Origin of the sequence: Dermacoccus sp. PAMC28757 (assembly GCF_014302635.1) — a bacterium.
GTDB classification, from domain to species: domain Bacteria; phylum Actinomycetota; class Actinomycetes; order Actinomycetales; family Dermatophilaceae; genus Dermacoccus; species Dermacoccus abyssi.
Map to the genome: position 1 here is coordinate 450,912 of NZ_CP060292.1, position 226,683 is coordinate 677,594.

The 226,683-nt window shown below is 67.1% G+C and carries 216 protein-coding genes, 3 tRNA genes and 4 pseudogenes (2 of these 223 running past the window's edge); 105 read left to right on the forward strand and 118 right to left on the reverse strand.

The window, feature by feature from the left end; all coding sequences use genetic code 11:
- From H7F30_RS02165 to H7F30_RS02200, 8 genes are all read left to right on the forward strand, one after another.
- Positions 1-120, forward strand: partial view of a GAF domain-containing protein gene (locus tag H7F30_RS02165; RefSeq protein WP_187036417.1) — the 3' end only. It extends 999 nt beyond the left edge of the window; the window shows 120 of its 1,119 coding nt (coding positions 1,000-1,119); its start codon lies beyond the left edge, outside the window; the stop codon is at positions 118-120.
- A 118-nt stretch (positions 121-238) separates the two neighbouring features.
- On the forward strand, positions 239-1,762 hold the full coding sequence (gene adh / locus H7F30_RS02170; RefSeq protein ID WP_047310742.1) for an aldehyde dehydrogenase: 1,524 nt from the start codon (positions 239-241) through the stop codon (positions 1,760-1,762).
- Between the two features lie 48 nt (positions 1,763-1,810).
- Positions 1,811-2,854 carry an alcohol dehydrogenase AdhP gene (adhP, locus tag H7F30_RS02175; RefSeq protein WP_187036419.1) on the forward strand — a complete coding sequence of 348 codons (1,044 nt, stop codon included), beginning with the start codon at positions 1,811-1,813 and terminating at the stop codon, positions 2,852-2,854.
- Positions 2,854-3,249, forward strand: coding sequence for a DUF779 domain-containing protein (locus tag H7F30_RS02180; protein ID WP_118913798.1), 396 nt, complete (start codon positions 2,854-2,856; stop codon positions 3,247-3,249). The genes adhP and H7F30_RS02180 overlap by 1 nt, the downstream gene beginning before the upstream one ends.
- Before the next feature lie 126 nt (positions 3,250-3,375).
- Positions 3,376-3,915 carry a MarR family winged helix-turn-helix transcriptional regulator gene (locus H7F30_RS02185; RefSeq protein WP_187036421.1) on the forward strand — a complete coding sequence of 180 codons (540 nt, stop codon included), beginning with the start codon at positions 3,376-3,378 and terminating at the stop codon, positions 3,913-3,915.
- Complete coding sequence (locus tag H7F30_RS02190) at positions 3,908-5,008, forward strand: winged helix DNA-binding domain-containing protein (RefSeq protein WP_187036423.1); 1,101 nt, start codon at positions 3,908-3,910, stop codon at positions 5,006-5,008. The genes H7F30_RS02185 and H7F30_RS02190 overlap by 8 nt, the downstream gene beginning before the upstream one ends.
- Positions 5,009-5,190: 182 nt before the next feature.
- Complete coding sequence (locus H7F30_RS15035) at positions 5,191-5,556, forward strand: hypothetical protein (protein WP_370562839.1); 366 nt, start codon at positions 5,191-5,193, stop codon at positions 5,554-5,556.
- Positions 5,557-5,760: 204 nt separating this feature from the next.
- Positions 5,761-6,345 carry a GNAT family N-acetyltransferase gene (locus tag H7F30_RS02200; protein WP_187036427.1) on the forward strand — a complete coding sequence of 195 codons (585 nt, stop codon included), beginning with the start codon at positions 5,761-5,763 and terminating at the stop codon, positions 6,343-6,345.
- Positions 6,346-6,458: 113 nt separating this feature from the next.
- On the opposite strand, the gene H7F30_RS02205 is transcribed toward H7F30_RS02200, so the two are convergent.
- The 4 genes from H7F30_RS02205 to H7F30_RS02220 form a co-directional block, all read right to left on the reverse strand.
- Positions 6,459-7,283: a gamma-glutamyl-gamma-aminobutyrate hydrolase family protein gene (locus H7F30_RS02205; RefSeq protein ID WP_187036429.1), complete on the reverse strand. Its 825-nt coding sequence runs from the start codon at positions 7,281-7,283 to the stop codon at positions 6,459-6,461.
- A 172-nt stretch (positions 7,284-7,455) separates the two neighbouring features.
- On the reverse strand, positions 7,456-8,316 hold the full coding sequence (locus tag H7F30_RS02210; RefSeq protein ID WP_187036431.1) for a fumarylacetoacetate hydrolase family protein: 861 nt from the start codon (positions 8,314-8,316) through the stop codon (positions 7,456-7,458).
- A gap of 29 nt (positions 8,317-8,345) precedes the next feature.
- A complete protein-coding gene (locus tag H7F30_RS02215; protein ID WP_187036433.1) occupies positions 8,346-9,332 on the reverse strand; it encodes a catechol 1,2-dioxygenase in 987 nt (328 codons plus the stop codon).
- A 73-nt stretch (positions 9,333-9,405) separates the two neighbouring features.
- Positions 9,406-10,884, reverse strand: a complete 1,479-nt coding sequence (locus H7F30_RS02220) for an aldehyde dehydrogenase (protein WP_187036435.1) — start codon at positions 10,882-10,884, stop codon at positions 9,406-9,408.
- A 316-nt stretch (positions 10,885-11,200) separates the two neighbouring features.
- Between H7F30_RS02220 and H7F30_RS02225 the strand changes: the two genes are divergently transcribed.
- Positions 11,201-12,787, forward strand: a complete 1,587-nt coding sequence (locus H7F30_RS02225; protein ID WP_187036437.1) for an APC family permease — start codon at positions 11,201-11,203, stop codon at positions 12,785-12,787.
- A gap of 58 nt (positions 12,788-12,845) precedes the next feature.
- On the opposite strand, the gene H7F30_RS02230 is transcribed toward H7F30_RS02225, so the two are convergent.
- From H7F30_RS02230 to H7F30_RS02240, 3 genes are read right to left on the reverse strand one after another with little or no spacing between them, the layout of a single operon-like run.
- Positions 12,846-13,526, reverse strand: a complete 681-nt coding sequence (locus tag H7F30_RS02230; RefSeq protein WP_187036439.1) for a hypothetical protein — start codon at positions 13,524-13,526, stop codon at positions 12,846-12,848.
- Positions 13,527-13,570: 44 nt separating this feature from the next.
- Complete coding sequence (locus H7F30_RS02235; RefSeq protein WP_187036440.1) at positions 13,571-13,900, reverse strand: hypothetical protein; 330 nt, start codon at positions 13,898-13,900, stop codon at positions 13,571-13,573.
- Positions 13,901-14,212, reverse strand: a complete 312-nt coding sequence (locus H7F30_RS02240; RefSeq protein WP_187036442.1) for a hypothetical protein — start codon at positions 14,210-14,212, stop codon at positions 13,901-13,903.
- A gap of 323 nt (positions 14,213-14,535) precedes the next feature.
- Between H7F30_RS02240 and H7F30_RS02245 the strand changes: the two genes are divergently transcribed.
- Positions 14,536-15,162 (forward strand): maleylpyruvate isomerase family mycothiol-dependent enzyme, encoded by a 627-nt coding sequence (locus H7F30_RS02245; protein ID WP_187036444.1) that lies wholly within the window; start codon positions 14,536-14,538, stop codon positions 15,160-15,162.
- A gap of 147 nt (positions 15,163-15,309) precedes the next feature.
- Positions 15,310-15,549, forward strand: coding sequence for a hypothetical protein (locus H7F30_RS02250; protein ID WP_187036446.1), 240 nt, complete (start codon positions 15,310-15,312; stop codon positions 15,547-15,549).
- Positions 15,550-15,555: 6 nt separating this feature from the next.
- On the opposite strand, the gene H7F30_RS02255 is transcribed toward H7F30_RS02250, so the two are convergent.
- From H7F30_RS02255 to H7F30_RS02270, 4 genes are all read right to left on the reverse strand, one after another.
- A complete protein-coding gene (locus H7F30_RS02255) occupies positions 15,556-15,999 on the reverse strand; it encodes a YccF domain-containing protein (RefSeq protein ID WP_187036448.1) in 444 nt (147 codons plus the stop codon).
- A gap of 35 nt (positions 16,000-16,034) precedes the next feature.
- Complete coding sequence (locus H7F30_RS02260; protein WP_129666056.1) at positions 16,035-16,394, reverse strand: ArsC/Spx/MgsR family protein; 360 nt, start codon at positions 16,392-16,394, stop codon at positions 16,035-16,037.
- Between the two features lie 104 nt (positions 16,395-16,498).
- The gene (locus H7F30_RS02265; protein WP_187036449.1) at positions 16,499-17,668 is read right to left on the reverse strand and encodes an RtcB family protein; all 1,170 of its coding nucleotides are present in this window, start codon (positions 17,666-17,668) and stop codon (positions 16,499-16,501) included.
- A 51-nt stretch (positions 17,669-17,719) separates the two neighbouring features.
- Positions 17,720-18,634 carry a bifunctional 2-polyprenyl-6-hydroxyphenol methylase/3-demethylubiquinol 3-O-methyltransferase UbiG gene (locus H7F30_RS02270; protein WP_187036451.1) on the reverse strand — a complete coding sequence of 305 codons (915 nt, stop codon included), beginning with the start codon at positions 18,632-18,634 and terminating at the stop codon, positions 17,720-17,722.
- A gap of 222 nt (positions 18,635-18,856) precedes the next feature.
- Between H7F30_RS02270 and H7F30_RS02275 the strand changes: the two genes are divergently transcribed.
- From H7F30_RS02275 to H7F30_RS02285, 3 genes are all read left to right on the forward strand, one after another.
- Positions 18,857-20,338: a hypothetical protein gene (locus H7F30_RS02275; RefSeq protein WP_187036453.1), complete on the forward strand. Its 1,482-nt coding sequence runs from the start codon at positions 18,857-18,859 to the stop codon at positions 20,336-20,338.
- A gap of 182 nt (positions 20,339-20,520) precedes the next feature.
- Positions 20,521-20,874, forward strand: coding sequence for a hypothetical protein (locus tag H7F30_RS02280; protein WP_187036455.1), 354 nt, complete (start codon positions 20,521-20,523; stop codon positions 20,872-20,874).
- Positions 20,874-21,266 carry a hypothetical protein gene (locus H7F30_RS02285; protein WP_047310763.1) on the forward strand — a complete coding sequence of 131 codons (393 nt, stop codon included), beginning with the start codon at positions 20,874-20,876 and terminating at the stop codon, positions 21,264-21,266. Before H7F30_RS02280 ends, H7F30_RS02285 begins: the two co-directional genes overlap by 1 nt.
- A gap of 67 nt (positions 21,267-21,333) precedes the next feature.
- Here H7F30_RS02285 and H7F30_RS02290 read toward each other — a convergent pair whose 3' ends face one another.
- The 3 genes from H7F30_RS02290 to H7F30_RS02300 form a co-directional block, all read right to left on the reverse strand.
- Positions 21,334-21,528, reverse strand: coding sequence for a hypothetical protein (locus H7F30_RS02290; protein ID WP_047310764.1), 195 nt, complete (start codon positions 21,526-21,528; stop codon positions 21,334-21,336).
- 207 nt (positions 21,529-21,735) lie between these two features.
- Positions 21,736-22,464 carry a phosphatase PAP2 family protein gene (locus H7F30_RS02295; RefSeq protein WP_187036457.1) on the reverse strand — a complete coding sequence of 243 codons (729 nt, stop codon included), beginning with the start codon at positions 22,462-22,464 and terminating at the stop codon, positions 21,736-21,738.
- Positions 22,464-23,159 carry a phosphatase PAP2 family protein gene (locus H7F30_RS02300; RefSeq protein ID WP_129666046.1) on the reverse strand — a complete coding sequence of 232 codons (696 nt, stop codon included), beginning with the start codon at positions 23,157-23,159 and terminating at the stop codon, positions 22,464-22,466. Before H7F30_RS02300 ends, H7F30_RS02295 begins: the two co-directional genes overlap by 1 nt.
- A gap of 186 nt (positions 23,160-23,345) precedes the next feature.
- On the opposite strand from H7F30_RS02300, the gene H7F30_RS02305 reads away from it, so the two are divergent.
- Both H7F30_RS02305 and H7F30_RS02310 read left to right on the forward strand, forming a co-directional pair.
- The gene (locus tag H7F30_RS02305) at positions 23,346-25,649 is read left to right on the forward strand and encodes a glycosyltransferase family 39 protein (RefSeq protein WP_187036459.1); all 2,304 of its coding nucleotides are present in this window, start codon (positions 23,346-23,348) and stop codon (positions 25,647-25,649) included.
- Between the two features lie 288 nt (positions 25,650-25,937).
- Complete coding sequence (locus H7F30_RS02310; RefSeq protein WP_187036461.1) at positions 25,938-27,383, forward strand: APC family permease; 1,446 nt, start codon at positions 25,938-25,940, stop codon at positions 27,381-27,383.
- Positions 27,384-27,462: 79 nt separating this feature from the next.
- Here the strand turns inward: H7F30_RS02310 and H7F30_RS02315 are convergent, their stop codons facing one another.
- The 6 genes and pseudogenes from H7F30_RS02315 to H7F30_RS02335 all read right to left on the reverse strand — a co-directional run bounded on the left by H7F30_RS02315 (position 27,463) and on the right by H7F30_RS02335 (position 31,521).
- A complete protein-coding gene (locus H7F30_RS02315; protein WP_187036463.1) occupies positions 27,463-27,810 on the reverse strand; it encodes a hypothetical protein in 348 nt (115 codons plus the stop codon).
- 332 nt (positions 27,811-28,142) lie between these two features.
- Positions 28,143-28,541 carry a nuclear transport factor 2 family protein gene (locus H7F30_RS02320; protein WP_187036464.1) on the reverse strand — a complete coding sequence of 133 codons (399 nt, stop codon included), beginning with the start codon at positions 28,539-28,541 and terminating at the stop codon, positions 28,143-28,145.
- Between the two features lie 133 nt (positions 28,542-28,674).
- Positions 28,675-29,178: pseudogene (locus H7F30_RS14840) on the reverse strand (amidohydrolase family protein); the annotation flags it as partial.
- Between the two features lie 41 nt (positions 29,179-29,219).
- A pseudogene (locus H7F30_RS15040) lies at positions 29,220-29,420 on the reverse strand (amidohydrolase family protein); the annotation flags it as partial.
- Between the two features lie 25 nt (positions 29,421-29,445).
- A complete protein-coding gene (locus H7F30_RS02330) occupies positions 29,446-30,687 on the reverse strand; it encodes an ATP-binding protein (protein ID WP_187036466.1) in 1,242 nt (413 codons plus the stop codon).
- A gap of 111 nt (positions 30,688-30,798) precedes the next feature.
- Positions 30,799-31,521: a FadR/GntR family transcriptional regulator gene (locus tag H7F30_RS02335; protein ID WP_187036467.1), complete on the reverse strand. Its 723-nt coding sequence runs from the start codon at positions 31,519-31,521 to the stop codon at positions 30,799-30,801.
- 221 nt (positions 31,522-31,742) lie between these two features.
- Between H7F30_RS02335 and H7F30_RS02340 the strand changes: the two genes are divergently transcribed.
- The 4 genes from H7F30_RS02340 to H7F30_RS02355 are packed head-to-tail and all read left to right on the forward strand — an operon-like array spanning position 31,743 to position 36,377.
- The gene (locus H7F30_RS02340; RefSeq protein ID WP_187036469.1) at positions 31,743-33,419 is read left to right on the forward strand and encodes an L-lactate permease; all 1,677 of its coding nucleotides are present in this window, start codon (positions 31,743-31,745) and stop codon (positions 33,417-33,419) included.
- 20 nt (positions 33,420-33,439) lie between these two features.
- A complete protein-coding gene (locus tag H7F30_RS02345) occupies positions 33,440-34,243 on the forward strand; it encodes a (Fe-S)-binding protein (protein ID WP_118913845.1) in 804 nt (267 codons plus the stop codon).
- On the forward strand, positions 34,240-35,742 hold the full coding sequence (locus H7F30_RS02350) for a LutB/LldF family L-lactate oxidation iron-sulfur protein (protein ID WP_187036471.1): 1,503 nt from the start codon (positions 34,240-34,242) through the stop codon (positions 35,740-35,742). Before H7F30_RS02345 ends, H7F30_RS02350 begins: the two co-directional genes overlap by 4 nt.
- Positions 35,739-36,377 carry an LUD domain-containing protein gene (locus H7F30_RS02355; protein ID WP_187036473.1) on the forward strand — a complete coding sequence of 213 codons (639 nt, stop codon included), beginning with the start codon at positions 35,739-35,741 and terminating at the stop codon, positions 36,375-36,377. The genes H7F30_RS02350 and H7F30_RS02355 overlap by 4 nt, the downstream gene beginning before the upstream one ends.
- A 50-nt stretch (positions 36,378-36,427) precedes the next feature.
- On the opposite strand, the gene pdxY is transcribed toward H7F30_RS02355, so the two are convergent.
- Positions 36,428-37,276: a pyridoxal kinase PdxY gene (gene pdxY / locus H7F30_RS02360; RefSeq protein WP_047311190.1), complete on the reverse strand. Its 849-nt coding sequence runs from the start codon at positions 37,274-37,276 to the stop codon at positions 36,428-36,430.
- A 1,019-nt stretch (positions 37,277-38,295) separates the two neighbouring features.
- On the opposite strand from pdxY, the gene H7F30_RS02365 reads away from it, so the two are divergent.
- Both H7F30_RS02365 and lepB read left to right on the forward strand, forming a co-directional pair.
- A complete protein-coding gene (locus H7F30_RS02365; protein WP_129666390.1) occupies positions 38,296-38,613 on the forward strand; it encodes a rhodanese-like domain-containing protein in 318 nt (105 codons plus the stop codon).
- A gap of 224 nt (positions 38,614-38,837) precedes the next feature.
- Positions 38,838-39,503, forward strand: a complete 666-nt coding sequence (gene lepB, locus H7F30_RS02370; protein ID WP_187036475.1) for a signal peptidase I — start codon at positions 38,838-38,840, stop codon at positions 39,501-39,503.
- A 130-nt stretch (positions 39,504-39,633) separates the two neighbouring features.
- Here the strand turns inward: lepB and H7F30_RS02375 are convergent, their stop codons facing one another.
- The 3 genes from H7F30_RS02375 to H7F30_RS02385 all read right to left on the reverse strand — a co-directional run bounded on the left by H7F30_RS02375 (position 39,634) and on the right by H7F30_RS02385 (position 42,609).
- Complete coding sequence (locus H7F30_RS02375; RefSeq protein WP_187036476.1) at positions 39,634-40,530, reverse strand: M15 family metallopeptidase; 897 nt, start codon at positions 40,528-40,530, stop codon at positions 39,634-39,636.
- 98 nt (positions 40,531-40,628) lie between these two features.
- Positions 40,629-41,489 carry an Fpg/Nei family DNA glycosylase gene (locus H7F30_RS02380; protein WP_047310784.1) on the reverse strand — a complete coding sequence of 287 codons (861 nt, stop codon included), beginning with the start codon at positions 41,487-41,489 and terminating at the stop codon, positions 40,629-40,631.
- Positions 41,482-42,609, reverse strand: a complete 1,128-nt coding sequence (locus tag H7F30_RS02385) for an App1 family protein (RefSeq protein ID WP_047310785.1) — start codon at positions 42,607-42,609, stop codon at positions 41,482-41,484. The genes H7F30_RS02380 and H7F30_RS02385 overlap by 8 nt, the downstream gene beginning before the upstream one ends.
- A 146-nt stretch (positions 42,610-42,755) precedes the next feature.
- Here H7F30_RS02385 and ppk2 point away from each other — a divergent pair, with 146 nt between their 5' ends.
- Positions 42,756-43,781, forward strand: a complete 1,026-nt coding sequence (gene ppk2, locus H7F30_RS02390) for a polyphosphate kinase 2 (RefSeq protein ID WP_047310786.1) — start codon at positions 42,756-42,758, stop codon at positions 43,779-43,781.
- Between the two features lie 85 nt (positions 43,782-43,866).
- Here the strand turns inward: ppk2 and H7F30_RS02395 are convergent, their stop codons facing one another.
- The 10 genes from H7F30_RS02395 to ahpC all read right to left on the reverse strand — a co-directional run bounded on the left by H7F30_RS02395 (position 43,867) and on the right by ahpC (position 54,621).
- Positions 43,867-44,304 (reverse strand): MarR family winged helix-turn-helix transcriptional regulator, encoded by a 438-nt coding sequence (locus tag H7F30_RS02395; RefSeq protein WP_187036478.1) that lies wholly within the window; start codon positions 44,302-44,304, stop codon positions 43,867-43,869.
- A 76-nt stretch (positions 44,305-44,380) separates the two neighbouring features.
- Positions 44,381-45,859 carry a long-chain fatty acid--CoA ligase gene (locus H7F30_RS02400; protein ID WP_118913860.1) on the reverse strand — a complete coding sequence of 493 codons (1,479 nt, stop codon included), beginning with the start codon at positions 45,857-45,859 and terminating at the stop codon, positions 44,381-44,383.
- Positions 45,860-45,940: 81 nt separating this feature from the next.
- On the reverse strand, positions 45,941-46,792 hold the full coding sequence (locus tag H7F30_RS02405) for a CPBP family intramembrane glutamic endopeptidase (protein ID WP_370562854.1): 852 nt from the start codon (positions 46,790-46,792) through the stop codon (positions 45,941-45,943).
- Between the two features lie 49 nt (positions 46,793-46,841).
- The gene (locus H7F30_RS02410) at positions 46,842-47,006 is read right to left on the reverse strand and encodes a hypothetical protein (RefSeq protein ID WP_156170145.1); all 165 of its coding nucleotides are present in this window, start codon (positions 47,004-47,006) and stop codon (positions 46,842-46,844) included.
- Between the two features lie 46 nt (positions 47,007-47,052).
- On the reverse strand, positions 47,053-48,531 hold the full coding sequence (locus tag H7F30_RS02415) for an amidase (RefSeq protein WP_187036482.1): 1,479 nt from the start codon (positions 48,529-48,531) through the stop codon (positions 47,053-47,055).
- Between the two features lie 202 nt (positions 48,532-48,733).
- The gene (locus H7F30_RS02420) at positions 48,734-49,546 is read right to left on the reverse strand and encodes a hypothetical protein (protein ID WP_187036484.1); all 813 of its coding nucleotides are present in this window, start codon (positions 49,544-49,546) and stop codon (positions 48,734-48,736) included.
- 108 nt (positions 49,547-49,654) lie between these two features.
- Complete coding sequence (locus H7F30_RS02425; RefSeq protein ID WP_187036485.1) at positions 49,655-51,112, reverse strand: NAD(P)/FAD-dependent oxidoreductase; 1,458 nt, start codon at positions 51,110-51,112, stop codon at positions 49,655-49,657.
- A 29-nt stretch (positions 51,113-51,141) separates the two neighbouring features.
- Positions 51,142-52,023: a hypothetical protein gene (locus H7F30_RS02430; protein ID WP_187036487.1), complete on the reverse strand. Its 882-nt coding sequence runs from the start codon at positions 52,021-52,023 to the stop codon at positions 51,142-51,144.
- A 212-nt stretch (positions 52,024-52,235) separates the two neighbouring features.
- Entirely contained in the window at positions 52,236-53,786 is a 1,551-nt protein-coding gene (gene ahpF / locus H7F30_RS02435) for an alkyl hydroperoxide reductase subunit F (protein WP_187036489.1), read from the reverse strand.
- 271 nt (positions 53,787-54,057) lie between these two features.
- Positions 54,058-54,621: an alkyl hydroperoxide reductase subunit C gene (gene ahpC / locus H7F30_RS02440; RefSeq protein WP_047311193.1), complete on the reverse strand. Its 564-nt coding sequence runs from the start codon at positions 54,619-54,621 to the stop codon at positions 54,058-54,060.
- A 270-nt stretch (positions 54,622-54,891) separates the two neighbouring features.
- Between ahpC and H7F30_RS02445 the strand changes: the two genes are divergently transcribed.
- Positions 54,892-55,266 (forward strand): VOC family protein, encoded by a 375-nt coding sequence (locus H7F30_RS02445; protein ID WP_187036491.1) that lies wholly within the window; start codon positions 54,892-54,894, stop codon positions 55,264-55,266.
- Positions 55,267-55,356: 90 nt separating this feature from the next.
- On the opposite strand, the gene H7F30_RS02450 is transcribed toward H7F30_RS02445, so the two are convergent.
- Positions 55,357-55,920: a LysR substrate-binding domain-containing protein gene (locus tag H7F30_RS02450; protein ID WP_187036493.1), complete on the reverse strand. Its 564-nt coding sequence runs from the start codon at positions 55,918-55,920 to the stop codon at positions 55,357-55,359.
- Positions 55,921-55,997: 77 nt separating this feature from the next.
- On the opposite strand from H7F30_RS02450, the gene H7F30_RS02455 reads away from it, so the two are divergent.
- Complete coding sequence (locus H7F30_RS02455) at positions 55,998-56,156, forward strand: hypothetical protein (RefSeq protein ID WP_187036496.1); 159 nt, start codon at positions 55,998-56,000, stop codon at positions 56,154-56,156.
- Positions 56,157-56,407: 251 nt separating this feature from the next.
- Here the strand turns inward: H7F30_RS02455 and H7F30_RS02460 are convergent, their stop codons facing one another.
- The 3 genes from H7F30_RS02460 to H7F30_RS02470 form a co-directional block, all read right to left on the reverse strand.
- Positions 56,408-57,430, reverse strand: a complete 1,023-nt coding sequence (locus tag H7F30_RS02460) for a metallophosphoesterase (RefSeq protein WP_187036498.1) — start codon at positions 57,428-57,430, stop codon at positions 56,408-56,410.
- A gap of 203 nt (positions 57,431-57,633) precedes the next feature.
- Positions 57,634-58,575 carry an ABC transporter permease gene (locus H7F30_RS02465; RefSeq protein WP_187036501.1) on the reverse strand — a complete coding sequence of 314 codons (942 nt, stop codon included), beginning with the start codon at positions 58,573-58,575 and terminating at the stop codon, positions 57,634-57,636.
- A complete protein-coding gene (locus H7F30_RS02470; protein WP_047310794.1) occupies positions 58,572-59,465 on the reverse strand; it encodes an ABC transporter ATP-binding protein in 894 nt (297 codons plus the stop codon). The genes H7F30_RS02465 and H7F30_RS02470 overlap by 4 nt, the downstream gene beginning before the upstream one ends.
- Positions 59,466-59,702: 237 nt before the next feature.
- Between H7F30_RS02470 and H7F30_RS02475 the strand changes: the two genes are divergently transcribed.
- Positions 59,703-60,305: a pentapeptide repeat-containing protein gene (locus tag H7F30_RS02475; RefSeq protein ID WP_187036503.1), complete on the forward strand. Its 603-nt coding sequence runs from the start codon at positions 59,703-59,705 to the stop codon at positions 60,303-60,305.
- Positions 60,306-60,372: 67 nt separating this feature from the next.
- Here H7F30_RS02475 and H7F30_RS02480 read toward each other — a convergent pair whose 3' ends face one another.
- Positions 60,373-61,866: a CoA-acylating methylmalonate-semialdehyde dehydrogenase gene (locus tag H7F30_RS02480; RefSeq protein ID WP_187036505.1), complete on the reverse strand. Its 1,494-nt coding sequence runs from the start codon at positions 61,864-61,866 to the stop codon at positions 60,373-60,375.
- A 129-nt stretch (positions 61,867-61,995) separates the two neighbouring features.
- On the opposite strand from H7F30_RS02480, the gene recQ reads away from it, so the two are divergent.
- On the forward strand, positions 61,996-63,873 hold the full coding sequence (gene recQ, locus H7F30_RS02485) for a DNA helicase RecQ (protein ID WP_370562860.1): 1,878 nt from the start codon (positions 61,996-61,998) through the stop codon (positions 63,871-63,873).
- Between the two features lie 6 nt (positions 63,874-63,879).
- Here the strand turns inward: recQ and H7F30_RS02490 are convergent, their stop codons facing one another.
- On the reverse strand, positions 63,880-64,377 hold the full coding sequence (locus H7F30_RS02490) for a hypothetical protein (RefSeq protein ID WP_187036507.1): 498 nt from the start codon (positions 64,375-64,377) through the stop codon (positions 63,880-63,882).
- 121 nt (positions 64,378-64,498) lie between these two features.
- On the opposite strand from H7F30_RS02490, the gene H7F30_RS02495 reads away from it, so the two are divergent.
- Positions 64,499-65,023, forward strand: a complete 525-nt coding sequence (locus H7F30_RS02495; protein WP_187036508.1) for a type 1 glutamine amidotransferase domain-containing protein — start codon at positions 64,499-64,501, stop codon at positions 65,021-65,023.
- Between the two features lie 186 nt (positions 65,024-65,209).
- Here the strand turns inward: H7F30_RS02495 and H7F30_RS02500 are convergent, their stop codons facing one another.
- Positions 65,210-65,632, reverse strand: a complete 423-nt coding sequence (locus tag H7F30_RS02500; RefSeq protein WP_047310800.1) for an NUDIX domain-containing protein — start codon at positions 65,630-65,632, stop codon at positions 65,210-65,212.
- A gap of 30 nt (positions 65,633-65,662) precedes the next feature.
- On the opposite strand from H7F30_RS02500, the gene H7F30_RS02505 reads away from it, so the two are divergent.
- Both H7F30_RS02505 and H7F30_RS02510 read left to right on the forward strand, forming a co-directional pair.
- Positions 65,663-66,853, forward strand: a complete 1,191-nt coding sequence (locus H7F30_RS02505; RefSeq protein ID WP_187036510.1) for an alpha/beta hydrolase — start codon at positions 65,663-65,665, stop codon at positions 66,851-66,853.
- 158 nt (positions 66,854-67,011) lie between these two features.
- A complete protein-coding gene (locus tag H7F30_RS02510) occupies positions 67,012-68,334 on the forward strand; it encodes a hypothetical protein (protein WP_187036512.1) in 1,323 nt (440 codons plus the stop codon).
- Between the two features lie 80 nt (positions 68,335-68,414).
- Here H7F30_RS02510 and H7F30_RS02515 read toward each other — a convergent pair whose 3' ends face one another.
- Positions 68,415-69,530 carry a DUF2332 domain-containing protein gene (locus tag H7F30_RS02515; protein WP_255464928.1) on the reverse strand — a complete coding sequence of 372 codons (1,116 nt, stop codon included), beginning with the start codon at positions 69,528-69,530 and terminating at the stop codon, positions 68,415-68,417.
- A 310-nt stretch (positions 69,531-69,840) separates the two neighbouring features.
- Here H7F30_RS02515 and H7F30_RS02520 point away from each other — a divergent pair, with 310 nt between their 5' ends.
- Complete coding sequence (locus tag H7F30_RS02520; RefSeq protein ID WP_187036514.1) at positions 69,841-70,377, forward strand: GNAT family N-acetyltransferase; 537 nt, start codon at positions 69,841-69,843, stop codon at positions 70,375-70,377.
- A 292-nt stretch (positions 70,378-70,669) separates the two neighbouring features.
- Positions 70,670-70,837, forward strand: a complete 168-nt coding sequence (locus H7F30_RS02525) for a hypothetical protein (RefSeq protein WP_187036516.1) — start codon at positions 70,670-70,672, stop codon at positions 70,835-70,837.
- Positions 70,838-70,900: 63 nt separating this feature from the next.
- On the opposite strand, the gene H7F30_RS02530 is transcribed toward H7F30_RS02525, so the two are convergent.
- Together H7F30_RS02530 and H7F30_RS02535 are read right to left on the reverse strand one after the other, a co-directional pair.
- Positions 70,901-71,329 (reverse strand): hypothetical protein, encoded by a 429-nt coding sequence (locus tag H7F30_RS02530; protein WP_047310804.1) that lies wholly within the window; start codon positions 71,327-71,329, stop codon positions 70,901-70,903.
- 116 nt (positions 71,330-71,445) lie between these two features.
- Positions 71,446-72,291 (reverse strand): hypothetical protein, encoded by an 846-nt coding sequence (locus H7F30_RS02535; RefSeq protein WP_255464929.1) that lies wholly within the window; start codon positions 72,289-72,291, stop codon positions 71,446-71,448.
- 292 nt (positions 72,292-72,583) lie between these two features.
- Between H7F30_RS02535 and H7F30_RS02540 the strand changes: the two genes are divergently transcribed.
- The gene (locus H7F30_RS02540; protein WP_187038126.1) at positions 72,584-72,877 is read left to right on the forward strand and encodes a hypothetical protein; all 294 of its coding nucleotides are present in this window, start codon (positions 72,584-72,586) and stop codon (positions 72,875-72,877) included.
- Between the two features lie 305 nt (positions 72,878-73,182).
- On the opposite strand, the gene H7F30_RS02545 is transcribed toward H7F30_RS02540, so the two are convergent.
- Positions 73,183-74,823, reverse strand: a complete 1,641-nt coding sequence (locus tag H7F30_RS02545; protein WP_187036518.1) for a cation acetate symporter — start codon at positions 74,821-74,823, stop codon at positions 73,183-73,185.
- Positions 74,823-75,167, reverse strand: a complete 345-nt coding sequence (locus H7F30_RS02550; protein WP_047310807.1) for a DUF485 domain-containing protein — start codon at positions 75,165-75,167, stop codon at positions 74,823-74,825. The genes H7F30_RS02545 and H7F30_RS02550 overlap by 1 nt, the downstream gene beginning before the upstream one ends.
- A gap of 334 nt (positions 75,168-75,501) precedes the next feature.
- On the opposite strand from H7F30_RS02550, the gene H7F30_RS02555 reads away from it, so the two are divergent.
- Genes H7F30_RS02555 through H7F30_RS02565 form a run of 3 tightly spaced genes read left to right on the forward strand, consistent with a single transcriptional unit; the run spans position 75,502 to position 78,076 of the window.
- Positions 75,502-76,275: a trans-aconitate 2-methyltransferase gene (locus H7F30_RS02555; protein WP_187036520.1), complete on the forward strand. Its 774-nt coding sequence runs from the start codon at positions 75,502-75,504 to the stop codon at positions 76,273-76,275.
- Entirely contained in the window at positions 76,272-77,444 is a 1,173-nt protein-coding gene (locus H7F30_RS02560; RefSeq protein ID WP_187036522.1) for a sensor histidine kinase, read from the forward strand. The genes H7F30_RS02555 and H7F30_RS02560 overlap by 4 nt, the downstream gene beginning before the upstream one ends.
- Positions 77,441-78,076 (forward strand): response regulator transcription factor, encoded by a 636-nt coding sequence (locus H7F30_RS02565; RefSeq protein WP_187036524.1) that lies wholly within the window; start codon positions 77,441-77,443, stop codon positions 78,074-78,076. The genes H7F30_RS02560 and H7F30_RS02565 overlap by 4 nt, the downstream gene beginning before the upstream one ends.
- Here H7F30_RS02565 and H7F30_RS02570 read toward each other — a convergent pair.
- The 9 genes from H7F30_RS02570 to H7F30_RS02610 all read right to left on the reverse strand — a co-directional run bounded on the left by H7F30_RS02570 (position 78,073) and on the right by H7F30_RS02610 (position 84,272).
- On the reverse strand, positions 78,073-78,594 hold the full coding sequence (locus H7F30_RS02570; protein WP_187036526.1) for a CPBP family intramembrane glutamic endopeptidase: 522 nt from the start codon (positions 78,592-78,594) through the stop codon (positions 78,073-78,075). The genes H7F30_RS02565 and H7F30_RS02570 overlap by 4 nt on opposite strands.
- Positions 78,591-79,184 (reverse strand): nitroreductase family protein, encoded by a 594-nt coding sequence (locus tag H7F30_RS02575; protein WP_187036528.1) that lies wholly within the window; start codon positions 79,182-79,184, stop codon positions 78,591-78,593. Before H7F30_RS02575 ends, H7F30_RS02570 begins: the two co-directional genes overlap by 4 nt.
- A 10-nt stretch (positions 79,185-79,194) precedes the next feature.
- A complete protein-coding gene (locus H7F30_RS02580) occupies positions 79,195-80,616 on the reverse strand; it encodes a YcaO-like family protein (RefSeq protein WP_370562866.1) in 1,422 nt (473 codons plus the stop codon).
- Positions 80,613-81,572 carry a TOMM precursor leader peptide-binding protein gene (locus tag H7F30_RS02585; protein ID WP_052946838.1) on the reverse strand — a complete coding sequence of 320 codons (960 nt, stop codon included), beginning with the start codon at positions 81,570-81,572 and terminating at the stop codon, positions 80,613-80,615. The genes H7F30_RS02580 and H7F30_RS02585 overlap by 4 nt, the downstream gene beginning before the upstream one ends.
- On the reverse strand, positions 81,569-81,748 hold the full coding sequence (locus H7F30_RS02590) for a hypothetical protein (protein WP_156170153.1): 180 nt from the start codon (positions 81,746-81,748) through the stop codon (positions 81,569-81,571). Before H7F30_RS02590 ends, H7F30_RS02585 begins: the two co-directional genes overlap by 4 nt.
- 11 nt (positions 81,749-81,759) lie before the next feature.
- Positions 81,760-82,419 carry a hypothetical protein gene (locus H7F30_RS02595; RefSeq protein WP_156170155.1) on the reverse strand — a complete coding sequence of 220 codons (660 nt, stop codon included), beginning with the start codon at positions 82,417-82,419 and terminating at the stop codon, positions 81,760-81,762.
- Positions 82,420-82,458: 39 nt separating this feature from the next.
- Positions 82,459-83,259 carry an ABC transporter permease gene (locus H7F30_RS02600; protein ID WP_082128670.1) on the reverse strand — a complete coding sequence of 267 codons (801 nt, stop codon included), beginning with the start codon at positions 83,257-83,259 and terminating at the stop codon, positions 82,459-82,461.
- Positions 83,256-84,020 carry an ABC transporter ATP-binding protein gene (locus tag H7F30_RS02605; RefSeq protein WP_052946839.1) on the reverse strand — a complete coding sequence of 255 codons (765 nt, stop codon included), beginning with the start codon at positions 84,018-84,020 and terminating at the stop codon, positions 83,256-83,258. Before H7F30_RS02605 ends, H7F30_RS02600 begins: the two co-directional genes overlap by 4 nt.
- Positions 84,021-84,125: 105 nt before the next feature.
- Positions 84,126-84,272 (reverse strand): hypothetical protein, encoded by a 147-nt coding sequence (locus tag H7F30_RS02610; RefSeq protein ID WP_156170157.1) that lies wholly within the window; start codon positions 84,270-84,272, stop codon positions 84,126-84,128.
- 316 nt (positions 84,273-84,588) lie between these two features.
- Between H7F30_RS02610 and H7F30_RS02615 the strand changes: the two genes are divergently transcribed.
- Positions 84,589-85,275: a hypothetical protein gene (locus H7F30_RS02615; protein WP_187036532.1), complete on the forward strand. Its 687-nt coding sequence runs from the start codon at positions 84,589-84,591 to the stop codon at positions 85,273-85,275.
- A gap of 4 nt (positions 85,276-85,279) precedes the next feature.
- Here H7F30_RS02615 and H7F30_RS02620 read toward each other — a convergent pair whose 3' ends face one another.
- Together H7F30_RS02620 and H7F30_RS02625 are read right to left on the reverse strand one after the other, a co-directional pair.
- On the reverse strand, positions 85,280-85,630 hold the full coding sequence (locus tag H7F30_RS02620; protein ID WP_187036533.1) for a TM2 domain-containing protein: 351 nt from the start codon (positions 85,628-85,630) through the stop codon (positions 85,280-85,282).
- 312 nt (positions 85,631-85,942) lie between these two features.
- Complete coding sequence (locus H7F30_RS02625) at positions 85,943-86,953, reverse strand: hypothetical protein (RefSeq protein WP_187038128.1); 1,011 nt, start codon at positions 86,951-86,953, stop codon at positions 85,943-85,945.
- Between the two features lie 233 nt (positions 86,954-87,186).
- Here H7F30_RS02625 and H7F30_RS02630 point away from each other — a divergent pair, with 233 nt between their 5' ends.
- The gene (locus H7F30_RS02630; protein ID WP_187036535.1) at positions 87,187-87,630 is read left to right on the forward strand and encodes a hypothetical protein; all 444 of its coding nucleotides are present in this window, start codon (positions 87,187-87,189) and stop codon (positions 87,628-87,630) included.
- 5 nt (positions 87,631-87,635) lie between these two features.
- Here the strand turns inward: H7F30_RS02630 and H7F30_RS02635 are convergent, their stop codons facing one another.
- From H7F30_RS02635 to H7F30_RS02645, 3 genes are all read right to left on the reverse strand, one after another.
- Positions 87,636-89,279, reverse strand: a complete 1,644-nt coding sequence (locus tag H7F30_RS02635) for a hypothetical protein (protein WP_187036537.1) — start codon at positions 89,277-89,279, stop codon at positions 87,636-87,638.
- A gap of 3 nt (positions 89,280-89,282) precedes the next feature.
- Positions 89,283-92,234, reverse strand: a complete 2,952-nt coding sequence (locus tag H7F30_RS02640; protein ID WP_187036539.1) for a hypothetical protein — start codon at positions 92,232-92,234, stop codon at positions 89,283-89,285.
- A gap of 324 nt (positions 92,235-92,558) precedes the next feature.
- Positions 92,559-93,077 carry a hypothetical protein gene (locus H7F30_RS02645; protein WP_187038130.1) on the reverse strand — a complete coding sequence of 173 codons (519 nt, stop codon included), beginning with the start codon at positions 93,075-93,077 and terminating at the stop codon, positions 92,559-92,561.
- On the opposite strand from H7F30_RS02645, the gene H7F30_RS14760 reads away from it, so the two are divergent.
- The 7 genes from H7F30_RS14760 to H7F30_RS02680 all read left to right on the forward strand — a co-directional run bounded on the left by H7F30_RS14760 (position 93,064) and on the right by H7F30_RS02680 (position 98,108).
- Entirely contained in the window at positions 93,064-93,225 is a 162-nt protein-coding gene (locus H7F30_RS14760; RefSeq protein WP_255464999.1) for an excalibur calcium-binding domain-containing protein, read from the forward strand. The two genes, H7F30_RS02645 and H7F30_RS14760, sit on opposite strands and share 14 nt — an antisense overlap.
- 146 nt (positions 93,226-93,371) lie before the next feature.
- Entirely contained in the window at positions 93,372-93,980 is a 609-nt protein-coding gene (locus H7F30_RS02655; RefSeq protein ID WP_187036541.1) for a hypothetical protein, read from the forward strand.
- Between the two features lie 172 nt (positions 93,981-94,152).
- Positions 94,153-94,842: an LppP/LprE family lipoprotein gene (locus H7F30_RS02660; protein ID WP_187036542.1), complete on the forward strand. Its 690-nt coding sequence runs from the start codon at positions 94,153-94,155 to the stop codon at positions 94,840-94,842.
- 128 nt (positions 94,843-94,970) lie between these two features.
- Positions 94,971-96,320, forward strand: a complete 1,350-nt coding sequence (locus H7F30_RS02665) for a TrkH family potassium uptake protein (protein ID WP_118914752.1) — start codon at positions 94,971-94,973, stop codon at positions 96,318-96,320.
- On the forward strand, positions 96,313-96,978 hold the full coding sequence (locus H7F30_RS02670; protein WP_047310820.1) for a TrkA family potassium uptake protein: 666 nt from the start codon (positions 96,313-96,315) through the stop codon (positions 96,976-96,978). The genes H7F30_RS02665 and H7F30_RS02670 overlap by 8 nt, the downstream gene beginning before the upstream one ends.
- A gap of 50 nt (positions 96,979-97,028) precedes the next feature.
- On the forward strand, positions 97,029-97,304 hold the full coding sequence (locus H7F30_RS02675; protein ID WP_047310821.1) for a Rho termination factor N-terminal domain-containing protein: 276 nt from the start codon (positions 97,029-97,031) through the stop codon (positions 97,302-97,304).
- 105 nt (positions 97,305-97,409) lie between these two features.
- Positions 97,410-98,108: a hypothetical protein gene (locus H7F30_RS02680; protein ID WP_187036544.1), complete on the forward strand. Its 699-nt coding sequence runs from the start codon at positions 97,410-97,412 to the stop codon at positions 98,106-98,108.
- Between the two features lie 3 nt (positions 98,109-98,111).
- On the opposite strand, the gene H7F30_RS02685 is transcribed toward H7F30_RS02680, so the two are convergent.
- Positions 98,112-98,630, reverse strand: a complete 519-nt coding sequence (locus tag H7F30_RS02685; protein WP_187036546.1) for a hypothetical protein — start codon at positions 98,628-98,630, stop codon at positions 98,112-98,114.
- A 119-nt stretch (positions 98,631-98,749) separates the two neighbouring features.
- Between H7F30_RS02685 and H7F30_RS02690 the strand changes: the two genes are divergently transcribed.
- Together H7F30_RS02690 and H7F30_RS02695 are read left to right on the forward strand one after the other, a co-directional pair.
- A complete protein-coding gene (locus H7F30_RS02690; protein WP_187036548.1) occupies positions 98,750-99,661 on the forward strand; it encodes a DNA-formamidopyrimidine glycosylase family protein in 912 nt (303 codons plus the stop codon).
- Between the two features lie 133 nt (positions 99,662-99,794).
- A complete protein-coding gene (locus H7F30_RS02695; RefSeq protein WP_047310826.1) occupies positions 99,795-100,688 on the forward strand; it encodes a glucose 1-dehydrogenase in 894 nt (297 codons plus the stop codon).
- A gap of 100 nt (positions 100,689-100,788) precedes the next feature.
- On the opposite strand, the gene H7F30_RS02700 is transcribed toward H7F30_RS02695, so the two are convergent.
- Positions 100,789-101,037, reverse strand: a complete 249-nt coding sequence (locus H7F30_RS02700) for a hypothetical protein (RefSeq protein WP_187036550.1) — start codon at positions 101,035-101,037, stop codon at positions 100,789-100,791.
- A gap of 189 nt (positions 101,038-101,226) precedes the next feature.
- On the opposite strand from H7F30_RS02700, the gene H7F30_RS02705 reads away from it, so the two are divergent.
- Positions 101,227-101,898 (forward strand): exonuclease domain-containing protein, encoded by a 672-nt coding sequence (locus tag H7F30_RS02705; protein ID WP_129666312.1) that lies wholly within the window; start codon positions 101,227-101,229, stop codon positions 101,896-101,898.
- A gap of 65 nt (positions 101,899-101,963) precedes the next feature.
- On the forward strand, positions 101,964-102,668 hold the full coding sequence (locus H7F30_RS02710) for an NUDIX domain-containing protein (protein ID WP_129666310.1): 705 nt from the start codon (positions 101,964-101,966) through the stop codon (positions 102,666-102,668).
- 21 nt (positions 102,669-102,689) lie between these two features.
- Here the strand turns inward: H7F30_RS02710 and H7F30_RS02715 are convergent, their stop codons facing one another.
- Positions 102,690-103,361: a methyltransferase domain-containing protein gene (locus H7F30_RS02715; protein ID WP_052946844.1), complete on the reverse strand. Its 672-nt coding sequence runs from the start codon at positions 103,359-103,361 to the stop codon at positions 102,690-102,692.
- 227 nt (positions 103,362-103,588) lie between these two features.
- Between H7F30_RS02715 and H7F30_RS02720 the strand changes: the two genes are divergently transcribed.
- Positions 103,589-104,905 carry a glutaminase gene (locus tag H7F30_RS02720; RefSeq protein ID WP_187036552.1) on the forward strand — a complete coding sequence of 439 codons (1,317 nt, stop codon included), beginning with the start codon at positions 103,589-103,591 and terminating at the stop codon, positions 104,903-104,905.
- Positions 104,906-104,913: 8 nt separating this feature from the next.
- Positions 104,914-106,047 carry a GNAT family N-acetyltransferase gene (locus H7F30_RS02725; RefSeq protein WP_187036553.1) on the forward strand — a complete coding sequence of 378 codons (1,134 nt, stop codon included), beginning with the start codon at positions 104,914-104,916 and terminating at the stop codon, positions 106,045-106,047.
- A gap of 9 nt (positions 106,048-106,056) precedes the next feature.
- Here H7F30_RS02725 and H7F30_RS02730 read toward each other — a convergent pair whose 3' ends face one another.
- The 3 genes from H7F30_RS02730 to H7F30_RS02740 are packed head-to-tail and all read right to left on the reverse strand — an operon-like array spanning position 106,057 to position 109,153.
- Positions 106,057-106,803 (reverse strand): DNA alkylation repair protein, encoded by a 747-nt coding sequence (locus tag H7F30_RS02730; protein WP_129666303.1) that lies wholly within the window; start codon positions 106,801-106,803, stop codon positions 106,057-106,059.
- A gap of 47 nt (positions 106,804-106,850) precedes the next feature.
- Positions 106,851-107,651: an SDR family oxidoreductase gene (locus tag H7F30_RS02735; RefSeq protein ID WP_205744914.1), complete on the reverse strand. Its 801-nt coding sequence runs from the start codon at positions 107,649-107,651 to the stop codon at positions 106,851-106,853.
- The gene (locus H7F30_RS02740) at positions 107,648-109,153 is read right to left on the reverse strand and encodes an NAD(P)/FAD-dependent oxidoreductase (RefSeq protein ID WP_129666301.1); all 1,506 of its coding nucleotides are present in this window, start codon (positions 109,151-109,153) and stop codon (positions 107,648-107,650) included. The genes H7F30_RS02735 and H7F30_RS02740 overlap by 4 nt, the downstream gene beginning before the upstream one ends.
- 184 nt (positions 109,154-109,337) lie before the next feature.
- Here H7F30_RS02740 and H7F30_RS02745 point away from each other — a divergent pair, with 184 nt between their 5' ends.
- Entirely contained in the window at positions 109,338-110,693 is a 1,356-nt protein-coding gene (locus H7F30_RS02745; RefSeq protein ID WP_187036556.1) for an FAD-dependent oxidoreductase, read from the forward strand.
- Between the two features lie 190 nt (positions 110,694-110,883).
- Here the strand turns inward: H7F30_RS02745 and H7F30_RS02750 are convergent, their stop codons facing one another.
- Positions 110,884-111,450, reverse strand: a complete 567-nt coding sequence (locus tag H7F30_RS02750) for a multicopper oxidase domain-containing protein (protein WP_222617838.1) — start codon at positions 111,448-111,450, stop codon at positions 110,884-110,886.
- A gap of 144 nt (positions 111,451-111,594) precedes the next feature.
- On the opposite strand from H7F30_RS02750, the gene H7F30_RS02755 reads away from it, so the two are divergent.
- Positions 111,595-112,728: an L-dopachrome tautomerase-related protein gene (locus tag H7F30_RS02755; RefSeq protein WP_187036560.1), complete on the forward strand. Its 1,134-nt coding sequence runs from the start codon at positions 111,595-111,597 to the stop codon at positions 112,726-112,728.
- A gap of 211 nt (positions 112,729-112,939) precedes the next feature.
- On the opposite strand, the gene H7F30_RS02760 is transcribed toward H7F30_RS02755, so the two are convergent.
- Positions 112,940-113,305, reverse strand: coding sequence for a heme-binding protein (locus H7F30_RS02760; protein ID WP_370563166.1), 366 nt, complete (start codon positions 113,303-113,305; stop codon positions 112,940-112,942).
- Here H7F30_RS02760 and H7F30_RS14845 point away from each other — a divergent pair.
- Positions 113,219-113,437, forward strand: a complete 219-nt coding sequence (locus tag H7F30_RS14845; RefSeq protein ID WP_255464930.1) for a hypothetical protein — start codon at positions 113,219-113,221, stop codon at positions 113,435-113,437. The two genes, H7F30_RS02760 and H7F30_RS14845, sit on opposite strands and share 87 nt — an antisense overlap.
- Positions 113,438-113,493: 56 nt before the next feature.
- Here the strand turns inward: H7F30_RS14845 and H7F30_RS02765 are convergent, their stop codons facing one another.
- The gene (locus tag H7F30_RS02765) at positions 113,494-113,805 is read right to left on the reverse strand and encodes a putative quinol monooxygenase (RefSeq protein WP_050670096.1); all 312 of its coding nucleotides are present in this window, start codon (positions 113,803-113,805) and stop codon (positions 113,494-113,496) included.
- A gap of 103 nt (positions 113,806-113,908) precedes the next feature.
- On the opposite strand from H7F30_RS02765, the gene H7F30_RS02770 reads away from it, so the two are divergent.
- The 6 genes and pseudogenes from H7F30_RS02770 (at position 113,909) to H7F30_RS02795 (ending at position 122,452) form a co-directional block, all read left to right on the forward strand.
- Positions 113,909-114,850 (forward strand): GlxA family transcriptional regulator, encoded by a 942-nt coding sequence (locus tag H7F30_RS02770; RefSeq protein ID WP_187036562.1) that lies wholly within the window; start codon positions 113,909-113,911, stop codon positions 114,848-114,850.
- A gap of 1,406 nt (positions 114,851-116,256) precedes the next feature.
- On the forward strand, positions 116,257-117,171 hold the full coding sequence (locus tag H7F30_RS02775; RefSeq protein WP_187036564.1) for a hypothetical protein: 915 nt from the start codon (positions 116,257-116,259) through the stop codon (positions 117,169-117,171).
- Between the two features lie 161 nt (positions 117,172-117,332).
- Positions 117,333-118,348 (forward strand): annotated as a pseudogene (locus H7F30_RS02780) (IS481 family transposase).
- A 200-nt stretch (positions 118,349-118,548) separates the two neighbouring features.
- Positions 118,549-118,929 (forward strand): hypothetical protein, encoded by a 381-nt coding sequence (locus H7F30_RS02785; RefSeq protein WP_118913876.1) that lies wholly within the window; start codon positions 118,549-118,551, stop codon positions 118,927-118,929.
- Between the two features lie 86 nt (positions 118,930-119,015).
- A complete protein-coding gene (locus H7F30_RS02790) occupies positions 119,016-120,467 on the forward strand; it encodes an ATP-binding protein (protein WP_118913878.1) in 1,452 nt (483 codons plus the stop codon).
- Positions 120,464-122,452, forward strand: coding sequence for a Druantia anti-phage system protein DruA (locus H7F30_RS02795; protein ID WP_118913995.1), 1,989 nt, complete (start codon positions 120,464-120,466; stop codon positions 122,450-122,452). Before H7F30_RS02790 ends, H7F30_RS02795 begins: the two co-directional genes overlap by 4 nt.
- Here the strand turns inward: H7F30_RS02795 and H7F30_RS02800 are convergent, their stop codons facing one another.
- The 4 genes from H7F30_RS02800 to H7F30_RS02815 are packed head-to-tail and all read right to left on the reverse strand — an operon-like array spanning position 122,453 to position 133,221.
- On the reverse strand, positions 122,453-123,670 hold the full coding sequence (locus H7F30_RS02800) for a PD-(D/E)XK nuclease family protein (RefSeq protein WP_147362677.1): 1,218 nt from the start codon (positions 123,668-123,670) through the stop codon (positions 122,453-122,455). It lies immediately after the preceding gene.
- A complete protein-coding gene (locus tag H7F30_RS02805) occupies positions 123,667-129,285 on the reverse strand; it encodes a DEAD/DEAH box helicase (protein ID WP_118913882.1) in 5,619 nt (1,872 codons plus the stop codon). Before H7F30_RS02805 ends, H7F30_RS02800 begins: the two co-directional genes overlap by 4 nt.
- A gap of 1 nt (position 129,286) precedes the next feature.
- Entirely contained in the window at positions 129,287-130,366 is a 1,080-nt protein-coding gene (locus H7F30_RS02810) for a hypothetical protein (protein WP_118913884.1), read from the reverse strand.
- Positions 130,363-133,221 carry a hypothetical protein gene (locus H7F30_RS02815; RefSeq protein WP_118913886.1) on the reverse strand — a complete coding sequence of 953 codons (2,859 nt, stop codon included), beginning with the start codon at positions 133,219-133,221 and terminating at the stop codon, positions 130,363-130,365. The genes H7F30_RS02810 and H7F30_RS02815 overlap by 4 nt, the downstream gene beginning before the upstream one ends.
- A gap of 756 nt (positions 133,222-133,977) precedes the next feature.
- Here H7F30_RS02815 and H7F30_RS15045 point away from each other — a divergent pair.
- Together H7F30_RS15045 and H7F30_RS02825 are read left to right on the forward strand one after the other, a co-directional pair.
- The gene (locus H7F30_RS15045) at positions 133,978-134,376 is read left to right on the forward strand and encodes a maleylpyruvate isomerase N-terminal domain-containing protein (RefSeq protein ID WP_118913888.1); all 399 of its coding nucleotides are present in this window, start codon (positions 133,978-133,980) and stop codon (positions 134,374-134,376) included.
- 296 nt (positions 134,377-134,672) lie between these two features.
- Complete coding sequence (locus H7F30_RS02825) at positions 134,673-134,927, forward strand: helix-turn-helix domain-containing protein (protein ID WP_182434754.1); 255 nt, start codon at positions 134,673-134,675, stop codon at positions 134,925-134,927.
- 20 nt (positions 134,928-134,947) lie between these two features.
- On the opposite strand, the gene H7F30_RS02830 is transcribed toward H7F30_RS02825, so the two are convergent.
- Both H7F30_RS02830 and H7F30_RS02835 read right to left on the reverse strand, forming a co-directional pair.
- Positions 134,948-135,547 (reverse strand): hypothetical protein, encoded by a 600-nt coding sequence (locus H7F30_RS02830; RefSeq protein ID WP_118913892.1) that lies wholly within the window; start codon positions 135,545-135,547, stop codon positions 134,948-134,950.
- A gap of 9 nt (positions 135,548-135,556) precedes the next feature.
- A complete protein-coding gene (locus H7F30_RS02835) occupies positions 135,557-136,090 on the reverse strand; it encodes a hypothetical protein (RefSeq protein ID WP_182434755.1) in 534 nt (177 codons plus the stop codon).
- 159 nt (positions 136,091-136,249) lie between these two features.
- On the opposite strand from H7F30_RS02835, the gene H7F30_RS15050 reads away from it, so the two are divergent.
- Positions 136,250-136,441 (forward strand): helix-turn-helix domain-containing protein, encoded by a 192-nt coding sequence (locus H7F30_RS15050; RefSeq protein ID WP_370563168.1) that lies wholly within the window; start codon positions 136,250-136,252, stop codon positions 136,439-136,441.
- A 279-nt stretch (positions 136,442-136,720) separates the two neighbouring features.
- Here the strand turns inward: H7F30_RS15050 and H7F30_RS15055 are convergent, their stop codons facing one another.
- On the reverse strand, positions 136,721-137,014 hold the full coding sequence (locus H7F30_RS15055) for a helix-turn-helix transcriptional regulator (RefSeq protein WP_118913996.1): 294 nt from the start codon (positions 137,012-137,014) through the stop codon (positions 136,721-136,723).
- Between the two features lie 1,842 nt (positions 137,015-138,856).
- On the opposite strand from H7F30_RS15055, the gene H7F30_RS02850 reads away from it, so the two are divergent.
- Positions 138,857-139,999, forward strand: coding sequence for a hypothetical protein (locus tag H7F30_RS02850; protein ID WP_147362679.1), 1,143 nt, complete (start codon positions 138,857-138,859; stop codon positions 139,997-139,999).
- Positions 139,965-141,878, forward strand: a complete 1,914-nt coding sequence (locus H7F30_RS02855) for a hypothetical protein (RefSeq protein WP_147362680.1) — start codon at positions 139,965-139,967, stop codon at positions 141,876-141,878. The genes H7F30_RS02850 and H7F30_RS02855 overlap by 35 nt, the downstream gene beginning before the upstream one ends.
- A 1,645-nt stretch (positions 141,879-143,523) precedes the next feature.
- Here H7F30_RS02855 and H7F30_RS02860 read toward each other — a convergent pair.
- Positions 143,524-144,414 carry an AfsA-related hotdog domain-containing protein gene (locus tag H7F30_RS02860; protein WP_187036568.1) on the reverse strand — a complete coding sequence of 297 codons (891 nt, stop codon included), beginning with the start codon at positions 144,412-144,414 and terminating at the stop codon, positions 143,524-143,526.
- Positions 144,415-144,521: 107 nt separating this feature from the next.
- Between H7F30_RS02860 and H7F30_RS02865 the strand changes: the two genes are divergently transcribed.
- Positions 144,522-144,872, forward strand: a complete 351-nt coding sequence (locus tag H7F30_RS02865) for a helix-turn-helix transcriptional regulator (RefSeq protein WP_187036575.1) — start codon at positions 144,522-144,524, stop codon at positions 144,870-144,872.
- Here the strand turns inward: H7F30_RS02865 and H7F30_RS02870 are convergent.
- A complete protein-coding gene (locus H7F30_RS02870; protein ID WP_187036577.1) occupies positions 144,854-146,050 on the reverse strand; it encodes a cytochrome P450 in 1,197 nt (398 codons plus the stop codon). The two genes, H7F30_RS02865 and H7F30_RS02870, sit on opposite strands and share 19 nt — an antisense overlap.
- 23 nt (positions 146,051-146,073) lie before the next feature.
- Positions 146,074-147,390: an MFS transporter gene (locus H7F30_RS02875; RefSeq protein ID WP_187036579.1), complete on the reverse strand. Its 1,317-nt coding sequence runs from the start codon at positions 147,388-147,390 to the stop codon at positions 146,074-146,076.
- 112 nt (positions 147,391-147,502) lie between these two features.
- Here H7F30_RS02875 and H7F30_RS02880 point away from each other — a divergent pair, with 112 nt between their 5' ends.
- The 3 genes from H7F30_RS02880 (at position 147,503) to H7F30_RS02890 (ending at position 150,250) form a co-directional block, all read left to right on the forward strand.
- Complete coding sequence (locus tag H7F30_RS02880) at positions 147,503-148,915, forward strand: FAD-dependent monooxygenase (protein WP_187036581.1); 1,413 nt, start codon at positions 147,503-147,505, stop codon at positions 148,913-148,915.
- Positions 148,916-149,042: 127 nt separating this feature from the next.
- Positions 149,043-149,657 (forward strand): ClpP family protease, encoded by a 615-nt coding sequence (locus H7F30_RS02885; RefSeq protein ID WP_187036583.1) that lies wholly within the window; start codon positions 149,043-149,045, stop codon positions 149,655-149,657.
- A gap of 2 nt (positions 149,658-149,659) precedes the next feature.
- Positions 149,660-150,250: a ClpP family protease gene (locus tag H7F30_RS02890; RefSeq protein ID WP_187036585.1), complete on the forward strand. Its 591-nt coding sequence runs from the start codon at positions 149,660-149,662 to the stop codon at positions 150,248-150,250.
- Between the two features lie 19 nt (positions 150,251-150,269).
- Here H7F30_RS02890 and H7F30_RS02895 read toward each other — a convergent pair whose 3' ends face one another.
- Entirely contained in the window at positions 150,270-150,563 is a 294-nt protein-coding gene (locus H7F30_RS02895; protein WP_187036587.1) for a helix-turn-helix domain-containing protein, read from the reverse strand.
- Between the two features lie 54 nt (positions 150,564-150,617).
- Positions 150,618-150,953 (reverse strand): helix-turn-helix transcriptional regulator, encoded by a 336-nt coding sequence (locus H7F30_RS02900; RefSeq protein WP_187036589.1) that lies wholly within the window; start codon positions 150,951-150,953, stop codon positions 150,618-150,620.
- A gap of 61 nt (positions 150,954-151,014) precedes the next feature.
- Between H7F30_RS02900 and H7F30_RS02905 the strand changes: the two are divergent.
- Positions 151,015-152,159: pseudogene (locus H7F30_RS02905) on the forward strand (MFS transporter).
- Positions 152,160-152,751: 592 nt separating this feature from the next.
- On the opposite strand, the gene H7F30_RS02910 reads toward H7F30_RS02905, so the two are convergent.
- Entirely contained in the window at positions 152,752-153,246 is a 495-nt protein-coding gene (locus H7F30_RS02910) for a hypothetical protein (RefSeq protein WP_187036590.1), read from the reverse strand.
- A gap of 100 nt (positions 153,247-153,346) precedes the next feature.
- Between H7F30_RS02910 and H7F30_RS02915 the strand changes: the two genes are divergently transcribed.
- Complete coding sequence (locus H7F30_RS02915) at positions 153,347-153,583, forward strand: helix-turn-helix domain-containing protein (protein ID WP_255464931.1); 237 nt, start codon at positions 153,347-153,349, stop codon at positions 153,581-153,583.
- A gap of 245 nt (positions 153,584-153,828) precedes the next feature.
- Here H7F30_RS02915 and H7F30_RS02920 read toward each other — a convergent pair whose 3' ends face one another.
- Positions 153,829-154,179: a hypothetical protein gene (locus H7F30_RS02920; RefSeq protein WP_187036594.1), complete on the reverse strand. Its 351-nt coding sequence runs from the start codon at positions 154,177-154,179 to the stop codon at positions 153,829-153,831.
- 569 nt (positions 154,180-154,748) lie between these two features.
- Positions 154,749-155,036: a helix-turn-helix transcriptional regulator gene (locus H7F30_RS02925; protein ID WP_167539817.1), complete on the reverse strand. Its 288-nt coding sequence runs from the start codon at positions 155,034-155,036 to the stop codon at positions 154,749-154,751.
- Positions 155,037-155,783: 747 nt separating this feature from the next.
- Between H7F30_RS02925 and H7F30_RS02930 the strand changes: the two genes are divergently transcribed.
- Both H7F30_RS02930 and H7F30_RS02935 read left to right on the forward strand, forming a co-directional pair.
- Positions 155,784-156,929, forward strand: coding sequence for a hypothetical protein (locus H7F30_RS02930; protein WP_187036596.1), 1,146 nt, complete (start codon positions 155,784-155,786; stop codon positions 156,927-156,929).
- A gap of 13 nt (positions 156,930-156,942) precedes the next feature.
- Complete coding sequence (locus tag H7F30_RS02935; RefSeq protein ID WP_222617839.1) at positions 156,943-158,739, forward strand: hypothetical protein; 1,797 nt, start codon at positions 156,943-156,945, stop codon at positions 158,737-158,739.
- A 246-nt stretch (positions 158,740-158,985) separates the two neighbouring features.
- On the opposite strand, the gene H7F30_RS02940 is transcribed toward H7F30_RS02935, so the two are convergent.
- Positions 158,986-159,068 (reverse strand) — tRNA-Leu (locus tag H7F30_RS02940).
- 316 nt (positions 159,069-159,384) lie between these two features.
- Between H7F30_RS02940 and H7F30_RS15060 the strand changes: the two genes are divergently transcribed.
- The 6 genes from H7F30_RS15060 (at position 159,385) to pknB (ending at position 167,348) form a co-directional block, all read left to right on the forward strand.
- Entirely contained in the window at positions 159,385-160,806 is a 1,422-nt protein-coding gene (locus H7F30_RS15060; protein WP_370562885.1) for an FhaA domain-containing protein, read from the forward strand.
- Positions 160,803-161,273, forward strand: coding sequence for an FHA domain-containing protein (locus H7F30_RS02955; RefSeq protein WP_187036600.1), 471 nt, complete (start codon positions 160,803-160,805; stop codon positions 161,271-161,273). Before H7F30_RS15060 ends, H7F30_RS02955 begins: the two co-directional genes overlap by 4 nt.
- A 4-nt stretch (positions 161,274-161,277) precedes the next feature.
- Positions 161,278-162,549, forward strand: coding sequence for a PP2C family serine/threonine-protein phosphatase (locus tag H7F30_RS02960; RefSeq protein WP_187036602.1), 1,272 nt, complete (start codon positions 161,278-161,280; stop codon positions 162,547-162,549).
- Positions 162,546-163,922, forward strand: a complete 1,377-nt coding sequence (locus tag H7F30_RS02965) for an FtsW/RodA/SpoVE family cell cycle protein (protein WP_255464932.1) — start codon at positions 162,546-162,548, stop codon at positions 163,920-163,922. Before H7F30_RS02960 ends, H7F30_RS02965 begins: the two co-directional genes overlap by 4 nt.
- Positions 163,919-165,373 carry a penicillin-binding protein 2 gene (locus tag H7F30_RS02970; protein ID WP_187036606.1) on the forward strand — a complete coding sequence of 485 codons (1,455 nt, stop codon included), beginning with the start codon at positions 163,919-163,921 and terminating at the stop codon, positions 165,371-165,373. Before H7F30_RS02965 ends, H7F30_RS02970 begins: the two co-directional genes overlap by 4 nt.
- Positions 165,374-165,476: 103 nt before the next feature.
- Positions 165,477-167,348, forward strand: coding sequence for a Stk1 family PASTA domain-containing Ser/Thr kinase (gene pknB, locus H7F30_RS02975; RefSeq protein WP_187036608.1), 1,872 nt, complete (start codon positions 165,477-165,479; stop codon positions 167,346-167,348).
- An 82-nt stretch (positions 167,349-167,430) separates the two neighbouring features.
- On the opposite strand, the gene H7F30_RS02980 is transcribed toward pknB, so the two are convergent.
- Together H7F30_RS02980 and H7F30_RS02985 are read right to left on the reverse strand one after the other, a co-directional pair.
- Positions 167,431-168,066: an aminodeoxychorismate/anthranilate synthase component II gene (locus H7F30_RS02980; RefSeq protein ID WP_187036609.1), complete on the reverse strand. Its 636-nt coding sequence runs from the start codon at positions 168,064-168,066 to the stop codon at positions 167,431-167,433.
- A 46-nt stretch (positions 168,067-168,112) separates the two neighbouring features.
- Positions 168,113-168,946, reverse strand: a complete 834-nt coding sequence (locus H7F30_RS02985) for a DUF881 domain-containing protein (RefSeq protein WP_255464933.1) — start codon at positions 168,944-168,946, stop codon at positions 168,113-168,115.
- 99 nt (positions 168,947-169,045) lie between these two features.
- Here H7F30_RS02985 and H7F30_RS02990 point away from each other — a divergent pair, with 99 nt between their 5' ends.
- Positions 169,046-169,276: a cell division protein CrgA gene (locus H7F30_RS02990; protein WP_047310846.1), complete on the forward strand. Its 231-nt coding sequence runs from the start codon at positions 169,046-169,048 to the stop codon at positions 169,274-169,276.
- A 530-nt stretch (positions 169,277-169,806) separates the two neighbouring features.
- Positions 169,807-170,184, forward strand: coding sequence for a hypothetical protein (locus tag H7F30_RS02995; RefSeq protein WP_187036611.1), 378 nt, complete (start codon positions 169,807-169,809; stop codon positions 170,182-170,184).
- Positions 170,185-170,249: 65 nt separating this feature from the next.
- On the opposite strand, the gene H7F30_RS03000 is transcribed toward H7F30_RS02995, so the two are convergent.
- Positions 170,250-171,158 carry a rhomboid family intramembrane serine protease gene (locus H7F30_RS03000; protein WP_047310847.1) on the reverse strand — a complete coding sequence of 303 codons (909 nt, stop codon included), beginning with the start codon at positions 171,156-171,158 and terminating at the stop codon, positions 170,250-170,252.
- A gap of 112 nt (positions 171,159-171,270) precedes the next feature.
- Positions 171,271-171,789, reverse strand: a complete 519-nt coding sequence (locus tag H7F30_RS03005) for a peptidylprolyl isomerase (protein ID WP_118913920.1) — start codon at positions 171,787-171,789, stop codon at positions 171,271-171,273.
- A gap of 219 nt (positions 171,790-172,008) precedes the next feature.
- Between H7F30_RS03005 and H7F30_RS03010 the strand changes: the two genes are divergently transcribed.
- The 3 genes from H7F30_RS03010 to H7F30_RS03020 all read left to right on the forward strand — a co-directional run bounded on the left by H7F30_RS03010 (position 172,009) and on the right by H7F30_RS03020 (position 174,699).
- Positions 172,009-173,136, forward strand: coding sequence for a hypothetical protein (locus H7F30_RS03010; protein WP_187036613.1), 1,128 nt, complete (start codon positions 172,009-172,011; stop codon positions 173,134-173,136).
- A 307-nt stretch (positions 173,137-173,443) separates the two neighbouring features.
- On the forward strand, positions 173,444-174,064 hold the full coding sequence (locus H7F30_RS03015) for a LysE family translocator (RefSeq protein ID WP_187036615.1): 621 nt from the start codon (positions 173,444-173,446) through the stop codon (positions 174,062-174,064).
- A 71-nt stretch (positions 174,065-174,135) separates the two neighbouring features.
- On the forward strand, positions 174,136-174,699 hold the full coding sequence (locus H7F30_RS03020; protein WP_187036617.1) for an NYN domain-containing protein: 564 nt from the start codon (positions 174,136-174,138) through the stop codon (positions 174,697-174,699).
- Positions 174,700-174,864: 165 nt separating this feature from the next.
- On the opposite strand, the gene H7F30_RS03025 is transcribed toward H7F30_RS03020, so the two are convergent.
- From H7F30_RS03025 to dnaA, 15 genes are all read right to left on the reverse strand, one after another.
- Positions 174,865-174,937 (reverse strand) — tRNA-Ala (locus H7F30_RS03025).
- Between the two features lie 12 nt (positions 174,938-174,949).
- Positions 174,950-175,090 carry a hypothetical protein gene (locus tag H7F30_RS03030; RefSeq protein WP_187036619.1) on the reverse strand — a complete coding sequence of 47 codons (141 nt, stop codon included), beginning with the start codon at positions 175,088-175,090 and terminating at the stop codon, positions 174,950-174,952.
- Positions 175,091-175,123: 33 nt separating this feature from the next.
- A tRNA-Ile gene (locus tag H7F30_RS03035) sits at positions 175,124-175,200 on the reverse strand.
- 430 nt (positions 175,201-175,630) lie between these two features.
- The gene (locus H7F30_RS03040; protein ID WP_255464934.1) at positions 175,631-175,981 is read right to left on the reverse strand and encodes a DUF3566 domain-containing protein; all 351 of its coding nucleotides are present in this window, start codon (positions 175,979-175,981) and stop codon (positions 175,631-175,633) included.
- Between the two features lie 173 nt (positions 175,982-176,154).
- Positions 176,155-178,929 carry a DNA gyrase subunit A gene (gene gyrA / locus H7F30_RS03045; RefSeq protein WP_187036621.1) on the reverse strand — a complete coding sequence of 925 codons (2,775 nt, stop codon included), beginning with the start codon at positions 178,927-178,929 and terminating at the stop codon, positions 176,155-176,157.
- A gap of 281 nt (positions 178,930-179,210) precedes the next feature.
- Positions 179,211-181,340, reverse strand: coding sequence for a DNA topoisomerase (ATP-hydrolyzing) subunit B (gene gyrB, locus H7F30_RS03050; protein WP_047310852.1), 2,130 nt, complete (start codon positions 181,338-181,340; stop codon positions 179,211-179,213).
- 270 nt (positions 181,341-181,610) lie between these two features.
- A complete protein-coding gene (locus tag H7F30_RS03055) occupies positions 181,611-182,393 on the reverse strand; it encodes a hypothetical protein (RefSeq protein ID WP_047310853.1) in 783 nt (260 codons plus the stop codon).
- Positions 182,390-182,986 carry a hypothetical protein gene (locus H7F30_RS03060; protein ID WP_187036623.1) on the reverse strand — a complete coding sequence of 199 codons (597 nt, stop codon included), beginning with the start codon at positions 182,984-182,986 and terminating at the stop codon, positions 182,390-182,392. Before H7F30_RS03060 ends, H7F30_RS03055 begins: the two co-directional genes overlap by 4 nt.
- A gap of 30 nt (positions 182,987-183,016) precedes the next feature.
- Positions 183,017-183,733 carry a hypothetical protein gene (locus H7F30_RS03065; protein ID WP_187036625.1) on the reverse strand — a complete coding sequence of 239 codons (717 nt, stop codon included), beginning with the start codon at positions 183,731-183,733 and terminating at the stop codon, positions 183,017-183,019.
- A gap of 114 nt (positions 183,734-183,847) precedes the next feature.
- Entirely contained in the window at positions 183,848-184,465 is a 618-nt protein-coding gene (locus H7F30_RS03070) for a DUF721 domain-containing protein (RefSeq protein ID WP_187036627.1), read from the reverse strand.
- Positions 184,458-185,732, reverse strand: coding sequence for a DNA replication/repair protein RecF (gene recF, locus H7F30_RS03075; protein WP_187036629.1), 1,275 nt, complete (start codon positions 185,730-185,732; stop codon positions 184,458-184,460). Before recF ends, H7F30_RS03070 begins: the two co-directional genes overlap by 8 nt.
- Before the next feature lie 37 nt (positions 185,733-185,769).
- Positions 185,770-186,762 carry a phosphogluconate dehydrogenase (NAD(+)-dependent, decarboxylating) gene (gnd, locus tag H7F30_RS03080; protein ID WP_047310857.1) on the reverse strand — a complete coding sequence of 331 codons (993 nt, stop codon included), beginning with the start codon at positions 186,760-186,762 and terminating at the stop codon, positions 185,770-185,772.
- A gap of 121 nt (positions 186,763-186,883) precedes the next feature.
- Entirely contained in the window at positions 186,884-188,014 is a 1,131-nt protein-coding gene (gene dnaN, locus H7F30_RS03085; protein ID WP_118914004.1) for a DNA polymerase III subunit beta, read from the reverse strand.
- 611 nt (positions 188,015-188,625) lie between these two features.
- The gene (locus tag H7F30_RS03090) at positions 188,626-189,882 is read right to left on the reverse strand and encodes a multidrug effflux MFS transporter (protein ID WP_255464935.1); all 1,257 of its coding nucleotides are present in this window, start codon (positions 189,880-189,882) and stop codon (positions 188,626-188,628) included.
- A gap of 52 nt (positions 189,883-189,934) precedes the next feature.
- Complete coding sequence (gene dnaA, locus H7F30_RS03095; protein ID WP_047311220.1) at positions 189,935-191,434, reverse strand: chromosomal replication initiator protein DnaA; 1,500 nt, start codon at positions 191,432-191,434, stop codon at positions 189,935-189,937.
- A gap of 476 nt (positions 191,435-191,910) precedes the next feature.
- Here dnaA and rpmH point away from each other — a divergent pair, with 476 nt between their 5' ends.
- The 10 genes from rpmH to H7F30_RS03145 all read left to right on the forward strand — a co-directional run bounded on the left by rpmH (position 191,911) and on the right by H7F30_RS03145 (position 200,481).
- Positions 191,911-192,048: a 50S ribosomal protein L34 gene (rpmH, locus tag H7F30_RS03100; protein WP_047310858.1), complete on the forward strand. Its 138-nt coding sequence runs from the start codon at positions 191,911-191,913 to the stop codon at positions 192,046-192,048.
- Between the two features lie 18 nt (positions 192,049-192,066).
- On the forward strand, positions 192,067-192,486 hold the full coding sequence (gene rnpA, locus H7F30_RS03105; RefSeq protein WP_187036631.1) for a ribonuclease P protein component: 420 nt from the start codon (positions 192,067-192,069) through the stop codon (positions 192,484-192,486).
- A complete protein-coding gene (gene yidD, locus H7F30_RS03110) occupies positions 192,483-192,812 on the forward strand; it encodes a membrane protein insertion efficiency factor YidD (protein WP_187036633.1) in 330 nt (109 codons plus the stop codon). The genes rnpA and yidD overlap by 4 nt, the downstream gene beginning before the upstream one ends.
- Complete coding sequence (gene yidC / locus H7F30_RS03115) at positions 192,812-193,945, forward strand: membrane protein insertase YidC (protein ID WP_187036635.1); 1,134 nt, start codon at positions 192,812-192,814, stop codon at positions 193,943-193,945. The genes yidD and yidC overlap by 1 nt, the downstream gene beginning before the upstream one ends.
- 17 nt (positions 193,946-193,962) lie before the next feature.
- Positions 193,963-194,460 (forward strand): R3H domain-containing nucleic acid-binding protein, encoded by a 498-nt coding sequence (locus tag H7F30_RS03120; RefSeq protein WP_047310862.1) that lies wholly within the window; start codon positions 193,963-193,965, stop codon positions 194,458-194,460.
- Positions 194,461-194,483: 23 nt separating this feature from the next.
- Positions 194,484-195,239, forward strand: a complete 756-nt coding sequence (rsmG, locus tag H7F30_RS03125) for a 16S rRNA (guanine(527)-N(7))-methyltransferase RsmG (protein ID WP_255464936.1) — start codon at positions 194,484-194,486, stop codon at positions 195,237-195,239.
- A gap of 704 nt (positions 195,240-195,943) precedes the next feature.
- Positions 195,944-197,188, forward strand: a complete 1,245-nt coding sequence (locus tag H7F30_RS03130; protein ID WP_370563170.1) for a ParA family protein — start codon at positions 195,944-195,946, stop codon at positions 197,186-197,188.
- Between the two features lie 88 nt (positions 197,189-197,276).
- The gene (locus H7F30_RS03135) at positions 197,277-198,494 is read left to right on the forward strand and encodes a ParB/RepB/Spo0J family partition protein (RefSeq protein ID WP_187036637.1); all 1,218 of its coding nucleotides are present in this window, start codon (positions 197,277-197,279) and stop codon (positions 198,492-198,494) included.
- Positions 198,487-198,870 (forward strand): sulfite exporter TauE/SafE family protein, encoded by a 384-nt coding sequence (locus tag H7F30_RS03140; RefSeq protein ID WP_187036639.1) that lies wholly within the window; start codon positions 198,487-198,489, stop codon positions 198,868-198,870. Before H7F30_RS03135 ends, H7F30_RS03140 begins: the two co-directional genes overlap by 8 nt.
- 168 nt (positions 198,871-199,038) lie before the next feature.
- A complete protein-coding gene (locus H7F30_RS03145; RefSeq protein ID WP_187036641.1) occupies positions 199,039-200,481 on the forward strand; it encodes a sodium:alanine symporter family protein in 1,443 nt (480 codons plus the stop codon).
- Between the two features lie 89 nt (positions 200,482-200,570).
- On the opposite strand, the gene trxA is transcribed toward H7F30_RS03145, so the two are convergent.
- The 8 genes from trxA to H7F30_RS03185 form a co-directional block, all read right to left on the reverse strand.
- On the reverse strand, positions 200,571-200,897 hold the full coding sequence (gene trxA, locus H7F30_RS03150) for a thioredoxin (protein ID WP_047310866.1): 327 nt from the start codon (positions 200,895-200,897) through the stop codon (positions 200,571-200,573).
- A gap of 62 nt (positions 200,898-200,959) precedes the next feature.
- Positions 200,960-201,964, reverse strand: coding sequence for a thioredoxin-disulfide reductase (gene trxB / locus H7F30_RS03155; protein WP_187036643.1), 1,005 nt, complete (start codon positions 201,962-201,964; stop codon positions 200,960-200,962).
- Between the two features lie 89 nt (positions 201,965-202,053).
- A complete protein-coding gene (locus H7F30_RS03160; RefSeq protein WP_187036645.1) occupies positions 202,054-203,031 on the reverse strand; it encodes a hypothetical protein in 978 nt (325 codons plus the stop codon).
- Between the two features lie 124 nt (positions 203,032-203,155).
- The gene (sigM, locus tag H7F30_RS03165) at positions 203,156-203,692 is read right to left on the reverse strand and encodes an RNA polymerase sigma factor SigM (protein ID WP_187036647.1); all 537 of its coding nucleotides are present in this window, start codon (positions 203,690-203,692) and stop codon (positions 203,156-203,158) included.
- Complete coding sequence (locus H7F30_RS03170) at positions 203,689-205,545, reverse strand: protein kinase family protein (protein WP_187036649.1); 1,857 nt, start codon at positions 205,543-205,545, stop codon at positions 203,689-203,691. Before H7F30_RS03170 ends, sigM begins: the two co-directional genes overlap by 4 nt.
- A gap of 208 nt (positions 205,546-205,753) precedes the next feature.
- Entirely contained in the window at positions 205,754-207,850 is a 2,097-nt protein-coding gene (gene murJ, locus H7F30_RS03175) for a murein biosynthesis integral membrane protein MurJ (RefSeq protein WP_187036651.1), read from the reverse strand.
- A 13-nt stretch (positions 207,851-207,863) separates the two neighbouring features.
- Positions 207,864-210,200: a DUF6049 family protein gene (locus tag H7F30_RS03180; RefSeq protein WP_187036654.1), complete on the reverse strand. Its 2,337-nt coding sequence runs from the start codon at positions 210,198-210,200 to the stop codon at positions 207,864-207,866.
- Between the two features lie 17 nt (positions 210,201-210,217).
- Entirely contained in the window at positions 210,218-210,697 is a 480-nt protein-coding gene (locus tag H7F30_RS03185) for an NUDIX hydrolase (RefSeq protein ID WP_047310871.1), read from the reverse strand.
- Between the two features lie 141 nt (positions 210,698-210,838).
- Between H7F30_RS03185 and H7F30_RS03190 the strand changes: the two genes are divergently transcribed.
- Entirely contained in the window at positions 210,839-212,290 is a 1,452-nt protein-coding gene (locus H7F30_RS03190) for a CCA tRNA nucleotidyltransferase (RefSeq protein WP_129666561.1), read from the forward strand.
- Positions 212,291-212,379: 89 nt separating this feature from the next.
- The gene (locus tag H7F30_RS03195; protein WP_187036657.1) at positions 212,380-213,105 is read left to right on the forward strand and encodes a putative glycolipid-binding domain-containing protein; all 726 of its coding nucleotides are present in this window, start codon (positions 212,380-212,382) and stop codon (positions 213,103-213,105) included.
- A gap of 142 nt (positions 213,106-213,247) precedes the next feature.
- Here the strand turns inward: H7F30_RS03195 and H7F30_RS03200 are convergent, their stop codons facing one another.
- Together H7F30_RS03200 and H7F30_RS03205 are read right to left on the reverse strand one after the other, a co-directional pair.
- Positions 213,248-213,943, reverse strand: coding sequence for a peptidylprolyl isomerase (locus H7F30_RS03200; protein ID WP_187036659.1), 696 nt, complete (start codon positions 213,941-213,943; stop codon positions 213,248-213,250).
- A 76-nt stretch (positions 213,944-214,019) separates the two neighbouring features.
- The gene (locus H7F30_RS03205; protein WP_187036661.1) at positions 214,020-214,967 is read right to left on the reverse strand and encodes a purine-nucleoside phosphorylase; all 948 of its coding nucleotides are present in this window, start codon (positions 214,965-214,967) and stop codon (positions 214,020-214,022) included.
- 144 nt (positions 214,968-215,111) lie between these two features.
- Here H7F30_RS03205 and H7F30_RS03210 point away from each other — a divergent pair, with 144 nt between their 5' ends.
- The 4 genes from H7F30_RS03210 (at position 215,112) to H7F30_RS03225 (ending at position 218,684) form a co-directional block, all read left to right on the forward strand.
- Positions 215,112-216,092 (forward strand): sugar ABC transporter substrate-binding protein, encoded by a 981-nt coding sequence (locus H7F30_RS03210; protein ID WP_047310875.1) that lies wholly within the window; start codon positions 215,112-215,114, stop codon positions 216,090-216,092.
- A gap of 182 nt (positions 216,093-216,274) precedes the next feature.
- A complete protein-coding gene (locus H7F30_RS03215; RefSeq protein WP_047310876.1) occupies positions 216,275-216,493 on the forward strand; it encodes a biotin/lipoyl-binding carrier protein in 219 nt (72 codons plus the stop codon).
- Between the two features lie 122 nt (positions 216,494-216,615).
- On the forward strand, positions 216,616-217,668 hold the full coding sequence (locus tag H7F30_RS03220) for an ABC transporter permease (protein WP_187036663.1): 1,053 nt from the start codon (positions 216,616-216,618) through the stop codon (positions 217,666-217,668).
- Positions 217,665-218,684 carry an ATP-binding cassette domain-containing protein gene (locus tag H7F30_RS03225; RefSeq protein WP_187036665.1) on the forward strand — a complete coding sequence of 340 codons (1,020 nt, stop codon included), beginning with the start codon at positions 217,665-217,667 and terminating at the stop codon, positions 218,682-218,684. Before H7F30_RS03220 ends, H7F30_RS03225 begins: the two co-directional genes overlap by 4 nt.
- Before the next feature lie 68 nt (positions 218,685-218,752).
- On the opposite strand, the gene H7F30_RS03230 is transcribed toward H7F30_RS03225, so the two are convergent.
- From H7F30_RS03230 to H7F30_RS03245, 4 genes are read right to left on the reverse strand one after another with little or no spacing between them, the layout of a single operon-like run.
- On the reverse strand, positions 218,753-219,625 hold the full coding sequence (locus H7F30_RS03230; RefSeq protein WP_187036667.1) for a hypothetical protein: 873 nt from the start codon (positions 219,623-219,625) through the stop codon (positions 218,753-218,755).
- Entirely contained in the window at positions 219,622-220,176 is a 555-nt protein-coding gene (locus H7F30_RS03235; RefSeq protein WP_187036670.1) for a TerD family protein, read from the reverse strand. The genes H7F30_RS03230 and H7F30_RS03235 overlap by 4 nt, the downstream gene beginning before the upstream one ends.
- Positions 220,169-220,603 carry a hypothetical protein gene (locus H7F30_RS03240; protein ID WP_187036672.1) on the reverse strand — a complete coding sequence of 145 codons (435 nt, stop codon included), beginning with the start codon at positions 220,601-220,603 and terminating at the stop codon, positions 220,169-220,171. The genes H7F30_RS03235 and H7F30_RS03240 overlap by 8 nt, the downstream gene beginning before the upstream one ends.
- Before the next feature lie 11 nt (positions 220,604-220,614).
- Entirely contained in the window at positions 220,615-221,898 is a 1,284-nt protein-coding gene (locus tag H7F30_RS03245) for a toxic anion resistance protein (RefSeq protein WP_227484742.1), read from the reverse strand.
- Between the two features lie 269 nt (positions 221,899-222,167).
- On the opposite strand from H7F30_RS03245, the gene H7F30_RS03250 reads away from it, so the two are divergent.
- The 5 genes from H7F30_RS03250 to H7F30_RS03270 all read left to right on the forward strand — a co-directional run.
- The gene (locus H7F30_RS03250) at positions 222,168-223,304 is read left to right on the forward strand and encodes a DUF475 domain-containing protein (protein ID WP_187036674.1); all 1,137 of its coding nucleotides are present in this window, start codon (positions 222,168-222,170) and stop codon (positions 223,302-223,304) included.
- Between the two features lie 124 nt (positions 223,305-223,428).
- The gene (locus H7F30_RS03255) at positions 223,429-224,085 is read left to right on the forward strand and encodes a prepilin peptidase (protein WP_187036676.1); all 657 of its coding nucleotides are present in this window, start codon (positions 223,429-223,431) and stop codon (positions 224,083-224,085) included.
- A 245-nt stretch (positions 224,086-224,330) separates the two neighbouring features.
- On the forward strand, positions 224,331-224,936 hold the full coding sequence (locus tag H7F30_RS03260; protein ID WP_255464937.1) for a PadR family transcriptional regulator: 606 nt from the start codon (positions 224,331-224,333) through the stop codon (positions 224,934-224,936).
- Between the two features lie 41 nt (positions 224,937-224,977).
- On the forward strand, positions 224,978-226,069 hold the full coding sequence (locus H7F30_RS03265) for an inositol-3-phosphate synthase (RefSeq protein ID WP_047310882.1): 1,092 nt from the start codon (positions 224,978-224,980) through the stop codon (positions 226,067-226,069).
- A gap of 172 nt (positions 226,070-226,241) precedes the next feature.
- On the forward strand, positions 226,242-226,683 hold the 5' portion of the coding sequence (locus H7F30_RS03270; RefSeq protein WP_255464938.1) for a VOC family protein. It continues 38 nt past the right edge of the window; only the first 442 of its 480 coding nucleotides appear in the window; the start codon lies at positions 226,242-226,244; its stop codon lies beyond the right edge, outside the window.

Sequence of the window (226,683 nt, forward strand, 5' to 3'; positions counted from 1 at the left end):
ACCGATGACGTCGAGTCGTGGCACATGGCACTCACCGTCCTGCCACCGCGTGCGCCACAGCGGGCCATCGTTCTCACGCATCTCGAACAGCTCGACACTCGTCTGCGCCAGGCGAACTGACGCCCGCACAGCGCGTTGCACGGGCAGTGCAACGTTGATGCAACGCAGCCCTTCGTAACGTGACGCACATCACGCAACCCCGCGTCACATTCCGCGGGCTCAGGGAAAGGAAGCTGCGATGACGGTCTACGCCAACCCGGGAACCGAGGGCTCCAAGGTCGAGTTCAAGAAGCGCTACGAGCACTTCATCGGCGGCGAATGGGTCGCGCCGAAGAAGGGGCAGTACTTCGAGAACCCCACCCCGGTCACCGGCAAGACGTTCTGCGAGGTGGGCCGCGGCACCGCCGAGGACATCGAGGCCGCCCTCGACGCGGCATGGGCGGCGGCACCGACGTGGAACAAGACCTCGCCCGCGGAGCGGGCACTCATCCTCAACCGGATCGCCGACCGGATGGAGGAGAACCTCGAGAAGATCGCCGTCGCGGAGACGTGGGACAACGGCAAGCCGGTGCGCGAGACGCTCAACGCCGACATCCCCCTCGCGATCGACCACTTCCGCTACTTCGCCGGTGCCATCCGCGCGCAGGAAGGCAGCCTCTCGCAGATCGACGAGGACACCGTCGCTTACCACTTCCACGAGCCGCTCGGCGTCGTCGGGCAGATCATCCCGTGGAACTTCCCCATCCTCATGGCTGTGTGGAAGCTCGCGCCGGCGCTGGCGGCCGGCAACTGCGTCGTCCTCAAGCCCGCCGAGCAGACGCCCGCGTCGATTATGGTGCTCATCGAACTGATCGAGGACCTCCTCCCCGCAGGAGTCGTCAACGTCGTCAACGGGTTCGGCGTCGAGGCCGGCGCGCCGCTCGCATCGAACAAGCGCATCCGCAAGATCGCGTTCACGGGTGAGACGACGACCGGCCGCCTCATCATGCAGTACGCCTCGGAGAACCTCATCCCGGTGACGCTCGAGCTCGGCGGCAAGAGCCCCAACATCTTCTTCGAGGACATCGCGCAGGCCGACGACGCGTTCTACGACAAGGCGCAGGAGGGCTTCACCCTCTTCGCTCTCAACCAGGGCGAGGTGTGCACCTGCCCGTCACGCGCGCTCGTCCAGGAGTCGATCTACGACCAGTTCATGGCCGACGTCGTCGAGCGCACGAAGAAGATCAAGGCCGGTAACCCGCTCGACGACTCGACGATGATCGGTGCGCAGGCCTCCAACGACCAGTTGCAGAAGATCCTTTCCTACCTCGACATCGGCCAGAAGGAAGGCGCGAAGGTGCTCACCGGTGGTCGGCAGGCCGAGTTGGACGGCGATCTGGGAGGCGGCTTCTACGTCGAGCCGACCATCTTCGAGGGCACGAACAACATGCGGATCTTCCAGGAGGAGATCTTCGGGCCGGTCGTGTCCGTGGCGAAGTTCGGCACGTACGACGAGGCACTGAAGATCGCGAACGACACCCTTTACGGCCTCGGCGCCGGCGTGTGGTCCCGCAACGGCAACACCGCCTACCGCGCGGGCCGCGACATCCAGGCCGGCCGCGTGTGGGTGAACAACTACCACAACTACCCGGCGCACGCGGCGTTCGGCGGCTACAAGAGCTCGGGCATCGGGCGGGAGAACCACCTCATGATGCTCGACCACTACCAGCAGACGAAGAACCTCCTCGTCTCCTACTCGGAGAACAAGCTCGGCTTCTTCTGAGCCGACCCGCATCACCGATCAGATCGCAACCACACGAAGGGAAGAGTCATGAGCACCATGCAAGCTGCAGTCGTGGACGTCTTCGGCGAAGACCTGAACGTCAAGGATGTGGAACTGCCGGAACCCGGGCCGGGTCAAGCGCTCGTCAAGCTGATCGCATCGGGTGTGTGCCACACCGACCTGCACGCCAAGGACGGTGACTGGCCGGTCAAGCCCGAACCGCCGTTCATCCCCGGCCACGAGGGAGTCGGCGTCGTCGAGAAACTCGGCGAGGGCGTCACCGAACTCGCCGTCGGCGACATGGTGGGCAACGCCTGGCTCGCCTCCGCGTGCGGCACGTGCGAGCACTGCCGCAACGGCTGGGAGACGTTGTGCGAGGCGCAGACCAACGGCGGGTACAGCGTCAACGGCTCGTTCGGGCAGTACATGCTCGTCGACGCCACGTTCGCCGCTCGCATCCCCGAGGGCGCGGACCCCCACGAGATCGCTCCCGTGCTGTGCGCCGGCGTCACCGTGTACAAGGGTCTGAAGGTGACGGAGGTGCGCCCCGGGCAGTGGGTCGTCATCTCCGGCATCGGCGGGCTGGGGCACATCGCCGTCCAGTACGCCAAGGCCATGGGCATGCGGATCGTCGCCGTGGACGTCGCCGACGACAAGCTGGAGCTCGCGAAGAAGCACGGCGCGGAGGTCACGGTGAACGCCGCGGTCGAGGACCCGACGCAGGCCGTCCTCGACGCCACAGGCGGTGGCGCCCACGGCGTCCTCGTCACGGCGGTGCACCCCAAGGCGTTCGGCCAGGCCATCGGCATGGCGCGTCGCGGGGGAACCATCGTGTTCAACGGTCTTCCCCCGGGTGATTTCCCGGCGCCGATCTTCGACGTCGTCCTCAAGGGCCTGACGATCCGCGGATCGATCGTCGGCACCCGGCAGGACATGGTCGAGGCTCTCGACTTCTACGCCCGAGGCCTCATCCACCCGACGTTCAGCAAGCGGAACCTCGACGACATCAACGCGGTGTTCGACGAGATGCACCACGGCAAGATCGACGGGCGCGTCGTCATCGACTACACGACGGAGCGCGAGGACAAGTGATGAACCTCGAGTCACGAGCCGGTGTGGCCGGAGAGACCGTCAGCCGGGTCGCCCTGACGCCGGACGCCGTCGCTCTGCTGCACCAGCTCGTGGCCGAGCACGGTCGTCTCATGTTCCACCAGTCCGGCGGGTGCTGTGACGGGTCGACCCCGATGTGTTACCCGGCAGGGCAGTTCCGCACGGGTCAGGCCGACGTCCTGCTCGGCACGTTCACCCTTCCGGACGTGGCGGGTGACGATGCGGAACTGGAGTTCTGGATGAGCCGCGAACAGTTCGAGACGTGGAAGCACACTCACCTCACCGTTGACGTCGTCGACGGACGCGGTGGCGGCTTCTCCGTGGAGAGCCCGACCGGAAAGCGCTTCCTCATCCGTTCGGACGTGCTCGGAGGCTGACGGCTCGATCGTCGAGCGCGGGGGCCGTGGTTCGCCACGGCCTCCGCGTTCGGCGTTGTCGGTGTGAGCGTCGGGCGAGGCCGTGCCAGGAGGAGATCGTCGTGGCGTGACGGCTAATCTGTCCGCATGCCAAGCCATCACACGCTCGTCGAGACCGAGACCGCCGTGACCGGTCGCTTGGCGAACGTCGACATCAACGCTGACGCGATGCACGCCGTCTCGAGCATCCACCGCGCCGCGAACGCGTCGCGCAATCACATGACGAACACCGTTCTGCGTCCGCACGACCTGTCGTGGACCGGCTTCGTCGTCCTGTGGAGCGTGTGGATCTTCGACGCCCCGGAAACGCGTGAGGTCGCCGACAGCGCCGGCATCTCGAAGGCGACGCTGAGCGGGGTCGTCAAGACGCTCAGTGCGCGGGGTTGGCTGACGCGCAGCCAGTCGAGCACGGACAAGCGCTTCGCCCACCTGAGCCTCACCCCGGCCGGCGTGGCCCTCATGGAGGAGCTCTTCCCGCGCTTCAACGCCCTCGAGGAAGAACTCATCTCCGGTCTCACGCTCGAGGAAGTCGACGTCCTGACGAAGGCGCTGCGCAAGGTCGTCACGACGGCCGAGTCCATGAGCGCCAACGGCCCGAGGCCCGAGTCAGGCGTGACTCATGGTTGATTCCGCGCTGGTCCGCCGCCGCCTCGTGGCCCAAGGGTTGGCGACCCGGCCCTTCAGCAGTCCCCACGACGCCGTGGCTGCGTTCGGTGCCATGCAGGGGCAGGACCTGCCGGGCGTCATGGCGTCCATTGCGTTGCGGTTGAGCGAGCCGGGTGGGCGTTTCGGGCTCGACGACGTCGTGGCCGCCTTCGACGACGGCTCCGTCGTCCGCGGATATCCGATGCGTGGCACTGTCTTCGCCGTGGCCGCCGAGGACGTCCGATGGATGACTGAGCTCTGCGCGGGACCGGCCGTCAAAGACCAGGTGAGGCGCCGCGCCCAGTTGGAGCTGGACGACGAGCAGATCGCGCGGGCGCAGGAGATTCTCCTGACGCAGTGCACCGCCTCGCCGCGCGGGCTGTCGCGCGGCGACCTCTTCGCCCACTGGGAGGCGGCGGGCCTCGCCCCCGCCGGCGGCCGCGGCTACCACATGCTGTCGTACCTCATCGCGACCGGCGTTGCCGTGTACGGGCCGTGGAACGGTTCGGACAACAACGTCGTGTCAGCTCAGGCTTGGCTGCCCGCCGGGTCGTCGCTCGGGGAACGCTTCAACGGTGACGAAACCGCCGCCATCGCCGAACTTCTGCGCCGATACCTCACGAGCCACGGCCCCGCCACGCTGCGCGACTTCGCCTGGTGGACCAAGCTGCCCATCACGAAGATTCGCCGCGCTTTCGCCACGATCGCAGACGAGTTCGTCGGCGACGACTCCGATGAGGGCCGTTACTGGCGTCAGACACTCGACGACGAGGTGGACGCCGCGGGGGACGCCGCCGACGGGCTGTTCCTCCTGCCCGGCTTCGACGAGATCGTGCTCGGCTACCCCGACCGGCTGGCCCTGCTCGAAGAGGCACACCATCCGCGACTCGTGCCCGGCAACAACGGCGTCTTCCAGCGCGGCATCATGCACGCGGGCACCATCGTCGGCACCTGGCGTCGCGGCGGGCGTCCCGGCCGACGAGCGCTTGACGTCGTCGGCTTCGACACCTTGCCCGCCGACGTGGCCCACGACGCTGAACGTCTGCACGCCCAGTTCCCCTACCTCGGGGCGTGACGCTGACCGGGCGGGCCGGGACAAGCGCACAGCTTGCCTCGATGCCGTCCCCAGGTACTGCGCAAACCGGGGGCAGATGGGTAACGTCAGTCGGGTGAAACCCGTTCCGGCCGACGCCATGGTCTCGCGGCGCATGCGCGGGCAGCGCCGCCGTGACACGTCACCAGAGATGAGCCTCCGCCGTGCCCTCCACGCCCGGGGACATCGGTACCGAGTCGATGCACCACTGCCAGGTATGCCGGGCCGACGAACCGATCTACTCGCACAACGACCTCGCCGCCACCCTCATCGACGCAGCCGACGTCGTCGCTGAGCTGCGCTCCCAGGGACACCACGTGCTGCTGCACTGCGTCCACGCTCACCACCGCACGCCGTCGGTCGCTCTCGCCTACGCCGTGAAGTACCGCTGGCTGACGACGGACGCCGCAGCCGAACAGATCCGCCGGGCGCTCGGCGTCACCTCGATCGACGGACTGCTGTGGCGGACCGCGCAGGAGGTGGCGCGGGCCATCGAAGCGCCCCGCGTCACGACTCCCGCGACGGCGTGACCCGCGGTGGGGACGGGAGGCATTCCCGTCCCCACCGGATGCACTCTCATCGCTGGGCAGACTTCCCTGCGATTGGGCAGTCACCGCCTCGACCCAAGGGCAGCAAACTCTGCCCAACGGCGTGAGGTGACGATGCCGCCGTGCTCCCGGTCGGTGCCGACTCGTAGGCTGCGAGAACAACGCACGCACCGGCCGGAGGTCACCATGCCCGCACGCACCGTCACGACCTGGACGCTCGAGATGACGACGCGCCCCGAACTGGCCGCGACGCTGCCCGACGGCGTGCGCATCGACCTCGCCGAGAACATCACCCCGGAGTTTGCACGCTACCTCTACGCCGTCGTCGGCGGACCGTGGACGTGGACCGACCGCCTCGCCTGGTCACGCGAGCAGTGGCTCGAGGACCTCGGCGTTCCCGGCACGGAGACGTGGGTGGCCTACGCCGACGGCGCACCCGCTGGGTATGTGCAGATCCAGCCGACGAAGGACGATCAGCACCCGGCCTCGGTGGAGATTCGCTACTTCGGCCTCGTCGAGGAAGCGATCGGACGCGGTATCGGCCGGGCGCTGCTCGAGCACGGCATCGCCTCGGCGTGGAGCCTCGGCGAGCGTCACACCGACCTGCCCGCGACGTCGCGCGTCTGGGTTCACACGTGCGACCTCGACGGCCCCGCAGCGCTTCCCAACTACGAGAAGCGCGGGTTCACGCTCACCGACGAGAGCGTCGACGAGATGGACTACCCCGACGAGCCGCTCGGCGCGTGGCGCTCGTCGGGCGGACCGGCCTGACGACACCCCGTCGCCGTCGCTGGGCAGAGTTTCCTGCGGCTGGGTAGAGGCACACACTGCCCAACCGCAGGGGAGTCTGCCCAAGCGCTGAGAGTGCGCCGAGCAGGAACCGCCTAAGCGCGCTGACGCGCCCGCTCGACGAGGTCGGCGAAGAGCTTCGCCTGCTGCGGGTCGGTGTCGAAGGTGTCCTCCGGGTGCCACTGCACCGCGACAACGCTCGCGCCGCCCGCAATGGTGGCCGCACCGCTCGCACCCTCACCCGCAGCGCCGCCGTCCAGCTCCACCGCTTCGGTGACGCCGTCCGACGACCGCGCCACGACGCGCCATCCGGGCGCCACGTCCTTGAGGCACTGGTGGTGGTAGCAGCTGGCGCGCACCTGCGGCACGCCGAGTACTCCCGCCAGGCGCGAGTCGGCGTCCACCTCGACGCCCTCGACCCGGTGACGGTGCGCCTCGACGGAGAGCTCGTCGTCCATGTCGAAGTGCAGCGTGCCGCCGAGGGCCACGTTGAGCAGTTGCATGCCGCGGCAGATCGCGAGCGCCGGCACACCGCGCTCGATGACGACGCGTGCCAGGGCGAAGTCGAACGCGTCCTGCTCAACGTCGACGTCGTAGTGCGTCTCATGCAGGGCATCGCCGGTCCAGACCGGCGACACGTCACCGCCACCGGGCAGCAGAATGCCGTCGGCAAAGGCCACACGCTCGGCGACCTCGTCGACGAAATCCTGTGTCAACGCACTGAATCCACGCGATGGGTCGATGCGCCGGTCGGCCGGTATGTCGTGGCCGACGGGCGCCACGGGGTGGATGACGACCGGCTCGCCACCTGCCGCCCACACGGCGTCGAGCAGCTTGCGCGCCGTCACGTCGGCGCCGAACCGCAGCGCCGATGCCGACGCCGAGAACCGCGCCGGGATGGCGATGGTGGGCCGACCCATGGCCCCTCCTTCGTTGACGATCACATCGTGCCCCGGCTCGAGGTACCGAACCGGCTCCATGACGATTCGGCACCTCAATCAGGGCGGTTCAGGTGCGATGGCGCCACGACGCCCCGTCGCACCCTGAAGCCGAAACCTGAGCGGGCCGGGGCAAGCGCCCCGGCCCGAACGATCAGGGCTGCGGCGGCTTCGGCTTGCGGATGCCGCGGAACTCCCAGTCGCCACCCTGGGCGGTGGAGAGAACTTCCTCGGACTCGGTCACCTGAGCGCCGACGTCGGTGCGGATCGGCGTCGGCCCCGTGACGATGTGGTTGCGCAGCGTGCCGAGACCCTCGACCTCGACCTCGACGACGTCACCCGGGTACACCGTGCGCGAGATCGCGGGGGTACCCGAGAGCAGCAGGTCGCCCGGCTGCAGCGTGATGGTGCGGGCGATGTCGGCGACGAGGTAGTGCATGTCCCACTCCATCTCGTCGGTCGTGCCGTCCTGCTTCACCTCGCCGTTGACGATGGTGCGGATGCGCTTGCCGCGGAAGTCCCACCCCTCGACGATGCCCGGGCCGACCGGACAAAGCGTGTCGGCGCCCTTGACGCGCAGCATCGAACCGGAGTCGGTGTCACGGAAGTCGTGCAGGCCGTAGTCGTTGGCCACGGTGTAGCCGCGGATGTAGTTCCCGGCCTCCTCGGGCGAGATGTTGCGGCACGTCTTGCCGATGACGATGGCGATCTCGCCCTCGTAGTTGAGCCACTTGCAGCCCTCGGGTCGCACGACGGCGCCCTCGTGCGTGTTGAGCGCGGAGACCGGCTTGTGGAAGTAGGTGGGCGCCTTCGGCAGCGACGTCATCATTTCCTCGACGCGGCTGCGGTAGTTGAGGTGGACGCAGACGATCTTGCTCGGCGTCACCGGCGGCAGGTGCGTGGCGTCGGCGATGGCGACGTGGCGGCCGTCACCGGCAACGAGTTCCTCACCCTCGACGACGACGTCGACGGGGTTGCCGTCGAGCAGGATGCGACGGATTTCCTTGGTGGCCATGGTGATTACTCCTCGAAGTTTTCGGGTGGTCAGCCGGCGGCGGGCAGGTCGGGGATGTGCTCGGGTCCGGCTTCCTCAGCGGCTGCGGCAGCCTTCTGACGCTTGACGTCGTCGTCGATGTCGGTGCGGCGCGGCGCCGGGAAGCCGCCCTCGGGCTGGTCGAACCACAGGTGCACCTGGCCGGTGCCCACCGAGTTCTCGTACTCGCCGTACTGGCGCGACGTGGCGGTGCAGTCGCCCTCGCCGAGGGCGCCGATCATCATGAGGTAGTGCCCGAAGCGGGCCTCGGGCTTGTAGCGGTAGAACTCGTCCATCGTGTCGAGCACGCGGGCGTGGTCGCCCTGGCCGAACCACTCCATCCGCTGCAGATCGGCCTGGTAGGCCTCCTGAGAGAAGATGTGCTTCGGGTCGGCAGCCTCGTGGTCGCGCAGCTTGCGCAGCGGGTGGAACGTGTGGCTGAGCGCGCCGCTCGCGATGAGCAGCACCTTGCGGTCGCTCTCACGAATGGCGTCGCCGAGCGCACGCCCGAGGCGCAGGTTGTCCTCCATGTCGGCCGTCTGGCACACGCCGATGGAGATCCAGCGCTTGTCGTCGAGCCCCTTGCCGAGGTACTCCCACATGTTCGTCGTCGCGTAGAAGATCGGCAGCGAGTGGTCGTCGATCGCGGTGATCCACGTGCCGTGCTCGTCGGCCTTGCTCGCGATGAGGTGCGCGAGTTCCGGGTCGCCCGGGAAGTCGTAGTGACGGCGCGTCATGCCGCGCGGCAATTCCTCCGACGTGAACAGCCCCGAGCGGCGGTCCTGCGCCGTGACGACGAACTCGACGGTGGTTGCCCAGTGGCTGTCGAGCACGACGACGGTGTCGTAGTCGAGCGTCTCGAAGACCTCCTTGCGCAACTGCTCGAGCCCGGCGACGAGCGTCGAGTCCTCACCGTGGTTCAGGCTGCGGCGGATCTCCTCCGGCAGCATGATCGTCGGAACGTGCGCGAGCAATCCCGCGCCGACTACCTCACCCATCGGCCCATTCCTCTCTCTGCCCCGCCGCCGGTGACGACGTCCGTCGTCAGCCGTGTGCGGGCGTTTCGTCGTGTCAGTTCGATGCGGGCGCGAAGACGGAGTTCTTCACGTCGCAGTAGAAGTCGAAGCTCCAGATGCCACCCTCGCGCCCGATGCCGGACTGGCCACTGCCGCCGAACGGCGCGCCCAGGTCACGCACGAAGAAGCAGTTGACCCAGACGGTGCCCGCGCGAAGCTGCGCGGAGACCTTCTCGGCACGCTCCGGGTCGGACGTGACGAGCGTGGCGGCGAGCCCGAAGCGTGTGTCGTTCGCCTTGGCGACGCCCTCGTCGTCACCGGAGAACGTCTCGATCGTGAGCACCGGGCCGAAGACCTCCTCGGTGAGGATCTCCGAGCCCTCCGGGCAGTCGGCGAGGATCGTCGGCTCGTAGAAGAGGCCGCCGAGTTCCGTGTTGGGGCCGCCGCCGGTGAGCACCGTGGCGCCGTCGGCCTTGGCGCGCTCGACGAAGCCGTCGATCGTCTCGAAGTGCTTGCGCGTGATGAGCGCCGAGACATCGGTCTCGAGGTCGCGCGGGTCGCCCTGCTTGAGCGTCTTCGACTTCTCGACCACGCGCTTCGTGAACTCCTCGGCGATGGCCTCGTCGACGAGGATGCGCGAGCCCTTGAGGCAGACCTGGCCGGCGTTGTCGAACTGCTCGACGGCGATGTCGACGGCCGTGTCCATGTCGGCGTCAGCGAGCACGAGCAACGGCGACTTGCCGCCGAGTTCGAAGCTGAGCGGCACGATGTTCGGCGCGGCAGCGGCGGCAATGACGCCGGCCGTCGGCACCGAGCCGGTGAAGCACAGGCGGTTGATGTCCGGGTGACGCGTGAGCGGCGCGCCCGCGTCCACACCAGTGCCCTGGACGACGTTGAACACGCCGGCCGGAAGGCCTGCTTCGTTGGCGATGTCGGCGAGCAGCGACGTCGTGAGCGGCGCCCACTCCGGCGGCTTGAGGACGACGCAGTTACCCGCGGCGAGCGCCGGGCCGATGCGCCACGTGGCCAGCATGAGGGGCGCGTTCCACGGCGTGATGATGGCGACGACACCCGCGGGGTCGTACGTGATGCGCTCGCGGTGGCCGCGCCCGGCGACCTCCATGTCGGGGTGCTCGAGATCCTTCTCGAGGTAGTCCGCGAAAAAGCGGAAGTTCATCGCCACACGCGGCATGACGCCACGCAGGTGGCTGCGAAGCAGCGCGCCGTTGTCACGCGTCTCGACCTTGCCCAGCTCCTCGACGCGGGCCTCGATGCCCTCGGCAACCTTGCGCAGGACGGCGGCGCGCTCGGCGGGGCTCGTCTTCGACCAGGCGGGGAACGCCTTGCGAGCTGCGGCGACCGCGGCGTCGACCTCGGCCTCACCGGCGGCACTGACCTCACCGATGACCGACTCGTCGATCGGCGAGACGGTGGTGAACGTGGCGCCGTCGGCGCTCGCGACGCGCTCGCCGCCGATCCAGTGCCGGGTGTCGACCTCGACACCCTCGACGGTGATCTTCTCCGGGTTCGCCATGACGCTCCTCGCCGTTCGCGTGGGTGGTGACACGAGTCACAGTAGCAATCGTTCGGGCCCAAACGTATCTGACGGCCAAGGCTTTTGGAAGCGCGTCGAGAGCCCGCGGAGAGCGTCGAAAGGGCGCTTCGGAAATTTTCCGACGAAATGCTGTGGCCCAGGTCACACCGTGCGCTACCGTGAGCCTCACGCATATCGTTCGCTCCCTAACGAGTGGGGTGACTCGAAGTGAACGTGCGTAACACCCCGGCCCGCGACACGCGGCGTCACGGGCCGGGGCGCCTCCCCACGCAACCCCCTGGCGAAAGGCGATGCCATGAGCAGCGCACCACTTCACGACGACGCACGCGAGCGCGCGACGTCCGGTGACGAACACAGGCTGCGCAGCGGCCGACTCGGCTCGGTCGCCATCGCATTCATCGTCGTTTCGGCGGCGGCACCTCTGACCGCCATGGCCGGCGGAGCCCCCGTCGCGATGCTGCTCGGCAACGGCCCCGGCATACCGTTCGCCTACCTCATCGTCAGCGCCCTGCTGCTCCTCTTCGCCGTCGGGTACACGGCCATGGCACGCCACCACACGAGCACGGGCGCCTTCTACGCGTACGTCGCGCGTGGCCTCAAGCAACCCGCCGGTGGCGCGGCCGCGTGGATCGCGCTGCTCGGCTACAACTCGATGCAGATCGGCCTCTACGGACTCTTCGGCGCCGCCGCCGCGAGCTTCTGCGCGGAGACCCTCGGGTTCAACCCGCCGTGGTGGGCGTGCTCGTTCGTCGCCTGGGCGATCATCGGCGTCCTCGGCTACCGCCAGGTCGACCTCTCGGTCAAGGTGCTCGGCATCCTCGTCGCCCTCGAGTTCCTCATCGTGCTCCTGCTCGACGTCGCGATCGTCGGCAAGGGCGGCAACGGAGGCACCGGCGGCTTCGCCTCGAACCTGTCGATGGAGCCCTTCAGCTTCGGCGCCCTGACGAGCGGTTCGCTCGCCATCGCACTGCTGTTCAACTCCGCCAGCTACATCGGCTTCGAGTCGACGACGATCTACTCCGAGGAGGCGAAGGACCCGCGCCGCACGGTGCCCCGCGCGACCTACCTCGCCGTCATCGTCATCGGCGTCTTCTACTCGATCACGACGTGGCTCATGGTGAGCGCCCAGGGCCCCTCGACGCTCGTGTCGCACCTCGGCGAACTCAAGCCCGACCCCACCGTCTTCCTCTTCGAGCTCGGCGGTACCTACCTCGGCTCAACGGCCACGCAGGTCATGTCGCTGCTGTTCGCGACGTCGGTGTTCGCGGCCCTGCTCGCCTTCCACAACGCGGTGGCCCGCTACCTCTACGCCCTCGGGCGTGAGGGGCTCGTGCCGCGCAAGCTCGGCCACACGCACGCGCTGCACCTGTCGCCCCACATGGGCTCGATGAGCCAGACGGCCCTCGCCGCCGTCGTCCTGCTGCTCTTCACGGTGACGGGTCAGGATCCGGTGCTCAACCTCTTCACCTGGCTGACGCAGCTCGGCACGCTCGCCATTCTGTTCCTCATGTCGCTCGCGTCCGTCGCCGTCGTCGCGTTCTTCGCGCGCTACCGCGGCGAGCGCCGCAAGGCCGCGGTCGACGAGGCCGTGACGGCGGACGTCGCCACCGCAGGAACCGGGGCCGGCGGAATGTGGCGGACGGCCGTGGCCCCCGCGCTCTCCGCGGTCTTCATGGGCGCGGTCGCCGTGTACGCCACCTCCCAGTTCGGCAACCTCATCGGCAACCCGGAGAGCCCTCTTCGCTGGGTGTTGCCGGGCCTCATCCTCGTGGCGGTCGTCGTCGGCATCATCTCGGCGGCGGCGCTCAAGAAGCGCGACCCCGAGCGTTGGGCCCTCATGGGCAAGGACCGGGTCGACGAGCTGGTTCCCGACCACCACTGACGTCGTTCGCACACACCCGTGCCCGGGCCGATCATCGGCCCGGGCACGGGTGTGTGCGTCAGTAGCGGTTCTTCGGCAGCGAACCGATCTTGTACCGCTCAATGTGAACGTCCTTGGCGACGGGGGCCGTGCCCGACAGGGGCGTCGGCTGGCTCCACGTGCCGTTGAGCTTGCAGTACTGCTGCGTGCCCTTGAACGTGACGGTGTTGAAGCCGTACGTCGCGCGTCCGACCATGCCGGGCTTGATGTCGTAGGGGCCGATCTCCTGACCGGTCGTCCACGACGCCTCGTAGGAGAAGCCGGGCTTGATGGCCTGGGTCCACGTCGCGGCGAGGTTGCCGCCGCCGGTAATGCCGTCCTTGCTGCCCGAGCCCGTGAGGCCCGCGGTGAAGGAGCGGCCGAAGTCGCCGTCGATCTTCATCGTCAGCGTCTGGGTGGACGACAACGTCTGCGTGAGCGGCACGCTCGAGTCCGAGTCGTTCGTCGTCTGCACGGCGCCCATCGGCGTGAACGACGTCTTCACGCTCGTGATGTGCGTGCGGCACTGCGACCAGGGGTTGCAGACCGGGTTCGGGTTGGAGGCGTTGGGCTTGATCGGGCCGGCGTTCTCGATGTGCCAGATGTCGACGTTCTCGGTCGACGCGTCAGCCTGCGCCGGGGCCGCGGCGACGCCGGTGGCGACGGTGGCGACGGTGGCGGCCGCGGCGAACGTCGCGAGGGTGCGCTTGATGGTCGTCATGGTTCCTACCTCGTGTCGTGGGGTCGAAGTGCGGGGTGGGCCGATCAGAGGTCGGCGTCGTAGGTGAAGGTGCCGCCCTTGATCGTGACGACGTGCTCGATCTCGACGAGCTCGCCCGCCGACGTGTTGGCGCGGCTCGTGTACGTCATCGTGCGCGACGGCGCCGTGACGGAGACGCGGTAGCGCATCGTCGCGGAACGTTCGCCGTCGGCGGAGATCGGGGCGCCCGACCAGGTGCCGTAGATGCCCTGGCCCGGGGCGAGGGTCTTCGTCAGCTCGACGTTGGCGACGCCGTTCTTACCGGCCGACGCGTTCGTCGCGCCGGCGTACTCCACCGACGACAAGGCGAGCGACGGGGTGGCCGTCGTGCTCACCTACGACTGGTAGCCCTTGCGGCCACCCTCGTTGGCCGGGTTCTTCACGACCTGCCGTCCGACCTGTACCGAGTAACCCTTGGGCAGCGAGGAGGCGCTCTCATTGGCGACGGTGAACTGGCCCGCCGTGAGCGAGCCCGGAACCGGCGCGTCGGAGTAGACGCTCGAGTTCGACAGGTCGATCGTCTCGTGCTGCGTGACGTGGCGGACCTGCGGCTCGGCGGACGCCGTGGCGCCGGCGCCGATGCCTGCGAAGGCGACGGCGACGGTGGCCGCAGCGGCCGTGGTGCGGCCCGATGAACGGACGTGCATGTGCTCCTCCTCAAGATGAATCCCCGACCGCGAGACGACCGAGGCGCTCGAACATGGACGACCGCACAAGAAGGGATCGGCCGAGTTTCCGCGGTTTTTTCGTGAGGACTCTCACACTTGATAGGAGAGCGATGGGCTTTCATCCCGCGTCGAGGAGGGCGCCTCCGAGCAGTCACGACGCGTTCATCGCAGGTTCACCATCGAGTGACTTCCCGCGCGCGAACAGCCGTGGCGCTGTGAGCAGATTCACGCGCCCGGATGGCCGATCGCTCGCCGTTTCGGCAGACTGGAGCCAAGATTCGGCCCCGACGAAAGGCAACGTCATGTCGCACGAGATGGTGTGGACGAAGATCCACGACGAGCGCGAGGCTCTCCTCGCCGAGCTGGAGCAGCTCTCCGACGAGCAGTGGCGCAGCCCGTCGCTGTGCGAGGGCTGGACGATCCAGGACGTCGTCGCCCACCTCGCTTCCGGCGCCTCGACGTCGAAGGCCGACGTCGCCAAGCTCGTGCTCAAGCACAAGGGCGACTTCCAGGCCGTCACCGACGCCGGCGTGGCCGAGTACTCGAAGGGCACGCCCGCCGAGACGCTCGCCGCGTTCAAGGCCGTGCTCCACGAGCGCACCGCCCCGCTGAGCGGCGAAGCGATGCTGGGTGACACGCTCGTGCACGCCGAAGACATCCGCCGTCCGCTCGGGCTCACCCGCGAGTACCCGCTCGAGACGCTGCGTGAGCTCGGCGACTACTACAAGGATTCGAGTGGCCTCGGTGTGAAGAAGCGCATCGACGGCCTGCACCTCATGGCCACGGACCAGAAGTGGGATCACGGCAAGGGTGAGATCGTCCAGGGCCCGTTGCTCGCGCTCATCATGACGATGACGGGCCGCGCCGAGTACCTTGACGACCTCGCCGGCGACGGCCTGCCCGAGTACCGCGCCCGCCTCACGAAGTAACGCGGCGCCACTCACGAACGCAGGGCGCTCGTCTCCGACATTCGTGTCGGCGGCGGGCGCCCTTCGCCCATCCCCCTGACGAATGTCATGGGACGTTCGTGACACCAACCCCGGGCTGCGCGACCACCACGGGGGAAGAATGAAGACATGAAGACCAACCAGCCCATGACCACCGCGCAGAAGTTGCTCGCAGTCTCCGGCACCCTGGCGCTCATCACGTTCTTCGTGCTCGGCTTCGCCTTCCACGCGTGGGAGATCGCGTGGGTGGTTTTCCTCGTGCCCGGCCTGCTGCGCCGCTGGGTGAGTCTCGACGAACCGAAGGAGAACCCTCGCAGCGGCTACGGCATTGACGACGACGGAACGCCCAAGCCCTACCCCTACACGTGAGGCCACTCAGTAGCGCGAAAGTGGCGGGCCGCCCTGGCCGTAGGCCTGCGGCGGTGTGTACCGGGGCGGAGCGAGGGCACCCTCCGGCACGATCTCCTTGCCCAGGGGGAACAGCGCGAGCGGGATCATCTTGAGGTTCGCCCACGCCAACGGGATACCGATGATCGTCACCGCGAGCGCGATGGCCGTGCCGACGTGCGCGAGCGCGATCCACAGGCCGGCGAACACGAACCAGATGACGTTGCCGATCATCGACGCCGCGCCGGCGGTCGGCTTGTCGATGTAGGTGCGGCCGAAGGGCCAGGCCGCGAAGTTGGCGATGCGGAACGACGCGATGCCGAACGGAATCGTCACGATGAGAATGCACATGACGAGAGCCGCGACCGCGTACGCGATCCACAGCCAGAAGCCGGCCAGCACGAACCAGATGATGTTGAGCAGCGTCTTCACGCGGCCTCCCCCGTGGTGATCAGTAGTGCGAGAAGTCAGTTGCCTGCGAGGAACGCGGGCACGCGGTCTTTCGGGCGCCCGATGATGGCGCGGTTGCCACGCACGAGCACGGGGCGCTGCATGAGCTTCGGGTGCTCCGCGAGGAGGTCGGCCACCTGGTCGGGCGCCGCGACGTCGGCGTCGGTGAGGCCCAGCTCCTTGAACGTGGCGTCACGTCGCACGAGGTCAGTGGGTGCGTCCTCGAGCTTGCCCAGCAACTCGAGCAGGGCCTCACGGGTGAGGGGCTCCTTGAGGTACTGGAGAACCTCGACGTCGACGTTCGCCTCCTGCGCCGCGTCGAGGGCGGCGCGTGAGGTCGAGCAGCGCGGGTTGTGCAGAACGGTGGTCTCAGCCATGCCCCTGACGCTACCCGTCGCCACCGACAACCCGCTGGGAACGCCGATTCCCCCGATGCCGCGCGGCGGAGGGGCCACACACCATCGGGGGAATCGGGCTACGACTAGTCGCCCTTGACGTTGACGATCTGACGCAGCGTGTGCCGGATCTCGACGAGGTCGGCGGCGTCCGCCATCACCTGGTCAATGTCCTTGTACGCGCCCGGGATCTCGTCGATGAAGGCATCGGTGTCGCGGTACTCGATGCCCTTCATCGCCTCCCGCAGCTCGTCACCAGTGAAGCGCTTGCGCGCCGCAGAACGGGAGAACGCACGACCCGCACCGTGCGGCGACGAGTTGAGCGAGAGCGCGTTGCCCTTGCCGACGACCACGTACGACGCCGTACCCATCGAGCCCGGAATGAGACCCGGACGCCCTGCCTCGGCGTTGATCGCGCCCTTCCGTGAGAGCCACACGTTCTTCCCGAAGTGCTTCTCCTGCTCCGTGTAGTTGTGGTGGCAGTTGATGCGCTCAAGCTCTGTCACCGGCTCGCCCACCCACTCGGCGTACTGGCGCACGACGCGGTCCATCATTTCCTCGCGGTTGAGGAGCGCGAAGTGCTGCGCCCAGCGCAGTTCACGGATGTAGGCGTCGAACTGCGGCGTTCCCTCGACGAGGTAGGCGAGGTCACGGTCGGGCAGCTGGATCCAGTTCGTCCGGCAGTACGCCTCGGCCGCCTTGATGTGGTGCTGGGCGATGCGGTTGCCGACACCTCGCGAACCGGAGTGCAGGAAGAGCCACACCCGGTCCTCCTCGTCGAGCGAGATCTCGATGAAGTGGTTACCGGAACCGAGCGAGCCGAGCTGGAGCTTCCACTTCTTCGCGTACGCGGCCGGGTCGAACCCGGCCTCTTCGGCCATCGTCTCGAGCTCGTCGAGGCGCACCTGCATGTGCTCTCGGCTGATCTTGCGGTTGGCCCCACCCGCCGAGAGCGGGATGGCGCGCTCGATCGCCTGACGCACGGACGCACGCTCGGTGGGCAGATCCGCCGCCGTGTGCTGCGTACGGACGGCGATCATCCCGCACCCGATGTCGACGCCGACAGCGGCCGGGATGATGGCCCCGAGCGTCGGGATGACCGAGCCGACGGTCGCGCCACGGCCGAGGTGGGCATCCGGCATGAGGGCAAGGTGCGGGAAGACGAACGGCATCGACGCCGTGGTGACGGCCTGCTCGCGGGTCGAATCCTCAAGGATCGAGGCCCAGTTGAAGAGGGTCGGGGAAATGCGCTCCATTGTTCTTTCTCCTTGCGGTCACCCTGCACCGCAACGGAGTACGGAGCAAGGTCAGGTTTCGGGTGCCACCTTCGTGGCGGTGATCGTGTACGTGGCGGCGAGACGTTCCGGCGCTTCGGCGAGCTGCCATTCGCCGGCGCCGATCTCGACCATCTGGCCGGGCATCGCGTTCCAGGGGACGCTCTGGTGTTCGGTGAACAAGTCGAGGCGCAGGCCCGCCTTGAGCAGCGCGGTGATGATCTCGCCGAGCCCGTGATTCCACTCGTGCGTGATCGTCGCGTTGAACTCGCCCTCGGTCTCGACGTAGGTGCCGCCGTCGTCGAACACGAGTGGCTCGGGCATCTCGAAGTAGGGGAATTCGAGCGCTGGGCCGGTGAACTCGCCGTCCGCGAGGGTGCGCTGCCCGGTGGCTGGGTTGTCGCCCATTGCCCAGAGCATGGGGTGCCCCTCGCGGATGAACAGTCGCCCGCCTGGTCGTAGCAGCTCAGCCACCACGGCGGCCCACCGTTCGACGCTCGGCAACCAGCACAACGCGCCGATGCCGGTATAGACGAGGTCGAACTGCTGTCGTTCGAGCGCGGCCGGAGCGTCGTAGACATCGGACTGAACGAACCGGATGTCGCGGTGCCCGGCGCGCTCGGTGATGCTGCGCGCCTGCTCAAGCGACGCCGTCGAGAAGTCGAGCCCCGTGACGGACGCTGCCCCGAGACGCGCCAACGAGAGTGTGTCCGTGCCGATGTGGCACTGCAGGTGCACGACGTCGAGGCCCTCGATCGAGCCGAGACAAGGTCGGTCGAACTCGACGACGCCACTGAGGGCGTCGGGGTCGTCGATGAAGCGCTGGACGGCGTAGTCGGGGCTCGAAGCGTGCGCGGCGGCGCGCTCGTCCCAGTTGGCCTGATTGTGCGAGCGGGAGTTCTCCCACGTCGCGTCGGCGCTGGGAGAACTCGTGGTGAAGGAGTTCATGGAAGAGAGTCTGACGCAGGTGATCCCGGTGCGCGACCGAATATCTCCGACGATGTTGCCTCGGAAACGCGGCACCGGTGCCGCGGTCACCGCTCATCATCGGGAAGTTGGAGGAAACCTCCAAAGACGCCCGTCCGACGTTGGCGGTTCTTCGGATGATCCGGCCACACGTCCTGGGATTTCATGGACGCGACCGCTGCCCCGATCAGGAAGAGACAGACGATGACGACGCTTCGTGGCATCACCTTCCCCGCGCCCGACACCGCGGAGAGCGCTGACGCCGAGCGCCCCACCACCCCGACCGTTCGGGGCATCGTCACCGACGCCGTCCGCGGCAGCGACGCGGCCCTCGCCGCACGCGTGGAGGGCGCGAAGAACTGGCGCGAGGCCTACCTCGCCGCGGTTCGCGACCTCACGATGACGACGGCCTCCACGCCGCAGGCCGCTGTCGACATCGCCCGCGCGGGGCTCGACTCCGCCTACCGCCGCATGCGCGTCGTCGGGGACGACGGCCACGAAACACCACTCGCCGAGTGGGCCTTCGACGACGCCGTCGAAGCGGCTCACGGCACGTACGAGATTCGCACGATCGACGGTCGCAAGCCTCGGGTCGAGGCGTTGGCGGTGCCCTACAAGGGACGCGATCTCACGGGCCACGACCTCGAGCGTCAGCTCGACACATGGGTGGCCAAGGGCGTCATCGAGGCCTCGTGCGCCGAAGCGGTCAAGCGCGTCATCAACCACCCGGAATGGCTGAGCCTGCCCGGTCACGTCCTCGCGAGCGTCGGCGCGGGCGCCGAGATGGGCCCCACCGACATGCTGTCGCGCTGGGGCGCACGCATCCTCGCCGTGGACATTCCGCGCGTCAGCGAGCGTCTCGCGAAGTTCGCCGAGGCCGGGGCGGGCAGCATCACCCTGCCCGTCAGTGACGGCGAGGCGGGTGCCGACATCGTGGCCGACCCGGCCGGTGTTGCAGCCTGGTTCGCCGACAACGCCGGCGACGACACGATCGTCTTCGGCATGCACGCCTACGCCGACTCGGGCATGCACATCCGCCTCACGCTGGCGGCCGACGCCATCGGCCAGTACCTGCAACGCATGCGCCCCACCACGGTCCTCGCGTACCTCGCCACTCCGACGGACGCCTTCGTCGTGCCGCAGGAGATCGTCGACGCCTCGCGGGGACGCTGGCAGCGTCACGGCAGTCGCGGCGTCGCGAAGAAGGGGCTACGACTGGCCTCGCGGGGCCAGCTGTTCAGCGAGCCCTACCCCAAGCACTCGCACGTGGCCGACTGCCTCGTCGCGCAGCAGGGCCCGAACTACGCCGTCGCGAAGCGACTGCAGCGCTGGCGTGCTGTAGCGGCCGAAGCCGACGGCAAGCGCGTGTCGTTCAACGTCGCACCGGCCACACTCACGCGATCGGTGACGAAGAACCCCGTCCTACGTGCGGCGTACGGCGGCGCCCACCACTTCGGCGTCGAGGTCTTCGCGTCCGAGACGAGCCGCGCCCTCATGGCTGCGCTGCTCGTGCACGACGTCATGCGCGATGACCTGGCGCCCGGCGAGGCGCCGCACCGCGACCACCCGGAGGCACTCTTCAGCGACGGCGCCGCTCACGGCGGGCTGTGGCGGACGGCGTGGGCCCCGCGTTCCGCGCTCGGCGTGGCCGCCATGCTCGGCCTGCCCAAGGTCGTGCGCCGCTGACACACGCACCGGCTTCGAGCATCTCGGCCCGACGACGCGCACACGTTTTCCGTTGATCACCTCACGACGTGCAACCCAAACCTTGATCGAGCGTCCTACTGCTGTCAGGACTGTCGATCAGCTTTGGAGTTCGTGTGGCGACCTTCGCTCTTCGTCGTGCCCTCGTGCGCACTTTCGCTCCGGTGAACCTCGTCTCGTCCAGCACCCGTACGGCGACTGCAACGGGTGCCGCGAGCCGCACCCCTGAGCGCCCGTTCGTCCCGTCTCTGGCGAGTGAATGGATCGGTGAACAGGCCGAGCACGTGCGCGTGCCGGTGGAGATCGTCGCCATCACCGACATGGGTCATCGAATTCAGCGTTATCTCGTCCGCCAAATCGGCACGCACAGTTTGCTTGAATGGTCATCAGCCCGCCGCTACGGATTCCGCGTGGGCGATCGAGTGAAACTGTCCGGCCTCGTACAGGCCCACATCCGTCGTGACGATGTCTGCATCACGACGCTCCACGAGTGCTTCAACCCGCTGAGGATGACCTGATGTTCGGCCCCTTGACCCTCTCCCGCGTCTCCGCGCAACGTCGCGGCGCGGCCCGCGACGACCGGTTCGCCGGGGTCGCTGCCGGCCCGGCCGAGCAGGATTCCACCCGCACGACGTCGTCGGGCTACCTCGGCGAGGTCGGCGAGCCCTTCGAGATCGTCGTACGCGTTGCCGGCACCACCCCCCGCCACGCGCAGGACGGCCCGGACATCGTGCGCCACTGCTTCCGCACCGTCGACTCGGGTCTCGCCCTGTGCTGCCCGCTGCCGAACACCCAGCACCTCCGCCTCGGCAGCGTCGTTCGCGTGCGCGGCTCGGTGACGGGGCAGCGCACCCAGGGCATCAACGACGTCACGGAGATCAGCGCCGAGTCGATCGAACGCATGGGCTGAAGCCTGCACGCCTCACCTCGTCGGCGCCCTTCGCGATTCGTCGTGGAGGGCGCCTCGTGCGTCATCGTCAGCGACGCGCGCCGGGTGTGTTGTCCTCACCGCGAACGGACGGGGCGTTGTCCTCGCCGCGCGCCGTGGGGGCGTTGTCCTCACCGTGCTTCGCGGTGACCGGGTGGCTCACAGCGTTGGCCGCCCCCGCGGAGAGGGCGACGAAGGATCCGGCGACGAGCATCGAAGCAGCCGCTGCGGTGAGTCGTTTCATGGTCTCTCCTCGAAGAAAGCCGCCACCGTGGTGCGCCGGCGTCCGGGAACGGAGTCTGACTTTCTCACCTCGACGGGAGTGAAATCGAGCGTGCATCGAAAAGTGAACCGAGAATTTTTCGCGGTCCTGCTTTCCGGTCCGTCACCCCCTGAACAACACGGCCGAACACCGCGATCCGTCCCAAATTGGACCCCTTGGGCTCACGCTTCAGACCGTCGTCAGCTTCCCCCGATCCACCTGACGTTCGGTGGCATGGCGATCCGCCGCTCGAACAGCAAGGTAGGCCGCGAACGCGCACCCGATGCCAAGGAGGCCACCAAACACGATGTCGCTGAAGTGGTGCATGCCGCGGTAGAGACGTGCGGCGCCCACGCCGAACGGAAAGAGGACGCACAGCGTCTGCACGGTGCGTCGCAGAGCCGAGTTCTCGATACGCGTCGCGAGCATCGCGAGTGACCAGAACAGCGCGAACGACGCGGCCGTGTGGCCGCTGGGAAAGCTGGAGGTCGGCGGCGCGTTGTCGAACCGACCGACCTCGGGGCGCGGTCGGCCGACGAGGTGCGTCACGGGCACGAAGACGCTCGCTTCGAGACTGATGGCGAGCAGCGGCACGACGCTCAGCCACCACTTCCGCGTCAGCGCGAGAAGAGCGAGCCCGATGACGATCGCTCCGCCGATCGTGAACCAGGTGTCGTTGATCGTCGAGACGACCTTCGTCACGGTGTTGAGCACACCGTCACGCTCGGCGGCCACCTTCTGCGAGATGCGCTCTTCGGACGGCACCTCGTGGAACACCGTCATGAGGGCCTTGCCGATACCGAGCAGGAGCCCGAACATCACGAGCGCCGGAAGAACGGCGCGAAGCAGTACCGATCGCAGCACCTCGTGGACGGTGGGCCGAGCGGCGCGCGTGTTCGCAGCGGGTCCAACCGCCATCACGCCGGCTCCTTCGTCGCTCGCGGTCGGTGACTGAACCCGATGAACGAAGCCACCGACAGCCCGCACCCCAGCAGAACGCCGGCCGTCACGTCACTCGGGTAATGGACGCCGAGGAAAACACGGTCGAGGGCCGTGAGCACGGCGATGACGGCGGCGCCCGCGACGAGAAGGGCACGCAGCGCGAGCGCCCTTTCGCGCACGAGCGGCCAGAGCATGATGAGGCTCGTCGTGAGCATCATGGCGACGTTGAACGCGTGCCCGCTGGGGAAGCTGTAGCCCGGCGCGTGGGCGACGGGATCGTCGATGAGGGGCCGCGCACGCTCGACGACGAGCTTCGCCTGGAGGCCGAGGTTCCAGCCGACGAGCATCGTCGCGACACCCCAGATGGTGCGTCCGCGAAGACGCCGGTGCCACGTCCACAGCGCAATCGGCACGGCCGCGATGTAGACCCGCATCGGGTGGAGCCACCACTGCCACGCCTCGAGCGCCGGGAGGAAACCCCGCTCGCGCGTGACGTTCGTGGCTGCGAGGACGGCGCGTTGGTCGGCGTCGACGATGGGCGACCAGTGACGTGTGACCAGCACGGCTAGGACGACAACGGGCAGGCAGAGCACTGCGGCTGCGAGGGCACCGCGCACGAGGCGGGGCAGGACGACGCGGACGAACCACGCGCCCGACGTTGCTGGGGACACGCCGTCAGGGTACGAGGGGCGCACTGAGACGCCGCCGCGCTCGGTGATTCCTGGCCGCGGACGATTCGGACGAATTCGCCCACAGGAATCCCACAGCGCCACCCAGTGGCCCGCAAAGAGCGGGCCGGAAGTTTGGTCTCGTCACGGTCGCACTCGGCGGCCGTCGAACGGACCCAAGGATCAGCGATGACGACGACCACCCCGGCGCGGTTGCTGCGGCGATCACGCAGCGACACCGCGCCTCATGACAAACACCTGACGGACGGCGCGTCACGCACGAACGCCGTCACGGGCCAGACCTCGAGCCGTGGGCGCGCGGCCACTCTCCTGCGCGGCAGGCAGGACGACCCGACGTGGGCGCGTCCCGCGCTCTTCGCGCTGCTCGCGTTCGCCGCGTTCGTGTACTTGTGGGATCTGACGAACTCCGGCTACGCCAACGAGTTCTACGCCGCCGCAGTGAAGTCGGCGACCCAGGACGCGAAGGCCTGGCTCTTCGGGTCGCTCGATGCGAGCAACGCCATCACGGTCGACAAGCCCCCGGCGTCACTGTGGGTCATGGGCCTGTCGGCTCGGATCTTCGGCTTCTCGAGCTTCTCCCTCCTCCTGCCGCAGGCGCTCATGGGCGTCGGCACGGTGGCGCTGACGTACGGCGCGGTGCGTCGGTGGTCGGGTCACGCCGCCGGCCTGTTCGCCGGGCTCCTCGTCACCCTGACCCCGGTTGCGGCCCTCATGTTCCGCTTCGACAACCCCGACGCGATGCTCGTTCTCCTCATGACGGCGGCCGCCTACGCGGTGGTGCGCGCTGTGGAGACCACACGCGGACGCGTGGCCCTGCGGTGGATGCTCGGGGCCGGTCTGCTCATCGGCTTCGCGTTCCTCACCAAGATGCTCCAAGGCTTGCTCGTGCTGCCCGGCCTCGGCCTCGCCTACCTCGTCGCGGCCCGGTTCTCCCTCAAGCAGCGCCTGGCACACCTCTTCGCGGGCCTCGTCGGCGTCGTCGTCGGAGCTGGCTGGCTCGTCGCACTCGTCTCGCTGTGGCCTGCGTCGGCACGCCCGTACATCGGCGGCTCGACGAACAACTCGCTGTGGGAGCTCGCCCTCGGTTACAACGGCCTCGGCCGCATCCTCGGCGGCGCGGGCAACGGCGGCGGAGGTGGTGGCGGAGGCGGCTTCGGTGGCACCGCAGGCCTCCTGCGCATGTTCAACAGCCAGTTCGCCGGTGAAATCTCATGGTTGCTGCCGGCCGCTCTCCTGCTGCTCGTCGCCGGTTTCGTCGCTCAAGGACGGGCGCCGCGCACCGACCGTGTTCGCGCGTCGCTCATCCTCTGGGGCGGCTGGCTCGTCGTCACGGTGCTGTGCCTGTCGTTCATGCAGGGCACCGTCCACTCGTACTACGCGGTGGCTCTCGCTCCGGCGATCGCGGCGTGCGTCGCCGTCGGTGGCCGTGAGGCGTGGGCCCGACGCGACTCGTTCGTGTGGCGGCTCGTCATCGCCGCGGCTGTCGTTGTGACGGCGGCCTGGAGCTTCCAGGTGCTGTCGACGAACGCTGCGTCGTGGATGCCGTGGCTCAAGTGGGTGTCGCTGGTGCTCGCCGTCATCGGGGCGCTGACGTTCGTGGTCGCCGGTGCTCGCCCTGCGCGAACGCGTCGTTTCGCGACGATCGGACTCGTCATCGGCGTGCTCGGTGGCCTGGGCGGAACGACGGCGTACACGCTCGCGACGATCACGCAGGGTCACACCGGCTCGATGCCGGCGTCCGGCCCGGCTGTGGCTGGCGGCGCGGGCGGCGGCCCCATGGGTGGCGGCCCGTCGGGCGGCCAGGCCGGCACTCGACCGAGCGGTCAGCAAGGCACCCAGCAGAACGCCCAACAGGGCGGCACGACAGGCGGGTCGTCGTCGTCATCGTCGGCGCAAGCACCCACCGGAACGCCGCCGAGCGGGCAGCCGCCGACGCGAACGCCGCCGTCCGGCAGCCCGGGTGGATCGGCACCAAACGGTGCCGCACCGGGAGCGTCCGGCACGAACGGCCAGTCGTCGTCAGGTTCGACGAACTCCCCCGGGAGCGGGTCCGCGTCGTCGGGCGGTGCAACGTCGGGATCGGCAACGTCCGGTTCGATGCAGGCTGCTCCCGGCGGCCAGGGCAGCGCGACGAGCAACACGGCCCTCAGCGCCAAGCTCGACGCGACGACATCCACGTGGTCCGCTGCGGTCATCGGTGACCAGAGTGCGGCCGGGTACATCCTCGCCTCCGACACCGCGGTGATGTCGATCGGTGGCTGGAGCGGCAGCGACAACAACGTCACGCTCGCGCAGTTCCAGGAGTACGTGAAGAACGGCGACATCACGTACTTCATCGCCGGAGGCGGCATGGGCGGTGGCCAGGGTGGCAACGGGTCGGCCGCGCAGATCACGGCCTGGGTCAAGGCGCACTACACGGCGACGACCGTCGGGGGCGTGACGATCTACGACCTGACGAAGGCGACGTCGTAAGCCTCTCCCCCGATCTGGGTACGTTGTGTGGATCTGGCCGCGAGATACCGCGGCCAGATCCACACAAGTGCACCGGCTGCGGCTGGTAGCCGCCGAGCCTCATGACCCGAACCGATCTGCCGGAATCGTGAGCCGCCAACACCCACAACGGTGTTCGTCAGCGTGCAAAATAGGTCGGCCCCCGAAAGGCGTTCGTGAAAGTCGCGACGGGGCGGCATGTCAGGGTTGCTCTACCGCTGCGTACGCGACAGTGTGAGTGACACGCATCACGGGGTGAGAGGACACATCATGGCTGCGACGGACGCTGCGCAAGCCGAGGCGCACGAGCCGAAGACCGAGCTCAAGCGGGTCCTCAGCCCGAAGCTGCTGCTTCTGTTCATCGTCGGCGACATTCTCGGCGCAGGCATCTACGCCGTCACCGGCGACATTGCGGGCGAAGTGGGCGGCATGGCGTGGCTGCCGTTCCTCATCGCGTTCACCGTCGCCACCCTGACGGCGTTCAGCTACCTCGAACTCGTGACGAAGTACCCGCAAGCCGCCGGCGCTGCTCTCTATACGCACAAGGCGTTCGGCATCCACTTCCTCACGTTCATCGTGGCTTTCACCGTCGTCTGCTCGGGCATCACGAGCGCTGCGACGTCGTCGAACCTGCTCGCCGCGAACCTCCTCACCGGTCTCGGCGTCGGCGGTGACGACGGCCCGGGCGCCCTCGGCACGATGCTCGTCGCCCTCGCGTTCATGGTGCTGCTCGCGCTCATCAACCTGCGCGGCGTCGGCGAGAGCGTGAAGTTCAACGTCGTGCTCACCGTCGTCGAGTTGTTCGCACTGGCCGTCGTCATCGGCATCGGCTTCTACGCCATGGCCACGAAGGGCGCCGACTTCAGCCAGCTCACGACGTTCGAGTCGTCCTCGGACCGCAACATGTTCGCCGCGACGACCGTCGCCACCGCTATCGCGTTCTTCTCGATGGTGGGCTTCGAGGACTCGGTCAACATGGTCGAGGAGACGGAGAACCCGCGTCAGGTCTTCCCGCGCATCATGCTCACGGGCCTCGGCATCGCCGTGCTCATCTACATGCTCGTCGCCGTGTCGGTCGTGCTCGTGCTGCCGATCAAGGACATCCAGAACTTCGACGGCGAGACCGGCATCCTGCTCGAGGTCGTCAAGACCGGCATGCCCGGCTTCCCCGTCGACGCGGTCTTCCCGTTCCTCACGGTGTTCGCCGTCGCCAACACCGCACTCATCAACATGATGATGGCGAGCCGCCTCATCTACGGCCTGGCGAAGCAGGAAGTGCTCCCGCCAGCACTCGGCAAGGTGTCGCGCCGCCAGTCGCCCTACGCGGCCGTGTTCTTCACGACGGCGCTCGCCCTGGCGCTCATCATCTACGTGTCGATGCAGAAGGGCGCGCCGGTCGTCGGCGCACTCGGCGGCACGACGGGTCTGCTGCTGCTCATCGTGTTCACCATCGTCAACATCGCGTGCCTCGTGCTGCGCCGGGAGAAGGCACACCCCGAGGCCTTCCGTGCGCCCACCGTCATCCCGATCCTCGGTGCGGTGCTGTGCGCCTTCCTCGCCGGCCCGTGGGCACGCGACCCGGAGAAGTACATCCAGTACAAGATCGGCGCGGCCCTGCTCGCCATCGGCGTCGTGCTGTCGCTGTTCACGTGGTTCGTCCACACGCGTCACCACGAGAAGACGCGCTTCAGCGACATCGAGAACCTCGAGGAGTAACCCCTCTCCCGACGACGGCGCCCGCCCGACCCTCACGGTCGAGCGGGCGCCGTCACGTCGCGAGGCGTTGATGCGTTTGTCAGAGGGGGACGGCGATCTGGTCGTCGTCGTGGGCCTTGGGGCCGCGTTTCATCGTCATCGGCAGCACCCCGGCGACGAGACACAGGCCGGCCGTGAGCAGCCACGCGGACGCGTACGAGGCAGCTCCCGAGCGCAGCGCGCCCGAGACGCTCGCGCCGATTCCGGCGCCGATCATGTGCGACGCGTAGATCCAGCCGAAGACGACGCCGGACGCGTGCAGCCCGAAGTGACGGCGACACAGCTCGACGGTGGGCGGCACCGTCGCCGTCCAGTCGAGGCCGTAGAAGACGACGAACGCCCACATGGGCATGTCGACGCTCGGGCCGAGCAAGCCGTTGATGAACACAAGCGAGATGCCGCGCGTGACGTAGTAGATCGCGAGAAGAATGCGCGGGTGTAGCGGTCGGTCAGCCAGCCGTCACCCAGGCGACACCCCAGGCGGGGTGACGGCGGGTGCTGGTCACGTGCGGCTCCTCGGCGACGGCGGATGCCTGATGGTAGGGACTACCCGCGAGTCGTCACCGCAGCTGCCCACGCCTCGGCTGCGTCAGGTTTCACACCTGACGCACTTCGGTGCACCTGACGCAGTTCGAGCGTGCTCAGACTGCGTCAGGTGCACCGAACTGCGTCAAGCGATGGGCGCCGACGGCGTCAAGCGACGAGGCGCCCCGCCGGGCGTCAGGCCTGTTGCGCGCGCTGCGCGTCCTCCATGACCTGGCCGAAGCGCTCACCCATGCGCTCGGCGAGGGCGTGAGCGGCCCTGAGCGGGCGCACCATCACCATGAACTCGACGATCTTGCCGGCGTCGTTGTAGACGAGGAAGTCGCAGCCGGTGATGTCGAGTCCGTTCACCTTGGCCTCGAACATGAAGGCGTCGTTGACGCCGTTCGGGTCGCGGATCTCCCGGACGTACGTGAGGTCTTCGAAGACCTCGGCGACGGCGCGAAGGATGGCGCCAGTGATCGCCTTGCCCTCGTACGGCTTGTGCGCGACGGGGCTTTTGAAGACGACGTCGTCGGCGAGCATCGCCTCGACCGCGTCCATGTCCTTGGCGTCGACTGCGTCACGGAACGACATGCTCACTCCTGGTGTTCGGGTGGCTTCGACCCTACTGCGAGCGCCCAGAGATGGTGGGTTTGGCTGAAGATGCGACGGATATCGCTGCCATCTTCAGCCAAACCCACCATCCAGCCTGGCCGGGACGAGGGCGTCAGTCGTCCAGCCCGTACAGCGCCTTCGCGTTGGCGCTGAGCACGCCGTCCTTCTCGTCGTCGGTCAGCTTGCTCGTGCGGATGTAGTCGAACGCGCGTACGTACTTCTCCTCCTGGAAGTACGGGATGTCCGAGCCAGCGAGCACCTGTTGCGGGCCGTACACCTCGGCGGCCAGGCGCAGCGAGGGCTCGAAGAAGTTGGCAGCGTCGAAGTACATCTTCCGCAGCGACTCGTGCGGTGAGCGCTCGAACGCGCCCCAATCGGGGTAGTTGTCCTCGAGGCGCTGCGTCATGAACGGCAGGTCGCCGCCGAGGTGCGCGACGTGGAACGTGATGTTCGGGTAGCGGTGCGGCAGGTCCTTCTTGAGCAGCTGCAGCGTGGCCGTGCCGTCCTCGAGGAGCGCGCCGTTGACCCACTCAAGGTTGAAGCCGGTGATCTGCGGCGAGCTGAGCCCGCTGCCCGTCGGGTGGATGTTGACGACGGTGCCTCGCTCGTCGAGCGCCTCCCAGACGGGGTGAGGCTGTCATCGGTCAGCGACATGCCGTCGGGGAAGAACGTCGCGAACGAGACGCCGACGAAGCCCGGCTGGTCGAGGACACGCTTGAGCTCGGCGATCGCCTCGTCGGCGTGCGGCAGCGGCAGGGCGGCGTAGGCGAGGAAGCGGCCGGGGTGCTCGGCCATGAGGCGCGCGTACTCGTCGTTCACCCGTCGGGCGGCGTCGGCCGCGGCCTTCGGGTCGGTCAGCGACGGGCCCGCTCAACCCATCGTCCTAATCGGCCGCCACGCTGCGCAGGTAGCGCCCGAAGTGGGGCACGGTGAACGCGATGCGCCCGCGCTCGCCCGAGTAGACCAAGCCCTTCTTCATGAGCGAGTCCCGCGCCGGAGAGAGCGACTGCGGCTTGCGCCCCAACACCTCGGCCACCTTCGACGTCGGCACCGACTCGATGTCGTCGAGCCCGGGCGTCTCCCCGGATTCGTCCGCGGCCGCAGCCTCAGCGATCGCCGAGGCCGCGTCGGCCATCGCACGCAGATACTCGCGCTCCCCCGGCGTCGCACGCTCGTATCGCGAACCGAAGAACCCGACGGCGAGTTCGGCCTCGGCCTCCGGCAACGCCACCTTCACGTCGTCCGCCGTGATCGGTGACCCCGGTGCGAGATCCCACACGCACGCGCCGTACGCCTGGATGAAGTAGGGGTAGCCGCCGGTCGCGGCGTACATCGCCTCGAGCGCGTCGTCGGCGAACTCGGCGTCCTCTTCCTGCGCCGGGCCCTGCAACGCGCGGAACGCCGCATCCTTCGGCAACCGGTCGATGCGCGCGTACCGGAACAAACGTTCGCTGTACGACTTCGACGCCGACAACACCGCCGGCAGATGCGGCAGCCCCGCCCCCACGACGATGACGGGCAGAGAGGCCTGACTCATCTCGTGGCACGCCGCGCACAGCGCCGAGACGTCCTCCGGGTCGAGATCCTGCATCTCGTCGATGAAGATGGCGACGCCCTTGCCGACGTCCGCCGCGAGGCCGCCGACGTCGGTGAGCAGTTCGACGAGGTCGATCTCGATGTCACCCGAGTCGGCACGCCCCGTGACAGCCGGGGCGTCGATGCCCGGGTTCCAGCGGTCGCGCAGCTTCGCCTTCGGGTCGACGTCGCGCTGCGCGAAGCTCTTGATGACGCCGAGCACGTGATCGACGTCGTCGTCCTGCGGGTGCCCGAGTTCGCGAACCGCAGTGTGCAGCGCACTCGCGAGCGGCCGGCGCAGCCGCTGATCGGGGCGAGCTTCGAACTTGCCGGTGCCCCAGTGCGCCCGCACCGCACCCGATCGCAGCGTGTTGAGCAGTACCGTCTTGCCCACGCCGCGCAGCCCGATGAGCACGATCGAGCGCTCCGGGCGGCCCTTCGCGATGCGCGCGACGACGACGTCGAACGTGCTGATCTGCTCCTCACGCCCCGCCAGCTCGGGCGGACGCTGGCCGGCGCCGGGCGCGTACGGGTTACGAATCGGATCCATGCCCACCACCGTATTGCGCGCTCTAGGCGAAGATTGAGATTTGCGCGGCGTGGCGGCAACCACTCGTCTGCTCGGCTCCGATCCTCCGGCTGTCGACCATTGCCGAAGCGACTACTCAGACGCGGTCTTCATCGCCGGCAGCGCGCTGTAGGCGGCACGGATGTGCGTCTCGATGCGCTGCGCGGCGTCCTCGCCGTCACCTGCTTCGAGTGCGGCGAAGATGCCCTCGTGCTGCTCGCAGAGCATGCCGCGGAAATCGGCGTACTCCCCACTGCTCAAACCTTGTTCGGCGACGAGGATCGGGGCGCGCAGCGACTCGCGCACGGCGATCGTCAGGTCCGTGACGAGGGTGTTGTCGGCCGCCCGCGCGATGGCGACGTGAAAGTCGGTGTCCAGTCGGTCCAACGTTTCGATGTCGACGCCCTCCCCGCGCATTTCTGCGAGCAACGTCCTCATCGTCTCCAGCGCCTCTGGCGTCACGGACGCCGCGGCCAGCGTCGCGCTCGAACGCTCCAACGCCACACGCAACTCGACGACCTCGCGCAGCCGCCCGCCCGCGAGCGCCACGTGCAGGCGCAACAACCGCGTCAGGGCGCGCGTTCGCGCCCGGATGATGCGCGTTCCGCCGGTGGCCCCGGCTCCCACGGACGACTCGACGACGCCCTGCGCCTCCAGCGCACGGATGGCCTCACGGACCGCACCTCGCGAGACACCGAACTCCGTGGCGAGCTCACGCTCGGCGGCCAGGGTGTCGCCGATGTCGAGCGACCCGTCGAGGATGCGCTCCTCGATGTGCGCCCGCACGATGTCGAAAGCCTTCGGCTTGTTCGGCATGGGCCACCCTCCTCGATGTTCGCCACATCCTAGGGCGACTTACCGATTACCTCCGTCGTCGAGGCACTCCGCGAGCGCGAGCACAGACCGCCCATCGACACACTCAAAATGGTCAAAGCATTGACGTAGATCACATTCACCTCTACATTCGTCAAATGGTCTGACCAATAAGTGCAGGCCCCTCTCGCCTGCGTGGCGCCTCCTGAAACGGCTGAACTCCCATGAGCTACACCCCTGACCTCGCGCCCCTCGGGTCGCTGTGGGGCTCCGCGCTCGTCGCGACGTTGCCCCTGCTCACCGTCTTCCTCACGCTCGGCGTGCTGCGCTGGAAGGCCTACCAGGCGGGCCTCGCCGGCCTGGCCGTCGCGCTCGTCGTCGCCATCGCCGCGTACGGGATGCCCGCGAAGCTCGCCTTCCTCTCCGCGAGCCAGGGCGCCGTCTACGGCCTCTTCCCCATCGTGTGGATCGTCTTCGCGGCGATCATGCTCTACCAGGTCACCGTCATCAGCGGCCGGTTCAAGGATCTGGCGGCCGTCTTCGACATCCTCAGCGATGACCCGCGCATCCAAGCCATGCTCATCGCCTTCTGCTTCGGCGGCCTGCTCGAGGCCCTCGCCGGGTTCGGCGCTCCGGTCGCCATCACCGGCGTCATGCTCGTGGCCGCAGGCTTCTCCGCGCTGCGCGCCGCGACGGTCGTCCTCGTCGCCAACACGGCGCCCGTCGCGTTCGGCGCCATCGCCATCCCGATCATCACCGCGGGTGACCTGACGAAGATCCCCTACCAGGAGATCGGCGCCTACGTCGGGCACCAGACGCCGGTCATCGCCGTCTTCGTGCCGCTGTTCCTCCTCATCCTCGCCGACGGCCGCCGCGGCGTCAGGGACGCGTGGCCCATCGCTCTCGTCACGGGCATCGCGTTCGCGGTTGCCCAGTGGATCTGCGCGTCGTACGTCTCGGTCGAACTCACCGACATCGCCGCCTCGCTCGTCGGCCTCGCCGTCGCCGTCGCGTTCCTTCGCGTGTGGAAGCCCAAGGGCACCGCGGAGGCCACGGCTCGCCTCACCGCCGAGCGCGAGGAGGAGCGCGCGAAGCTCCCCGCCGACGCGCAGACCGTCGAGGCTCCCAACGCGGAGCCGGTCGGGCGCATGACCGCCGGCCGACTCTTCATGGCGCTCTTCCCCTACCTGCTCGTCATCGCGGTCTTCGCCGCGGCGAAGCTCGTGAAGCCGCTCAGCGACTTCCTCGCGAGCACCGACCTCAAGATCCACTGGCCCGGCCTCGACGGCCACATCCTCACCGCGGCAGGCAAGGTCTCCGGCACCACCATCTACAAGTTCCAGTGGCTCTCGAGCCCGGGCACACTGCTCATCCTGACGATGATCGTCGTCGCGATCGTCTACCGCGTCGGACCGGGCAAGGTGGTCAAGGAGATGGGCAAAACGCTGCACCAGCTGCGCTTCTCGGCCCTGACGATCGCCGCCGTGCTCGCCCTCGCCTACGTCATGAACCAGTCGGGCCAGACGATCACCATCGGCTCGTGGGCCGCCGGAACCGGCGCGGCGTTCGCCTTCCTCTCGCCGATCCTCGGCTGGCTCGGCACCGCCGTAACGGGCTCCGACACGAGCGCCAACGCCCTCTTCGCGACGCTCCAGCAGACCGCCGCGCAGAAGGCCGGCATCGACCCGACGCTCCTCGTCGCAGCGAACACGACCGGTGGCGTCGTCGGCAAGCTCGTCTCGCCGCAGAACCTCACGATCGCGGCCACCGCCGTCGGGCTCGTCGGCCACGAATCGGCGATCCTCCGTAGGGTAATCTGGTGGAGCCTCGGCATGCTGGCCGCGCTGTGCCTCCTCGTCGGCCTGCAGTCCACCCCGGTTCTTTCCTGGATGCTCCCGTGACCTCCCACCAAGGAGACGTGATGACCACGAACGACCTACCCGGCGCGGGCAAACGCGTCGCCCTCTTCGCCACCTGCGTCAACGACGTGATGTTCCCCGAGACGCCGAAGGCCGTCGTCCGGCTGCTCGAACGGCTCGGATGCGAGGTGGACTTCCCTCCGGCGCAGACGTGCTGTGGGCAGATGTTCACCAACACCGGCTACTTCGACGAGGCGCTGCCGAGCATCCGCACGTACCTCGACGCCTTCGAGCCCTACGACTACATCGTCGCCCCGTCGGGTTCGTGCGTGGGAAGCATCCGCGACCAGCACCCGATGCTCGCCGAACGCTCGGGTGACGACGAGTTGGCGGCGCGCGTCGCACGGACGTCCGCGAAGACCTACGACCTCACGGAACTCATCGTCGACGTCCTCGGTGTCACCGACGTGGGCGCCTACTTCCCCCACCGCGTCACCTACCACCCCACGTGCCACTCGCTGCGCATCACGAAGGTGGGGGATCGCCCGTACGAGTTGCTGCGCAACGTGAAGGGCATCGAACTCGTCACGCTGCCCGACGCCGACCGCTGCTGCGGGTTCGGTGGAACGTTCAGCGTGAAGAACCCGGATGTGTCGACGGCGATGACGGCCGACAAGGCCCGCCACGTCGCCGACACCGATGCCGAGTACGTCGTCATGGGCGACAACTCGTGCCTCATGAACGTGCAGGGAATGCTGTCGCGCCAGCGATCGCAGGTGCGAGGAATCCACCTCGCCGAACTGCTCGCGCACAGCGAGGAAGACTTCGCCGCCGCCGAACCCGACGTGGAAGGAGCCCTGTCATGACCCGCCTGACGCCCGCGCCGCCCGCCGGCGAACTCATCGACTCACCCCCGTTCCCCAAGGCCGCGCCGGTGCAGCTCGCAAATCCGGTGCAGCGCAAGAACCTCCATCACGCCATGACGACGATCCGCACCAAGCGCGCGAACGTCGTCGCGGAGAAGGCCGACTGGGAGGCGATGCGCGTCGCCGGGGCGCAGATCAAGGACCGCACCCTGCGTCACCTCGACACCTACCTCCTACAACTCGAGGAGTCGTTGCAACGCAACGGTGTCCACGTCCACTGGGCGACGGACGCGGACGACGCGAACCGCATCGTCCGCGAGATCGTCGACGAGCGACTCGCGCGCGAGGACGCCGTCGCCGCGCCCCGTGAGGTCGTCAAGGTCAAGTCGATGGCCACGCAGGAGATCGAACTCAACGAGGCCCTCGAGGACGCCGGCATCGCGGCGTGGGAGACGGACCTCGCCGAGCTCATCGTGCAACTGGGCCACGATCGCCCGACGCACTTCCTCGTACCCGCCATCCACCGCAACCGCGCCGAGGTACGCGAGATCTTCCTCGAGGAGATGGGCCGCTACGGCAAGGCTGCTCCCGCGGATCTCGACACCGAACCAGTGCATCTCGCAGGGGCGGCACGCGAGCACCTGCGCGAGAAGTTTTTGCGCGCGAAGGTGGCGGTGAGTGGAGCCAACTTCGCCGTCGCTGAGACGGGGACGCTCGCCGTCGTCGAGTCGGAGGGCAACGGGCGCATGTGCCTGACGCTCGCCGACACCCTCGTCTCGATCGTCGGCATCGAGAAGATCCTGCCGACGTTCGCCGACCTCGAGGTGTTTCTCCAGCTCCTGCCGCGCAGTTCGACGGCGGAGCGGATGAACCCGTACACGTCGCTGTGGAGCGGCCCCGCCGAGGGCGACGGCCCGCAGGAGATGCACGTCGTCCTCCTCGACAACGGGCGCACCGACGTCCTCGCCGACGAGGTCGGCCGCGACGCGCTGCGCTGCATCCGCTGCTCGGCGTGCCTCAACGTCTGCCCCGTGTACGAGAAGGTCGGCGGCAACGCGTACGGCTCGGTCTACCCCGGCCCCATCGGTGCTGTCCTGACGCCGGCGCTGCGTGGCACCTCGTCCCCGATCGACCGGTCGCTACCGTTCGCCTCGAGCCTGTGCGGCGCGTGCAACGACGTGTGCCCCGTCAAGATCCCGCTCGCGGAACTGCTCGTGCACCAGCGCAACCGCGTCGTCGAGGCGAAGAAGAAGGACACGATGCCGCACGCCGAGGCCGCCATGATGGCGAGTGCGTCGTGGATGATGGCCGACCACCGTCGATGGTCGATGGCGACGAAGTCGTCCGGGCTGGCCGGGCGTGTGCTCGGGCGGCGCATGGAGTCGTTCGGGCCACTGCCTCCGCCGCTGTCGCGGTGGACGAACGCGCGTGACGTGAAGATGCTGCCGACCGAGTCGTTCCGCGACTGGTGGGCCCGCGAACGAGGGGGCAAGCGATGAGCAGCCGTGACGTCGTGTTGGCTCGGGTGCGCGAGGCGCTCTCCGACGTCTCGGGCGCGGCCGACGAGGCTCCGGTCGAGTGGACCTACGGAGCCCCGACGGCGATGGACGAGCCGGTGCTCGACCGCTTCGTCGAGCGCGTGGAGGACTACCGCGCCGTCGTCGAGCGGTGCGGGGCCGACGAGGTTCCGGCGCGCGTTGCTGCGGCGCTCGCCCACTACGGCGCGACGTCGCTCGTCCGCCCGCCCGGGCTCGACGACGCGTGGCTGACGCAACTCGACGGCGTCGAGGTGATCAAGGATTCTGCTCTCACACCGCTGCAACTCAACAAGATCGACGCTGTGGTCACCGCGTGCGCGGTGGGCGTCGCGGAGACGGGCACCATCGTGCTCGACCACGCCGACGACCAGGGCCGGCGTGCGCTTTCCCTGGTGCCGGACATCCACGTCTGCGTCGTTGCCGCGGATCAGGTGGTCTCCGACGTGCCCGAGGCGATCACGCGCCTGGGAGATGCAGCGACGTCACGTCGCCCGATGACGTTCATCTCCGGCCCGAGCGCGACGAGCGACATCGAGCTCTCCCGTGTCGAAGGCGTGCACGGCCCGAGGACACTGCACGTCATCGTCACGGAGTAGCTGATTCTGTAGACGTTGCGCGTCACATAGCGCGCGCAACGTCTACAGAATCAGCGCAACCGGGTGACTTCGAACTCGCTCGCGGGGTGCGCGATGGCCTCCTGCGCCTCGATGAGGAGGATCTCGCCCGAGCCTGCGGCGTGCGTGCGCTCCATGACGTCGTAGATCGACGACGCCGTGGCCGCGAGTGCCTCGGCCGGCGTGGACGTCATGTAGCGCGCGAGGAAGATGGCGGCCGTCGCGTCGCCGGAGCCCGAGACGTACATGGGCAGCAGCGGCGTCGTGACGATCCAGGCACCCTCGGCGTCGACGACGGCCATCTGGACGGAGTCGGCCGGCGTCTCGTCGGTCTGCACCGACGTCACGAGGACGACCTGCGGCCCCTTGGCACGCAACGCGTCGGCGGCGGCGAGCAGGTCGGCGACGCTCGAGACGCTCTGACCGACGAGGAACTCGAGCTCGAACTGATTGGGCGTCAGGATGTCTGCGGCCGGCACGACGACGTCGCGCATGAACTCCGGGATGCCCTCGCGCACGTAGAAGCCCCGGCCGACGTCACCCATGACGGGGTCGGCGCAGTACAGGGCCTTCGGGTTGGCGGCCTTGACGCGGGCAACGGCGTCGAGGATGACCTCACCGACCTTCTCGCCACCCTGGTAGCCCGAGAGCACCGCGTCGCAGCGGTCGAGGACGCCCCGCTCCTCGATGCCGGTGATGACGTCGCGCACCGTTTCCGGTTCGAACACCGGGCCGCGCCACTCGCCGTACCCCGTGTGGTTGGAGAAGTGCACCGTGTACACCGGCCACACCTCGTGCCCGAGTCGCTGCAGCGGGAAGACTGCGGACGAGTTTCCGGCATGGCCGTAGGCAACCGACGACTGGATCGACAGGATGTTCACGTCCGCCACCCTAAATCGGAAGCCGTTCGTCGACGACGCGCCACGGGGCTCAGGCAGTAATCAGCCACGACCGGAAGGTGCCACCTTCAAACCAGCACCACAAGCTACGAGACGACAGGAGGGCAGCGCCCCGGGCCACCTTGGTCATCAACAGCTGGCGATCCCCCGGACGAGCGCAAAGCCGCAGTGGCCACCCAGAGGCGGGTCGCGCGTGAGAACCGGAACTACACGTTGCCACGAACTTTTACGCGCACTGCTTCGCAGAGCCCTCTCTCACGAACCGACGAAACAAACTGAAAGCAGAGGTCACAGGCCGAAGAATCCGAACCGCGCCCCTCTTGATTCGCGCAGCAAACTTCTTACTTTCCATCTCTTCTTTACGCTGCGCATAGTAGATTGGATTTTTACCTTGATCGCCTCAGTGCACCGCTCTTCTGCGGGCCGAGAAATTGACTTGGTAAATAGGTCGCCCACCCAGAGCGCTGCCACCAGACATACCGGTCCAACAAACACACCCCACTGCGGGAGCGCACTTTCGACCTCGGAAGCGAAGACCAAGGTGCCCCCCCCCCCAGCAGTGGCACCATCCAAGCAGCCGCTCGCTTAGAACGCTCCTCGAACTTGACTTTCACATCTTCAGGTATCCATGCGTGCCTATCTGGTTTTTTTGTACCCCTCCCTCGGGAAAAACATTTGCCTTTGGGAATTGCTTGATCAACCATCTCCGGCGCAATCTTTTTCGACACCCTCTATCATGCCCAGATCTCAGCCACATCCAATTGACTCTGCATAGCAGTCGCCACCATGACTATGAACGCACCCAAGACTCCCACGACTCGCCATCCCTTCACGTTTTCTGAGCCCACTTCCTCAACGCAACCAAGGTATCTGTAGAAGTCCACTTAGTTGGCAAGAAGTTTGCCTCGCACGAAGAAGACCTCCACCATCGCTCCCAGGGCGTGAATTCTGCGCAGCGGTCGCCCCTGCCGATGACGGCGCGAACATGGCAGGGTGGAGGCATGAACACGGTTAACCCCAAGGACATCGCTGACGACGCCGTCGTTCTCGACGTGCGCGAGCAGGACGAGTACGACGCCGGTCACGCGCCGCGCGCCATCCACATCCCCCTCGGTGACCTGCCGAACCGCCTGAACGAGCTGCCCGAGGTGGACGGCGACCTCCCGGTCGTGTGCCGCAGTGGCGCGCGCAGCGGCCGCGCCGTCGAGTGGCTCACCGGCCAGGGCCGCGCCGTCGCCAATGTCGAGGGCGGCATGAAGCAGTGGAACGCCGAGGGCAAGACGATCGTCTCCGACTCGGGCGACGCAGCCATCATCTGAGCCCGTACCACCCCGAGCGGCGGCACCCTGACGAAGGGTTGCCGCCCGTTCGGCGTCCCCGAGGGGCGCTGGGCTGAGTTCCCTGCGGTGGGGTCGAGGCAGACACGGCCCAGGGGCAGGAAAGTCTGCCCAGCGACCCAGGGTGCCGAAACGGACCGATTGTCGGTGCGCGCCGCGCTCCGACGTCCACGGAACGCACAGGCCGAACCGGCATACTGGCCCGTATGGAAGGCAAAGCAAAGCTCTGGCGCGATCGCGTCATCCTCGTCGCGGTCGTGTGGGCCATCTGGGCACTCATCACGACGTTCGTCGTGCAGCCCTTCCGCATCCCGTCGGCGTCGATGGAGAACACCCTGCAGATCGGCGACCGCATTGTCGTCAACAAGATCACGCCGCGTTTCGGCGAGGTCAAGCGGGGAGACGTCGTCGTCTTCAAGGACCCGGGCGACTGGACGCAGCCCGTGCCGAGCGGAAACGCCGTGTTCGGCGCGATCCGCAAGGTCGCCGAGGTGACGCACCTGTCGGCGAGCGGTTCCCACCTCGTCAAGCGTGTCGTCGGCGTCGGTGGGGACAAGGTCTCGTGCGAGGGCCTGGGCAACAAACTCAAGGTCAACGGTGTCGAGGTCGACGAGCCCTACCTCAAGTCCGGCGTGCAGCCGTGCGCCGAGAAGTTCTCCATCACGGTGCCCGACAACAAGGTCTGGGTCATGGGCGACAACCGCAGCGACTCCGCCGACAGCCGGTTCCACGACGACGGCACCGGCAAGCTCGGCAGCGTGCCGCTCTCCGACATCACCGGCAAGGGACTCGCGGTCGTCTGGCCGATCAGCAACGTCTCCGGTGGCCACAACGCGGAAGAGGCCTTCGCCAAGGTGCCTGCCGCCGAGTAAGCCCTGAGCGATGCCCCCTGTGCCGAAGGCGCGGGGGGCATCGTCAACCCTGCGGCCCCGAAACTCCGGCTCCACCCGCACACGACGATGCCGCCGCTCGGTATCGAGCGGCGGCGTTGTCGAAGGTCTGTCAGTAGCCGGGCGCGGCCGGCAGGTCGAAGAGCTCCTCGAGCGTCTTGATGTCGCGGCGCTGGTGGAGGAAGCGGGCGACGTCGTCACCGACGTAGCGCAGGTGCCACGGCTCGGCGCGGTAGCCCGTCGTCTTCTCCTGGCCGTCCTGGTAGCGCACGACGAAGCCGAACTCGTGCGCGTGGGCGGCCACCCACTTGCCCGTGGGGGTGTCCTTGAACGACTCCTCCAGCTCGTGCACGGCGTCGGCGCCGCGCACGTCGATCGTCAGGCCGAGCTGGTGCTCGCTGTGGCCCGCGCGCGCCGAGTACGTGTCGGCGGCCTTGCGGCCGTCGCGACGTTCGTAGCTCGCGTAGAGGCTTTCCTGGTGCTCGAACGAGCGGTAACCGCTGACGGCCTCGAGGGTGATCTTGTCCTTCTTGGCCGCCTTGATCATGCGCGTGATCGGCTGCTCCAGCCGCTCGTCGACGACGACGGCCCCCGTGACGGCGAGCTTCTCCGGCTTGTCCTCGTGGGTGAGGGCCACGTGCTTGTTGACGATGCGCAACTCCGACGTGCGCAGTGCCTCGACCCGAGTGTCGACGTCGATCGCGCGGCGCGTGTCGGCCACCTCGACGATGACGCGCGACCGTGCGTTCTTCGCCACCGCGAGGCCGAGCACGGCGATGTCCTTCACGGCCGTCTGACTGCGGCTCTCGGCTCCCTGCGAAGCCTTCAGGACCTCACCCGAGCCAACCCGCGCCACGACGGCGACGCGGTCGGGCGTCACGGGCAGGCCGACGACGTGCGGTTCGTTCTCGTCGCTTCGTGCGGCCTGTGCCGTTCCGGCACCCAGCATCGCCAGAGCCAGGGCAGCACCGGATCCTGCGATCGCCTCGCGGCGAGTCAGGTCACTCATGGTGGCTTCTTTCGTTGTCGGCCCCTTCGCGGCCTCAACGGTATCGAGCCCCGAAGGCCGGTGTCACCTTGTCGTGCTGTGAAATCGTGTGATTCGGGTTATTTCAACAGCTTGCTCATGCGCCGGTCGGCGAGCGGTTTGCCGCCCGTCTGGCACGTCGCGCAGTACTGCAGCGAGCGGTCGGCGAACGACACCTCGCGGACGACGTCGCCGCACACCGGGCACGCCTCCCCTGTCCGGCCGTGCACCCGCATGCCGGCGCGCTTGGCGTCCTTGAGTTCCTTCGCAGGCTTGCCCGAGGCCGCCGCGACGGCGTCGGTGAGCGTTGTGCGCAGCGCCTCGTAGAGGGTGTGGACCTGCTCGGGCGTGAGCGCCGTCGTCATGGCGAACGGCGACAGCTTGGCGACGTGGAGCACCTCGTCGGAGTAGGCGTTGCCGACGCCGGCGATCTCCGACTGGTCGCGCAACAGCCCCTTGATCTGCATGCGTCGTTCGGCGACGAGGGCCGCGAACGCCTCCTCGGTGAACTCCTCGGACAGCGGGTCGATGCCGAGCTTCGCGACGCCGGGCACCTCCTGGACATCGCGCACGAGGTAGACGGCGAGGCGCTTCTGCGTACCCGCTTCGGTGAGGTCGAAGCCGGCCCCGTCGTCGAGGCGCACGCGCACGGCGATGGGCGACTTCCCGGGGCGCAGCGTCGTCGTCGGGAGGTTGTCCGACCAGCGCAGCCACCCCGCTCGCGAGAGGTGGAAGACGAAGTGCAGCCCCGAGGCCTCGATGTCGACGAACTTGCCGTGGCGGTGCACGGCGTCGACGACGAGCCCCTCGAACGCCTGCGGCGGAGGGTCGAACGTCTTGAGCACCGCGAACGACGCCAGTTCGACGCCGACGACGGCGCGTCCGACGAGTCGTTCGGTGAGGAATCCGACGAGGCCGCTCACCTCGGGCAGTTCAGGCATGACCGAGCACCTTCGAGACGTGTCCGTGCAGGACGAATCCGTTGGGACCTTCGAACCACGGCACACCCGGCACGCGGCCGACGACGTCGTCCATCTGGAGCGGGTGACCGTGGCTGAGCACCTGCTGCGCCACCGTCAGCTGCCGGATCGCGACGCCCGCGACGTGATCGGGGTAGCTCAGCGCGAACTGCTCGTAGATCGACGGGTCGTGCTGGCCGTCGTCGCCGACGAGCAGCCATTCGATGTGCGGGAACTCGGCGGCCAGGCGCCGCAGCCAGCGCCGCTTGTGCGCCTGCCCCGAGCGGAACCAGGACGTCTCCGTCGGGCCCCAGTCCGTGAGCAGCAGTGTGCCGCGCGGGAATCCGTGCCGGCGCAGGAAGCGGGTGAGCACCGGCTGCGTGTTCCAGGCGCCGGTGGAGAGGTAGAAGACGGGCGCGTCCTCGTGCTGCGCGAGGACCGAGCGGTAGAACGCGGCCATGCCCGGCACCTCACGGCGCACGGTCTCGCGGACGACGAACGTGTTCCACGCGGCGATGAGCGGGCGCGGAAGCGCCGTGATGAGGGCCGTGTCGTCGATGTCGCTCACGATGCCGAAGCGCACGTGCCCGCCGATGATCTGCACCGGAGCCACCGCGGTGACGCCGTCGCACTCGACGTGGGCGTCGTGCCAACCGTGACGCAGGCCGTGCCCGGTGACCTCGACCTCGAAGTAGCCGCCGCGATCGGTGAGGCCCGTCGCCGTGGCGTCCCCGAGCGTCACCGTGACCTCGCGTTCGGTCTCCGGCACGGAGAAGAACGCCTTGAAGCCGCGCCGGACGAGGGAGTCGTCGCTCGCCGTCGGCACCGACGGCTGCCCGTCCTTGCCGAGCACGACCCGACCGAGGACGCGCGCGATGCCGTCCTCGGGGATGCGTCGCTTCGGGCCGGACGAGGCGCGCCAGCGCGACGTCGACGGCTTCGGGGTGCGCTCCAACGGGTCGCGACCTTCGAGCGCGGGATCGACCGAGCCGTACCCGACGTAGGGAAAGACGCGCGTCGACCAGTCACGCCGCGAGAGAACGGACGCGGCGGAGCTGTTGAGCTTGTCCTCGACCCGTGAGGCGAAGTGGGGGCGCGCCATGGGCCCACTGTAGAACGCCGGTCTGACGACCCCCTCCACGACACGATGGGCCCCAACGCGACGCGCAGGCGAACGGAAGGGGACCTACGTCCCAACGATGCCCCCGACCCCTTCCGGGAAGCGCCTCGAAGGCGGACAATAGTCACATGGGAAAGAAGTTCAAGACGCAGGACGAGACCTGGCAGCACAACTACCCGTACGACGTGAAGATGACACGCACGGAGTACGAGTACCTCAAGCGCCAGATGCAGATCGAGCTGCTCAAGATGCAGGCCTGGGTCAAGGAATCGGGCGAGAAGGTCGTCCTCATCTTCGAGGGGCGTGACGCCGCCGGAAAGGGTGGGTCGATCAAGCGGTTCAACGAGCACCTCAACCCCCGTGGTGCACGCACCGTCGCGCTCAACAAGCCCACCGAGGAAGAACTCGGTCAGTGGTACTTCCAGCGCTACGTCTCCCACCTGCCCACCAAGGGCGAGATCGTCTTCTTCGACCGCTCCTGGTACAACCGCGCCGGCGTCGAGCGCGTCATGGGCTACTGCACCGACGAGCAGTACGACGAGTTCATGCGCACCGCGCCCGAGTTCGAGCGCATGCTCGTCGGCTCCGGCATCCACCTGCGCAAGCTGTGGTTCTCCGTCGGCAAGGCCGAGCAGCTCACGCGCTTCGAGAAGCGCCGCACCGACCCGGTGCGCCAGTGGAAGCTGTCGCCCACCGACCTCGCCTCCCTCGACAAGTGGGACGCCTACACCGAGGCGAAGGAGGCCATGTTCGAGCACACCGACACCGAGTGGGCTCCGTGGACCGTCATCAAGAGCAACGACAAGAAGCGCGCCCGTGTCGAGGTGATGCGCTACGTGCTCGACTCGCTCGACTACCCGGGCAAGAACACGGACTTCATCCACGAGCCCGACCCGCTCATCGTCGGTTCGGCCAAGCAGATCCTCGACGAGGGTGAGGGCGGCTTCCAGCACGGCTACCCCGACCGGTCGAACGGCGGCAAGAAGCCGAAGCCCGGTATGGCGCCGAAGTCGAAGTCGGCCAAGGCCGCGCGTGAGAAGGCGGAGAAGGCTGTCCGCGAGGCTGCCGTGAGCGCCGAGAAGGCGGCCAAGGCGACGGCGGCTGCCGACAAGGCTGCGGACGACGAGGCGTCGTCCCAGGGCGACAAGAGCTGAGGCTCACTGCCACAGAAACGCGGATCGGTCGCGGACTACGTGCCCGCGGCCGATCCGCGTCGTGGTGCTGTGATGCGTGACGGTGTCAGCGCCGTCCGTTGCTGTTGCGCTGTGCCGTGAGGCCACGGTCGAGGATGTCGAGGGCCGCGTCGAGGGTTTCCAGCTCGTCCTCGGTGAACCCCTCGAGCAGCGGGCTGACGACCTCCGCACGCGCTGTGCGCGCTTCCATGAGCACCTCGCGGCCCGCCTCCGTCATCGACACGAGCGTGGCGCGCGCGTCACGCGTGTCGGCGGTGCGCGAGACGAGGCCGAGTGCCTCGAGGCGCTGCACCTGCGTCGTCATCGTCGGCTGTGAGGAGTTGTCCGCAACGGCCAGATCACCGATGCGGGACGGGCCGAGATCGTTCATCAGGGAGAGCAGACGCAGCTGGGCCGCCGGCGCAGGCAGTTGGGCCTGGCGAGTGGCCCATCGGTTGAGTCGGGCCACGATGAGGAGGAGATGGTCGCCACGCGAACTGGTCATGCCGTCCATGATAGTTCGCACGCGAACGCCACCGCAGGGCTCTTCGAGAGTCCGACGGTGGCGTTCGCGTGGAGGGTCAGCTGCGCAGTTCGCGCTTGAGGATCTTGCCGGTGGCGCCCTTCGGCAGCGCGTCGATGAACGTGACGGTGCGCGGGTACTTGTAGGCGGCGACGCGGGCCTTCGCGAATTCCTTGACGTCGTCCTCGGAGAGCGACGAGCCCGGCGTGCGCACGACGAAGGCTGCGATCTCCTCGCCGTAGTGCTCGTCGGGCACACCGACGACGGCAACCTCGGCGATCTCCTCGTTCTCGTAGAGCGCTTCCTCGACCTCGCGCGGGTACACGTTGTACCCGCCGCGGATGATCATGTCCTTGGCGCGGTCGACGATGAAGAAGTAGCCGTCCTCGTCCTGGTGGGCGAGGTCGCCACTGAAGAACCAGCCGTCGCGGATGGCCTCGGCCGTGGCGTCGGGGCGGTTCCAGTAGCCCTTCATGAGCAGGTGGCCGCGAATGGCGATCTCGCCGACCTCACCCTGGGCAACGGGCTTGCCGTCGCTGTCCGCGACGATCATCTCGACGCCTTCGATCGGCGTACCGATCGAACCGGGCTTGCGCTCTGCGTTCGGGTGGTTGAACGACGCCACGGGCGAGGTCTCGCTCAGGCCGTAGCCCTCGAGGATCGTCGCCTCGAAGCGCTGCTCGAACTTCTTGAGCACCTCGACGGGCATCGCCGAACCGCCCGAAGCGCAGGTGCGCAGCGACGACATGTCGTAGTCGTCACGGTTCGCGGCCGCGGCGAGCATCGCCTGATACATCGTGGGCACGCCCTGGAAGATCGTCACCTTGTCGCGGCCGACGACGTCGAGCGCCTTGTTCGGGTCGAAGCGCGGGATGAGCGTGAGCGTGGCGCCCGTGGCGACGGAGGTGTTGAGGCCGCACGTGAGGCCGAAGACGTGGAACAGCGGCAGGCAGCCCATGATGACGTCGTCGGAGGTGATCGCCATGAGCGTGCGAGCCGAGACCTCCTGGTTGATGTCGAGCGAGCGGTGCGTGAGCTCGGCGCCCTTCGGGCGGCCGGTCGTGCCGGAGGTGTAGAGGATGACGGCGGTGTCGTCGTCGGCGCGGTCCACGACGTCCGGCGTCGGCTCGAGCGCACCGAGGACGCCCTGGAGCTGATCGGCACCGACCTCGACGTACTCGACGTTCTTGTTGGCCGCGCCCTTGGCCGATTCGCCGCCCATGCCGAAGACGAGCTTCACTCCCGCGTCCTCGAGGTAGTACTCGACCTCGCGCGCCATGAACAGCGGGTTCATCGGCACGAGGACGGCACCGGAACGCCACACGCCGTAGGCGATGACGGGGAAGGCGGGGACGTTCGCCAGGCTCAGCGCGACGCGGTCACCGGGCTCGATGCCGTGGTCGCGCAGGAAGGTGACGACGCGCTGCGTGGCGTCATCGAGCTGGTGCCAGGTGAGGGTGAAGTCGTCGAGCTTGATGGCGGCCCCGTCGGGCAGCTTCTGCGCCGTGCGCACGAGGTTGTCAGCGAGGTTCGTCATGAACGTGAGCCTAGTCACTTCGCGCCGTATTGAGCAATGATCAATAGAGGTTCGTACCGTCTGTTCGCGGAGCGAAACGGGTCAGAGCCAGGAGACGTGTGGCTTGAGCAGCGCGTACCCGACGAACGAGACGATGTCGAGGATCGTGTGGGCCACGACGAGCGGCATGACACGGCGCGTGCGGGTGTAGAGCCACCCGAAGATCAGGCCCATGACGACGTTGCCGACGAACCCGCCGATGCCTTGGTAGAGGTGGTACCCACCGCGGATGAGCGCACTGACCACGATGACCTTCGTGCGCCCCCACCCCGCCTGCGACCACCGCGTGAAGAGGTAGCCCACCATGACGACCTCTTCGAGCAGCGCGTTCTGCACAGCCGCGAGGACGAGGACGGGCACGACCCACCAGTGATCGGAGAGGCCCGACGCGACGACGGTCGTGTTGAGGCCCGCAGCACGGGCGCCGAGGTACAGCGCAAGGCCGGGCAAACCGATGACGGCGACGAGCAGCGCGCCGAGCACCGCGTCGGGGCCTTTGCGCGTGCCGTCGAGGCCGATGAACCCCAGCGGGTTGCGCATCGAACGCCCGAGGAGGTGGGCGGCGAGCGCCGCCGGTACGAGGGCGAGCGCAATGCCGATGAACTGGCTGAGGGCGTCGAGCCACTCGAGCGACGAGCGGGACGCGTTGAGCGTCGAGGTTTTCGTGCTGAGCGACGTGCCGACGGCGCGGGCCTCGAGCGCCTTGCGCAGCAGCGAGATGGTCGACCAGATGGCGCTTGCACCGAGGCTCACGAGGAGAACGAGCCAGGTCTCGGTGAGCACCTGACGTCGGGTGAGCGCCGCACGGGGACGCAACGGTGGAACGGCCAGCACGGACCCGGGCCAACGAACGCCCCGGCCCTTCGTCTGTGCGAGCGAGTCGGGGGTCGTCACAGCAGCACTCTCGAGATCGCTTTCGAGAGTGCCATCGGGGCGCGCGGGGTCAGCGTCCGTCGGACTCATCGCTCGCGGTGCGGCTCGTGTCGTCGGGAAGCTCGTCACCGTCGACGTCGGGGCCGACGCCCTCGTCGAAGTCGACGTCGCCGTCCTCGTCGAGCTGGTGGACGGGCGCTTCGTCGTACGGGTCGTTGTCGAAGTCGTCGCTCATGGCGTCATCCTTGCAGGCGCCCCCGACAGGGCGGGCCGGTGAGTGGTCAGACGGTGTCGAGGCGGCGGAACGGCTGCGCCTTCTCGACCTGCAGCGCGAGACGCAGCAGGGTGTTCTCGCCACCGCCTCGCCCGGACACCATGACGCCCACGGGAAGACCGTCGGCCGTCGCGCCGAGCGGGAGGCTGATGGCCGGGGCGCCCGTCGCGTTGTGCAGCGGGGTGAAGCAGCAGTACTTGAGTACGCGCTCCATGTGCGTCTCGAAGTCGAGGTCGCCCGCGAGGTGCCCGATCTCCGGCGTGATGTGCCCGAGCACCGGCGACAGGACGACGTCCGGGCCCTTGGCCATCTGTCGGTCGTAAACCTTGCTGCTCGCCTGCAGGCGCGAGAGGAAGACGGGTGCGTGCGCGAGGCGACGCTTGCCGCGGCGTGCAAGCCCGAGCGTGAACGGGTCGAGCTTGCTCGCGTCGAAATCCTTGTGGAACAGGCGCTTTCCGCCCGCTGCCGTGTTGTACGCGAGGAAGGCCCAGTAGTCGAGGAAGTCCTCCTGGAAGCTCGCCGGGATGTTCGGCTCCCACTCCTCGACGTGGTGACCGAGCTCGCCGAGCAGCTTCGCGGCGCCCTCGACGGCAGCGCGCGTGTCGGCGTCCGACGGCGGCGCGAAGGGGCTGTCGACCATGACGCCCACGTGCAGCGGACGCTCCAGCTCGGGGTTCGCGCTGACGCCGATGGCGGGCAGCTTGCGGTTGCGGCGCACCCGCTCGGCCTCCTCGAAGAAGGTCACCGTGTCGCGCACGGTGCGGGTGAGAACCGAGTCGGCGACGATCTTGACCGGCATGGACGCCGCGCTTTCGCCGAGCACGAGGCGTCGTCGCGTCGGCTTGAGTCCGACGAGGCCACAGGCCGCGGCAGGAATGCGGATGGAGCCACCACCGTCGTTGCCGTGCGCGATCGGCAGGGCACCCGACGCGACGAGGGCCGCGGCGCCACCGGACGAACCGCCCGAGGAGCGGCTCGTGTCCCACGGGTTGCGGGTGACGTCGTCGCCCGGACGCTCCGTTGTCGCCGTCCAGCCGAAGGGGGGCATCGTCGTGGTGCCGATCGGCACGAGTCCGGTGGCGAGCATCTGCGTGGCGACCTTGCCGCTGCGGCGGTTGCTCACGCGCGGCATCGCCTGGGAGCCCTGCGTCATGGGCACGCCCGCGACGACGATGTTGTCCTTGAACGCGCTCGGCACGCCGCGCAGGCCTGCGCCGTGCTTGTCGTGAACGCCGCCGCTCAGGCCGGAGTCGATGCGGCCGGCGCGCTGACGGGCCCGCTTCGCGTCGAGGAACTCGAGGGCGTTGAGGACGCCGTCGACCTTTTCGACACGTGCCAACGCGGCTTCGACAGCTTCGCTCGCGCTCACCTCGCCGGCCGCGATGGCGGCGGCCAGCCCCGTGGCGTCGTGCGTCCCGAGCGCGTCGTCACCGAACGCGTGCACGCGCTTCGCCGTCGTCTTGCTCGTGTCTGCCTGCGTCGTCATCGTCGTCCCCTTGCACAGAGTCGGCTGGTGGTCGCGGTAGCCCGAGTGGGCCGCCCAAGAACCCCAGTCTCGCGCGTCCGGGCCCGTTGAGCGGGCACTTCTGATCAAGAAACCTACTTTTGCGTAGCCACTCGACGAGCGCCGGCTCGACGAGGGCCCCACCCCCGCCCCGAGCGAATCTCGTCCTCTGAGGGCCGTCTCGTCACGAGCCGAACTGCGGGACCCACCCCGCTCTGCTGACATTCGGCAGGACGCCATCCGGGTCGTGATGGACGGTGAGGAAGCACTCCGGGCTGAAGAGTCCCTCGAGCGAAAGTCCGCGTGACGGCTCCTCGCACGCTGCACGATCGAGCAGGACGCCTTCCCGAGACGAGGTCACCGCACCGGGAGGGGCCGTCGTGTCGACGATGACTTCCACGTACTCCTTTCCCAACCAAACGAGTTCTCGGCGACTTGTCCACGGACCGTCCGGTGGAAGCCCCACCCACGTCGACCACGAGACCGTAGGCGGGCACCAGGACGCGGCGATCTCTGGGCCTGTGGCTGCTCCGAACCCGTACGGCGGAGCAGCGGTGATCTGACCGAAGACGGCTTCCGAGTTCCGGCACGTTTCCATGAAGGCGCGCTTGTGTCGTTCCGAGAGGTCCGCCCGAAGTCCTACCTGAAACACGGCAACCGGCGGTCCAGGGTCCAGAACCGGTGCGTCTTCGTATTCCTCGTCGTCAGCGAAGTCCGTGTCGAACGGGTCGTCGAACTCCACATCCTCTGTGAAGGTCTCGGGGAAGGAAACGTGTGCCACACCTCCACCCGCGAGCTCCAAGAAGAGAGAGCCCGAGCTCGCTTCTCGGACCTGGGACAGGAGGCTTTCGGCATCGCCGACACGTGTCCGAAGTGGCTCTAACTCCCCAGCCCGCGCCGGGAAGAAGTCGAACCCCTCAGCACTGGCAACCTCGCACCAGCTAGACAGAAGGTCGTCGAGCTGTTCGGGCACACAGACGAACCCCATCTCGAACATGAAGCCATCAACGCCTTTCGCACACAGGAGAGGCGGCCTCCTGACGAGGAAGCCCTCTCCCTCAGTGTTCCAGGAGGGCGAGGCGTTGCAGAGCCCCGAAGGCTACTTCTACCCTGCCGCGGCTTTCCGCAGCGACGGCGGCGCGATGCCGTGGTCGAAGAGGAGCGTGCGCGCCGCGTGCCAGCCGCACATGCCGTGAACGGCCGGGCCGGGCGCCGTCGCGCCGGAGCCGAGATAGACGCCGTCGAGCGGGGTACGCCAGGGCGCGGTCGACACCACGGGTCGCTTCACCATCTGCGCGACGCTCACCGCGCCGCCCGCGAAATCGCCCCCGGCGAAGTTGGGGCTCACCGCCTCGGCGAAGTCGGTGGCCCGCGTCGCGACGCTCGCGAGGACGAGGTCGGAGAAGCCCGGCGCGTACTCCTCGACGGCGCGTGTGACGAGGTCGGTGGCGTCGAGATTGCTGTCGTGAGGCACGTGGAGGTAGGCCCAGAACGTCGCCTTTCCCTCGGGTGCTCGGCTGGGATCGACGACGCTCGGCTGCACCGCAAGGACGTACGGACGCTCGGGCACCCAGCCGCGAGCGACCTGCCGTTCGGCTAGAGCGATCTCGGCGCGCGTTCCGCCGAGGTGGACTGTGGGCGCCTCGCCGAGACGGGCATCAGCCCACGGCACGGGCCCTGCGAGCGCAAAGTCGACCTTGCTCACGCCGCGGCCGTGCCGGTAGCGGCGCAGGGCCCGCGCGTACTTCGCGGGCAGGCGTTCTCCGGTGAGATCGAGGAAGGCGGGTACACCGACGTCGAGGACGCAGGCGTCGTACTCGTCGAGTTCGTCGAGGTCTGTCACCCCGCGATCGAGCACGATGCGTCCACCGTGCGCCTCGAGATCGGCCGCGAGAGCGTCGACGATGGCCTGTGAGCCGCCGACGGGAACGGGCCACCCGGCCGCGTGGGCCGTGGCAGCAAGGAGGAGCCCGCCGCCGGCGAGCGCCGGGCTGGGGTGTCGGCCGATGGCGTGAGCCGCGCAACCGGTGAGCATAGCGGGCGCGATCCCCTCCGCGAACCGGGCGTTCCAGGCGGGGGTGCCGGCCTCGGCGACGCGGGCGGCAAAGATCGTGGCGGCCACCGGGTCGCGCGGCACGCGAAGCAACGAGTTGAGCGTGAGATCGACCGTTCCGGCGAGGTGGTCGACGACCGGGCCGAGGAAGGCTCGGTACGCGCCGCCGTCACGGCCGATCGCGTCGGCGGCCCGGTCGAGATCGCGGTACCCGAAGCCGCTACGGCCGTCGGGCAACGGGTGGGCGAACGACATCTCCGGGACGGCGATGTCGATGCGGTCGGCGAGCCCGAAGGACTGGAAGAAGGGGCTCGCGAGCGCCATCGGGTGCACCGCGCTCGCAAGGTCGTGGCGAAACCCTGGGAGGGTGATTTCGCGGGTGGCCGCTCCCCCACCGAGCCAGGCGTTGCGTTCGAGGACGTCGACGGCGAGGCCGGCGCGCGCGAGCGTCACCGCGGCCGCGAGGCCGTTGGGCCCCGACCCGACGACGGCGACCCGGCTGATGCTCATGGCGTCAGGATGTCAGGTCGCGAGGGTGTTCAGCGGCGACGAATGATCTGGGTGGCGTCCGGGTCGTCGGGGTCGCTCGACTCCGGGGAGTACGGGCTCTCCGGGTCGAGGTGGCGGCCGGTCGGCATCGCGCGGGTGCGTCCGTCGTCGCCGCGCAGACTTCCGCGTGACGGGTGTGGTTGCGTCGCGGTGTAGCCGTCGTCCTCGTACCAGCGGGTCGAGTTGGGGCGGTCGTCGAAGTCGGAGAACTCGTCGTAGCGCACGGCGTCGGGCTCACCGCCACCGAGCGGGAGGTCGGCCTGGGCGGCGGGCGTCGCTGCTGCGGGTTCGCCGTACAGCGCGGCGTCCTTGCGCTCGCGACGGGCGCGCGCCTTGCCACGCAAGAAGCGGTAGATGCCGACGAGGAGCGCGAGCGCCGCACCGATGAGCAGCCCGATGGCGAGACCCGTCCAGTTGTCGACGACATCCTGGCTCGAACAGCTGCGCTTGAGCTCGGGGTAAAGATCCTGGATCGTCTCGATCCCCGGTGGAAGCGCGAGGAGGAACGCGATGCCGAGGAACTTGCGCCAGAAACCGTCGAGGAGCATGACGCCGACACCGGCGGGGAAGAACAGCCAGACATTCGGCGGCCGGGAGCCGGAGCTGAACCAGTAGTCACGGGCGAGCGGGCGCCAGATCGACCAATCGCACCCCGCCGCCGGGATCCCGAAGTAGTCGTTCTTGACCGGGCTCAGCGTGACGACGGCCGCGACGACGAGGCACCACACGACGAGCGCGAAACCGACTCGGTCGGCGTGCGAGCGGCGTCGGGCGAAGAGGAAGAAGGACACCAGCGCGAGGAATGCTCCGACGACGATGGCCGGGCCCGTCCACGGCAGGGCCTTGAGGATGAGGCGGAACTGTTCGAGCATGCGTTACGCCTCCTGGCCGTGCGTGTCGGGATGTTCACCCGGTTCCCGGGAGACAGGACACGGTAGCAACGACGCGTGACCTTCCCGTTATGCGGCGCGCGGGGTGGGCGTCATCAATCACGCACGAAGGGCCGAAACCTTCCCTTCTTGTGCACAAGCGGTCTGCTTGGACGCAAGAAGGGAAGGTTTCGGCCCTTGTGGTGCGGGAGGCGTCAGACGCGGATGCTCGCGTCGAACGCGCCGAGCGCGGCCGTGGCGCCGGAACCCTCTGCGACGACGATCTGCTTGTAGGGCTCGGTCGTCGCGTCGCCGGCGGCGAAGATCGCCGGGTCGGAGGTGCCGCCGCGGGCGTCGACGACGATCTCCTTGCGCTCGTTGAGCTCGACGACGCCGTCGAGGAACTCGGTGTTCGGCAGGAGGCCGATCTGGACGAAGACGCCTTCGACGTCGAGCTTCTTCGTCTCCCCGCTCTCGCGGTCGGTGTACTCGAGGCCGGTGACGGCCTTGCCGTCGCCGAGAACCTCGGTCGTCGCAGCGGACATGACGATGTCGACGTTCGGCAGCGACTTCAGCTTGCGCTGCAACACCTCGTCGGCGCGCATGGTGTCGAGGAACTCGAGCACGGTGACGTGGCCGACGACGCCGGCGAGGTCGATGGCGGCCTCGACGCCGGAGTTACCGCCGCCGATGACGGCGACCTTCTTGCCCTTGAACAGGGGGCCGTCGCAGTGCGGGCAGAACGTGACGCCCTTGTTGCGGTACTCCTCTTCGCCGGGCACGTTCATGCGGCGCCAGCGGGCGCCGGTGGCGAGGATGAGCTGCTTGGCGCGCAGGGTGGCGCCGGTCTCGGTCGTCACCTTCTTGAGGTCGCCGTCGTCCTCGATGCTGGCGACGCTCTGGCCCTTCATGACGTCGATCTCGTACTCGTGCAGGTGCTGGTCGAGCGCCGCGGCAAGCTTGGGGCCCTCGGTGTACGGCATCGAGATGAAGTTCTCGATGGCCATGGTGTCGAGCACCTGGCCGCCGATGCGGTCGGCGACGAGGCCGGTGGAGATGCCCTTGCGTGCGGTGTACACGGACGCGGCCACACCAGCGGGGCCACCGCCGACGACGAGGACGTCGAACGCGTCCTTGGCGCTGAGCTTCTCGGCGGCCTTGGCGTCGGCGCCGGTGTCGAGCTTCGAGATGAAGTCCTCGATCGTCATGCGGCCCTGACCGAACACGTCGCCGTTGAGGTAGACCGTCGGCACGGCCTTGATGTCGCGCTCTTCGATCTCGTGCTGGAAGGCGCCGCCCTCGATCGCGATGTGGTGGATGTTCGGGTTGATGACGCTCATGGCGTTGAGCGCCTGCACGACGTCGGGGCAGTTCTGGCAGGAAAGCGACATGTACGTCTCGAAGCGGAACTCGCCTTCGATGTCGCGGATCTGCTGGGCCTGCTCGTCGCTGATCTTGACGGGGTGGCCGCCGACCTGGAGGAGGGCGAGCACGAGCGAGGTGAACTCGTGGCCGAGCGGCAGGCCCGCGAAGTGGACGCCCACGTCGGTGTCGCGGCGCGCGATCTCGAAGGAGGGTCGGCGCTCGTTCTCGTCGGTGCGCGAGTAGGAGACGAGGTCGTGGAGGGCCTCGATCTCCTTGAGGAGCTCTTCGGTCTGCTTGGACTTGTCGGAGTCGTCGAGGCTGGCGCGCAGTTCGACGGGCTCGCGAAGGTTGCCGAGCAGCTGCTGGAGCTGGGCGGTCATGTTCTGGTCGAGAACGGCCATGGGGTGCCTCCTGGGAGTCGGACGGGCGTCGCTCGCACGTCACGACGTGAGGCGAGCGGGAGTCGGGTCGGAAGTGGGAGTCGGCGAGAACCTTGGGGGCGTTCTCGCCGGCTTCCACCCGCGGCCCGGGGGACGGGGTGGGGTGGCGGCGGGCGCGGAAGGGGTGACCGCGCCCGTCGTCACCGGCTTGGGGTGCGCGATGAGCGAGCCGCGAGGCTGAGAGCCCGAACTTGCGAGGGGTTCAGCCCCGCGGCTCCGCGAATCGCAACGGTCAGATCTTGCCCACGAGGTCGAGCGAGGGGGCCAGCGTGTCTTCGCCCTCTTCCCACTTGGCGGGGCAGACCTCGCCCGGGTGGTTGCGGATGTACTGGGCGGCCTTGACCTTGCGGACGAGCTCGGCGGCGTTACGGCCGATGCCCTCGGAGGTGACCTCGGTGAACTGGATGACGCCGTCGGGGTCGACGAGGAAGGTGCCGCGGTTGGCGAGGCCCTCGTCTTCGCGCAGGATCTCGAAGTTGCGCGAGATCTGGAGCGTCGGGTCACCGATCATGGCGTAGTTGATCTTGCCGATCGTCTCGGACGAGCCGTGCCACGCCTTGTGCGTGAAGTGGGTGTCGGTGGAGACGGAGAAGACCTCGACGCCGAGCTTCTGCAGCTCGTCGTAGTAGTCGGCGAGGTCGCCGAGCTCGGTCGGGCAGACGAACGTGAAGTCGGCCGGGTAGAAGAAGAAGATGCTCCACTTGTCGGCGACGTCGGCCTCGGAAACCTCGACGAATTCGCCCTGCTTGAAAGCGGTGGCCTTGAACGGCTTGATGGTCGTGTTGATGAGCGACACGTCATGCTCCTTCGCGTTGGGGATCGGCGGCGAGCGTGGCGCCGCCGCAAGCATTCCTTAACTGGAATGACTCCACTTTAGCCTATCTGGTCGCCCTGTCCAACAGCGGGCCGCGTGAACATCGCGTGAACGACCCGCCCCCCTCGCGGCGCGCCCCGAGTTCTCAGGCCGACGGCTGTGTGCACATCTGCGATTCACGGTCACATTCGTTCGCGACGGCGTGGTCGAGTCGCGACCATCTTCACCGTCCGACCGTGGCAACCTGGGGCCATGACGACCCACGAGCACACCCACCCACTTCGCGGCGTCATGATCTTTGCGCGAGACCCGGAGACGTCATGCCGGTGGTACGCCGAGCGCGTCTTGCGCGTGGAATCGACTGCCGTGCAGGTTGATTCGGGGCTCTGGTTCGTCGAGGTCGATGGTGCCGAGATCGGCTTCCACCCCGCCGACGTCGAGCGCAACCCGTTCGGTACCAGCGTCGTTGCCTACTTCGCGACGGACGGAGTCAGCACCCATCGCGAGGCGCTTCTCGATGCGGGAGCCGAGCATCATCGGGGGCCGCTCACGATCGGCGGCGGGCGCAGCATCTGCCAGCTCGTCGATCCGTTCGGCGGAGTCTTCGGCCTGGACGGCCCGCCCTGACGCCCAGCGCGTCCGAACATCGTCCGGAAACGCGTCAGGCACGACGCGTTCTCGGGCAATGAGCGCCGCACAACCGTTCACTGCAGGCCCTCACGATCGACGCGCCGTCGAGACACGGCTCAACCTTTCGTCACGCGATCCACGACAGGCCGAGCAGCGTCTGAACGACCTCCTCGACGGCGGCCGGGCGCGGCGGTGCGCCGTACGTCGCGCCGTGCAGTTCTCGGCCCGCACCGACAACGGAGTGCGTGACGACGCCTGGGTTGCGGTGGCCGCGAGCGCGAGTGCAGACAGCAACGTCACCCCGAAACCCGCTGCCACGAGAGCTTGTACGGCGACGACGTCGTCACTGGCGAAGCCGATGTCGGGCTCGATTCCGACGGAGGCGCACAGGTCGAGCAGCCCTGTGCGGCAGCGCTCGCAGCCCGCGATCCACCGGTCATCGGAGAACCTTCGCAGTTCGTCCGGCCGCAGGCCCGTCGCTTCCCTCTCGCCGGAGGCGCGCCCCTCCGCGATCGTGCCGCCAACCGAACGAGACGGTTCGACGAGGTGCAACGCGTCCCACCCGAGGTGCTCAACGGTGACGTCGTCATCGAAGTGCTGCCCGGAATAGGCGAACGTGATGGCGACGTCGACCTGCCCCGAGCGCAGCAACGCGGCGGCTTCCGGCGGTTCGACCTCGACGATGTGAGGCGGAAGTCTCCCAAGAGGCCAACACCCGCGTCAGCGGGTTGGCCACGGGATGCGGCTTCGCCACGCCGCAGAGCGTCCTGCGCGGCTCGCGCGGCACGGCAGGCAATGTCGGACTCGCCGCGTTCGAACTCGTGCCGGACGACGCCATCGACGACGCCGCGCACCTGCTCGCCACCCACGCCCACCTGCTCGCCTAGGGCGCCGCAGCTGCGTCACTCGCAGGGCTGCGTGCTCGTCAGAAGCGGGACGGGGAAGCGCAGGGCGGTTCGGTCGCCGTCGTCGTCACGGGTGGCAATGTCAGCACTGACGAGTGGAAGCGGCTCGCGAGCCGGTGACGCGTCCCTCGACGGAGCGCCCCGGGCCATGGGAGCGAAACACCCTCGGTGGGAGCGTTGCGACGCTCCCACCGAGGGTGTCCTGCTCCCGTCGGCGCAGATGCTCCCGTCGGTCAGCCGGCCTGCGTCCGGTAGGGGACGCGGCTCCACTTGAGGACTGCGGGTGAATCGGTCACACTCACCTTGAGCCAGCCCTTGTTGTTGTCCGAACCGTCCACCGTGATGCGGGTGAGGTTGTTCGCGCTGACCTTGACGCCGTAGAACGAGAGCCACCGCGAGCCGCTCGCCAGCGGCCGGTCGCTGGTGTAGACGTGCGAGTCCCCGTTGATGAGGTACACGGGGCCATGGAACGCGTTCGACTGCTTGACGAGTTCGGCGACAAGTGGCGTGAACGCCGTGTTGTTCTCGTGCGGCACGTCGTACGTCGGGTCAAACATGTCCGCCTGGAGAGAGACCGCGACGGCGCGGGACTTGTGCTTCTTCGCGTCGGCGAACGTCGAGCGCAGCGCCGCCAGGTTGGTGTTCATCCGCGCCTTCTGCTCGGCAACCTGCGCGGGCGTCGCCGCCTTCTCGCCGATACCGGTCCACGGCGCGAGGTCGTCGTTCGACCCGACGACGTGCAGCGCGGCGAAGCTCACCTTCGCCTTGCGCCACGTCACGATCTCCGGGAAGGCGCGGTTGACGCCGTCGACGTGCTGGGGGCGCCCGTTCGTCGTGTTGTTCTTCGCAAAAAACGTGGAACGGACGGCAGAGAGGCGCTCCAAGGGGTTGTACGAGCCGTTGTTCGGGCGGTGGCAGTCGGTCCACTCGTTGTCGCCGGGGGTGTAGACGAGCGGGTCGCGGAAACGGTCGAACTGCTTCTTGATCGAGGCGAAGTAGCTGTCGTCGCAACGCGTCGAGCCGTTCTTGATGTCGCCGACGTGCTGAACGAGTCGCACGTCGGGGTCGGCGTTGATTTCGTCGACCCACTTCGGGAACGCCTCGATCTGCGCCTGGCCGTAGGGGACGTCACCGATGACGGCGAAGGTGTAGCCCGCGTGATGCTTCGCGCCGTCAGAGGCCGCAACCGCCTGAGTGGGAGCCATGCCTGCGAGGCAGGCGAGAGCAGCAAGGGCGGCCGGGGTGCGATGTTTCACGTGAATCCTCCAAGTCAAGGTGCGGGCAGCCCCTGCATCCCACGCCTCCGACCTGACGACGGCGAGTCGCCGGCGCGAACGGGACATGAACGACTCGGGCGATGGGAGCGAAACACCCTCGGTGGGAGCGCCGTGACGCTCCCACCGAGGGTGTTTTGCTCCCGTCGGCGACCGAGGCCCGCCGCACGGTCAGTCGACCTGGGTCAGGACGACTTCACCTCTCGCTTGTTGAGGCGGATGAATCCGATGACCATCGGAAGGACGAGCCACAGCACGTGCGCGACGGCGAACTTCGCCCACCCTTCGTTCGACATCGTGCCGTTGTAGAGCGGCTGCGTCGTGAGGTTGAGGTCGATCCACTCACCGACCGTGCGCATCGTCTCGCCGAACGACGTCACGATGCTCACGAGGATCGGGATGAACAGGTACGAACAGATCGCGGCCGGGGTGTTCTGGAAAGCCAGGCCGAATGCGATACCGATCGAGACCGCGATGAGCTGCGCCAGCACGTTGCCGCCCACGGCGCCCCACGACATCGTCCAGTTGGCATCGTGACCGAACGCCGCCTGGGCGATGAGCGTCGTCGCTGCACCGATCGCGAACGCAAAGATGATGGAGAGGGCGCCGAACAGCAGGCCCACGGCCCACTTGGCGAGGACGACGCGTGAGCGGCGCGGTTCCAGCGTGAACGTGACGAGCGCCGTCCGCTGCGACCACTCACTCGTGACGGTGAGGATGCCGAGGATGGGCAGGAGGAAAGCCATCGGGATACCGGCAGCGGCGACGAAGTTGCCGAACCGCGGCGCCGACTCGCGTCCACCGAACATCACCGCGATGGACGCGATGATGATGAGGACGCCCATGGCGATGAGCAGCCACTTGCCCGCGCGGGTGTCGACCATCTTGCGCATCTCGACGCCGAAGAGGCGCCCGAAGGAGACCGGGGACGTGCGTCCCTCGTCACCGAGTCGGCTTGGCAGGCGTGATTGGGTCGGAGCGCCGCTGCCCTGCTGGGGCGTGAACTGCGCGCCCTGAGGAGCCTGCTGGGGCACCTGCGCGCCCGGGCCGCCCGCCATCGCGGGCTGCTGCTGCGGCGGGTAGTGCGCTCCGCCCTGCGGCTGGTTCGGGTTCATGGGGGTGCTCATCGCGCAACCTCTCGGGAGTCGGCGGCGGTCAGGTTGAGGAACATCTCTTCGAGGCCGGAGCCGCCGGCCTGGCCGAGCTGGACGAGGACGATGCCGTTCGCGGCAGCGACCTTGCCCACCTCGATGGGTTCGGCCGGCGTGTGGATGCCGGTCTGCGTGCGCTGCACGGGAATGTTCGCGGCCTGCAGCGCGGAGGCGAGGGCAGCGTCGTCGGTGCTGTGGGCGTTGGTGCCCGCACCGCGCAGCAGCTCCTGCTTCGTGCCCTGACGCACGATGCGGCCGCGGCCGATCATGACGAGGTCGTCGGCGATCTGCTCGACCTCGTGGAGCAGGTGGCTCGACAGGAGCACGGTGCCGCCACGCTCGGCGTAGGAGCGCAGGAGGCCACGCATCCAGCGGATACCGGCCGGGTCGAGGCCGTTGGCCGGCTCGTCGAGGATGAGCACCTCGGGGTCACCGAGCAGCGCGTGCCCGATGCCGAGGCGCTGACGCATACCGAGCGAGTAGTCGCCCACGCGACGCTTCGCCTCCGGCGGCGTGAGGCCGACGACGTCGAGGATTTCGTCGACGCGGTCGGTGCCGAGGCCCATCGTCTTGGCGCCGAGCGTGAGCACCTCACGGCCGGTGCGTCCGGCGTGCTGAGCACTCGCGTCGAGCAGGACACCGACGTGGCGCCCCGGGTTCGTCAGTTCGTCGTACTTCTTTCCCAGGATGGTGGCGTGGCCGCTCGTGGGCGGCGTCAGCCCCGTCATCATGCGCATGCACGTCGACTTACCGGCACCGTTCGGGCCGAGGAAGCCGGTGACTCGGCCCGGCTCGGCCTTGAAGGTGACGTTGTCGACGGCCACGGTTCCCCCGTAGCTCTTGGTCAACGCCTCTACTGTGATCATGCTCCAAACCCTAGGCGCCTGACGCTGCGTGAGCCCTGAGGGACATCCCCCATTTCGACCCTTCGCCGAAAATTCATCCTCAGGGTGGACACGGCGTCATCCTCGGGGTGGACATCCCTGGGGCCGGCGGGTCGTTCGAGGGTCGCAGCCGGGATGACGGCGGCGCCTTCCGTCCGGGGCTGAGTTTCGGCGAGGCCTCTGCCGGGGTTGTCGGAGCGACGAGACACAATGCGTGGCATGGCCGACGACACCGCACTCACCGAGAACGAACGCTTCGTCGAAGTGGACTTCTACGACACCGATCTCGACGGCCGACGCTTCGTCTCCTGCCGCTTCAACGGCTGCGACTTCACGGAGAAGACGATGGCCGCCACGGTGTTCGAGGGGTGCGCGTTCTTCAACTGTCGGTTCAACGACGCGCAGCTCGAGCAGGTCGCGTTCACCGGGTGCACGTTGAGCGACTGCGGGTTCTTCATGGCGACGCTCGCCGGGTGCAAGCTCTCGGGTTCGACGTTCGCCGACTGCTCGTGGACCCACGCCGTCGTCCGCGGTGGGCAGTGGCCGATGGTGACGATGCGCCAGGCGAAGCTCGACGGGCTCGACCTGTCGGACGTGCGCTTGGCCGAGGCCGATCTCAGCGAGTCGTCACTCAAGCGCGTCGTCTTCGACGACGCCGACCTCACCGGCGCGACGCTGCGCGGCTGCGACCTGCGCGAGGCGGACCTGCGCGGCGCGAGGGTCGACAGCGTCAACCTCGCCGGGGCCCGCTTCGGCAACACACGGATGGACGTCGACGGGGCGCTGGCCGTCGCAGTGGCGCAGGGCATCGTCATCGGTTGAGAGACGACGCCCTGGACACACGTCGTCGCACGAGCGGACGTTCCACCCGTGCGACGACAGTGCTCACTCAGTGCGTCGGGAAGCCCAGGTCGACCTGGCTCTCGGTCGGCTCCGGCCAGCGCGACGTGACGACCTTGCGGCGCGTGTAGAAGTTGAACGCCTCGGGGCCGTACATGTGTGTGTCGCCGAAGAGCGACTTCTTCCAGCCGCCGAAGCTGAACGAGCCGACCGGCACGGGGATGGGCACGTTGACGCCCACCATGCCCACCCCGATGGCGTACTCGAACTCACGCGCGCTCTTGCCGTCACGCGTGAAGATGGCGACGCCGTTGGCGAACTGGTTGTCGTTGACGAGCTTCACGGCCTCCTCGAAGGTGTCGACGCGCACGACCGACAGCACGGGCCCGAAGATCTCCTCGTCGTAGACCTTCATCCCGGGCCGCACGTTGTCGACGAGGCTCGTGCCGATGAAGAAGCCGTCGCCGTCGAAGGTCTTCTCGCGGCCGTCGACGACGATCGTGGCCCCCTCACCGGCGGCGCCCTCGACGTAGGAGGCGACGCGGTCACGCGCCTCGGCGGTGATGAGGGGGCCCATTTCCGAGGCTTCGTCGGTGCCGTCGCCGATGGTGAGCTTCTTCATGCGCTCGGCGATCTTCTCGACGAGCGGGTCGGCCACCTCGCCGACGGCGACGAGGACGGAGACCGCCATGCAGCGCTCGCCCGCGGAGCCGTACGCGGCGGAGACGGCGGCGTCAGCGGCGCCGTCGAGTTCGGCGTCGGGCATGACGACCATGTGGTTCTTCGCGCCGCCGAGTGCCTGAACCCGCTTGCCCTTGCCCGCTGCTCGCTCGTAGATGTACTGGGCGATGGGGGTGGAGCCGACGAAGGAGACGGCCGCGACGTCGTCGTGGTCGAGGATGCCGTCGACGGCTTCCTTGTCACCGTTGACGACGTTGAGCACGCCGTCGGGAAGACCGGCTTCGCTGAACGCCTCGGCTAGCCAGAGGGCCGCTGAGGGGTCGCGCTCGCTCGGCTTGAGGATGACGGTGTTGCCGGCGGCTATCGCCGTCGTCACCATCCACAGCGGCACCATGGCGGGGAAGTTGAAGGGCGTGATGCACGCGACGACGCCGACGGGCTGGCGCACGGAGTGAACGTCGACGCCTGTCGAGATCTGCTCGGAGTAGTCGCCCTTGAGGTGGTGCATGAGGCCGGCGCAGAACTCGACGTTCTCGAGGCCGCGCGTCACCTCGCCGGCGGCGTCGGAGACGACCTTGCCGTGCTCACTCGTGATGATGCGGGCGAGTTCGTCGCTGCGCGCCGTGATGATCTCGCGGAGCTTGAACATGACGGCGGTGCGCTTCGTCAGACCCGTGTCGCGCCAGCCGGGCAGCGCGGCGCGGGCGGCCGCGACGGCCGTGTCGAGTTCACCGGGCGACGCGAGCGCCACCCGTCCGGTGACCTGGCCGGTGGCGGGGTTGAACACGTCGCCCTCGCGACCCGATTCCCCTGCGACCCGTGCTCCGTTGATCCAGTGCCCGATCTGCGTGACGTCTGCCATGTGAGCGCTCCCTTCCTCGTCGTTTCGACCCTATGACGGGGCAGTGCGGGCGCGGGGCGAGCGCAGCGACCGAAATCCGCGTCGTCCGGGCGCCAGCGCGCCGAGGGGCTCCCCCGTAGGCTGGCCGCGATGTCCCACCAGAGCGAGCCCGACGCCATGCCTGCCGCGAACACCCCTCCTGCTGCACCAAGCGCTGCCCGCGAGGTGCTGCAACGCGTGTGGGGGTACGACGACTTCCGCGGTGATCAGGCGGCCGTCGTCGACGAGCTCATCGCCGGGCGCGACGCTCTCGTTCTCATGCCGACCGGTGGCGGCAAATCGCTGTGCTACCAGGTGCCTTCGCTCGTGCGGGAGGGGACGGGCGTCGTCATCTCGCCGCTCATCGCGCTCATGGCCGACCAGGTGGACGCCCTCTCGGCCCTCGGCGTGCGCGCCGGCTTTCTCAACTCGACGCAGCTGCCCAACGAGCGGGCGGCCACCGAGCAGGCCCTCCTCGCGGACGAGCTCGACCTGCTGTATCTCGCGCCCGAGCGACTCCTCGTGCCCGAGACGCAGCGGCTGCTCGACAACGCGCGCATCGCCCTGTTCGCCATCGACGAGGCGCACTGCGTGTCGCAGTGGGGCCACGACTTCCGGCCCGATTACCTGCGGCTGTCGATGCTGCACGAGCGCTGGCCCGGCGTGCCGCGCGTCGCCCTCACCGCCACGGCCACCGACGCCACGCGCCGCGAGATCGCGACCCGCCTCGAGCTCGAGGACGCGCGGCACTTCGTTGCCGACTTCGACCGGCCGAACATCACGTACCGCATCGTCGCGAAGGATTCGCCGCAGCAGCAGTTCCTCGCGTTCCTGCAGGCGGAGCACGCGGAAGACTCCGGCATCGTCTACTGCCTTTCGCGGGCGTCGGTGGAGAAAACGGCGGCGTTCCTCGAGAGCAAGGGCATCCCGGCCCTGCCGTACCACGCGGGCCTCGATCGTCAGGTGCGCGCGGCCAATCAGTCGCGCTTCCTGCGCGAGGACGGCCTCGTCATGGTGGCGACGATCGCCTTCGGCATGGGGATCGACAAGCCCGACGTCCGGTTCGTGGCCCACCTCGACCTGCCGAAGTCGGTGGAGGGCTACTACCAGGAGACGGGGCGCGCGGGACGTGATGGCCAGCCGTCGACGGCGTGGCTCACGTACGGGCTCGCCGACGTCGTGCAGCAGCGGAAGATGATCGCGGCGAGTGACGGCGACGCCGCGCACCAGCGCAACCTGGGGCGCCACCTCGACGCAATGCTGGCGCTCTGCGAGACCGTCACCTGCCGACGCGAGCAGTTGCTCGCCTACTTCGGGCAGCCGGGCACCGGCCCGTGCGGCAACTGCGACACCTGCCTCGAACCGCCGAAGACGTGGGACGGCACTATTCCGGCACAGAAGCTGCTGTCGACGGTCGTCAGGCTCGACCGACGCGGGCAGCGTTACGGCTCAGGCCATCTCATCGACATCCTGCTCGGGCGCGAGACAGAGCGTGTGGTGAAACTCGGCCACACCGACCTCACGACATTCGGTATCGGCACCGAACTCGAGGAGCGTGGGTGGCGCGGCGTCGTTCGGCAACTGCTGGCGGCGGGCCTGCTCGACGTCGAGGGCGACTACGGGATGCTCGGGCTGACGGAGGCGTCGGGCACGGTGTTGCGCGGGGAGCGTCAGCTCGCGATGCGCACGGAGCCGGAGCGACGCAAGACCCGATCGAGCTCCGGTGGTGGCAAGAGTGCGAAGGCGACTGCCGATCTGACGGGCGCCGAGGCGGAACTGTTCGAGCAACTGCGCGCGTGGCGCGCCGCCACGGCGAAGGAGCAGGACGTGCCCGCGTACGTCGTGTTCCACGACGCCACGCTGCGGGCCATCGCGACAGCGGCTCCGACGACGATCGTCGCGCTCGGAAAGATAAGCGGCGTGGGCGCCGCAAAGCTCGACCGCTACGGTCCGGGAGTGCTCGAGACGGTGGCGGCGGCCACCAGCTGACGCGGCTCAGGACCGCGCTGCTGTTTTCGCTGTCTCCCAGCCACCGAAATGCTGACGGACGGCCGCGCCGCTCGGGCGTTTCGCACCTTCGGACGAGCGCGCCTTCGCCCACACGATGTACTGCGCGAACGAGTCCGACGTCACGGATCGGTTGTCGCCATCCGCTGCAGCGTCAAGGAATTCGGCGACAGCGGAACGGTAGTCGTCGTCGCTGAACGAGCCGGTTCCACGGGTTCGGCCCGAGTTCGTCGTGAGGCCGAGGCTCGTCATGGCCGTACTCCACGAGCCGTTGCCCAGGCGCTTCATGAGGGTCTGCGATGTCGGCGGCCAGATCGCGGCGCCCGGTTTCGCAGCGATGCGCTTCTCTGCAAGGTAGTCGGCCCGGGCCGAGTCGTACTGCGCGGCCGACAGCGAACGCTCCCCCGGCGTCGGCGGCTGCCCGACGGCGCGCTCGTGAAGGAGGCGGTAGGCCGCCTCCGGGGTCTCGTCACCGTCTGCATTCACCGTGCCATTGTGCGCCGCCCGCCCGCGATGCAGAGCGATTCGCCCCGCACGACCGCGGCCGCCCGCAACCCCACCCGTGCGGGCGTTGGCGTGCCCCGCACTGTCCGATTACGTTGGAGACATGGCAAAGATCGCTTTTCTCACCGCATCCGAAGGCATCGAAAAGGTCGAGCTGACCGAGCCCTGGAAGGCCGTCACCGACGCCGGTTTCACCGCCGAACTGCTCTCCCCCGAGAGCGGCGAGGTCCAGCTGTTCAACCACCTCGACAAGGCTGACACGCAGAAGGTCGACATCGAGGTGTCGAAGGCGAACGTCGACGACTACGCCGCGCTCGTGCTGCCCGGCGGCGTCGCCAACCCTGACGCGCTGCGCCTCGACGAGGACGCCGTCACCTTCGTCAAGAACTTCGTGGCGTCGGGCAAGCCGGTCGCCGCGATCTGTCACGCACCGTGGATGCTCGTCGAGGCCGACGTCGTGCGCGGCAAGCGCCTCGCGTCGTTCCCGAGCCTGCAGACCGACATCCGCAACGCCGGCGGCGAGTGGGTCGACGAGACGGTCGTCGTCGACGGCAACCTCATCACGAGCCGCAACCCCGACGACCTGCCCGCGTTCAACAAGGCCATCCTCGACGCGGTCAAGGCCTAGGCCTGACTCCGCGCTACGAACCCTGACGACGTCGGTGCCACCCGCTACTGTCGCGGTGTGCGCGCCGGCGTCGTCATGCGCGCTCCGCGAGGTCGGTCTGCAGGTGCTTCATCTCGACCGTCACGACACCCACTTGGCGTCGCCGCGCATCAGCACGCTGCGCGACCTGCCGAGGATTCTGGATGGTCAGTCGAAAATCGCCGGGACGGCGTTGAACTGAAGCATTGGCGCGAGCAGGACGCCGGGTGGCGGGGTGCGCAGTTCGGCCTCGGTGAACCAGCGCAGCTCGTCGATCTCCGCCGCGACGGCAGGCACCTGCGTCAGGACGCCGCGGTAGGTGAAGACGTGCGACTCCAGCGCGTGGCCCGGCTCATTGGCGGCGTCCGACGAGAAGCGGCCGAGGGCGTCGAGGTCGTCCGGCGTGACATCGAGCCCCAGCTCCTCGTCCACCTCGCGCGCCGCCGTGTCGCTGAACTCCTCGCCCGCCTCCGGCTTCCCGCCGGGCAGCATGAACCGCTCCGTGCCGCGCTTGCGGACGGTCAAGACGCGCCCCTCGGCGTCCCGAAAGACGACGGCGGCAACCCGGATCAACAGCGAATTCGAGGACATGCACCGAGCCTATCCGGCACAGTGAAACCCATGGCCGAGCGTCCTTCCACCCCGTACCGTCCCTCCGCAGCCGAACGCGCCGAGCGTCGCGCCTTCGAAGCGCTCCTCGCGCTCCCGAAGTCGGCGCGTAAACGCGCCGCAGGGCGCCCACACGTCGTCGACGGCGGCGCCCTCGACCCCGACATCGCGACCGGCCTCAAGGTGCTCGGCCGCGTCGGCGGCAAGGAACTCGACAAGCGCACCGTCGACGACGCCCGCACCGCCCTTGCCGCCGAATCCTGGATGTTCGCAGGCGAACCCGCCGACGTGGCGTCGGTCGAACAGGTGACGATCGACGGCGCTGCGCACGGCGCCGACGGCGACATTCCGGCCTTCCTCTACCGCCCGAACCCCAGCCCCGTCACCGTCGTGGGCAAGCACGCCGACGCCGCCCGCACTCCCGGCACAGCCCGTCCCTGCGTCGTCTACTTCCACGGCGGCGGCTGGGTGCTCGGATCAGCGCAGACCCACGACGCCGTGGCCCGCGCCCTGTGCGCCGACGGCGAGGTCATCGTCCTCAACGTCGACTACCGCCGCGCCCCCGAACACGTCTTCCCCGCCGCGGTCGACGACGCCGTCGCCGCCTTCCGGTGGGCCCACGCCAACGCCGAACGCCTCGGCATCGACCCGGAGCGCATCGCCGTGGCGGGCGACTCCGCGGGCGGCAACCTCTCCGCCGTCGTCGCCCAGGAAACGACGCGCCACGGTGGCCCCAAGCCCGCCCTGCAGATGCTCTTCGTGCCCGTCACAGACCTCACGCTGCCGCGCTCCGACAGCTACGAACGCTTCTCCAGCGGCTACTTCCTCACCCGCGCCAACATGGACTGGTACGAGGCCACCTACCTCACCGGCAGCCCGACGCTCGGTGGGAGCAGCGACGTCGATATCGACGCTCTGCGCGCCGACCCCCGCGTCTCGCCGCTGCGCGCCACTGACCTCGACGCGCTCGTCGCCGCTGGCCTTCCCCCGGCCTACGTCGCGGTGGCCGGGTTCGACCCGCTGCGTGACGAGGGCATCGCCTACGCGCGGATGCTCGAGCGCGCCGGCGTCGCCACCACCCTGCGGGTCCACACCGACGCCGTGCACCCGTTCATCAACATCCTCGCCACGGATCTCGGGCGCCGCTGCATGGCCGAAGCCGTTGGCGCGATGCGGACGGCGCTCGGCGTCGACCCCGCCTGAGCCACCACCTCCCTGGGCAGACTTTCCTGCCGTTGGGTCGTCACAGACACTGCCCAACCGCAGGGAAGTCTGCCCAACCCGTTTCTCGGACGCTCCGCGGCCAGGGGGCATCACCCCCCGGGTGAGAACGGTTTTCATTATGAGTTAGTGTTCCATCCATGAACACCACAACGCATCTGCGCGCACTCGCCCTGACGGCCACCGCAGCCGTCGCCCTCTCCGCCTGCGGCAACTCGACCTCGTCCGCCGGGTCGTCGAAAACCTCGACGCCGTCATCGACCACCGCGACGGCGCCCGTCGGCAGCAACGAGAAGGAGGCCGCCACCGTCAACCCGCGCGTGCTCCTCTCGCACGACCAGGGCCTCACGCTGCTCGACGCCGAGACCGGCAAGACGCTCAAGGAAACGAAGAAGCCCGGCTTCCTGCGCCTGTCGAACGCCGGGGACGGTCGGCACGTCATGGTGAGCGACGCCGACGTCTTCCGCGTCTTCGACATGGGAATCAGCAGCCAGCCGCACGGCGACCACAAGCACAACTACACGTACGAGCCCGGCCTCGCCGAGCGGACGTTTGCCGCGCCGAAGGCCGGCCACGTCGTGCCACACGCCGGCAAGGTGTCGCTGTTCTCCGACGGCGCGGGCACGATCCAGACGCTCGACGCCGACCAGGTCGGCTCGAAGACCGTCGAACCGCACACGGCGAAGACGAAGGCCCCGCACCACGGTGTCGCCATCGCGCTGCCCGACGGCACGATGGTGCACACCGAAGGCACGAAGGACGCGCGCAAGAGCATCGTCGCGACGAAGAACGGCAAGGAGATCGCCCGCACCGACGACTGCGAGGGCGTCCACGGCGAGGCGGCACCGCACTCCGAGGGCGACGACGTCGCCGTGTTCGGCTGCGAAAGCGGCCCCGTCGTCTACCGCGACGGCGACTTCCACAAGGTGAAGGTGAGCGGGTACGTGCGCAACGGCAACCTGGCCGGCTCGCACGAGTCGCCCATCGTGCTCGGCGACCACAAGACGAAGAAGATCGACGACGAGAACGCCGAGGCCGAGCACCCGACGAAGGTGGCGCTCATCGACTCGCGCAACGATTCACTCACCACGGTCGAGCTGGGCTCTTCGTACTGGTTCCGCTCCCTTGCGCGCGGCCCGGAGGGTGAGGGGCTCGTGCTGACGTACGACGGCAAGGTCAACGTCATCGACGTCGAGACCGGCAAGGTGACCAAGCGCATCGACGCGATCAAGCCCTGGAAGGAGAAGGCGGACTGGCAGGAGCCCGGCCCGGCCATCAAGGTCGCCGGCGACAAGGCCTACGTCACGGACGCGGAGAACAAGCAACTCGTCGTCATCGACCTCGAGAGCGGCAAGGTCGCCAAGCGCATCTCGCTTGCGAACACTCCGGTCGAGATGGCTGTAGTCGACGGTGTCGCCGAGGCGCCGGCCCACAAGGAAGCACACGAGGGCCACGCGCACTGACGGGCGGCGCCGGCCGGTGATCCGTCCGCTGGCTCGGGACGAACTGGGGTCGTCCCGAGCCGGCGGCGGTCACCTGGCACTCACCCAGCGAGGAACTCGATGGCCTGACCGTGCGGCCCGACGAGGGCGCGGGCGACCCCGTCGACCGCAAGAACGAAGCGCCCCGCCGGCACCTCAACGCCCTCCGGCACCGTCTCCGCAATGCCTGGCATGACGCCCGGGCCCTCGTTGCTGATCCACGTGAAACCACCCGGCCGCGAGGCGATTTCACGCATCCGGTCGGCGAACTCGGCTCGGGTGGCCTCGTCGGTGTACGCGAGCACGGCGGAGTGGAACAGCACGAGAGGAAGCTCGTCTGGCACCTGGCGCAGCAGCTCGTCGAGGTCGTCGACGACGTCACCCCTTACGACAACCGGCCGCTCGCCGGGGTGCGTGCCGAGGTGGCCGCGCACCGTGGCGATGCACCCGCGCAGTCGCTCGGCCCGCGTCGTCTGCCCGGGCCAGACGAGCGCCTCGAGCCAGCGAGCGTTGTCGCGCGCCTTCGCGGAATCGCTGAGGACGTCGAGGGGGTTGAGGTCGAGGCCGCCGCGCCAGGCGACGAGGGGTAGGCCCATCGGGAGGTCGAACCGCGCCCCGGACACTGCGGTCGCGAGTTCAGGCGAACCCGCACCGACGCGATCGGCAACCCCGTCGGCCGCATCGAAGCGGTAGGCATAGAGGTCGGGGAAGAGCGCCAGCCCCGCCGAGCAACCCACCTCGACGAGAGCGATCGGACGAACCTGAGCCGCCCCGACGACGAAGGGCAGGAGGGTGGCGCAGCGTCCGGCTTCGTTGGTCTGCGTGGCGCGCCCACGGACGACGCGCTCGACGGCGTCCCAATGTTCGACCATCCACGTGACGAAGGCATCCGCGCCGGTTTCGGGCGCATTCAGGTAGCGCGCCGCACCGAGCACGAGGTTGGGCTGACGCTTGGCGGCAGGGAGCGTTTCGATGCGTGCGAGCAAGGTGTCGTCGCGAGCGATCGCACCCGAAACTTCCTCGTAGAGAGGAGAATTGCCGCGAGCTTCTCGTTCACCGAAGCGGGCGTAGGCAAGGCGCGTCTCGGCTTCCAGGCCTGTCATCTGCGTGATGCCCTGCCGCTGCGCGTCCGCCTCACTCACGTGCACTCCCGTGGCCTCGGGCCGCTGACCGTCCATGGTGAACCTCCTCCGTTTCCCTGATCGTGCACCCGCAGACCTGGACGATCCAGATCCGCCATCGCGCAAGAAGGGCGCTTCTTGCCGCCGGAGCAACGCCGTGTGGGCGGCGCCTCAGACAGGGTGACTTCTGGCAGAGGGGCTGATAGCGGCGGCGCGCGGCCGGCGTGGGCACCCTGCCTTGAAGATGCGGGCGCCGTCACCCCCAGCGACCCATACGGCGACGAGTCTCCAGCTGCGACACGGAGAGCCCACCGCGGCGTCCCACAAAGGGGATGCCCCGACGACCCGTGCGAGCCACACTGGTCGCATGCTGCCTCGGAAGGTCCCTACGGTGGAGTCTGGGCGGGTGCGCCTGCGTCCGTGGCGACTGGACGACGTCGGGGTCGTCCAGTCCGTCGCCGAAGATCCACTCATCCCCCTCATCACGAGTGTGCCGGCATCGGGAACGCTCGCGGATGCCGAGGCTTTCGTTCGCCGTCAGCAGGGCCGTCTCGACAGGGCCGTCGGTTACGCCTTTGCCATCGCGCTGCGCGAAACCGACGAGGCAGTGGGGCACATCGGACTGTGGACCCAGCATCTCAACGAAGGCCGTGCGACGACCGGCTACTGGATGGCTCCCTCTCACCGTGGCAGCGGTCTGCTCACGGAAGCCCTTGGGGTACTGAAGGATTGGGCTATGGCACATGAGGAGATCGCCCGACTCGACCTTTTCGTCGAGCCGTGGAACGAGGGCTCTTGGCGCGCCGCTGAGACGTGCGGGTTCGTGCGCGAGGGACTCCTGCGCAACTGGCAGCGTGTGGGCGACGAACCGAAGGACATGTTCGCCTACGCGATCACACGCTGAGCGAGCCTTTCCGGGACGCTGGATGGCTTGTTCGGCCGAAGATGCTGCAAACGTTCGACGCATCTTCGGCCAAACGCGCCACCCTCGTCGCGCACCCTCGAATCGTGCTGCCGACGCTTGGTGTGATTGACTCCTCGTAGAGCGAGCAGCCGATGACGCACTCAGCGCCCCGCTCACGATCCCCCCCTTCCGCGCACCGCGCGATCTCGGATCACGTCACATCACCGCTGGGACCACTCGTACCGCGAACCCGCGACGCCGCGACTGCCCAGCCCACTCGAAGGATTTTCGAATGACTGTTGCCAACCCGTTCAGCCTCACCGTCGTCACGACCGCCGAGCCGGCGGACGCTGGTCGCGAAGCCGCGATCACCCCCGTCACGCCGTACGACACTCTCTGTGCGGACGCCACCCGCCCGGCCGCGTTCAACCTCACGTTCCGCGAGCCCACCGCCGCCTGAGCAGCATCCCGCGAGACACAGCAGGGCCGGTCACACCTCAGGTGTGACCGGCCCTGCTGTCGATCAGGAACGGATCTGCTTCCACAGCTCGGCGTTGTGCTCGTTCATTGCCCAGACGCCGCCGGCCGTGCGGATAGGCCAACGCACGTCGTCGCCGACCCGGCCGCGCATCCAGCGCGTCACGGCCCCGAAGCGGTTCTGGAGGGTGAGGCCCTTCTCGCCGAGCTGTTCGCCGATCTCCCCGATCGTCATCGAGGTCGGTGAGGCATCGGCGAGCAGTGTGAGCACGTCCGCGAAGCTCCGGACGGACGAGGCATCCGAGTCGGCGATGAGCTGCAGATCGTCGAATGACCAGTCGCGGCCGGCTTCGTCGTCACGCTCATCCACCGCAGGCTTCTCGGCCTTTGCCGGGCTCGCCTGGTGCTCCGCGATGAGCCGGTAGACAGCGGGAACGAGTTCCTCGGGAACCGGAACGGTGATGTAGGTGGTCATGGCACGCACTCCTCGAGCGCTAGGTGTGGGCGTCCTGGTGGGCACTCATGGCACGAGACTATATTAAGACTCTTGCAAGTGTCGACAAGAGTCTTGGTTGGTTCTCTCTCTGTTACTCAATCTTCGTCCGAGTCCCGGGTATAGGCAGCGGCACGAGTGATGTCGTCCTCCTCGAGACCGGCGCCGACGGCACCACCGAGCGTCGCGAGCGACGCCGTCATCCACGCGATGTCGACGATGCGGGAGACGCCCCACTCCTGGTCCGAGAGCTGTTTGAACGACGCAGCGTCGAGCAGGAGGAACGCAGCTGCGAGCGCCAGCACGAACACCGCGAAGTAGAACACGCTCACGCCGATCGTCATCGTCAGCACGGTGGCGACGTTGAACAGGGTCACCTGTTCGCGCTCACCGCGGCGGCGCGGCTTCTCCCACAGGCGTGCGCCGACGATGAGCGAGGCCGTCACGGCCGCGATCGCGATGAGCGACAGCAAACCGAGCCGGAACGGGCCGTAGTTGCTCGCCAGCACCCAGATGTCGGGCGTGATGAGCATGAGCGCGCCAGCGGCCGCCGTCACGGCGATGAGCTGGGTGAGCCGGAGCGCCAGCGTCAGCGGACGGTTGGCGCGCACCAATCCCAGCAGGACGCCGACGTTGCCGCCGAGGACGCGCGCCGCGAACTGCGCGGGGTTCTCACCCTCGTGGGCCTCGGTGTCCTCGGCACGCTGCCACGCACGGCGCACGATGTCATCGACGGAGTCGTCGCCGTCGAAGTCGAGGATCTGCTCGACGAGGCGCAGACACGCCTTGCGGACCTTCCCGGCAACCTGCACCACGCCCAGGGCCGGCACGACGACGAGGCCGACACCGTGCACCGGGGAGAGCTTCGTCTGGACGACGCGGCGCCCGTCCTTGAGCGGCAGGTCGGTGAGGACGAGCACGAGATCCCAGTTCTCGTCGAGCATCCGATCGCGCGGTCTCCATGAGGTCCAGCGGTGTGACGGGCGGTTCCTCGAGTCGGTCATCGACGACGACGAGGTTCCAGTCGATCTGCCCGTATCGCTGCGACAGTTCGGCCCTGATGTCGTCACCCACGGTCTCGTGGGCCAGCGACCTCACGCCCGGGGAGACCACGACGCCGACGTCGAGGCGTGGTCGGTTCCCGTTCTGCGCGGTGGCGTGCTGGCCGGCCGAGACAGCGTTGGTGGATTGCTTGGGTACTGAGGCCGTCGCGTCCACTGCTGACCCCGGGCCCTCGTGGCCGGGAACGACGGCCCGATCGCCGTCAACACGATGCGGAGCCGGTCCGTCAGCCGCAGCGTTCTGCGGTACGGCAACGGTGGCGTCCTGTGGCTGGTCAACGCGAGGAATCTCGCCAGCGCTCTCCGTGAAGAAACGATCGCCCAGGCTCGCCCCGCGTGGTGCGTCCCCACCACCGTCGGAGTGCTCGCGCGAATCGTGAACGGGGAGGGCCTGTGTCGCGTCGTCGTGACCCCCCACGTGGTCGCCGAGACGCGTGGCGCCGCGAGGCGTTCGACGCCCGTCCTGTGATTCGTTCATCCGCACATTGTTCCCCGGCGTCCGTCGAGGCCCAAGCGCGCCCGCTTGCACCGATCAACGCCCACCGTTGGGAGTTCTGCACCGACCCAGCGATGCCGTCACCGCAGAACGCACGATCTTGGGAGTTTTGCACCGAACCGGTGATGCGGTCGACGTAGAAGTCACCATCTTGGGAGTTCCCCAGCGACCCGACGACGAACGACGGACCCGGACGCGTGCAAGCGTCCGGGTCCGTCGTGAGAAGTCGGCCGTAGAGGCATCGAGTGCCCTCGGGTGCGAGATGATCGCGCCCCAGGTCAGTGGTCGATGGCCTCCGCGACGCCGTGCCCCGTGAGGGAACGCACCTCCATCTCGGCGTGCTTGGCCTCGTCGTACTCCTTCGATGTCAACGTGCCGATGATGCCGAGCGCGAAACCGACGGGAATGGAGATGAGACCGGGGTTGTCGAGCGGAAACCACTGGAAGTCGATGCTCTTGGGAAGCATCGCGAGGTTCTTGCCGGTGACCGGGTCGACCTTTCCGGAGACGACGGGCGAGAAGATGATGAGGCCGAGAGCGGTGCCGAGGCCGCCGTAGATCGACCACAGCGCGCCGCGCGTGTTGAACCGCTTCCAGAACAGCGAGTAGAGGATCGTCGGCAGGTTCGCGGACGCCGCGACGGCGAAGGCGAGGGCGACGAGGAACGCGACGTTCTGGTCCTTGGCGAGCATGCCGCCACCGACGGCGATGGCGCCACCGACGAGGGCTGCGATGCGGGCGACCTTGACCTCGTCCTCCTGCGACGCCTGGCCGCGCTTCCACACCTGGTTGTACAGGTCGTGGGCGAACGTGGCGGACGTCGTGATCGTCAGACCGGCGACGACGGCGAGGATCGTGGCGAACGCGATGCCGGAGACGATGCCGAGCAGCGGCGACCCACCGAGTTCATACGCGAGCAGCGGTGCGGCGGCGTTGGCCTTACCGGGTGCGGCGTTGATCTTCTCCGGGCCGACGAGGGCGCCGGCGCCGAAACCGATGACGAGCGTCAGCAGGTAGAAGCCACCGATGAGCCAGATGGCCCACTCGACGCTCTTACGGGCCTGGCGTGACGTCGGCACCGTGTAGAAGCGCTGAAGGACGTGGGGCAGACCGGCCGTACCGAGCACGAGCGCGAGCGACAGCGAGATGAAGTCGATCTTCGTCGTCGTGGTCTTGCCGTACTTGAGGCCCGGCTCGAGGAGCTTCTCGCCGGCCTTCGGGTTCTCCTTGACGGCGGCGTCGAAGAGGCCGGAGAGGCTGAAGCCGTACTTGCCGAGCACCCAGAAGGTCATGATCGCGGCGGCGGCGATGAGCAGCACGGCCTTGATCATCTGCACCCAGGTGGTGCCCTTCATTCCGCCGATCATGACGTACATGACCATGACGACGCCGACGACGGCGATGACGATGTTCTGCGCTGCGCTGCCCGAGATACCGAGCAGCAGGCTGACGAGACCACCGGCACCGGCCATCTGCGCGAGCAGGTAGAAGAACGACACGGCGAGCGCCGACGACGCAGCGGCCATACGGACCGGGCGCTGCTTGAGGCGGTAGCTCAGGACGTCGGCCATCGTGAAGCGGCCGGTGTTGCGCATGAGCTCGGCGACGAGCAGGAGCGCAACCAGCCAGGCGACGAGGAAGCCGATGGAGTAGAGGAAGCCGTCGTATCCCTGCAGGGCGATGGCGCCGGCGATGCCGAGGAAACTGGCTGCCGAGAGGTAGTCACCGGCGATGGCGATGCCGTTCTGCTTGCCCGAGAACGCGGCGCCACCGGTGTACATCTCTCCGGCGGTCTTCTTGCCGGCGGAGACCTTGATGACGATGCCGAGCGTCGCGACGACGAACAGCACGAAGATGCCGATGTTGAGCGCCGGGTTGCCGACCGTGTTGTCGGCGGCAGGCATGAGTGCGGTGAACATCAGTGGCTCGCCTCCCCGTCGAGTCGTGCACCGACGGCGTCGGCGCGCGGGTCGAGCTCACGCCCAGCCCATCGTGAGTACGCGAGCGTGATCGCGAAGGTCGTGACGAACTGCCCGAGCCCCATGAGGAGGCCGATGTTGATGTTGCCGAACACCTTGGTACCCATGAAGCCGGGCGCGAAGATCGACAGCAGGACGTACACGAAGTACCAGACGAGGAAGAACGCCGTCACGGGGAAGACGAACTTGCGGAACGTCGTACGCAGATCCTGAAACTCCGCGCTCTGCTGCACGGCGAGGTATCGCCGCGCCGCGGCGTCGTGGTCGACGGGCTTGTCGACCACGGGTTCGGACGAACGATCCAGCTGCTCGTCCGGCTCATGTGGCGTACTCACGTGAGCCCCTTTCCCCCGGCCGCCTCGGGCGCGAGAACGATGTGTTGTGAATCACACCTTGGCGTGTCGGACAAACCATACGGAGGACGGACTCACGTGAGGGTCGCATCGCGACCTACTTGCCAGTGTCAATCGGATTGTGATGTTCGGAGCCCGCCCTTGCCGGGGCGGCCCGGTCATGCGCGGCGGCGGCAACACGACGCTGCGGCAAGCCCTGCACTGCGGCGAATTCCTCCCCAATCCTGGCGGGCATCTGCGCCTGCTGCGCCAGTAGGCTGGGCACATGAGGACGGGGCGGGCACGACGAGCCCAACGGTGGTTCGCCGACGAGGAACGACGAAAGATCAGCACAACCTTCGACGATCGCGAGACCGAGCCGTCGAGGGTTCTCAACGCAGCCATCGCCCTGGCGCTCGCACCCGAGGCGCGGCGCGTCCTGGACGTCGGGTGCGGGGGTGGGGAGATGCTCGGTTCGATCCGCAGACTCGACGCGACCCTCCACCTCGTCGGCATCGACCCGGTCGAGAGCGCCGTCGCCGAGGCTCGCCGACGTTTCGGGGCTGACGCCCGCGCCACCTTTGCCGTCGCCGCCGCCGAAGACCTCGAGGATCTGGAGCATCCGGTCGACTTGGCCGTCAGCCACCTCAACCTGGGCTTGTGGAGTGACCCACTGCGTGGCCTGACCCGAGTCATGAGCCACCTCGCGCCGGGAGGCGTGCTCTTCGTCGTCGATGTCGCCGAGGCCCGGACGTCGGTCGACACGGAGGCGTTCCTCGCTCTTGCTCGCACCGACGACGAACGGGAGTACCTGAGCGACCAGCTCGCGGCTGGTTTCGAGCCCCGTCAACTCGAGGATCTCCTGCACGCTGCAGCCGACGAGGCCCGGCGAAAGGTTGATGTCCACGTCGGCCGGGGTGGCCTCGCAGGCTTCGCCTACGACGACGCGCGCGCGGGCGAACTCTTCGCCGCTTCGGCCGTTCGAGAAGCCCTACAAGCCTTCTCCTCCGGTGACTCCACGGCCAACGCGGTGGTGAGCGCGGTGGTCAACGTCCGATGACCGCCACACCCCACTTCCTCTCGACGCAGGATCTCGAACGATGGATCAAACTGCGTTCGGTCCTCCTCGTCCTTCTCACCGCTTTGGCGGTGTGGGAGGCGGGCTGGCCGATGGCGATCGCGCCCGTCTGCGGCGCGGCACTGTTCGCGCTCCTCGGCAGGGAAGGGGTTCCCCGGATTCCGGTGACGATCGCGGCCTTGGCGCTGATCGGGCTCGGCTCCCCCGTCGTCGCGCTGTTCCTGCCCGTCGCCGTCGCGGAGACCTTCTGGGCGTTGCCCCTGCGACAAGCCGTCGTCACGGTCACGGTGGTGTTCGGGGTCGCGTTGGTGTCCATCTTCGCTCACGCCGCGTCACCTCACGCCTGGGCCCTCGCCCCGCTTGCTCTCGGTTACCTGCTCAGCATCGCCGCTGCTGTGTGGATCTCCCAGATCCTGGAGGTGACGAAGCAACGGACCGAAGCGCTCGAGGAGTTGCGACGCTCGCAGAAGGAACTGGCCGAGCTGAGTCGGATCGCGGGCATCGAAGCCGAACGTGCCCGCATTGCTCAGGAGGTGCATGACGGTGTAACGCAGCGTCTGGCGCTCATCCGAATGCTGCTCGACTCCGCGTCCGATGCTCGAACGGCGGCTGACGACGCCCGGCAGCGGACGCATCTGGCGTACGTCGAGTCGGGGGAAAGTCTCAAGGAACTTCGGTCGCTTCTCGCCCGAACGGACACCGACGAGGCTCCGGACAACGACGCGGAGTTCGCGCGAGGTGTCCGAGCGGCGGCGGCCAGCGTCGCTGCAGCCTCCGGCCTGAGCGTCGAAACCGACTTCGCACAGTTCCGTCACGGTGAGGAACTCCCCCTTCGTCTGCGCAGCACGGCCACGGCCTTCATCCGAACAGCACTCACGAACACCGTCGAACACTCCGGAGCCGACCGAGCACGCATTACTGTGCTCAGCACCGCTGATCACATCGTGGTGCGCGTGGAGGACGACGGCGTCGGCATGCCACCCACCACCGTGGCGCGGCCGGGGCCGGGACACGGTTTCGGGCTACGCAGCAGCAGGGAGCGGATCGAAGGCCTCGGAGGCCGCCTCAGCATCGGGGAATCCACCGACGGCGGTGCCCTGGTCGAAGCCGAGTTCCCCCTCGTCGGCACGTCAGAATCGGAGAGCTCATGAGTGTGCGAGTCGTCATCGTCGACGATCACGGCTTCGTCTCGTCCGGCTTGGCACTGCTGTTGAACAGCGGCGACGCGGTCGAGGTGGTGGCCACCCTCGACGACCCCCGTGACGTGCCCGAGGCCCTCACCGCACATCGCCCCGATGTCCTGGTCACGGACATGGCGATGCCCCGGATGAGCGGTGACGAACTCATCGCGAGCCTCCGGGAACATCCGCACGCCCCGCCGGCGGTCGTTCTTTCCGCCCTCACCTCGTGCGAGGCGATCGCGGCGGCATTTCGCGCGGGGGCGGTCAACTACGTGTTCAAGGACGCACCCCTGGCGCAGATCGCCAAGGTTCTGGTGGACGCCGCAAACGGCACGTCGACCTATTCGCCGGAGGTCACGTCTGCACTTGCCACCCAGTTCGTTCACCAAGCGCCCGGCCCACCCGTCGAGCTCAGCAGCCGGGAACGCGAGATCCTCACCCTCGTCTCCAAGGGCCTGACCAACCGTCAGGTCTGCCGCACGCTCAGCATTTCCGAGGCGACGGTCAAGACCTATCTCTCGCGCTGCTACACCAAACTCGAGGTGAACGATCGGGCGTCGGCTGTGCGCGTCGCGCTCGAGAAGAACCTCCTCTACGACTAGGCCGGCCAGGCAGACGACGGTTCCGAGGCCAGGCCCTGGGCCTCGTGCCCGGTACCACGACACCGCTCGAGCACGATGTTGTGGCCGGCATGAACGGCGATCGCCGCCGGAAGGCCCAACCGAGCAGCGAAGTGGAACACCGTCCCCGTCAGCAGGTGGTAAGGCCACCGACGCGGGTCCCGGGGGGCGTGCAGCAGCGCGAATGGCACCACTGCCCACAGACGGTGTCTGCGCCACAGCATCTCCTCGGCGACGGCGACCTGGGCCGTCGTGACGACCGCTGATTCTCGTCCGGGCCGCGCCCCCAGCTGAGCCATGGTGCCCATGCCGAGCCACCATCCCCCCTTGGCTCCCTCCCGCGATGCCATCCAGGCCAGGACGACGGTGGCCATGTCGTAGACGCGGCCACTGACGTGCGGATCACGCAGGCGCCGACCCCGTTCGCCGGCCGCTGCTCGCTTCAGTAGCCACGGCAGAGCGAAGTGCGCTGCCGTGGCGGCACCCCACGGCGGGGTCACTGGCCCCGACCGACCGGCACGAGGTACAGCGGAACCTCGTCGACACCGCAGAATCCCAGTGTGCCGTTGACCTCGTCGTCGCAGAATCCGCCCAGAGGACGGGCCGCCAAGTCCATGGCCGAAGCCGTGAGGAGCAAGGTCTGGCACAGATGGCCAGCCTCCAGCGGAAACAGCGCCCCCGCCGACGGCGTGGCCCGTCGCGGCTGTGTGCCCGATGCCGGTCCGGTGCCGGGGCGCGGCTCCCACGCCAACCGCAATAGGGTGGCCAACTCCGTGAGAGTGAGTTCTTCGTCCGCGAACCCGTCCGCGCTGGAACGGCGATCCAGGGCGTCGGCAACGCTCGTCTCGACCTTCATCGGAGCAGGCAGTTCGGTCCTGGCGCGAGAGACGTGGCGCTGTCCGGCACGAGCGATGATCGGGTGCATCTCCGGGGTCGTCTGCAACATCCGGACACCCGGCGCGTCCCAACTCATCGCGTCACGCCGGATCTTCGTGGCCTCGACGAAGTCCTCTGCCGGGTCACCGGGCGCCGGCACTTCGCCGTAGACGACGTCAACGAGATTTGCTCCGTGAACGGAATCGGTGATCATGGCTTCCTCCTCAGGGGAACGGGTGGGGCCAGGGGTTGAGATCGTCGAACGTCAGCTTTCTGGGCGACAACCCGACCTCGAAGGCGCGCTCGTAGAGCCGTCGGCCACCGAGCATGCGCCCCGCGTACCCCGAGTCAAGAGCGCTCAGCGCGGGTGCGATCACCTTCGCGACGACCAGGCCCGCCTCTCGAACGTCCGGGCTGGTGAGGTCACAGGCCGCGCACCGCACACCCTGATCACGCAGGCGCCGGGCGATCTCGTCGATCGCGCCGCCCGGTGAAGCGTCCGGAACGGCGGGGAGATCTTCGAGTCCGACACGCTCGGACGAAGCATCGAGAAAGGCCGCTGCGGCAATGCTCTTCGGGTGCAAGGACAGGCGCACGTGGTCGTCGAAATCCGCGACCTGTTCGAAGCCGGCGCCAGGATCGATCACTGCACCCTCACGCTGTTCTGCCTTGGACCACGTCCGCGTCTGGAAGGCCTCGATCATGGCCTTACGAGCTGCCGTCAACGCGGAGGTCGAGCAGGCGGCTCCGAGGGCCAGCGGAGCAACGTCATTGTGCGGATTGCGCACGAGCGCGAGAACCACAGGCACGTCGACGAGGCGGCTCAGATCGACGAGGGAGACAGCGAGTCCTGTGGGCTCGACGTGACGCGCCATGAACTCACGCAGGCTCGCAGACGAATCGGGGTCGATGAGGGGCAGGCTGTGACGCCCGTACCAGGTCGCCATGAAAGCGTCGCGTTCCACGACCTCGAGCAAGCCCGACAACACGGCCTCCTCCCAGGTACATCCACACGCCATGCCGTTACTCGTCGAGTAGCCGATGCGGTTGTCGTCGAGCGCGGTGTTGGCCAGGAACATCAGTTGAGCAGGCACCTCGAGGGGGCTGCCGACCGCGAGGTCGACACCACGCAACCACGCGAGGGAGGCCGACGCAGTGAAGGGCGAGTAGGCGAAGCCCTCGACCGTGAACTGTTCAGGCGCGAAAGGGGTGAACTCCTCGGGGCGAACGTGGTCCACACCTTCGGCGTCGAGCTGCGCACTGGTCGCCCGCCGCAGCGTCATCGTGTCGATGTACGCCCCGCTGTAACGTTCAACCGTCTCCCCGATCGCGGCGGCACGCGCCTGCCGAGGGTCTGCCGCCCCGCCCCCGTTCAGTTCGTTGCATGCTGCTCCCAGGAGCCACCTCGAATCACAGGCCTGCGCTCCGACGCCCGACATCCGAATGTCGTCGACGTCGTGGAGCTGAGCGAACAGCCTGGACGTCAGCCCCACCAAGGGTGAGGCCAGATGATCGAGCCTGGCCCAACCGGTTTCTCGGTCGGTCCACCTGCTGGTCGGGTCGGGCCGTCGCGGCGCCCGCCGGGCGTCAGCGGCGTCGACTTGCGGCGAGGGGTCGGTATCCACACGCTGGAGAATGTCCGTCATTGCGAGACACCCCCGTGGTGCCACACCTGCGGAAGTCCGCGCTGGGCCGTGGGGGAACAGTCGGGGCAGCGCGGCACGCGCAGGACCTTGTGCTCCGTGACCTTGACGCCGGGGTGGCTCCTCTCCAGCGCGGCCAGCCCGCCGGGGCACGACATCGTCGAATGATCGCCCAGAGCAATGCGTTCGGTGACCTTCTCGACGGCGAGCGCGGCAACGAACCAACTCAATCCCACCATGTCGGTCGGCATGGGGCTCATCGCAACGGGCTCCGCCCCCGCCAGGTCTTCGATGACGCGTCGGTCCGGGAAATTGGCCGCGCGCCTGAGCCGGTAGCACCGCAGGCAGGCAGACGAGTGAGGGCGAATGTACGGCCCGACGACAGAGTGGCCCGCATCGTCGAGGACGACCGGAAGCCACGGCAGGCCCGTCTCGAGGGCCCAGGTGTTGTGCTCCGTCAGAAGGACATCGTCCACGGAACCGGCGACCACGACGGCCGGAGCCACGGAGCCTTCGATCTGTGCGCAGGCGCGAGCCTCACGTCCGTCGTCCGTGACCCCCACCCCGCTGTCCTCGAGAATTGAGCGGACACGAGCCGCGAGCGGGTGCTTTCCGAGGACGGGGACGACAGATTCTCGAAGCGCCGCATCGACATCACGCAGAGGATGCACCTGGCCCGAACGCTGCCACAACAAACGAGCGCTGGGTGATGCCTGCGTCATCCCCTCCTCCACGCTGACGAGGCCGGATTCACGCAGCAGTTCGACGAGGGAGGACCATGCCGGCGAGTCCGTCGGCATGGTCGGCAGGACACCGTCGTCACTGCCCGCGAGCAGGGATTCAACGAGGTGGACCATGTCGTCGCCCGAGATGGTCCAAGCCTGGTCTCCCGACCGAACGACGAGCTTCTCACCATGGCGCAGTACGGACGTACCGGGCGCGAGCGTGGGGGCACTCATCGCGCGTCCTTCCGGGCGCCGAGGGCCGTGAAGACGAAGATTGCCAGGCCGAGCGCGAGTCCGATGCCGCCCGCCGTGAGTGCCTTTCCGACGTTTTCTGTCGTCATCCAGACGGCTCCCGCCCCGAGAAGGCTGAGCACGAGGGCAATAATGATCGGTCCGATGAACGTTTTCACGGTGTTCTCCTTCACTTCGAGGTGGTGTGGGGAGCGTGCCAACCGGTCGGCTCCCGCTTCAGAGCCTGGGTGAGGGTTCGGGCGCCGAGTTCGCTGTTCGACGCCGTCCGTCCGGCCCAGCGTTGATGACCGACGAAGACCGAAGCCGCCGAGCGGCCGAAGACGGCCGACAATCGATCGACAAGGACATTCGCCTCGACCGGGACAATCTGTGGTGCGCGAACGCCCATACGAGCCGCTCGCTGCACGAGCGCTTCGTCAGCCGTTCCCGCCGTTGCGCCCGCGAGGTCGAACACCGACCCATCGGGTGCGGATGCGCTCGCGCGCACGACCTCCAGCACGTCCTGGGCGCGCAACCAGGCGATCGGTTCGTCGCCGTAGGCGTGATGGACCGGCTGATGGGCGCGCAGTGGCTCGTCGTAAACGCTCAGGTCATCGAAGACCGGAGCGAGACGTAGGGTGATCGCTCGGCGCAGGAGCGAACGCGCCTCGTCCTCGCGGGCGGCGAGATCTCGTTCGTAGTCGCTGAGGTCACGTCGGCCGCAGAGACCGATGCTCGAGAGAAGAACCACACGTTCTCCGCTGGCGGCGGCCTCGTGCACGCCGGTGCGCCACTCCTCACCGATGCTCCACAGGTCGAGCACCTGACCGATGTCCACGCCTGAGTTCACTTCACGCAAACTCGCGCGCTGCGTTCGTAGCATCGAGTCTCACCTCCGCTTCATCGGCGCCCAGGTGAAGAGACGCACGGCCAGAGCACCCGCCACGAGTGCCCAGATGCCTCCCACCGCCACAGCCGCCAGCAGGTCGGTGGACGTCGCCGTACCGGCGTAGGCGTCGACGCCCAGTTCGACACTTCGCGTGAAGGGTAGGTAGCGAGCTACGTTCTCGAACCACTGCGGCGTCGAGTCGAGAGGGAAGAACACTCCGGAAGCGAGCATCAGGGGCAAGCCGATGGCGTTGGCGATCGGTGCGGCGGCCGTCTCACTGCGAATCATCACGGTGCACAGCACTCCGAGAGCGCTACCTACAGCCAATGTCAGGAGCACGGCCACGACGAGCATGCCCACCTGCTGAACGGCCGCGTCGTACACGATCAGACCGACGATCCCCAGCACCACGCAGGTCGTCAGCGCCACGAGCCCAGCCGCCACGATGCGTGAACCGAGGTACGAACTTCGAGGAAGTGGTGTGACGAGTACACGTTTCAGTTGCCCGTACTCGCGAAGGTAGGTGAGAGTGACCGCGAGATTCGTCAGTGTCCCCGAGGCAACCGCAAGCGCCATTGTGGCCGGCACGTAGTAGTCAGCCGCTTTCGCCGCGTCATCGCTCGTGGCGGCGAAGGCGACGAGGAAAAGCAGCGGTAGAGCCAGCGTGAAGAAGACTGCGGCAGGGTTGCGCAACTGCTGCAGGATGTCCCAGCGCAACTGCGAGACCATGCCCCCGAGCCCCGTCGGGACGTGGCGTTCCGCGCGCCTGTCCCGGGTACGTTCGGCTCCGTATGCACTCATCGCAATGCCTCCGTTCGGCGTGAGAGGTGAAGGTAGACGTCTTCGAATGTGGGCTCGGCCCCCCGGAAGCCCGTGACACCCTCACCGAAGTCTGCGGTCAGGGATCGGACGGTCCCTTCGGCGACGATTCGTCCAGCGCGAAGAACGGCCACGTGGTCAGCGAGTCGTTCCACCTCAGTCATGTCGTGACTCGTGAGCAGGATGCTCTGACCGCACTCGCGAAGGTCGAGCAACATGCTCCAGATCTCGCGTCGAGCGTCCGGGTCGAGGCCGGTCGTCGGTTCGTCCAGAAAGAGCACCTCGGGCCGACCGAGCATGGCGGCCGCGAGGTCGAGGCGACGGCGCTCACCACCGGAGAGCTTGTGCACCCTGCGATCGGCCACATGGGTCAGGCCCACTGATTCCAGTGCCGACTCACGAGACCTCGGCGTGCTGTACCAGGAACGCGACATGTCGATGAACTCGGCCACGCTCAGATCGGCGTCCAACCTAGTGTCCTGCAGCACCACTCCGATTCGGTCCCGCCACTCGGCGGGAGCACGCCACGGGTCACGACCGAGCACCTCGACCGTGCCGGCGTCCGGTCGAGCAAAACCTTCCAGCAGATCGACCAGCGTGGTCTTACCCGCTCCGTTCGGACCGAGCAGGGCGGTGATCCGACCGCGCGGGACGGTGAGCGTCACGTGGTCCAACGCGACCGTCCGCTCGTACTGCACGACGACATCCCGGACTTCGATGACAGGACGGTTGGGGGTGGTCATGGGCTCTCTCCTTCGACCGTGTTCTCGCCACGAGGGCGATGAGCTGGCGGGTGACGGTGGGGTGCCCGGAGGCCCGGCCCCCCACCGTCACTCTGATGCCGAACGTCACATCTGGACGCAACCGACGCAGCACGTCGAGGACGACGACGAACAGCGAGCCGCCGTCGGCTCGAAGAAGACGGCGGACGACCCGAAGGCTTCGACCTGAGCGTCAGAGACAGCGGACTCGATGGCGGTAGCGGTGAACTGCATGACTTCTCCTTCTGTGTGTGCACATGTGAGGCGTCATCCCCACAGCCAATGGCCTGAATGCCTCGGCACTGACAGCGTTACTCGCGAAATCCGCCGAATGAAGAGCTGGGGAGCGACAGGCGACCATCGGGGGACAGACATGTCCCCCACTTGGTGGACACGTCACGTCCACCCGTCGGCGTACTCGCCGGTCAGCGCCCGTGGTTCCCCTCTTGCCCCTGGTCCCGTTCATGACGTTCGGAGCGGCCCCTCACCCGAACGCGACACGCCGAGCCTGGTTTGCACGAACATCCAGCGTTCGTAGACTCGGTGATATATGGGTGAGGACGAGCCGTACTGGTACGACGACGAATACGACGATGAGTCCGAGAACGAAGAGGCTGATCGTTCCCGTCAGCGCGCCTTCGTCGGGGTCGTGACGGCGGCCGTCGTCGGCTCCGTGGCGCTCGTGGGGGCCACCCTCTTCGCGAAGCAGTTCGAGGATGGCCGCGACGGCGACGAACTGCCCGGCTCTGTGGCTTCCTCGACGTCTGAGCCGTCGAGCTCTTCCTCGTCGACGAGTTCGCCGAGTTCTTCGAGCAGTACGAGTTCCTCGTCGACCTCTTCGGCAACCAGCTACGACAGTGCGGCGGCCAAGGCTGCCGCAGAGCGTGCAGCAGCCGCTGAACGCGCCCGCAAGGCAGCGGCAGCCCGCGCTGCAGCCGAGGCGCGGGCGTCGGCCTCCGCGAAGGCCAAGGCGAGTGCGTCGAAGAGCTCCAAGTCTTCCAGCGCGTCCAAGAGCTCGAGTTCGTCGAAGTCGAGTTCCAGCACGAGTTCGACCACGCCCAAGCCGACCTCGCCGAAGCCCACCACTCCCAAACCGACGACCCCGAAGCCTCCGTCTCCGACGAACACCTTCACCACTCAGCCGGAGCCGACGCCTCCGCCCGCGCCGTCGACCCCGCCTCCGGCCGCGCCGTCGACCCCGCCTCCGGCCGCGCCGGAGGGCGCTCCCGCGTCATAACGCGTCAGGGGCCGAGCTTGCGGCCGTTGCCGTCGCGCACGGAGCCCGTCCACATGAGGATGGCGTCGACGAACGCCCACAGCGACAGGCCCATGAGGATGAGGAAGCCGATGCCGAAGATGAGCGTCACCATGCCGAAGAGCCACATGCCGAGCTGAATCGCGCCGACCGTCGTGTCACCGATGTAGAACCGCCCGACGCCGAGCCACCCGAGAAAGAACTGCAGAAGACCTGCGGCAACCTTCGACTTGTCCGACAGCGGCTCACCCGTGTACGGATCGACACGCCCCTGCCAGGGGCCGGCGAAACCGGCCGCGCCCGGCACGAAGCCCGGGGTCGGCTGGGCCCGGAACACATTGGGCGTCGCCTGCGGCGGGTACGGATACGGCTGATGCGCGGGGTAACCGTCCGCGTACGGAGCGGATCCGCTCGAATACCCGTACGGCGTCTGAGGCTACGACGGCACCGGGCCCGACGACATGCGCGTGGGCTCGTCGTACACGGACCGGTCGTCGTCACAGCCGCTCGTCTCCCACCCCTGGTTGCTCATGCTTCATGCTGGCACACGCCGGTGACAAAGGGTCCGAAGTTGTCCACAGGGGATGAGACGAGCGGCGACCCGAAACACCGGATCGCCGCTCGTCGTAGACGCTTTCGCGCCGAAAAGTCAGTCGCGGAGCGCGCTGATCACACTCGTGATGACGAGCGCGATTCCGGCGATGAGACAGAGCGTCAGGCCCCAACCGCTGCCGGCGCTGAACGAGGCCTGATCACCCAAGGACGACATCTGGTCCTTGAGATCGGCCAGGTCGGAGCGCACGTCGAACCAGTCGTAGATGGCGACGGCCGATGCGACGAGACCCATCGCGACAGCACCCCACATGACCGGCTTGCGCACTCGCCCGATGGCGCGCAGCACACCGAGCGCGAGCGCGATGAGGGCCGGAATGAGGATGATCCAGCCGTCGGTGACCTTCTCCTGATCGGCGCCCGTGGAGCGCCCCTCAGGAGCGTTCGACGACTCCATGCCCAGGCCGTTCGTCGAGGCGGTGAAGTCGCCGGTCATGGGGTGACCCACCTTGACGAACACCCAGGTGCCGAAGCAGCCGATGACGGCGAGGAGGGCCGCCGCGACGACGCCCCAACCCATGGTGCGTCCGATGCCGGCCTTCGGCTTCGCCTTCGTGTCGGTCGTCGCGAACGATCCGTTCTGTCCGAACTGACCGTACTGCTGCTGGTTGTTCTGGCCGGCGAAACCGTGACCGGCGGCGGGCTGGCTGTTCCACTGCTGGTTGCTGCCCGGTGCGCCGGACGAATGCTGCGCGCCCTGCGACGCGTAACCACCGCTGGGGTAGTTGCCCTGCGGCTGCGAGCCGTAGCCCTGGCCCGGCTGGTTCTGGCCGAACTGGCCCGGCTGACCCTGCTGGTTCGGCTGACCGCTCGGGTAGCCACCCTGCGACGGGTACTGCTGCTGGGGGGCCTGGCCCGGCACCGGCGGGTACTGCCCGGGGTCACCCTGAGGCTGCTGGCCGTTGTACCCCTGCTGCCCCTGGCCGTACTGGCCCGGCTGACCGCCGTTCTGCTGGTTCTGCCAGGTCTGCGCCGGACCCTGCTGGTTCTGGCCCTGGTGCGCCGCCTGGGTGGGCTGCTCGTCCCAGTTGCCGTTGTTGTTCGACATCTCTCGTCCCCTCCCGACACCTGTGGTGCATCGATCGGTACAAAACTAGCCCCGACTCCCACCTCAGGACGACGCTAATGCGTTCCGCGCCGTAACTTTCGGGTCACGCCAGTTCGTCGTCGCCCTCGTCGCCGATACGTCGACCGCCCCGCAGCGGCTGGAAACCCCGCCCCTCTGAACCTTCCACTCGCGTCGCTTCGGAACCACAAGGCCGCTGACGGAGTCAAAGGGGCATGAGACGCACGCAGGCACTGACGTTACGAGCCGGAGCAGCCGGGTTGCTCGCCCTCCTCGCGGCCTGTTCGCAACCGGAGCCGTGTGCGTGCAGCGTCGCCCCGATCAGCGACTCGCTCATGCCCGTGGGCGTGGCGTCGCCGCAGGAGCCCGGGCAGGGGACGGTCAGACCGTCAACTCTCGTCGAGGGCGAGACCCGGATCACCGACATCGTGTGGGACGAGTGGGGGGCGGAGAACATCACGGCGCGCGGCACGATCGATGGCCGTCGCGTCACGTTGCGTCTGGTCGCCGCGCCCTGCGCGGGCCGCGACCGCTACGTGGCACTCACCTATGGGACGTCTGCCGAGTTCGACAAGGGCGGGACGACCACGCTGAGGATGTGCGAAGACCCGCCGTCCACGCCTGGCTCACCGACGTCGACGGACTCCCCGACGACGTAAGGCACTCAGATCGTCAGGGTGCCGCGGGCGAAGGCACCCAGGATGCGCTCGTGCGTCTGGCGGGGCAGGGCTCGTGATCCCGGTTCGCCGATCGGCGTTCCGGGACGCGCGGGCGCGGTGGCGAGCAGGTCGTCGAGTCCGGCACGCGCCACCATGAGCAGCCCGTGCGTCGCGCGGGTGCATGTGACGGCGAGGCGGCCGAACGCCGAGTTGAACTCGTCGAGTTTGCTCGCGCCCGAGAGCGGGTGGATGGCGACCGTGATGCCGTTCGTCTGCCCCTGCCAGGAGTCGACCGTCGAGGCGATGACTGCGCCCTCGGGCAGGTCGTAGCGACGCGTGAGGCGTTCGACGACGTCACTCATGTCGTCGACGGCCTGGTTGCGAGTTGCGAGCAGCGCGATGAGCGGGTCGCCCCCGAAGTCGTCGATGCCGTCGGTGCGCTCTCCCGTCGGTGACCCGTCAGGGCCGTAGGTGGCGCTGCGCAGTTCGAAGCCGTCGGCCACCAACTCGTCGAGGAGGGCCTCGATCGCCGCCACGAGCGGAACGTCGATGTCGGCGGCCTCCGCCTCGGGAAGGCCGTCGATCTCGAGGAGCGTCGGACGGCCGGTGCCGAGTTGGCGCCACACGTCGTCGGACGCAGCGCGCACCGGCATCAGCGCGTCGACGACTTCGGGGCCGCCGATCTCCTCGCCGAAGGTCGGCTCATCGGCGCCTTCCCTTGCGCATACGCCCGCGACGATCGACCGATCGCCAGGCGCTGCAACGCAGTTCAGTTCGGCCCAGTCGGGGTAGAACGCCTGCCAGAGCCCCAGCTGCTCACCCGTGGGACGCCAGACGGCGGGCAGCTCACGCACCCACGTGACCCCGTCACGCTCGGCGTCGAGTCGTCGCGCCGTGATGCCGACGTACGACTCCGGCCATGCGCGATACGGGTTGTAACCCGAGTCGCCGCGCCAGGGGTTGGCCGAGGAGTCGAGGGGCGGCAGCTGCCCGACGTCGCCGACGCCGACGTGAAGTTTCGACAACCACGAGACGCGGTCGAAGAGATGCTCCGCGAGTTGCCACGCCTCGTCGACGAAAAGGACGTCGAACAGAGGTTCGTGACGCGCGAGGCCGCGGCTCGTCTTCCACGCATAACCGCGCATGCCCATCATCGCGGCGGTGGCGAGGATGACCGGTGTCTCGAGATCGAGCTCACCCGAACTGACGATGGTGCACCGCTCCGCGAGGTGGGGCGGCAGGGTGTCGCGGTCGATCGAGTTACTCATGACGAGCGCGACGTTCTCGGCGCCGAGATCCTGACCCAGCGACTCCGCGAGCGACCACAGCTGCTTGTTCGTGAACGCCGTGATGCCCACGCTGCAGCCGGTCGGTGTGCGCCCTTCGCCGAGGCCGCTCGCCTCAGCCACCATGCGCTTGAGAACGAACGACTTGCCCGCGCCCGCAGCGGCTTTGAGCAGGATGCGTCGCGCGGCCGGAGCCGCGTCGTCACCCTCGGGGTCGTAGGAGCGGAGGGCGTCGTCGACCGCCGCGAGCGCCGCGTACAGTTCGGCCACGGCGTCAGCGGCCACGGCAGAGTTCGAGGCCGCGGCACTCGCGTGGTGCTGCGCGTTCTCAACGGGGGTGGGCGTGGTGAAGGTGAGAGCCATGGGTCACTCCCCCAGATCGTCGCGGGTGAGGTCGGATGGCGGCTGCGTCGCGTCGACGTCTTCGTCGTCGGCCTGCGGCAGCGTGCCCTCCGCGATGTCGAAGGCATCCGTGTCGACGAGCGGCGGCCACACCTGCGGGTTGAGTTCGCCGGCCTCGCGGCGCTCGGCGAGGTAGTCGCTGAACTCGGCCTCGGCCGCCTCGTGCGGTTTGCAGCACCAGGCGTGGTTCTCCGGGTCGTTCGCGTACGAGTCCGGCCCGCACGCCTCGGCGTTGCGACTTGCCGGGCGGGGTGCGCTGGAGGTGTCGAGATTGGGCATCGGCACGGCGACCTCGCGGCGGTAGGAGAAGTTGCCGAACTTCTCGTAATCGCCGAGAACGATGTCGTCACCGACCGTGAGTTCGCGCGGTTCCTTGCCTTTGGTTGGCTTCGCCGGTTCGAAGCCGAAGAGCCGATAACCCACGGGCGCGGCCTCGTCGGGAAGCGCAGCCCGTTCGACGTCGTCGAGGTCGAGAAGGGCGCCGATCGGGATGCGTCCCCATTTCGTCGGGCTCTTCGCGTTGGGGATGCCCTCGGCGATCGTCGGCTCGTCGTTAATGTGCAGGGCGACGACGTTCTGCCCGGCCGTGAAGCGCCGCGAACCGACGGCAAGCACGAGCGGGTTGTCGCCGACGACGCGGGCGAGCGCCACGTGCCTGACGCCGGCGTTGAGTGCGGCGTCGCGCGCTTCCTGCGGGTCGCCGAGCATGGCGAGCCCGTGGACGAACTCGGCGTCGCCGGACAGGATCTCGACCTGGCTGTTGCGCCACCACCGCGAGGTGCGGCCGAAGCGGACGAGGTCGCTTGCGTGCAGGTGGAGTCGACGGCGCCAGACCTCCTGCGCTGCGCCCTCGTGCGCCCGGTGAGCCACACGCGTCGGAGCGTCGGGCAGATCGGCCAGAACGCTGCGGGCGTCGTCGAACAGGCTGAGTTTGTAGTCGAGCTCGTCACGGACCAGGTCGGGGAAAGGCGGCCCCTCGGGGGGTTTCACGTGAAACGAACCCTCGACGGCTTCCTGCTCATGGCGCTTGCGCCGCATCGAGATGTGCGAGAACAGTTCGTCGGAGCGATCGCGGCTCAGGCGCGCGCCGGGGGTCTCGTGGCGGTCGGCGATCTCATCAGACAGCGCCCGGTGATCGATCGGGGTCTCGCGCGTGGCCCACGCGAGCAGATAGTCGAGACGGCCGGCGTCACCCAGCGGGCCGCCGGGAATGACGTGCCGCGCCACGACGTCACGCAGGACGACAGTGGTGCTGCGCCCGACGAGAGCGCGAGAGCGGTCGTCCTCGAGGAGGAAGCTGACGGCGAGGCGCTGCTCGTCGGTGAGCGGAGCCGGCACGGTGGCGGGGTTGCCGTCGAAGGTGAGGGGCTCGCGTCCGGCCTCGAGGTCGCGCGCCCAGCGCAAGCGGCTCGTCTCGATACCGGCGAGGGAGTCGGCGATCGAGACGAGGAGGTCGGCAGTGGCGCGGTCGGGCACGACGAGGTGAACAGGGCTCGGGTCGGGCTCACCGTCCTTGTCGAGCGGCGCGGTTGCGAGGAGCTCTTTCATCGCCGCGGCGAGCTGCTCGCCAAGGAGCGACATCACGGCGAGTCGGGTGTCGGGTGCCTGCGGTTCGGCGGTGGCGAAGGACGCGAGTTCGCTCAAGGTGCCGTCGGTGAGCACCCGGCGAACGGCCATGCCGTAGACGCCGAGGGCGCTGCTGTCGGCCTTCGCGACGACGACCTCGATCGTGCCCGCCTCGCCCACGGGGTCGATACGGCCGTGCGGCGTGAACTGCGGCGCTCCCTCGAGGGTCGCGCGGACGGCGGCCGTCAGGGTTGTCGACGCGCGTTCGGGCGCGACGCCGTCGGTGACGAGGGCTGCGAGCGCCGGACGGTCGTCGGTGGGCGCCCCGATCTCGACGAGGACGTCGGTGGCGTCGCTCGACGTGCGCAACTGGTGACGGCAGTAGCGGAACATCGAGCAGGTCTGGCAAGAGGTGGGGTCGAACTCCTTCTCGCGGTGGTCGACCCACGCCTGCAGTTCGCTCTCGGGCACGTGGTCGCCGCCCGTTTCGGCGTGCACCTCCTGGCGCAGCGCTTCGCGCTCGGCGGCGCGGGCGCGCACCTCGGCGCGGTGGTCGTCGAGGCGTTCCATGACGGCGGTGGGCTGGAGGAAGCTGTTGCGGGGCACGGCGAGCGCGCCGTAGGTGTGCACGCGCATGCCGGCGGGCCGCTTGCTCCAGGCTTCCGCGGACTCGGCGCCGAGGGCGACCTGGAGGAAGCCCTTGAGCATGCGGCCGTCGTCGATGCGGCTGCGCACGCGCTCGTAGTCCTTCGCATCACCCATGACGAGCCAGCTGCCGATGGCTTCGTCGGCGACGGCGGTCATCGTCTCGTCGTTCGCGTCAGCTGCCTGGAGGGCTTCGTCGAGTTCGTCGGGGCCTGCGGCCCCCGGACCGAGTGGGTCGTCGGCGAATCGCGGTGTGACGATGGCGAAGTCGGGCTTGACGGGCGTAGCGCCGGTTTCGCCCTCGAGGCCCACGAAGGGCACGGCGAGCGACGTGATGAGGGTGCAGTGGCCGTGCTCGACCGCGGCCTCGTGCGCCTGCGCGAGGGCCTGCGCCGTGGCACCGACGGAGACGCGCGCGTCGAGGCGCGTGACGGCGTCGGGGCGGCGCAGGCGCAGGTCGCCGACAGCGGTGGTGAGCAGCGGAGAGACGAAGCGTTCGTCCTTGACGAGGCGTTCGAAGGTCATGGCGCGCATCCAGCGCGCCTCGGGGATGCCGCCGTCAGCGTCCGCGTGGCCCAGGCGTTCGGCCAGTTCACGACGCGCGAGGCCGGTCACCATCGGGTCGGTGTGGCGGAAGCGCTCGCACCCCGCGTGTGCCGAAGCGGCGACGGCCGACGAGCCCCCGCCCGTGCTCAGTGATCCCATTCGCTCCCCTTCACGCGCAGTCGCTCGCCATTGTGGCCGATGTCACCGACAGCCGCCGGGATTCTGTAGACGTTCGGCGTCACATACGACGCGGAACGTCTACAGAATCAGACGGAGAGTCAGTCGAACTGTCAACACGTCGATCGTTCGTGCCCCACACTGGCGAGAGCATCGCTTCACGAGGAACGGCACCATGGAACACTTCAACTCCCCTCCCGGCTGGCCCCGTCCGCCATGGAACTGGCGGCCCGAGCCGGGTTGGCGCCCTGACCCCTCCTGGCCGGCGCCGCCGCAGGGGTGGAACTTCTGGGTCGACGACTACGGCTATCCCACGGCCGGACCACGCGGTCTCTTCGGGACGGAGGCGCCGGATTCCTCGAACTCGGCGACCCGCGCGCTACCCCTGAGCGAACCGAGCGCGACGGCGAACCGCAGCCGGTCCGCTCCTGCGGGCGGTAACAGCAACGCCAAGACCGGCGTCGGCTGCGTCATCATCGGCGTACTCCTCCTGGCCCTCATGGGCGGATGCATCAGCCTTTTCAAGGGCGACGACGGTTCGAACGACCCGGGCACCTCGAGCTCGTCCTCGTCGTCGACCAGCAGTTCGTCGTCTGAGGAGTCGTCGCCGAGCGACTCCTCGTCGTCCGATTCGTCGTCCTCCAGCACCTCGTCGTCCAACTCGTCCGCGACCGACAACGGTGACGACAACCGCACCTCCACCCCGGCACCGTCGAGCACGACAACCGACAGCGTCCCTGAGCCGTCGGAGACACGCACCTCGACGCCGCTGCCCGATCCGACGACAACTTCACAGCAGCCGCAGTACCTCGTGTCGCCGACCACGCAGCAGCCGACTCAAGGAGGGGGTGGGTCCGCCGACTACCCCAACTGTGCGGCCGTCCGCGCTGCTGGGGCGGCCCCGATCCATGCTGGCGAGCCGGGCTACAGCCTCAAACTCGACCGCGATGGTGACGGGGTCGCCTGCGAGTAATCGGCACCGGATTCTGTAGACGTTCGGCGTCACATACGACGCGGAACGTCTACAGAATCGACGCGGAGGGGGTGTTACCCAGGCCACGTCGGGGCGTTCGCAATAATCGCCGTCGCGCTTCGCACCCCGACGAAAGATGAGGCCTGATGTCGACGTCCCCCTCCGCCCGTGGCACCTTCCGCGAGGACGACGGCAACCCCGTCGCCTTCGCCTACGCCCTCAAGGTCTGGACGCGCATCGGTTACGCCCTCCTCCTCGACACCGCCACCCGCTACAACGCGGTGACGACCTACAAGGAACTCACGACGCGGGTGCAGGACGAATCCGGCCTCCGCACGACGACGCCGAGCGCGACCCTCGCAGGCAAGATCCTCGAGTTGTGTGCCGTCCAGGCTGCACAGCAAGGCGAGCCGCCGCTGACGTCGCTGTGTCTCAAGGCCGACGGAACCGTCGGAGCCGCGTACTGGCGCATCCCGACGGCGGAAGACGTCGAGCTGCCCGCCGTGACAGCCGATTCGGACGTCGAGGCGCACGCCGCCGGGCACCGCCTCCTGTGCTACCGCAAGCACGCCACGGACCTGCCCGCCGACGGCGGTACCGCCACCCTGCCGGAGCACCTCGTCGCCCGCCGCGAGCGCACCGAGCGTCGCGCCGAGAAGGCACGCATCGCCGAGCGCGCGGACGCCCCGAAGCCCGTGTGCCCCACGTGCTTCACTCAGCTACCCGCGAACGGCATCTGCTGGCAGTGCGACTGACGCCCTGAGCTGGCCGTTGGGCAGGGTTTCCTGCGGTTGGGCAGTCTCCGACTCGGCCCAACAGCAGGGGAGTCCGCCCAACGATCCTTTGTGAAGGATCGTTTCTCCATGGAACCTCTCCGTCGTGCCCCGCGTCACAGAACCATCAGCAGGCACGACCAAGGAGAGAGCCATGAAGGTCACCCGCTCCGCCGTCACCGCCCTCGCGGCCACGGCCCTCACCCTCACCCTCGGCGCCTGCCAGCAGGAGCAGACCGCCGGAGGTTCGCCCAGCGTCACGGCGTCGTCGAGCGCTTCGTCCTCGTCAGCCTCGGGCGGCGGCTCGAGCACCACGTCCTCGGGCACGCCCACCCGAACCGCAACGTCGAGCGCGTCGGCCACGCGGTCGACGCCCGCAGCAACGACGCCGAGCACCACGAGCACCCCCGACTCCGAGGCGCAGTGCTCCACCTCCACCGCCTCCCAGGCCGCACGCGACGCTGCCAAGCGAGTGCCCCCGTACGACCCGGGGTTCGGCGACGGCACCCGCTGGAAGTACACGGCCGACTACTCCATCAACGGGTGGGACCGCTGCGCCGGCCTTTCCTGGGTCGCTCTGCCCATCGAGCGCGGCACCGGCAGCTCCCCGTGGCAGATCGCCCTGTTCCGCCACGGCGAGTACCTCGGCACGGCGACGGCCAAGGGCTATGGCTTCTGGCCGACGATCACCCGCGTCAGCGACGACAAGATCAAGGTCGTCTACCACTGGCCCAAGGAGGGCGAGGGCACCGCGAACGCGAGCGGCACCACCGTCGCCTACTTCGCGTGGGACGACGTCGACCACACCGTCCGTATGACCGGCAGCACCCCGCCCGAGAACTGATCGAGCACCGGGCAGACTTCGCTGCGGTTGGGTAGTCGCCGACACGGACCAACCGCAGCGAACTCTGCCCAACGAACGAACCCGTCACTGCGGCAGGCGCAGGACGCCCCTGTGGGACACTGGCGGGCATGGCCGCAGCCACGCGAGGACGTCGCAAATTTCTGCGCCACCCCAGCCAGGTCGTGGCCCTCGCGTTCGCCGCCGCCATCCTCGTCGGGGCGGTGCTGCTCTCGCTACCCATCGCGACGCACGACCCGGGGCGCGCCCCCTTCGTCACGTCGCTGTTCACCGCGACGAGCGCCATCTGCGTCACCGGCCTGTCGACGGTGGACACCCCGAACTACTGGACCCCGTTCGGCCAGGTCGTCATCCTCGTCCTCGTCCAGATCGGCGGCTTCGGCGTCATGACGCTGGCGTCGCTGCTCGGCCTCGTTCTCGCGCGCAAGGTGGGGCTGCGCACGCGCGTCACGACGGCGCAGGAGACGAAGAGTCAGGCGATCGGTGACCTGCGCAGCCTCCTGCTCGGTGTCCTGCGCGTCACCGTCGTCATCGAGTCGGTGACGGCGATCGCGCTCGTTCTTCGATGGTGGCTCGGCTACGGCGAAAGTTTCGGGCGCGCCGCGTACCTCGGTGTCTTCCATGCCGTTTCGGCGTTCAACAACGCCGGTTTCGCGCTCTTCAGCGACAGCCTCATGTCGTACGCCACCGACCCGCTCATCGTCGGTCCCATCTCCATCGCCGTGACGCTCGGCGGCATCGGCTTCCCCGTCATCATGGAGCTGCTGCGCCAGCACAAGCCCCACCGCTGGAGCCTCCACACCAAGATCACGCTGCTCATGACGAGCGTTCTGTTCGTCGGCGGTGCCATCCTGCTCACGGCGCTCGAGTGGAACAACCCTCAGACGCTCGGCACCCACCACGGCTTCGACAAGCTGCTCGTCGGCCTCTTCCACTCCGTCGCGCCGCGCAGCAGCGGCTTCAACACGTGGGACAACGGCGCCATCGAGGACGGCACCCTCATCGCCACGATCGCGCTCATGTTCATCGGTGGCGGCTCGGCCGGCACCGCCGGTGGCATCAAGGTGACGACCTTCTTCCTCCTGCTCATCGCGATCATCGCCGAGGTGCGCGGTGAGGAGGACGCGACGGCGTTCGATCGCCGCATCGACTCGCGCGCCATGCGTCAGGCCCTCACCGTCGCGCTCATCGGTATCGCCGCGATCATCTCCGGCACGATCGCGCTGACGCAGATGACACACCTGCCGCTGCGTGATGCAATGTTCGAAACGACGTCGGCGTACGCCACCGTGGGCCTGTCCACCGGGGTGACGCCGGAACTGCCACCGTCGGCTCAGATCCTCGTCTCGGGCCTCATGTTCTTCGGCCGACTCGGGCCGATAACCCTCGTCTCCGCCCTCGCCATCCGCGAGAGTTCCCGCCGCTACAAGCTTCCGGAAGGCAGGCCCATCATTGGCTAGGAAGAACCTCTCCGACGGCGTCGTCGTCATCGGCCTCGGCCGTTTCGGCAAGTCGCTCGCCCTCGAACTCGAGCGAGAGGGCATCGAGGTGCTCGGCATCGACGCCTCCGACAAGCTCGTGCAGCAGCTCGCCAACCGCCTGACGCATGTCGTGCAAGCCGACTCCACCGACGACAAGGCACTGCGTCAGCTCTCGGTTCACGAGTTCAGCCGCGCCGTCATCGCGATCGGCACCGACCTCGAATCGAGCGTCCTCACCGCTTCGATCCTGCTTGAAATGGGCATCTCGAACGTGTGGGCCAAGGCCGTCAGCCAGTCGCACGCGCGCATCCTGACGCAGCTCGGCGTCCACCACGTCGTGCGCCCGGAACACGACATGGGCCAGCGCGTCGCCCACCTCGTGCGCGGCCGGATGCTCGACTACATCGAGTTCGACGACGGCTACGCGCTCATCAAGACGCAGCCGCCCGCTGCGGTTCTCGGCAAGCCCCTCGCCGAGACGCGCGTGCGTTCGTACTACAACGTCACCGTCGTCGGCGTGAAGCGTGCGGGCCAGAGCTTCACCTATGCAACGCCGGAGACCGTTCTCGAGGAGGGCGACATCGTCATCGTCTCGGGCGAACGTGACGCCGTGGAGAACTTCAGCGACGAAACCTGACGTGGCACAGTGGAATTGCACTGAATCCCACGCGATCTCAAGGAGTGTCGATGGCTGAGAAGAAGGAAGACCCGGGCCCGTCGGTCAAGGACGACGAGATGTACGAGGCCCTGCGTCGAGAGGGCAACAGCAAGGAGAAGTCGGCACGCATCGCCAACGCGGCCGCCAACTCCTCGCGCAGCGAGGTCGGCGAGAAGGGCGGCGAAGCGGGCAGCTACGACGACTGGAGCGTTGACGAGTTGCACAAGCGGGCCGCCGAACTCGACATCGAGGGCCGCAGCTCGATGACGAAGGACGAACTCATCGAAGCTCTGCGCTCGCACTGACCGGGCTGATCGGCCCTGATCAACTCGCAGGGAACCGACGGCCTGTGAACCACGTCTCAGCTGTGAAGGGGCACTCGCGCCCTGCTGCACCTGGGAGGGAACACCATGCGCACCACCGCAGTCGCCGCTCTGACGCTCACCGCCGCGCTCGCCCTCGGGGCATGTCAGGACGAGGTCACCTCTGCGTCACCGTCGAGCACGGCGTCGTCCAGCGCGAGCAACACCACGGAGGGCCCGTCCTCCGCGTCGAACCCTCCACCCACGACGCGTGCTTGGAGCAAGACGCCGACGTCCGGCGCAACGGCTGCGAACGCTTCGGGTCGTGAGGCGATCACGTCCTTCGACTTCAAGAACGCCACGTGGAGGACGGCGGACGGTTCGCGCGTCACGATGAAGAACGGCCGGGCACGCACGGCAGGAAGCGACGGCTCGACGCGCACCTACAGCGTGGCACCGCACTACCAGCTCTGGACGCACACTCCGCTGTTCTACGACCTCGACGACGACGGCTACGAAGACGCGATCGTCGTGCTCGAGGAGGCGGAGGGCAATGGCTACAGCGACACCCCCATCGTCTGGCTGGGTGGGCCGAGCGGACCGCGTCAGCTCACGACATCCGCCCTGCCGAGCGCTCAGCGATGCGGCACCTACATCAAGAGCATCAAGGTCGTCGACGGAGGAACGATCGTCGTCAAAGGCGCCGAGCGCAGCGAGAACCAGGTGTGCGCAGAGCTGCCGAACAAGCCGTTCACGCGCACCTTCTCGGTGAAGAGCAACCGGGTGGTCGAGCAGATCGTCGAGTGACGATCAGCGCGGCTGCACGGCTCCCGGGTAACGCCAGTTGAAGACGACTGCCTCGTCGTCGTCGAGGCACGAACCCGGCGCAGCGCCCTGGCCGACCATGTCATCGGGATTGTGCGAGCACGTGTAGCTGCCGACCTTCGAGGATGCGCCCTTGGCCCCCTCGGCTGTCGCTTCGTAGGTGGCCAAGGCCTTCTTCGCGTCGGCGCACGTGATGCCGCGACGGTCGTAGATGCGGCTTCCCCCGGCGTAGCAGTCGCCGGCGCGGGGGCCGGACAGCTGCTCGGCCGGATACGACGTCGACGGCGCCTTGCTCTTGAGGTCGATGCCGCCGTCACCGATGGGCTCGTCGCCGCCGGGCGACGACTTCTGCGACGATTCCGACGGCTTGGGCGACGACGTTGCACTCACGGCTGACGAGGTTGAACTGCTCGTCTCGGACTGCGACGACTCGTCTCCCCCCGAGCATCCTGCGAGCATGACGACTCCGGTGAGGAGCATCGGCACGGTACGTGCCCACGACATCTGGTCTCCTGACGGTCGGTGGTGGCATCTCATCGTGTCACGCAGGGGCGCACGGGCGTTTCACGTGAAACTCTCGTGTCGGATGACCACGAGAAGGATCCGACGAGCGAGGAGGCAGCATGCCGGAGGGCGACACCATCGTCTGGACCGCTCGACGCCTCGACGCTTCCCTGAGTGGAAAGGTCCTCACACGCACCGACTTTCGTGTGCCGAGCCTCGCGACAACGGATCTGGCGGGGCGGGAGTCGCTTCCCGTTGCGACGTACGGCAAGCACCTGTTTCATCGCTTGTCCGGCGGCGTGACGATCCATTCGCATCTCAAGATGGAGGGCCGGTGGTCGACGCTCGTCGCACCCCATGCCGCTCCTCCGCGCGAGGCGAAGCGTCTCGAGACCCAGGTGCGGCGGGCCGAGCGCGGCCACACAACGCGGGCGTTGCTCTACGTCTCCGACGCACTCGCGGTGGCCTCGAAACTCGGCCTGCTCGACGTCATCCCGACGAGCGAGGAGCAGGCGATCATCGGCCGTCTCGGGCCCGACATCCTGGCCGAGAGCTGGCCGGAGACCGGGCTGGATGCCGCCCTCGACAACCTGAGAGGCCAGCCCCAGCGCCTCCTCGGTGAGGCGTTGCTCGACCAGCGCAACCTTGCCGGGCTGGGTACCTTCTGGATCAGCGAGATGCTCTTCGTCCACGGCGTGCTGCCCTGGCTCACAGTCGCCGAGGTGCCCGAGGAGACGCTGCGCGCGGTGCTCGACGACGCCCGCCGACTCATGCTCGCGAGCGCCACCACGGGTGTCCAGAGTTCGACGGGTCGCGCCGGTGATGGCGAAACGAAACGCGTCCACGCCCGCTCCGGGCTGCCGTGCGTGCGCTGCACGGACACGGTGCGCGTCGCGATGATCGGTGAATCCGGCCGTGAACGAACACTGTTCAGCTGCCCGACGTGTCAGGGCGGCTACGCACCGAACGACGATCGCCGTCCGCAACGCCCCCTCGTCGAGCGTCCCGCCGGTGGTCGCCGAAGGGTGTGAGTACCACCCTCTCGGGTCTGCCTGATGTTCATCCGCGGTGCGTAACGTCGAGGGTGAACTGGCGCGCGTCGGCTCGCGGGGCCGCCCCGCACGCATCGACGCGCCTCGCACCGCATCTCTCGAGGAGTGAACGATGGCCGATCAGTACACCTTCACCAACCCCGTCACGCAGTACACGAACGAGAACTTCAGCGACCGCCAGCAGGGCTGGCCCGGCCTCGACACGAAGATGACGCCGAAGGCCGACCACGGTGAGGACACCTATCGCGGCAGCGGCCGCCTGGAGGGCCGCAAGGCGCTCATCACGGGCGGCGACTCCGGCATCGGTCGCGCCGTTGCCATTGCGTACGCGCGCGAGGGCGTCGACGTGGCGATCAACTACCACCCCGAGGAGCAGAAGGACGCCGAGAGCGTCCGCAAGCTCATCGAGGACGCCGGCCGCAAGGCCGTCCTGCTGCCGTGCGACCTCATGGACGAGGACGCCACGCGCCGCATGGTGAACGACGCCGTGGAGAAGCTCGGCGGCCTCGACATCCTCGTCAACAACGGGTCGCGTCAGCAGTACTGCGACGACATCGCCGACCTCACGAGCGCCGACTTCGACGCCACGTTCAAGACGAACGTGTACGCGATGTTCTGGATCACCCAGGAAGCCCTGCCGCACATGCCGGCCGGTTCGACGATCATCAACACGAGCTCGATCCAGGCCTACAAGCCGAGCGATCACCTGCTCGACTACGCGACGACGAAGGCCGCGATCAACACGTTCAGCAAGGGCCTCGCACAGCAGCTCGCGCCGAAGGGCATCCGCGTCAACGTCGTGGCGCCCGGCCCGTTCTGGACGCCGCTGCAGGTCTCGGGCGGCCAGCCGAAGGAGGCCCTGCCGGAGTTCGGGCAGAGCACGCCGATGGGACGTTCGGGGCAGCCGGCCGAGGTGGCGGGCGCCTACGTCTACCTGGCGTCGGCCGAATCGGGCTACGTGACGGGCGAGACGCTCAACATCAACGGGGGCATGGTCAGCCCCTGATCCGCGTGGTCGGCGAGAACCGTTCGCCGAGATGATTCCCCGTGGGCGCTGTTGGTAGCGCCGACGGGGAATCGTTGTATCGGGAGCTTTCGCTGCACGCTCAGGAGCGGGAAACAGGCGTGTCGGAGGCGCCGTCCGCGGATTCCTCCGGTTCGTCGTCCTTTGTGAACGCGGTCGCGAGCAGCCACGCGGACGAGAGGAGGCACACCCAGGCGAGACCCCAGCAGATCATGCCGCCGACGCCGGTGGTCAGCGCCTCGGGAAGGAGGCGATTCCGGGCACCGAACCACACGAGGGGTGGCACGAGAAGAAGGACGGCGAGGACGCCGTGCAGCACGCGCTTCGTCACGATAGCCCCTCTCGACAGCTTCTCTGTCATCAAACCCTCGCACTCTCGGAGAGCGCAGACGGCGAATTCGACCGTCGGATCCACGGGATTCCGGGGTTGTCGGCCCCCTCTCCTAGTCTGGTTTCAACGCCGCACGACGACGGCGTCGCAGGCCGTGCGGCCTGTTCCCAGCAGTGAGAAGAGCCCCTCATGTCCGCGCCGAGCGCCCCCACGCCGTCCCTGCGGCGCGGTTTCGCCGTCGTGGACGTCGAGACGAGCGGCCTCGACCCGACGAAGCACCGCGTCATCGAGGTGGCCGTCACGCAGCTGAGCCCGGCAGGCGTCGTCGAGAGCGAGTGGAGCACGCTCGTCAGGGCGCGGGGCGGCACCGGGCCGGTGCACATCCACGGCCTCACCGATCACGACCTGCGTGACGCGCCCACCTTCGCCGAGGTCGCCGGCACGCTGCGCGGCCTGCTCGAGGGGCGCATCCTCGTCGCGCACAACGCGGTGTTCGACTGGACGTTTCTCGCCCACGAGGCCGCGCGTGCCCACACGTCACTGCCGGTCGAGGAACGCCTGTGCACCGTGACGCTCGCGCGTCAGCTCGGCATCCCGAGCCGCAATCTGCGCCTCGGCACGCTCGCCGAACACTGGGGCATTCCCGTGACGCAGGCCCACCGTGCGGCCGAGGACGTCCACGTCCTCGTCGACGTGCTGCGCCAGTGCCTCGACGAGGCCGGTCGCCAGCGCTCACCACTGCCGCTCGAACGGTGCCTGCCGGCCGCTCGCTGGTGGCGCCTCGCGGGTGTCGCCCACCGGTGGAAACGCCGCGCTCGAGGCGCGAGACGCGCCACCACACGCGCCTTGCGCCGCCGCTGAACACCGCGTGAAATCTGCAGCCTCCCGGGCGGGTGTGCATTTATCGCTCTGACTAGAATTGGGGCATGCCGGATTCCTCGCGTGAAGTCGCGTACGTCGCCGCGGACATGGTCGTCCTCACCCTTCGTCAGGGTGTGCTGCACGTCGTGCTCGTCCGGCGGGCCGCCACGACCGAGCACGGCAAGTGGGCTCTGCCCGGTGGCTTCATGAAGCGCGGCGAATCGGCCGAAGAAACGGCGTACCGCGAACTGCGCGAAGAGGTCGGCATCAAGCGCAGCGAGGTCGTCCTCGAGCAGCTCAAGACGTACTCGCTCCCGAGCCGCGACCCCCGCCCGCACCGCGTCATCAGCGTCGCGTGGGTGGTGCTCGGCGCCCATCTGCCCGAGGTGCACGCCGCCACCGACGCCCTCGAGGCGCAGTGGGTTCCGGTCGAGGAAGCGCTCGAGATGCCGCTTGGCTTCGACCACGCCGAGATCCTCGCCGACGGCATCGAACGCGCTCGCTCCAAGCTCGAATACACCCGCCTCGCAACGGCATTCCTCGACGGCGAGTTCTCGATGTCGGAGCTGCGCGGCGTCTACGAGGCCGTCTGGGGCGGCACCCTCGAGCCCGCCAACTTCCACCGCAAGGTGTTGAGCGTCGACGGTTTCGTCGAGGCCACCGGCGAGAGCCGCAGTGGGCGCGGACGTCCGGCGAAGCTCTACCGCGCCGGCAGCGCCCGCACCATCTACCCGCCGCTCACCCGCGCGTCGGTGCGTGGGGATCGCTGAGCGCAGCCGTCAGAATCGGCGTCACTCCTGCGCGTCGACCCCGCCGGACTCCGCACTGCGGCGCGCGATGACGACGACGTCCGCGTGGTGATGCGCGCCGCGGCCCTCCGTCACGTGGCGCTCGGCCGTGTAACGCTCGACCTGCCAGCCGTGCGGCAATGCAGCGACGATGTCGTCGGGCGCGACATAGTCGTCCGGATCGAAGCCGCGTTCGAGAGCGGCCTCGCGGTCGATCCCGTCATGCGCGACGACGAGGAGCACGCCTCCGGGTGCCACGAGCGCGGGAAGCGAGAGCTCGATCGCCTTTTCTTCGGTCTTACGAAGAGCGGGGTAGAAAGCGCTCACAAGGTTGAAGAGACCCGGTGCGAGGCCCGCTTCGAGCAAGCCGGAGTGAACCCACTCGATGTTGCCGGCGACCTTCTCTCCCCTGGCTTCCGCCGCGTGACGCCCACGAGCGAGAGCGCCCTCGGCGACGTCGAGCGCCGTCACGCGCCAGCCGCGCTCGGCGAGCCACACGGCGTCGCCGCCCTCGCCGCAGCCCACGTCGAGCGCGCGCCCGACGGGAAGATCGGCAAGCTTGCCCTCCATCGCGGCGACGAGCGCAACGTTCGCGTTGCCGCTCCAGACCTGCTCCTCGCCGTAGATCTCGTCCCAGTTCTGGTCGTCGGCGCCGTGAGTGTGCGTGGTGTTCATAGCTCCATCCTCACTCAATCGCCGTCTCTGACCACATCTGCAGTCACCCCTAGAAACCCCTAGCGGAGGCGAGCGTGTGGCCGAGCACAGCTGACGCAGTTCGCTGCGCCTGGCGCAGTTCGAGCTGACTCAAACTGCGTCAGCCACGCCGAACTGCGCCAACCGTCAACAGTCCGGGCGGCCCGAAGGATGCGGCAGGCAACAGCCCACCCCATAGGCTGAAACCAATGAAATCGCCGATTCTCGACTACCTCAACGAGCTGCTCGACACCTGCGCCCCGGATGCGTCGGCCAAGAATGCCGACTACATCCCGGAGCTCGCGCGCGTCAGCCCGGACACCTTCGCCATCGCGTTCGCGACGATCGACGGCAAGATCTACGCCGCCGGCGACGACAGGTTCGAGTTCACGATCCAGTCCATCAGCAAGCCGTTCATCTACGCCATGGCGATCGAGCAGCGCGGCCTCGACGAGGTCATGGAACGCATCGGCGTGGAGCCCTCCGGTGAAGCGTTCAACGAGCTCTCGCTCGAGGCGGGCAGCAAGCGTCCGCTCAACCCGATGATCAACGCGGGCGCCATCACGGCGCACTCCCTCATCTGCGAGCCAGACGACTCGAAGGAAACCCGGGTCGCGCGCGTCCTGGAGGGACTTTCGGCGTTTGCCGGGCACGCCCTGCGCATCGACACCGAGGTCGCGGAGTCCGAGTGGAGCGCCGCTCACCGCAACATGGCCATCGGTCACATGCTGCGCAGCTACGACATCCTGCCCGAGGACCCGGACGTCATCGTGCGCGGTTACGTCGAGCAGTGCGCCGTCGTCGTGACGACGCGCGACCTGGCCATCATGGCGACGACGCTCGCAGGCGGCGGCCTTCACCCGGTGACGGGCGAGCAGGTCGTCAGCCAGCGCACAGCCCGCCACGTCATGTCGGTGATGCTCTCGTGCGGCATGTACGACGCCGCAGACGACTGGCTCACCGCCGTCGGCATCCCGGCGAAGAGCGGTGTCGGCGGCGGCATCCTCGGCGCGCTGCCGGGGCAGGTCGGGCTCGCCACGTTCTCGCCGCCGCTCGACCCGCACGGCACCTCGGCGCGCGGCGTCGACGTGTTCGAGCGCCTGAGCGAGGACATGGACATGCACCTCATGGACGTCCCGCCGCCGGCACGCTCGGTCGTGCGCCGCTCGGAGGTCGTCGAACTCCTCGACGGCGTCGAAGCACACGTCTACGACCTGCAGGGCGACATCCGCTTCGCGGGTGCCGAGCGCGCCGTCCGGCTCGTCGTCGACGAGCCGCCGAAGCCGGAGATCGTCGTGTTCGACCTCGTCGACGTTCACGCGCTCGACGAGCCGGCGATCCGCATGCTCTGGGAGTCGGTGCGTCGCCTGGATTCCGAGGGCCACGACGTGTGGTTCGCCGGTTTCGACGACGCCGAGCTGACGCGCGGGCGCCTCGACACCGACGGCTACAACGTCGGACGCGGTGTCCACGTCGGCATGGCGGACAACCTCGACGACGTCGCCGCTCAGATTCGCGCCCGGTAGACCGGCGCATGGGCGAATACCTCGGCGACCGCGAGCTGACCTTCGGTCTGCGGGCCCGCGAAGCGTCGGACCTTCCGGTGCTGGCCGACATCCTCGCCAGGCAACAAGCGTCGAGCCGGTACCCGTTCCGGTGGCCGCTTCCCATGCCAGATGTCGACTTCGTCGCACGCAGCAGCGATGAGAACGCGTGGGTCGCTCACGAGGGCCCGCGCCTCCTCGGCCACGTCGCGGTCGGCATCGTGAGCGAGGACGACTTCGGTGAGATCTTCCGGGACGGGCTGGGGATCCAGGTAGATCGATTGCGCTCTGTCACAACCTTGTTCACCAGCATTGAGGCCCGTAGCCTCGGTGTCGGACGTGCGTTGCTGGCCCAAGCGGAGGCCGACATCGTCGATCGTGGCCTCGTCCCGGTGCTCGATGTCCTCCCCGTTCACGCCGCTGCTTCCGCGATGTACGCGCGGCGCGGTTGGCGCACCGTGACCACCGCCACTGCTGTGGACGCGATCAAGGGAAGGTTTCACGTGGAACACATCGCGCCCGAGGGGTCGATCGCCGCGCAGATCGACGACCTGCGTCCTGCCGCCCGACGTCGCTATTGGCTTCGTCAGGTGCTCAATGCCGCGGTGCTGCCCGGTTTCGCCGCCGTCCTTGTGCTCACGCAGACCTTCGACCTGACGTTCTTCGTCGTCGCCTGCCTCATCGGTGCCCTCAATTTCTTCATGGCGATGAGCCAACGTCGACCGATCCTCGGTGGGCATCGTGACGGCCTCGTCCCGCTCGTGCTCGGGCTCGACTTCCGTCGCCGTCGCACCGTCCGCCGGGCCGTGCGCACCGCCAACCCGAGCGTCGACCCAGTGCTCCAGTACGTCGAACTTACCGAGGCGCGACGCCTTGCCCTGCAGTACAAGACGAGCGTGTGGGCGCTCGGCGTCTCCCTCGTCGTCCTGCTCATCCTTGCGGCCGTGCACTTCGCGGACGGAAGCAACGCCACGGTGTTCGTGCTCGCGGCCTTGGCGGTGTTCGCCGTTGTCGCAGGAACGTGGAGCATGCTCAGCTCACGGGGCGCCCAGCGCTACCTCGAGCGTCTCGGCTACGACCCCCAGAGCCTGCTGCCGCGCGATGAACCCTCGTCGGCCCTCTGACCGCCAGCGTCACGTGCTGCGTCGCGCCATGAAGTCTTGGCGTGACGCGGCGTCGTGCTTCTCGAGCGCGGAGCGCAGGGCCGTGCGGGGCATCGCCGTGGAGTGACGCTCGAGGAACGCGTCGAGCATCTCCCGGTCGCGCAAGCCCGCCTCGCGCAGCATCCACCCCACCGCCTTGTGCATGAGGTCGTGCTCGTCGTCGACGAGAAGCTCGGCGAGCCTGAAGGTCTGGCGCAACTCCCCCGCACGGATCATGCCGAGCGTCGTCACCATCGCGAATCGCCTGCGCCACAGCGACGGTGACGCGGCGAGATCGTCGAGCACCCGATCCTGCTCGGCCTCCGCCTTGTCGAGCAGCCACCGCCCGAGCGTGTGCGGGGCGACGGTGTCGACAAGGTCCCAGTTGTCGAGGTTCTCGATCCGCGCGAGCACCAGCTCAATGACCTTGTCACGTTTTTCTGGCGGAGTCTTGGCCGGTTTGTAGAGCTCCACGACAAGGACAGCGCCGAGCAGTCGAGCCTCGTGGATCGAGTGCTGGAGCAGCGCGTCGAGGTCGTCCAATTCGACGCTGCGTCGCACGTCCCTGGCGAGCGCCCGGACCTGCGGCACCCGCACACCGACGAACTCGTCACCCTCGGCGTACCCGCCCGGAAACGCCAGCAAATAGCGAGCTTTTGCCACCGCGTCATCGGCATCGCCGAGACTGCGAAGCCGCTCGACGAGTTCGTCCGCCAGAGCGGTCATGGGGGCGCTCATGGACGCAGGCTACTCAGGTACACCCCGCGCCCTCGCGCACCAAGACGTCAGCGCCGCGCCAGGTACCCGTTGATGTGACGCTGGATCCACGACGGGCTGACGGCCGTCGCGAGCATCGACACCGTCGTGTTCGCACCGACCGGCCGGTGGATCGAGCGGACGGCGTCGAACATCCGCGGGCGATTGACGGCCTTCCACACAGCCGCCGCGACGTCGTCCGGTCCGAGCCGCACGCCCATGCGGTTCACGGTGCCGATGTCCATGTTCTCGGTCATCGCGGTCGCGACGAACAGCGGCCAGATGGCCTGGACGCGGATGCCGTCACGTGACCACTCGAGGTCGAGCGCTTCACTCAACCCGCGCACACCGAACTTCGTCGCGGAGTACCCGGCGAGCTCGGCCTGACCGTAGAGCGCCGACGCCGACGCGAGGTTGACGACCTGGGGCGAATTGCCGCGGCGCAGATACGGATACGCCGTGTGGCAGCCCGTCATCACGCCCTTTAGGTTGACGTCGACCGCAGCCATGTGCGCACCGAGCGGCACATCGACGAAGTAACCCGGCGATACGATGCCGGCGTTGTTGACGAGCAGGTCGAGCCCGCCGTCGCCGCAGAACTCACCGAGCACGCGCTGCCAGCCTGCGGGGTCGACGACGTCGAGTTCGTAGACGACGACGTTCGCACCGAGTTCGCTCGCGAGCGCCTCGACGGCGGCGAGGTCGATGTCACAGGCGGCCACTCGCCATCCGGCCGTGGCGAACCGGCGGGTGATCGACCGGCCGATGCCGGCGCCCGCACCGGTGACGAGCATCGTCTTCGGCCCAGACGACGAGCGTCCCAGCTTCATCGCGCACTGGCCTCGACGCCGTCGGAGGTCGGCGTCGCTGCCACCGGCTCACCACGGCGCGAGTACCGCATATCCGTCGTGACGGGCGGGTTCTTCATCTCGCGGGCTTCGGCGAGGTAGTCCTGGCGCATCGTCCACGGCGGAGTCTTCGCCTTGCGCGGCATGAGCGCCGCGCCGCGCTGAAGGTAGCCGGATTCCATCTCGAGCAGGGGCGCCCGTTCGAGACCGGGGGGCGCAACAGGCGTCGCGATGTCTGATCCGGTGGTGCGCATGTGCTCGACGACGCGCGCGATGAACCGGTTGGACAGATCGCTGCGCAGCCCCCACGACGCGTTGATGTAGCCCACGCACATGCCGACGTTCGGCACACCTTCGAGCATGCAGCCGCGGTAGGCGAGGCGCTCGGAGAGGTCGACCTTGTCGCCGTCGACGAACACCTCGGCGCCGCCGAGCATCTCGAGGGAGAGGCCGGTGGCCGTCACGATGATGTCGGCGTCGATGAACGTGCCCGACGTGGTGCGGATGCCACCGGCTTCGACACGTTCGATCGTGTCGGTGACGACGTGGGCGCCGTCCTTCTTGATCACCTTGAACAGGTCGGCGTCGGGCACGAGGCACAGGCGCTGATCCCACGGGTTGTACGGCGCGGTGAAGTTGTCCACGTGACTCGTGCCGGCGCTCATACGCACACCGGCACGCAGTGCTCTGGTGGCGAGTTTCGGGGCGCGACGGGCGAACTGGTAGGAGCCCCACTGGAGGAAGACGTTCTTGTTGCGCAGGATCGCGTGACGACGCTCGTCGCTCACTCGTCCGCGCAGGAGGCGGTTGAGAGGGTCGCGGCCGGGCTGGCCGAGCACGAAGCTCGGGGTGCGTTGCAGCATCGTCACGTCGGCGCCGGCGTCCGCGAGCGCCGGCACAAGGGTGATGGCGGTGGCACCCGAGCCGATGACGGTGATGCGCTTGCCCGTGACGTCGAGATCGGCCGGCCAGAACTGGGGGTGGATGACCGTGCCACCGAAGTCGTCGATACCCGGGATGTCGGCCTTGTACGGCTCGTCGTAGGAGTAGTAGCCGCTGCAGGCGTAGACGAAGCGGGTACGCACCTCCTGCTCGCCGTCGGCGGTGCGGACGGTGAGCGTCCACAGGGCGTCCTCGCTCGACCAGTCGGCGCGCACGACCTCGTGCTCGTAGCGGATGTGCTCGTCGATGCCGTACTTCGTCGCGGTGTGCTTGATGTAGTCGAGGATGTCGCTGCCCGCAGCGATGGCGCGCTCGTGCCGCCACGGCTCGAAGGGGTAGGCGAGCGTGTACATGTCGGAGTCGGAACGGATGCCGGGGTAGCGGAACAGATCCCAGGTGCCGCCGAGCGAGGGGCGGCGTTCGAGGATCGCGTACTTGAGGTCGGGCATGCGCTCGGTGAGGCGGTAACCCGCGCCGATTCCGGAGAGGCCGGCGCCGATGACGACGACGTCGAGCACCTCGGGGGTGGTTTCGTTGGTCATGGCGTTTCCTTCCGTCCGACGTGACCCACGCCACGCTACCGACCGGTTCGGACTCGTCGGTGGAGTTTGAGCGAACTCACGGACGTTCGTCCTGAACCGGTGCACGACGCGAAATATCCGACGTCGATGGCTCGTTCCGGCCAATGACGGCAGAACATCAGCGCGCCAGGTGAAGGAGCACTCAGTGGACGTCGACCTTCTGGTCATCGGTTGGGGCAAGGCGGGCAAGACGCTCGCAGGGCGGTACGCGGCGGCCGGGCACTCGGTGGCGCTCGTGGAGCGCTCCCCCAAGATGTACGGCGGCACCTGCATCAACATCGCGTGTGTTCCGACGAAGGACCTCGTCGTCTCGGCCGAGCAGCGCCGCGAGAGCGACGACCCGGCCGAGTACTTCGCGCAGTCCGTCGCGGGGCGTGACGCGCTGATCAGCAAGCTCAACGCGGCCAATCACAAGATGGTCGAGAAGCCGAACGTGACGCTCATCGACGGCACGGCGCGCTTCGTCAGGCCGCACGAGGTGAGCATCGACACCGCCGACGGCGAGGTCAACGTAACAGCGTCGAAGATCATCGTCGGCACGGGTGCCACGCCGGCCCGCCTGCCCATCCCAGGGGCTGACGGCGACCGCATCTATGACTCGACGACCATCCAGCACGTCGAGCCCTTCCCGAAGCGTCTCGTCGTCATCGGCGGAGGCTTCGTGGGTCTGGAGTTCGCGAACATGTTCGCCCACTTCGGCTCGGAGGTGACGGTGCTCGACGGCGGCGACACGTCCCTGCCCGCCGTCGACCGTGACGTCGCCGAGGCCGTCCTCGACGCGCTCAAGGCCGAGGGCATCCGCGTCGAGTCGGGCGTGAAGGTGGAGGAGTTTTCCGAAACCGCGGACGCCGTCGTCGCGCGTTCCAGCGCCGGTGAGTTCGAGGCGGACGCCGTGCTCGTCGCGGCGGGCCGCACGCCTGCGACGAAGGAACTCGGCCTCGACGCCGCCAGCATCAACACCAACGAGCGCGGCTTCATCGAGGTCGACGACCAGCTGCAGACGTCCGTCGAGGGTGTCTACGCGGTGGGTGACGTGAACGGCGGCCCGCAGTTCACGTACATCTCGCTCGACGACAACCGCATCGTGTGGGACGCCATCGTCGGTGACGGCACGCGTCGCCGCAGCGACCGCGTCGCGGTGCCGACTTCGACGTTCATCACGCCGCCGCTGTCGATGGTGGGCATGAACGAGAAGCAGGTGCGCGAGAGCGGCCGCAAGGTACTCGTGGCGTCGAAGCCGGTGGAGAGGATCGCGGCGATGCCGCGCCCGAAGATCGTCGGCGACACGCGTGGCCTGTTCAAGGTCTTCGTCGACGCCGAGACCGAGGAGATCCTCGGTGCGACGGTGTTCAGCATCGACTCGCAGGAGCTCATCAACTTCGTGGCGCTCGCGATGCGCCTGGGCGCGAAGGTCTCGGACCTGCGCGACGGCATCTGGACGCACCCCTCGAGCACAGAGGGCTTCAACGAGGTGCTCGGCGAGCTGAAGCCGCTCGACTGACGTCCTCTCGCAAGCGCCGGCCCGCGCCGTCACGTCCGCGATGCGCCGCACGACGGGCGTTCAGTGCTCGCCCTTGAAGACTCGGCGGTCAGGCAGGCGAGGTGTGCGTGCGCCACCGGGCCGGGCCGCGACGGTGTGCGCCGGGCGCAATCTCGCGATCACGTCGGCGCACACCCTTGTGTCGCAGACGTCAGTGGTGACCGCCCCCGTGGCCGGCGTGGAAGGCCAGCAACGGCTTCGGCAGCACGACGAACGGCCGCATCATGGTGTGGTCCTCGTGATCGAGAATGTGGCAGTGATACATGAAACTGCCCGTTGCACCGGCCAACTCGCCGAGAATGCTCACCCACTCTCCGGGCTTGACGACCCACGTGTCCTTGCGGCCGGCCGTGATGGCATCGATCGGACGGCCGGCTGACGGCACGGGCAGGGGTGTCGGAGTCGCGCCCAGCGTCATGTCGAAACCGGGGACGTTGCCGTTCGTCAGGGGCCACTGCCGACGCGTCAGCATCTGGAAGTCGGTCATGTGGATGTCCATGGGGTGTTCGGGGCCATCCAGGTGCACGATGTTCCACACCGCCCAGTCACCTTCGCCGAAACGTAGCGTCACCGTGTCGTCGAACAGCTTGGCCACGGGGCGTAGCATCGTGACACCGCCGTCCTGTGTGGCAATGCGGATGACGTCGGGCGTGTCTGCGGGCACGTCGCCCTCGACTTCCTTCAACTTCCACATCTCCGGGTGAGCAGCTCCACGCACCCGCGGGGGAATGACTCCTATCCAGGCATGCTCGTGGTGGTCGACGAGGCGGCCCCCGTCGACCTCGAGCACACCGTCCGATCGGTGCGAGCGCCGCGCGCAACCCCCTGGGCGGCGCGCGGGCCATCCGCTAGCCTCGAACACATGACGAACCCGTTTCTCGGCCGCGACGACCAGGCCATCGACGTCTCCGACACCCCGCGCGGTGAGCTCGAGGTGGTGCACACCTTCACCGACGGCCCCATGCCGACCGGCGTGAGCGTCTCGCACACCGGGCGCATCTTCGTGAACTTCCCCAAGTGGGGCGACGAGGTGCCCGCCACCGTCGTCGAACTCGTCGACGGCGCCGTGAAGCCGTACCCGAGCGCGGAGGCGAACCAGGCGAAGAGCAAGGCCGACCCGGATGCCTTCGTGTCGGTGCAGAGCATCGTGATCGACCCCGCCGATCGTCTGTGGGTGCTCGACACCGGCAGCCCGCTGTTCGAGGAGACGCAGCGCGGCGGGCCTAAGCTCGTCTGCATCGACCTCACCACCGACGAGATCACGCAGACCATCCTCTTCGAGCCGGATGTCGCCCTGCCGACCACCTACCTCAACGACGTGCGGTTCGATCTGCGGCAGGGGGAGGCGGGCTTCGCGTACATCACCGACTCCTCCGACCAGGGTCCGAACGGGATCATCGTCGTCGATCTTGCGTCAGGCGCGGCCTGGCGGCGCCTCCACGACCATCCGACCACCAAGGCCCTGCCGCCCGGGGAGATGGTGCCGGTCGCCGAGGGACGGGTGTTCGCCGAGCGCAGCGCGGGCGAGGCGCCTCAGCCGGTGAAGATGGGCGCGGACGGCATCGCCATCTCCCACGACGGCGAACGGCTCTGGTACTGCCCGCTCATTTCGCGTCGGTGGTACAGCGTCGATACCGCGGCCCTGCGTGACCGCGCGCTCTCGGATGAGGACGTGGCGGCGACGGTCGTCGATCACGGTGACAAGGGCGGCGGTGCCGACGGCCTCGAGAGCGACGACCAGGGCCGGCTGTACGCGACGAACTGGGAGCACAATGCCGTCCTCCGACGGCTGCCCGACGGTGAGATGCAGACCCTTGTGCACGACGAGCGGCTGCTCTGGCCCGACACCATGTCGGTGGCCCGCGACGGGCACCTGTACGTCACCGCGAATCAGCTGCACCGCCAGGCGAAGTATCAGGATGGCCAGGATCTGCGCGTCTACCCGTACCACCTGTTCCGCTTCGCCATCGACGCCGGGCCGGTGCTGCTGCGCTGAGGCGGGTCAGCAGCAGTCGCAGGACGGCCCTTCGCGCTGGCCGGTCAGCGCCGTGACCGGCTGCTTGCACGCGTCTCCGCGCTACACCCTCATTCGTGAAGAGCCATCAAACCTGGGGCGCTTCACAACCGTGGTACACGAGAGCACGCATGGTGCGGCTCCTTCGGTGGGTGGGCTGCCGGCCGGGGGCCGGGTTCGGTGCGGGTCGGTCTCAGAAGGCGCTGGCGGCGGCTTCGGCGACGGCCTGATCTTGGTCACCGGTTCCTCCGCTGACGCCGACGGCGCCGACGACCTGGCCGTCGCGCTCGAGCGGGATGCCACCGGCGAAGATCATCACCCGACCGTCGTTAGAGGCGTGGATGCCGTAGAACTGCTCACCGGGTTGGGCGAGGTCGCCGAGGTCTTTGGTGGCTGTGTCGAACGCGCGGGCCGTGAAGGCTTTGTTGATCGAGATGTCGATGCTGCCCAGCCACGCTCCGTCCATCCGTACGTGAGCGACGAGATTGCCGCCGGCATCGACGACGGCGATGTTACTGGGCTGACCCTGCGTGCTGGATTCAGCCTCTGCTGCCGCGATGACACGTTGGCGTCGTCCAACGACAATGTAGGAATAGATAGCATCAATTGCTCCTTCGAATGCGGCGTGCGCTTTGTGGCTCGAGCCGCTCCAGAGCCGCCCGTTGGTTTGCCTGTTGAGTTTGCCTGTTGAGTTTGTGACCGACAGCGCTCGTGTTGTGCTTCGCGTCGCGAACGTGCGTGGGCGGACTACGGGAGCTTGGACGCGAGGACGTCGGCCGCCATGATCTCGGGTGCTGCGCCGAGGAGGTGCTGATTGTCCGTCAGGGCTGCGACGATGGCGCCGTTGGCGTGGGCGTCGCGAGCGGCCTCGTCGGGGAATGCATCGAAGATCCAGAAAGTGTCGGCGTGGGTCCTGACCGCGAACCAGACAATCGTTCCTACTTCTTCGTTGGCGAGGGCGACAGCGCCGGCGAGCAGATCGGCGAGCGCGTCGTGCTGTCCATCGGCCGCGACGATCTTGGCGACGAAGGCATACGGAAGTGATGCGGGTGTGGACATGAGGGGTTCTCCTAGGTGTCGGGGCTTCTTGGTGAATTCAGCGTATGACGAGCAAGGGCATGTGAGAAGTGGCGTATACGACAGTATTGCTATTGTTCACGCCATGCGTATCGGACTGATCGCGATCGACGGCTGCTTCGGTTCGGCTGTCGCGTCGATCATCGACATCGTGCGGGTGGCCGACGGAGCCCGCAGCGATGTCGACCCGCGGATCGACCCGATCGAACTCGCCATCCTCGGACCGAAACGGCGAGTGACCACGACAACATCGATGACCCTGTCGGTGGACCACCCGCTTTCGGAGTCCGCAGAGTTCGACGTGGTCGTCGTCCCTGCGCTTGGAACCCTCACGGCCGCCGCTACCCACGACGCCCTCCAGAGCCGAGATGCTCGTTCGGTCATCGCCTCGCTCGGGCGCCTCGACGAGGCGACCACCCGGATCGCCGCGGCGTGCACCGGCGTGTTCGCTGTCGCCGAGACCGGACGGATGCATCATCGGCGGGCGACGACCAGCTGGTTCCTGGGACCGGAGTTCCTGAAGCGCTATCCGACCGTCGCCCTCGATCTCGACACCATGGTCGTGGTCGACGGGAACCTCGTCACCGCCGGCGCCGCGTTCGCCCACATCGACCTCGCGCTCTCACTCGTGCGATCGATCAGTCCCGACCTGGCCCAACATGTCGCCAAGCTCCTCATCATCGACGAGCGTCCGTCGCAGGCGGCCTTCGTCGCCTACGAACATCTCCGGCACGAGGACCCGATCGTCGTCGAGTTCGAACGCTTCGTGCGCGCCCGCCTGGACGAACCGTTCAACGTCGCCTTCGTCGCGCAGTCGCTCGGCACCAGCCGGCGCACCCTCGAACGACGAGTCCGTGCGGCGCTCAACCTCACTCCGCTCGGGTTCGTCCAACGGCTTCGCACCGAACGAGCTCGGCACCTCTCAGCAACCACGGATCTCACCTCCGCCGAGATCGCGCTACGGGTCGGCTATGCGAACGCCGAGACTCTGCGCTCCCTCCTGCGCAGGGAGCGACGCCGTTCCTGACCTATCGGCATGCCTGTAGCCGGTGTCCTAGTGCTCGACTGGAACCACCTCTCAGCACGTCGCGTCGACGCTACTGCGTCGCCCCTGGACGACCCACTCGACACGCCCGCAGCACAGGCCATGTGACGTGCCCCGGCTTCCTGGACGGTCGGGGTCGGGTGGCTGTGATGTGTCGCTGCGTTCTCGTCGAGGGGGTCAGCAGACTCGATCAGGGTCGATTGGGATGAGACGCGAAGGCGCTCAGGTCAAGGCGGCCGCAGCCGGCCGGCGGGGTAGCGTCGGTCACGTCGAGGTCTTTGGATGGATGGCGTAGGAACCTCCATCGTCGTGAGATCTCGACGTCTACCTGCGGACCGACGCGCCCGGCCGACCTACACCCTCATCTGGGAAGAGCCCCATTCCCATGCCCGCCAGCCAATAGGAAGGCCGCGAGAGGCAGCTCCCGCTATCAGAAGGGCTGTTCGAGCTGTCCTCAGGCACCGACGGAAGCAGAAATACACGAATCCCGGCCTGAGATATCTCTCAGACCGGGATTCGTGAACTTAAGTCCACCTAATTCGTGAACTACCCCGCGTGGGTAGTTCACGAATTGCGGATCGGGTTGCGCCACAGCGAGGTCCGGGAAGCACCTCAACAGCCTTGCACACCGCCGGAGTCTGGTTTTGCACACTCAGCCGAACCCGTTTGGGACACAGACGAACTCAAGCGACCCGGTAAGTGGCATCGGTTTGAGGCGGACGGCCAGTGCGTCTGCGGCACGATGGTCCCTATTCCGAACAAGACCTCGCGGTCGTTCGGTGTGAGCCGGCGGAGGCGTGTGGCCGCACCGATGCGGGCGGGTTGCCGATCCAAGGTCATAGGCAGCTTATGGATCCAAGTCCTCAAGGACCTCTCCGCAATCGAAATCGGCCACACCTTCCTCGCCCGAGCCTATTGGAACGAACGAACCAACCGCGGGGTGGAGAGCCTCATGCTTGACCACGCATTCACACTCTTGGACCTGGCCTGCTTATGTTCGCACCGAAAACATGCGCTCTCAGGGTGCCGGGGAGAACCTCGGCGCGCGACGTGCGGCCGCCAACTGCCGAACGGAGACCGGGTCTACAAATTCACACACGCCACCGCACCCGTTCCTGAGGTCATCTTGTCGGCGTACCTGAGGCGCCCAGGTGTCTGGCCAACCCAGGGTCGACCCGACCGAGATTCGACCAGCCCTCCATACTTGAGCTTTCTGAGCATAGGGTCACGAAAGCATGTTCCAGACTTTTGGTAATGCACGCCCACTACATGGCGCGGCGCCGGGCCCATAACCGAAAGGGGTCGGGTCACACGGGGGCACGCTCCACCCGCTCAGAGATTCGCTAGTGTGCACGTACACGGATCACATCGATGCTAGGAACTCGCAAATGTCGAAGAGACTCCCGATCAAAGCCGCCACAATGCGGAAGCTGTTCCTTAACTCTGGAGGGCGCTGTGCAGTCGAAGGGTGCCCAACGCCCCTCCTTGACCCAGCAGGAGGGTGGGGTGGAACCGTTGCCCACATTGTCGGAGCCGAGAAGGACGGCCCACGAGGTGACAGTGACCTATCGGCGGAAGCTCGGCGCGGGTACGACAACCTCATCCTTTGCTGCGCCTATCACGGACGCACCATAGACGACCCCCATTCAGGAGAGAAGTCTTACCCCGTGGAACATCTCAGAAAAATGAAGGAGCGACATGAGAGTCGCGTTAATGAAGCCGTGAATCAGGCTATCGAGGGCGAGAAGGCTGGTGCTCAGATGGCCCCGCAGGCGCTAGACGTGAGCCCAAACCCATCCGTCCACGCCGAACACGCCGAACCTTTCGCGGCATCCACAGGAGACACAAGCAAAGAAGTTGTTTCTAAGCTAAAAGAAATTCAGAATGAACTCACAAGCCTCTCGCGGCCAGCACTGGAAACCCTCGCCAAACTCTTTGCAGTATGGCAACTTTCGATCAAAGAAGGCGACACCTTCAATTTCGGCGATAGGACGCCAGAGCTTCCCGCTTCGCGGGTCGAAAATAGAGTAATTGGCGGGAGGAAGGATGCTTTTGAGTCCGCCTTGGATGAACTCAGGGGCCGCGGTCTTGTGGAACTACACCCTGACGAATACGAAGGCGTACTATACTATCGATTCCCGCTATCCGCAGCGCATACATACGGAAGCTTTTGGGCGTCGGCCGCCTTCTTTTTGTACGAAGCGCACGGGATTCTGCTCGACAGCTGGATTCCGGGATTGGACTTTTCCATTTTTGATAGAGATCCCGCGGCCAGCAGGAATGTCCCTTGGCGGGACGCCTAGTTAGGTCGTCGTATCTGTACAGGCCCGGTGCAGCTAGCTGTGATGACCAGGCACGTTGGTCGAGTCAGTGCGACTCGATGATCTGAACGGGTGACAAGCGAAGACCTCCCGGTGTGCAGTGGAGCTGTCTAGGTCCCACACCCACACACCGGGAGGTCTTCATGGCCCACGCTACCCACTCAGGCGCCGCTCTCACAGTCCGCGCCCGCCTACGCCTGGCCCGCCTCATCATCGACGACAACTGGCCTATCGCACGCGCTGCGGAACGCTACGACGTGTCCTGGAAGACCGCCGCGAAATGGGCACGCCGCTACGAAGCTGAAGGCGCCGACGGTCTCCTGGATCGTTCCAGCCGCCCCCACCACCAACCGAACAAGACCCCACCACACGTGGTCCGCAAGGTCGTGCGGACCCGGCAACGTCAACGCCTCGGCCCCATCGAAATCGGCGCGAAACTCGATCTGCCCGCTTCCACGGTGCACGCGGTCCTGACACGCTGCCACCTCAATAGGCTCACCCACATCGACCGCGCCACTGGTGAACGCGTACGCCGCTACGAACACGAACACCCTGGCGACCTCATCCACGTCGATGTGAAGAAACTCGGACGCGTACCCGACGGCGGCGGCCACCGCTACGTCGGACGCGCCCAAGGCGAGTTGAACCGTATCGCCACCGTGAAAGCCGGCCACGCCACCCGTAACAGCACCCACGCACCCCGCCTGGGCATCTGCTACCTGCACACCGTCATCGACGACTACTCCCGTGTTGCCTACGTCGAAGCCCACTCAGATGAGAAGAAAGAGACCGCAGCGGCCGTACTCAGAAACGCGATCGCGTGGTTCGCTGCGCGCGGCGTCAGCGTCCAACGCGTCCTCAGCGACAACGCAACGGCTCGGCGTATGAGAGCCACCACTGGCGTGACACCTGCGCCGAGCTTGGCGTCGTGTACAAGCGCACCCGCCCCTACCGTCCACAGACGAACGGCAAGATAGAACGCTTCCACCGCACCCTGGCCGACGGGTGGGCGTTCGCGAAGTTCTATGACAGCGAAGACGAGCGCCTCGCGGCGCTGGCACCATGGATCCACCAGTACAACCACCACCGGCCCCACTCAGCCATCGGCAGAGTCGCGCCCATCACCCGGTTGGATAACCTGGCTGGACATCACAGCTAGCGATGTCATGTCATAAGCCGTTGCGCCAACCGGCAGGACACTGTCGCGAGCACACTTGTGCATCACGCTCATCACTTGCGGCCAACATGGTCGGTCTAATCCGGCCGGCCCTAGCCGTACCTCAGCCTCCCTTAGCCCATGCCGCGTCAGCCCATCGGGCGGCGGCGCGCTCGCCGCTAGGGTGCGGCAGACTGTGCCTCATGGCCGTCATTCAGACCCCCGAGGAGATCAAGACGATTTTGGCTCGCCTGGAGGGGCAGAGGATCGTCAACCTACAGGTGCTGGGGGTCAATTCGCTGAAGTCATTCTCGCCCCCACTTGATGCGCTGACTGACGATGCGATCGAGGGGTACGCAGTCTCGGATCGCCTCCTCACACTGACAACCACGCGTCATCGTGTGGCTTTTGACCTACAGCGCACAGGGAAGATTGTATGGCTCCCTAGAGCGGAGCCCTACAGCGTGGCTGCTGGCTCCGTCCGCCCGACGGTCCGCCTCTTGCTCGGTGACGGACAAGGTCTCGACCTCACGGAACCGGCCAAGACTAAGCGGATCACGGTGACCGTCTCGGCCCGGACGTGACGCGACCATTCAGGCGTGCTGGCAGTGTGACATTCGCCCATCCGAGGAGCTACTCTGAGCCGACGCACCATGCACTGAGGAGGACCATGAGCCGACACGCTCCCCGAGTCGACGATCTTCTGGTTTCCTCAAATTTCATCCGCGCTGTACGCGAGTCCGGATACCTCAGCATCTCGACTGCCCTCGCCGAACTGGTCGACAACTCCCTCCAGGCGTCGGCCTCCGAAGTGGCGATTTCTATCACCCGCGACGGGGCGGATGCCCTCCCCGAGATCGTGGTCGAGGACAACGGCTGTGGAATGTCGAAGGCCGAGTTGGAACTCTGCCTGCGGTTTGGCGGCTCTTCCCGCTTTGACGCCCGTCAGTCGTTCGGACGCTTCGGCATGGGGCTCCCGGCGGCGAGCCTCAGCCAGGCACGACGCGTCGAAGTGACCGCGTGGCGGGGTGGCGGCTATGAGCGCACAGTCGCTCTGGACGTGGATGCCATCGTGGCGGGGAGCGATCCGACGCCCGTCGCGAGCCGCGGATCACGCGGAACTTCCTCATCAGGCTGCCGCGTGCGCTGGATTCAATGCGACCGGATCGAATACCGGCGTCTGGTCTGGCTGCAGCGTTCACTGCATCGGGAGTTAGGGCGGATGTACCGCCGTTTCATCGCCTCCGGTTTACGCCTGACGATCAACGGAACGCCGGTCGAAGCGGTCGACCCCACCATGCTGACCACCGCGGTCGAGGGAGCATCGGCGCGCCTGGCATTTGAGGAACTCCACTACGAGTTGGAGACGGCCGGCGGAGGAACCGCCATCGTGACGGTTCGTTTCGCCATGCTCCCGGTCGAGCGCTGGCACCAACTCGACAACGTCACCAAGCGTCGGGTTGGCATCGTCGGCAATGGAGGCGTCTCGATTCTTCGCGCCGGAAGAGAGATCGCTAATGGTTGGTACCTGATGGGCGGCAAGCGCAAGGAGAATTACGACGACTGGTGGCGGTGCGAGATCGAGTTCGACCCGAGCCTTGATGAGCACTTCGGCATCACGATCAACAAGCAAGGGATCCGGCCCTCCGCGATGCTTCGCGAGGCGATTGAGTCGGAATTGGAATCCATCGCCCGGATGCTCAATGCCCGCGTCCGTCAGGCCTTCGAGGACGTCAAGTTCCAGGCAGCCGCCGAGGCCTCCTGTCGGATCGCGGCGGCAGCCGACCCGGATCTGCCAGTGATCCCGTCGCCAGGGCGGAGCGGTGCGATCCAGTATCGGTTGTGGTCGGAGGCGCTGCCCATGGAGGCGATGTTCCATTCGGCCTTGTCCGATCGCACTCTCGACCTGACCATGAACGCAGACCACCCGGCCTTCGCCGCGCTGTACCAGCCGCTCCAGGCCATTGAGGGTGAGGCGGCAGCCGAACTCCGCACCTCGCTCGAGCTATTCCTGCTGTCGTTCGCCCGCATTGCGGTCCAATTGGAGCGGGCCGGACAGCCGCTCGACGAACTCGTCCACGCATGGAGCAGTACGTACGGACGGATGCTGCAGAAGTCATGACTGACGACGCGAAAGGCGTTCCCCTGACCCTGCCCGCCGGTGCCACCCCAGCGGAACGCCGCGGCTTCACCAGCCTGTGCACCCTGCTGGCTCGTGCGCAGTTTGCTCCCGATACGCCGTTCGACCACGCGTTCTGGTTCACGGCTGCGGGACTGAAGGACCTCTATAACAAGCCGACGCTGGCCGCTGCTGCCCACACGGTCATCGACCTCGTCGACCAGGGTTGGACGGTTCAGGTCGATAAGTACGGTCCGCTGCTCAGCCCGCCCGATACGCATGCGGATCGGGATACGGAGAAGGCTCGCATCCGCCGTCAAGAACACCTGCGTCGCGACGCCCAGCTGCGGCAACCGAGCGTGCGGCGCTTCGTGAGCAGCATGGAGCGCAGCCATCAGCACGACGGCAAGCTGGTGTCGGTCTTCAACCTGATGCGCGACGGCCGGGAGCTAGCCGAGGCGCTCGCTGAGCACACTGAGGCAACCGACGCCATCCAGCCGTATGTACAAGTCGTAGACAGTGCCAGCATCTGCGAGCTGACCGGTTTCAAGCTGCACGACATCTGGCGGTACTTCCGCCACACGTGGTCGAACGCCTACTCGACGGTGCCCGGCCGCTCCATGCCAATCCTGATCCGGGATGCCGCTACCGAGCACCACGCCGTGATCGGGCTTGCCGCCATCTCTAGCCCGGTGGTCCAGATCGCCGAGCGCGACAACTGGATGGGGTGGGACACCAAGCAGTTCGTTAGTGCGATCGCGGTGGAGCCGACGGCCGCAGTCGCCCGGTGGCTGGCTCGCCGTATCGAGGCACAGCGCGACGAGATCTACGTTGACGACCTCCTGCGCGACGGCGTCCTGCAACCACGCGACCTGAAGGAGCCCGCGTCTGACGTCGTCGCTCGCCTGAAGGCGGATGCAGAGCGGCACCGCGCGAAGCACCACCGTGCGGGCGTGATCCGTGAGGTCCGCAACATCGAGACCGATGCATGGGTGGAGCGAGCTGAGACCCATCTGTTCCGGTCGAAGCGATCGGCGCTTCTCGCCGAGACGCTCGAGATCCAGTCACTAGTTGGCAGTTACCTCGGCACGACGGCCACCGTGGATGGACTCAAGAGGGCGCTGGATGACCCCAAGGCCAGGACGCAGATCGGGCGACTGGTTAGGCGGGCCCGTGGCGAGCGCGTAGGCACGGTTATCGCAGACCTAACGGTCTGCGGTGCCGTCGCACCGTATAACGCGCTGGCGGCAGGCAAGCTCGTCGGCGCCATGGCCACCTCTCCTACGGTGCTGTCTGCCTACCGGACGAAGTACGCGCGCCCCAGCGAGATCGCCTCGGCGATGGCGGGCCGCCCGATCACGCGTGAGGCCCGTTTGTCCTTCATTGGGACGACGTCGCTGTACGGAACAGGCTCCAGCCAGTACAACCGGCTGTTCTGGCCCGCCACTGCGATGGGGGGTGACGACGGTCAGCGGATGGGCTTCCACGAACTCGGCCGATCTCGCTCATTCGGAACGTCGCACTTCTCGGACGTGACTGTCGATGCACTGGTGCGACTGTCGCAACAAACCGGCGGCATGGTGCGGGTCAACAGCTTGTTCGGCGAAGGCGTAAGTCCTCGGCTGCGAAAGGTGCGGCTGGGTCTTGCAGCGCTGGGCTGGCCGACGAATGAGCTTCTCAGGCATGGCCGCGAACGAATCCTCTACGGCGTACCACTCGTTGCGAACGTCCGGGACTACTCGCTCGGCATCGACAGCGAGCCTGACTACCTGCTCGATCCGGAGTCTCAGGATCAAGGTCAAGGGGTCGCACGTTGGTGGCTGGAGCGATGGGCGCTGAAACGGGCCGGCCAGGAGCATGTGCGCGAGGCGATGCGTGGGCACCGGCTTGTTCGGCCGATCCGCCACGGTGCGCGTGTACCACTGCCGAGCGACGACGATGGCCCGTCTGGCTTCTCGACACAGGCAGCGGGTGGCTCGCGGGCGTAGTTACGACGACACCGCGTACCACTCCGACGTGCTGACCATCGCGATGACGAGACGCGTGTCCTTGTCGGGGTCGATCGTTCGCCTGACCCCGAGGAGGCGCACCTTGTCGCCCTGAGGGAACGGCACGTGGCTCTCCACAGTCCGGACAAGGACCTGTGTCGCGTCGTCGGTCTCGAGGAACCAGCTACGACTTCCTTGGGGACGAAGGACTCGCCCTTCGAAGTCAAACCATTCCTCGGTGGTCGCCTCGGACACGTTGGGCGGGATGCTCAGCCAGTAGCTGTCGCACAGGTGTTTGACCTGGCAGAACTGACAACCCTCGACGCTAGGCGTCGCCGACGGAGCGGTGGCCGCGGTGACTTCGTCGGCAGCCGCAATGCGTTCCACCATTCCGGCCTGGAGGGCATTGAGCGCGGCCGAGTCCGGTGGCTCGACTGAGAGTGTGTGAGATGGGTATGCAAGTTCGAGCTTCGTCGCTGGGCGAGAGTAGGGATTGGTCTGCTCGTCCAACTGCCACAGCAATGCGTAGAGGCGTACCTGATCGGCATGGCCATGGTCCTCGTCCCCTGTCTTGAAGTCGACCACGGCGACGTCTTTGTCATCGACGACGAGCAGATCGATTCGTCCCGTCAGACGCAGTTCTTCGGCGCACACTTCTCGCTCCGAATGGGTTCCTGACGTCACCGGGAGCCGCTTGTGGGATTGTTCCGACGACTCACCACCGGCTGACGTCCTCCCGGTAGGTAGCGCTCGCCGGCCGAGGAATGTCTTCACCTGATCCGCGGCCTGCGGTGCGCGGCGAATCAACTCTTCCCGCAGGCGATCGATCCGCTCACGACTGACGCGGGGGTTGTCATCGAACTGAGCCAACTGATGATCGATCTCTTTGAGAACGATGCCGCGCCAGCCACCCTGCTCACCCAGGACGCCGATCACGGCGCTCGGGCTGGCAAATTTGATGCCCGCGTCAGCGAGCGCCTCAGCGAGACGTTCGACGACGCCATGCACGACGTTGCCGAAGACACCGGCCGCAGCGGGCTGCTGTGGGTATCCGCGACGATCCCAGACATCTGGGTATGTGGCGCGCGACAGCATCCAACGACGAGGACACGCCTCCATCTCCTTTAGCGATGAATAACTCCACAACGCAGGCGTCACCGGCCAATAGCCCCAGATTCCGGGGACTTCCGTGTCGAACCGAGCGGCCAGAGCGTTCACCGGACGAACTCCAGCACCTCACGCGACGCACTCGGAAGGCTGCGAGCAATCACCAGATCGTCGATGAGCCTGACTCGCTCGAAGGTCTCCTGATTCACACGGTGGAGTTCGAGAGACGGAGCAACGTCGGGCGTCAGTGGGTTGTGGATACCGATGAGCGCTCGATCGCCGTTCGCCTTGTTGGCCAGGATCGGCACGAGGACTTCTCCGATGCCCTCGACAGGGACCGTCGCGTTGCGTTCGAAGGTCACGTCCTCGATGCCCGAACGGACGAGGTCCTCGAATAGACGATCGGCCGATCGACCGAGGCGTTGTTGCGACAGCATCGGCAGCGTCCCGTCGAGCAGGTAGCGCAGCAAACTCGCTCCGACGTGTCGATCAAGCTGCGTGTGCTCGAAGCGGTTGCGAAAGCTCCGCAGACAGCGGTAGCAGGACTCTTCGCAGTCGGCCGGACACTTCTCAAGGCGCTCCAGCGCGGCCTTGAAGATGTCCACGCCGAGCCTGCTGATCTGCTCGGTGAAGCCAGCGCCACCAGCCAGCGTGTCGTAGAGATAGATCTCTGCTTCGCGCCCATGTCCCCCAAGGGGAGTCAGCGCGGGCCGGAACTCTGCCTGGAGTTCGCTCGCCTCAATCTCAAGCATCTCGGTGGCGGCAATGGTCAGTGCTTCCGCCACAGTGCGGAGAGCGACCTGCGAGGACAGATACGAGGGCCGTAGCGTCACTGGGTCGGCAACGGCGAGTCGAATGAGGAGGACGTCCGAGATGAAGTCAGTGCCGAGCACCAAGCCACGTGTGGCCCGCCCGCCAGGGCACATGGCGTCCTTTGGATCAGTCGGGAACGGCTTGGCATGGGTTCCGGCGAGCAGCGGCGTCGGCATTGCTGTCGGCTCGATGAGACCGCACCAGGTGCAGAACGTGTAGCCCTCGTTGCGTGGACCCGTGTTGGAGACGAGAAGTGTCTGACGGTCAAAGTTCTGCTGTACGCGGTCCGTGATGGAATGCCACAGATTCTCGTCGCCAGGACCGTGTGCGATGAGCTTGGCCCGGGTCGCGTAGGAGATGGCTGGGGCATCGTCGGGGCTGGTGCCCGGCGGCTCCGTCACGGCATGCGCAAAGCCCGGCGGGCGTAGCCAGTTCATGCCGGGGCCGAATCGCTCGCCCTTACAGGCCGGACAGCAGACGGTGTGTCCGCGGTCGGCCTGCTCCCACGGAATATGGGTGGCGTGGTGGCAGTCCTGGCATTCGAAGTACATGAGGCGGTCACGCCAGGCATCGGCGAGTTCGCCACGCATCGGGGAGTAGAGCGCAGTCGATGTCCACTCGCGCTTGTCGACCCAGACGACCTTGCCCGGCGCGTACTGGCTCAACGCAACGCTCAGCCCTTGACTGGGTGCGTACTGGAAGACCGGACGGAACGGCGTTGATCGGTCGTCATCGAAGATATGGAAACTGACGACATCCGTTGGGAAGGCATAGCGCGGCAGCACGCCCTTGTAGAGCAGCCGGTCGAGCAGTTTGGTGCGTGCTCGCTGCGAGTCGAGGTCCTCGCCGCCATCCTCAGCCGGGTTGTCCGACTCCACGGTGGTATCTCCGTCTGTGACGGCCCGCTCGTCGTCCTCGTCGGCGATGTCACCCGGGCTCGACTCCGGTTGCGTCTCGCCCTCCTCGTCATCAGCGGTTCCGGCAGCCCCCGTGCCGGTTGTGAGGTCCAGCGCTTCGTCAATATCGCTGAGTGTTGTCTTGATCAGACCGTCAAGAAGGCCATTACGCTGGTTGCCACCGATTTCCTCGGGCAGCCAATCGTCGACCTCAGCCCGGAGCTTCGACTCATTGGACGCGAGCCACATCTCGAAGTCGGTTCGGTTCAGAGTCGCGGTGTCGGATAGGAAGTCAGTGACCGATCCGAGCACCTCGAACAGGTTGGCTGGCATGGTCTCGGGATCGAAGGTCTGGACTCGGTCCTGGTGATACCGCTGGAGCAGGAACGCCGTGACGTGACGCTTGGCGATGTCGATGTTGCCCATGGTCAGGATCGGGTCAGTGACGTCGCCGCTGATCATGTCCTGTGGCTCGCGGAAGTAGTGATCGTCGTGCGTGTCCGCGCTACCAAACGCCACAACCGTGGCGACGGCATTGCCGCGGCGTCCGGCACGTCCCGCCCGCTGCTGGTAGTTGGCGCGGGAGGGCGGCATGTTGCGTAGCGCGACGCCGCTCAGGCTGCCGATGTCGATTCCGACCTCCATCGTGGTGGTGCACGACAGCAGGTCAATCGCCACATCTTGCTGTTCGTCCCGTGCAGGCACAGCGATGTTCACGTCCTGGAACAGCAACTCGTACATCTCCGCTTTTGAAAAGATGTCGTCCGTCTGCGACGAGTTGAGCTGAGCGGTGTGCTCCGCTGCCACGATGCTCATTACCTCGCCTGCCGGTGTCGCTAGTGCCCGCATCGAACTCGCGCGGTAGTAGCCCTTCCGTGCGGTGAAGACCGCGTCCTCGGCGGGCTTGAGGTTCCGAACCTTGTCGGCGCCGCAGGAGATGCACGTTGACCTGCCTGGGAACGGGCGTTGCGTAAAGCGGCACTTGTCGCAATAGCCCCATTCCCCATCCAGTTCGAGCGCAACGTTTTGCGCCTGGAGTTGGTACTTGTCGCCCACCTTCTTGCAGAACTTGGCCTGTAGGACCGGCAGCCACTCGGTCTCGAAGGTCTTGCGGGCTTCCTTGGTCCCGAGCCACCTAGTCAGCTTCGTGAATTTGCCTGTCGCACTCTGAACCTTGGTTCCCTTCCACTCCGCACTCATCGCGGAGAACCAGATTCCCTGGCGGATCCAAAGCGAGAGCCACAGACGAACGAGCGCCAGCTTCTCCTCGGGAGTGACGGCCACACCAGGAATGTCGATCAGTTCGTCGAGGAACTCGTCGCGAAGGTTGCCGCGTTCGCGGAGCGAGGCCAGACCAAGCGCCGAGAAGTTGTAGTAGCGGCTGGTAAGGGTTGGTACGAGGCTTCGAAGGAGCGATTGCGGCGGATCATTCGGCACGGAGTACAACTGGATGAACTGGGCCGGATCGGTGAGCGCGCCCTTGTCGATGGACTTCGACACCTGCGCAAACGCCGTGAAGTCCTCGGTGCCGGTCAGTTCGGGGCGGAGTCGAACGCCGAGCAGTTTGGCGCCGACCATGGCGGCTAGATAGAGGTTCTCCAGACTCAGCGCCGGCGCGACCATCTGCTGCTTCGAGAGTTCAGCCCACCCCTTCAGCACGATCGGCCGGATCGCGTCCTGGAGCGAGTAGTTCTGCAGGTTCGGGGCAAGGCGGGCCGCGACCTGACGCGAGTCAGAGAACGCCAGCACCTTGCGTCCACGGAGGGGCGCGAAGCCATCGGCTGCCTGCGGGCCGGGCGGCTGCACCTCGATCTGTCGACTGACGAGCGCCTGAAACGGCTGATCGCCCTTCGTCTGGTGATCCTGAACGCTGGTTCGACCGAAGTTGGCTTTGTCGCCGCAAACCCCACACGGAATGAACTCGCCCGTGATTTTCGACTTCTCTGAGTCGTCATCGTCACCGATTGTCTGTTCACCGTGTCTCGGATACCGCAGCCAGACCTGTCGCCAGCGCTCTCCGAGGCCGTGGGGATTGAGTCGGCCGGTGATGAGGTCAAGTTCCTGCAACTGCGCGTAGTCAATGTCATCGGACGGAGGCTCAAGCAGCAGATCGATCGGCAGCAGTTCGGCGACCGGCCCAGATGCGGCGTTGAAGGCGCGGCCCGGTTCCTGCCAGAGGAAGGTCGGATTCTCCAGATCGTCGGTGTAGGCACGCGCATACGCGGCGCCGCATTGGCGGCAGGTGTAGAGCTCGAATACCCGAGCCCCGCAGTCGCAGGTCTGTTGCGGTTGTCCGTACATGGCACCAGTCGGGCCCTTCGGGATCCCGCCGCGATCAACGGTGCAGTTCTCGTCGAGGCAGGCCCAGAGGCCAGGGAGGCCACGGAAGAAGGCGTGTACACGGCACGGCAGGAGGCCCGCCTCGTCGTCGCTCAGTCGCGCGGCGCTCCCCAAGGAGATCAACGTCGAGACTGCCTGCTCTGCAATCGACTGTTCGGCGTCGGGAAAGACCAGCGCACCCAGATCGCTGACCGGCAACGCCTTCTTCATCGTCTCGTTGACCAGGCGCGCGAGTGGTGGAAACGCACGGAGCGCCTCATAGAGCGTTGCACTCGCAGTGGCGCCATCGTCGGGAACTGCGTCGAGGTAGTCGAGCAACTCGGCTAGGGCTGCGAGTCGAGTCGAGTCATCTTCGGCCGCGTAATACGAGTCCATGGGCACTGCGGCGAGTACCTCCGCATCGGAAGTCGACCCGGGGGCATCGGGCTTCCTCAGGTCGAGGTCACCCGTGACGGCTTCGGCGAAGTCGCTCACTTGCTTGCCGGTCAGCGCGGCCGCAAACTCGCGGGCGTAGTCCTTGCTTGAGAAGCTGGCGCTCGTCGCAATGACCTGCACACGATCGGCAGGGATGCCGAGTCGGGCACGAAGTCGCCGCATGAGGAGCGCGACCTCCGCCCCAGCCGCGCCGCGGTAGAGGTGCGCCTCGTCGATGATGAGGAGGAACTTCTCCTCCGGGTTGTCCTGGAGCCACTGACGGGTGGCATCAAAGATCGGCCGTTCGAGCGGCCGCATCAGCATGTACTCCAACATCGAGTAGTTGGTGATCAGGACGTCGGGCGGCCAGTTGAGAACCTCGTCGCGAGTCAGCAACTCGGCATCCTCCGGCCGCATCACCGCTCGGCGCGGCTTCTTGGTCTTGCGGTCGAACCACTCGCCCGAGCCGTACCACGCAGCGAGGTCTGGTTTCGCGGGCCACTTCCCCCGAGACCTCAGCTCCTTGATCAGTTGCTTCGATCGCTCTTGGCGAGGTGAGCCGTCCTTGGCCGCCTCCTCCAGCAGGGTGATGTAGTAACGCTTGATCGAGTTGAGTCGAAGTCCGTCCTTCTTGGCGGTTCGGACGCCGGGGTACAGCGTGCGGCTGGTATAGCGCGCGAAGCGGGCAGGTCGGTCTGCCCAGGCCGTGAACTGCGAGGTCACTCGGTCGTCGCCCAGCAGCAGACGCAGGCGGCCAAGCTGATCGTTGACGAGCGCGTTCATCGGGTACAGCACGAGTGCACGCACCGCTGGGGCGGCGAAGGAATCGGGTCGGTTCGCCGCCTCTTGAGCGAGCTTGGCCAGCATCGGCAATAGGAAAGACTCGGTCTTTCCCGAGCCGGTACCGGTCATGACGACCAGGCTCTTGCCGTCACGTGCTATTCCCTCTAGCGCGGTCGCCTGGTGGGTATACGGCGGGTCAAAGACGAGCGGCTTCTGACCGCCGTCCTTCGACGTCAACGTGGCGAACAACTGGTGCACAGCGGGATCGAGGTCGAGGTCGGCGAACCGCTTGCCGGGTGTGTAGCGTGGCGTGCTCTCCAGGAACGGCGACTGATACGTGTTGCCAGGTTGGTCAAGCAGCAACTGGCGCTGCCGGATCAGGGAGGGGTGACCGATGTGGTAAGTCGCCTCGATGTACTCGCGAAGAGCCTGGCGAATCTCACTGATCGTCTCGGCGATCGTCAGAGCACGCGTCGTCATGTCACTGATCTTCCTTGATTGAGGTCATCCAGAGGGAGTTGGAGAGAAACTGCTCGGCATCGTCTATCGCGCCGGCAGGCAGGCAGTAGGTGAAGAGCGACTTCGGCCCCTTCGGCGCCGACCATCCACTGATTGCCAAGTAGCGCTCGGCCCACGTAGGCAACGGCGCGAAGAAGTCCAAAAACGTGCCGCCAGTTGGCGACCCGTCGCGGCGACGTCGAAAGGTCTGCGGAGTGCCGCGCTCCGCATCGAGCGCGGCCTGAATGCGCCGAGCCTCGTCCCAGCCCGGCGCGATGCTTGAGTTCACCGGAAGGTCCAGCACTGATTGCGGCACACCCCCCGCCATCTCGATGGCGCACCAGATTGGCGCGCCGTAGGCCTGTGGACGGCGCCCGGTGAAGATGCCCGTGTGCTCCTCGGCCGGCTCGTTCCATCGGCCCTTGTAGAAGTGCATCGGCCGTGAGGGGTCGATGATCGTCAGTCCGGTGACGACACCCGGGGCTCGCTCAGCGGCAAATTGCTTGCGCAGGTGATCGAGCACCTGCGCGGCAGGCTCGATTCGCGGTGCCTTGGTCCACTGCTCCTTCGAGATTCGGTGCAGTCCGGCCGCGATAAGCGTCTCTTGGCCCGTTGTCGGGTCTAACAGGACGGACCGTGTGTGCCCATCGTGGATGACCTCGACATCCTCGGCAACTTGGTCGACGAGCGCAATATTTCGTGGCCGGACCCCGAGCAGCATGTATTCGCCGGGCTGCTTCTCAACGAAGGATGGTGGGCCGAGGAACAGGAGACGAGTTCGTTCGCCCGGCTGGCGGAGTTCCAGCAGATCGCCGGACATCAAGAGGGCATCAAGCGCCTCGACGACTGTGTCACGGTCGAGATCCTCGGCCAGTGGTGCGAGTGCATTCATGACGGTATCGACGATCTGACGAGGCGAAGCCGGACAGAGAAACGACGCGGTTCGTCGCAGTGAGGCGCACAGTGCCTCAGTCGAGAGAAGGTCGATCACCTCGTGATCCAGGCCGAGGATGGCCACCGCGCGGGCGGCGACCTCAGCCCGTTCGATCCGTTGGACGGTCATCCCACGCCTCCCGCTACTTCATCGATCGTTCCCAGCACCGCAAAGCGAGCAGATCGCACAAGCACTGGATCGGTGAGAACACAGCGCAGGTAGTGATTCAGCTCGTCCTCGTCCCAGTCGGCAAGCTCGCCAGGGGAACTAGCGAGTTGCAGCAGGAATCGAGCGCCCTTGCGGGTGTCCTTCATGCCGCTCGACGTCGCCAGGTCGGAGATCGCTGCGGTGAATCCCACGATCAGCGCCTCCGGAGTGTTCCACTCCCATAGGCGCGAGGCGATCGCTTGCGCCGTCGCCCGCTGCGGCGTCGTATCACCCACCAGCTTCTGGGCGCGATTCAGATCGACGTCCTCCGGTGCAAGGTCCGCGATCTGGTGCTCAAAGTGCGCCCACCGCCCGGGAGCCAGCATCACTGCCATCGCCGTGGTGAGCGTCTGAAGCACCCGCACCCGGTCTCGCACACCAAAGGGGTGGGCAGGCAGCTCGGCGGCACTCCAGCGGCGGTGGTGGTGGATGAGCGTGCAAACCTCGTCCAGTGACTTGGGGCGCGCAGGTAAGGACGGTGTTGTCGGCCCGATCCGAAGCAACTCGTTGGGGTCAGGCGGGATGATCTGTCCCGCAACCTGGTCACCGCTGGAAGCCCACAGCAGGCCGCCTCGGGGTGGGCCAATGAACTCCTGTTCTGGAGCGTGAGTTGTCGCACTGAGCGGACGATCCATCGGGTAGAAGTCAACCGAGACCGACTCGCCGTCGGTTCGGTCGATGAGGCGTGCCCGATAGCCGCTCTGGTGGTCCTTGTTGAGTACCCACCGAAGGCCGCGGAAGCCGCGTTCGCAGGCGATGCGGGCGAACCCGACCCCCGCCCGGCTGATCGTCACGTCGGCCACGTCGGCTTCGTCGTAGTGTCGCGCCAACTCGTTGCTCTCCCGAAGCTTCGAGAACACCCGGCGCCAGTCTTCTCCCGATACCGGCAACTCCAAAGTTCGCTTGAGCGTGTCGCCCAGCGGCTTCGCGTCCCCGTCTTGCAGCGTGATGAGCAGATCGGCTCGCGTCGCCTCGGGGCCGTCCACCTCGATAACGGCATGGCCGTCCCACAACTCCGGCAATGTCGGCTGTGCGGGGGAGGTTCGGACGCGGATGCCCTCGCCCGCCGAGAGACCTTCGGCCGGAGCTTGGGGGTCGACGATCGATACCGTGAGCGTCCCGCTGACCTGGCGCGCGTCGTGCTCGGGGTCGCCCAGTGACACCACAACCTCATGGGTGCCGGTTGCCAGCCCGTCGAGCGACAGGAACAGGTCGGTCTCACCGGACGGCCATTCAACGTAGTACGGGTCGCCATTGATCGTCAGGCGACAGTTCTGCGGCGAGTGTTCGGCGTGGATCATAACGAGGATCGGCTCACCGGCGAGCCACTCGGCCGCGCCCTCGCCGTCCCAACTGCTGGCTGCCACTCCCGCCGGCTGAATCGATAGATCCGACACAATCGAAAGTCCGGCCGCGACGAGCGCCCTTGACTCTTCCTCAGAGATTGCCTTTGGCACGTCCAGTGAGTACATGGTCGTGCCATTGACGGCAGGCTCGACAGGCTCGCACCACGCGACCTCCGGCGGATCCAGGTCCGGTGCTCCGAGGATGACGTACCGGCCGCCCGGGCGGACGAATTTGCCCTTGATCTCCGGCGCCGGCTGTCCCTGTTTGCGCCGGAAGACCCACCACGGGCCGCGCGTCATTCGGCACTGGTCTGCAATCAGGAGGTTCACTTCTTGCGGCGCGCCTGCCAACTGAAGGAACGGGTCCCGGGGCGACGGCCAGGTGGACAATTCGATGGGTGCGAGTGCATAGAGGAGGGCTCCGCTCCGGATGATGTCCTTTGACCCGGCCACGGAGGCTCGTGCGCGACGCATCTCGTCGTAGACGACATGCAGACGATGTTGCAGCGGCTTCAGGTCTGGGATGACCGCGTAGGCGTGCCAAACGCCGTCCAACTCCCTGAGTTGCAGCTTCGGGTCCGTCAGGGCAGGCGGACGTCGTTCGACCTTTCCTGTCCCTGCGTCACCGCCGCCTGACGCCGCCTTGAAGTTGCGAGTCCGGACCGTGCTGGCGCAGCGCCGCGCATCGTGCAGCCACCGCCGTGACTGGCGCTCGCTATTGAGGCTGTCGACGAGACGGTCAAGCGTTGACGACTCGATGTAAGGCGAGGGCGTGTCCTCGCCTGAGAGGAGGAGGGCGACCGCCACGTGGCCAAGCAGGGCGGTGTTCTGACAAAACTTCTCTAGCCGTTCGCCGTAGTAGCGCGACCAGGAGTGGAGCCGGATGCCCAGCGCTTGGGGATCGTCCAGCAGGCTCGGCCACGCCGTCCGATAGTCGAACAGCATCCGAGCCAGTTGCACTTGCAGGTAGCGAGGCAAAACGGCGTGGGTGATCGGCCAGGCGATCTTCCGGAACGTGGTCGCCCAGGCGCCACGGGGGATCGCGCCGCCGTACTCGCTGGAGAACTTGTTGAACCATGCGCGAACGCAGTCGCGCTCGTACTCGCTGTCGATCCAACCCGGCGTCGCCTTCGCATAGATCGGCCAGAACTCGATGCCATCGTAGATGTAGCCAACCTCAGCGGCGTGGACGACGAGCGGCAACCACCAGCGACTCGAAGCTCGGGTAATGATGCGCTCGGTATGCGCCGCCACGACGGCATCGTGGAGGAGCTTGCGGTCGTCCCCATCCAGTCCGTGTTCGAGCGCGAAGACCGGCGCCGGCGTGCCGAGTTGCTGGCGTCGCTCATGAATCGCGCGGAAGTGCGCATCGAGCAGACCGTGGAAGAACTCCAAGGTTTCGGCGGTGCTGCCCTTCCGGACTTCAACCATCCCGGAGCACCCCCTTTCTCACTCGACCCAGGCTGCGTGCATCAGTCTGGTGGATGGGACCGATAGTTTCAGGGGATACGGGATCAGATGTGTGGGAAGCGCAAAGTCCAACCCGGCATTGGCTACAGCGTCGGATAGATGACCGGCGATCGGCCTGCCAGAAGAATGGGAGTGCTGCAGCCCCCTCAAACATCGAGTCATGCGTCGCCACCGGATCAATGATCGTGCGCTGCGGCTTTGCCTCGCTCGTCATATGGACCCCCTTTCCCTTCTCGAATGACGCTAGACGGCGGTGGTGACAACCGCCTTCAGGGTTGGCCCTGGCCGTACGCGTTGGGCCGCGACTGCGCGTCACGTTCGGAGGACCAGCGCGCGGCCTGTGGCAGGTATTTGGGCGCGGCGCGTGGGTGGCGTTGTGGCCTGTTTTCGCGGTCAAGGTAGGTCGCTTGCGCGCTCCATCAGGCGTAACCACTCGTCCACTTCCAGGCGACCCCCTCGAACCGCTGAAAGCGCTTTCAGCGCGTCCTGACGGGTCCCGTTCGTCCCCGAAGTCGCTCACAACGCGCGACAGACCCTCCACGGAACGAGCCAACTCATGAGGCAACAGCATCCGCTCAATCTCCATTTCCATCGGGTGAGGCCGCACGAGCACCGCGCGTCCCTACCCCACGGCAGCATCCCTCAGCTACCCGCCCCAATGGCCGGTTCGACGTGAAGCGCCCTGGGTTTCTCTTCCAGCCGAGAGAAGATGAGCACATGAGCGACCTTGAATTAGGAACGCGCACTGCAACGCGTCTCTGCTTCGAGCACCAGGAGCTTTTGCTGCGGCTTATCCTGAGGCTCGGCGAGGCAGAGTTGCGCCGGCCTTCAGCGCTGCCAGGTTGGTCACGGGCTCACGTCGTCGCACATTTGGCGCGCAATGCAGATGCGACTGCGCGGCGGGTCCACGGAGCGTTACGAGGTATCGACGAGCCCAAGTACCCCGGTGGTGAGGGACAACGCACGAAGGAGATCGAAGTCAGCGTTCGACAGTCGCGCACAGATCTGCTTGCCGACGCAGAACGTTCCTTTCACGTCTTGGCGACCGCCTTCGGGAAGCGGAGGCAAACGGCTGGCCTAACGGGCAGTACATGGGAGGCGGAAGCTACCCAGTGACCGCCTGTCCTGCACACCGACTGCGTGAAATCTTGATGCATGGCGTGGACTTGGACATTGGCCTGACGCCGGTCTCGTGGCCAACGGAATATGTCGACTGGGAAATGGGAGTGGTGGCTCAAACGTTGACGGAACGGATCAGCGGCACCGAGCAACGCGCCGAAGTGCTCGCCTGGCTGACTGGCCGGGCCGAGTCCGCCGTGGGCTGGCGTATAGATCCTTGGGGATAATCGTGAGTTCTTGGACGCGACCTGGAGGGAACAACTCCACGTATGAATACCTTGAAGAATCGGCACATGACCACGCCTGAGGCTGTGGCGCACGTCGTGCGTGAAGAACGCACTGCGCAGGGGTGGACCCACACCGAACTCGGCCGTCGCGCGAACGTCGACGAGCAATTCGTCGCCCGACTCGAACACGGTCACGACCGCGCAGCACTCGCGCAAGTCCTCGCCGTGCTCAACGTCCATGCCACCGCGCTGCCGTCCACAGCACCGGAGGACAACATTCACGCGATCGATCTCGACGCGATCATTGACGCTCACGCCTGACCTGCTCCCGCTGAGCTTCGCTACCCGACACTCTGTGGTGGATGGACGTCGTCCATGAACCGTGCTGTCGTGAAAAGAAGCGGTCCGCCGCCTTGGAATCCTTGCGGCACACCGGCAGGGCGCGGCGGCGCCTGGTAGGCCTCGAGCTCATCGAGCAACGGGTCCAGTTCCTCGACCTCGGCACTGGACAGGCGTCGGTGGAAACGGGGCGCGTCTTGACGGTCCGCCAAAGTCACAAGCAGCGCGGGGTTCCCCAAGCCGTCGCGGTTCGTGACCAGGGCGATCATTGTGGGCGACGTCTCGTCATCCGGAGACGAGGGGTGCCACGCGAAGACCACGAAAGGGCTGTACGTCTCGCTCAACACGTTTCGCCAGTGGGTGACCCACCCGCGCGGCACGAGGAGGGCTTCCAACGAACAGGCCCTCTCGTACAGAACAGCCGCGTCGAGAGAACCGGCGATCTCACACAGGGCCACCTCGATGCCGACACGAGCCCGATCAGCGTCGGGCGGACTCTGCCCGGAGGGCCCGTCGTGGCGCTTGTGCAAGTTCGTGAGCATACGATTCGCGGCGCGGTGAAACCCCTTGTAGATCTCGTAAGTGACAAGGTCTCGCACCATGCTCACAAGCTACTTCCCGACCTGATCGATCACCGACTGCAAGTCACGCACGGCAGCCTGGTTCTTGCCGGTCCGGACCGCGTCGGCGAGCACCCCGAGCCCAGCGCGCTCGTTCCAAGCTGAAGCCGCGCGATCCGGCTCAGAAGCACTCTCAATATCCTGGCGTGCTTCGTAGTCGAAGTTCTCCCGGCCAGTCACGACAGTGAACCCGTCCCCAGCAAACTCGCCCTTCTTGTCGGTGACCGTGCACGTGAAAGACGGCCCCCGGGTGGCTTGCCCAATGGTCCCATCAACCTTGGTTCCACCATCGGTCGAGACATGGGTCAACCACCGCGCCTGCTTCATCCCATCCCCGACCAAGGCACGGCACGCCTCGGTCGCGGCCTGCTCCGACTTAATCGCCTCAGCGAAGCTCACCTTCACCGCCGGCGACGAGGACGAGGACGAGGCCTTATCACCCGCACCGCTGCCACCCCCGCAGGCAGTGAGCGATGCAAGGGCCACCAGGCAGGTAGCGACGGTGCGTGTTGGGTGGGCATTCATGGCCAAGGCCTCCGGTCGATGGTTAGGCAGATCCCACCCTACCGAAATGCCCAACTAGTAGGGCAGACATTCGCGCCCTTCTAGCGTGACATCAGGTGCATGCCCGCACGCCGTTCCGCCGCAACGCCTGAGCAGCAGGAACGGTGGCAAGCCAGCCGCATGCGAGTAGGCGCGAACATCCGCGCACAACGCGTACGGGCAGGCTTGACCCAGGAGGCTCTGGCGCTCGAATGCGGTCTGAGCCGCAATCAACTCATTGAAGTCGAGCACGGCCGCAGGGGCCTACTCTTCGAGCGGTTGGAAGACCTTGCGACTGCTCTTGTCGTCCAACCCTCCGATCTTCTCAAGTGACCAACTCCGGCTGAGCACCCCGCGGTGGGCGGCCAGTTTGCACTTCGAACTACTGACCCCACGTCGAATGACCCGAACTGCGGTCTAGGGGTGTCACCACAGGGCGACGTCTAATTGGGGTGTCCAACAGTCAACACCGGACCGCGTTCTCATGCGTCGACCTCGCCGTCATGACCTCCAATGGAGGGGCCGACCTTGCCTCGACGGCACCGACTGGCCACCTTCAGCGAAGCGATCATCCAAGCGCCGCGCTTGAGGGCAGGGTTTGGCGCACTACCCCTAGCTGACCGAGTTGGATCGGTCAGTTCGTCGAGGCCAGAGATCAACCCCAAGGGCGTCCTCCAGGCGGGCGATGGTGGCGAGGTCGGCCCACGTCTTGCCGTTCAACACCTTGCCGATAAGGGTGTGGTCAACGCCCGTCTCGGCGGCGACCGCACGTGCACTACGCCCGCCCATCGCTTTCCTGAGGTTCACGGCCAAGAGACGTGCCACTTCCCCAGCGGAATCACTTGCCGCAACGTCCGGCCAATTCGCCGACAGCTCCCACGGCTGAGGTCGGCTATAGCGGGGCATGGCCTGATGGTATCCCGAGGCCGAGCTTCTGATCTGAGGGCTGGCATGCGGCACAGTTTGGAGATTAGTATCCCCGATATGTCGTGTCAACCATCGCGGGCGCACTCCGGTGCAACCACCTTCGTCGACGCAGGGATAGAGGCAGGAAGCGGACCAGCCAAAGCACTAGGAGACTGACGTGTCGCCAGACGGAACTCCGACAAGATTTGAGTTTGACCAGGCCGTCGAGCGGGTTCGCGCAGAGCAGCGCATCGATCCCAGATGGCGCTCCTCCACCCAGCCCCCTCCTGTGAGAGCGGGTGGGGTGACGTGTAGGACCTCTGCTGAGGTGTACGCGGCCTACGTCCCGGGACCGCAACACGAAGTCTCGCGGGAACTGTGGGCGGAGATCGGCGCATTCGTTCGCCAGTGTGTGAGTCAGGCGCCTTGTACTTCGCCGGCGACAGCCCGAACACGAATGTCCTACGCGACATCCTTCGTCGCTTGGTGCCATGCACAGGATGTGCCCTTGGCCCCGGAAAGAGTGTTCACGCCAGAACGAGTCGAAACGTATGCAATCGGCGTACTCAGCGGTCGCGCTGATCGAAGCGTCGGATCTATCCGGGGCGCGTTGAGAACCATAGGCATCGCCTGCACGACGAAGGCGGCCTGGTCACGTCCCGTGACCCCGCTACGAAGAAACGCCTACCTCGCTCTCCCCTACACCGCAGACGAGACGCAAGCACTCTTCGAGGTAGCAGAAGCACAGCGCAACGCGAGAGCTCGTCGATACTTTCGGACGCTGCTAGTCGCGGGGCTGGGAGCCGGCCTGCTCAGTGGCGAAGTCGCGGTGGTGGCCGCCAAGCATGTTCTCCGACATCCTGTCAACCCCCGGTTGTGGGTCATCGTGTTGCCGGACCGTCTCGTACCCGTTCGCCAGGACGTCACCGCAGTGCTTGAGGAGTTGTGCGCATCACAGCCCGAGGGGCCCCTATTGGGAGAACGGGTGTCGGAGGCCGCGGCGGTGAAACACCGCAGTCACGCACTGCGACGCCACCTCGACATCCCGCGTGGTGTGCCGCAGCTATCCCTTTCGCGACTGCGAACGACCTGGGCAACCGCCGTTCTGTCGGAGGGCGTCACAATCGCTGAATTTCTTCAAATGGCCGGAACGACTAGTGCCAAGTCCCTTGAGCTTTACCTCCCCCACGTTCGTGTTCGCACCGATCTCGAGTGGATGTCGATCGCGTCAGGCCAGCCGCCCTGTGAGCAAAACCACCCTTCCGCGCGCCGGGAAGGTGTGAGCGCACACGCACCCAGGACCTCATGAACATGACACACCTTGGGCCTTCCCCCACCCCTTACCGGAGGCCACACTTGGCGGGCCGCATTGCGTGCAGTCCACAGCAAACCAGCAACACAAATACCGCGATACACCCGCCATTTTCCCCTAGATGGCGGGTGTATCTCGCGTTTTCACACCGGTCGGAGGACGAAGCGGACAGCGGCGAAAACCCCCCTGCCGCAGTCGTCACTTCGCTGTTTGGCTTGATTCAGGTCGAAAGACCAGCGCGATGCACGGACAGCCTCAGACCCCTGAGCCGCCGACAACGCGTTCCAGATCGGGGCCTGACCGCGCAACACGTAGGTCCTGAACCACACACCAGCAGAAATCAGACATGCGAGGGAGGTGACAGACACCAGACGGCATGCCGGCGCCGAGCAGACACGGCACCCATCCCGGGCGAGGCGCGAGCGTCACACCACGACACTCACGCCCCGCGACGCCGGGACCGACATATAGCGGCTCGCTGCTGCAACAGCGGCCACCACGATCAACCGCTCAGCGAAAGGACGCGGCTGATGAATTCAGTACACCCAAAAACTCTCAGCACTGAAACCCCCCACTGCTTCAGCGGCACACCTGACGACCGGGTGACGGCATTTCACAACGAGGTCGCACGTGTCCGGTCCCAGGTAGCACCGGAGTTGTTGTTTCACCCGGACCGGCCGAAGCCCATCGCAGTTGGTGGCGTGGTCTGTCACACCAGCGCAGAGGTCATCGCCGCGTACGAGCCGACTCGGAGAACCTGCACGGCCGGCGAGTGGAAGCGCATTGAAAGCCTCGTTCGTGAGAGTGTTCGGCTCGCCATCACGAACGGGCCTACGACAACTCAGAAGCGCTTGAAGGTGGTCACGGCGTTCTCGTTGTGGTGTTTGCGGCTCGACGTGCCTCTCTCAGCGGAGCTGATCTTCACGCCCGCCCGGGTCGAGCAGTACGTCGCGTCCTTGCGCGGAACACGATCGGATCGTTCCCGACGAGAAGTGCGGAGTGAACTCAGCAGCGTCGGGCGCGCGGCGACGACCCGAGCGGGGTGGGCACACCCGGGACCCAACCTTCGCGAGCACCCCACGGCCTGTCCGCCTTACACGTCGGGTGAATTGAAAGGCTTCTGGGCGGCTGCCGGCGCACAATCCACAGCGCGCAGGCGCGAGATTCTCACGAGTGTCCTGACCCTTGGGCTCGGCGCGGGTTTGCGACCGACGGAGATGCTCGAACTACGCGGCGAGCAGGTCCTGGAGCATCCGCTGCATGACAATCTCCTCGTCTTGGCGCTGGTGGACAGGCTCGTGCCGGTACGGCGCGACGTTTCGGACTCCTTGCGACTCCTGTGCCGGGCCCGCCCCGTCGGGCGCCTTCTTGGCGGATCGAGCACGGCGCCTAGCGTGTCGCGCGGTTGGAAAGACCTGAGCACATTCGCCCTGCCCGCTTCCTTGCCGCCTCTGACGTGGATGCGTTTGCGGACCACGTGGGCCGTGAAGTGTCTCTCGGGCGAGGTCACCATCGCGGAGTTCGCAGCGATGGCTGGCCTCCACCACAGTTCCGCAGTCTCGAACTACCTCGCGTACGTTCCGGTGCGCTCACAGCACGACGCATGGATGCCACTGGCCGCCGGGATGAGGTCCCGCCGTGGCGGCTCGCAGCCTGATGGACAGATCGGCTGACATCACGATGACCAACACGAGCAGGGCGAGCCGAACAGACGGGCTTACCGCCATAGTCATCACCGATGAAGAACACGGGATGGCACCGGCGACCGCTGTCCAGACGGGTTCGTGGGACTTTGATCGCGCCCTGGCCGCCGTCCGTCGAATGGAAACGGTCAAGATCGTCGCGACGGAGCTCGATGGTCACCGCCCCGGCCCCCGACGCTACCTTCCCTGGGAAGCGTGGTTCACCGCAATCGCATTGGCGGTCATGCACTCACGCGGCCAAGCTCACATGACAGGAGCGCTAGCCGTCATTAACGGACTTACGCCCACGCAACGGTGGCAGCTGGGGCTGCGAGGCCTCGACATCACCTACGCCCACGTGGAGTCAGGGCTCGAAACCATCATCAAAGCGTGCCGTCCATCCGTGAACGTGAAAACAGGACAGGTCCGGCCACCTCGACTCACCCTCACAGAACACGACATCGCCAATTCTCTGATCCGTGCCACCCACCCCCCAGGGATGGTCTTGTCAGACACGATCGCGATGGATTCGACCGACTTCGAAACCGATGCTGCGCGCCGCTCCCGCGCCAGCCTGAACGTCCTCGGACTGGCCGGCGAGGCCATCGCTGGCGACTCCGACAAAGAGACACCAACGGAAGTTGTCGACGGCAAGGTCATGCGCCGCTCGCGCCACCGGACCCGAGGCGCACAGGTGCGCGCCTTTCCCTACGTCGGTGCCGACAAGCGGCTCGTGCACTCACTCGACGAGGACGCTAGGGATGGCTACCGCTCGGGCAAACAAATGAAAGGCAAGGACACGTTCCTCGGCTATGACCTCCACATCGCGACCTCGACGCCCGTCAAAGGCTCAGACGCACGGGCAGCACTCGCCTACGGGATCGAAGTCGCGCCTGCTGGCTCATCGAAGGCCAGGGCCGGACTTAACCTGATCGAGCGTCTGAACCGAACATTCGAAGAAGACGGTCACAGGATCGCGGCCGTGTGCGTGGATCGTGGCTACTCCATGGCCAAACACGAGAACTGGGCGCTCCAACTGAGCAAGCAGGGCATCGTCCAGCACCACGACCTTGGCGAAAAAGAGACCCGTCTCGCCCCCGCTGACAAGCCGGGCATCATCTTTCTCGACGGCCACCCGTATATCGCGAACATGCCCAAACGCCTGAAAGAACTTCGCCGCCCGGGCCTAGGCGCTACCAAAGAGGAGAAGGCGGCCGCGGCGCGCGACTACGACGAACGCCGTGCCTACGCGTTCTCCGCCAACGGACCAGCCAAGTTGAGCCCACGCGATGAGAACGGCGAGGGAAAGGCAACAGATGGGGACCAGCGCTACCGTGGCCCCGTCCTCACGGGCAAGGTCCGCTGCCCCAACCACCCCCGCTCCATGCGTTGGGCAGAGCACAAGCCACTGACTAACTGCGACGCGGGCACGAAGTGTGCTTGCGGGGCCACGATCACCGTCAAGGCAGCCGACCCTCGCGCCAAGCACCGCCAGCCCGAACTATTCGGCACCAGCCGCTGGCACGAGGCCTACGGCGCCCGCAACATGTCCGAATCCTTCAACGCCTCCGTGAAGAAACACCACATGAGCCTGCAACGCCACAGTGCGCGCGTGTTCGGACTCGCGAAGAACACCATCATGCTGGGATTCATCGTCGCAGCGACCAACATCGCCGTCCTACGCACCTGCTACAACCACGACGACGGCAAACCCGAGCAGCTCCCACCCGCAGGCACCCCAGTCGAGCCCCAGCCAGCGGGCGAACTGACCGTCTTCAACGACGACCAACCACCCCGAGCCGGGCCGCAGCCAAGCAGCGAGCCTCCGCTTGAGCCCAAGACAAACCGAACACGCCCCACACGCAGCTGACACGCACAGCCAGCAATGGCCCCAGCCCGGAAACACCCGGACTGGGGCCATATTCATGCCACAAAACGCCACGTGCGCCCCAACCATGACTCAGGTGCCAACCCAAGCCACCCCCACCCCCTCAACGACGCTCCACATACCCCCGAAAAGCACGAATCCCGGTCCGAGATCTCTCTCAAACCGGGATTCGTGAACTCAAGCCCACCTATTTCGTGAACTACCCCGCGTGGGTAGTTCACAAATTGCGAATTCGATTGGAACCCAACACCGTTCAAGCGGGGCTGAAGCGAGGTTGCACACTAGGCGGGTCGAGTTTTGCACACTTCCCGTAACCGGTTACGACACAGGACGTTTCGCATGTGTCGGCCGTTGCGGCAGGGAGCTAGGTGTGGCGGCCCGGCCACACGGCCCTGCGCGTGGGGTGTGCGCCTGAGGCAGCGCACTAGGCTGCTCGGCGTCACTTAGGGTGGTGCTGCCCCGTAGATGACCACCAGCTACCTACGGCGTGTCGTCTAGCGCGGTAAGAGCCCTCCAGTGGGCCGGAGACGTCTTGGCACAACGACGGAGTTTCATTTGATACAACGGCCCTCACGCTAGCCACCTAGCGAGGCGAGATGGGCCCAGAGGAGCAAATGATCAAGGCGCGGTTCACGCATCTGCGGGAACGCACCCTCGACCTCACAGCCTTCTGCGTAGCGCAGCGCTGTCTCACGCGGCTCAGCCATGGTCGTTCCGGCGTGGTCCGCCATGAGACCCAACTCGATTACGGCGACCTCTACGCCCGCCGACAGCTCTGCCAGCTAATCGACGCTGGAGGAGCCGCAAAAACGAGTCACTGCCGACGCCAGACTCCCGGCTGTGACGTAACCATATTCCGACCGAAATCGTCATGCCGACGACGCGCAGGACGCACGCCTGCTTGTTCCACGCGATGGAAGTCCGCTCCCGGGGGAGCTTGCGGACCTCGCTTTCGCGCGGATCTAGCCAGCATCTCTTGCGGCCTCCAAGAACCTCGCAGCACACCAACATGACCCTGACGAGAAGGGGTTGCACGGCAAGAAAAATCGTGAATAGCTAACTATCGAAGGTGATCGAAATGTTCAACTAGCACTCTACTTTTTATTGCATCCGAAGATATTTCAGTCAGACTGAAGTCCTTCGCTGCGGCAGGATACTCAGACTCGGTCAAGTGAAATTCTCCAAACGCCCGCGACAAACCTCCTTCGCCTTCGACGGACTTTAAGGAATACTCTAAAATAAACCCGTCAATAACGTCAAACGCACGAGGATGATTCTTGAATGTTGGATAGAGCGCGAAGAACGCCTCCTCCCTTTCCACGAGTCCTGAAAATATTCTTGGAAATTTCGTCACCAGCCAAACATCTTCCAGACGCCATCAAACCAAGACCTCTTAATCTTAACGTGAATGTTCGTCTTCCCATGATTGAAGTTCGAATAGTTTCCACTATATCTCTTATTGCTCTTATGGCTAGTTGCCCTATACGTTCTCTTTCCGCGATACATTCTCCCACCCCAGTTAGTCCTTGATTTCGTCGCACGCCCCGTCCAGAATCTACCGGCCAAGCGGGATGTACCACGAGTAGACCGCAGAGTTTTCTCGGCCCTCACGCCAGCTTCCACTGCCCTAACGCCTTTGTACAAGCGATAGCCACGATACGCCCAGGTGACACCCCCGACGCCCGGAACGAAACCGGCGGCCGTCCAAGCGATATCGGCCTTGTGATGAGTGGTCCAATTCCACGCCTTGCTGCAGCATCCCCGGAACGTGGTCCAGTGCGTGGTCGAACAGGGACGGATGGTCGGTGTCGACGAGCGCCAAGGCAACGAACCGGCCACGTTCGTCATAGGCAGGTTCAGCCAGGATCGAGTTTCGGGGATTGGTTCGGCCGACAGCTTCCGGGCGCAGACGCGCCCGCAGTGACGGAGCCGGCAGAGCATAGGTTTCAGGAAGTCCGAGGGCCGTACGGGTGCGGCTACGGACCTTGGCCCATGCATCTTTCGGCATCCATTGGTACTGCATCGTCTCACGGGCGGCCTCGACACCGTCGACGAAGGCCGTCATCTGCAGGGTGAGACCAACGAGCTCGTCGCCTCGCGTCTTCTCTTGGACGGGCTCAGCCATGACGACGCAGTGACCCGGAGCGCTCCCAATGCGAAGGGAGGCGGGTTCTAGGATCCCATACTCCGCAGCTGAGAAGACGAACTTTCGATCCGTCGACACGCCGCGATATTCGTGGGCGTAGTAAATAGCCACCTGACGAAACACCTCAACCAGCAGTAGGGAGTCGTAGTTCGTCGCTGTCCCCCGGTGATCACTGAAGTAGGCGTGATTCCTGGGAAGCTGCGCGGCAACCGCGACCCCCGTCGGCGTGCGGTGGGAGTCTGTCAGGAACACCTCGGAGATGGCAGCTCGGTGCACCATGCCCCGCGGGATATTGTGGTGGAAGCACAAACCGTCTTCTTGCTCCAGACTGACCTTGGGCGCAGTCGCTTCCAGTTCTGATGTTGTGCTCATCGTGCCGTTCCTCTCGGTTTGGTCTAGGGGCTGGCCGCCTAGACTGTCTGTGAGTGACCTGTCCGCGTTCGTTGTTCTTCTCGAGTCGAGACCAGGAGGGGCCGTCCATGCCCGATAGCCAGGGCCACCCAAGCGTCGACGAGTTCGACCTGAGTGCCGTACTGGCTGCGCTCGCTGACCCCAACCGCCGGCGCGTGATCGTGCAGCTGTGTCATGAGCCTGAGGGGACCGAGCAGTTCTGCACTGTGTTCGGCCTCCCCTGGTCGGCGTCGAACCGCACTCACCACTTCAAGGTGCTGCGTCAGGCAGGGTTGATCTGGCAGCGTGATGTGGGTAATGGTCGAATGACGCGCCTTCGCCGCAGGGAAATCGAGGCGGTCTTCCCTGGCCTCTTGGAGGCAATTACGAGGGCGCACCGCCAGGATGGTGCCAACATGAGTCAAGCGACCAACTCCTGACCCTGAGCGACTGGCAATGTGGTGGGCCTGTGAATCAACACGCCGGTTTCCCACTGGATAGCCTCAGCCGGACATGCCAGGCGCAAGTCAGGCACGTTCCTAGCCAAGTAGTCCACGGTTTGCGTGATCTCCATACGCGCGAGAGCGGATCCCATGCAATGGTGCATGCCGTAGCCGAACTGAAGGTGGCGGGGACCGGAACGGTTGAAGTCAATGACCTGCGGATCGGGAAAGACACGGGCATCCATGTTCGCCTCATGAACGTCGGCGACAACCACTTCACCACGAGTGATGCTAGACCCGCTGGGAAGGCGAATATCCTCGCCAGCTACCCGCGGGAACGTCGAGATCGTGCCTAAGGGCAAAACCCTGATCAGCTCTTCGACCGCAGCGGGGATTCGCTCGGGGTCGTCCGTCAGCGTGGCCCACAACTCAGATTCTGCTAACAGAACGAACATGACCTTACTCAGGGTGCTCAACACGTTTTGATCACCCCCCACAATGGATCCGAGCAAAATCGCGCTCGCCTCCGCAGGGGTGAGAGCGTCGTCGAGGTTGCCCCCCGCGTCGAGTAGACAGGCAATGAGTCCATCGCCGCGGACACGTCGGCTGGTAACAAGTCCCTCAATGTAGGCATACAGCTCCGCAAAGTGGGCCTTTAGAGAATCGACGTCGTCGCTTGCAGCCATCTGCATCTCAACGGCATGCTGATGAAATGCCGGGATCTCATCCGGATCGAGGCCGAGCACCGAGCAGTTGACGGTCACCGTGAGAGGTACTAACACCTCGCTCATCAGATCCGTGTTCGAGCCCGGTCGGAATAGCTCGCTCAGTGTTTGGCGAACCGTGTCTTGAGACTGCATAAACGAGGCAGCACTGTAAAACCGGTTGGCAAGCCCCTTCAATCGAGCGTGATCGGGAACGTCGAGATTCAACAGCATCTCTGGAGGCATCGTGGTGGGCAGGTAGCTCGGCCCCTCGTCCGTGTTCGTACATGCGCGAAGGAAGGACGGGTCGCTGAGCACCGCCTTCACGTTGGCATAGCTGGTGAGGTGCGTCGCGAGATGACCAGTGGGCAGCTGGATCTGTGGTAGGCCGCCTGGCGATAACGTCTCGGTGGCCTGGTGACCCGAAAACGGCGGGGCGAGTCCGGGGATTTGGGCGACATTGACAGTCATGGCGTCTCCTTAACCAGGTGGGTTCATGCAGAGGCGGTCGCCTCGGCGTTTCTGGGACCTCGCTGCAGCAGTAGAACGATGAGGGCGAGTCCCACGGTCAGTGCTGCGATGGTGGACACGACGCCGTGGAAGGCATTCGCGTACTCGTGCGGGTGCAGGAATTGTCCGGCAGCGGTCTTCTGCGCCTCACTGGACGGCAGGGATCGCGCGATGAGTCGCTCCATGGCGAAGCCATAGGCTGCGACGCACGCTGCCTCGCTGCCAATGCGGAAGAAGTTGAGAACGCCGGCGGCGGTGCCGCTTCGTTCTGGGGGGACGACGGCTAGGGCGTGCCCGTCGACGAGCCCAATGGGCAGCCCGAACCCGAACCCGAGCAGAATCATCGCGGGGAGCGCACTGATCGCTGAACGGTCAACTGCCACTAGAAGCATCAGCAGCGAGCCGACAACGAGGCACCCGAAGCTGGCAGCGACCACGTGCCGGACATCGATTCTCGCATCAGGGTGACTCGTGAGCTTGCCGACGAGGGTGGGCGCGATCAGCACAGGAAGCGTCATTGCGAGCATGAAGACTCCAATGGAGCCTGCGCGCATGCCGAGCACACCACTGAGAGCAGACGGCAGGTACGTCAGCAGGGTGACGAACGCGAGCGATCCCCCAACTGGTACCAAGCACATGGCAAGAAACTCCCTGTTGCGCAGCAAAGACGCGTCAAACACCTTCTGGCCGGCCGCAGCCTCGTGCTTGATGTGAGGGATGGCCCCGGAGGCCAGCACCGTGAGCGCGACGACGACGCCTTGCGTGGTGAAGACCCCGCGCCATCCGAACGCGGCCAAGAGGAAGCCAGAGATGCTGGGGCCGAGCGCGAGTCCCAGGCCGTTAACTGTGCCAAACAGAGCGAATGCGCGACCGCGTGCTGCCCCTTCGTAGGCGTTCGACAGGATGGAAGTAGCCCCGGTGAGGACCGCGGCAGCACCTATCCCGGCGAGCATTCGCGCCAGGTCCAGCACAACCAAGTGAGGGGCGAGGGCACTGATCAAGCTCGCCAAAACGACGCAGGCTCCGCCGACGCGGAACGTCACGCGATACCCGAGTCGATCCCCGGTAGCCCCCCAGATCAGAGCGAAGAGTGCGAAGGCGACGTTGAACCCGTTGACGACCCACTGCAAGGCCGTGGCAGAGCTTCCGAGGGAGTTGGATATCTCGGGCAGCGCGATCGCCGTGCCAGAGATCGACAAGGGGGTGACGAACTGTGCCGTCAGGATGACGGGAAGCATCAGCCGGCCACTGTCGCTCCGGGCGCTGCCTTCCTCACGAACCGACACTTCAACTACCTCCATAGGTTGAATCATATTTGTAGGTACATGAACCTTTATACACTTGGTGGCGGCGCCCGCCGGGCGACCGCGCGCGACGATCGCTGAATGTTCACCCCAACGAAAGAGTTCTGTAATGACCAACGAGCGTGTTGACGTCCTCGTTGCCGGTGCCGGACCAGTGGGCGCCCTCTTGACCGCCGAACTAGCCTCCGCCGGGGTGAACGTCCTGGCCGTAGAACCCCGCACCGAACCGGACCCTCGCCCCCGTGCGGGCACCCTTCATGCTCGGACCATTTCGCAGCTGGCGCGCCGTGGTTACCTGCCAGGAAAGAGCGTTCACGAGCTCACTGCCGCCGCCTTGCCCAGGCAATACGCGCAGTTTCAGTTCGCCGGGAGGCCGGGGCTGACCTTGTCTGTCGGCGGTATGGAGCCGGCCCCGCTGCTGGGCCTCTCGCAACAGGAGCTCGAGCTCCACTTCCTCCGAGCCATTTCTCGACACGGAGGCCGGGTCTTACGCCGCCACCGCGTCACCGATGTGACGCATCACGGGGACGGCGCCTCAGCCGTGATCGCTGATGAGCGTGGTGACGAGCGCGTCGTCGAAGCAACGTTTGTCATCGCAGCCGATGGAGCACGCTCCACTGTGCGACAGTTTGGTCAATTCACTGCTGTGGAAACCCCCGCGACGATGCGAGCCGTGGGAGCGTTAGCAACCTTTCGGGGTCAGCCGTCCCTGCCGGCTGGCTGGAACCCCACCGCCACTGGCTGGACAATGACGAATCTCAACCCCTTCGGTCCGAGCCGGATCATCGCCCTCGACTTTCAGGCTGTAGCGTCCCCGAATGTCGCGCCATCTGAGACCGACTTCCAGACGGCCCTGAACCGGGTCGCAGGTCATACTGTCCATCTCCAGGATGTCCACGCCCTCACCCAGTTCAGTGACTTCGGGCGCTACCTCATGAACATGGTCGACGGAGCACTCATCACGATTGGCGATGCCGCGCATGTCCACTACCCCTTGGGCGGGCAAGGCATGAATACGGGCCTTCAAGACGCCATCGCGCTGGGCTGGAGACTTTGCCGAGTCCTAGCAGACCCCACCAGCCGTACCACCCTCGACACCTTCAGCCTGCAACGGAGCGCAGCCGCTCGCGCCGTGATTCTCAACACCACAATGCAGTCACAAGCGATGAATCCAGCCCTGCCTGGCGCCAGCGACGCTGTCAGCACGATGCTGAAGATCCCCGCTCTCCACGACTCGCTAGCCGCGCAGATCTCCGGCACCCACCAAGGTGGCTTTGTCCCAGACCTGGCCCTGACGGGCAGCGAAGGTGACACGACGCTGTCTTCGGCTCTGCAGGAGCATGGGCTCGTCAGGCTCACTCGACGGCCTAGCCACGAGGCAGGCGTGTATCAACTTCACCGGAACGCGGCATACCTACTGATCGATGATCTCGAGGTTCGGCCCGACGGTTACACATCGAGAAGCGTCAACGAGGCACTCGTCCCAAAAGCCCCGGTCCCGCACGCGTCGGAGGAGGGCTAGCTGTACTGACCAGACAGGTTGGTTGAGCGGGACGGCCGGCGGAGCTTAGGAGCGAGACTGCTGTGGGCAGCGCTGCTCACAGCAGCATCGTGCGCACGTGCTGACGTTTGCGGGTCAGGATCGGTCCATGAACGAGACGACCACCGCGCCGCCAGGGCGGAGCCTGGACGAGGACATGTATCAGCGACTGTTTGCCCGCAGGATCCTGCTGCTGGGTGAGCCGTTGGAGGACTGGAACTCGAATCGGTTGTGCAACGGCATTCTGCTGCTCGCAGCACAGGATCCGCACGCTGACATCCGACTCCTGATCAACTCACCCGGCGGCTCGGTTCCAGGCATGCTCGCGATCCGTGACTGCATGAGGGCCGTGGAGTGCGACGTCGCCACCATCAATATCGGGATGGCGTACAGCGCCGGCCAATTCCTCCTCTCCTCGGGCACGAAGGGGAAGCGGTACGCGATGCGTCATTCCAAGGTGCTGCTACACCAGGGGTCGGCGGGCATCGGTGGCACCGCGATGGACATCGCCATCCAGGCGGCCGACCTTCGCCACACCCGCGACACCGTGTTGTCCCTCATCGCCGCCGACACCGATCAAGACATCGATATCGTCGAGCGCGACTCCCGCCGAGACCGCTGGTACGACGCCGAATCGGCGCAGGCGTATGGCTTCGTTGACCACATTGTCGACAGCGCCACCGATTTCCTGCCCGCCGCCCCCTCGACCCGAGAGCGGGCCTGATCATGAGCACCTACGCCATCCCCTATGTCACGACTCGCACACCCCAGGGCGAGCGCACCATGGACATCTACTCACGGCTGCTGTCCGAACGGATCGTCTATCTCGGCACTGCCATCGACGACGGCGTCGCCAACGCGGTGATCGCCCAGCTGATTCACCTCGAGGCCGACAACCCCGACCAGCCCGTCCAGCTCTACATCAACTCACCCGGTGGCTCCATACCCGCGATGCTGGCCATTTACGACGCCATGCAGTACGTCCACTGCCAGGTTCACACGACTTGTGTCGGAGAAGCCTCGTCAACCGCAGCAGTTCTCCTCGCCGGCGGGACGAAGGGGCACCGGGTTATGCTCCCGCACGGCAGAGTCGTCATCCACGCGCCCGCAGCTGAAGGCCGGGGAACGATCCCCGACCTCATCCTGGAGGCCGAAGAAGTCGAGCGGGTGCGCATCATGCTCGAAACGATCCTCGGCGAGCACACGCACCGAAGCGCAGATCAGATCCGCGAGGACACCGAACGCGACCTCATCCTGACCGCGCACCGGGCACTTGAGTACGGCGTCATCGACGACATCGTCAAAAGGCGCCCCTAATAAGGATTCGTCAGGGCGTTCACGCCGCGAGGCACGTCGGGCCGCTTCGCACCCCGGTAGCGGCTCGACGTGCCAGTTCCGTAACGCTCAATTCGAGCGCACCGGCCACAGCGCTCAGAACCTCGGACGAGGCATCCTTACGACCACGCTCGACTTCCGAGAGGTACTGAGGTGCCACACCTGCCCTGGAAGCGATGTCAGCGATTCTCTCTCCCCGCTCGTGGCGCTCCTGCCGCAGCTGCTCACCGAGCACCTCACGCCACAACCGCTCAGGCTGATCACCCGGCAGCGAAAGTCGAATCACGTCGCCCATAAGCAGCACTCTAGGCGTACTAAGCGGACGTGTTGATCGGCAGACGGCTTCTGGCTAGGCAGTTTTGATGCCGATGGTGGTTGCGCCCTTCCCCCGTGCGTTCAAAACGCTCTCGAGGAGGCCGGGGAACCGGGCTTCGAGGTCACCGCTGCGCAAGTGGACGTAACAGCGGATTCCCTCGTCTCGGGTCCTGGTGACGCCAGCTGCGCGCAACACCTTGAGGTGGTGACTCAGCGTCGAGTTGGACACCGGCGCATCCAGTTCTCCCCATTGCCGCTCGGCTCCATCAGCCAGCAACTGCACCAGCCCGAGGCGCACCGGATCGGACAGCGCCGACAGCACGACGGTCAGTTCCACGTCGTTCAGGTCCGGGTGCTCGCTCTTGGCCACGAGCCCATCATCCCACTAGCCACCTTATTCGATGTTCGACGAACAACGAATAAGGAGATCGATGAGCCGCCCCGCCTGGACCCTCGGCCTGTTCCTTGCCACCCTCGCGCTGGGAACCGACGAATACGTCATCGCAGGAGTCCTCCCAGCCCTCAGCACGGACCTGAACGTCAGCGTCGGCGCCGCCGGCCAACTCGTCACCGCCTTCGCCCTGGCCTTCGCACTCGGCGCCCCCGTGCTGGCCGTCGCTCTTGACCCCCTGCCGCGACGCACCACCCTGTGTGCCGGGCTCGTCGTGTTCGCACTAGCCAACGCCGCCGCCGCGCTCGCCCCCGCGTATTGGCTGTTACTGCTCGCCCGCGTCGTGGCGGGACTAGCAGCCGCAGCGATCTCGTCGACAGCCTTCGCCGCCGCAGCAGAGGGAGCTCCCGAAGGGCAAGCGGGCCGCTACCTGTCCATGGTCACCGCGGGACTCACCACTGCCTTGTTCACCGGCGTCCCTTTGGGCGCATGGTCGGCGGACGATGGGGCTGGCGCACCACCTTCGCGGTGATCGTCCTCGCCGCCTTGGCCGCCCTGGCCATTCTCGCCACGACCCTGCCGAACCTTCCCGGCGCACCACGTCAGCCTCTGGCCACCCGCCTGGCACCGCTGGCTCGTCCCGCCATCGCTCGCCTCGTGCTGGCCGTGTTTCTCTGCGGAACCGGAGGTCTCATGTTCTACACCTACCTCGCGCCGCTGCTCGCTCAAGCCGGGCTCTCACGTCAGCACCTGCCCCTCGTACTGCTCGAGGTCGGCGTCATCGGCGTTCCGTCAGCCTTCCTCGGTGGGTGGCTGGCCGACACGTACGGCGCCCGCAGAGCACGCCTGGTCGTCATCGGCGGCCATGTGATCGCCCTCGCCATCCTGGCCGCTCTGGTCGCTGCGGATGTTCACTGGCCCCTTCTGATCGTCGCCATCGCGCTGTGGTCTGTGTTCGCCTGGGCACTGAACCCGCCGCTGCAGGCCAGCACCATGAAAGCAGCCCCCGACTCACCCATGGCAGCCGTCGCCCTCAACATCAGCGGCCTCTACCTCGGCACCGCAGCAGCCGCCGCACTCGGCGGACTCCTCGCCGACGACCCACGACCCGCCTGGATCCCACCGGCCGCCACCATCCTGCTCGTTCTCGCGTGGCTCAGCGCCAGCCGTCGAACCGAAGCGTGAACACTGGGATGCACGGTCAGGCGCAGCTTCGACCGTGCGTGGGCAACCGGGCGAACGTTGAATAAATCCTCGATCTCCTCCACCGGACTCCAACACCACGGTTCGGGAGCGAGGGTCGCTCAAGGAATCTCGTCACGCGCAGGGCGGGGCCTCTTGAGGCAGCATCGGCTCGCCCACATCGGGCAGAGCCGAGACTAACGGCAGGCTGACCGCACGGGCGAACGCCCACAGCGCGGGTGAGCACTGGGCTTTGAGACGGTCCGCGTCTGCCTCGTCAAACGGCGTCGCTCGATCACCGTTCGTTATGTGTGTTTCGGTGAGGGCTCCGACGCTTGCTTGGAGACGGCCCCAGGGTGCGCCGTGGGTGAGCGTCGCGGTTACCTGATACCGGGGCTCGTCGGGGTGTGCTTCAACTACGAGTTGCCATGTCGTTTGGGGTGCCGCCGGAGGGTCGGTCTCGGTCCACGTCACCTTGAGGTGGAAGAGAGCGATGGCGGTGAGGGAAGGCAGGGGAGGCACGGACCCCGATTGTGGTCTTTCGGGTGGGCTCGTCTGGTGCAGAGTCATTGTGAGGCTCCTGAACGGAGCGTGGTCATCGGCGTAGTCGTCCGGCCATGGTGTCGAGGGTCTTTTGGAGCGCCTCAGTTGCTTGGGTGGGGATCTCTCCTGCCACGACGCCGACTCCTTGCTCCGTGTTGGTTGCGGCGACGTGGGTCTCGGTTTCGGAGTCGTGGTAGCTGACGCTGTTGATGCGGTCGTTGAGGGCCGTGATTGTGTTGGCGAACCGCAGCGAGGCGTGGGTGCCGGTGTCAGCCTTGTCTTCCACGGTGCAAGTGATGACACCTTCCGTGCTGGTGTCCGCATATGCCTTAACGCTCAACTGGGCCGGTTCGGTTCGGCTCCACATGAGGTCTTTCGCGACGCCGGTGCCATCGCCGAGCAACGACGTGCAGGCCTTCGCCGCCTCGGTGTCGCTCTGTGCCGCTTTGCCGATGCTCACCGGCTCCGGTGGTTTGTCCTGGGAGCAGCCCGCGAGTGTGAAGATCAGCGCGGTGATCACTGCGCCTACCTTGCTGGGTGCGCTCATGGTTCAGCCCTCCCGAGTGGCAGTGCGCCACCGCCACACTTCATCGTCATGTAGGAAATATCCTACAGACTTCCCCACGGGGCGCACCTAGTTTCGCGGTGTGCCACGCGAACCTCGACCCCCACACCCGGGACGCGTCGTCTTCGCGAATCGCCTCAGGGAACTGCGGCTGGACGCGCACATGACGCAAGAACAGGTCGCCCACCGCGCCGACTTGGATCGCAGCTTCTACGTCGACATCGAGCACGGACGCCACTCCGTCAGCCTTGACCGCATCCTCGACATTGCCGACGCGCTGGACGTAGAGCCAGCATCCCTGTTTCGACGGTCCTCCTGACGAGAACGGGCCCAGCTTGAAGAGTCAGAGGCGCCCCATTACGTCCCCAGCATGAGAGCCGCGGCACCTCCCACATTCAGTTCCACTTCATGACCGTCCCCTGTGCAGCCAGCTCGGGTGCCTCCGCCACGCTCACCTGGGTCAACGCGACCATGAGTGCCGCTGGCAATCAGAATCGCGATCACCCGGCTCATCTCCAGACCGAGCAAGACGAGCCCAATACGACGGCTTCTCACTCACGAGGGTTATTCACCTATGAGCGCGACGGCCAGGAGAAAAATCCCACCAGGAAGAAACCACGCGATCAAGAACGTCCAGGGCGGGGCCGTGAGGTCATCCAGAACGCGCACGGCGACCTTCTGGGCCTTGATGGCGCCCGAGCCAGGCGAGACGGCTGAGGCACCGACGACCGGGATAAGACGACTGATGGCATCCCGGCGATCCGTGTCGCCGGCGCGCATTAGGTCAATCGCTAGGCAGATCGCGACACCGAGGCCGAGGAAAATGCCCGCGATCTCCACAGGGGTCTTGAGAGTCTCTACGAGCAGCTTCTCTCGATCGGAGGCCCTAGTTGCATGGGAGAAGTCGGATCCCACGTACGCACCGTAGAGCGCTGTGCTGCCGATGACTAGCGCTGATCCGAGAGCCCGGATTAGCCAAGTGACCCGCGATAGGAGCAACGACGCTTCGCGCAAGGGTGGCAGTGGGGGAAGTGTCGCAGTGACGGCCGCGGTCGGCATCCAAGAGAGAAGAAATAGCAATCCCAGCAGCCCAGCCGCTACACGAGCTGGGAGCGTGATCGCGACTACAACCCAAGTGACGCCGCACAGCGCGCCGAGCTAAAGGGCCGGGTGCGCTGCCATGCCTGCTGCACCCCGCAGGTCACTCATAGAAGGCTTGTGCATGGCATCAAGTTAGCGACCTGCGGCGACACTGAGGCGCCCCCGTATCCGAGCGTGCTCAGCCAACGCGTTGACGGAGGCCCATTATCACCGTCCTGTGCGCTTACGCGACGCCGACTGGCGAGGTTTCGCCAGGGCGGACAGACCCAGCTGGATGTCCAGTCAGCATCCCTCGTGACCAGGGCGGGCGTAGCCCTGGGGTAGTTCCCAGAGGCGACGCGTGCGGCTCTCAGGGCAGACCGGTAGGCGCGCAGGGGGCCGTCCTACCCGTTACGCCGCTGGGACCGGGTTGGCCACAGGTCGCAATCGAAAGCGTTTTCCAGCCGGGTGATGGTGGCGAGATCTGCCCATGTCTTGCCGTTGAGAATCTTGCCGATCACCGTGTGATCAATGCCAGTCGCCGCCTCTACCGACCGTGCGCTCCTGCCCCGGATCGCGGCTGCGAGGTTGAGGGCAAGTAGCCGCGCGGCTTCGCCCGCTGGATCGGACGAGGGAGCGTGCGGCCAGTCTGCCGACAGCGCGTATGGCTGGGGTCGGCTGGGACGCGGCATGCGTTGAGGGTACCCGGCTGTGGCCGCGCACGGTTCATCGACTATCGGTGTCATCACTGTGCAGATTAGTATCCCCAATATGGTCTGTCAACGCTCTCGCGTCCATCGCTCGCCAGCCACATCACGCACGCTCAGGCGCAGCCGAAGCCAGGTGCCACGCTCGGCGAAAGTGGCCTCTTGTGCAGGGCGCAGTCTTGTGCGGGACGCATTCTGCGAAGCCCCGCCTGCAAACGTCGAGGAACACCTGGGGGCGCCCGCCCCGGATCGGCACGGAGGCGCTCGAAAGACGACCAAACGGGGGGTTGACGTAGAACCGGCCGTGTTTCGCACCCATCCGCTCCGCGAGCCCCTCGGATCAATTTCGTTGCAGCGCAACGTCTTACGACAATCACAAACGCCGTGCCACTGTCCGAAAAGACCCGGGTACCGGGACCACGAGATCGCTGATTTTCTGAGGACATTCCCGCAACAAGCGAGGGTCTAAAGACACGACATCGCTGCCCTGGATGACGGACAGGCGTCTGACATCGCTCGAGGTCCACCTCGACTGGACAGCAGGAAGGCAGGTACAAGCGCGACCGTCTGGGCGTGCTCCGCGATACGCGCGCTCCGTACGCGACCTCGCAGAACACGTCACATGAAAAAGGTGGGCCCAGCAGCCACTGGGCCCACCTCACAAGCCACGACTTCGAACGCACCGTTAGCAGCAGACGAAGCCTTCACCTGATCAACCGTAAGGAGCGGCTGATGTCTTCAGTACACCCAAAAACCACCGATCCCACCATCCCCACCTTGACCACGGATGCACTGCGTCTTGAGAAGTTTCGTGAGGACGTTGCGCGCCTACGCGCCAGTGTCGACGCCGACCTGGTCTACCGCCCCGGGCAGCCCGCGCCCGTCCAGATCGCCGGAGTGCAGTGTTACACCGGAGAGCAGGTCGTTGCCCTGTACAAACCCGGCCCTCAGCACGACTGCACGTCGCAGGAGTGGTACGAGTGCCGTCACAAGGTCCGTGAATGGGTCGGCCTCTCGCTACCCGCCTCACCCTCAACCACGCTCCGCCGGATCATTCTCACGACCGCGTTCGTCTCCAGCTGCATGCGCGACGACGTGCCGCTAAATGCCGAGGCCATGCTCACCCCAGAGCGGGTCGAGCAGTACGTCGCTCTTTACCCGCGCCGATCACTCCGATCCCTCTCGACGCTGCGAAGCGAGTTGCGCAGCGTTGGAATTGCCGCAACCACAAGAGCCGCGTGGCCACGTCCTCCAGCGGATTACGGCGGCCGCAATGCAGCCGCTCCGTATTCCGGGGCAACGATCGCAGCGTACTGGGATGCATGCCTCGCACAATCCACATCACACCGTCGCCATGTCATGGCGACAATCCTGTCGCTAGGGCTCGGAGCTGGGCTGCGCCGGGCGGAAATGTACGAACTGCGCACAAGCCACGTCGTCCACCACCCGGTGCACGAGGGTCTGCTGGTGGTAGTCCTACCGGACCGCCTGGTGCCGCTGCGCCACGAGGTCGCCGACATGGTCCTGCACCTGTGCGACGAACAACCCACTGGTCGACTTATCGGGGGCGCAGGGACAGGAAAGTCACTAACGGATCCCCTCGGCCGCATGCGCGAAGCGCTCGATGTGCCGACGAGCCTGCCGCCCTTGAATCTCTCACGCCTCCGCACGACGTGGGCTGTTGCCTGCCTGTCCGACGGAGCGAATCTCGCAGAGTTCCAACGTATGGCCGGCACCAAGAGTGGCAGGGTCCTGGAGAAATTTGCCGGTTTCATCTCTCCTCGGGACACAAACGACGACTGGATGCTTCCAGCGTCCGGTACCCAGTCAGCCACGAGCCCCATGCCCGGTCTACCCATGGACGGGGGAAACGCCTGACCGCAAGGTGGGCGTGAACGAGATGGTCGCGACGGAACATCAGGCAGCCAAGAGAGGCTCGCGGTTTGCTGTGCACACAGCACCGGAGCTCTTTCGGCGTGCCCGTCACGTCGCTCGACGCATCGACATCATCCCAACCCTGATGGAGGACCTGGACTCACACCGGCCAGGGCCGCGTCGAGTTCTCTCCTGGGAGGCATGGTTCACCGTAATGCTTCTGTCGGTAATGCATTCGGGGGGTGCAGTGCATATGACGAAGGCCCAGCAGGTGGTCGATGGGCTCACGTTTGACCAGCGCCGCCAGCTCGGCCTGGAGGGTGCCGACCTGAACTACGGACAGATCGAATCCGGGCTCGAAGTCCTCGTCCAAGCCATGGAAGAACGGGTCAACACTGAAACGGGCGAGGTCTACGCGCCCCGCCTCCGGCTCACGGCTGGGGACATCGGTAACAGCATCATTCAGGCGACGCTGCCATCCGAATTGCCGTTCTACGGCGAATGCGCCATCGATTCGACCGACTACGAATCGGATGCGGCACGCCGTTCTCGCGCGAGTCTCAACGCTGTCGATGCATCAGCGGACGACGAGAGCCCTGAGAAGACCGTGGACACACCGGTCGCTGTGACTGACGGCAGGGTGAGCCGCACCAGCGTTCGGCGCACCCGTGGGGGTCGCATCGTGACGTTCCCCCAACGACGCGCCGACGGCCGGTTGCAGCATAGTCTCGACCCGGACGCTACCGATGGTTACCGTTCCGGCAAGCAAATGAACCACAAAGACATCTTCAACGGCTACGACAATCACATTGCGTGTGCTACCTCGGGCGACAGCGGACACGCCTTGCCCGCGCTGGCCCTGGGGATGGAACTGACATCTGCGGGCTCGAATAAAGCGGCCGCAGGGCTGGCCCTCATCGACCGGGTCAGCACCTATCTGAAGACCAGGGGCGACGTGCTCACCTCGGTGTGCGTTGACCGGGGCTACTCGATGGCCGCGCACGAGAACTGGGCGCAACACCTCATCGAGCGCGGCATCTCGCAACACCATGACCTCGGCGCCAGCGAGAAGCGGCTCGAGCCGGCTGACCGCCCCGGCATCATCTTCCTCGACGGTCACCCCTTCGTGGCCAACATGCCCAAACGACTACGCGAACTTCGTCGACCCGGTCTGAACGCGACGAGCGAAGAGAAGGCGGAACAGGCTCGCAACTACAACGAACGTTGGGCATACGCGTTCTCCACCAACGGTCCGCCCACCCGCAACGGCGCTCAGCGTTATCGCGGGCCCGTGCACGGCAAGAAGGTGCGCTGTCCCAACCACCCCGAGTCGATGCGTTGGGACCCCAGGAAACCGTTGACCAACTGCACGCCCGGACAGCCGTGCGCCTGCGCGGCCACCCTCACCGTCAAGGCTGATGACAAACGCGCCAGGCACCGCCAGCCCGAGCTCTACGGCACCGAGAAGTGGCTGAAACGCTACGGCGCCCGCAACCTCATCGAATCGTTCAACGCATCGTTGAAGAACCACCACATGCGTCTCCAACGCCACTCGACCCGAGTGTTCGGCCTCTCGAAGAACACCATCCTGCTCGGATTCATCCTCGCCGCAACCAACATGGCGATCCTGCTCTCCCGATACGAGTACGACCCCGCAAAGCCCGAAACCCTGCCCGCACCCGGCACCCAACTCGAGCCCCTAGCACAACGAGCACCCACAGGGTCCAACGCCCGCCACCCCAAATCGCCACCACCCGCCAACGGGCCACCACCGCCCATACCGGGCGAACAACCCTGGAGCGACATCAACTGAATGCGAACCACGCCAAGCTGAACCGCCAGCCATGAATGGCCCCAACCCGAAAAACTCGGGACGGGGCCATTTTCATGCCCCTATGAACACCCGACAGCGCGCTCGGGAACTCCCGCCGCGCTGAGCGCCCGACCGCAGCGGGAAACCAGCACTAAATGTCCCCTAACAACACAAAACCCGGCCCAGGATCGCTCCTGAACCGGGATTCGTGAACTCGTAGCCACACAATTCGTGAACTACCCCGCGTGCGCGAGGGGGGATTTGAACCCCCACGCCCTTTCGGACACTGGCACCTGAAGCCAGCGCGTCTGCCGTTCCGCCACTCGCGCGAGTGCTCACCTATCATTCCCTACCGCCACACGGTTCGCCAAATCGGCGGGGCGCGCGTCGCCCCGGCCGCCGAGCCGGGCGTCAGACCGGCTCCTCAGCAGGCGCACAGGCACGCGCGGAGTGCAGGAATTCAGCGGTTCCCCATGGCCGACGGCTACGATCGAATCCCTGGTTCACCCGACCAGACCGGCGTGCTGCCCGCACACCACCGACGCACAGGCCGCCCACTGACGGAACCACCGCGCCGTGAGGGGAGTCGAAGGCCGTGAGGCCCACCGGCATCCACGCCGGCCACGACACAACGAGGAGGCACCCATGGGGTTGTTCGACAAGCTCGAGAGCAAACTCGAACAAGGTGTCAACGGCGCCTTCGCCCGCGCCTTCAAGAGCGAGGTGCAGCCGGTCGAGATCGCCTCCGGCATCCGCCGCGCCATGGACGACCGCGCAGCCTCCGTCGGCCGCGGCAAGCGCCCCATCGTGCCCAACCTCTTCACGATCGAGCTCTCCCCCACCGACTACGACCGCCTCTCGGCCTGGGGTGACGAACTCGACGACGAGCTCATCGCGAGCGCCCAGGAGCACGCCGACGAGCAGCGCTACTCGCCCGGCGGCCCGTTCACCATCGTCCTGCAGGAATCCGAGACCCTCGAGACCGGCGTCTTCCGCCTGCGCCCCGCCACCGCGAAGGCCGCCGAAGCCCTCGCGCACCAGCGCGCGAACGTCCGTCCCCGCAACCAACAGGACGAGCGCAACTCGCACGACTCCTCCAACCGCGGGCCCCGCCCCGGCCGCGACGCCGGCCGCCCGGCCGTTGCTGCCGCCGGAACGGCCGCAGGCGCGGGCGCCGCAGCACCCGCCAGCCGTGGCTTCGGCTCTCGCATCAAGGACTACCTCACCGGCTACGCCCCCGACGACGCCGCGCAGCCGGCCCCGGGTGAGCAGCCACAGCCGCGTGAACCGCGCGAAGACATCCGCCGCGACGACCGTCAGGCACACGGCACCAACGGCGACTACGGATACGACGACCGCTCGCACGCCCCCGATCCCTTCGAGGGCAACACCAACCGTGCGCCCTCGAGCCTCGGCGGCGCCTACTCGTGGGACGCTGCCGGGTCGGACGCGCCGCGCCGTCAGGAGCACGACGCACACGACGGCCACGACGAGTACGACGGCTTCGCCGACGAGCGTGGCTACGAGCGCGCCGGCCACGACGTCGACAACGGGTACGCCGACGACGCGTATGACAACAACGACTACGGCAACGGCTTCGACGACGCCCACCCCGACAACCGCGCCACCGGCCGCGGCCTCGCGTGGGACGACGATGACGACTACGGCGACCCCACCGGTTTCTCCCCGGCCGAGGAGCCGCAGGACTCCACGGCACGTCACGTCCCCGCCGGCGGCGGCGCACGCCCGCCGCGCCCGGTCTCGCCGCGTGAGCGCCCCTGGCTCAAGATCGACGGCCAGCGTTACCCGCTGCTGGGCGCCATCACCGTCCTGGGCCGCGACGACGAGGCCGACATCATCATCGACGACCCGGGCGTCAGCCGAAGCCACAGCGAAATCCGCATCACCCACGACGGCCCCCACCTCGTGATGAGCGCGCGCGACCTCGCCTCCACCAACGGCACCTACGTCAACGGTGAACGCATCGACTCCACCCACGTCCACGACGGCGACCGGCTCACCCTGGGCCGCACGTCGATGACGATCCACCTGGGAGACCGCACGTGAACGAACTGACGCTGACGGCCATCCGCATCGGCCTCCTCGCCCTCCTGTGGTTCTTCGTGTTCGCGGTCGTCGGCGTCCTGCGCGGAGACCTCTACGGAGCGAAGACCGGTGGCGGACGCGCCTCGCGCGCCTCCTCGCGTGAGCGCGGCGCCAAGACGCCGCGCGCCGTGAAGAAGGGCCCGACGCACGTGGCCGTCATCGAGGGCGCCATGCGCGGCACGACACTGCCGCTCACCGAATCCGGCGTCATGCTCGGGCGCAACCCCGAGTGCTCTCTCGTCCTGTCCGACGATTTCGCCTCCGGGCGTCACGCACGCATCTACCCCGAGGCCGACGGCTGGTACCTCGACGACCTCGGTTCCACCAACGGCACGTACATCGGCGCCGAACGCATCGGCGAGCACGTCCACGTCGACGCGGGAACCCGCATCCGTATCGGCCGCACCGTCCTCGAGCTGAGGAAGTGACCCCATGCCCATCGCCCTGAGATTCGCCGCTCGTTCCGACGTCGGCCTCGGCTCGAAGAAGCGCAACGAGGACTCCGGCTACGCGAGCAACTCGATGCTCGTGCTCGCCGACGGCATGGGCGGCCACGCCGCCGGTGACATCGCCAGCTCCACCGTCGTCGGCCAGATCGTGCCCCTCGACGGTGACGACGTCGGCGCGGACGACGTCCTCGACCAGCTCGCGGACCGTATCCACCTCGCCAACGAGAAGCTGCGCAGCGAGATGGACGCCGACCCGACCCGCGAAGGCATGGGCACGACGCTCATCGTCCTCATGAAGGCCGGCCGTCAGCTCGCCATGGCCAACATCGGCGACAGCCGCGCCTACCAACTGCGTGACGGCAAGTTCACGCAGATCACGAAGGACCACTCCTTCGTCCAGAGCCTGCTCGACTCCGGCCGCATCACCCCCGACGAGGCCGTCCACCACCCGCAGCGCAGCCTCGTCACCCGCGTCCTCACCGGCCGCGAGAACGACGTTCCTGACCTTTCGCTGCGCGAGGCCCGCATCGGCGACCGTTTCCTCCTGTGCTCCGACGGCCTGTCGGACTACGTCGGCGGTCGCACGATCGAGGAGATCTTCACCTCCGGCAAGCCGATCGACCGCGTCGCCGACGAACTCATCGAAATCGCCCTCAAGGCCTCGACGCTCGACAACGTCACCGTCGTCGTCGGCGAGGTCGCCGACAGCGACGAGCTCGACCTCTCGAGCAAGCCGGCCGTCGTCGGCGCCGCCGTTGCACACGGCGTCACCGAGGCCGTGCCGGTGCGCGACCAGACGCCCGCCGAGAAGGCCCGCGCTCTCTCGCGGGAAGTTTCCGACGACGAGGACGAGGAGACCGAGGAGCACAGCGGCGCCCAGCTCGCCGAGGACGGCCCCCGCCGTCGCGGCCGGTTCTACGCCGCCATCGCCGCACTGGTCGTCCTCGCGGCCCTCGCCGTCGCCGCGATCTGGGGCTGGACGTGGTCGCAGAGCCAGTACTTCGTCAAGGATTCCGGCGGACGAGTCACCATCCACCAGGGCGTCGACGGCGGCTTCGGCCCGCTCGAGCTCAGCCATGTGGAGGAGAAGACGGACATCCCGACGGCCGACCTGCCGGAGTTCTGGCGCACCAAGGTCAAGGCGGGTCTCGACGCTTCCAGCGACAAGGAGGCTGCGGCCACCGTCGAGCGGCTGCGGGCGGAAATGGTGAAATGTCTCGCCGCCTCCCCGAACGGAAGCGAGTGCAACCAGTGAGTCTCGGCCTCACCCGCACCACCTCCGGCACGAAACGCGGCACCGAGCTTGTCCTCCTCGGCTTCGCGGTTCTCATCGTGCTCTTCGCGTATGCCAGCGTCGGTCTCGCCATCGACGGCACGCTGCCGGCGGACATCATGACCCTCGGGATCGGTCTCGGAGTTCTCGCGCTCGTGTTCCACCTCGTCGTGCGCATCGTCGCGAGCTACGCCGACCCCGTCCTCCTGCCGACGGCGACGCTGCTCAACGGCCTCGGCCTCGTCATGATCCACCGCATCGACGTCGCCCGCGGCCGCGACATCATGGAGGGCGCCGCGCTGCGTCAGCTCATGTGGTCGACGATCGCCGTGGGCGCCGCCATCACGCTGCTGTTCCTCATCCGCGATCACCGCAAGCTGCGACGCTACACGTTCACGTTCGCCGCAGCCGGTCTCGCGCTGCTCATGATGCCGATGCTCCCGTTCATCGGTATGAACATCAACGGCAACCGCATCTGGATCCACATCGGCCCGCTCAGCTTCCAGCCGAGCGAGGTCGCCAAGATCCTCCTGACGATCTTCTTCGCCAGCTACCTCGTGCAGACGCGTGACGCGCTCTCCCTCGTCGGCAAGCGCTTCCTCGGCTTCCCCCTGCCGCGTGCCCGCGACATGGGCCCTATCATGTTCGCCTGGCTCATGTCCCTCGCCGTCCTCGTCTTCGAGAAGGACCTCGGCACCTCGCTGCTGTTCTTCGGCCTCTTCGTCGCGATGCTCTACGTCGCCACCGAGCGGCGCAGCTGGGTGGCCATCGGCCTCATCCTGTTCTTCACCGGCTGCTACGTGGCCTACCTGCTCTTCGCGAACTTCCAGAACCGCGTCGCGCTGTGGCTCGACCCCTTCACGCCCGGCCAGTCGGACCAGGTCGCGCGCTCCCTCATGGGCCTCGCGTTCGGCGGCATCACCGGCACCGGCCTGGGCCGCGGTTACCCGACCTTCAACTACTCCGAAGCGAACTCCGACTTCATCATGTCGAGCTTCGGTGAGGAGATCGGTCTCGCCGGCATCATGGCGATGATCGTGCTGTTCGCCATCATCGTCGAGCGCGGCCTGCGCATCGGCATCGCCTGTCGCGACGGCTTCGGCAAGCTGCTCGCCACCGGCCTCGCGTTCTCCGTGTGCCTCCAGTGCTTCGTCGTTCTCGGCGGCATCACCCGCGTCATCCCCCTCACCGGTCTGACGACACCGTTCCTCTCCGCCGGTGGTAGCTCGCTCCTCGCGAACTGGGCCATCATCGCCCTGCTGCTGCGCATCTCCGACCAGGCCCGGCGCCCGAGCGTCGCCGAGACCGACCCGACCCGTGGAAGCGACGACACCCAGGTGGTGAAGGTTCGATGAACACGCCCATCCGACGTCTCGGCTTCGTCGTCGCAGCCCTGTTCTGCTCCGTCCTGCTCGCCGCGAGCTACATCCAGGTGCTGCAGGCCAAGTCGCTCAACAACCGCCCGGGCAACACGCGCATCATCAACGCCGGGTACAAGATCGAGCGCGGCTCGATCCTCGTCGACGGCAAGGCCATCGCCACGAGCCGCAAGTCGAACGACAAGTACGTCTACGAGCGTCAGTACACAAACGGCAGCCTCTACGCCCCCGTCACCGGCTACAACTCACTCGTCTACGGCAACGGCGGCGGCCTCGAAGGTGCCGAGAACGAAGTGCTCACGGGCACGAGCGACTCGCTGTTCTACCGCCGCCTCGTCGACGTCGTCACCGGGAAGCCCAAGCAGGGCGCCAACCTCGAGCTGACGATCAACCCCAAGATCCAGCAGGCCGCCGCGCAGGCCCTCGGCAACCGCCGCGGCGCCGTCGTGGCGCTCGACCCGAAGACGGGCGCCGTGCTCGCCATGGTGACCTCGCCCTCCTACGACCCGAACAACCTCGCCTCGCATGACACCGAGGCCGTGACGAAGACGTGGACGCAGATGAACGCGGCCGCGAACCAGCCCATGGTCAACCGCACCATCGGCGGCACTCTCTACCCGCCGGGTTCGACCTTCAAGCTCGTCACCTCGGCCGCCGCGCTCGAATCCGGCAACTACTCGAACTCCTCGACGTTGCCCGGCCCGGCCACCCTGCGTCTGCCCCAGACGACGCACTCCCTGCCGAACGACGACGGGCGCGCGTGCGGCCCCAACGACGAGACGTCGCTCCTGCACGCCCTCGAGGTCAGCTGCAACACCGCCTACGCCCAGCTCGGCATGGACCTGGGCCAGGACAAGCTCGCCTCCCAGGCCAAGAAGTTCGGTTTCGGTGACGTCATGCGCGTGCCGATGCGGGTCACGCCCAGCACGTTCCCGACCCAGCTCAACGAGCCCCAGACGGCGATGTCGGCCATCGGCCAGTACGACGTGCGTGTCACGCCGCTGCAGATCGCGATGATCTCCGCCACCATCGCCAACGGAGGCAACCAGATGCAGCCGTACCTCGTGAAGAACGTCGTCGACTCCGACCTCGACGTCATCAAGTCGACCGACCCGAAGGTGCGCGCCAAGCCGATCTCCGGGCAGACCGCCGACTCCCTCACCGAGATGATGGAAGCCGTCGTCAACAACGGCACCGGTAAGCAGGCCGCCGTCCCCGGCGTCCAGGTCGCAGGCAAGACGGGTACCGCGCAGGGCGACACGAAGAACGCCGCCGACCTGTGGTTCACCGGTTTCGCGCCCGCCAACGACCCGAAGATCGCCCTCGCCATCGTCCTCGAGAACGGCGGAGACCAGGGCGTCGAAGCCCTGGCCGGCTCCGTCGCCGCACCCGCTGCACGCCAGATCTTCGAGGCGGCCGTGCGATGACGGAGACCGCAGCCGCGAGCGCCGCGACGAACCACCCACCGGCGAACCACGCACGAACGACCCGACGACCGACCACCCCGACGAGATCTCAGGAGGAGACCGCATGAGCACGGCACCACGCATTCTCGGCGGGCGGTACGAGGTCGGTGAGCTCATCGGTCGCGGTGGCATGGCCGAGGTTCACGCCGGCCACGACACCCGTCTCGGACGCTCCGTCGCCATCAAGATCCTGCGCTCCGACCTCGCGCGCGACCCCTCCTTCCTCCAGCGCTTCCGCCGCGAGGCGCAGTCGTCGGCCGGGCTCAACCACGCCAACATCGTGGCCGTGTACGACTCGGGTGAGGACACCTTCGTCGAGGCCGGCGGCGGCACCGTCGACATCCCCTACATCGTCATGGAGTACGTCGACGGCCAGACGCTGCGCGAGATCCTCAACGACGAGAAGAAGCTCAGCTCGGACGAGGCCTGCCGTGTGACGATGGGCATCCTGTCGGCCCTCGAGTACAGCCACTCCAAGGGCATCGTCCACCGCGACATCAAGCCCGGAAACGTCATGGTGACGCGCGGCGGCAACGTCAAGGTCATGGACTTCGGTATCGCGCGAGCCCTCGCCGACGTCGGCGCGACGATGACGTCGGCCCAGGCCGTCGTCGGTACCGCCCGCTACCTCTCCCCCGAGCAGGCCCAAGGCGAGAGCGTCGACCCGCGCACCGACCTGTACTCCGCCGGTTGCGTGCTCTTCGAGCTGCTCACCGGGCGTGCGCCCTTCGTCGGTGAGCCGGTCAGCCTCGTCTACCAGCACATCGGTGAGCAGCCGCAGCCGCCGTCGCTGTACGAGCACTCGGTGTCACCCGAGCTCGACGCCGTCGTCCTGCACTCGCTCGAGAAGAAGCGGGACGCTCGCTACCAGAGCGCCGGCGAGTTCCGTTCGGACGTGCTCGCGGCTCGCTCCGGCCAGGAGATCTCCGCGGCCGCCCTCGCGAGTACCCAGGCCGCAGGCGACAGCACGGAGGTCGTCAACTACACGCGCCGCGGCGCAGCTCTCGCGGCCGCCGACCACACGGCGGAACTCGACGAGCGTCACGAGCCGAAGCGTTCGCGCGGCGGTCTGTGGGCTCTCGCCGTCATCGCGGCCCTCGCCGCCATCCTCGGCATCGGCTACCTCTTCATGAACCCGAGCGGCACCACCGACCAGGTCACGGTGACGAAGGTCGAAGGCATGACCTACGACCAGGCCTTCTCGACTCTGTCGCAGGACTTCACGGTCGAGCGCAAGGAGACGTCCTCCGACCAGAGCGAAGGCACCGTCGTCGGGCAGGACCCGCCGGGCGGCACCAAGGCCGACCGCAACTCCACCGTCACGCTCACCGTCTCGACGGGCCCGGACTCCGTGAAGGTGCCCGACGTCGTGGGCGACTCGGTCGCGACAGCGCGCCAGACCCTCATCTCCGCAGGTATCGACGCCGACCGCATCAAGGTCTCCTCGGAGAAGAAGGACGACAGCGGCGTCGACTCGGGCAAGGTTGCCGAGACCAACCCCAAGGCCGGTTCGACGCTCGGGGCGAGCAACGAGATCACGCTCTACCCGAGCAGCGGCAAGGTCACCGTGCCCGACCTCGTCGGCAAGACCCAGGACGAGGCGACGCAGGCGCTCTACAAGGCGCACCTGTCGATCAGCGTGACCTACGAGCGCACGGGCGACGGGACCAAGCAGGGCAAGGTCATCTCCGTGCCCGATCAGGGCAAGAAGGTGGACAACGGCACGGCCGTGGTCGTCGTGGTCGGCCAGAAGCCCGAGGCCACCGTCACGGCGACGCCCTCACCGACGTCGACACCGTCCTCCTCGTCGTCGAGCTCCAGCTCCTCGAGCAGTTCCACCTCCTCGAGCACCGAGCCGAGTTCGCCGAGTTCGCCGAGTGACACGACCGAGCTCACGCCGTCGAACACGGCGAGCCCGCCGAACGAGGACGACTAGTCACGAAGACCTCGAAGGGCCACCCCGATTCGGCCGGGGTGGTCCTTCGACGTCGGTGTCGCGTTGCCGGGCGACGGCGACATCAGCTCGCGCGCACGAGCGGCGCCATGTCGTGACTCGCCTCGACGGCCGTCGTGGAGCCGCACATCCGCAGCCAGTTGGCGAGCATGCGGTGACCACTGACCGTCATGACGCTCTCGGGGTGGAACTGCACGCCGTGCAACGGCAGGTCACGGTGGTGGGCCGCCATGATGATTCCGGTGTCAGTGCGACCGTTGACGACGAGTTCGTCGGTGACGGTGGCCGGGTCGATCGTCAGCGAGTGGTAGCGCGTGGCGGTGAACGGGTCGGAGAGACCCTCGAGCACGCCCGTGCCGTCGTGGAAGACCTCGGACGTCTTGCCGTGCAGCAACTCCGGCGCACGCCCCACCGTCGCGCCCGTGACGACGCCGAGGGCCTGGTGGCCGAGGCACACCCCGAGCATCGGCTGGTTGCGCTCGCCGCACGCCTCGATCATCTTCATACTGACGCCGGCGTCCTCCGGGGTGCCGGGACCGGGCGAGACGAGCACGCCGTCGAAATCGGCGCCGTCGGCCGCGCTGATCGCGTCGTTGCGCACGACGGTCGTCTCGGCGCCCAACTGCTGGAGGTAGCCGACGATCGTGAAGACGAAGCTGTCGTAGTTGTCGACGACGAGAATGCGCGGCGAGTCGGTCATGCCCACCAGTCTAGGTGCGCCCATCTCGCACGGCCCAGCGCCGCCGTCAGCGCTGGGCCCGGGCGTACTTCAGGGAGAGCGAGCCGGTGAACGCGGGGAAGGACGCGTTCTGCTCCGTCTTGACGTCGTAGCCCAGCCCGACGAGGTCGACGTACTGCTTGTAGATCTTCACCGCTTCGTCGTCGTCGAGGGCTGCCTTGAGCTTCACCGGGTCGCCGATGGCCTTGATCGTGAACGGTGGGCTGTAGACACGACCCTGAAGGATGAGGGTGTTGCCGACGCAGCGCACCGCGCTGGTCGAGACGACGCGCTGATCCATGAGCATCATGCCGCGAGCGCCCGCGCGCCACAGGGCGTTGACGACGGCCTGCACGTCCTGCTGGTGGACGACGAGCCAGTCGGGTGTGCCGTCTTCGGGCAGCTGGTCGACGCTCTTCTTGCTGTCGTCGAGGGTGACGGTGATCGCCTGCCCCGTCAACGGCGCGAGACCGGCCGGGTCCTCCTCCTTCGACGCCTGAGCGTTGATCTTGGACGCCTGGGCGGCTGGTCCGTCCTTCTTCGCGGCGGCGCTCTGCGCCTGTTCGACCTGACGGCGCAGGCTTGCGACGGACTGCTGCTTCTCCTTGACGCGTCGGTCGGCTCCGGCGACGACGTCGCTGAGCTGTGTGTTGCCCGAGCGCAGATCGGTGCCGTGGGCCGCACGCGAACTGACGGCGAACATGAGGCCGGCCACGAGCGTCACGATCGGGACGGCGACCTGCCAGGGCTTCACGCGGCGGCGCGAGGGCATCCGGACACCCTCGTTCTGCTCGACGCCGGGCGCTTCGTTCGGTGCGTCATTTGGCGCTTCGGTCGCGGGAGTGCTGGGCGAATCGGCCACGCTGACGCCTCCTTCATGCTGCGTACCGGCGAGTGAGTCAACTAGGCTCTCACCCTAGTTGACTCACCTCCAGAACGCCTGACACGGAAGGGGTACCCCGTGGCCCGTAAGAACTCCGACGCCGCTGCGCGCGCCGCCTCCGGAGGCGGCCTCAACCCCAGGTGGTGGGTGCCGACCGCTCTCGGCCTCATGCTCCTCGGCCTCGTGTGGGTCATGACGTACTACATCAGTTCGGGCGCGTACCCGATCCCCAACGTCGATGCGATCAACATCGTCGTCGGCTTCGCCTTCATCATGGTGGGATTCATCATGATGACGCGCTGGAAGTAGCGCTCCTTCGACTTCGTCGGATGCCCTCGGCCCTGTTGGGTCGAGGGCATCCGACGTTGTGGGATGTTTTCCCCAGAGTTATCCACAGCCTGTGTGTAATTACACGGCTGTCGTTTTCCACAGCTGTGGACAAACATGGGGACAACGCGTGGATGGCCCGGGGACAAGCGTCAAGATCAGTGGAAAACCGGTGGTCCACCGGTGGAAAAGGGCAGGTCAGCTGGGGACAACTCATGTGACTCACCGGGGCCGACCCCACGACACGCCGCTCATTCCGCAGGTTTCTCCACACCCATGCCTGTGTAAACTGTGGAAAACCCTGGATTCGGATGACGTTGAGGGGGTCTTCCACAGCTGGGGATGTCGCTTGCTCGGTTTGTCTTTGCATCTCTATAGCTGAGGCAAGAGATGTGGATAGGCCCTCATCGACGTTGCGGCGAACTGCGAGCGATCACCACGCCATGGAACGGTCCTGAGGACGAAGGAACTCACCTCTGGATGGCGGCGGCATCGCGGCGCACACTCAGGTCATGACGTACGTGAAGCGGACTGCGGCGGCCACGCTGGTGCTGGCTGCCGTGGTGACGGGCTGGACCTACGCGACGCCCGGCGAGTCGCCCGGGCCGTTCAAGCTCTACACGCACCGCGGAGTGCGCGAACTCAACAACAACGGCACCTGGTACGTCCGCGAGGGCGGCCCTCTCGCGAGCGAGGCCGGGACGCCGAAGGGGTGGGACGACCCCTATCAGCGCGGCTGGGTCGTCATCGACGGCAACCGTGCCACGTTCCGGGACAGCTCGGGCCACAAGAGTCCTTCGTCGAGCGTCCAGGAGCCACGAGACCCCTCGCCGTCTGTTCGTGACCCGAGTTCGGCACGATGCATCACTCTGCCCACATCTTGCACCTGACTTAGACAGCACAAGAGGGCTTCATCGAACACTCGACGAAGCCCTCTTGGCGTGACGTCCTGGTGTCAGCGCACGATCTGGATCCAGCTGAGGTCGGCCATCGCGAAACTGACGTAGGCAGCTGCGAACAGTAGCGCGGCAAGACCACCGAGCAGACCGAGCTGGATCGCCGTCGAGCGGCGGCGAACGGCGTACAACAGGCCGGCCGCGATGCCTCCGACGATCGCGCCACCGAGGTGTGCCTGCCACGCCACGTTGCTCATCGTGAAGCCCAGCACGACGTTGATGGCGATGAGGGTGAGCATCGGGCCGATCTCGCGCCCCAGGTGCCGGTTGAGCACGATGACGGCGACGAACAGGCCAAACACACCACCGGACGCACCGACGAGCGGAGTCGCCCATCCCGACGCGTAGAGGTCGCCACCCCGAACGGGCGCCGAAGTCAGCAGTTGATAGCCGACCGACCCACCGAGCACCGCCACGAGGTAGAGGGCCGCGAAGCGGAGACGGCCCAACATTGGCTCGAGGTACTGCCCCATGAAGTACAGCGCCATCATGTTGAACAGCAGATGGATGACGTTGCTGCGGTCGTGCGCGAAGCCGCTCGTGATGTAGCGCCACGGCTCGTCCTGGGCTGCCAGGGCGATGAAAGCGACGTTGCCGAAGAAGCTCCAGCTCATCAGCTCGCCCACCCAGACGGCCACGCAGATGCCGATGATGCCGAAGGTCACGAGCGGGCGTCCGGGCGCGGCGGGCATGCCTAGCTCCGACCGCTGCGTCGGCATCGGGTTCGCCTTGCGCTCGGCAGCGACGCAGTCGACGCACTGGAACCCGACCGAGGCCGGCACCTGGCACTGCGTGCACGCCGGACGTCCGCAGCGCTGGCAGCGCGTGTAGGCCGCGACCTCCGGGTGCCTCGGACACACCGGGATCCCTTGCTCGTCGTACGAACCGTTGTCCAGCGGAACGCTCATCGTTCTCGTCTCTGCCCTTCTCATGCGTGTGGCCCCGTCGTCATGACAACGACGGGGCCACACGATTGTCTCCCGCACCCTCACACCGTTCGGAGCGAGGGCACGGATGCGATCACTCGGAGATGGTGACGCTCTCGATGACGACCGGCTCGACCGGCTTGTCCTGGCCGCCCGTGCGGACGGCGGCGATCTCGTCGACGACCTTCTTGGACTCGTCGTCGGCCACCTCGCCGAAGATCGTGTGCTTGCCCTGCAGCCAGCTCGTGTCGGCAACCGTGATGAAGAACTGCGAGCCGTTCGTGCCCTTGCCCATGCGCTTACCGGCGTTGGCCATGGCGAGCATGTAGGGCGAGTTGAAGTTCAGCTCGGGCGAGATCTCGTCGTCGAACGTGTAGCCGGGGCCACCGATGCCGATGCCCTGCGGGCAGCCGCCCTGGATCATGAAGCCCGGGATGATGCGGTGGAACGTGAGGCCGTCGTAGAACGGCTGCGGGTTGGTGCGGCCGGCGTCGTCCTTGTACTCCTTCGTGCCCTTGGCGAGGCCGACGAAGTTCTCGACGGTCTTCGGCGCCTGGGTCGGGAAGAGGTTGATGTTGATGTCACCGTGGTTGGTGTGCAGTGTCGCGATCATGACACCCAGTGTTCCACGTGAAACGCACACGGGCACGGCGGCCTCGCGGGTGTTCACACTCGGCGGAAGCCCGGGCGTCACGAGGCAGGCGTCTCCGTCCCTTGAGGTGGGCCCGGCCGACATCCCCACCGTCCGACCTGCCGAACCGGTTGGTAAGCGGGCAGCGAACAAGGCAGGATGAGAGGCAGAAGAGTATCCACCCGCAGGAGAGGAACAGCCGTGCTGTGGAAATCCGAACCCACCAAGACCGAGAAGGCCAAGGAGGCTGCGCTCACCGCGGTCGACCTGGCTTCGACGAAGGCCGCTGAGGCCAAGGCGAAGACCGAGAAGGACATCGTCCCCACCCTCGCAGACAAGGCCGAGGAGGCCCGCGACTTCATCATGGAGAAGGCAGAGGAAGCCCGCGAAGCCGCTGCGCCGCACCTCGAGAAGGTTGCCGACGCCACTGCCGACCAGCGTGAGGCTGCCGCCGACAAGGTGAGCGTGGCCAAGGCCGTCGCCGCCGCGAAGATCGCCGACGTCGCCGAGTCCGCTGCCGACGCGCGTGACGAGGCCGAGAAGAAGGGCCGCAAGACTGCGAAGAAGGCCGACAAGAAGTCGTCCAAGTTCGCGAAGCAGGCCGACAAGCGCGCCGAGAAGACAAAGAAGAAGGCCGACAAGAAGGCTGCCGCTCTGGCGGGCTTCCTCGGTGCCAAGGCATCGCGCGCGGAAAAGAAGGCGACGAAGAAGTTCGGCGTCGACACGCGCCAGGACGTCGCCTACAAGGCTGCTGCCCTGAAGGGCCAGGCCCAGCAGGTCGCCGAGGACAAGGGCCTCACGGCCGACAACGCTCGCGACTTCTACAAGGACGAGCTGCTCCCGCACCTCAAGGAGATCCTCGCGACGGCCGCTGCCGCCGGCACCGCCGCCTCACACAACGTCGTGGGTCAGCTTCCTGACGGTGCGCAGGAGCAGGTCGCGCGCTACGCCCCGGCTCTCGCACCCAAGAAGAAGAAGGGTGGCTTCCTCATCGTTGTCGGTGCGGCCGCCCTCGCCGGTGCCGGTTACCTCGTGTACGCCGACCAGCAGAAGAAGAAGGCCAAGAACGCCCAGCTCTCCGAGGCTGCCATCGCAGACAGCAAGGCTGACCGTTCGGATGAGATGACGATCAACAACCCCGTCACCGACTTCAACAAGGCCGACGACACCACGATGGTGCGCCCCGCGGGCGACGGCACGGCCGAGCCGGCAGGTGGCCCGGGCACCGCTGCCACGTGGACCGAGGCCGAGGAGTCGGGCCACATGTCCACCGAGGCACTCGAAGGTGAGACGCGCAGCTCGCGTCGCGCCGCCCGCGGCGACATCTGACATCAGTCGCTCCGCTCGAGGGGTCGCTTCCTGCTGGAGGCGGCCCCTCGTCATGTGCCTGCTCCTGACGCGTCGTGTGAGCGCCTTCCCCGACGCCTGGGCCCGGCTTCGGCGCTATGTCGCACCAAAGGGTCGATCACTGCCTCTTGATCTTGATAGACAAATGAGTAGATTCCGGTAGCCAAGGGAATCGGCGCGTCCCATCGGAGTAGCCCTGTTCGACGTCGTCGTCAGCGGAACGTCGCCTCGCGCCCACAGCGTGGGCAGGCACGCGCGGATTCGGTGACGCCGGCCGTACAGTCCGTCCATGGCGCACTTCCTCAGCTTCGTCGTGTTCGCAACGGCCATTGCGGTGGCACCGGGCCCGGACACGTTCCTCACGCTGCGCAACACCGTCATCGGAGGCCGCGCGCGAGGGCTGTGGACGACGCTCCGCATCGGGGTCGCCGGTGCCACCCAGGGCGTCCTCGCCGCGGCGGGGCTGGGCGCGATCATCGCCCGTTCGGAACCGGTGTTCCAGACGATCCGCTGGCTCGGTGTCGCCTACCTCATTTATCTCGGCATCATGGCGCTGCGCGCCGCCGTCAAAGCCCACGGTGACGGCTGGGCCATGACGCCGGAAGCAACACCGCGCAGCCCGCGCCGCTCGTTCCGTCAGGGGTTCCTGTGCAACATCACGAACCCGAAGGTGCTCGCGTTCAACCTCGCGGTGCTGCCGCAGTTCGCCGGCCCCGGCACCGGGATGCTCACGCTCCTCGCCTACGCCCTCACCCTGACGATCGTCGGCACGATCGTGCTGCTCGCCGTCGTGGGGCTGGCGACGCGTGCCCGCGATGCACTGGCACGTCCGCTCGTCAACCGCGGTGTCGAGGGCGGTACGGGTGTCGTCATGCTTGGTTTCGCGGGGGCTCTGGCCGCGGAGGGCTGACCTCGTGCCCGTTCGGCCGCCAGATTCGTGGTCGGTGGGCGTCCCAGGCAGGGTGCGGATAGGTTGAAGGCATGGCAACCAAGCGCATCACCTACGTGCTCATCGACGGCGAGAACATCGACGCGACGCTGGGCACGTCCATCCTCGGACGACGACCGCACCCGGACGAGCGGCCGCGCTGGGATCGTCCGCTGCGCTTCGCGGAGCAGGAGTGGCGTCAGGACGCCAAGGGCCTGTTCTTCCTCGCCGCGAACGGCCCCGAGTTGCCGATGTCGTTCATCCAGGCGCTGACGGCCCTGGGTTACCAGCCGATTCCGCTCTCCGGTGCGTCCGACGAGAAGGTCGTAGACATGGCCATCCAGAAGACGCTGGACGCGCTGCGCACCTACCAGGCCGACGTCATGCTCGTCAGCCACGACGGAGACTTCCTGCCGCAGGTGGAGCCGCTGCTCGGAGGCTCGCGCAAGGTGGGACTCATCGGCTTCAAGGAGTTCCGCAACTCGGGCTTCGCTCCCCTCGAGGCGCAGGGCATGGAGTTCTTCGACCTCGAGCACGACGTCAAGGCGTTTAACGCGACGCTGCCGCGTCTGCGCATCATCCCGATCGACGAGTTCGACCCGCTCGCCTACCTCTGAGTGCTGGCCCGCCTCCGCGCAGGGAAAGCAGGCTTCGCCGGAGAAGGGCCTCGTGGGAGCGTCACCGCGCCCACGAGGCCCTTCTTTCGTTACGGTCGCCGCGCCAATTGCTCCCGTGACCTGACGAAGGCCCTCACCTGTGCGGTGAGGGCCTTCGTCGTTCGGTGGAGGTAAGGGGACTCGAACCCCTAACCCCCTGCTTGCAAAGCAGGTGCGCTACCAATTGCGCCATACCCCCGGAGGGTGACGGTCAGTTCTTGCCCGGTGCGGTGTTCTCCGGCTGATCCGTCGCTTTCGCCCACAGCTCCTTGCCCAGTTGTTGCTTCTGGTACTCACTGTTCGCGTAGATGGCTGCCGCCGCGGCGGCGGCTGCGAGAAGAACCTTGTACATCGGGAACTCCCAAGCGAACTCGAGGGGCAGTGGTGGTGGGCCTAACTGGACTTGAACCAGTGACCTCTGTCTTATCAGGACAGCGCTCTAACCGACTGAGCTATAGGCCCCTGCACCGCTTCCGCGCCTGCTCGTTCACCGAGAGGCACGAGCGTTGAGATTACCCTACGCCGCGCGCGCCCCGCAAATCCGAGGGGCCCCGGCGGCGCACGGGCTACCGAGCAGGCGTGCGCCACCCGGATCTGGGGAACTTCTGCCGATCTGGCGGCGATATATCGCGGCCCGATCCGCACATCTGCACCGGCTGGAACCGAGGATGCCCGCAGACGCCCGAAGGCCCCCACCTCGAGTGTGGTGAGGGCCTTCGAAAAGCAGCGACAGACCTCAGTCGCGGGTCTGAAAACCCCGCCAACAAACCAACCGGACCAGCGCAGACCTACGAGACCACGCTGGAAGCCGACCCGCCCCCGAAGGCCTGTCGCGCCGAGGGATCTGACCGAGCTTGCGAGCTGCCCAGCCCGGAAGACGGGCCGAGGGAGCTCACTCGTCGCTCAGGGTCAACTGCACGCCGCCGACGAGGGAGGCGCAGATGTTGTAGAGGAACGCTGTGAGGGTGGCGATGGCCGTCATGAGGATGATGTTGAGCACGCCGATGACGATGCTGAACGAGATGGCGCGTCCGAATCCGACGTAGTCGAGGATGTCGAACTGCGATCCCTGACGGTCGAGGGTGCGCAGCATGTCGTTGGCGGCACTGAAGGTTCCCATGCCGGCGAGGACGGTCCACAGCGTCGCGACGAGCACGACGGACGCGATGGCGACGGCCACGGACAGCAGGAAGGCGATCTTCAGAACCGACCAGGTGTCGACGCGCGACAGAGTGAGGCGCACGCGACGAGGCGTAGTGCGCCGCGGTGCCGGACGCCCCGCGCCGCCCTTCGGCGCTCCCGCGGCCGAGCGGCCGGCTGGTGACGCGACGCGCTGCTGCGGCGGGCGTCCCTGGCGTGGTGCCGCTGCGGTCGCCTCAGCGCCCGGCAGTTTGGTGCGCGGTTCTCGCGAGTTACTCACTCACTGTCTCCCGACTCGTCGTTCTCGGCGGTAACGGCGTCCTCCGAGGGGTTTGTCACCTCTGCGTCATCAGCCGTATTCGCATCCGAACCTACCTGCTCGTCGGCAATTTCCTCGGCTTCCTTCTCGGCGTTGCGCGCAACCGCGACGATGGAGTCGCCCTTGCCCGGGGTGGCGAACTGGACGCCCTGGGTGTTGCGCCCGGTCTCGCGCACCTCGCTGACGGCGCTGCGCACGATCTTGCCCTTCTCCATGACGACCATGACCTCGTCACGGTTCTCGACGACGAGCGCGCCGACGAGGTCGCCGCCTCGTTCGGAGATCGTGGCGACCTTGACGCCGAGCGTCGCGCGGCCCTTCGTCGGGTACTCCTCGACGGGGGTGCGCTTCGCGAGGCCGTTCTCGAAGACGACGAAGACGTAGAGCTTCTCGGCGGCGCCGCGCTCCACCTCGTTCGAACCCTCGGGCACGACGCTGAGCGACAGCAGTTCGTCGCCGTCGCGGAACTTCATGCCGGTGACACCGGACGTGGAGCGGCCCATCGGGCGCAGCGAGTCGTCCGTGGCGGCGAAGCGCACGGCCTGACCCTTGCGCGAGACGAGCAGGACGTCGTCGCTCGCCTCGGCGAGCTTGGCGCCGACGAGTTCGTCACCGTCACGCAGGTTGACGGCGATGAGGCCGCCGGAGCGCGGCGAGTCGTACTCGGACAGGCGCGTCTTCTTCACGAGGCCGTTGCGGGTGGCGAGCAGCAGGTACTCGTGGTCGGAGTACGTGCGCAAGCGCAGCACCTGGGCGATCTGCTCGCCCGGCTGGAACGCGAGCAGGTTCGCGACGTGCTGGCCCTTGCTCTCGCGCGAGCCCTCGGGCAGTTCGTAGCCCTTGGTGCGGTAGACGCGGCCGGCGTTCGTGAAGAACAGCAGCCAGTCGTGCGTCGACGTGGTGAAGAAGTGGCCGACCACGTCGTCTCCGCGCAGCGTCGCGCCGCGCACGCCCTTGCCACCGCGACGCTGGCTGCGGTACTCGCTCACCTTCGTGCGCTTGACGTAGCCGCCGCGCGTGATGGTGACGACCACGTCCTCCTCGGGGATGAGGTCTTCCATGTTCATGTCGCCGTCGAACGGCACGATCTGGCTGCGACGGTCGTCGCCGTACTTGTCGACGATCTCGGCGAGCTCGTCGGAGACAAGCTGACGCTGACGCTCCGGCTTGGCCAGGATGTCCTTGTAGTCGTCGATCTGCGCCTGGATCTCGTCGTGCTGCTCGATGATCTTCTGACGCTCGAGGGCCGCGAGGCGGCGCAGCTGCATGTCGAGAATGGCGTTGGCCTGGATCTCGTCGACGTCGAGCAGGTCGATGAGGCCGGCGCGGGCCTCCTCGACCGTGGGGCTACGACGGATGAGGGCGATGACCTCGTCGAGCGCGTCGAGCGCCTTGAGGTAACCGCGCAGGATGTGGATGCGCTTCTCGGCCTCGTCGAGGCGGTACTGCGTGCGTCGCTGGTTGACGTCGATCTGGTGCTCGACCCAGTAGCGGATGAACGCGCTGACCGGCAGCGTGCGGGGCACACCGTCGACGAGGGCGAGCATGTTCGCGCCGAAGTTCTGCTGAAGCTGCGTGTGCTTGTAGAGGTTGTTGAGCACGACCTTCGCCACGGCGTCACGCTTGAGCACGATGACGAGGCGCTGGCCGGTACGACCCGACGTCTCGTCGCGGATGTCCGCGATGCCCGCCATCTTGCCGTCCTTGACGAGCATGGCGATCTTCTCGGCGAGGGCGTCGGGGTTGACCTGGTAGGGCAGCTCCGTGACGACGAGGCACTGACGGCCCTGGATCTCCTCGACGTTAACGACGGCGCGCATCGTGATGCTGCCGCGACCCGTGCGGTAGGCGTCCTCGATGCCCTTCTTGCCCATGATGAGGGCGCCCGTCGGGAAGTCGGGGCCGGGGATGCGGCGCAGGCACTCCTCGAGGAGCGCCTCACGACTCGCCTCGGGGTTGGCGAGCAGCCACTGGGCGGCGTCGGCGACCTCGCGCAGGTTGTGCGGCGGGATCTGGGTGGCCATACCGACGGCGATGCCGGCGCTGCCGTTGACGAGCAGGTTCGGGAAACGGCTCGGCAGCACGGTGGGCTGCATCGTCTTGCCGTCGTAGTTCGGCTCGAAGTCGACGGTGTTCTCGTGGATGTCGCGCACGAGTTCCAACGCGAGCGGCGCCATGCGGCACTCGGTGTATCGCGGGGCGGCGGCGCCGTCGTTACCCGGCGAACCGAAGTTGCCCTGGCCGTCGACGAGCGGGTAACGCATCGACCACGGCTGAACGAGGCGCACCATGGCGTCGTAGATGGCCGAGTCACCGTGCGGGTGGTACTGACCCATGACGTCACCGACGACGCGGCTGCACTTGTTGTAGCCACGGTCCGGTCGGTAGCCACCGTCGTACATCGCGTAGACGATGCGGCGGTGCACGGGCTTGAGGCCGTCACGCACGTCCGGAAGCGCACGGGAGACGATGACACTCATCGCGTACTCGATGTAGCTGCGCTGCATCTCGGCGTTGAGGTCGATGGGGTCGACGCGGTGGGCGACCGGGGCCTCGACGGCGGCGCGAGCCTCCGGAGTGTTCGGCACCTTCGGCACCTTCGGCGTCTCGCCGTCACCGGGCGTGCCGGCGGTGGCCGCTGCGGCGTCGCTCACGGGCGCGCCGGGGTCTCCGGCGGGCACCTCGGGGAGGTCGGCCGCGTCGTCACCCGGCAGGTTCGTGTCGTCAGACATGGTTTCTTTCCTTCGACGAAGGGAAATTCATTGAGTTCTTAGGTGGTGTTCCACGTGAAACGAAGGACGGGAACGTCCGGCCGTTGCACGTGAAACACGATGTTCAGTTGGCAAGGATCGCAACCCAGCGCGCACCTCGCGTCAGATCCGACCCCGGACGGCGACGCCCCCTACGGGAGCCGACCGCCCACGACGTCACGCCGCCGATCAAGCGCGGGAAGCAGGGGATGCGACGAAGGAGCAGACCCTGAAGCCCGCGCGCTGAGAAGGCGCGACAGAGGTTAGATATCCAGGAAGCGGACGTCCTTGGCATTGCGCTGGATGAAGCTGCGGCGCGACTCGACGTCCTCACCCATGAGCACGGCGAAGATCTCGTCGGCTGCCGCGGCGTCCTCGAGGGTGACCTGCAGGAGCGTGCGCGCCTCCGGGTCCATCGTGGTCTCCCACAGCTCCTGGTAGTTCATCTCCCCGAGACCCTTGTAGCGCTGGACGCCGTTGTCCTTCGGCAGACGACGGCCCTTCGACTGACCTTCGGCGATCATCGCGTCGCGCTCGCGGTCGGTGAACGCGAACTCGTGCTCGTGGTTGCTCCACTTGAGGCGGTAGAGCGGCGGCTGCGCGAGGTAGACGTAGCCGGCCTCGATGAGCGGGCGCATGAAGCGGAAGAGCAGCGTCAGCAGCAGCGTGCGGATGTGCATGCCGTCGACGTCGGCGTCGGCCATGAGCACGATCTTGTGGTAGCGCGCCTTGTCGATGTCGAAGTCCTCGCCGATGCCGGTACCGAAACCGGAGATGAGGGCCTGGACCTCCTGGTTGGCGAGCACCTTGTCGATGCGGGCCTTCTCGACGTTGAGGATCTTGCCTCGGATGGGCAGGATCGCCTGGTTGAACGGGTTACGACCCTGCACGGCGGAGCCGCCTGCGGAGTCACCCTCGACGATGAAGACCTCGGACAGGCTCGGGTCCTTGCTCTGGCAGTCCTTGAGCTTGCCCGGCAGACCGCCGCCCTCGAGCAGGCCCTTACGGCGTGCGGTCTCACGTGCCTTGCGGGCCGCCATGCGCGCCGAAGCGGCGGCAATCGCCTTGTTGACGATGGCCTTGCCCTCGCGCGGGTGCATCTGCAGCCAGTGGTCGAACTCGTCGCGCACTGCGGCCTGGACGAAGCCCTTGATCTCGGAGTTGCCGAGCTTCGTCTTCGTCTGGCCCTCGAACTGCGGCTCGGCAAGCTTGACGGAGATGACGGCGGTGAGACCCTCGCGGATGTCGTCACCCGTGAGGTTGTCGTCCTTCTCCTTGAGCAGCTTCTCGCGGCGGGCGAAGTCGTTGACGAGCTTCGTCATCGCGGCGCGGAAGCCCTCTTCGTGCGTGCCACCCTCGTGCGTGTTGATCGTGTTGGCGTAGGTGTGGACCGACTCGTTGTACGCCGTCGTCCACTGCATCGCGACCTCGACGGAGAGGTAACGCTCGGTGTCCTCGGCCTCGAACGCGATGATGTCCTCGTTGACGACCTCGGCGCGCTTGCTCGAGTTGAGGTGCTTGACGTAGTCGAGCAGACCGTCGTCGTAGCGGTACGTGACCGACTTGCCCTTCTTCGCCTTCTCGGCTGCGGCGTCGGCCGTCTCCGCGTCGCCGCCCTCGGCTGCTGCGTCAGCAGCGGCCTCGTCGGCCGCGCCCTCGTCGAGCACCTCGGCACGCTCGTCGGTGAGCGCGATGGTGAGGCCCTTGTTGAGGAACGCCATCTGCTGGAAGCGAGCGCGCACCGTCTCGAAGTCGTACGTCGTCGTCTCGAAGATCTCGGGGCTGGCCCAGAACGTGATCGTCGTACCGGTCTCGTCGGTGGCCTCCTCCTCGCGCAGGGGGCCGAGCGGCACGCCGCCCTCGAACTCCATGCGGTAGACGTGGCCCTTCTGGCGCACCTCGACCTCGAGGCGCGTGGAGAGCGCGTTGACGACGGAACTACCGACGCCGTGCAGACCACCGGAGACCTTGTAGCCGCCGCCGCCGAACTTTCCGCCAGCGTGCAACTGCGTGAGGACGAGCTCGACGGTCGACATGTCGTACTGCTCGTTGCGGCCGGTCGGGATGCCTCGACCGTTGTCGCTGACGCGTACACCGTTGTCCGGCAGGATCGTCACGTCGACGCGGTCGGCGTGGCCGGCGAGGGCCTCGTCGACAGAGTTGTCGACGATCTCCCACACGAGGTGGTGCAGGCCGCGTTCACCGGTCGAGCCGATGTACATACCGGGGCGCTTGCGAACCGCCTCGAGGCCTTCGAGGACCTGAATGGCGCTGGCGTCGTACTCGGTGTCGATCTGCGAGCGCACGTGTGCCTCGGGCGGGAGCACCTGCTGTGCTTCGCCGCCGGGGATCGGCTCGTTCGTCGCGTCGTCGTGCGTGGGCTGGTCGGCCACTGTGCTCCTTCACCGTGCGGTGCCTGCCACGGTGGTGCGGACGCGACACGGGGTCGAACGTCACAGATCGGCGTACGAAGGCCGAGAGAGGGTGGCAGGTCCTGATCGTGTCCATTCTACCGGGTCAGTGGACGCAGGACTGCCCCGAAACATGCCCACACAGGCATTTTCCGCGATTTTCTCTCGCCCGGCGTGCCGGGGATCGTCCCTGGGGCCACCGAAGGCGCTCGGGGCCGTCTGCGACGTGTCGCGCGTCCAATCTGAAGGGGATCAGCCGGCGCCTTCCTGAACCCAGATGTCAACGTCGGGATCGCTCGCCCGGAAGCAGTTGACGAGCCCACCCCGGCGCGAGCAGGTGAGGTCGATGTACCCGTCGGAACCGGCGACGTTCTCCTTGCGATAGGCGCTGTAGACCTTCAACGGGAAGGAGGCTGTGTCAGGCTTTCGCGCCACCTGGCTCAACGCTGCGTCACGCACGGTGACGAGGAAGGGGCAACTCGAATAGTGCCCCTGCCCTTGGCGCACCTGAACGGCGGTGTTGGTCTGCTGACTCGTGCGGTCGCCACACAGGTTCCACGTCGTGGCCGGGAACGGCGTCAGACCCGTTCGCGTGGGAGTCGGGGTGCTGGTCGGAGCCTCGGCCACGGAGCTTCGGCTCTCACTGTGCGCTGGGGACGACGGCGCAGGCGCCGCGGTTCGGGAGTCGCCACCGGTCTCGCTCGTCGTCGACGACGGCGCCGAGGACGAACTGCTCGAGGAACTCGAGGAGGAGGAACTCGAGGAGGAGGAACTCGACGTCGACCGCGCGTCGCTCGAGGTAGCGGGGTCGGAGGGCGGCGGCGGGGATGCGTCCTTCTGTCCGCGCGTCAGGGCGAGCGCCCCCAGTGCCAGCGCGAGGACGAGCACGGATGTGAGCGCGACGGCGATGACAAGGCCACGTGAGGGCGATCGCCGCTCCGGCGTCTCGGCCTCTGGCTCGTTCCAGAACGCCGGGGTCTTCGGTTCCGCGTCGTGCTCGGGGCCCGACGCGCGCGTCTCCTCGTCGTGGGTCATGGCCCGACCGAGTCCTTCACCCACGCCCTCACAGCAGTGCCACCCGTGCAGAGGCTGAGGTGATCGGATCGTTCACAGGTGAGCGGCACGTACGCGCGCTTCGCGACGCTGTAGGGGTTGATCGTGAACGAGGTAGCGCCCGAATCCTGGGCGAGGTGCGCCAGCACGTTGCTCCGGATCTCCACGACGTAAGCGCAGCTCGTGTTCGACTCGCGTGCAATGCGGATGTCGGGAACGGTGATGGGGTCGCCCTGGCCGCACGTCGTCACGCTGTCGTCGGGGAAGGTGGCCTCGGCAGCGCTCGGGTCGCTGGGCGTGGAGGACGGTGCCGAGGCAACGGTCGAGGACTGGGTGCTCGCCGGCGTCTCGTCGCCCCCGGACATGAAGAAGGTGACGGCGGCGAAGCCGACGATCGCGGCAGCGACGAGCAACACCGGTACGAGCCACTGCTTCGGCCCGCGAGGGGGTTCTCCGTGGTACTGCTGCGACGCGCCCCCGCTGTCGGCCATCGTCCGGTCGGCCGTGACCCACGACGTCGGTGCTTCGTGTGGCTTCGGCGACTGCGGGTAGCCCCGTGTCTCGTCCTCGTACATGGTGATCGTCTTCCCCTCTCCGCCGTCAGTCTAGGTGGAGGAGGAGACGCCGGTTGCCACAGTTGAGCCGACGCTGTCGCTCACCCAGAGACGAACGTTGGAACCACCGGTGCATTCGGAGAGGTGGTCGGCGCGGGTGCAGTGCAACGTCACGACCTTGCGCAACGAGGAGCTGTACGGACTGACCGTGTAGGTCGTGGCACCCGGATTCTCCGCGAGGTGCGCGTTGACCTTGGTCACGACGTCGGCGACGTAGGAGCAGGTGGAGTTCGTGCCGCGGGCGAGACGAACGCTGGACGTGGGTACGGCCTCGCCCGAGCCACACGTCGCCACGGTACCGGCAGGAAAGGATGCCTTGGTCGCCGCGGAGGAGGAGGGCGTCGTCGACGAGGACGTCGGCGCCTCGGACGTCGATGGAGCGGCTGTCCCGGTCTGCGGCTGCGTCCTGGACGACGGTGTGTCGGAGGGAGCCGTGGCCGCCGACGGCTGAGCGACGGGTGGCCGGCTGCCCGATCCCCGGGTGATGAACCACGCCGTGGCGAACGCGAGGCTGGCGAGCACGATGACGAGCGCCGGCGCCAACCAGTCGGGTCGGCGTGAGGTGCGGTAGGCCACCGGTTCGCTGGCCTCACCCCACAGGTCGGCCACACCGGGCTCGGTTTCGGCACCCGGGTCGGAGCCACTGCCGCGTGACGGGGGTCGCTCGACGCCCCGATTCCACTCGTCGAAACCGTTCGGCTCGTTCATTCGTCACCTCTCGTTCCGTCCTCATGTTCCACGTGAAACGTGAGGTGAAGCGATCGCGCCCCCTATGGCGCCGGACACACCACGCTAGCGGTGGACTGCGTTGTGTCGGAAATGTCAGCCGTAGGTGTCCCGCGGACCACGCCCGGCGACACGTCGGGGACCTCGCACCCAACTGGGGGCAGAGGGACCGACGATCTTGAGCTCCGCCACCACGCCGTCACCGACGCCCTGCTCGATCGACCGGATGATCGTCGACGCAAGCAAGGTCAGCTGGGTAGCCCACGCCGTCGACTCCGCCCGTACCGTGAGAATGCCGTTCTCGAAGCTGACGGGAGAGGCGTGGTCCGCGACACCCGGTCCGACGAGATCGGCCCACCGTGACATCACGGTGCCCGCGGCGACATCGACATTCCATCCGCGGTCCTCGAGCAGTCGCTTCATGTTGTTGCCGAGCAGCAGCGGGTCGCGACCGTTGCGTCCGCCTCGTCCTTTGCGCGCGTCGTGTGTGTCCGTGGCGCGTGGGCTTCGACGCATGGGTCGAGACCCCGGACGGAACCCGCGTTCGGCGGCACCCCGTTGAGCGCGAGCCAACGCCGCTCGGGCTGCCGTCAGGGGGTCGTCCTCGACAGCAGACGTCGCGGGTGCCTCCACCGAACTCTCGTCGAGTGCCGCGTGCGTCGACCGGGCGTCCGTGGACTCGTCCCCGCGGCTGTCGCCGTCGCCGTCAGTCATGATCGGCACCGCCGTCATCGGACGTTGCGTCGGCCGACCCCGAGGTGGTGCCGGATTCGGTGAGCGGGGCATCATCCGCCTCCTCGGCGGAGACCGACCCCTTCGTCACGTAGTACGTGCGCCCGCTGAGTATGTCGGGGACGTCCTCGGCCACCGCGGCGGTGATGAGCACCTGCTCGGCGTCGGCCACCATGGCGGCCAGGCGCTCGCGTCGTCCCGCGTCGAGCTCGGCGAAGACGTCGTCGAGCACGAGAACCGGGTCGGTCTTGAGGTCGTTGCGCAGGAGGTGGAAGGCCGCAAGACGCAGGGCGAGGGCGAACGACCACGACTCACCGTGGCTGGCGTAGCCCTTCGCGGGCAGGTCACTGAGTGTCAGCGTGACGTCGTCGCGGTGCGGCCCGACGAGGGTCACGCCCCGGTCGATCTCGCGCTGACGCATCTCCTCGAACGCTTGGTGGAAGGCCTTCTCCAGTTCCTCGCGCTCGGGCACCTCACCGTCGGCGATCCGATGAGCGACGGCCTCCGGCAGCGACGAGACGTACGTGAGCCGAGCCTCCGAGCGGCCCGCACTCACCTCGTCGTACGACGACGCCACGTGCGGTGCCAGATCGCGCAGCAGACGCAGGCGCGCATAGACGAGAGAGGCGCCCACCGCGGCAAGGTGGGTGTTCCACTCGACGAGGGTGTCGAGAGTCGTTTCACGTGAAACGGCCTCTTCGGGGGTCAGCGTGCCGCCCCGGCTTCCTTTTCGCAGGACGGGCTGCGCCGAACGGAGGAGGGCGTTGCGCTGCTTGAGGATCTTGTCGTAGTCGGAGCGTGCGCCAGCCCACCGAGGCTGGCGAGCCACGAGCAACTCGTCCAGGAAGCGGCGACGTTCTCCAGGGTCGCCCTTGACGAGAGCCAGATCCTCCGGCGCAAAGAGCACGGTACGCAGCGTGCCGAGGATGTCACGGGGGCGCGTGGCAGCCGATCGCCCTACGCGTGCCCGGTTCGCTCGGCCGGGCACGATTTCCAGTTCGAGCACTGTTTCACGTGAATCACGGACGACGGCCGCACGGACGAAGGCGCGTTCCGCACCGAACCGGACGAGGGGAGCGTCGTTCGAGACACGGTGCGACCCCAGGGACGCGAGGTAGCCGGCGGCTTCGACGAGATTCGTCTTGCCCTGGCCGTTGAGTCCCACGAATGTGGTGACTCCTTCGGTGAGATCGACTTCCGTTTCGCTGTAGGAGCGGAAGTCACGCAGCGACAGGTGACGCAGCCTCACGTCGAACTCGTGTGCCCTGGGGTCGAAAGAGGAAGACTCAGTGCTCGCTCTTGGCGGCACCCGGACGCGACGCGCCGTCGTCCTGCTTGGGCTGGGCCGCGGGCGAGACCTCGGCCTGTCCCTCCTTGGCGACGCGGTAGGGCTCCTGGCCGAACTGCATGACCTCGTGACCGCCGAACTGTCCGCGCAGCGCGGCGACGGCCTGCATCTGCGGGCTGTTCTCCTGGCGCGACGTGAAGCGGGAGAAGAGAGCGGCGGCGAGCACCGGCATCGGCACGGCGTTCGCGATGGCCTCCTCGAGCGTCCACCGACCCTCACCGGAATCGGTCGAGTACTCGGAGATTCCCTCGAGGTGCGGCGTCTCCTCGAGCGCCTTGACCATGAGATCGAGCAGCCAGGACCGCACGACCGTGCCGCGCGTCCAGGCCTTGAAGCAACCGTGGACGTCAGTGACGATGTCCTTCGCCTCGAGCAGTTCCCAGCCCTCGGCGTACGCGTGCATGAGGCCGTACTCGATGCCGTTGTGCACCATCTTGGCGTAGTGACCGGCGCCCACCTTGCCTGCGTGGACGAAGCCCTCTTCGCGAGGTCCTTCGGGGCGCAGCGCGTCGAAGACGGGCATCATGCGCTCGACGTCCTCCTCGGCGCCACCACACATGAGGCCGTAGCCGTTCTCCTTGCCCCACACGCCACCGGACACGCCGCAGTCCATGAAGTGCACGCCGGTCTCGGCGAACTGCTCCGCGTGCCCCAGGTCATCGGACCACTTGCTGTTGCCGCCGTCGATGACGAGGTCACCCTCGGCGAGCAGGCCCTGCAGCTCGGACATGACCGAGTCCGTGATCTTGCCGGCCGGCACCATGACCCAGATGTTGCGGGGAGCCTCGAGCTTCTCGACGAGTTCCGCGAGATCGGCGACGTCGCTGATCTCGCGGTTGGTGTCGAAACCGATGACGTCGATGCCGGCGGCCTTCATGCGGTCACGCATGTTGCCGCCCATCTTGCCGAGGCCGATGAGTCCGAGCTGCATGGTCTAACTCCTTGCTGAGGAAGTCTGGTTGCCGCACCCGAAGGCGCGGCGTTCGGTGCTCACGCTACGCCGCCGTCGCGGGAACGACCACATGCCGTCCGACACCGCCGGACGAGGCTGGTCAGTTGGCGAAGCGCACCGGCATGATGAGGTAGCGGTAGCTGTCGTCGGCCTCGCCGTCGAGCTCGTCCTGACCGGACAGCACGGCCGGACGCGTGGGCTGGGTGAAGCCAAGGCGCACGTACTTCGTGCCGACGACCCCGAGGCCGTCGAGGAGGAACTGGGGGCTGAAGGCGATCTCGAGTTCCGGCCCTTCGATGCGGGCTTCGAAGGTTTCCGAGGCCTGGGCGTCCTCGCCGGTACCGGCCTCGATGCGGACGGCGTCGTCACCGAAGCGCAGGCGCACGGGCATGTTGCGCTCGGCGACGAGCGAGACACGCTTGGCGGCCTCGACGAGCATCGCCGTCTCGACGACCGCCGTCGTGTCGACGCTCGTGGGGAACAGGCTCGTCACCTTGGGGTAGTCGCCGTCGAGCAGGCGCGTCGTCATGCGGCGCTGGCCGGCCTCGAAACCGGCGAGGCCGGAGCCGGTCGACGCGCCGCTGAGCGACAGCGAGACGCTGCCCGCCGCACCGAGCGCCTTGGCCAGGGAGTCGAGCGTGCGAGCCGGGACGAGGGCCGCGTACTCCGCGTTCTCGTCACCGCCGTTCCACAGCACCTCACGCATGGCGAGGCGGTAGCGGTCGGTGGCCAGCAGGGTGAGCTTGTTGCCCTGAACCTCGATGCGCACACCTGTGAGGATCGGCAGGGTGTCGCCGCGGTCCGCGGCCACGCTGACCTGCGCGACGGCCTGGGTGAAGACGTCACCGCCGATGACGCCGGTGGGCTCGGGGTTCTCCGGCAGCGTCGGGTACTCGCCCGTCGGCATGCTCTGGAGGCTGAACTTGGCCGAACCGCAGGTGACCTGGACCTTGGAGCCCTCGCTCACGAGCTCGATCGGCTTGTGCGGCAGGCTCTTGCTGATGTCGGCGAGCAGGCGGCCGAGCACGAGCACGGTGCCGGGCTCCTCGACGTCGGCGTCGACGGTGACCTTGGCCGAGACTTCGTAGTCGAACGCAGAGAGCGTCAGGCCGTCCTCGGTGGCTTCGAGCAGGACACCTGCGAGCACCGGAACCGGCGGGCGCTGCGAGAGACCTCGAACGGCCCACGCCACAGCTTCGGCCAACACATCACGTTCAACCCGGAGCTTCACGTCCACCGTCCTCGTCACTTCGTGGTTCGCCTACGTCGTGGGGAAGCGAGCGCAGGAGCACAGGTATTCGCGGTGAGCTTAACGCAGGTGGAGCTGACGCCCCAAGCGTCGAGGAGCTGCCCGAGGCGGTCGCCGCAGTTGGCCTGGGTGTGGATTCGTGGGGCGCTTGATCGCGATGGAGAAAGAGTTGGTCGTCGTCATAGGGGGTGTGGATTCTGGGGACAACCACATCTGTGCCGGGAATCCCGCGGTTTCCGGTTGTGGGCAGCGTGGGGATGGTCGTTGGGGACGACACAGTGGGGGTGGGGACGGATTTTTCGCGTCCCCAGACGCCGACGGCGCTCAAGGGGTGTTATCCCCTGATTTCGACCGTTGTCCACGGAGTTATCCCCAGATTCTGTGGAAAAGCGTGTGACGAAGGAGTCCTGCTCATGTGGGGCAGGTGAATCACAGTGGTGTTGTCCACAAATCCACAAGGATGTCCCCAGGGGGAGTTTCGCGGAATGTCGGGGCTTCTCCGGCTGTGATGGGGCGTCCGAGCGGTCGTTGCCCACAGCGTCCCCAGGGTTGTCCCCAGAACCTGTGGACGACCCCGACTATCGGCCCCAAGCTCAAGACCGACGGGACGAGCCGGGGACAGTGCGTCGGACGCTCTGACGGAGCGCGTTGACGGGGCGGGTCGAGACGAGGTGCCACAGCCACATCGCGGCCCCGAGCATGACGAGACCGAGCGCCGTGACCGCCATCGTCCAGGCGCTCTCGGCCGCGAAAGGAGCCACGAGACCTGCCACGAGAGCGCTTGTCACGAGGTTGACGAAGGTGCCCGCCGACGCCGCGCTTCCGCGGGCGTGGGGGAACTGGTCGAGCATGGCAATTTGCAGGGTGGGCAGGGACAGCCCGATCCCATAGGCGATGAGAGCGGGAGCCACGATGGCCCACGGCAGGACGTCGCCGACCGGCGTCACCGAGACAATGGCGCCCGCTGAGGCCGCGAGGAGGGCGAAGCCCAGGCCGTAGGTGATCTGACGGTCGCTCGTCACCCGTCCGGCGAGCAGTCCACTCGTCCAGGATCCGGTGATCATGCAAGCCACCATCGGGACGAAGAACACCCAGAAGTCTGATTCGCCGAGACCGAGCAGTCCGATGAGGAACAACGGTGCGGCGGAGATGTAGAGGAACTGGCCCGCAAAGGAGAACGCGGCTGCGAAGGCCACGCGCATGAAGCGGCCGCTCCGCATTGCGGCGAGCAGCCCAGACACGAGTGAGCCCACGCGCAGCGGCGTCCGGTGCTCGGCGGGGAGGCTTTCCGGCAGAGAAAGAGCAACCGAGACGGCCATGATGATGCCGAAGGCGACGAGGAACCAGAAGATCGTGCGCCAGGAGCCCACCTGGAGGAGGAGCCCGGACAGGACGGGCGCCACGGCCGGTGCGACACCGAAGATCATCGAGACCTGGCTCATGAGTCGCTGCGCTTCCACTCCCTCGAAGAGGTCACGGATGACGGTTCGCGCGATGATCTGCCCTGCACCGGCCGCGAACCCTTGGAACATGCGGAAGACGAGCAGCATCGTCAGGGAGGTCGACAGGGCGCACCCGATGGAAGCGACGACGTAGACGCCGATGCCGATGAGCATGACGGGACGCCTGCCCAGGGCGTCGGAGATGGGGCCGTGGAGCAGGCTCATCAGCGCGAAGGCGAGGAGGTAGACGCTGACGACCAACTGCATCGCGGCTGGTTTCACGTGAAACTCCGCACCCATTTCGCCGAAGGCGGGCAGCGGCGCATCGACGTTGAACGGGCCGAACATCGACAGGCCGGCCAGGATGAGGGTCAGCAGGACGCCGGCGCGCCGTGGGGCGGAAGTCACCGACCGAGCCTACGAGAGAGGGTGTGTTTCACGTGAAACACACCCTCGTGGATCAAGCGCTGCGGCGCCTGATCTGTGTCGTCAGCTCGGTGATCTGGTCGTAGATCGGCTGACGTTCGCCGATGAGCTGGCGGATCTTCTTCTCCGCGTGCATGACGGTGGTGTGGTCACGTCCACCGAAGTGCTGCCCCAGTTGGGGGAAGGAGTGCTCGGTCAGTTCACGCGAGAGATACATCGCGATCTGGCGCGCGGTGACGAGGTTGCGCGAGCGGGACGTGCCCTTGATGTCGTCCACCGTGACACCGAAATAGACGGCCGTCTCGGAGATGATCTGATGCACCGTGATCTGCCCGGTCTCACTCGGTACGACGTCCTTGAGGACGAACGCCGCCTTGGCCCGGTCGACCGGCTCCTTCTGGAGCGAGGCGTACGCAGCGACGCGGATGAGCGCGCCCTCGAGCTCTCGGATGTTCGTCGAGATCTTCGAGGCCACGAGTTCGAGGACGTCGTCGCCGATGTCCATGCGCTCGGCGTTGGCCTTCTTGCGCAGGATCGCGATGCGGGTTTCCAGTTCGGGAGGGTGCACGTCCGTCGTGAGGCCGGACTTGAACCGGCTGCGCATGCGGTCGGCGAACGTGGTCAGCTTCTCCGGCGGCTGGTCGGAGGTGAGCACGATCTGCTTGCCCGAGGAGTGCAGAGCGTTGAACGTGTGGAAGAACTCCTCCTGCGTCTGCTCCTTGCCCTGGAGGAACTGGATGTCGTCGATGAGCAGGACGTCGACGTTGTCGCGGTAGCGGCGCTGGAAGGTGGCCGCACGGTCGTCGCGGATGGAGTTGACGAAGTCGTTCGTGAACTCCTCGGAGCTGACGTAGCGCACCCGCAACTTGGGGTGGTAGTCGTGCACGTAGTGCCCGATGGCGTGCAGCAGGTGGGTCTTGCCGAGGCCCGAGTCACCGTGGATGAACAGCGGGTTGTAGGCCTGGCCGGGCTCCTCGGCGATCGCGATGGCGGCCGCGTGGGCGAAGCGGTTGCTGTCACCGATGACGAACGTGTCGAAGGTGTACTTCGGGTTGAGCCGTGGCGAGTATTCCTCGTCGCTCGGCGGCGGAGCGTCCGTGCGGCCACCCACGGAACGGGGGGGCAGAACGACGCCGGGGTGCGCCGATCGAGGACGCGGAACCTGCTCGGCCGCGATCTGGGAGCCGCCCGGCAGCGAGAATCCGAGTGTGCCGTCGGAGTGGTCGGGCTCCTGGGCGTTCATGTCGGGATTCGCATCTGCGCCAGTCTGTGCAGCACCTTCCGCATCGGCGCCCGCGCCGTCGAGTTCCTGGACTGCGGCCTGAAGGCTCTCGTCGACGGAGATGGCGACGCGAACCTGCTGTCCGAGCTGGTTCGAGAGTGCCTCGGCGACCTGGTCGCGCAGCGGACCTTCGAGCATGCGCTTGGTCTGTTCGAAGGGAACGGACAGCAGGACGTTCTCACCGATCAGGCCGACGAAGCGCGTGAGGTTGAGGAAGGCTCGGTCACGAGAACCGATGCCGTGCTTGCTCATTTCCGCCAGGGCGGCGTGCCACGTGCGTTCGTAGTCGACGGGTTCGTCGGTGGTCACGAAGGCTCCTCCTGGTGCGGTGCTCGTCTGTGGAACGCCCATACTAAGGGTGGTTTCCACAACGTTATCCACAGCCTGTGTACCGGAGTGTCGCGGCTTCGGGGCGCTGGAGAGGACAACGGGTTTGCTTCCGGACACGTTAACGGCGTGTCGACTGGATTTCACCCCGCCCGTATGAATCACACATGTGTTAGTTGCGCGTGCGCGCCGTTGAACATCGAGTCGCGCGTGTGTCGTTTTGACCGGCTTGGTCGCGGCCCGTACAGTTGACGGCGATTGTCTGCGCCCCAAATGGGGCTCGGGTCGAGACGCGCACATCGCCACATCGCCCGAAACAACCGAGAAATCGGCGGCGCGACAACTAGACCACCAGTACGACGGCGACGCGTCAGCGCTCGCCCATTTCATCGGAGATCGACGTGAGCAAGCGCACCTTCCAGCCCAACAACCGTCGCCGCGCCAAGACGCACGGCTTCCGTCTGCGTATGCGTACCCGCGCCGGCCGCGCCATCCTGGCCAACCGCCGCGCCAAGGGCCGCAGCAAGCTCTCCGCCTGAGCCTCGGCGGCAACGGCCGTGCTGCCAGCGCCTCACCGTCTGCGTGACGCCGGGCAGTACCGCGCCGTTCTGCGGAATCGCCGCTCCGGTCGAGCCGGCGGTTCGCTGCTCGTGGTCCAGATGATCGACGCCGACGCGTCCGGCCTCGCGCACCCGGAAAGGGTGGGGCCGCGCGTCGGTTTTGTCGTATCCAAGGCCGTCGGAAACGCGGTGGTTCGCTCGCGCACGAAGCGGGTGCTGCGTCATCTCGTGCGTGACGAGTTGTCTCGCCTCGATCCGAGTCTCGACATCGTCGTGCGCGCCAACCCGGCCATCGCCGGCGCCGGCACTGACGCCGTCCGTGCCGAACTGCAGCGCATGCTCACGAAGGCGCACAAGCGGATTCGGACCGACGACGGCGTTCCACGTGAAACGGCGAGTGCCGGAGCGGAGCGATGACGACGTCCACGGCCGACGATGTGACGGGTTGGCGACATGTTGCCGTCTGGCCCCTGCTCGTCATCGTGCGCTTCTATCGCCGCTGGATCTCGCCCGCGCTACCTGCTACCTGCCGGTTCTACCCGACGTGCTCGTCCTACGGCCTCACGGCGCTCACCCGGTTCGGGCCGATCGAGGGCACCTGGCTCACCCTGAAGCGTCTCGCGCGCTGTCACCCCTGGAACCCCGGCGGGGTCGACCACGTTCCACCGAAGGGCCACTCGGCCCACGGGGAGCACGGACGGTCCGACGCCGCACCTGCACCCGTCAAAGCGAAGGATGATTGATGCTTGACACCCTGCTCTATCCGCTCGAGTGGTTCGTCGCCGCCATCATGGTCGGCTGGCACAAGCTCTTCACCCTCGTCGGGCTGCCTGAAGCGTCGGGCTGGACTTGGGCCCTCTCGATCGCCGGACTCGTGATCGTCCTGCGTATCTTGCTCATCCCGCTCTTCGTCAAGCAGATCCACGCCTCGCGCCGCATGCAGCTCGTGCAGCCCGAGATGCAGAAGATCCAGAAGAAGTACAAAGGCAAGAAGGACCCGGAGTCCCGCCAGAAGCAGCAAGAAGAAATGATGGAGTTGTACCGGACCACCGGTACCAACCCCATGGGTTCCTGCATGCCGATTCTACTGCAGGCACCGTTCTTCTTCGCGCTCTTCCGCGTGCTCAACAACCTCGACGACATCGCCCGCGGTGACCGTGGGCCCATCGGCTTCCTCACGAAGGAGCTCGCGAGCCAGGCCGAGAGCTCGACTCTTCTCGGAGCGAAGCTCTCGTCCACCTTCATGGGAACGTCGGGTTGGGGTGCAGCCAAGTGGGTCGCCGTCCTGCTCATCATCCTCATGTCGGCGACGTCGTTCATCACGCAGCACCAGCTCATGCGCCGCAACATGCCGAAGGCCGCGCTCGAGGGCCCGATGGCCAAGCAGCAGCAGATCATCATCTACCTCATGCCGCTGTTCTTCGCGATCTCCGGTGTGAACTTCCCGATCGGTGTTCTCATCTACTGGTTCGTCACGAACCTGTGGACGATGTTCCAGCAGTGGTACGTCATCCGTCGAATGCCGACCCCGGGTTCGGACGCCGAGAAGAAGCTCGAGGAGCGCAACCGTTCCAAGGGCCGTGAGCACAAGACCGTGACGATGGACGACCTGCGCAAGGAGAACGAGGGCAAGCCGAAGACGCGTTTCCAGCAGGCGATGGACCGCGCTCAGGAGCAGGCCAAGGCGCAGCAGGCCGCGAAGAGCGGTGCCACGCCGGCGTCCGCTAAGAAGGACAAGTCGGTGAAGACCGCGGACACCTCCACTGAGGTTTCCAGCCCGGTCAAGGAGAACGTCCGTCCGGCCAAGGCCCAGCAAACCGGCCCGCGTAACCAGCCCAAGAAGAACACCCCGCGCGCGAAGCGCAAGAAGAACTGAAAGCAGAGGTAGCAAGGATGTCCGAGAACACCTCCGCGCGTTCCGACGTGACGAACCTCGAGCGCGAGGGCGAGATCGCTGCCGACTTCCTCGAGAAGCTGCTCGACATCGCCGACCTCGACGGTGACATCGACGTCGAGGTCGACGGTGACCGCGCGTCCGTCTCCATCGTCGACTCCGAGGAGGGGCAGGTGCCCCGCTCGCTCGTCGGTTCGAACGGCAAGACCCTCGATGCGCTGCAGGAACTCATGCGCCTCGCCGTCCAGGCCGAGACGGGTGAGCGCAGCCGCGCGATGCTCGACATCGCCGGCCACCGCGCCGAGCGACGCTCGACGCTGGAGACCAAGGGCGCCGAGGCCGTCGCGCGCGTCAAGGAATCCGGCGAGAAGGTCGAGATGGAGCCGATGAGCGCGTTCGAGCGCAAGGTCGTCCACGACGTCGTGCTGGCCGCCGGTCTCACCTCCGAGTCCGAGGGCACCGAGCCGAACCGCTACGTCGTCGTTCTTCCGAACTGACGTTTCACGTGGAACGACCGGACGTGAACACCCCGGAGGAGACACCGACGATCGGTGAAGCGGCTCCACCGCCGCCCACTCCGGATGCCGCACGAGAGTTCCTCGGTGCGCGTGTCGACGTCATGGAGCGCTACGTCGCGCACCTGTGTGACACAGGGGTGACGCACGGCCTCGTCGGGCCACGTGAGGTTCCGCGCATGTGGGAACGGCACGTGCTCAACTGCGCCGTCGTCCATCCCGGTATTGCGGACGAGAGCGCCGTCGCCGATATCGGCGCCGGCGCCGGACTGCCCGGCTTGGTGCTCGCCATCGCACGGCCGGACCTGCGCTTGACGCTCGTCGAGCCGTTGCTGCGCCGCACCGTCTGGCTCGAGCGCGTCATCGACGACCTCGAACTCGACAACGTCGAGGTGGTGCGGGCTCGGGCTGACGAGTTATGGGGCAAGCGTTCGTTCGACGTCGTCACCTCCCGTGCCGTGGCCCGGATAGGCGAACTCGCCCGATGGTCGTTGCCCCTCGTTCAGCGGGGTGGCGAGATGTTCGTGCTCAAGGGTTCGAGCGCGGCTCTCGAACGGGACGAGGACGCCTCGATCCTGCGCAAGCTCAAGGTCGTCGAGGCGGACGTCGAGACGTGGGGCGCCGGAATTGTCGACCCGGAGACCGTCACCCTGCGCCTGAGTGTCGAGGGCGTGGCACCGCAGCTCACCCGGAAGCAGGCCGGAACCGGCCCGTCAACGGCGAAGAAGAAGGCGGCGCGCAGACAGGGTCGTCGCGACTGAGCCCAGTTTTCTTGACGTTGTCCCCAGGTGTGCCGGCTAGCCGGCACACCTGGGGACAACTGCGTTCGGGGCCGTTCGCGAAGGTGACACAATGGGCGGGCTCGTCAACGCGACTTCAAGGAGAAACGGTGACAACGACCGCACCCGTGGGCTGGCCGGCGATCACGCCGGGCGCCGCTGAATCTGCCTCTTCACCGACACCGGTGGGATGGCAGGGGTTGCCGACGTCGGCCGTTGAGGAAGTCGTCGTCGAGACCGCTGTCGACATTGTCGGCGCCCCTCGTGATTCACGTGAAACGAGGATGACGAACTCGGAAGGCGCAGAGTCAGTAGTGCTCGACCCGCAGACGCCGGTGCAGGCGGAGGCGCTCGAGCCGATCGCCGAGACCCCTGCTCCTGAGAACGATCCAGATGCCCGACGTGATGTTCCGGCGGCCGATGCTTCAGGCGTCGCTCCCTCCGAGGCGAAGGGCTACGACATCCTCCTCGGGAGCCACGATGTTTCCCGTGAAACATCGCAGGTGGATCAGCCCGCGGTGACACAGCAGGACGGCGCTTCGACACACAAGCTCGAGGAAGTCGCCGTCGAGGACGAGGCCGCGGTGGGTGACGCGGCAACGACCGTCACCGAGGTACCGGCGGCAGATCCGGCCGAGGCGAGCGAGCCCGCCTACGTGCCTCGGCATCACGCGTCGGGGGCCGACATTTCGGCCTCTTCGGAGGGTGCAACGGCACCGGCGTCGACCGAGTCGGCCACCGCGGCCGGCGCCCTCAGCGCACCTGCTTCCACTGACGACGATGCTGCGCAGATCCCGGCCGACACCGCCTTGGCCGCTCAGGCTCTGCCCTCCCGCAAGGCTCGCCGAGCCGGACGACCGCGGGTGCCGAGTTTTGACCGCGTCACGGACGATGCCTGGCGCGAACAGGAACCCGACGAGGACGAGCCGGCGGTTCCCGCTTATGCCCCTCTCGGGTCGACCGTTACGCACGAGACGTCCGGCCAGGACATGACGACGAGCGAGGAACCCATGGAAACGCCGCTCGCGCAGAGCTCCGACGGGGAGCAGGAGGTCCGGGCACGCGCGGCCCGCGCCGCCCTCACGAGTGTGGAACGACTTCCGCGTCCGGCCCACCCGCGGGTGCTGACTGTGGCCAACCAGAAGGGTGGCGTCGGCAAGACGACGACCACGGTCAACGTGGCCGCCGCCCTCGCCCAGGCCGGCCTCCAGGTCCTCGTCATCGACATCGACCCCCAGGGCAATGCGTCCACGGCACTGGGCATCGAGCACCACTCGGACGTGGCGAGTGTCTACGACGTCATCGTCGAGGGCACGCCCCTGGCCGACGTTGTCCAGGAGTGCCCGGAGATCCCGGGCCTGTGGTGCGCTCCTGCCACCATCGACCTGGCCGGCGCGGAGATCGAACTCGTCTCGCTCGTCGCCCGCGAGTCGCGCCTGCACCGGGCGATCAACGCGCAACTTGCGGCAGCGAGTGACGAAGACCGCTACGACTACGTCTTCATCGACTGCCCGCCGAGCCTCGGCCTGCTCACGGTCAACGCCTTCGTGGCGGCTGACGAGGTCTTCATCCCGATCCAGTGCGAGTACTACGCGCTCGAGGGGCTGAGCCAGCTCCTCAAGAACATCGAGATGATCAAGATGCACCTCAACCCGGGCCTGCACGTCTCGACGATCCTGCTCACGATGTACGACGGACGCACCAACCTGTCCGCGCAGGTGGCCGAAGAGGTGCGCACGCACTTCCCGGACCAGGTGCTCGGCGCCCTGGTGCCGCGTTCGGTGCGAATCTCGGAAGCACCGAGCCACGGCGAGACGGTCATGACGTACGACCCGTCGAGTACCGGCGCTCTCAGCTACCGCGACGCTGCGAGGGAGATCGCGCTGCGCGGCACAGAGGTTCCGGAACCCTCCGGACGTATCGGCCGATGACGCCCACACACCACCCCGCCGGCTCGACCGGCATGTTCGGATCACGAGCCGTGAGCGGTTCGATCGACTCAGTAGGAAGTGGACTGCGATGAACGACAAGCGACGCGGCCTCGGGCGAGGTCTCGGTGCCCTCATCCCCAACGCGACCGAGCCGACACGGGTGACGCGACCCACCGACGTCTTCTTCACCGAGAGCAAGCGCGAGCAGGCTGCTCAGGAGGCCGCTGCGGCCCCCGCAGCCCGTGAGTCGCGCTTCAGCGAGGCCCTCACGCCCCGCCCCTCGTACACCCAGCCGCGCGAGACCGAGCCCCGCACGGCGCCGCGCTCGGCCACGCACCGACGTGATGACCTCGCGGCCGCGGCGGCCGCGGTGACGCAGCCCGCCGGCAAGGCGCCCACCGTTTCACGTGAAACGGAGATCGAGAAGCTCGAGAACGCCACGCCGAGCGAGACGCCGACCGCAAAGGAACAGCCGGAGCTCGCTCCCGTGCCCGGCGCCGAGTTCGCCGAGATCGCCCCTGCACTCATTCGTCCGAACCCGAAGCAGCCGCGGTCGGTGTTCGACGAGGAACACATGGCCGAGCTGGTCCACTCGATCGGCGAGATCGGCGTTCTCCAGCCCGTCGTCGTGCGTCCCGTGCCGGCGGAAGACCCCGAGCACGCGACGACACCGTACGAGCTCATCATGGGTGAGCGCCGTTGGCGCGCCTCGCAGGAAGCCGGCCTCGAGGCCGTACCGGCCATCGTCCGTTCGACCACGGACGAGGACCTGCTGCGCGACGCGCTGCTCGAGAACCTCCACCGCAGCCAGCTCAACCCGCTCGAAGAGGCCGCCGCGTACGCGCAGCTGCTCGAGGACTTCGGCTGTACGCACGACGAACTCGCCTCGAAGATCGGTCGCAGCCGCCCGCAGATCTCCAATACGATCCGTCTGCTCAAGCTGCCCCCGGTCGTCCAGCGTCGTGTCGCAGCAGGCGTGCTGTCGGCCGGCCACGCCCGGGCCCTGCTCGGCATGAGCGACCCGGCCGCCATGGAGCGTCTCGCCCAGCGCATCGTCGCCGAGGGCCTCTCGGTGCGTGCCACCGAGGAGATCGTCGCGATCGGTGAGGACAAGAAGCCCCGCCGCACTGCCACGCCGCGGGAGTCCAACCCGGCGCTCGACGACCTCGCGTCGAACCTGTCGGACAAGCTCGACACGCGCGTCGGCATCACGATGGGCAAGAACAAGGGCAAGCTCACCGTCGAGTTCGCCTCCGTCGACGACCTCAACCGCATCATGGACGCCCTCGGGATCGATCGTGGCTGAGCGCAAGAACCCCACGCCGGACGGCGATCTGCCCGAGAACCCCGAAGCCAAGGGCGCTCAGGGGGAGCACCTGAACCCCGACGGCAGCAGTGTCCTCGACTCGACGCAGGACGGACGCTTCACCCGCGACGACGTCGCGAACTCCCCGTTCCAGCAGGGCACGGACCCGTTGAGCGACCGGGCGATCGATCGGCGCACCGGTCGTCCCTCGATCCAGCTCATCGTCTTCGCGATCCTGGCCGTCGTATTCGGGTACTTCTTCGTCAGCGACCTCATCAACGGCGAGTGGCTGAAAGCCGTCCTCGGCGTGGCAGTGCTGGGCATCTGTGCGGTCGCAATCACCCGTGAGCTGCGGGGTGGGCGTCCCCGCGACTGACCGAACCATGCCCGCTCGAGCGGGCGAGCGCACCGGCCCCACGTCCGACGCCGGGCGTGGGGCCGCTGTGCACACCCGCACAGACACACGGAACATCTGACGAAACACCGGCGTCTTCAACCAGTTTCATTCCGGCATCGGCTCTCTGCGCACCGTAGGGTACGGGGCATGGAAGCAGCAGCCGACTTCATTGCGACGATCAACGACAAGTTCTGGTATCTCGTCATCGCCCTGCTCGTGGCTGCGGGCCTCTGGTATTCGGCGCGCACCCTGGTGGTCCAGGTGCGGCTGCTGCCGGAGATGTTCCGAGCCATCAAGGAGAAGCCCTCCGGTGCCGGCGAGAACGACGGGATCTCGGCGTTCCGCGCCTTCACCATCTCCGCGGCGTCCCGCGTGGGTACGGGCAACATCGCCGGTGTCGCGGTAGCCATCGCCATCGGTGGCCCCGGCGCCGTGTTCTGGATGTGGATGCTCGCCATCCTCGGTGGTGCCACCGCGTTCATCGAGTCCACGTTGGCGCAGCTCTACAAGGTGCGCGGCAAGGACGGCTACGTCGGTGGTCCGGCGTACTACATCCGCGAAGGCTTGGGCCGCAAGGGCATGGCCGCAACCTTCGCCGTCGTCATCACCGTGACGTACGGCTTCGTCTTCAATGCCGTGCAGGCCAACTCAATCAGCGCCTCGGTGCAGGCCAACTTCGACGACGCCAAGGGCCTGGCCTGGGTCATCGGGCTCATCGTCGCCGCGCTGACCGCAGCCGTCATCTTCGGCGGCGTGCGTCGCCTCTCTGCCGTCACGGAGATCATCGTGCCGGTCATGGCTGTCGCCTACGTCGGCGTGGCGCTCGTCGTCGTCGCGATGAACATCGGCGAGGTTCCGGCGATGATCGGCCACATCGTCGGTCACGCCCTCGGCTTCGAGCAGATCACGGGTGCTGCGTTCGGTGCGGCCCTCATGCAGGGCATGCGTCGTGGTCTGTTCTCCAACGAGGCCGGTATGGGTTCGGTGCCGAACGCCGCCGCAACCGCAGAGGTATCGCACCCGGTCAAGCAGGGTCTCGTGCAGGCCTTGGGCGTCTACTTCGACACGATCATCGTGTGTTCGGCGACGGCGTTCATCATCCTGCTGACGCAGCCTAAGTACGGCGTGAGCGACCCGGAGGGCATCGGACTGACGCAGACCGCCCTCCAGTCGCAGGTCGGATCGTGGGCCGGGCCGTTCCTGTCGATCGTCATCTTCTTCCTCGCCTGGTCGTCGATCCTCGGCAACAGCTACTACGGTGAGGCGAACATCCGCTTCCTCACCGAGTCCAAGCCGGGCGAGGGCCTGCTCACGGCGTTCCGTGTCGGCGTCCTCGTGTGTGTCGTCGGCGGTGCTCTTGGTTCGGTGGCCCTCGTGTGGAACCTCGCGGACCTCGCGATGGGCATCATGGCCACGATCAACCTGCTCGCCCTGCTCCCGCTCGGCGGGCTGTCCGTGGCGCTGCTCAAGGACTTCCTCACGCAGCGTGCCGCCGGCAAGGATCCCGTGTTCGAACGCTCGAGCCTCCCGCAGGCGAAGAACGTCCAGCTCTGGGACGCGCCCCCGGCGCGCAGCGCAACACCCGAGTGATCGGCGCCTGACCTTCGTCAGCGCTCGACACGAAAGACTGCGGCCCCCGTCGATTCGACGGGGGCCGCAGTCTTTGCTGAAAGCGATGATCAGCCGATGAAGGGCTCGAGCTCGCGCAGGAGCTTCGGCTTCGGCATGGCACCGACGATCGTCTTGACGACCTCGCCGTTCTGGTAGACGTTCATCGTCGGGATACCCGTGATGCCGTACTTGGCGGACGTCGCGGGGTTCTCGTCGGTGTTGAGCTTGAAGACCTCGATCTTGTCGCCGTTCGCGGCGGCGATCTCCTCGAGGATCGGCGCGATGGCGCGGCACGGGCCGCACCATTCGGCCCAGAAGTCGACGAGGACGGGCTTGTCGTTCTTGAGAACGTCAGCCTCGAACGTGGCGTCGGTGGTGGGCTTGGTGGTTGCCATGGGGCATTCCTTCCGGGACGTCGGTCAGTGCTGGTGAAGAGGAACGGTGGGGACGACGCGCGTCAGCGCGGCTCGTCCGTGCCCTGCGGCTCTGCGGTGAGGGACGCGTCGGGCTTGGGCTCGCCGGCGGCGTCGAGCGAGGCGAGGAAACGCTCCGCGTCGAGGGCGGCCGAACAGCCGGAACCGGCGGCCGTGATGGCCTGACGGTAGACGTGGTCGACGAGGTCGCCGCAGGCGAAGACGCCGTCGACGTTCGTGTGCGTCGTGCGGTCCTTGACGAGGACGTAACCCTCGTCGTCAAGGTCGATCTGGCCGGTGACGAGTTCGTTGCGCGGCAGGTGGCCGATGGCGATGAACAGACCCGTGGTCTCCTGCTCGCGCTCCTCGCCGGTGACGGTGTCGCGCAGCGTGACGCTCGAGACCTTGGCGTCGCCGTGGATCGCGACGACCTCGCTGTTCCACGCGAAACGGATCTTCGGGTCCTTCTCGGCGCGCTCGGCCATGATCTTGGAGGCGCGCAGCTCGTCGCGGCGGTGCACGAGGGTGACGCTGTTCGCGAAGCGCGTGAGGAACGTGGCCTCCTCGACGGCGGAGTCGCCGCCGCCGACGACCATGATGTCCTGGTTGCGGAAGAACGCACCGTCACACGTGGCGCACCACGAGACGCCGTGACCCGACAGGCGCTTCTCGTCGGGCAGACCCAGCTCGCGGTAGGCCGAGCCCATGGCCAGGATGACGGCGTTCGCCCTGTGAACGACGCCCTCACCGTCGGTGACGGTCTTGACATTGCCCGTGAGGTCGACGGCGGTGACGTCGTCACGCACGAGCTCGGCGCCGAATCGCTCGGCCTGGGCGCGCATGTTCTCCATGAGGTCCGGGCCCATGATGCCGTCGGAGAAACCGGGGAAGTTTTCCACCTCGGTGGTGTTCATGAGCGCGCCACCGGCCGTCACGGAGCCCTCGAACACGAGGGGCTCGAGGTTGGCACGCGCCGCGTAGACGGCAGCGGTGTACCCGGCGGGGCCGGAGCCGATGATGATGAGGTTGCGCACGGCCTGGTCGCTCACGAAAGCTTCCTTCGTCGGTTTGATGCGGTTCGCGTAGGTCAACGCACTCTATCCGCGCGTCATTCCCCGGCGCACACGCGCGCTCGGCATCAGGTGGAGATGGGCGTCGGCCCCGCCTTGAGGTCATCGGCCTTGCTGCACGTGCGCGAGACGACCCAGGCCGTCTTCTTGCCGTCCTTGACCGTGACGACGATGACGGCGGGCTGGCCGTCGTAGGAACCGAAGTCGGCGTACACCTTGTCCGGCGCCTGCGCGAGGCCGACGTCGACGGCGTCGAGGCAGGACTGCACACCGGTGCCGGTGGCCAGCGGGCCGAGCGACTGGGCGTCGGCCTGCTTGGGCTCGATCGGGGTGCTCGTCGACGTGGGCAGCGAAGCCGCCTGCGTGGCGAGGGAGTCCGACGTGTACTGCGTCTCGGTCTGGGTGACGCGCACCCGCGAGGCGTAGTTCTGCGTGCCGTCGTTCGCTCCGCTGCTCACCGACGACGACGGGCTCGGGCCGTCAGCGACCTGGGCGTCGTCGTTGCCGCCGAGCGACTTCGAGACGCCGACGGCACCGATGGCGACGGCGGCCGCAGCACCGAGCGCGAGCGCGGCCTTGCCGAAGCCACCCTTCTTGCGGGCACGGTGCGCGTCGAGCGAGGCGACGGAGTGATCACGCTCGGACTCGGCGCGTGCGGACGTCTCCGCTGCGGGACGGGCAGGCGCGGGACGCGACGGTGTCACGGACGCCGGACGCGTGGCGTCGGGGTCGTACTCGGTACGCTGCGCGGATTCGGTGCGACGCGGACGGGCCGGCAGCGGCACGACGGTGGAGCTGCCGGACGAGGCCCGCTTGCTCTCGTCGAATCCGGAGGCGCGGTCGCCGAACTCAGCCTTGAACGCCTCACGCATACGCGCCTCGACATCGCTGGGCATGGCGAGTTCGGGCCCGTCCTCGGCTGCGCTGCGGCGCAGCAGAGCCGAGATCTCGTCCTGGACGTGTTCGGGTGCGAGGTCGGCGGGCTGCTCTTCCTTCGAGCGGCCGCTGTTGGCCGCCTCCCACTCGTCACGGAAGTTCCGGGTCATCTCGGGCCTCCTTTCTGCTGGGCATACGTTCGCTTCATGGTCTCCGACGCGAGGGACGTCGCTTCGGTTCCATCACGGTTCGAGAATTTTTCTGAACGTTGCGTGAGGAGCCGGCGAGGCGCGTTCAGGTGACCCGGAGGAGCGCGGCCAAAGCGGTGCGCCCACGGGCGCAGCGGGACTTGACGGTGCCTTCGGCGATGCCGAGTTGTTGGGCGACCTCGGCGACGGACAGGCCCTCCATCTCGAGCAACACGAGGCAGACGCGCTGGCCCTGGGGGAGCTTGTCGAGGGCCTCGCGCACGTCGAGGCGGACGTCGGTTTGCGCGTGTTCGTCGCGTTTGTCGGCGATGTCGTACTCCGGCCACTCCTGCGTGGGCTTGAGCCGGCGGAGTCGATCGAGGGAGGAATTGACGATGATGCGGTGCAGCCACGTGGAGAACTGGGCGTCGCCGCGGAAGGAGTCGATGCGTCGGAACGCAGCGATGAAGCCTTCCTGGACCGCGTCTGCGGCGAGCTCCTGGTCGCGGGTCGTGCGCAACGCCACGGCCCACATCTTGTCCTTGTAGCGCTCGAACAGCACTCCGAAAGCGTCGGCGTTGCCCTCGCGATACGCGTCGACGAGAGCGACGTCGCTCAACTCGCGAAGTTCGTAGCCGTTCACTTCTCTACCGAGACCTCGGAGACGGCCGACTGGTAGTAGGACGTGCCGGGCGCGAGGCTCTGCGTCGTGATGAAGATCGTCACGTAGCTTCCCTTCGCAGTGGACGAGATCGTCTGCTGGCTCGTCGCATTCGAGACCGAACCCACCTTCTTGCCCGCGGTGCCGGGCGCGTCACCGACGTAGACGTCGGCGGTGAGCGGCTGGCCCTCACCCGGCGTGATCTTGATGCTCTTCACGTCGGTCGAGGTGCCGAGATTGAGTGCGAGGCCACCGTAACCCGGGTAACCGCCCCAGGGGCGGTTGCGATACAGAAGGCTCTTCCATGCTGTGCTGGTGTCACCGTCGACAGCCTGCGCCATCGAACTGGAGTCGTTGACGCGCATGCCGCGCTGATTGACGACGGAGGCGCTCTGGACCTTCACGGGAGTGCCGGCCCGACTGGCCGAGCCCGAGGGCGACGCGCCGGACGACGCAGCGCCCGAGGACGCGGAGCCGGAGTTGGACGCGGCAGGGGTGTCGGCATTACCACCGATGCCGCGGATGCCGAGGACAGCGAGCACGAGGGCACCGATGACGAAGAGCGCGACGATACCGAGCGCGAGCTTGCTGCTGCCCGCGTCGGGGTCGTCGGTGCCGCCGTGGAAACCGGGGACCGGCGGCTCGAGCTCCTCGAACGAGGGGTCGTACGTCGTGCGGTGGTAGGCCGCGTCCTCGTCATCGAGGGAGAACTGGGTGGTCTCGTCGGCGTCGAACTGGACCGGGCGGCCGATCATCGTCGCGTCCGCCGGATCCTGCTCATTCGCCGCACGGGGCGCGGGCTTGCGCGGCAGGGCTGCGCGCGGGCCCTCCGCCCGGGCGCCCGGATCGGTGTCGTCGTCGGCGTTGCTGAGTCGTCGAGCACCCTTGGCGGCGCCCGCGGTGCCTGCGGCGGCCAGGGCGGCCGCGCCGACGGCACCGACGCCGCGTCGGCCCTCACCCTCGGTGCGGTCGGCGGCACGACGCACGGTGAAGTTCTGGTCCTTCTCGTCCTCGTCGCCCGCGGCGTCGTCCGAGCGTCGTCCCTTGCCGGGTGCCGTGATCATCTGTGCCGACCAGGGGGCGAGCTGACGGGCGACCTCGCCTGGCGTGCGCGGTGTCTCGTCGTAGTTGAGCGACTGGCGGCACATCGTGTCGAGGTCGCTCGGGATGCCGTCGACGACCTCGGACGGGGTGGCGATCTGCCCGTCGGCGCGACGCTCGGCCACGGTGAGGCCCTTGAGGCCGGTGATCTCCTCGGCCTTGCCCGGCCACTCGCCCGTGAGCGCGGTGTAGAGCAGCTTGACGCACGCCGCCGCGTCACGCTTGGTGGCCTCGGCGGAGGAGATGTCGTCACGGCCGGCGAGGGCGCCTCCGACGGCGACCTGTGTGACGGCGATGGAACCGTCTGCGAGGCGCAGCACGTGGCGGGGGGAGAGTGTGAGGTGGTGCAGGCCCCGCTGACGCGCGGCTTCGAGGGCGCTCGCAGTCTCACCGACGATGCGGCGAGCCTCCTCCGGGTGCATGGCTTCGAAGCGGACGAGATCTGCGAGGCTGTGCGCGCCCGTGTGGGCCTCCTCGACGACGAAGGAGTGGTCGTCGTCGCTCCCTGCGTCGAGCACGCGCACGAGGCGGTCGTCCTCGACGCCGGCGGCGCGGCGGGCGCTGTCGAGCGCAGCCGCGGCATGGGAGGACTTGGAGCCGAATACCGTGATGGCGACCTCGCGGCCCAGCTTCTCGTCACGGGCGAGCCAGCGGGCGAGCCCGGGCGCGTCCGAGATCTCGGACGTCAGTTCGTACCGGTTTCCCAGCACTGTGCCCTTGGTGATGCCCTGCACTCGAACTCCTCGTCGTCGACGCCATCGATGTCGCTGCCGTCCGTGTACGACGCTGGACGTCGGGTGAGCGCGGGCGACAGCAGGCTCGGCTCATCCTAAGCAAGGGGCCTGACAACCGGCCGGTATCGCGGGGCGTTCGGCGCGCCGAACGCCGGGCCCCGTCGAGCGCGAAGCCCGCCGCCCCGAGGAGGGCCGGCGGGCTTCGAGGTCAGGAACGCTTGAGGCGCCGCGCGACGGGGCCGGTGAGGCTGTTGATCTCCTCCACCCGCAGGCGGTTCGCGACGAACAGGTACACCGCGAGGAAGATCGAGCCGACGACCGCGATCTCGAGGAAGGAACCGAAACGCGACACCGGCAGCGCGTCGTGCAACGGAAGCTGCACGAGGAAGCCGACAGCCGTGGCGAGCAGTGAGGCGATCGCGAGACGTACGTACGTGCGTACCGTCTCGGACATCGGCACGTGACCGATCTTGCGCTTGAGCAGGACGAAACCGACGGATGCCTGGACGACGTTCGACAACGTCTGCGCCAGGCCGACGCCGACGCCGACCCAGTGGACGCCGGGCTGGCCGAAGAAGTGGGCGCCCTGCAGCCCGGTCCAGTCGGTCAGCGCACGCCCGAAGATCTCCTCGGTGAGGTTGTGCCAGTTGAACCACGGGAGGGTGAGCCCGATGGCGGTGCCGGTGCACAGGATCTGCATCCAGAAGGGCGTCTTGGCGTCACCGTAGGCGTAGAACACGCGCTGGATGATGAGGCAGAGGCTGAACGGCACGAGGCCGATCATCATCGTGATGGCGATCGATCCGATGGCCCACAGGCTCGACTCGACCGGTCCGACCCACAGGCCCACGAGGGGGAAGACGAGGATGAAGCAGCCGAACGTCAGCATGACGGACGCGATACCCGACAGGCGGATACCCGTGGTCATGTCGTCCTTGACCTTTTGGGTCTCGCCGCGGCCGGCCGCCACCGACATGCGCGTGAACAGCGCCGTCACGAGGGAGAGCGTGATGAGCGAGTGGGGCAGGCTGAACAGGAGGAAGGCGTTGCTCTGGGCCGCCTTGTTCGGCTGGCCGTCGGGCTGGGAGGAGAGCAGCTGCGTCGTGACGACGAGGCCGATCTGCTGGACGATGACGGCGGCGAAGGCCCATCCGGCCATCGTCGAGGCGCTGCGCAGGCCGACGCCGCGGAACTGGAAGTTCGGCGAGTAGGTGTATCCCGCGCGCTTGAGGAGCGGGATGAGCACGACGGCCTGGGCGAAGATGCCCAACGTCGCGGGCAGCGCCAGCATGATCATCATTTGGGTCGTCATGCCGCTGAAGCCGGGCGTGTCGGCGCCGTGCGGGTACATGAGGATGTAGGCGGCGAGGCCCGCAATGATGACGACGTTCGCGAGGGCGGGGCTCCACATGAAGGCGCCGAAGCGACCCCGGGCGTTGAGCACCTGACCGAGGATCGTGTAGAGGCCGTAGAAGAAGATCTGCGGCAGACACAACAGGGTGAAGATCAAGGCCACGTGTGCCTTGTCGTCGGTCATGTTGTTGTTGTCGAAGAGGCGATAGACGAGTGGCGCCGCTGCCATGAAGACGACGGTGACGCCCGCCAGGATCATGAACGTCAGCGTGAGAATGCGGTCTGTGTAGGCCTTGCCGCCGTCGGAGTGCTCGAGCGCACGGGTGATCTGTGGAACGAGGACGGCGTTGATGACACCACCGGCGAGCAGCAGGTAGATGATGTTGGGAAGGGTGTTCGCGACGTCCCACGTGTTCGCCACGCCGGTGCTCAGACCGATGGCGGCCACCGTCATCGAGGTTCGCAGCAAGCCCAGAACGCGCGAGACGAGCGTGCCGGCCGCCATGATGGCCGAACTGCGCAGGATTCCGCCGCGCCCGCCCGTGTCGGCGGCCTGGTCGGCTGCGTTGCCACCGACCTCGCCGGGGGAGGTCTGTGGAAGCGCCTGGGTTGCGGGCGCACACCCTGTTTCACGTGAAACGCCGGCCTCGCGGCGCGAACGGCTCGAGACGTTGAGCGCGGCGTCGGCGTCGGTGTCCCACGTCTTCTCGGCCTCACGACGCTCCCGGTAGGCGTCGACGTCGGAGCGGGAGATGACCTGCGTGTGGTCGCTGCTCGCGTGGCTCCGACTCTCGTCGAGGTTGCGCAGCCACTGAGCCTCTTGGTCGGCCTCGAACCAGGCGTCGTAGGCCGAGCCGATGCTCGTGCCCGCGACGGAGGGCATCTGCGGCACGTGCCGTCGGGCGCTGGATTCGTACAGCGCGCCGAGAGAGCCGGGGCCGTCGTTCGACATGGGCAGGGTGCTCCTACAACTGGATGTCCCGCGCGAGCTCATCGCGTCGGCGGGTGCCCTTCTGCCTGTTGCGCACGAGGCCGTAGCAGAAGACGAGCAACGCCACGATACCGAGCACCCAGAAGATCCAGGTACCCGTGGGACGCGCGTTGATCTCGATCTCGGCCCCGTGCTTGTCGCTCTCGCCGAGGCGGACGTCCCCCGGGCCGGTGACCTTCGCGTCGACGCTCACGCGTCCGGCGGCCTGCGCAACCGTGGGGACGCGCACCGACGTCTGTCCCTTGCCGGGGATGTCGACGGCGTCCGGCTGGCTGCGGAAACGCACGGCGTAGGTCCGCGGCGTGAGGTTGACCTCGATGCCGTGGACGGCGCGGGCCAGGCCGTTCTTGACGGTGACGCTGATGGGACCGGAATCGGAGAAGAAGTTGACGCGTGACGGCACGACGGCGATCTGTTGGGGGATGGCGGAGACGGTCGACGACGCGTGCTCGACGAGACCGTCGACGTCGGCCGGGTCGCCGCGCCAGCGGGTGCTCGTCACCTGGTCGAGGTTGCGAGTCCAGGCGGGAACGATGTCATCGCCGTCCACGACGATCTCGGCCATTTTCGTCAGGGTGGCGAGGGTCCTGTCGGCAGTCGTGATGTCGCCGGCGTCGAAGGCGGGTGCGGCGACTCGCGGCCACACGGTTTCGGACGGCGGGGCCTGGGGTGCCAGATCGACGACGGGCGCCGAGGTGGATTCCTCGGTACTGAGAGCTGCCGGCTGCACCCAGGGTGCCTGCTCGAGAGCCGAGGCGATCGCCTTCAGCCGACCGACGGGGACGGTCTCGCGCCCGCCCATGATGACGAGCGAGCGCTCGGCGGTGGGCTGCTGCTGGTAGATCGCCAGACTCGATGCGCGCAGCGAGGCGGCGGCCTCGGCGTTGGACACGGACGCGTCGTTGAGCGTGCGGCTCAGCGGCGTGTTGTACCCGACCATCGTCACCTGATTCGTCGTGCGTCGTGTCGCCGAGGTGACGGCAGCGGCGTCGGTACGGTCGAGGGAGACGTTCGGGGTGAGAACGACGGGCCGCGAGCCACGCGTCTTCTGCCACGCGGCGGTCAACCGGGCGGTGGAGGCGGCGTCGAGCGGCGCGACAGGCGCCGCGACGACCGTCTCGGACAGTTCGGACAGCTCACTCGAGAGCGGACGCGAGAGCGAGCGTTCGAGGATCTTCTGCGACCCGGCGGGGCGCCGGGCGCTCGTCAGCGCGGAGAGGTCGGGGTCGCCGTAGGGCGTGAAGGCGATGCTCTGGTTGCCGGGACGCTCGGCGAGCTTGGCCCGCAGGTTCGCCGCCAGTTCGTCGACGCTCGCTGCGGGTCCGCTCGGCTGGGTGCCGGGCGACGTGGATCCCGAGTCGGCGGAATCCGTCGACTCCGAACTCTCTGAAGGCTCTGACGTGCCCGAGGAGTTCGACTTCGTTGAACCTTCGCTCGACGGCGACGCGGAGCCGGGCGCCGATTCGGACGGGCTCGGCGTGCCGTCGGACGTGGGGGAGGCAGACGGTGACGCCGGGCTCCCCTCCGTCGTTTCCTGCTCGGCCGTGGGGAGAGTGCCGTCCTGAGCCGCAGCGGGGTCGAGCACCGCAGGGTCGATGAGCCACGTGACGGGCACGCCAGGGTCGGAGGTGATGAGCCGCTCGATCGTCGAACCGGGGCCGATCGCCTTGCGCCACGCCTCGAGGCGTTCCTCGCCGGTGGCCGTGAGGAGCTTCGGGTCGTTCGGCAGGGTGACCGGCACGACGACGGACGCCGACATCCGCGTGAACGTGGCATCCTTCGCAGCCCACGAGACAAAGCTGTGGAGTCTCGTCGTGGGTCGGCCAGCACCGCGCAGTTCGATGCGCAGCGGCAGCGTCGCCATCGTGTAACTGAGGTCGAGTTCGCTCAAGGTGAGGGACAGCTTCACCGTCTCGGAGGCGCCGGGCGCGATCGTCGGCACATCGGCGTCGGCGGACGCCGACGCTCCGAGCGGTAGCTTTCCCTCCTCCCACCGCTGCTGCGCGGCGAGGGAGTCGAGAGGCCGAGTACCCACACGAGCACGCAGAGTGGCTCCGTCGATGGGCGTGTCACCGGTGTTCTCGACGATGACGCTCACGGTGGTGCCGGAACCCGTCGTCGCTGTGGCCGGAGCGCCGCTCGTCATCCACATCCGGACGTCGCCGTTGGTGACGATTCCGGGCCGTGGGAGCGCGCTGACGTTCGAGCGGGGGTTCGGCGGTGCGGCGCTCGCAGCAGGAGCGAGGCCGAGGAGCGCGAGCAGGCAGACGAGGGCCGCCACGAGCGCGCGGGCCGACGCGGAGCGTGTCATCTGGGGGCCGGAACCGATCAATGTCCGGTGAGCCGGGCCCAGGCGGTGGCTGCGATGCGGCGCTCGTTGGGGAAGGTCAGCTGTTCGTGGGCGCGGTCGAGGCGGAACCAGCGCGCGTCGATGGCCTCGTGGTCGGGGTCACCTTCGATGCTGATCTCTCCGCCGACCGCTTCGAGCAGGTAGTGGTGGACCATTTTGTGGATGCGGAAGCCCGGAATCGAGAACCAGTAGTCGATGACGCCGAGCGTGACGAGGGCGCGGCCCTTGATGCCGGTCTCCTCCTCGACCTCGCGCTCGGCCGTCTGCACGAGCGTCTCGCCTTCTTCGATGTGGCCCTTGGGCAGGCACCACTCGACGCGTCCGGCTCGGTTGTGCCGCGCGATGAGAGCGAGATAGGCCTGCTGGTCACGAACGTCGACGACGACTCCGCCCGCAGAAATCTCCTCCAGCGAGCCCAGGCGTGAAGCCCGCTGCATGCGCGACGAGGAGACGGTCATTGCTCCACCTTAACGAGAGCGGCTGGGAAATTCTGGTGCCGCCGGGCCCCTCGATACCCTTGGCCGGTGACGCCTACTCGAGCAGCCTCCGTTCAGCCCGCGCAAAACCGACCGAACGGGTCGGTACCGAGCGGAGCGACGATGCTGGCCGAGGCTGTCTCGCACCTCGAACCGGTCATGCCGATGTTGCGCGAACTGGGTGAACGCTTCACGTCGGCGGGCCACGAGATCGCCCTCGTCGGTGGGCCGGTGCGTGATGCTTTCCTCGCGCGCACGTCGCCCGATCTCGACTTCACGACGTCGGCGCGCCCTGAGGACACCGAGCGCATCGTCGCCGGATGGGCTGACGCGGTGTGGGATCTCGGGCGTGCTTTCGGGACGATCGGCGTCCGTAAGGGCGATTTTCAGGTCGAGATCACGACGTACCGAGCCGACGCCTACGACCGCGAGACGCGCAAGCCGGTCGTCGAGTTCGGCGACTCGCTCGACGACGACCTCGTGCGTCGCGACTTCACCGTCAACGCGATGGCGCTGCGGCTGCCCGACCTCACCTTCGTCGACCCGTACGGCGGCCTCGCGGACATGGCGGCGCGGAGTCTGCGCACACCCACGTCGCCGGAGGTCTCGTTCGGTGACGACCCGCTGCGCATGATGCGCGCGGCACGCTTCAGCTCGCAGCTGTCGTTCGACATCGCTCCCGAGGCGTTCGCGGCGATGACGGAGATGGCCGGCTCGATCCGCATGATCTCCGCCGAGCGGGTGCGTGACGAACTCGTGAAACTTCTCATGTCGCCGGCGCCGCGGCGCGGGCTGACGGCGCTCGTCGACTCGGGTATCTGCGAGTACGTGCTGCCCGAGGTGCCGGCGCTCGCGTTGGAGATCGACGAGCACCACCGTCACAAGGACGTGTACGAGCACTCCCTCACGGTGCTCGAGCAGGCGATGGACCTCGAGGGTCCGCGCGACGTTCCCGGGGTCGAGGAGGCGGAGGTCGTCGAAGGGCCCGACCTCGTGCTGCGCCTGGCCGCGCTGCTGCACGACATCGGCAAGCCGGACACGCGTCGCTTCGAATCGGGCGGCGGCGTCAGCTTCCACCACCACGAGCTCGTCGGTGCGAAGCTCGCACGAAAGCGGTTGCGGGAGCTGCGCTTCGACAAGGACACGATCAAGGCTGTGTGCCGGCTCGTCGAGCTGCACCTGCGCTTCCACGGCTACGGCAACGGGGAGTGGACGGACTCGGCGGTGCGCCGCTACGTCACGGACGCCGGACCGTTGCTCTCACGCTTGCATCTGCTGACGCGCGCCGATTCGACGACGAGAAACAAGCGCAAGGCAGCTCGCCTGCAGGCCACCTACGACGACCTCGAAGCCCGCATCGAGCGGTTGAAGGCCGAGGAGGAACTGGCGGCCGTTCGTCCGGAACTCAACGGCAACGAGATCGCCGAGGTGCTCGGCATCAAGCCCGGCCCGGTGCTCGGCAAGGCCTACCAGTACCTGTTGTCGGTGCGCCTCGACGAGGGAGTCATCGGCAAGGAGGCGGCGGCCGACCGGCTGCGGACGTGGTGGGCCGAGCAGCCTGAGTCGCAGGGCTGAAACCGTGTGTTCTTCGGGTGCCGGCCGAGGTCGCGTGCGTAGCGTGATGGCTGCATGTGTCATCTGCTGATGCGAGAGGGAGTGGCGCGATGACGACGGTTGAGGTGGTCTGGCGCGGGCTGGACGACGAGTCGCGTCTCGACGTCGCGTCGGTCGAGTTCGACGCCGACGGCGGCTTCGTCGCCACGGGGCGGCAGTCGACGGAGCGCTACCGCGCCCAGTGGGATCTCGTCGTCGACTCGTCCTGGCGCACGCGCCTGTTCACGGTCGACGTCGAGGGCTACGCGCCGTCGTCGGCGGCCGAGGATCTCGACGCCCCCGACGAGACCGGTGGCTCCCTCGAGCCGGTGTGGCAGCGCCACCTCAATCTGTGGCGTCGTGACGAAGGGTCGCGCTCCGTGTGGCGGTGCGAGAGCGGCGAATCCGGTGATGTACCGGGCGATTTCGGCCCGATCGGCATCGCAGATGACGCGCTGGAACTCTTCGTCGAGGCCCTCGACGTCGATCTAGCGGGGTGCCCGCTGACGAACACGATGCCGATCCGCCGGCTCGGCGTGGACGCGGCCGGCGTCGGGGAGCGTCCGATCACGACGGCGTGGGTGTCGTTGCCCGACCTCGCCGTCATCCCGTCGGCGCAGGTGTACTCCTCGGGCCCTGAGGGACTTTCGGACATCGCGTCGGCCCTCGACGATCGCGTCGTCTCCGTCGTGCACTACCGCTCGGCAACGCGTGACGTGAGCGTCGACCTCGCCGTCGACGCTCACGGCCTCGTCGTCACCTACCCCGAACTCGCGGCGCGCATCGACGTCGACTGACCCGCTCTCGGTTGCAGCGTGACCACGTCTGAAGCCCGGCCGCTGGTGCGGCCGACGTCTCGCGTGCTCAGTCCGCCGGCGTCGAGCGTGCGGCGGACGCCGTCGGATTCCTCGTCGTAGAGCTCCTCGGGCAACTCGCGGCTCACTTCTCCTCGATCTTCACGCTCGTGATCGTGTGCTTCTTCACGGGCGTGCCTTCCTGTGAACCGTCCTGGTTGCCGTCGGCCTCGATCTTCTTCACGACGTCCATGCCCTTGCTCACCTGGCCGAAGAGCGTGTACTGCGGCGGCAGGGCCGTGCCGGAATCACCGGTGACGATGAAGAACTGTGAGCCGCCCGAGTTCGGCTGGCCCGTGTTCGCCATCGCGATCGAGCCCTCCTTGTACTCGCCCTGCTGCGGGAACTCGTCCTCGATCGTGTAGCCCGGCCCGCCCGTGCCGTCACCCTTCGGGTCGCCGCCCTGCGCCATGAAGCCGGGGATGACGCGGTGGAAGCTCACGCCGTCGTAGAAGTGGTAGCGGGAGAGGACGACGAAGTTGTTGACGGTCTTCGGTGCCTTCTTCGCATCCAGCGTGATGACGACGTCGCCGACGTCCGTCGTCATCGTCGCGGTGTAGGTCTTGTTCGCGTCGATGCACATGGGCGGGGCGTCGTCGAAGCTCTGCTTCTTCTGCGCGGAACCGTCGGCCGGCGGGCACTGCGTCGAGGCATTCGCACTGCCCGAGCCTCCCGAACTCGACGAGCCGGACGACGAGTCGTTCTTGCCGCATCCGGCGAGAGCGAGCGAACCGGCGAGCAGGCCGAGGGCAACGGTGCGGCGGGGCAGCGAGAGGTTCATGCTGCGCAGGGTACTTCGCCGACGCGCGCGGGTGCCGAGAACTGCTGGCGCGACGACGTGTCGGGGCGGTCGCCGATCAGTCGACCGTCACGAGGTGCAGCAGCAGGCCCGCATGACGCTCCGTCGCACGTCGCGCTTCCCGCAGCACGGCCAAGGGGTCGTTCGGGTCGTCGTTCGTTTCGGCCGACGACACGACCGACAGGCCGACCATCTCCATGCCGCGCTCGCGGGCCGCAAGGGCACCCAGCACGGTCGACATCCCGACGCAGTCCGCCCCGGCGTTGCGCAGCATCTTCACCTCGGACGGGGTCTGGTACTGAGGCCCGGGCACGAACGCGAAGCACGCGTCACGCAGCGACGGCTCGTGCTCACGGGCGAGTTCGGCAAGGTTCTGTGACCACATGCCGCGCAGGTCCGCGAACTTCGCGGACCCGACGAGCGGCGTCGCGAACGTCGGGTTGAGGTGGTCACGAATGATGAGCACGGTGCCGGGGGCGATGTCGTCGCGCAGCGAACCGCAGTCACTCGTGAACACGACACGCTCGGCGTTGAGTGCCGCCGCAACCCGAATGGGGTGGACGACGGCGTGCACCCCGTACCCGTCGTAGAGGTGCGCTCGCCCGGTCTGGACGAGGACGTGGCGCACATCGCCGGCCACGTCGTCGGTATCGTCCGAACCGATCCGCACGAGGAGAAGTTCGGCACGGTTGTCCTCAGCCGCGGGCTCGACGAAGCCCGGCACGGACGGTGCGTCGGCACGCCACAGCACCTCGACCGACGTCTCTGCGTCGATGTTTCCCGTGAAACCGTCGGCGTTGCTCTCATCTGCGGCGGAAGTCCCCGTCAGCGCGTCCAAGGCTCCGCGCCATCCCGTGCCGAGGATGAGGAGAGCGTCGACGTACTCGACGCCGGAGGCGGCCCGAATGTAGGCGGCGGCCGAGTCGGCCAGCGTCATCGCGGCGTTGAACTCCGCGGCCGCGTCGGTGGGCCAAGAGGGCAATCCGTGGGTCTGGCTCTGCGTCATGTCTTCAACGTAACGCGGCAGCGTGCGCACAGGAGGACTCCCCGGCGGGCTCCGGATGTATCGAACCGAGACATTGCGTGGTGCACAATGGACGGCGATACCTCTGGCCGCACATGTGTTCGGCCTGTTCTGGAAGGAACGCCCATGCGTAAGTCCCTGTCGATGGCGGCCGTCGCCGTCCTCGCCACGTCGCTCACCGCCTGCAGTGCGACGGGTGGCCGCAAGGCCGAGGAGCAGGCGTCGATGAACGCCGGCAAGGCCACGACGCCGCGCATGACGGTTGCGCTCATCACGCACTCCGGCCCGGGCGACACGTTCTGGGACATCGTCCGCAAGGGCGCCGAGGACGCGGCGGCCAAGGACAACGTCAAGCTCGAGTACACGGCCGACCCCGACGGCCCGAAGCAGGCGAACCTCGTGCAGCAGGCCATCGACAAGAAGGTCGACGGCATCGCCGTCACCCTGTCGAAGCCCGACGCCATGAAGAGCGCCGTCGACGCCGCCCGCAAGGCCGGCATTCCGGTCGTCGCACTCAACGGTGGTCTCGACGACTGGAAGAAGATGGGCGTCGAGAGCTACTACGGCCAGGACGAGAAGATCGCCGGTGAGGCCGCGGGCGACAAGCTCAAGTCCGGTGGCGCGAAGAAGGTTCTGTGCGTCATCCACGAGCAGGGCAACGTCGGCCACACCGACCGCTGCGCCGGTGTGAAGAGCAAGTTTGCGCAGACGGAGAACTTCTACGTCAACGGCAAGGACATGCCGAGCGTGCAGAGCGCCATCACGAGCAAGCTGCAGCAGGACAAGACGATCGACTCCGTGCTCGCCCTCGGTGGCCCGTACGCGATGACGGCGACGAAGTCGGTCAAGGAATCCGGTTCGAAGGCCAAGGTGTTCACGTTCGACACCTCGAGCGAGGTCATCGGCGCGATCAAGAACGGCTCCGTGCAGTGGGCCGTCGACCAGCAGCCGTACCTCCAGGGTTACCTCGCCGTCGACTCGCTGTGGCTGCGCAAGAACAACGGCAACATCGTCGGTGGTGGCCAGCCGGTGCTCACCGGCCCCGCGTTCATCGACAAGAACAACGTGGCCGACGTGGAGAAGTACGCCAAGAGCGGTCGCCGCTGATGCTCACCCGGACGCATCACGCCTGACGATGCCCGCCGCACCTCACGTCGAGGGCGGCGGGCATCGTCGTGGGTGAGGCTCGACGGGTTCGCCGTCTCGCCTACGCCTTGGGGTGTGACGCGTCCACAGTTACTCGTCGGTGGGACGCGCGGGTAACCGATCGGCTCTGCGACGATGCCAGCATGGCCGCCCAACACATCGCCTCCGACCTCGTCGCCAACGTTCACTCCGTCGCGGTGCGCGTCGGGCAGAAGGTCGAGGCCGGTGAGGAGCTCGTGCTCCTCGAGTCGATGAAGATGGAGATCCCGGTCGTGCCCGAGGAACCCGGCACGGTCGTCGAGATCCGCGTGGAGCCCGGTGACGTCGTGCAGGAAGGTGACGTGCTCGTCGTCCTGCAGTGACACCGGCCGGGAGGCCGACCCGCTGACGACGAAATGTATCGAGTCGATACACGCGTGACCTACGATGAAGGACGGCGAGGGCGCCCCTTCGCTATGCCCGCACATCGGAAAGGGAGTTCCGCGTGTCGACTCCTGCCACTTCGAGCGACTCGTCGAGCGCTGCCGACGACCGGGTGGAGAACCGCCACGTTCTGGCGCGATACCTCTCCCGCCCCGAGATCGGCTCGCTCTTCGGCGTTCTCGCGATCGCCCTGTTCTTCCTCATCGTGGCCGAGCCGTTCCGCCACATGGCGAACACCGGCACGATCCTCTACCAAGCCGCCACCATCGGCATCATGGCCGTGCCCGTCGCGCTGCTCATGGTCGCCGGCGAGTTCGACCTCTCCGCAGGTGTCGCCGTCACGACCGCCGGAATGTCGGCATCGCTGCTCGCCTGGTACTTCAACTTCCACGTGTGGGCCGCCGTCGGGCTGAGCCTTCTCATCGCGCTCGCGATCGGTGCGATCAACGGTTTCATGCTCAACCGCAGCGGGTTGCCGAGCTTCCTCATCACCCTGGCGACGTTCTTTGTCCTCCAAGGCGTGAACCTCGGTCTGACGCGCGCGGTCACCGGCGGTGTGGCGAGCAACGACATCAGCGACATGGCCGGCTTCGATTCGGCGAAGGCGATCTTCGGAGCGTCGTTCTCGATCGGCCCCGTCAACATCAAGATCCCGATCATCTTCTGGATCATCCTCACCGTGATCGCCGCGTTCGTCCTGCTGCGCACCAAGATCGGCAACTGGATCTTCGCCATCGGTGACGACGAGAAGGCCGCTCGCGCGGTCGGCGTGCCGGTGTGGAAGGTTCGCATCGGCCTCTACATGTTCATCGGTTTCTGCGCGTGGCTGTCGGGCATGCACCTGCTCTTCGCGTTCAACCGCGTCCAGTCCGGTGAGGGCATCGGCAACGAGTTCATCTTCATCATCGCCGCAGTCGTCGGTGGCTGCCTGCTCACCGGCGGCTACGGTTCGGCCGTCGGCGCCAGCCTCGGCGCGCTCATGTTCGGCATGACGCAACTCGGCATCAACTACGCCGGGTGGAACCCCGACTGGTTCAAGGCGTTCCTCGGCGTCATGCTCCTCGCGGCCACGCTGCTCAACACGTTCGTCAAGCGAAAGGCGGACTCACGATGATCCGCATCAAGACGGGCCAGCCCGAGAAGCCCGGCAAGGGTGGAGCCGCCGACGAGCAGGCCGAGCGACCCGGGAGCCTGCCGATCGACGGCACCGACACGACGAAGCGCGACGCCGTTTCACGTGAAACGGCCGAGGCCCCCGTGGAGCGTGAGAACGTGCCGGTCGACACGAACCCGGCTGACCGGGCGACGAGCGACGACGTCGCCGACCCCGACGCGCTCGTGCAGCTCCTCGACGTCGGCAAGGCGTACGGCAACGTCGACGCACTGCGCGGCGTCGACCTCACCGTCCGCCCGGGCGAAGTGACGTGCGTGCTCGGCGACAACGGCGCCGGTAAGTCGACGCTCATCAAGATCATGTCGGGCCTGCACGACTACACGTCGGGCATGATGCTCGTGGCCGGCGACGAGCGGCACTTCAGTTCGCCGCGCCAGTCGCTGGCGGCGGGTATCGCCACGGTGTATCAGGACCTCGCGCTCGCTCCGCTGCAGTCGGTGTGGCGCAACTTCTTCCTCGGCAACGAGCTGACGCGCGGCCCGTTCGGCGTGCTCGACATCAAGAAGATGAAGGCCATCTGCGGCGAAGAGCTGACGAAGATGGGCATCGTCATCCCCGACCTCGACCGTCCGGTCGGCGGCCTCTCGGGTGGTCAGAAGCAGTGCATCGCCATTGCGCGTGCCATCTACTTCGGCGCGAAGGTCATCATCCTCGACGAGCCGACGGCGGCGCTCGGCGTCAAGCAGTCCGGCGTCGTGCTCAAGTACATCCAGGCGGCGCGCGACGCCGGCCTGGGCGTCGTCCTCATCACGCACAACCCGCACCACGCCTACCTCGTGGGCAACCACTTCGTCGTGCTCAAGCTCGGCCGTGTGGCGCTCGACGCGTCGAAGGACGAGGTCAGCCTCGACGAGCTGACCGCCCAGATGGCCGGCGTCTCCGAACTCGAGGCCCTCGAGCACGAACTGCGCAAGGACGACGTCACGGTGAGCGCCTCACCCCTCGACGTCGACTGACGCCCCACACCGAAGTGCCCCGGATCGCTCGGCGATTCCGGGGCACTCGTGCGTTCAGGAGCCCGGCGTCAGCGCAGCACGTGCGAGTGGGCGAGCACGAAGTTGCGTTCGTCGTAGCCGTACGCGCCGGCAACGGCCGAGAGGATGCCCGAGAGCGGGTCGTGCTCGTGGCGGATGACGACGAACTCGTCGACACGCGTCAGGGTCAGTCGCGGCCAGACGCCGAGGCTAGTGCCGCCGTCGATGGGGATGATGACCTGCGTCGAGCCGTTGCTCACGCGCAGTTCCGAGGCGGGTACAGGCATCGTGCCCTGCGTGCCGGTGGCGATGAGGACGCGGTTCATCGGCTGCGTGAGGTCGATCGTCAGGGTGTTGGCGCGGGCCGCCACGGTTGAACCGTCCTGCAGCGCCAGCAGGTCGAACCCGCGCTGACGCACGCGCCACTCGACCGTGAGGTAGCCGATGCCCGACGCCAGCCGGTCGAGCGCCACGACGCGGTGCAGTTTCACCGTGCGCCCGCCGACGACACTGATGCCCTGCGGCGGGCGCGACGGCCGGCGACGCGCAGGCACGACATCGACACTCTCGCGTCCACTGTTGTCCCGGGGCGCAGTCACCGCGTTGCTCGACGCAGGGGATGGCTCGCTGCCGCCCCACGACCCACCGAGGCTCTGCGCGGGCCCCGTGCTCGGTGCCTCCGCCTCGATCTCACCCGTCTCGACGCGCTCGCCCTGCTGACTGTCGGACAGATGCACCGGGCTCGGCTCCGCGCTGATGACGCGCAACCACGCGCCGTCAGGGTTGCCGAGCTGTGCGTCGGGGACGTCGCTCGGACGCGCGGACGCCTCGGGCGCCTGCGGAGGCACGGGGGCGGGCTGGGGCGACGGCGTGGGACGCGCCGCGTCACCCGAGTTGTAGCCAGGAGGGGGCTGCAGCGTCACAGCCGGCTCCCCGCCTGGTGCAGCGCGCCGTCGAGCCCGGCCTCGAAACCACGCGCCGAGACGTTGACGCGCCACCCGTCACCGTCTCGTACGACCTCGGCGACGGCGGCCGCCGTCACCGGACCGATGGCGCGCGCCAGGTTGTCCGTGCGCGCGATCTCGCGGCCGGACGCGTCGTCACGGAACGTGATCGACAGGTCGCTCACCTCGTCGAGGGTGCGCTTCGACGCGTTGGCTCGCGGGTGGACGAACGCAAGCACGACGACGCGCTCGACGTCCGCCGGCGCCGCGGCGAGGTCGACCTCGACCACGCCGTTCGATGCTCCCAGCCGCGTCGTCTCGTCCGGCGTGGCCGGCTGGTTCGAGTGGACGACGTGCTCGCGGCTCTCGACGCGGTCGCGCACGAGCGGCATGGCGGCCAGCCCGATGCGTTCCGACAGCGCCGTCTCGGTACCCGTGTTCCAGCGCACGTCGATCGACAGCACGCGCACACCCGCGTCAGGCCCGAGCGGGAGGCCGTCTCCGGGAGCCAGATTCGTCGTGTCAGCCATGTCCGAACTTCTCCTCGAGGAACGCGCCCTGGATCTCCAGGGCGTCACGGGCACTCTCGATCGAACGCTTCGCAGCCGACGCCGCGACGCCCTCGATCGTCGTCAGTTGCCGGATGAGCATGTCCTGCGCCCCGCTGACGCCGCGCGCGGCCAGGTAGGCGTTGATCGTGTCGGGCACGTGGGCACTCGCGGTGCGCTCCAACGTGACGAGCGTCTGCACGTCGAGCAACTTGGCCGACGGGTCGCCCACGACGTCCTCCAGGTGGTCGCCGATGAGCCGGCACAACACCATGGCCCGCCCGGGCACCTGACTGCCGAGCGAACGCAACCACCGCACGTACGGCACGAGCGCAGCACCGACGGCGTCGACGGTGCCGGGCGTCGGGCCGCTCGGGCGCTGCGGTTCGTCGCGCGAGAACCACCCCACGTCAAATCACCTCAGGAACGGCCCGGCAGCTGACCGCTGTTACGCGACTCGTTGCTCTCGATCTGCTCCTTGCGCGCACGCTCCATGTACGGCTCGGCGCGCTTGATCTGCGTCTGCAGCGACGAGATCGTCTGCGCCATCGAGTCGGTGGCGGCGGCGCGGTATGAGTCGATGGCGTCCATCGTGGCGAAGACGTTGGTGAACGCGTTCTCCAACTTCTCCACCTCGACGAGCGACTCGGTCGACTTCGCGTTGATCTCCGCACCCTGCGTGCGCAGCTGTTTGCTCGTGGCCTCGATCATGTTCGACGTGGTCGAGCGCAGTGCGTTGATCTGGTCGAGCACGAGCTTCTGGCGAGCCAGCGCCTCGGAGACAATGACGGCCGTGTACAGCGCGGCGACCGTGGTCGACTTCGCGCGGTCGACGGCCTGGATGAGCTGGTCGTTGTTCTGCAGCACGAGGCCGAGCGACATGTATCCCTGCGTCGCGACGGCGATCTCCGTCGCGAGGTCCTGACGACGCTGGCGCACCGTGAAGAGCACCTGCGACTTCATGGCGTCGGCCTTCTCCGTCTCGCCGCGCGCCTGCAGTTCGGCCACGCGCTGCTCGATCGCGCCGTCGAGCTGCGTCATCTTCTCGTCGAGTTCACGCAGACGCAGAAGCGCGTCCCACAGGCGCGTCTGCTCGAGCTGGATGCCCGCGTTGTCCTTGCGCAGGTCGTCCTGACCCGATTCGAGCGCGGCGATGATCGAGTTCAGGTGCGTCTGGCTCGACTGGTACTTCATGAAGTAGCGGTCGACCTTGTCGCCGCCCGGCAGCCACTTGAGCACCTTCTTCGCACCCTTGAGGTCGGCGCGGTGCGGGTCGAGGTCGGTGATCGTCTGGCGCAGTTCGACGAGGGTGTTGCCCACCTTCGTCTGCGACGAGTCCTTACCCGCGAGGGAGGGGCGCTGCAGGATCGAGTTGCTCACCTGCGTCGCCTTCATGGACTCCTCGCGGCCCATGTTGGTGATCTCCTTGAGCCGCGCGCGGAACTGCGGGTCGTTCGGGTCGATCTCCTCGAAGCGCGCGACCGTCTGCGTGGCCTCGGTGGTAGCCACCTGCTTGGCCTGCTCGTCGATGGGCACCATCGCCGCCGCCTTCTCCGGCTCGACGAGGTCCACGGCCTTCGGCGGCGCGAGCATCGTCTCGGGCTCGGGGGCCTGCTGGGCCTGGGGAGCCTGCTGAGGCTGTGCCTGGGGCCCGCCGTACTGCTGATTCGGATCCTGGTACGGCTGCTGTCCGGGGTTCGTCATCGTGCCTCTCCTGCGAAGGTTCAGGGCGATTGAAGGAGCTCGTCTTCGAGCCTAGTCCACCCACCCGACAACGAGCCTGTGGTGCGGGGCGTTCCCGCAGGTGGAGCGGTTGTCCCGGTTCGACGCGGCTGCGTGGGAGCGCACATACATCGTCGGACGATGGGGCTCAGGCGTGTCGGCGCTACGCTGGGTGTTCAAGAGCCCCCGCATGCCCTTTTCCCAGGGTCGGGTGTGCCCGGTTCGTGCCCGCTCCCCGGAAAGTGTTCTCCATGCTTCTCAAGACGTTCGGATGGTCGGTGGCCATCACGGTCGCCGGCCTCGTCGGCGGTTTCTTCCTCGGGGGAGTCTCCGGCCTGGCCATCGTCGCCATCCTCATCGTGCTCGAGGTCTCGCTCAGCTTCGACAACGCCGTCGTCAACGCGACGATCCTCAAGCGGATGAACGCGTTCTGGCAGAAGATCTTTCTCACGGTCGGCATCCTCATCGCCGTCTTCGGTATGCGCCTCGTGTTCCCGCTGCTCATCGTCTGCCTGACGGGTGGCGTCGGCCCGATGAAGGCCATCGACCTCGCCATCAAGGGCGGCGACCAGGAAACGCCCGGCACGTACGCCTACATGCTGCACGAGGCTCACCCGAGCATCGCGGCCTTCGGTGGTTCCTTCCTGCTCATGCTGTTCCTCAACTTCGTGTTCGAGGACCACAAGGTGAAGTGGCTGAAGCCCATCGAGCGTCCGCTCGCGAAGATCGGCAAGCTCGACCAGCTCTCCGTCGTCGTGGCGCTCCTCGTGCTCGTGCTCGCCTCGCAGTTCCTCGCCGAGGACGCAGGAACCGTCCTGTTCTCCGGCGTGCTCGGCGTCATGACGTACCTGCTCGTCGGTGGTTTGGGTGACCTGTTCGAGCAGCAGGGCCTGGCCGAACACGACGCCGCGGACGACGCCGACGAGGCAGAGGCCGACAGCAAGGAGAGCGCCGAGAACGGCAAGGACGAGAAGGATCTGCCCGGCGTCGGCAAGGCCGCGGGCAAGGCCGCGTTCTTCCTCTTCATGTACCTCGAGGTGCTCGACGCGTCGTTCTCGTTCGACGGTGTCATCGGCGCCTTCGCCATCAGCCAGGACATCTTCATCATCGCCGTCGGCCTCGGTGTCGGCGCCATGTGGATCCGTTCGCTCACGGTCCACCTCGTGCGTCAGGGCACGCTCGACGACTACGCCTACCTCGAGCACGGCGCCATGTGGGCCATCGGGGCGCTCGCGACGATCCTGTTCATCAGCATCAAGCACGAGGTGCCCGAGGTCATCACCGGCCTCATCGGCGTCGGTTTCATCGGTGCCGCCTTCCTCGCGTCGGTACGCCGCAACAAGCGGATTGCCGCCGAGGGTGGAGAGATCGAACACGTCCACGCCTGACGGATCTCGAGGCTGGTCAACGACGGCCGCACCCCAGATGGGGTGCGGCCGTCGGTGTTTCTGCAGTGAAATCGCTTGTGGCCAAACGGCCAACGCGCCGACGGTCGCTGACACACTTCACGACATGCTTTGGGGCTGGGTGGGTGCTGCGTTGTTCCTTGCGGGCGCCCTCGCCCTCACGACACGTCATGTCGTCCCGGAGGTCGTGGCACCCGGTTCGGAAGCGGCGCACGAGCGTCGACGCGACCGGGAGGCCCTGCTCGCGGTCGCTGCGCTCGTAGCCGCGGGGGGCATCGTCGGGCGCTGGTGGAACGAGGCGCCGGGTTTCGCCACGGCCCTGCTCCTCGTGCTGCCCCTCCTACTCGCGCTCACCCTCGTCGATCTCGACGAACACCGCCTGCCCAATCGCCTCACCCTGGCGTGCGTCGTCGTGACGACCTGTGGCCTCGCCCTCGCGACGCTGGCGACGTCGTCCGCCGGCTGGCTCGAAGCGCGGCGGGCGCTGGCCGGGGCAGCCTTGCTCGGGCTGTTCTACCTTGCGCTGGCCCTGCTCGGTGGTGGGCGTGGCATGGGCCTGGGAGACGTGAAGCTGGCCCCCTCCCTCGGTGGCCTGCTCGGTTGGGTCGGGTGGGAGACGTGGGCGGCGGGCGCGTTCGGCGCTTTCCTCCTCGGTGGCCTGTGGGGTGTTGTCCTCATGCTCCGGGGTCGAGGCCGGAGCGCGCGAATGCCCTTCGGGCCGTTCATGATCGGCGGCGCCTTGGCCGCGCTCTGCCTCGCCTGAGCGCAGCGAGGCACATCGCGGCCACCTGCGTCGCGCGTCGAGTTCACTCATCGCGGCGGACCGCGCTCACCCACCTCGATGAGGATCGATATCGCGGCACTCAGCGAACTGCCAGGGACTCGTCGTCGCGTTTTCGATATGTCGAGTCGATATATCTGCTAGAACTGTCGACGAGCGTTCACCCGCTCGCCATTTCCCGTCAGTGGCCGTTCTTGAAAGAATGAGCGTTCGCATCGGACGCGGGGATGGCCACGCCACCCGGCCAGACGAAGGAGAAGCGCATGTCACGCCGTGGCACAGTGCTCGAATTCGCTGTTCTCGGGCTGCTGCACGAAGCACCGCTGCACGGGTACGAGCTGCGCAAGCGACTCACCGGTGTGCTCGGTGCCTTCCGTGTCGTGAGCTACGGGTCGCTGTACCCGTGCCTCGCGAAGCTGTCGCGCAAGGGCCTCATCACCGAAAGCGCGTCGTTCGCGCCCGGGGGGCGTCGCCCGCGTATCACGTACGAGATCACGGACGAGGGCCGTGACGGCTTCGCCGATCAGTTGTCGCGCTCCGGCCCGGCTTCCTGGGACGACGACAACTTCGACGTGCATTTCGCCTTCTTCTCCCGCGCGAGCGCCGAGGTGCGCCTGCGCATCCTGGAGGGGCGACGCCTGCGTCTGCAGGAGCGTCTCGAACGCTCCCGCGAACAGGCGCGTGACAGTCGCAGTACGCGTGACTCCTACATCGCGGAGCTGTTCCGCCACGACGTGGAGTCCACGGAGCGTGAAGTGGGCTGGGTGAACGAACTCATCGAGATCGAGCGGAAGGCCGTTGCCGATCCGCGCCCGCTGTCCTCCGAGGTCTGACCACATTTCCTCTGGGGGCTCGTCCATCAGGAGTGAGTTCCATGGGTTCCATCCGCGTCGCCATCGTCGGCGTCGGCAACTGCGCCAGTTCGCTGGTTCAGGGCGTCGAGTACTACAAGAACGCTTCCCCGGACGCGCACGTGCCGGGTCTCATGCACGTGACGTTCGGTGACTACCACGTCGGTGACGTCGAGTTCGTCGCTGCGTTCGACGTCGACGCGAAGAAGGTCGGCTTCGACCTCTCCGAGGCGATCAACAACTCGGAGAACAACACGATCAAGATCGCCGACGTGCCGCCCACGGGCGTCACGGTGCAGCGCGGTCACACCCTCGACGGCGTCGGCAAGTACTACGCGCTGACGATCGACGAGTCGGACGCCGAGCCGGTCGACGTCGTCCAGGCGCTCAAGGACGCGAAGGTCGACGTCCTCGTCTCCTACCTGCCGGTCGGCTCGGAGACGGCCGACAAGTTCTACGCGCAGTGCGCGATCGACGCGGGCGTCGCCTTCGTCAACGCGCTGCCGGTCTTCATCGCCTCCGACCCGGAGTGGGCGAAGAAGTTCGAGGACGCCGGTGTGCCGATCATCGGTGACGACATCAAGAGCCAGGTCGGCGCGACGATCACGCACCGCGTCATGGCGAAGCTGTTCGAAGACCGCGGTGTCGCCCTCGACCGCACGTACCAGCTCAACGTCGGCGGCAACATGGACTTCAAGAACATGCTCGAGCGTGAGCGCCTCGAGTCGAAGAAGGTGTCGAAGACGCAGGCCGTGACGTCGAACCTCTCCGGTTCGCTCGCCGGCAAGATCGACGACAAGAACGTGCACATCGGCCCGTCCGACTATGTCGCGTGGCTCGACGACCGCAAGTGGGCGTACGTGCGCCTCGAGGGCCGCGCGTTCGGTGACGTGCCGCTCAACCTGGAGTACAAGCTCGAGGTGTGGGACTCGCCGAACTCGGCCGGCATCATCATCGACGCCATCCGCGCCGCGAAGATCGCCAAGGACCGTGGTGTCGGCGGCCCGCTGCTGTCGGCGTCGAGCTACCTCATGAAGAGCCCGCCCGAGCAGCGCGAGGACGGTGAGGGCCGCGCGAAGCTGGAGGCCTTCATCGCCGGCACCGAGGAGCGCTGACGAAGCATCGTGTGGTGCGCCTTCCGGCGTAGCGACTTCGCAGGCTCAGTCGCTGCGCTCGGTGCGGCGCATGTGCGCGAACGGAGGTAGGACCGCAGTGAAGCGAGGATCCTGCCGTAGTGAGCGTTGAGGAAGCGCTCCTAAAAAGGAGGAGCGCTGACGCGAGATTCTGTTGCCGATTCGCGCCGCAGAGTGCGCGAATCGACAGCAGATCGACCATCCCATCGACGGCGACGGTGTCCTCTCGCCTGGGGTCGGGCATCATCGACTGGTGAGTGACGAACGCACGAACGCCTCGTGGACCGGAGTGACCATCGATTGCGTCGACCCCGCGCGGCTGGCCCGATTCTGGAGTGACCTGCTGGGTCGGCCCCGAACGGCGGAGATGGACGCGCCCGGCTGGGCCAGCGTCGGCTCTCGGCACGATACCGCGCCACGCTTGACCTTCCAGGCGGTGCCGGAGGCTCGAGCGGGAAAGGTGAGGATCCATCTCGACGTCTCCGTCGGTGACGTCGAAGAGGCCCGTAGACGGATCGAGGCGCTAGGCGGTTCCTGGGCCGGCGTGCGTCACGACTATGACGAAGGGTCAGTGCTCACGATGTGCGACCCGGAGG

Excerpts from the sequence above, each read along its gene's own strand:
- H7F30_RS02365 (WP_129666390.1), top strand. The coding sequence starts at position 38,296 with ATGAACACGGTTAACCCCAAGGACATCGCTGACGACGCCGTCGTTCTC.
- H7F30_RS02640 (WP_187036539.1), bottom strand. The coding sequence starts at position 92,234 with ATGGGATCACTGAGCACGGGCGGGGGCTCGTCGGCCGTCGCCGCTTCG.
- H7F30_RS02430 (WP_187036487.1), bottom strand. The coding sequence starts at position 52,023 with ATGCTCGAACAGTTCCGCCTCATCCTCAAGGCCCTGCCGTGGACGGGC.
- H7F30_RS15060 (WP_370562885.1), top strand. The coding sequence starts at position 159,385 with ATGGGGTTGTTCGACAAGCTCGAGAGCAAACTCGAACAAGGTGTCAAC.
- H7F30_RS02925 (WP_167539817.1), bottom strand. The coding sequence starts at position 155,036 with ATGCCGCGTCCCAGCCGACCCCAGCCATACGCGCTGTCGGCAGACTGG.
- dnaA (WP_047311220.1), bottom strand. The coding sequence starts at position 191,434 with ATGAGCAAGCACGGCATCGGTTCTCGTGACCGAGCCTTCCTCAACCTC.
- H7F30_RS03215 (WP_047310876.1), top strand. The coding sequence starts at position 216,275 with ATGGCCGCCCAACACATCGCCTCCGACCTCGTCGCCAACGTTCACTCC.
- H7F30_RS02625 (WP_187038128.1), bottom strand. The coding sequence starts at position 86,953 with ATGTCGAACAACAACGGCAACTGGGACGAGCAGCCCACCCAGGCGGCG.
- H7F30_RS02770 (WP_187036562.1), top strand. The coding sequence starts at position 113,909 with ATGCGTATCGGACTGATCGCGATCGACGGCTGCTTCGGTTCGGCTGTC.
- H7F30_RS02870 (WP_187036577.1), bottom strand. The coding sequence starts at position 146,050 with ATGACTGTCAATGTCGCCCAAATCCCCGGACTCGCCCCGCCGTTTTCG.
- H7F30_RS02675 (WP_047310821.1), top strand. The coding sequence starts at position 97,029 with ATGGCTGAGAAGAAGGAAGACCCGGGCCCGTCGGTCAAGGACGACGAG.
- H7F30_RS02930 (WP_187036596.1), top strand. The coding sequence starts at position 155,784 with ATGTCTTCAGTACACCCAAAAACCACCGATCCCACCATCCCCACCTTG.
- H7F30_RS02715 (WP_052946844.1), bottom strand. The coding sequence starts at position 103,361 with ATGAACACCACGCACACTCACGGCGCCGACGACCAGAACTGGGACGAG.
- H7F30_RS02250 (WP_187036446.1), top strand. The coding sequence starts at position 15,310 with ATGAAGACCAACCAGCCCATGACCACCGCGCAGAAGTTGCTCGCAGTC.
- H7F30_RS02180 (WP_118913798.1), top strand. The coding sequence starts at position 2,854 with ATGAACCTCGAGTCACGAGCCGGTGTGGCCGGAGAGACCGTCAGCCGG.
- H7F30_RS02225 (WP_187036437.1), top strand. The coding sequence starts at position 11,201 with ATGAGCAGCGCACCACTTCACGACGACGCACGCGAGCGCGCGACGTCC.
- H7F30_RS02425 (WP_187036485.1), bottom strand. The coding sequence starts at position 51,112 with ATGAGCATCAGCCGGGTCGCCGTCGTCGGGTCGGGGCCCAACGGCCTC.
- yidD (WP_187036633.1), top strand. The coding sequence starts at position 192,483 with ATGACGACGTCCACGGCCGACGATGTGACGGGTTGGCGACATGTTGCC.
- H7F30_RS02995 (WP_187036611.1), top strand. The coding sequence starts at position 169,807 with ATGACGTACGTGAAGCGGACTGCGGCGGCCACGCTGGTGCTGGCTGCC.
- H7F30_RS03120 (WP_047310862.1), top strand. The coding sequence starts at position 193,963 with ATGTCCGAGAACACCTCCGCGCGTTCCGACGTGACGAACCTCGAGCGC.
- H7F30_RS03260 (WP_255464937.1), top strand. The coding sequence starts at position 224,331 with ATGGCCACGCCACCCGGCCAGACGAAGGAGAAGCGCATGTCACGCCGT.
- H7F30_RS02830 (WP_118913892.1), bottom strand. The coding sequence starts at position 135,547 with ATGGTGCGAGACCTTGTCACTTACGAGATCTACAAGGGGTTTCACCGC.
- H7F30_RS02215 (WP_187036433.1), bottom strand. The coding sequence starts at position 9,332 with ATGGGTGAGGTAGTCGGCGCGGGATTGCTCGCGCACGTTCCGACGATC.
- H7F30_RS02960 (WP_187036602.1), top strand. The coding sequence starts at position 161,278 with ATGCCCATCGCCCTGAGATTCGCCGCTCGTTCCGACGTCGGCCTCGGC.
- H7F30_RS02290 (WP_047310764.1), bottom strand. The coding sequence starts at position 21,528 with ATGAAACGACTCACCGCAGCGGCTGCTTCGATGCTCGTCGCCGGATCC.
- H7F30_RS03065 (WP_187036625.1), bottom strand. The coding sequence starts at position 183,733 with ATGAACGAGCCGAACGGTTTCGACGAGTGGAATCGGGGCGTCGAGCGA.
- H7F30_RS02810 (WP_118913884.1), bottom strand. The coding sequence starts at position 130,366 with ATGACCGTCCAACGGATCGAACGGGCTGAGGTCGCCGCCCGCGCGGTG.
- murJ (WP_187036651.1), bottom strand. The coding sequence starts at position 207,850 with ATGTCGAACGACGGCCCCGGCTCTCTCGGCGCGCTGTACGAATCCAGC.
- H7F30_RS02580 (WP_370562866.1), bottom strand. The coding sequence starts at position 80,616 with ATGACGGACATTCTCCAGCGTGTGGATACCGACCCCTCGCCGCAAGTC.
- H7F30_RS02380 (WP_047310784.1), bottom strand. The coding sequence starts at position 41,489 with ATGCCTGAACTGCCCGAGGTGAGCGGCCTCGTCGGATTCCTCACCGAA.
- H7F30_RS02230 (WP_187036439.1), bottom strand. The coding sequence starts at position 13,526 with ATGACGACCATCAAGCGCACCCTCGCGACGTTCGCCGCGGCCGCCACC.
- H7F30_RS02825 (WP_182434754.1), top strand. The coding sequence starts at position 134,673 with ATGACCACGCCTGAGGCTGTGGCGCACGTCGTGCGTGAAGAACGCACT.
- ppk2 (WP_047310786.1), top strand. The coding sequence starts at position 42,756 with ATGGGAAAGAAGTTCAAGACGCAGGACGAGACCTGGCAGCACAACTAC.
- H7F30_RS02605 (WP_052946839.1), bottom strand. The coding sequence starts at position 84,020 with ATGACCACCCCCAACCGTCCTGTCATCGAAGTCCGGGATGTCGTCGTG.
- H7F30_RS02220 (WP_187036435.1), bottom strand. The coding sequence starts at position 10,884 with ATGGCGAACCCGGAGAAGATCACCGTCGAGGGTGTCGAGGTCGACACC.
- H7F30_RS02790 (WP_118913878.1), top strand. The coding sequence starts at position 119,016 with ATGAGCCGACACGCTCCCCGAGTCGACGATCTTCTGGTTTCCTCAAAT.
- lepB (WP_187036475.1), top strand. The coding sequence starts at position 38,838 with ATGGAAGGCAAAGCAAAGCTCTGGCGCGATCGCGTCATCCTCGTCGCG.
- H7F30_RS02275 (WP_187036453.1), top strand. The coding sequence starts at position 18,857 with ATGACGACGCTTCGTGGCATCACCTTCCCCGCGCCCGACACCGCGGAG.
- H7F30_RS02305 (WP_187036459.1), top strand. The coding sequence starts at position 23,346 with ATGACGACGACCACCCCGGCGCGGTTGCTGCGGCGATCACGCAGCGAC.
- pknB (WP_187036608.1), top strand. The coding sequence starts at position 165,477 with ATGAGCACGGCACCACGCATTCTCGGCGGGCGGTACGAGGTCGGTGAG.
- H7F30_RS02890 (WP_187036585.1), top strand. The coding sequence starts at position 149,660 with ATGAGCACCTACGCCATCCCCTATGTCACGACTCGCACACCCCAGGGC.
- H7F30_RS02400 (WP_118913860.1), bottom strand. The coding sequence starts at position 45,859 with ATGACGAACCTCGCTGACAACCTCGTGCGCACGGCGCAGAAGCTGCCC.
- H7F30_RS02520 (WP_187036514.1), top strand. The coding sequence starts at position 69,841 with ATGCTGCCTCGGAAGGTCCCTACGGTGGAGTCTGGGCGGGTGCGCCTG.
- H7F30_RS03195 (WP_187036657.1), top strand. The coding sequence starts at position 212,380 with ATGACGACGGTTGAGGTGGTCTGGCGCGGGCTGGACGACGAGTCGCGT.
- H7F30_RS03000 (WP_047310847.1), bottom strand. The coding sequence starts at position 171,158 with ATGAGCGTTCCGCTGGACAACGGTTCGTACGACGAGCAAGGGATCCCG.
- H7F30_RS02720 (WP_187036552.1), top strand. The coding sequence starts at position 103,589 with ATGAAATCGCCGATTCTCGACTACCTCAACGAGCTGCTCGACACCTGC.
- H7F30_RS02515 (WP_255464928.1), bottom strand. The coding sequence starts at position 69,530 with ATGGACGGTCAGCGGCCCGAGGCCACGGGAGTGCACGTGAGTGAGGCG.
- H7F30_RS03250 (WP_187036674.1), top strand. The coding sequence starts at position 222,168 with ATGCTTCTCAAGACGTTCGGATGGTCGGTGGCCATCACGGTCGCCGGC.
- H7F30_RS03160 (WP_187036645.1), bottom strand. The coding sequence starts at position 203,031 with ATGACCCGGAACTTCCGTGACGAGTGGGAGGCGGCCAACAGCGGCCGC.
- H7F30_RS02795 (WP_118913995.1), top strand. The coding sequence starts at position 120,464 with ATGACTGACGACGCGAAAGGCGTTCCCCTGACCCTGCCCGCCGGTGCC.
- H7F30_RS02600 (WP_082128670.1), bottom strand. The coding sequence starts at position 83,259 with ATGAGTGCATACGGAGCCGAACGTACCCGGGACAGGCGCGCGGAACGC.
- recQ (WP_370562860.1), top strand. The coding sequence starts at position 61,996 with ATGTCCCACCAGAGCGAGCCCGACGCCATGCCTGCCGCGAACACCCCT.
- H7F30_RS02465 (WP_187036501.1), bottom strand. The coding sequence starts at position 58,575 with ATGAGCACCCCCATGAACCCGAACCAGCCGCAGGGCGGAGCGCACTAC.
- H7F30_RS02500 (WP_047310800.1), bottom strand. The coding sequence starts at position 65,632 with ATGTCCTCGAATTCGCTGTTGATCCGGGTTGCCGCCGTCGTCTTTCGG.
- H7F30_RS02895 (WP_187036587.1), bottom strand. The coding sequence starts at position 150,563 with ATGGGCGACGTGATTCGACTTTCGCTGCCGGGTGATCAGCCTGAGCGG.
- H7F30_RS02710 (WP_129666310.1), top strand. The coding sequence starts at position 101,964 with ATGCCGGATTCCTCGCGTGAAGTCGCGTACGTCGCCGCGGACATGGTC.
- H7F30_RS03265 (WP_047310882.1), top strand. The coding sequence starts at position 224,978 with ATGGGTTCCATCCGCGTCGCCATCGTCGGCGTCGGCAACTGCGCCAGT.
- H7F30_RS03070 (WP_187036627.1), bottom strand. The coding sequence starts at position 184,465 with ATGACTGACGGCGACGGCGACAGCCGCGGGGACGAGTCCACGGACGCC.
- H7F30_RS02880 (WP_187036581.1), top strand. The coding sequence starts at position 147,503 with ATGACCAACGAGCGTGTTGACGTCCTCGTTGCCGGTGCCGGACCAGTG.
- H7F30_RS02815 (WP_118913886.1), bottom strand. The coding sequence starts at position 133,221 with ATGGTTGAAGTCCGGAAGGGCAGCACCGCCGAAACCTTGGAGTTCTTC.
- H7F30_RS02850 (WP_147362679.1), top strand. The coding sequence starts at position 138,857 with ATGAATTCAGTACACCCAAAAACTCTCAGCACTGAAACCCCCCACTGC.
- H7F30_RS02685 (WP_187036546.1), bottom strand. The coding sequence starts at position 98,630 with ATGTCGTGGGCACGTACCGTGCCGATGCTCCTCACCGGAGTCGTCATG.
- H7F30_RS02970 (WP_187036606.1), top strand. The coding sequence starts at position 163,919 with ATGAACACGCCCATCCGACGTCTCGGCTTCGTCGTCGCAGCCCTGTTC.
- H7F30_RS15055 (WP_118913996.1), bottom strand. The coding sequence starts at position 137,014 with ATGCCCCGCTATAGCCGACCTCAGCCGTGGGAGCTGTCGGCGAATTGG.
- H7F30_RS02555 (WP_187036520.1), top strand. The coding sequence starts at position 75,502 with ATGAGGACGGGGCGGGCACGACGAGCCCAACGGTGGTTCGCCGACGAG.
- H7F30_RS02190 (WP_187036423.1), top strand. The coding sequence starts at position 3,908 with ATGGTTGATTCCGCGCTGGTCCGCCGCCGCCTCGTGGCCCAAGGGTTG.
- H7F30_RS02740 (WP_129666301.1), bottom strand. The coding sequence starts at position 109,153 with ATGACCAACGAAACCACCCCCGAGGTGCTCGACGTCGTCGTCATCGGC.
- H7F30_RS02875 (WP_187036579.1), bottom strand. The coding sequence starts at position 147,390 with ATGGAGGTAGTTGAAGTGTCGGTTCGTGAGGAAGGCAGCGCCCGGAGC.
- H7F30_RS02205 (WP_187036429.1), bottom strand. The coding sequence starts at position 7,283 with ATGGGTCGGCCCACCATCGCCATCCCGGCGCGGTTCTCGGCGTCGGCA.
- H7F30_RS02865 (WP_187036575.1), top strand. The coding sequence starts at position 144,522 with ATGCCCGATAGCCAGGGCCACCCAAGCGTCGACGAGTTCGACCTGAGT.
- H7F30_RS02335 (WP_187036467.1), bottom strand. The coding sequence starts at position 31,521 with ATGCCGAACAAGCCGAAGGCTTTCGACATCGTGCGGGCGCACATCGAG.
- H7F30_RS02270 (WP_187036451.1), bottom strand. The coding sequence starts at position 18,634 with ATGAACTCCTTCACCACGAGTTCTCCCAGCGCCGACGCGACGTGGGAG.
- H7F30_RS02585 (WP_052946838.1), bottom strand. The coding sequence starts at position 81,572 with ATGAGTGCCCCCACGCTCGCGCCCGGTACGTCCGTACTGCGCCATGGT.
- H7F30_RS02690 (WP_187036548.1), top strand. The coding sequence starts at position 98,750 with ATGCCGGAGGGCGACACCATCGTCTGGACCGCTCGACGCCTCGACGCT.
- H7F30_RS02575 (WP_187036528.1), bottom strand. The coding sequence starts at position 79,184 with ATGATCACCGATTCCGTTCACGGAGCAAATCTCGTTGACGTCGTCTAC.
- H7F30_RS03210 (WP_047310875.1), top strand. The coding sequence starts at position 215,112 with ATGCGTAAGTCCCTGTCGATGGCGGCCGTCGCCGTCCTCGCCACGTCG.
- ahpF (WP_187036489.1), bottom strand. The coding sequence starts at position 53,786 with ATGGCCGTTCTCGACCAGAACATGACCGCCCAGCTCCAGCAGCTGCTC.
- H7F30_RS02355 (WP_187036473.1), top strand. The coding sequence starts at position 35,739 with ATGAGCAGCCGTGACGTCGTGTTGGCTCGGGTGCGCGAGGCGCTCTCC.
- H7F30_RS02445 (WP_187036491.1), top strand. The coding sequence starts at position 54,892 with ATGACGACCCACGAGCACACCCACCCACTTCGCGGCGTCATGATCTTT.
- H7F30_RS02805 (WP_118913882.1), bottom strand. The coding sequence starts at position 129,285 with ATGACGACGCGTGCTCTGACGATCGCCGAGACGATCAGTGAGATTCGC.
- H7F30_RS03255 (WP_187036676.1), top strand. The coding sequence starts at position 223,429 with ATGCTTTGGGGCTGGGTGGGTGCTGCGTTGTTCCTTGCGGGCGCCCTC.
- H7F30_RS02505 (WP_187036510.1), top strand. The coding sequence starts at position 65,663 with ATGGCCGAGCGTCCTTCCACCCCGTACCGTCCCTCCGCAGCCGAACGC.
- H7F30_RS02680 (WP_187036544.1), top strand. The coding sequence starts at position 97,410 with ATGCGCACCACCGCAGTCGCCGCTCTGACGCTCACCGCCGCGCTCGCC.
- H7F30_RS02885 (WP_187036583.1), top strand. The coding sequence starts at position 149,043 with ATGAACGAGACGACCACCGCGCCGCCAGGGCGGAGCCTGGACGAGGAC.
- H7F30_RS03145 (WP_187036641.1), top strand. The coding sequence starts at position 199,039 with ATGGAAGCAGCAGCCGACTTCATTGCGACGATCAACGACAAGTTCTGG.
- trxA (WP_047310866.1), bottom strand. The coding sequence starts at position 200,897 with ATGGCAACCACCAAGCCCACCACCGACGCCACGTTCGAGGCTGACGTT.
- H7F30_RS02525 (WP_187036516.1), top strand. The coding sequence starts at position 70,670 with ATGACTGTTGCCAACCCGTTCAGCCTCACCGTCGTCACGACCGCCGAG.
- H7F30_RS03135 (WP_187036637.1), top strand. The coding sequence starts at position 197,277 with ATGAACGACAAGCGACGCGGCCTCGGGCGAGGTCTCGGTGCCCTCATC.
- H7F30_RS03015 (WP_187036615.1), top strand. The coding sequence starts at position 173,444 with ATGGCGCACTTCCTCAGCTTCGTCGTGTTCGCAACGGCCATTGCGGTG.
- H7F30_RS02910 (WP_187036590.1), bottom strand. The coding sequence starts at position 153,246 with ATGAGCGCACCCAGCAAGGTAGGCGCAGTGATCACCGCGCTGATCTTC.
- H7F30_RS02295 (WP_187036457.1), bottom strand. The coding sequence starts at position 22,464 with ATGGCGGTTGGACCCGCTGCGAACACGCGCGCCGCTCGGCCCACCGTC.
- H7F30_RS02470 (WP_047310794.1), bottom strand. The coding sequence starts at position 59,465 with ATGATCACAGTAGAGGCGTTGACCAAGAGCTACGGGGGAACCGTGGCC.
- H7F30_RS02310 (WP_187036461.1), top strand. The coding sequence starts at position 25,938 with ATGGCTGCGACGGACGCTGCGCAAGCCGAGGCGCACGAGCCGAAGACC.
- H7F30_RS02415 (WP_187036482.1), bottom strand. The coding sequence starts at position 48,531 with ATGACGACGCAGGCAGACACGAGCAAGACGACGGCGAAGCGCGTGCAC.
- H7F30_RS02695 (WP_047310826.1), top strand. The coding sequence starts at position 99,795 with ATGGCCGATCAGTACACCTTCACCAACCCCGTCACGCAGTACACGAAC.
- H7F30_RS02545 (WP_187036518.1), bottom strand. The coding sequence starts at position 74,823 with ATGTTCACCGCACTCATGCCTGCCGCCGACAACACGGTCGGCAACCCG.
- H7F30_RS02980 (WP_187036609.1), bottom strand. The coding sequence starts at position 168,066 with ATGACCGACTCGCCGCGCATTCTCGTCGTCGACAACTACGACAGCTTC.
- H7F30_RS03005 (WP_118913920.1), bottom strand. The coding sequence starts at position 171,789 with ATGATCGCGACACTGCACACCAACCACGGTGACATCAACATCAACCTC.
- H7F30_RS03180 (WP_187036654.1), bottom strand. The coding sequence starts at position 210,200 with ATGACACGCTCCGCGTCGGCCCGCGCGCTCGTGGCGGCCCTCGTCTGC.
- H7F30_RS02330 (WP_187036466.1), bottom strand. The coding sequence starts at position 30,687 with ATGGATCCGATTCGTAACCCGTACGCGCCCGGCGCCGGCCAGCGTCCG.
- H7F30_RS03020 (WP_187036617.1), top strand. The coding sequence starts at position 174,136 with ATGGCAACCAAGCGCATCACCTACGTGCTCATCGACGGCGAGAACATC.
- H7F30_RS02665 (WP_118914752.1), top strand. The coding sequence starts at position 94,971 with ATGGCCGCAGCCACGCGAGGACGTCGCAAATTTCTGCGCCACCCCAGC.
- H7F30_RS02535 (WP_255464929.1), bottom strand. The coding sequence starts at position 72,291 with ATGCTCGACGAGAACTGGGATCTCGTGCTCGTCCTCACCGACCTGCCG.
- H7F30_RS02200 (WP_187036427.1), top strand. The coding sequence starts at position 5,761 with ATGCCCGCACGCACCGTCACGACCTGGACGCTCGAGATGACGACGCGC.
- H7F30_RS03245 (WP_227484742.1), bottom strand. The coding sequence starts at position 221,898 with ATGACGAACCCCGGACAGCAGCCGTACCAGGATCCGAATCAGCAGTAC.
- H7F30_RS03030 (WP_187036619.1), bottom strand. The coding sequence starts at position 175,090 with ATGTACAAGGTTCTTCTCGCAGCCGCCGCCGCGGCGGCAGCCATCTAC.
- H7F30_RS02630 (WP_187036535.1), top strand. The coding sequence starts at position 87,187 with ATGAGACGCACGCAGGCACTGACGTTACGAGCCGGAGCAGCCGGGTTG.
- gyrA (WP_187036621.1), bottom strand. The coding sequence starts at position 178,929 with ATGTCTGACGACACGAACCTGCCGGGTGACGACGCGGCCGACCTCCCC.
- H7F30_RS02265 (WP_187036449.1), bottom strand. The coding sequence starts at position 17,668 with ATGGAGCGCATTTCCCCGACCCTCTTCAACTGGGCCTCGATCCTTGAG.
- H7F30_RS02475 (WP_187036503.1), top strand. The coding sequence starts at position 59,703 with ATGGCCGACGACACCGCACTCACCGAGAACGAACGCTTCGTCGAAGTG.
- H7F30_RS02655 (WP_187036541.1), top strand. The coding sequence starts at position 93,372 with ATGTCGACGTCCCCCTCCGCCCGTGGCACCTTCCGCGAGGACGACGGC.
- H7F30_RS02560 (WP_187036522.1), top strand. The coding sequence starts at position 76,272 with ATGACCGCCACACCCCACTTCCTCTCGACGCAGGATCTCGAACGATGG.
- H7F30_RS02725 (WP_187036553.1), top strand. The coding sequence starts at position 104,914 with ATGGGCGAATACCTCGGCGACCGCGAGCTGACCTTCGGTCTGCGGGCC.
- H7F30_RS02495 (WP_187036508.1), top strand. The coding sequence starts at position 64,499 with ATGGCAAAGATCGCTTTTCTCACCGCATCCGAAGGCATCGAAAAGGTC.
- H7F30_RS02755 (WP_187036560.1), top strand. The coding sequence starts at position 111,595 with ATGACGAACCCGTTTCTCGGCCGCGACGACCAGGCCATCGACGTCTCC.
- H7F30_RS02350 (WP_187036471.1), top strand. The coding sequence starts at position 34,240 with ATGACCCGCCTGACGCCCGCGCCGCCCGCCGGCGAACTCATCGACTCA.
- H7F30_RS02705 (WP_129666312.1), top strand. The coding sequence starts at position 101,227 with ATGTCCGCGCCGAGCGCCCCCACGCCGTCCCTGCGGCGCGGTTTCGCC.
- H7F30_RS02785 (WP_118913876.1), top strand. The coding sequence starts at position 118,549 with ATGGCCGTCATTCAGACCCCCGAGGAGATCAAGACGATTTTGGCTCGC.
- H7F30_RS02765 (WP_050670096.1), bottom strand. The coding sequence starts at position 113,805 with ATGTCCACACCCGCATCACTTCCGTATGCCTTCGTCGCCAAGATCGTC.
- adhP (WP_187036419.1), top strand. The coding sequence starts at position 1,811 with ATGAGCACCATGCAAGCTGCAGTCGTGGACGTCTTCGGCGAAGACCTG.
- H7F30_RS03190 (WP_129666561.1), top strand. The coding sequence starts at position 210,839 with ATGCTGGCCGAGGCTGTCTCGCACCTCGAACCGGTCATGCCGATGTTG.
- H7F30_RS02615 (WP_187036532.1), top strand. The coding sequence starts at position 84,589 with ATGGGTGAGGACGAGCCGTACTGGTACGACGACGAATACGACGATGAG.
- H7F30_RS02245 (WP_187036444.1), top strand. The coding sequence starts at position 14,536 with ATGTCGCACGAGATGGTGTGGACGAAGATCCACGACGAGCGCGAGGCT.
- H7F30_RS02860 (WP_187036568.1), bottom strand. The coding sequence starts at position 144,414 with ATGAGCACAACATCAGAACTGGAAGCGACTGCGCCCAAGGTCAGTCTG.
- adh (WP_047310742.1), top strand. The coding sequence starts at position 239 with ATGACGGTCTACGCCAACCCGGGAACCGAGGGCTCCAAGGTCGAGTTC.
- H7F30_RS02320 (WP_187036464.1), bottom strand. The coding sequence starts at position 28,541 with ATGTCGTTCCGTGACGCAGTCGACGCCAAGGACATGGACGCGGTCGAG.
- H7F30_RS02345 (WP_118913845.1), top strand. The coding sequence starts at position 33,440 with ATGACCACGAACGACCTACCCGGCGCGGGCAAACGCGTCGCCCTCTTC.
- H7F30_RS03055 (WP_047310853.1), bottom strand. The coding sequence starts at position 182,393 with ATGACCCACGACGAGGAGACGCGCGCGTCGGGCCCCGAGCACGACGCG.
- H7F30_RS02660 (WP_187036542.1), top strand. The coding sequence starts at position 94,153 with ATGAAGGTCACCCGCTCCGCCGTCACCGCCCTCGCGGCCACGGCCCTC.
- H7F30_RS02510 (WP_187036512.1), top strand. The coding sequence starts at position 67,012 with ATGAACACCACAACGCATCTGCGCGCACTCGCCCTGACGGCCACCGCA.
- H7F30_RS02730 (WP_129666303.1), bottom strand. The coding sequence starts at position 106,803 with ATGAGCGCCCCCATGACCGCTCTGGCGGACGAACTCGTCGAGCGGCTT.
- H7F30_RS15045 (WP_118913888.1), top strand. The coding sequence starts at position 133,978 with ATGAGCGACCTTGAATTAGGAACGCGCACTGCAACGCGTCTCTGCTTC.
- H7F30_RS02340 (WP_187036469.1), top strand. The coding sequence starts at position 31,743 with ATGAGCTACACCCCTGACCTCGCGCCCCTCGGGTCGCTGTGGGGCTCC.
- H7F30_RS02285 (WP_047310763.1), top strand. The coding sequence starts at position 20,874 with ATGTTCGGCCCCTTGACCCTCTCCCGCGTCTCCGCGCAACGTCGCGGC.
- H7F30_RS02410 (WP_156170145.1), bottom strand. The coding sequence starts at position 47,006 with ATGAGCGACGACTTCGACAACGACCCGTACGACGAAGCGCCCGTCCAC.
- H7F30_RS03185 (WP_047310871.1), bottom strand. The coding sequence starts at position 210,697 with ATGACCGTCTCCTCGTCGCGCATGCAGCGGGCTTCACGCCTGGGCTCG.
- H7F30_RS02385 (WP_047310785.1), bottom strand. The coding sequence starts at position 42,609 with ATGGCGCGCCCCCACTTCGCCTCACGGGTCGAGGACAAGCTCAACAGC.
- H7F30_RS02565 (WP_187036524.1), top strand. The coding sequence starts at position 77,441 with ATGAGTGTGCGAGTCGTCATCGTCGACGATCACGGCTTCGTCTCGTCC.
- H7F30_RS02775 (WP_187036564.1), top strand. The coding sequence starts at position 116,257 with ATGTCGAAGAGACTCCCGATCAAAGCCGCCACAATGCGGAAGCTGTTC.
- gnd (WP_047310857.1), bottom strand. The coding sequence starts at position 186,762 with ATGCAGCTCGGACTCATCGGCCTCGGCAAGATGGGCGGCAACATGCGT.
- H7F30_RS03060 (WP_187036623.1), bottom strand. The coding sequence starts at position 182,986 with ATGTACGAGGACGAGACACGGGGCTACCCGCAGTCGCCGAAGCCACAC.
- H7F30_RS03225 (WP_187036665.1), top strand. The coding sequence starts at position 217,665 with ATGATCCGCATCAAGACGGGCCAGCCCGAGAAGCCCGGCAAGGGTGGA.
- H7F30_RS02480 (WP_187036505.1), bottom strand. The coding sequence starts at position 61,866 with ATGGCAGACGTCACGCAGATCGGGCACTGGATCAACGGAGCACGGGTC.
- H7F30_RS02835 (WP_182434755.1), bottom strand. The coding sequence starts at position 136,090 with ATGAATGCCCACCCAACACGCACCGTCGCTACCTGCCTGGTGGCCCTT.
- H7F30_RS03205 (WP_187036661.1), bottom strand. The coding sequence starts at position 214,967 with ATGACGCAGAGCCAGACCCACGGATTGCCCTCTTGGCCCACCGACGCG.
- H7F30_RS03200 (WP_187036659.1), bottom strand. The coding sequence starts at position 213,943 with ATGAACCTCTCGCTGCCCCGCCGCACCGTTGCCCTCGGCCTGCTCGCC.
- H7F30_RS02635 (WP_187036537.1), bottom strand. The coding sequence starts at position 89,279 with ATGGCTCTCACCTTCACCACGCCCACCCCCGTTGAGAACGCGCAGCAC.
- yidC (WP_187036635.1), top strand. The coding sequence starts at position 192,812 with ATGCTTGACACCCTGCTCTATCCGCTCGAGTGGTTCGTCGCCGCCATC.
- H7F30_RS02185 (WP_187036421.1), top strand. The coding sequence starts at position 3,376 with ATGCCAAGCCATCACACGCTCGTCGAGACCGAGACCGCCGTGACCGGT.
- H7F30_RS02735 (WP_205744914.1), bottom strand. The coding sequence starts at position 107,651 with ATGAAGCTGGGACGCTCGTCGTCTGGGCCGAAGACGATGCTCGTCACC.
- H7F30_RS02610 (WP_156170157.1), bottom strand. The coding sequence starts at position 84,272 with ATGCAGTTCACCGCTACCGCCATCGAGTCCGCTGTCTCTGACGCTCAG.
- H7F30_RS15050 (WP_370563168.1), top strand. The coding sequence starts at position 136,250 with ATGCGAGTAGGCGCGAACATCCGCGCACAACGCGTACGGGCAGGCTTG.
- H7F30_RS03235 (WP_187036670.1), bottom strand. The coding sequence starts at position 220,176 with ATGGCTGACACGACGAATCTGGCTCCCGGAGACGGCCTCCCGCTCGGG.
- H7F30_RS02210 (WP_187036431.1), bottom strand. The coding sequence starts at position 8,316 with ATGGCCACCAAGGAAATCCGTCGCATCCTGCTCGACGGCAACCCCGTC.
- H7F30_RS02530 (WP_047310804.1), bottom strand. The coding sequence starts at position 71,329 with ATGACCACCTACATCACCGTTCCGGTTCCCGAGGAACTCGTTCCCGCT.
- H7F30_RS02240 (WP_187036442.1), bottom strand. The coding sequence starts at position 14,212 with ATGCACGTCCGTTCATCGGGCCGCACCACGGCCGCTGCGGCCACCGTC.
- H7F30_RS02395 (WP_187036478.1), bottom strand. The coding sequence starts at position 44,304 with ATGACCAGTTCGCGTGGCGACCATCTCCTCCTCATCGTGGCCCGACTC.
- H7F30_RS02420 (WP_187036484.1), bottom strand. The coding sequence starts at position 49,546 with ATGTTCGAGATGGGGTTCGTCTGTGTGCCCGAACAGCTCGACGACCTT.
- H7F30_RS02375 (WP_187036476.1), bottom strand. The coding sequence starts at position 40,530 with ATGAGTGACCTGACTCGCCGCGAGGCGATCGCAGGATCCGGTGCTGCC.
- H7F30_RS02260 (WP_129666056.1), bottom strand. The coding sequence starts at position 16,394 with ATGGCTGAGACCACCGTTCTGCACAACCCGCGCTGCTCGACCTCACGC.